We start from the raw sequence: 230,686 nt of genomic DNA, 5'->3' as shown, positions 1-230,686 counted from the left end.
AGGACTTCAATGACGGGAGTTTTAAAAAAGCTAATTTATATACAACTAAGGATTGGCAGCATTTAAACCCTAATGGAGGAATTTCTATTGGGCGAGAGAATGTGTTAAAAGAAGTAAGAGCAGTTCATCAGGGATTTTTAAAGGGAGTTTCTATGAAAACTGAAAGTATTGCTATTTACTTTATATCGCCAACAGTTGCGATAGCTAATGTGATTCATAAAATGGGTAATTTTACAACACCAGATGGAAAGTTACATACTAATGAGCGACAAATAAAAACTTATATAATTGTAAAAGAAAAGAGAAAGTGGCTTCTAACACATGACCAAAATACAGTTATCTCAAGGTAGTCCCAAAAAGATCCATTGAGTTTCTGGAATTTTTCGAACTTCCAAAAGACGCAAATATTATAGATATTGTTATCTGAACTTATATGAAAAGACTACTAACCTCCCTCGCTATTTCTTCTTTATGCCTTGCTCAACCTGTAGCAGCGCAGCAAACTCAAAAACCTGTTTTACATGGTCAAAACTGGATGGCCATCACTGGAAAGCCTTTGGCTGCAACTGCAGGGTCCATGATTTTTCAACAAGGAGGTAATGCAGTAGATGCTGCCTGTGCTATGCTGGGAGCAACCTGTACCATGTGGGATACATTAAGTTGGGGAGGCGAAACGCAGGTTCTTTTATATAATCCTCATACCAAAAAAGTTATTGCTATTAATGCGATGGGAGTTGCGCCTACAGGTGCTACACCAGCATTTTTTAAAGCAAAAGGCTATAATTTCCCACCAGAATATGGAGCATTGGCCGCAACAACACCCGGAACAGTTGGAGGGTTGATTTATATGCTGGCTAATTATGGTACGATGACATTGGAGCAGGTATTGCGTCCATCTATGGAATTGGCCAAAGGCTATCCAATAGAAGCGCAGGCTGCCAATAGTATGGAACGCGGAAAAGACAAAATCAAAGAATGGCCTTATAGCAAGAAAGTGTTTTTGACACATCCAGGAGAAAAGCGTGAAGCTCCTGAGACTGGTGAAATTTTTGAACAGAAAGACTTGTTAGCCACTTTAACCAAGCTGGTTGATGCCGAAAAAGCGGCTTTAAAACGAGGAAAATCGAGAAAAGAGGCATTAATGGCTGCTTATGATCGTTTTTATAAGGGAGATATTGCGCAAGAATTTGTAAGAGGCAGCAAAGAGCAGGGAGGTTTAATTACGATGGCTGATCTGGCCAAATGGAAACCATTAGAAGAGGAGCCATTAACTGTTAACTATAAAGGTATTGATGTCTACAAATTGAAGCAATGGACACAAGGGCCGGTGATGTTGCAGGCATTAAATATTCTGGAGAATTTTGACCTCAAAGCGATGGGTTTTAATACACCAAAATATATTCATACCATTTATCAGGCCATGAATCTGGCATTCGCCGACCGTGATTTTTATTATGGAGATCCATATTTTAGTCCGCAAGAACCTATGCAGGGGCTATTGAGTAAGGCATATGCTAAGGATAGAGCTAAATTGATCGGCTTTGAATCTAATAATCCTAATATTGGCCCTGGTGATCCTTATCCTTATGAAGGCAAAGTAAACCCTTATCTGCAATTGCTTAAATCCAGAGGGTTTGAACTGGATACCACTAAAAGAAATTTTGCACCTAAACATGATATGAGCAATAATACTCCAGATAATATCTATCAGGAGAGATTGTGGTTGGGCACAACTTCTGTTGAAGCTGCAGATAAAGAAGGATGGGTTGTTTCTATAACACCTAGCGGTGGCTGGCTACCAGCTTGTATTGCTGGAAATACAGGAATAGGGATGAGTCAGCGGATGCAAAGTTTTGTTTTGGATTCTGCAATTAATCCTTTCAATGTTGTAGCTCCTGGTAAACGTCCAAGAGTAACCTTGTCGCCTTCTTTAGCTTTAAAAGACGGTAAACCTTATGTGTCTTCTGCTGTGCAGGGTGGAGATACTCAGGATCAGAATTTATTGCAGTTCTTTTTAGATATGACAGAATTTGGAATGAATGTACAGCAGGCTGCAGAAGCACCAAATATCAATACAAATCAATTATGGCTTTCTTTGGGAGGTACTAAAACTGAAGATAGAATGCCAAAACCCGGCCAGATTTTGTTAAACAGTAATACTTCCCATGAAACAAGGGAGGCATTAAAGAAAATGGGTTATATATTGAGTTTTAGTGATAGAACCAGCGGGCCAATTAATGCCATTTACTTTGATTGGAAACATAAAAGTATGTGGGGCGGTTCGAGTAATCACGGCGAGGATTATGGGATAGGCTGGTAGTACCAGTTATTTGGTTCATTTATCATATCTCCGAATTTTTATGTTAAAGATAGATTGTGCGAATAAGCTAATTGGTAGCAGTGGCACTATGATAATTATAATTGGTGGTATACATTCGTAGCCATCTTCATTTCTAGAAGATAAAGTAGGTAATATCTGGAGAAATATAGTGTAAGCTATAATAATAATTGTTGTAAATACATAAGTGAGGAAAGCTGGTTGAATTTTTCCCTTTTTGAAAAGGAAGGCTATGATCCAAGGGATGATTATGTAGGGACTAAGAAAAAGTATTATTAAAATTCCTGTCATATAACTTAATACTTATTTCAGAAAAAAGTAACCATCCTTAAAAGTGGGATATTAGATAAAATTGAAGTACATGATGACTATACCTCAAACTTCATGAATTCGGTGTTCTTGTTCAATAGGGATGGAAGGTATAGGCTATATCCGAAAGGATATAGTTTGGCTGTGGTTCATGGTATTATATCCGATTGCATATAATTTAAAGTTTTTTTGTATATTTATATTCGAAAGGATATAAAATGGAAACAATACGAGTGTTTGTGAAAATTAAGCGAAAGGAATTGGGCTTAACTCAAGAAGAACTTGCCTTAAATGCTGGAGTAGGGTTGAATTTCGTTCGTGATTTGGAGCAAGGTAAGAAAACTCTTCGTCTGGATAAGGTGAATGATGTATTGGCTTTGTTCGGAAAGGAAGTTGGGGTGATTGATAAAATTGATAAGTAATGGCCTGAGGTAGAAGATTTGACAATGCACCTGGCTAGGTTATTTAAAATTGAAACTGCTGAACATGCTTTAATTAGAACTTCAATGGGCGAATTATCTTATATCACGAAACGTTTCGATCGAGTTAAGGGAGAAAAAATTCATGTAGAAGATCTTTGTCAGCTTTCTGAATTATTGACTGAGCAGAAGTATAAAAGTTCGTACGAGCGTGTAGGAAAAATCATTAAGCAATACACTACAAACTCAGGATTAGATGTGATTAAATACTTCCGATTAGTGTTGTTTAGCTTTCTTACTGGTAATAACGATATGCATCTCAAGAATTTTTCTTTGATGCATACGGATAAAGGTATTTTGTTTTCACCTGCTTATGATTTGTTGAATGTAAATTTGATTTATCCAAAAGATATTGAAGATCTGGCTTTGACTTTAGGAGGACGAAAAAGAAAAATTAAGCGCGTAGATTTTAATCAATTTGCTATGAGCTTGGGGATTGCTGATAAGGTTAGGGATAATATCTATAAAGAATTTTTCAAACAGTCTGAAAAGGTTAATGATTGGATTGGAAAAAGTTTTTTGAATGAAGAATTTAAGAAAAATTATTTTGAGATTTTTGAAAGAAAAATGAAGCAAATTGAATTAAAATAAATCACCTTTATAGCAACTTGTTCTTAACAAGGCGTCTGCTTGGGCTTAATTTAAACCGGAGGAGGAGTGAGGTGATTTTAAAGTATATTTTCTATTGGGGGTACATTTCTCGGAGTGGTCGCCACAACTGCAGCATTTACTTCTGGTGGTTAGGGTGTCGCAATGTATTTCCGAAATGGTATTGTCTGTATAAATTAATAAACGTTTGGCCTCACTTAAGATAAATTCGGATAAAACTATAATATCCAATAGCAACCTAAAAAAGGACGGGTATCGTTAGTTATGTTGTTGCTCATGTTAATGCAGTTTTTGAGAAACACAAATCAGAAATGAAATTGTTAGTATAATCGTTTGATAGTAAGTGCTTAATGATCAATCTGAAGTCAGATGAATAATTTATTTAAAGTATCTCCTGTCCCTACAATTTATGCGAGGGTTATTGTTGGCCTTATCTTTCTTTCGGAGGGCATCCAAAAATTTATTCGGCCTGATGAAGTAGGTGCCGGAAGATTTCTAAAAATTGGATTTCATGATGCGGCTTTCTGGGCACATTTCACAGGTGTTTTTGAAATACTGTGTGGGTTGTTACTATTACTGGGCTTGCTGACCCGCGTCGCTACCATTCCCTTACTAGTTATTATGATCGTAGCCTTCATCACTACAAAATATCCTATTCTTATAGATAAAGGTTTTTGGTCGATGGCCCATGAGTATCGAACAGATTTTGCAATGACCATCCTATTAATATTTCTTTTGAAGTATGGAGGTGGTAAAAATTCAATTGATCATCTAATTTACTATGCTAAAAAGCAAGAATGATAAAAAATGCAAGAAATGAAGACCTTCCAGAAAGTCGGCGTAATTTTATTGAAACAGGTTTAAAACTGGCAGCGATGGTAGTATCGGGATAAAGTAGCTGTTATTGAAAAGTCTTTAGGTATTTATGAACTAGGACAATTTACGCCTTCATTTTAACAGCATGCAATCGCTATTATGAATCAAGAAGAAAGTGCTAAATTAAGGCTTAAAGAAGTAGCAGTTTTATTTTTAAAATTAGGGTGTATTGGTTTTGGTGGCCCTGCAGTCCACATTGCCATGATGGAAGAGGAAGTAGTGAGAAAGCGGAAATGGCTTACCCACGAATATTTTTTAGATCTGATTGGTGCGACCAATTTAATTCCAGGGCCAAATTCCACCGAAATGACCATGCACATTGGGCAGGAAAGAGCAGGATGGAAGGGGCTCGTGATAGCAGGCCTCTGTTTTATTCTTCCGGCAGTAATCATAAGCGGAGTAATTGCCTTTGCCTATCAGAAGTATGGGAAACTGCCAGAAGTAGAACCATTCTTATATGGGATTAAGCCTGCTATTATCTCCGTTGTGATCGCCATGATGATTTCTTTGGTGCGTAAGGCATTGAAGTCATTTGAGCTGGGGCTGATAGGTGTAGTTGCTGTTATACTGGCCATTTATGGATTTAACGATATTTACATCTTGTTTGGAGGTGGGCTAGTAGGTCTTTTAATACAAGTTATAAAAGATCGTAAAAATACAGTGCAAAGCTTGTTACCACTTATTATATTACCAGCTTATGCGGCTTCTTCGAATGGTTTTAACTGGAAGGTGTTTTGGATCTTTCTGAAGATCGGGGCCATTCTTTATGGAAGTGGTTATGTGCTTTTTGCTTTTTTGGATACAGAATTGGTGAAAACTGGGCTTTTGAGTAAGCAGGAACTAATTGATGCCATTGCAGTAGGTCAGGTTACGCCTGGCCCTGTATTTTCATCAGCTACTTTTATAGGCTGGCAATTGGGTGGACTTATGGGAGCCGTTGCTGCGACCATAGGAATCTTTCTTCCTTCTTTTTTATTTGTTGCTTTTTTAACTCCCTTAATCCTTAAACTTAGGGAATCTAAAATAATGTCAGCCTTTTTAGATACCATCAATATGGTTTCAATTGCATTGATTATAACTGTCTGTATCGAAATGGGGAAAGCATCCATAGTGGACTGGAGAACTATATTTATTGCAGTTGTTGGCTTCCTGATTAGCATTAAGTTTAAATACCTTAACAGTGCCTTTGTCATACTTGGGGGAGCTGGATTAGGATTTGTTTTAAGTTTAATTTGATTACCTGAATGAATGATTAAATTTGTTTTTAATGGTCAGCGTCATTTAAAAATAGACTTTATCCTAAATTTATGGAACACAACCATTCAGACCATAACCATGAGGGGCATCGCTACAGTCATGTGCCTAAAATCACCAGTTTGAATAAAGCTTTTGGTGTTGGCATTATTTTGAATCTTACCTATGTTTTGATTCAAATCGTTATTGGATTAAAAATCAATTCCTTATCCTTACTTTCAGATGCTGGCCATAATTTCTTAGATGTGGCGGGTTTGGCATTAGCCATGCTGGCTTTTAAATTATCCAAATCAAAAGCTACAGAAATCTATACCTATGGGTGGAAAAAAGCCTCTATCTTAATCTCTTTAGTCAATGGCGTTGTACTTTTAATTTCCATTGGAGCCATTGGGTATGAGGCTATTTTTAGGTTTCAGAACCCACAACCATTACCCGGTGTAATGATTGCTGTCATTGCAGGAATCGGTATAATCATAAATGGGGTATCTGCATTTATGTTTTTTAGGGATAAAGATCAGGACATTAATGTGAAAGCTGCTTTCCTGCATCTGGCTTCAGATGCGCTAGTTTCATTAGGATTAGTAGCTGGGGGGATTATTATTTATTATACGCATTTATATTGGGTAGATCCGCTTTTAAGCTTGATCATCTGTGGGGTGATTATTGTCAGCACCTGGAATCTATTAAGGGATAGTCTCCGCCTTTCCCTGGATGGAGTGCCTAATGGTATAGAGCTGCAAAAAGTAAAAGAAGTTATATTGAACATTGAAGGAGTGAAAGGTTTTCATCATCTGCATATTTGGGCAATTAGTACCTCACAAAATGCACTCACAGGACACCTGGTCGTTGCTAATGAATTTTCAAATGATCAGGTTTTAGTACTGAAGAATAAAATTAAGGATGAATTGGCTCATCTCAGCATTCAGCATGTTACCTTAGAAACTGAAGTGAAAGATTGTAATAATGAGGATTGCGGGGCCGGATGAAGTTGTCTTGAGTAAAATCTATCAGATTCGTGGTCAGAAAGTAATGCTAGATAATGATTTGGCAGTACTTTATGGGGTTGAGACGAAAAGGCTGAATGAACAAGTTCGTAGAAATATGGAAAGATTCCCGGCTGATTTTATGTTCCAACTTACTCATGATGAACACCAGTCTTTGAGGTCGCAATTTGCGACCTCAAAGACTGGGAGAGGGGGACGGGCTTATTTACCTTATGCTTTTACTGAACATGGGGTGTTGATGTTGTCAAGCGTATTAAATAAACAAGCTATACAAAAAATGATCTATGATCATAGATGCTATGAAACGTTATTGTAATTAGTTAAATTGAAATACATCACTTTTTCATACTTAGTCCTTATTCATTCTAACGATCTGCGGAAAAAACTTACCTTGAATATCAACCAGCTCACGTTGAGCAGTGATGATAGATTCGATGTCCTTATACGCTAAAGGATTCTCTTCAACCGATCCATCAATTAGGCTGACACCTGCATTGGCCAGCAATTTCTTCATGGCAGAAACGGTCATGCTATCCTTTGCCTTTTGGCGGCTCATGGCCCGCCCCGCACCGTGTGAAGCTGAGTATAAAGCATCTGCCGACCCTTTGCCTGATACCAGATAGGCTGGGGTAGTCATACTGCCCGGAATTATGCCCAACTCATTACGATGTGCCGGTGTTGCACCCTTACGGTGAAGAATTACTTCTCTGCCGTCAGCTAGTTTGTCCTTCCATGCAAAATTATGATGGTTTTCTACAAGGTGTAAAGCAGTTAATCCTAATGCTTTTAATAAGTTGGCATGTATGCGTTCATGGCAGGCTTTTGCATAATCTCCAGCCAGGGTCATCGTTAGCCAGTATTCCTGTCCGGCTTCACTGTTCATATCCAGCCAGGCCAATTGTTGCGCATGGCGAGGGAGTTTACAAGTGTTCATGGCAATCTGAGTATAGTGCCTTGCAATAGCCGAACCCAAACCTCTGCTTCCCGAGTGAGTTAATAGGGCTATATAATTTTTAGCTGGTAGCCCTAAGGCATTGTCAGGTAGCATTTCAATCTCACCGAACTCTACAAAGTGGTTGCCATTACCAGAGGTCCCCAATTGTCTTACCGCCTTTCCGCGTAAAGGTTTTAAAAAGGGAATCTCATTAAATAGATGGCTATCTAAAACCTCGTGTTCCTGCCTTTCATGCAGTCCTCCTTCCATACCAAAGTGGGTATGGTTTTTTAAAGCCTGTTTAATCTGGTATTCAAACCGCTTCAGGAAACCATCGCTTTCATCGATAATAGAGAGTGCCATCCGACAACCAATATCCATTCCAACTGCATAGGGGATCACCGCATTATCAGTGGCCAACACGCCACCAATTGGTAAGCCGAAGCCCATATGCGCATCGGGCATTAATGCGCCCTGTACGCTAATTGGTAGCAAGTTGGCTAGCTCCATTTGCTTTTTAGCCGACAACTCAATATGTTTAGCGCCGTAAGTTTTACAAAATACAGGTTCATCTCTTAAATCATAACTTTTGAAGGATGGAGTATTCACTTTGCCCATTATTTTCTCAGCTATTTTTGCTGTTAGTTCATTATCCAGAAATCCTTCCGGATCGTTTTTTATATTCACCAACAGATCCAGCAGTTGCTGCTTACTGTAGTGTTTGAAATTTTTGGAGGCTATGCCAATAACCAGGCTTCGCAGCTGATCATTAAGATAACCTATTTTACTTAAATCTTTTGTTCTTAAATTGCCCATGTGGCGTATGTTTCTGATTCCAGGAAAGCTTTTTTATGCGCATATCCGGATATGTTATCAATTTGGTTTGTCTGTAGGACTCCCAATTAATTTTCTCTAATATTGATTTTTGAATTCGATTCGTCCTTGAGAAAGGATATACCCTTTATAGCAGGCTCAATGAAATATAAAACACAGTGTTTACCTGCCTAATTTAGGCAATGAGCGAAAGGGGCGATATGTAGATTTGCTCTGTCATGATTCCTTGATATTTAAGTGTAACAAATCAAGAATTAATTGCAAATATAGAAAATTAAAATACAAATATCGTTTAATTAAGGTCTTGAAGATACTACTTTTTATAAGAGACGGGGCTGACTATTACAAAAATTATTGGCGACAACCTTTCGGTTTAATCTTTCTACTCTTTGCATTGTTCAAATTTTATGTTAGAAGCGATATATCTATTTTGCCATCCAATCCTCTAATCCTTTAGAGAAATATTTTAATTTTTTATTATTGATTAAGTTGCGGTAAGGGATGAATCTTTCTGTCCCTTTCATGACTACCTCTATTTCAATCTCCCGTTTTGATAAATTAATGTTGCTATTTATACCTCTCATTAACATTGATTTTATAGCGATATCTTCTGAAGGTAATGAATATCCTATAAAAACTATTTTATCTGCTTTACGAATGCTTTCCTGTGCGGCATTCCAGATTTGTAATAAATTGGGATCTCTTACATCTCGTATAAGAGAAGGTGCTACAATTACTAAATTCAATCTTGCTTTGTCACTGCAAATACACGTATTCATATCATTTAATTCTGATTTGAAATATTGATGAGAGATCGTTCCGAAAGGATTAATGTAATACAGACCACAACAATTGCATTTAAGCCAGTTATGTGAACCATGTAACTTGAAGTAACTTAAATCAGGTATATTCGGTCTGTGTATAATTTGACTTTCAATATTTCTGTATGATACTCCATAATCAATGTTGAAATTTTTACTTGGAAGAAGTCTATCGATACTCATATCATAATTTGTTGTGATTATACTGACATCACATTCTTCAAATTGTTTCGACAGAAGATTAGAGAATTTTGAATAAGATAGTTCTTGAATTCGGTCTTCCTCAATATTGGGATTGTATGCTTCTTTATCAAAAGCAATTAACATTTCAATTAATGACCTTGTGAAATTGAAGCGTAATTGTTCCGTTTTTTTTTGATCCATGTCAGGATGTAGTGGAAAGTTATATAGACAGCTGTAATCAATCAATGATAACAATTCAATAACGTCAACAAGTTGGGTTTCTTTGTAGTTTTTATTAAAACATGGATAAAGCATTCCTAAGGAAGATATCAGTTCTTTTCTGTATTCGTTTTTCTTCGTAATTGTAGAATTATAAAGAAGTTGACATATTTTTGGCATGATTTGGCGGGTAATTGGATATCCAAAAGCCGCACTGCAACCGGCCCCCAAAAAATAGACTATTTTTTTTCTACTCGCTTTTTTTTCCTTTAGTTTAAAAGCAACCTTTTTATTCTCAAAGGGAGTATCTTCCTCCTGGGTATTTCTTCGTTTCATATATCACAGATTTTAATGCAAAGCAGTCAAATTAATGGCCTTAATAAATCGTAATTTCGTTCTACAAAACTAAATTTCAGTTGTATTTGTTTTGTGTTTCTTATTTTATTCGGTCTTTGTTATTTCTGAAGCCATTGTGGCAGTGGATGGAAATAAATATTGAAAAAAATGTTTTTTATTGCAGATTTTTTTAATTAAAATAAAAAAATCATTAAATTTATTATAACCTTATCAATAGGGATATAGATAGGTAGTGATATATATGGTTGTTGCAAAGTTAAATTTGCTCTTTGTAATTGACATATTTGTATAACAATTTATTAATCTGACTCAGGTTTTAAGATTTATTCAATTCTGAATTGTTGCCTTTGGTTTCCAAAGTGATTTCCTCGTAAGTGTCTTTTTTCTTAAACTAATATTTACTTCTATGCAGTATATCATTAAAAAAGGTGATACAATGAGCAAAATTGCTCATAGGTTTTCTTTACCAGTAAAGAGTTTATTTGTACTCAATCCGCAGATTATTGATCCTAACAAAATTTTCATTGGGCAGGTAATTCAGGTGCCAAATTTGAGTGATGTACCGAATGATGCAGACTTCGAAACACCAAGTAACCCTACTGAATTGGTTTTAAGGGCGAGATCGGTTGTTAACAGTTCAATTGGCTACAAATTAGGGAGTGGTGGGATGTTTCCAAAGGATGCGCTGCCTTCCCGTGATAATTTCTGTGATTGCAGCGGTTTTGTTTGTTGGGTATTACACCTTTCAAGAAAGACAGATATTCCTTTTTATAAACATTTTGGTGGTTGGATCTTTACTGACTCTATGGAGGCAGATGTCCAACGGAATGCCGGAATCTTTGAGAAGTTACAGTTTCCTGAACCAGGTTGTATAGTAGTATATGGGGCAGGAGCAAAGATCGGTCATGTGGGCTTGGTTTCAGATGTTTCAGGGAATGTAATGAAAAAGGTGATCCACTGTAGCCTTGGTAATTCTAATAAATTTAATGCTGCAATACAAGAGACTGCACCTACGGTTTTTAATCGGGCTGATGCAGTCTGGGGTAGGTTTGTGGGCTAATTATAACTAAAAAAATGATATGAAATGTAATGATCAGTCACTTAGGTATTTAAAGTCATTCGGGTATAATGTGGTACGTTTACCTAGAGCAGATATTCGTCCCCTACAGATATTGATGAAAAATGGATCATCTCTTGAACCCCTTGGGGATCTCTCTGCGCTGCTTATTGCTGGTACACATAAACCATTACCAGCTGTTAGTCCTAATGTAAAAACGGCTTCAATTTCCGGCAAGCGGACGAGCGATCTTGCATTAGATGTTGGACTTGATATTCTTGGGAATATTATTGGTGCGATGGGGGGTGGTAGTATTGGTCTTAAATCGCAGTACAGTAACGCCAGAACCATAGCGTTTGAGTTTCATGATGTATTGGCCGATTCAGTTCAAATTGTGGAGCTCGACCAGTTTTTAACCGATTCTGGAACGGACCCATTTTCAACTCATCTTAAAAGATTATTAGAATCTGATAAGATTTACATTATTACCTCTACAATCAAGAGCAAGTCATTGAGTGTGGAGGCATCGAAAAAGGATAAGACTTCTGTGGATGTGAATGCATCAGCAATAAAAGATATACTGGGGCCAAAGATAAAGGTTAATGTCAATACTGATAGGTCTTCTACAATGTCTTTTGCTGGAGATGAAGATTTAATATTTGGATTTAAGGCTATTAAATTGGTTTATGAGGATGGAAAATATGCCTCATTTGACACTGTAAATGGAGGAGGTGTTGCTATGGCTGTTCCCGATGATGCTATTCCTAGTAAAAAAGAATATAAATGGCTTCAAACTGGGGAGGAACTGATTGACTTTTAATACTGAAAAAAATGAATGAGAAAAGTAAAAAGGAAATGTCAGAAGAGGATCTTGATAAGTTCAACGCGGATAAACTTGATAAAACAATTATTGCATTGCCTTTATTGGATTTGATTGATAAAAAACCGGATGGTGTCCTTGACATTATAATAGATATGAATTTAAATTATATGGGTGGAAGATCTGCTGCTAGAAAAAAGGTAATCAAATTGATTGAAGAGTTAAGGAAAGAACAGATTTCAAAGTTTCCGGAAAAAGAGACAAATGGTTTCCATATTAAACAGGCAAAAACAAAGTTGAGCCCTCAATATGTTTTTGCGTCAATGTCTGCCGGATTAATTAAAGCTCTGATCGTATTAGATAGAAGAAAAGATCCCGCAATTTATAAGGTCTGGCTTGATTTTGAGGTCCAGTCACAGACTATGATTTCTGTGAGTACAGTTAAAGCTGATGCCGCACGTTATTCATTTTCGGCCACTGGAGAGAACATAACTTGGGCTGTTATGGACTCAGGGATCGATTTTAGCCATCCACATTTTGATCTACATCAAAATAAGAGCAAAAGTTACCATTTGGATTTACACACTGATGATAAGCCTTTTGAAGATGATTTTGGACATGGGACGCATGTGGCCGGGATCATAGCTGGTGAACTGATTTCAGGGCGCAAAGGCAAACATAAGAACGTTTCATGGCTTTTGAAAAGTAAAGATGAGAATGGTGATGCTGTATATGAAAAACGAAAACTTGAAAAGATATCAGGTATGGCTCCAAAATGTCGATTGGTTAGTCTGAAGGTATTGGGGAGTGATGGGAAGGGCCAGGCTAGTTCGTTGATTGCTGCCATAGGACATATTCAGGAAATAAATAATTATGGCAGAGATATCAAGATTCATGGCGTGAATATGAGCTTAGGTTATAGTTTTGACCCGGAATGGTTTGCATGTGGACAAAGTCCACTTTGTGTAGAGGTAAATCGATTAGTTAAATCTGGTGTGGTAGTTGTTGTTGCTGCAGGGAATACAGGATACGGCTTTGTGAGTACAAAGTTCAATGACCGTATGAGCATGGGACTTGCTTTAAGTATCAACGATCCCGGAAATGCAGAATTGGCCATAACAGTCGGATCAACACATCGTGAAATGCCCCATACTTTTGGTGTTTCTTATTTTTCATCAAAAGGGCCTACAGGTGATGGGAGAATGAAGCCTGATCTAGTTGCTCCTGGGGAAAAGATTGTTTCATGTGCGGCAGGTTTGAAAAAACAAGCTTATCTAGATAAGGTTGGAAATGATAAGGATTTTTATTATCTCCAGGAAAGTGGCACAAGCATGGCAGCACCCCATGTTTCTGGTGTTATTGCAGCCTTTTTATCCATTCGACGGGAATATATTGGACAGCCTGAAAAAGTAAAGGAGATTTTTACCACAACGGCAACTGATCTTAAGCGTGATCCTTATTTTCAAGGAAAAGGACTCTTAGATCTTATGCGTGCTATACAATCCATTTAATGACATCAGAAGAAAATATTATGATAACTATACCTTTTTTTGAGCTCGAATTTAATAAAAAAGCAGATCAGGTTAATCAAGCTGAATGGCAATTGATCAAACAGGCATTAAAGCATCAGGCTTATACTGATGTTATCGTCTTGTCGCATGGTTGGAACAATGATATGGATGATGCCCGACGATTGTATAATGCGTTATTAAAGCTTATTCAAGCAGAACTTGATAAGAAACAGTTGTCAAATAGGAAGTTTATGGCTATGGGCGTGCTTTGGCCATCTAAAAAGTTTGCTGATAAAGAATTGATTCCCGGAGGGGCAGCTTCGACAGATACTAATCCGGCTAAATCTGAAGTGATTGATGACTGCAGAAAGCTGGAGGAGTTTATGGATTTGAAGTCTAGAGTAATTCTTGAGGATATAAGAAAATCTCTTGAAAGTAATGCAGAAGCAGATGAAGTGTCAATGAAATTCAAAAATCTTTTCGAAAGTATGGGAAGAGACGAAAGTAAAAATGAGGATACTTTACCAATTGTTAACCTGGATAGGATCAATATGATGTTTATTGATGAAGGTTTTTGGATGGATAATGATGAAGGGATAGGAGGTGATGGCGTTCAAAATGTGGACTCAGAAAGTGGTAATGGGGAAGGTGTTATCCCGCTTTCTTTATGGACTGGTATTTTAGGAGGGGTACAAAATATATTGAATGTAACTACTTATTATTTGATGAAAGATCGTTCTGGCCTAATCGGAAGGAGTGGTTTAAATCCTGTGCTCCGTAAGATTAAACAAGTCGCACCTGGCATTAGGATTCATTTAGTGGGACATAGTTTTGGAGCAAGATTGGTGAGTTCAGCAATTATGGGCGAAAAGATTGAAGATGAAATTGCGGTAGATTCACTTTCACTCTTGCAGGCTGCATTTTCGCATTATGCCTTTGCTGGGAAGTATGATGGGAGTAAGGATGGCTTATTTCGTTCCGTTGTCACGAAAAAATTGGTACAGGGCCCATTTTTTATTACTCATACCCGTTTCGATAAGGCTGTGGGGATTGCCTATGCGGTCGCATCTCGTGTTGCAGGGCAGGCGGGACAAGGGTTGGGGGGAAAGAATGATCTATATGGTGGTCTTGGGGGGAATGGGGCCCAGAAAACTGATGAGGCTGTTTCTGCAACTTTGCTAGCGACTGGAGGGGTTTATGATTTTAAACCAGAAAAAGTTTTTAACCTAAAATCAGATGAATATATAAGCGGGCATTCAGATATAATTAAGCCTCAAGTGGCTGGAGCTTTGGTGAGCGCTTTTTTGACATAAATTTGTAGTATAGTATTATGGTATTTTTTTAGAATAATAAGTTCTAATTTTTCATAGTCATGAATAAAATAACAAGAAGTCCCAACTGTTCATTTTGAACAGGTTATCAAGCGGGGTTGCGGCTTGGACGTTCACGGGAAGAACGTTGTAGCAACCATAGATGAAGAAGATTTGGTCAAAGAGACCAAATCTTTCGATACCTACACCAGTTCTTTGAGTGAAATACGCGATTGGTTACATGGACATTGGGTTAGCCATGTTGCAATGGAGAGTACCGGAGTATACTGGAAGCCTGTCTTTAATATACTTGATGCAGATTTCAAAGTGATTTTGGTTAATGCCCGTCACCTGAAAAATGTTCCTGGTCGAAAGACAGACAAGAAAGATAGCCAGTGGATCTGCAAGTTATTGCTTGCGGGCTTACTTAAAGCGAGCTACGGAATGTATCCGGGGAACAACGAGAGTGGTGGCAAAAAGATGAGCGGGCGAACGACACATGGCAATAAGTACCTGAAGAGCTTACTTGTAGAAGCTGCCTGGGCAGCGACACGAACTAAAGGGATTTATCTGCGTGCTAAGTACGACAGCATGGCGGCAAGGATAGGACGTAAAAGGGCGCTATTGATAGAAGGACATAAGATCCTGAATGCTGCCTATATTGTTCTAACCGCCAGGCTGTCTTACATGGCTTATTCAGTGGACGAGTTTGAGAAAAAACGTAACCAAAAGCATATTACACATTTGCAAAATGAATTAAAAGGATTGGGCATTAGTGTCTAATCCTGATAATGAAAGCCAATTTTGTTACTGGTGGGTTAGATCCCGCATATGAAACAGGTGTTGCACAGCTAAACACACAGGGTTGAGCTTAGAGCTCGAGGATGAAATTTTACAATTCTTGGCTGTGCTTTATTAACAAGATTAAAAACCGTTGACTTTGACTAGTCAACACAAATTATTTATAGATGAAACATAAGATCTTAATGTTACTTATGCTAGTTGCGTGTCAATCTTCCGCGCAAAAACTAACTAGTTATGATCAGAAAGGCAACAAATTAAAAACTGTCACAGAATATGTCAGTTTAACCGTCACTAATCAGCCCCCTATTTCACAACCTGCCGCTCCATCATCTTTTATAGGTGTGGTACTTGGTCCAGTGTATAATATTGCCTCAGGACTGGTGAAAGATGGGATTGAAAAGCGCAAAAAAAGCTATGTCGCTACCTATTCCAACAGTTCAAGTTTCAATTCGGATGAACTAAACCGCGTTGGGCAAAAAAAAAGACTTATCCTGAAAAGATACGCCATCAATGACCTGGGAGGACTAAAAGAGAGCAATCTTATGGCTGAATATACCTTCTTACTTTTACCATCCACTGCACCGGATCAATTAGAAATTCAATTAGAAACGATCCTGCTGAAAAGATCAAAAGCCAGATACCATGCGGATAATAACCTTTCGATTGGTATCACTATAAAAACCTCAGCCAGACAAAAAAAATCCTCAGTCCAGGAGAATGACGAAGACACTAAACTCGAAACCCTAAGCGGAGAAGGACTGATCAATATCCCAATATTAAAAGTAAACAATGACCCACAGAACCTAGGAGAAAATGAAGATATTATCAACAAAATCAGGCTTAAGGATATAAATTTCAAAACTCTAATAGATATTCAATTTGCCATCAGCATTACTGAAACTAATATCAGTCATATCGATCCGGGCATTGCACAAAACTTGGTTACCAACAATAGTTCAGATCTTCAAACCATTTTGAAAGCTATATTTAAGGTAAATGACAAATGATCAAAAAAAGGAGGGATTATGAGAGCATGGAAATGACCTCTGTGCGTATAAATAACTCTCTTAAATATGCTATGTTTGAACTAGTTGTCAACATTACCGGCTAAATAACTATAGATGATTTTTGATGAAACTTATATGTTGCTTGTTTTTTGTAATGTTTTGATTTGTAATTTGTTGTAGTTTGTGTATCGGCCGTTGAAACGAGTTTATTTCCATCTAATCTGTATTAGACAAGGGGTCGAAAACCTTCGGCTCCACCTATTTTTACGTGTCCCCGACGAGATTACTTACCCCAATTCTTTTTTAATACAGGCTTAGCAAAAGAAGTATCCCCATTAGATGCTTCACCAGTACAATGACAATACTTTTCTTTGTAATCTGGATTCCCATACTTAGCCCAACTTTTATAGGCTTCTGCGCAATAAGGTTTTTTTATATCAAAAGAAATCTTACTGCCTGTTCTTATACAGTATCCAGCTTTTAAAGCTTCAATAATTTCATAGTTATCATTGCAGTCAATGGTAATATCAGATCTTAGAAATCTTTTATTAAAGAAGCTACCCTCATAAATAGGTTTTCTTTCAAATACGGTTTTACTATACTTATCAATAATATCATAGCTGAATGCGTGGATTTGCCGGTCCAGAGTATCAGTTGATAAGCCGGTTAAAACACCACCAAGGCCTGCTATATCTTTTAAATAATTGAATTTACAAAGCACCCCCGACTCAATATTATTTTCTGCAGAAAAGGAGTGAAGGTTCATTGAAGTCATTAATGAGTAGGAGTCATTTGCATATATTTTTGCGTGTAACCGTTCACAATATTTGATAGTTATGTTTTTAAATTGTTTAAAAAACATAAAATCCTCGTTCGAAAGACTCTTTAATTTGTTCTCTTTATTTTTACCAAATACAATGATAACTTCTAATTCATCATCATTCAGCCTCTTTTGTAAAGCCTTTTTGTAAGAATCATGCAGCTTAATATAAGGCGATATAAGTATTAATTGTAATTCGGCTTCATTTATCATTGAAATGAGCCTGTCGTGTATTTCGAATCTGTTTATGAGTTCTGCCATTGAGCGTTATAGATTATTTAGTGAATTTAATGCTTTTAAAAATTATGTATTAAACTGTTTTATATATTATTTTCAATAATTCCCTTTCTCAGGAATACAATACCGAACCCCACCACGTGGATTCTCCATATCACCTGTATACCTAGGTATTAAATGACAATGGAAGTGAAACACTGTTTGCCCTGCGACTTCGCCGCAATTCATACCGATATTGAAACCGTCAGGCTTATACTTCGCCAATATTAGCGACTTAGCCACGTCAATTGTCTCAGTAAGTTTATGTCGCTCATCATTTGTTAGACTAAAATAATCTGCTCGAACAACATTCGAAATAATCAACAAATGCCCTGGCGAAACAGGGTAAGCATCTTCTATAATAAAGAAGTGGTGATTACGATATATGACGCTGTGCTCTGTTATATTTAAAAAATCTTTCATTAAAAACTGCCTGGTAACTCAACTTTAGGTTGCCATTTATGAATGGCTAATTCAGCCGCTAAGTTATATTGTTTTTCTAAAAACTGTATTCTCTGCTGACGCGTAGTGCCAGTCTGGTTAATGATCGTTTCTGCTAAGGGGTGTTTACTTTCAATATAGAACTCGTTCCTATTAAAGAGTCTTTGCAAGAATTTTCGCTCAGGTATTCGTGCTCGTTTATCATTATTTACTTGTGCGTCTGCAAGTACCAGATTCCATACGCCATTAATATTTGCACCTTCAGTATGATGTTGGCGTTTATGTACGTGTGGTAAAAAATGATCAACAGCACACATATTTATAGAATCCTTTCTACTAATCGAAATGTCTTGAAACGAGTAAAAACATTTGCCTTTCTGGTAGCCATTCAAAGCATCTCGAACAGAAGTAATGTTTACTCTATTCATGATTTTGTCTTGTACAAATAGGAGAGAGTCAACCTCACTATATTGCACTTCCAATAAATTCCTATTTACTTCCAAACTCCATGCAGTTTCAACTAGTTTCCATCTAGCTTCAACCTCTTGATCTAAGTTTTTATATTGGAAGGTATCAAGTAGCTTAAGTAAGTTATCAGTAATAACGATTTCCTTTTTACCTGCTGAGAAGTTTTTTTCATAAAAAGGTTGAGGTATTATGCCTCCATTAACATTTTGAAAAGCATCGATTACATTCACAAAACCTAGTTTCTCTGTATCTCGATACAGCAGGTCTTTACTAATTTCATTATTAATGTAAGCGCGACAACTATTTAAATATTTGCTGCTCCGTGAATTTCCCTGCTTATCATTAGCCCTAAGATGTTCTACTATATACCCTGCAAATGGGACAGATAAATCAGTTAAACTAATAGATGTAGTCTGGGCGCATATCAAATCCATCAAAGTCTTGGCAAAGGCAAACTTATATGTGGCAGAATTTTTTCCAAATAGGATCAATGATCTCCATTGAGATTCAAGTGAGGGGTCGTTAATTTGAAAAATTGCACTCATGATGAATCAATGTACAAATATTTAGGATTAATTGCAGAAAATTGGGATAATTAATAAAATTCTATATAATTGTCAATAAACCTGCATTGCAATCATAAATAATACATGGCTAGATCAATTATATTTGGAGAAATACCTGGAATTCCTGAAGGTCATTGGTTTGAAGGAAGAAAAGAGATGATGCCAACAAGCTTCCATCGGCAATGGGCGGCTGGTATAGATGGAAATGCAGCACAGGGAACGGCAGCAATTGTTCTTTCTGGTGGGTATGAGGATGATGTGGATAATGGAAATGAGATTATCTACACAGGAGCTGGGGGAAATAATTCTTCAAGTAAAAAGCAAGTAAAGGACCAAATTTGGGAGAATAGTGTGAATTCCGGCCTACTAAAAAGTATGAACGAAGGGCTGCCAGTTAGGGTTATTCGTGGTTACAAACATAAATCTCCTTTTTCACCGAAAACTGGATATACCTATGCTGGTCTATATAGTGTGGTAGATGCCTGGTTAGGCGACGGTCAAAGTGGATTTAAGGTCTGCAGATTTCGCTTGGTATATTCCGGAAAAAATGAAGAACGTAAAAACACAGAAGTAATAGAACTTGACTATAGTGGTAGAGGGACACAGCGGAAGGAGGGGGTAGTACTTAGAATTATCAGGAACACAAAAACGGCAAATGATATTAAGAAACTTTATGACCACTGTTGTCAAGTATGTGGTATCGCAATCAAAACACGATCTGGAAGATATGCCGAGGGTGCACATATAAGACCTGTCGGAAAACCGCATAATGGAGATGACAATCCTGATAATTTAATCTGTTTATGTCCCAATCATCATGTGATGTTTGATAAGGGCTGTTTTTCTATATTAGATGATCTAAGTTTGGTTGGGGATATCTCTGGGAAGTTGAATGTTATTTCAAACCATACACTTGAACTATCAAATCTTGCTTATCACCGTAACAGCCATGGTTATGATTGAGGTTGTTTGTGGAATTATATACAATGAGGATAAAATTCTGATCTATCGAAGGGCGGCGCATGTAGCACCATTGTTATTATAAAATTTGTATTTTTTTAAGTTGACTATTTCTAAAAAGTGATTTAAGCTGAAAAATTGCCATTAGATTTAGCTGTATAATTCGTTGCCTTTGCGCTAAGCCTGGAGAAATCCATGATGCGAATTCAAAAGCAATATCTTTATGTGCAAAGGTACCGCCATACCTTCCTGATTTTGAAATAATTCCAATTGCGTTTATTTTTTCAATCCATCTTTGAGGAGAAAGAACAAAGTAGTTATGGCCAGCTTCATTTTTAAACCTCTCGAATTCGAGAGGTTTAAAATCAACGTTGTTTAACACTTCCCAAAGTCCTAAAAATGCAATGGTACTTGTGCTCCTTATCCAGTTGTTAATGATGGCAAATGGATCATATTCATTTCTATACTTCGCAATATCTGTTAATGAAATGAAGTCTTCTTTTTCCTGCAACAAAATTGAGATCTCCCTATCTTGAACTTTAAGTTTGTTAGATTTGCTCATAATAATAGTTTTAGTAGTTTCTTCTTTACGCACAGTACAATACTGCTCATATACGCAAGTCTATATCAATTTGTTATTACGTTGGTAAAAAAATCGACATTATTTTAGTTTTATATTATGGATATACAACAGGAAACGGCCTTAACATTATTTTTAGATTTAGTTGCAGAGCTTAGCGAAGTTAATAAGAAGTTAAGTACAACATTTGGTCAGCAATTATTTCTAGTTCATCAATTGCTTGTAAATGATATTTTAACAATTAAACAGAATCACGAAAGCGTTAATATGTTTAATTATAATTGAATCCCCTTTATATGGGCGCTATGCTTTTTCTGTCCGGAGGCAAACAGTCCTCCACATTGTGCTATAGCCCCACAAGACTGGCACTCATCAAGGTAAACATTTTTCCAATCGGATATCGATTTTCGGGAGTACTGCCACAATTCCCGTGGCAATAAACACAGTTGCGAATTATAGATAGAAACATTCATGTCTTTATCAGATAGAAACGTTACCGCATCTGTTAGGTCGTCCATATAATCAACAGGATCAATCCATAACTTATCAATGTTAAAGGGGGTATAGCCTTGATGTTCCAGTCCCATAAAAGTAATATGTTCCACAAACGGCAGGTTCTTGTAAATGTACTGGGCTAGTTTTTTTAGGCGGGGAATGGATTGCTGATGTAAAACGATCCTGATTTCAATTCGTAAGTTATTGCGCGCTAAATTATATAGCCCTTGAATGGTTTGATTAAATGCATCCTTAGCTTGTACGATGTAATCGTGCGTCTGATAAAAATCTGAATACAAGGGAATACCTAACATTAACTTATCATATTTCATTGCACCTAGTTTATTTGCCAGATTAGGCCAAGCGAAAGACCTTCCATTTGTTAAACAATGTATATCTGTATCTGGCAATTCGGACTGAATCATGGCTAAAAGTTCATAAAACAGGTTTCCAAGTAAAGTGGGCTCGCCTCCTGTGATACCTAATTCGACACAGTCTTTTGGAATTAAGGGGATTAATTTTCGATGTAAGTTATGAAGATAGTATATGTCTTCTCTGTCTCTTGGCGGCTGAGAGCACATCAGGCAATTGCTGTTGCATCTTTCTGTTGCCAGTAAGAAATTTTGATGGGAATTTGCTCTATACAGCGTATTGATTACCCCATCAGAATTGATGACGATGATATCACCCTCATTAAGATGACTAAGGCTTTGAATACTGTGTACAAAATGCTGCGAAAAAACTATTGGATTTGCATTTAGATTGGTTAATATAGCAGCAAAGTCATTGTTCTCTACAAAATAATCCTCACAAATCAGCACTTGATTTTCTGATGAAGAATTTCGATTTCTTGTAACCCGTGCCACTATTGGCTCAGTTATGTTTGAAGTTTTTCCTTTTGTTTTCAGTAACATTAGTTTCCTCTAACCCAATTGTTAAATAATTTTAGAATTTTAGGATCCGAATCCATCAATTCAAACAAATGTTTAATGATGGCCATGTTTTTCTGACAGAAAACATTTGTAGGCCTGTGGCCGTACATATTTCCTTGCGTTGAATGGCACAATACAGGGTCTGCACCACAATATGTTTGAAAAGCGCAATCTGAACAACCTGGTAAAGATTCGTTAATACCCGCTTCGGTGATGTCTACAGCAAGATCGCTGTAAAATATTTCATTGTAAGTACTGGTATCCAAATGCCCTAGTTGAAAGGTGAAATCACTCATTTCAGCCAGCATCCGAGCCTCATCAGAAGCGTAAATCTTTCCGTCGTAGTTGAAAACAATAACATTGTTGATCATTCCCGCCGGTGATTGAAGATCAACATAACCAACGGGGAAAGGGGTAAGTATCTTTTTTAATAAAATTGTGGCGTAATCTTCCCTGAATGATGAACCATTGAGGTTGTAGTTTATAATTCTGTTTAAACCTTTCTTATAGAACTCTATAAAGCGGTCTGTATTGTATTTATTTTTCTTCTCATTTCTGGTCGCAAATCCAAATGGACTTATTGGTCTTAAAAACATGCTTCCAAAATTCAGCTTGAAATATTCATCGACAATTTCATTTGGAAAATCGAGTGAAAGGGCAGAGGTTGTCAGCAGCGCTGATACCCGGTCGTTACCTAATATTTCACGTGTAAGTTTAATCCCTTTTAATGCAAGTTGGTGGCTATCATTACCTTTTTTATGGCGGTTTTTATTGTGGATAAATTCCGGTCCGTCAAGTGAAGTGGAAATAAGAATGCTATTTTCTTTGCAATATAATAGCATCTCAGTGGTAATGGGAGCTAGGTTGGTGCAGATGACAAATGTTATTTCTTTGTTATGGGTTAGTGCTGCTAACTTAGCTTTTTCTACTCCGTATTTGATATGATCAAAAGCTAATAGGGCTTCTCCTCCCTGAAACTCCATGGTAACATGCGGGTTAGGAGACTGCATCATCAGTTCGATTCCTTTATCGATATGCCGTTTACTCATATCAAAGGAATTTTTGTCTTCGCTAACCCTTGATACCTGGCAGTAATGACAGGTATGTTCGCACCGCAAGGTGATAACGAAGATGTGCAAGGCAGTAAAATGATCCAGAAAAGATTTTTTAGTTCTATAACGGGTTGCCAGCACATCAATCAGTACGGGGATTTTGTCTTTAGAAATGAAGAAATTAGCTATTAAATCATTGTATAGTTCATAATCGGCTAGACTATCTAACTGTTTAAGAATGATTTTTTCGGCAGTACCTTTATCAACAATCAAAAAATCTCCAATTTCGTTGACCAGTATTTCTCGCCTTGGATTTAATGCTATAAAGCGAAATGGAAGTAAATAATATTGATTAAAGGTCTTATCCTCATAAGTAAGAAAATCGTTGAATTTTCTGCCCTTTTTTCCCGGATTTCTATCCACTACAGCATTCATATTTCAGTAGGATTAAACCCAACAGGATCGGAAACATTACTTTGGGGTACTCCGAATTCCTCGAAATTGGCAAATGCTTTGGCAACGATCAATTCTCGTATGGTTTGGGTTTGCTGATTTACGATTTCACGTAGTTTGAAGTCGATAAGATCTTGTTTTATCCGGCTAATAACCGGTTTAAAATCACAAAGTGAATCGGCTTTCAACGTCAACAGAATATGACATTTCAGATTGTCGGGATTGATGTCAACCTCAAAATCACTGGTATACCAGTAAAAACACTTATAAATAGTTTCAATAGAATAGTTGTTCAGACTAAGATAAAATGAACACTTATTACCTTGAATGTTACACTCCATCTACCTTTTCCTTTAAGATTGTATGTGTTTTTTCATTAACTCTTCCATCGGGTTTTAATTCATTTTCGTTCTGAAATTTCGTAACTGCCTTTTCAGTTTTTTCTCCATAGTACCCGGTAACGGGTGTTTCGTAACCTACTTCTTTTAATAGCTTTTGCAGATACTCAACATCAATGCCCTCGCAGCCCTTGTATAAGGTGCGATAATGAAATCCTATAATTTCAAGTGTAGACGTTGAGACAGCGTTAGTTCCTGTGTAGTTGCTCTTGTTTTTTGTTTCCGACATGATCGTGGATGATCGCTTGTTGGTTTTTGGAGTCGCTTTTGTTGTAGGCGGCGCATAAGTTGAGGTTGGTGGTGGTGTGTAAACTGATGTGGGTGCAGTAGTTGTTGTACGGGGGGGAGTATAACTGGACGAAGAAGAATAATGGGATGAGTGTGAAGCGTGAGATCTGTGTGAGCTATGCGAGCTGTGTGATCTGTGCATAAACAATAGGCTTTTCTCCAGGTTACTGTTTAGTCTGAGCATAAACTGTGGTTTCAGTTCCTTTTTTGCAGCGAGTTCTTCAATAGAACTTAAATTTTCATTAACAGGTACGCTCAATTCAACGGCTTTGGCATTAGTTGCAGTGAGCGTACTAAGTGATGCAGAGATTACTGCCAGTGTTCTTTTAGCCAGGTTCAGAACCCCATTTTTCTTATTAAAACTCATTTCTATCTTGGTTTAGTTAGTTCTTATTTTGAATTTTCAGATATATTGATTTCCATAGCGGATAATGCTGGGATGGAGTAATAATGATAAGCTGGAGTTCAGTGTTAATGCTTGAATGTCTATCATGAGCGAGTAGCGTCTTAGTATTCGGTTAATTCAAATTTTAATAGATTATTTCACAAAACCAAATTTTTAACCAGAATAATAAGACGAAAATCTAATAGCTGCGATTTATTTTTCTGTAAGGAGAAGGTGGAATGGAGAATATCAGCAAAGGCAAATTATTTATGATGTGCCCTAAGGTCTTAATAACGGTTAACAGGATGATACGGTTTTTGAAGTGTCTCGCGAAAGGATTAATCGGAGAAGGCGAAGATGTTGTGCTGATTTGCTAGGGGCTACTGACATAAAACGGCAGTGGAAAATTGAATTTCTTTTGTAATTTGTGGGGAGTGTAAAGTGAACTGTGTCAACATCACTTTACACTCCCATTGGTATGGCGACAGTTCGTCCGACCGAGTTTATCATTCTTAGGTTTATGCATAAAATGTTAGACTAATACTGGGTTAACTTTATTAAAGAAAGATACGAGTGGAACATTTAATAGGCTCAGTTATACAAACAATCAATTAACCACCACTAAATGTAATTAGACATGAAAAAGAAAATCATAATTTTTGGAGTTTTATTTTTAATACTCAACTGTGTTAAGGCACAACAGACTAAAACCTTCGATGCAAAGAGAGACTTAGACCTAGTTCATGACAACCGCACCGCCTATTTATTTCGTTGCTTCTTGACTTAGTTGAGTTGAAAGCTTGGTTGGGTACCATAATTAAAATCATTATGGAACAATCAAAGTTATTCAAAGTGGCTGAAGTGGAAATCACATATAAGCCTAAATTTAAAGTTTCAGATAGACCGCAAATAAGCACCTCTAAGCAGGCTTATGATATATTGATACGGCAATGGGATCTGGGAAAGATAGAGATGTTGGAGGAGTTTAAGATCCTTCTATTAAACAGAAGAAACCGCGTACTAGGCTTAGTCAATATTTCAACTGGTGTTGGTTTCTCCGTATCTTTTTTAAAAGGATTCCAACCTTGACTAAGTGCTTTGTTAAATTCAAATGCCAGCTTATTTAGAAGTCTCTCTCTGTCATTTATACTGTCAAAATTGATTGGGATTGATGTTTAGATTTAATCGGTCCCCATTATATTCTCTTAATCGTTTACCATTGTAATAAAAGGTAACATAGGCTCTGTCTTCTGCATTTTTGGGAAGAACAGTTTTTGGTTGTGTAAACATGATTTGGCGCATCTAGTGACGCATTCAAACCCTCTTGTTGGTTAATTGATTGACTTGCAGCGTAGTTCAGCGGATAGAATAGAAGTTTCCTAAACCATCAGTTTGATCCAGCTTTTTAATATGTGTTTGCGCAACTCGTATATAATATGCAATGTATAGTAGTTCAGGAATGTATATTTCATTATAATGAATATTTATAAAGGGTGTCTGGATCAATAGCTGTCTGATTGGAGAAGTTGTTGTTAGAATAACGGTCTCCATATCCGATGTTTGCAAGTTTTAGTAGCGGTTTTTGAGGATTCTTTTTGTTTATAATTTTACGAAGAATCAAACACCAGCCGTCATGGGGATGAAAATAATAATCATCGCTATTGGGAGATGCGCTGATGATTTGGCGAAGATGGTTTATCTCTTGTTCTAATATGGCTGTAAATTCATCTGATTGTAATGCTTCGGGAGAAACTTGACTTACTTCCTCGAATGAAGGAGGAGGAGTATCATCTGTCGAGAATATATATATGATGTTAAGTAGGTTAATGTTTATGTAATGTTCAGTTGTGTCTGGGGACAAGCTTTCATTGATGTGTCTATAAACAGCCATGAGGGCTATGGTTGAGCTATAAAGGTTTCTGCTGTAGGCTAATAATTTATTAAATTGAGTTTCATTCGATTTGATTTTAAAACCACTTTTTTTTGCCCAAAGAGAGAAACTACCCAATATAGTAAGTACATAAACACTCCAATTTGGTTTCTTGGCATCAAATGGGAGTGGAAGAACGGTCTCTTCATATATGCTACCAGCTTTTTGGTATTTTTTTAGACTAATCTGTAATAGAATTTGTATTAATATCAATAAAACACTGATGTCACTCAATTTTGGAGGATGTTCTTTGCTATCGTTGGCTTTGCGTTCTAATAACTCCTGATAAGATGTCAGGAATTTCTCCATCTTTCGTCTCATTTTCTCGATGTCAGAACTCTTAACCTCTAGATTTTTAGCCTTACTTTTACCAGTCTTTCTTCCAAGAGATTCATTCACATTTTCTGTTTCTTCCTCATCCATTTGTTTTTCCTGCTGATCATCAAACATCTCTCTGCGATAGGAAAAAAGAGCTTCCCAGAGTTCATTATATCTGTAATGTGGATCTTTAAATTCAGTCTCATGAAATGATAAATCGGCTAGTTTGATCGCTTCCTCATAAGATGAGTTACTTTCTTTCTCTGAAATTGTTCGCCCGCTATTTTCCACGGTACTTGCAACTTGAGTACTAGCTATTTTTTCTCTGTTTTCTCTCTCTTTCTGTAGGGTATATAAATAATCAATTATTTTTTCTGACGCAAAATCCTCAGTTCCGATCAGCTGCCTGATTTTTTGAAATTGACGATTCTCAGGGTTGGGACTTGTGTCCTCAAAGGAATCTATATCTGTAATGAATTGACTATTAGAACTAAGGGAATTATTGATGTGTATCTCCACATAGAATGCTTTAGCTTTTGGTAAGATGATTGCCATTTTGGCTTTGCCTTCTTGAAGATATCGAGTTTCGCTATGAAGGATTTCCGCTCTTTGATCATATATGATTATCTTAACGAGTGGATATCCGCATGTACTCTGGGTAAATATGGTGAGACAGTCGAGTTGTCGTTCGGCTGCTGTGATGAAGGTCAGATAACTTCTTTGGTACTCCGCGTCATACTCTTCCTGCTTGGGTTCTTTAAGATCTTCCATTCTGACAACATCTTTAGGGTCTATTCCCATCTCATCCAGTAAATCGAAACCGGGCTTACGGTATAATAAGCACGCTTCGTAATTTTGTTCTCTAAAAATTTCAGAACCAAAGGCAGCCATTGAGGCGTTAGCACTTCCACTGATTAAATAGTGATCTTCATCGCAGCTAAACTGGATTTGTTTGGTGTGAAAAAAATTGGGATTAAATTTTTTATTTTTCTGATTTGACCAATTATAGAAATTAATTTTGTGATTAATTTTCATCTTTGATGGAAAGCTGCCAAAACCTTCTTGAAGAATAATGTTTATCTGCTTTGGATTGAATGTTTTATCCAGAAGTGTGATGAAATCCCCCTTGGTATCATAATACGGAGAGGCGATTGTAATTTCATTTACCTTTTTCTCAATTAATATGTCTTTGAGACGCGGGAAAATAGCTTGTTCTTTACTATTTGATACGAAGAAAAGCTCTTTTTGTAGGTTTGGTTTTGGGGATTCATTTAGATTCTTAATTGCCGCGCAGTTTTGTTCAATATTGAATACGATCTGTGCTGCGCAAGCACCCAATTCCAGTAATATATTTTTAAGGTATTGCCAGATTTCCAAAGTCAGGACTGCATATTCACTATGTTGATCGCCAGCATGAACTGCATTCCAACTTTCCAAGTTTCTGCCGTGCCCGCAAAGGCTAAGGTTTCCAGATCCTAATAGAATCAAGATTTCGTTGTCTCCTGCCAGAAATATAATTTTCGGATGAAAAGATCCCTTTGAATCTATTCCATGAAGGGAATAATTCCTTTTTTTTCTATCACTAAATACTGCAAATTTGGCCAGTTGTTCGCTAAGCATTCTAGCATCTGCTAGTACAGATATATAGTTGATCTCTTTTTGGTTAAGCAAGGGGATAACCTGTTCTTCGAGGTAATATAGATTGAGTGAAAATGTCGTCATTATCACTGAATGGAACTTCCCTTTGGGAATGTTTTCTAATAGTGCTCTACTTTCCATATCTTTCTAGAATTTCCAGACCTCTTTCGTTAATGGAAATATCTTTATTTTCATTATTTAACCAGTCGATATCTATCAAGAATTGTATGGTATTCTGCAGCCTTGGACTTGTTCTACCTGGAAAAGTATCTTTGAGCTTCCATACCATGTTTTCTTCGATCATGTAGTTATGCGGTATTCCCATACCTATTCTGCTTTTAGCGTAAGAAGAGTAGGTGTGCATATTGATGACTGTGTGGAGTGTTTTTACAAAAAAATCCTTTAGTTTAATTTGTTTATTGCTCTCTATATGCTGTGTCATAAGCAATAGTAGGTTTCCAGTTCGGTCAAAACGGAACTCTGGTAATTTTATGATTTCTGCGATTTGATCTTTCAAATAAAAAATATCTCTATATACTCCAATCATGGTGTAAACCGCATGTTTGAGACAGCTCCCTGTGGCTCTATTTCTGAAAGCATTGATTGTTTCTAGATTGTGTTCATGGGTGCTTAAATCGCTTTGGTGTTTCTTTACTAAAAGTTCTTTTAAATTTGTTTCTTCTATAGATATGTCTTCCTTAATAAATGATTCTTCTACATCGTGCATGATTTGATTGATTACTTCTTGAATAGCCTGGGGTTCATGATCAATGTTTTGCAGAAAACAGCCATGGAAATGCTCCATAGAAATATGAAATAATTCGCTAAGCTCATAAAAACACCAAAATGTGGATGCGTCCGTTTCAATTTGGCCCCTGGACAGCACTTTATTGTTGTTTTTTCTTAGAAAATCAAGCGTAATCTGTGCTTGCCGTTGAGGGCTGTTACGTAAATGTTCAAGCAGCAGCAAAATGGTTTCTCTACGATGAAAACTATTAACACTATGCATCATACTATCAGGGCCGAGTAGTAAGTTCTGATATATGCATTGCTCTGCACTGTTAAATGATATATGATTTAACGAAAAAGGCTGTAGTTCTTTGAGTGTAGTTCGGTCTAGGTTTCCTTTTTCGAGGATTTGAAGAAATAATGTTGCTGTCTTTTCACCTATTTCTACATTGAAGGCATCTGCGAGTGCTTTTCCGCTGGTGGTGATTGTATAAACTGAAATTTTACCACTAGGAGGGCTGATGAGTCCGAACTCTCGGACGACCCCATTGTAGTACTGCCCGAATATTCCAGTCGGATTTATCCAATATAAGCCAATTTCTGTTTTTTCTTCATTCAGATCAGCACCTGAGGCCAGGTCAATTTTATCAGATATATACTTCCTTGCAAAATTACTTCCGCCAACTCCGTTTTGTAGCGGGTAATTTTCTACCATTAAGTAGGATAGTAGTAGTTCGGCTCTGCGTAGCAATCTAATTTGTGTAGATAGGGTGTATTGGTTTTCGTATTTTTTTAGGTATTTTCCGAATAGCCAGCAATAGAACCCTATGTACCGAATTCGTTCCGTAACGTTAGTGATTCCTGCCATCATCCTTGTGTAGATTACAACACTACTATTCTGTATTGCAAGTGGATCTCTTCCTCCTGATTGTGTCTTTGCTTCTGCCCAAAAGGGTGAGGGTGGGTCGGTTGCCGAATATGCCATTTTTAATTTTGTTGATTTATGCTCACAATTCCTCTACACTGTGGAAAGTTGGACATTTTTTAGGCGTTGTTGTATATAATTGGAGAAATATTTTTCAAAACTTAGCGCGTTATTCAGCTCATTAATTGCTGTCCTGATCGCGGGAATAAGTTGAATAACCCTATCTTTTTCTTTCGATTTTAACTTCCAAAGATAATGGATATACCATGCTCCAAATGTGAGTATGAAAAGAATGATTTTATGATTTAGACTTAGTCCTTTATCCTTCTTCATTTCTTAAAGCCTAATTGGAGAAAAATGATATATTCTTTTGAAGTTGAGGGTGTATTTGAGCTGAGATTGAAAATGCATAAATTTAGAGCTGTTTAATATAAAAAGATCATCCCGCTGATTGTTCTGCAGAATAGTATTTTGACGAATATAATAAAGACTTTTGAAAGTACTTTATAGAGATACTCATCGTGGAAGAAATCTTATCTGACAAAATTCCCAAATAATCCAGTGTAGGCTTTTTTCAAAGCATGAATTGGATCAATTTATAGACCTAATAAGGTAGGTAACTCTTTCGGATGGTGGATGAGGTGATCTGGTATTGAATTTTTTAAAAGTTCAGCTTCATTGGTACCCCAAGTAATTAATCTACCTTAGATTAAATTATGGATATACAACAGAAAACGGCCTTAACATTATTTTCAGATTTGGTTGCAGATCTTGGCAACGTTAACGAGCAATTAAGTACAACATTTAGTCAGCAATTATTTCTAGTTCGTCAATTGCTTATAAATGATATTTTAACAATTAAACAGAATCACGAAAAAGTTAGTGTAAATGAGGCGTTTAAGACTATTAATAATAGCCTTAGCGAAATAGAAACAAAAACCACCCAAGAGTTAATACCAACATTCGAACATCTTGGTGATAAAGAAAAATTGGGAAAAGCGAAAGAAATTATAGAAGCAGTAACCTTTATAAAGTCTCTTCTCAAAGATGAAGTTCTTGGGAAATAGGAGATGATCAGATTTGGGCTTCTATAGCTAATTTTCCAAAAATTTTGGAATTAGTCAATTTTATCGGATTGAATCACAATTATCTGATATTACATTCGGTTTTATGGAAAATACTCCAAAATATTAACTAATGTGAAATGTTTGGTATTTAAAGTTTATTTGTGTATATTTGATAAAAATAAGATATATGTAAACAGCTAATATTATAAATTTGCCGAATCTTCAAAATATTTGAAGCATTTAGCACTTAAGAATCTCGTCTTAGAAACCTAGTAAATTTCAAAACACAAACGAGGGGATAAGTGAAAAGTGCTCACGCTAAAAGCGTGGGCCTTGCTTATTCGTTTGTGGGCTTACTAGGGCCTCTAAGACGGTAAGTGAGGTTTCACGCTTTTTGTGTTAATAATTTCTACTCAGGGTAGGAAAGTTCTGATGAACATTGATCTAAATTTTAAAAAAGCACTCCACTTTTTGATTTCATTAATGTCAGCCTTAGCCCTGAATAATGTGAAAAGATCAAACCGACCAACGAATCAAGTCATCATAAAAGCGAATACCAATAGTGATTGGGATTGTGTTGATTTTGCGATTATCCATCTTGCAGCGTCCTGGAGGACGCTTATGTCTGAAAGGTTGTTAACAGCTCAGTCCTTTGTAAAAGATACTACTTTTCACAATCTGAACTATTGGGATGTACCTTCAGGCTATTATTTGAATACGGAAAAGAAGCTGTACACTGAAACAATACTTTACCCTGGTAAAGATTGGACATTCATTACCTTAGAACCAGGTGAAGAAGAAAGCTTTGCAGTCCCTAAAAATTCATTGGAAGCCCATCAACTGTGCATCACCCCGCATCTTGATGCAAATTTCAAAGCATTTAGCACACATACGAACGAAGAGTATTGGACAGAATCTTTCTATATTCCCCATATGCTAGCTACAATAGCGTCAACAGCGTTTGATTCGTCCTGATCTCCCAAATCAAATTTCTCGAATAACAACTAACTCATAAAACCACAAAGCTACAAAATGAAAAAAACGACATTAGCCATCGTAATGGCCACGCTTTGCCTAATTTTTAAGGCAAAATCACAAGAGAATAATGCTATAGATGTCACTTCAAAAGGCATCCAGATAGGGCAGAAGATGCCCGATATTAACATCTCCAATCTATACAATTACAAGGATGCGAACGGTAAACCTATTACCTCATTAAATCTGTCAGATATCAAATCAAAACTGATCATCCTTGATTTTTGGGCTACATGGTGTGCCCCATGTGTAGCCATGATCCCAAAGATGGAAACACTACAAAAACAATTTGAAGGGGAAGTTCAAATCCTTCAAGTTACTGATCAAACTAAAGATGAAGTATTACCTTTTTTGAAAAAAATTAAGAAAGGTGCATCATTACTTCTGCCACAAGTAACGGGTGATAAAGAACTTGCCAAACTTTTTCCTCATGTATACTTGCCTCACTACGTCTGGATAGATTATACGGGTACAGTGAAAGCCATTACTGGCCATGAAGAAATAACTGCAGAAAACATCGATAAAGTACTGGATAATGCTACCGGTAAACAGGGCTTGAAGCAAAAAAAAGATCTAAAAATAGCTTACGATGAGAAAAGGCCTTTTCTATTAAATGGCAATGGTGGTGATGGTTCTAAAATGATAGATTATTCAGTCTTATCAAGGTCTGAAGCTGGAATTGGAGGTGGGTATATTTATGGAGAATTTGAATACAATGGAATTAAAGGACGAAGAGTTACTGGTTGGAACCAAACTATCCCCAAGTTATATATGATTGCATTAGCTGAGGGTAAAACTGCATATGGATTCAATAGACTCGTTCTAGATGTTAAGGATTCTACAGAATTGTTTTTTAAGGGCACAAAAACCGAATATAAGTTTTCAAACTGGAGATCAGAAAATGAGTATTGTTACGAACTGATCAGCGCGCGAAGAAACGATCAAACTTTTTACAAAAGGATGCAGGATGATTTGGATAGGTATTTTTCTCGCTACAATATCAAATTAGAACGTAGGAAGACCATGTGCTTGGCTTTAGTCACCACAGTTGATCATCCTGATCTTTTAAGTAAGGGTGGAAAGCCTGAATTTAAAATTGGGAATAACTATTGTTCTCTTCAAAATATGAGCTTAGATGTATTATTGGCTCGGCTAAACCTGATATACCTTCAATCAAGTAGATACCCTGTAGTAAATGATACTGGCATAAAGGGAAATGTAGATATATCATTTGAGGTGAACCTCTCCGACGTACACTCCATCAACAACGCACTAGCTCCATTCAACCTAAAATTGATAGAAAAAGAAGTCGTAACGGAGATGATCGTAGTAAGAGATAATGAAAAAGTTAAAATCTAATCTAAGAGTTCATGTTAAAATATATAAGCATACTGTTTTTGTTGTTCAATACGATTGATATCGCTGCACAACAAAAAACAATTACCGGAAATGTAAGAGACCAAATAACGAATCAAGGTTTGCCTAATGCTACAATTAGGTTTAAAGGAAGCAATGATGTTTCTAAAACAGATGAAAAGGGGGATTTTAAAGTTGCGATTAAAGCAAATGTTAGTCTGTTAATCGTGTCTAGTATAGGTTATAAAAGTCAGGAGGTACCTATTAATTTATCAAGTTCTGCTTCAGTTAGTATTAGTCTGATGCCAGAAAATCAAGAGTTGGATGAAGTAATTGTCTCTTCCGGGTACCAGCAACTTTCCAAAAATAGCACAACTGGTTCATATGTGGTTGTTAATGAAAAATTGTTAAACAGACGCGTAAGCACCGACCTGATAAGCAGACTGGAAGATGTAACTTCTGGTTTGATTTTTAACAGGAGGGGCGTAACAAGTGGAATCAGTATTAGAGGGCAAAGTACATTGTTTGCAAAAACTGATCCTTTAATTGTAATTGATAATTTCCCTTATGAGGGAGATTTAGCTACGATTAACCCAAATGATGTTTCTACCATTACCATACTTAAGGATGCTTCTGCCGCATCAATCTGGGGTGCAAGAGCAGGTAATGGGGTAATCGTAATTACCACAAAAAAAGGAGCGTTTAATACCAAGCCCACTTTGAATGTGAACTCAAATTTTACTTATGGAGCTAAGCCTGATTTGTTTTATCAGTCTGTACTTTCATCTGCTGATTTTATAGCTATCGAGAAAAAACTATTTGAAAAGGGATTTTATACATCGATTGAAAATTCTGCCAATTTCCAGCCATTAACGCCAGTTGTAGAACTTTTGATTGCTGCGAGAGATGGTAAAATGGACCCTTTAGCTGCACAAGCTAAGATTGAAGCATTAAAAGGAATTGATGTAAGAAAGGAGTATGGGAAATACTTTAACCGAAACAGCATCAATAAACAAGTATCCATAAACCTAAATGGAGGAAGTGCTGAGCAACGCTATTATTTATCTGTTGGATACGATAAGAATAATTTGAATGTAGTCCGAAATAATAATGATCGTTTGACTTTTAATGTCGCAAATACCTATTCTTTGTTAGCGAACAAACTTGAGGTTAGTACGGCATTATATTTTGCAAATACCAGGAATGAATTGAATGGTTTGTCTTTTTCTGATCTTTCTATGTCTTCAGGTGATCCATACCCTTATGCTCAAATAGCTGATCAAAATGGAAAGGGCTTAGTTATCCCTAAATACTACCGACAAAACTTTGCTAATGATGCACTTGATAAGGGATTACTGGATTGGACTTATAATCCTTTGGAGGAATTACGCCTAAATAATAATGTTACAACTTCAACTGATTTGCGGATCAGTACTGCTTTAAAATATAAAATTGGGAAAGGCTTTGTAGTCGACTTACACTACCAGTACAGCAAGACAAATTCATTGCTTGAAAACCTGAATGACGCACAAGGATTTTATACCAGGAATATCATTGATCAATATTCGTCAATTAGCCCAACCAATCAATTGCTTAGTCCGATCCCATTAGGTGGAATATTGGATAGGCAAAAGGGTGATGGGCTTACTCAAAACATCAGAGGACAGCTTAACTACAATAATCAGCTGGGGGAGAAACATCGCCTAGATGCTTTAGCTGGATATGAATTGAGTGATAGTCGAGGATTAAGCTACATCAATAGAACCTATGGTTATGATGATGAACATGCTACTGGTAAATTGGTTAATTATATTGATCCATTTCCCCAATACATTTCAGCAACAAACAAAAGGATTATTGAGAATAGAGATAAGACAAAAGATCTTTCAGATCGCTTTTTATCATCTTTTTTTAATGGCACTTATACCTACGATAACCGCTTTATTGTTTCTGGAAGTGCCAGAATTGATCGTAGCAATATTTTTGGGGTAAAGACTAATCAGAAAGGCGTTCCGTTGTGGTCGGCAGGAGTTAGCTGGATTGTTAATAACGAATCTTTTTATAGGTCAGAAGTTGTTCCAAGTTTAAAACTACGCGCTTCTTACGGATACAATGGTAATGTAGACAAAACTGTTACGGCCTATACCACCGCCATGCTTGTGGGTACAACCTCGTTTACAAACTTACCTTATGCAGAAATAACTAACCCGCCCAATCCTGAGTTGAGATGGGAGCGTGTTAAAATAGTAAATATGGGCTTGGACTTTGTCATCGGTAATAATCGGCTATCAGGAAGTTTTGATTATTTCATAAAGAATGGATTTGATCTTATTGGACAAACTCCTTTTGCCCCATCTACTGGTATTTCCAGATTTAGGGGAAATACAGCCAATACTTCTGGAAAAGGCTTTGATTTTGTTCTAAATAGTCAGAATACTACCGGGTTATTGAAATGGGAAACGAATTTCTTATTCAGTCACATTAAGGAAACGGTAAGTAAATACTTAATCAAAGCTCCTGCTGGTAATTACCTTTCTGAAGGAAGTGGAAATGGAATTTATCCTTTTGAAGGGAAGCCATTGTATGCCGTTTACAGCTATAAATGGGGTGGCTTAGATGCTCAAACCGGTTCACCACAAGGATTTATTGACAATCAATTAAGTAGTGATTATAAAGGGATTATTGATAACGCAACGCCAGAAAATATTATTTATAATGGCCCCGCACGTCCAACATTTTTTGGAGCAGTTAGAAACACTGTAACGTGGAGAAATTTAAGTCTTTCTGCAAATGTTAGCTTCAGGTTAGGTTATTATTTTCGAAAAAACTCTGTAAGATATAGTACGATACTCAATGCGCAAGGGGGGCATGGGGATTACAGTAAGCGATGGCAAAAACCTGGAGACGAGTTAACGACTCAGGTTCCATCCATGCCGACTCAAATTAACATAAACCGTGATAATTTTTACTCCTATTCCGAAACATTGGTGGGTAAAGGCGATCATATTCGTTTGCAGGATATTCGTTTAGACTACTCGTTTTCAGGCAAGAGATTGCAGGATATATTTATTAAGAACCTGAACGTATTTGTTTATCTGAATAACATTGGAATATTATGGAAAGCAGATCATTCATCTGTTGATCCAGATTATCCATATGCAATTCCACCGCGAACATCTGCAATTGGAGTCAAACTAGATTTTTAACTGTATTTAACTTATTTCACATGAAACTTATACAAAACATTATAATATTTGGAGTTCTCTTGTTGCTGGTATCCTGCCAAAAAGAGTTCCTTGAAAAGAAATCAGATAAGGCGCTATTAGTACCCACTACATTAGAAGATTTTGAATTTCTGTTAAATAATCAACTGATTATGAATACAGCACCAGCCCTGGGAAACATAAGCGCTGATGATTATTTTACCACTTCTGAAGCTATTCTTACATTGAACGATTACGAAATAAATACCTATCTATGGAAAAAGGATTTATTTGAGGGCCAGCCAAGTCCGGACTGGACGACGGCCTATCAACAGATTTTTTATGCAAATGTGGTATTGGATGGACTCGGAAAGTACACCTCTCAAAAAACAATTCAAGAAAAAGCAAATACACTAAAAGGTCGTGCATTATTCTTCCGGGCAATTGCACTTTATCATTTAACGCAAGGGTTTGCAGAGCCGTATGATGTACAGACAGCATCTTCAGTTTTAGGACTACCAGTAAGGACAAGCTCTGATGTCAACATTATTTCACCGCGAGGAACGTTAAAACAAACTTACGATCAAATTATAGCTGATCTTAAACTAGCTGAAACCCTGCTGCCTGTGCGTGTTACTTATAAGACAATTCCATATAAACCTGCGGCGCTGGCAATGCTTGCCCGCACTTATTTAACTATGGGTGATTATATCAATGCCGAAAAATATGCAGATGATTGTTTAAAGCTAGAGGGAAAACTTATAGATTACAATTTGTTAAATCCTGCTGATATTCGTCCAATTCCTTCATCTATTCCAAATGGTAATGATGAGGTACTTTTCCATACCTCACTAATCGCTTATAAATTTAATAATAGAAAAAGGAGTTTTATTGCTGAGGATGTTTACAATTTATACGATAACAGTGACTTACGAAGAGCAATATTTTTTGATAAGGATGGTAATGGCGTAATAACATTTAAAGGTGGATACAGCAATGTAGATTCTTTTTGTGGACTCGCTACTGACGAAATTCTTCTCATAAGGGCTGAATGCGCTGCGAGAAGAAAGGATTTAAACAGCGCATTAAGGGATATCAATACGCTACTCAAAAATCGTATTGATAAAAAGATATTCACTCCGTTTTTTACCAATGATGCGGAGATCGCGTTAGATAAAATAATTTCTGAGAGAAGAAAGGAGCTATTCGGTAGAAGTATCAGATGGTCTGATCTCCGAAGACTAAATAAAGAAACAAAGTATGCTGTCACTTTAAAAAGGAGTATCAATAATATCGTATATACATTACCTCCTAATGATCCAAAGTATACTTTTCCGATTCCGGATGATGAGATTAAAATGAGCGGAATACCGCAAAATATCCGATAAATATGATATTTTAACCAATTAAAGGCCACCAATACAGTGGCCTTTAATTGGTTAAAAGTAATTACTGAATCTCAAATTCTCCATCACGTACAATTCCACTTGGAATTCCTTCAGGATGAGCCTCCGTATAGGTCACAGTTTCTGCTGTGCATTTTAGCGTTTGACTAAATTCACATTGATAATTTCCAGGTAACATTCCTTCAACAACAGATGGACTAAGTGCTTCCCATTTTAAAGTAGAGGTATTATAGAAATAATTGGCAGCTGTAGATTTGTTTTTAAAAGAACTCATAGCTACTATAAACCCGAGACCTAAAGCGAAGGCCATCAAGGGTAGTTTATTTAATCTATTCATAATATTTGGTTTTTATTATCTCTTGTAGGTTCAACCTGTATGCAGAGATGTTTAATACAGGAGGTTCGAATCACTATCATGCCGGTAAAGGGGCATGTGATACTATTGTATCCATACCTTTGTCCTCCTTTCCTTCATCTTTAGGTTTATGATTAACCCCGTTACGGCAACTACCGTAACAATCAGGTTCAAGATTAAATTGGCTACCCAGGTACTGTTGCTGCCCATTAGGCCTGCACAATTGCATGGCATTCTGCTATAAACATTCAATAAGGCTAGTATGATATAAGTACTGAAAGTAAGTGTCAATAAAAGACTCATTTTCATGCCAATAAGTCTTGTTGGGCGATTAACGAGTAGGGTAGCTATGATAATTTCTGAGCTGGGAATGAGGTAAGCCAATAATCTGCTAATCCGATTTGAAAACACTTGATTATTCATTTCTCCCTTAAACTTATTAAAGTCAGATATTTGTGTTCCAGCTGCATATAGCCAAAACAGGATAAGGAATACAGTTAATATTGCTACAAGTAGTTCTAATTTTCTTTTTAGATTTAGTGTTTCTATATCTTTCTTCATACCCAAAAGTAGCCCGGAAATAAAAGCACAGCTGCCCATAGATGGGCATTATACCAGCCAAGCCATTGGCATTTTTTTTGGAAAGCTTGCTTTACAGTTTCTTCAATTGATTGGCATATCCATTTCTGGTTAAATTGACATGCATAGCCTGAATGCTCCTGCTGGTACTATTTACAAAAAGTGGATTTTCGGCAATCAGTTGTCTCACCCTTTCAACTGGGGGCTTGTTCAACATTAAATTCCTGTTGTGATAGTAACGTTCGTTATTGATGGATACCAGTTTAATCTGGTTTTCTAGTTCTGGATAACGTTCCATAAGGCTTAGTACATGCGCATATTTTATGAAAATCATTCGCCCGTTCTCCAGCATCTCCAGATAATCTGTGCGTAATTGCTGGTCGAGCAGGCAGCTGGTAAAAAGTATGAATTCTCTCTTTTTCCAGATCCGGGTTCCCTTTTTAACAAATCTGTGCGGACAAAAGTAATAGCTATGCACCATAGCATCGATGGAAAACCAGACATAAGCATCCTCAAATGGGCCTGGTGTTTCTATTTGCTGGTTTTTGATAGATAGGATCAGTCGGCTATGTAAAATTAACTGCGTTATAAACCCCTGATCTTCCGACAGCTGGCTACCCAATGATGGTATCACATACTGTGTAATGAGTTTTTGCTTATCATGAATGTTACAGTTATCCATAGGCTGAGGAATTGAGTTCGGGATTTTTACTTACATGCTTGGTTATTGGGTTATTTGTCAAATAATTATAACTGTAAATATCAAACGAATAATTAAAATTAATTGGTGTCAATTCTCGTTATACCCCCTGTGGTCAGTTTAAAGGTGCTATGGTTTTTTTCTTTTAAGCAAATTTTTCTTCTAAATTACGATCAATCAAATGTAAAACCATCTCAATGAACAAAATCAACGCAGAAATATGGAGATTTCCTCAACCTCCAAATGGCCCACTTACCAGTGTTCAGGTATATAAGTTAATCGTAAAGTATATACAAACAGGCATCATTTTACCTGGATCAAGAATACCCTCTTATAGGGTTGTAGGTAAGTTAAACGAAATACACCGAAATACGATGTTTCGAATCTATAAACGATTAGAGGATAAAGGCTGGCTAGATCCGGTTAAAGGCTCTGGTACTTTTGTGTCATTATGTTTTCCGAATTATGATTTGCTGCATCCGGCAGATCGTAGCATTGAAAGGCTTCCGGTAAGGTTAAACAATACCCCTAATATTGAAATTCATAACGATCATCCTCCTTCGGATTTTATCATGTTGGGTCTTGATACGCCAGGACCACATTATTTATCACATTGGCTGTACCTCACCCAGATCAGCAAGCAGGCTAAAGTTTACGGAGACTTTAATCAGATGGATAGAATTTCCGAAATGAAAAGTATGGAGTTTAAAACTGCAATATTGGATTACCTGAATAAAACACGGAATTTTAGGATCAGTTCTAGCTGTTTAGAGGTAGTGCTGGGTAGAAGGGAGGCCTTACAACAGGTTTTTAAAGTGTTACTCAGGCCTTTTGATCATGTGGTAAATACTGCGCCCAGGGACGCAATGGTCAAAAAGCTAATTACCGACTGTGGTGCAGTATTGCATGATATAAAATCTTTCGAAAATGGTTTTATTGGCAAACTAAAGAGATTATTGAAGAAGACAACCATAAAAGCCTTATATGTAAGGCAGCAATGTAGTTATCCAGAAGGTTACTCCATACCGGAAAACGAATGTGTAGAGCTTTTGGAGTTGGCTAAGAAACATCAATTTTATATCATTGAGGAAGACGATTACCATGAATTTTGGTATGAAATAAAGCCTTTTAAACCACTGATTTGCCAGAACCACAACGGACATGTGATTTACCTGGGTGCATTGAGTTTATTGTCCATCTATATGCAACAAACACGTACTATTGTTGCCGCAGCAGAGTTTATACAATTGATGCAGTTTACTTATATCGGCCAAAGCCCGTTTAAGGATCCGCTTATTGAGCAAGCGATTGCTATGATGTTAAACAACAATAAGTTGTTGCACAGCATTAAGAAAATGCAAAGAGAAAAGAAAGAGCACATGTTTGAAGTTGGGATGCAATTGGTAAATGCTCTTGGGAATATGGTTAATGTAGTGAAGCCATTAGGTGGACTGAGTTTTTGGCTGGAATTTCCGGATGCCAGAGTTTTAAGCGAGTCTATCATTTTCATTCAAAAAGAAGACCATAAAATTCCTTTTCATCCTTACAAGGGTAGGTTTACCTTAGAAGAAAAAAACGTATGTTTTGGCTTCGGAACCTGGAATGTTATGGAGTTTCAGACACCAGCAAAACTGTTGTTTGAAAAACTGAATTCAAGATACTAACGCTTCCAATAGTTACACCATTATTCCGGTATAGCTTTATTTGCCTATGCTGCTACAAATCATTTCCTTATTAAAAGAGATTTTAGCTGTACTGATCGACATCAGAACAAAATTACCTATGGTATACGCCAGGCCAGTGCCCCTTGAGGAGGAGCTACTGGATAACAGCGACGCTAAGCGCTTATTCAAAGTTTGTGATCAAACACTATATCGTTGGCGTAAAAAGAAACTCATCAGTACCCGCATGATTGGTAATAAACATTATTATCTAAAGGCCGACCTCATTAAAATGACAGAAAATATCGGACAAACCCAGACTTTTTAAGACAAATCCAGACACCAACCTTGGTTTACTAGGTTTTAACAATGCTTGATTTTAGATTTGATGACATAATGTGCTTAGCATCAGCTGTATAACTTATACTGGTCTCCTACTGGTATAGTACTGCTTTTATACTGGTATGCTACTGCTTTACCAGTATAAAAGCAGCAGGAATGCAGTTTAAGACCAGTATAAAGGCTACAAATACTATAAATCAATAGCAAACAATAGAAATTTTAACCGTCTTAAAATTTAAAATTATGGCAAAATTAAGAAAGGGTATACTAGGTGGGATTTCGGGGAAAATAGGTCCCGTAGTAGGTGCGACCTGGAAAAATGTGACTTACGTAAGGCAGCATCCAAAGAAGAAAGGAAAAAAACGGCCACGTACCGCCGCTCAATTGGCAAATCAAAAGAAATTTACGTTTATACAGCAATGGCTGGTGCCGTTTTATCCCTATATCACCGTTGGTTTTGCAAAACTGGCAATTGATCAGATAGAAGTAAATGCTGCCTTTTCGGCCAATTATAAAACGGCTTTTAGTGGTGTATGGCCAGATATAATTGTCGACCATTCAAAAATACTGATCAGTGTTGGTGATTTGAAAGGTCTTCACTATGTTGAAATACAGCGCATTGCTGCGGTTAAGTTGGAGCTAAATTGGGAACGGAGTGCAGTACGGAATGTGTCTTTCGATGATCAGCTGATGTTGGTGGTTTACTGTCCGGAGTTGAAAATGACCGACGGCTTTATTGGTGGAGTAAAACGGAATGCATTGAAGTGCAGCTTTGATTTTGATGAGCAGATGGCTGAACATGCTGTTGAGGTTTACCTGAGTGTAACCTCATCTGACAGGAAGGAAATTGCGGAGAGCATTTATTTAGGGAGGTTGGAACCATGAAAATACACACAAAAACTACGCTGCATAAATTAGTACTGGAGCTGATGTCACCAGATAGACCAATAATGGAGGATGAAGAAATTAAGAACTGGATGGACCGTTTGCCAGCTATTGGTAAAGAGGTGTCTGGAGAGATGCGATCAATGCTTTTTGCGAATATGGGTACCGGTCGAGTTAAGAGATATCTTGGACAGATCAGTAAAGAATGTACTTTTTTGCTGGATACGCTCTACCAGTATCCAGAATTTCCGGAAAGAATGAGGCCTTTATATCAGGCGGTGTTGAATTGTCTGATAGCTGCAATTGACGTATTGCATCGAAGTTATGCAAAGTACCTGGACCCACTGGAAAAAATGCCTATGCTGCAGTATCGTATGGCTGCCGATAGGATTGAGGAACAGGTAAAACCATTAGTTTCTGCAATGAGTACCTATTGCATAGATAAGACCTTGCAGGCGCTTGTTGTAGGAAAAATGACGGTGTTGTTAAAGGTGGGAGCAGGTAGTTGGTACCAAATGGGGTATTTGGAGAAATTGCAAAAATGGATCTTTGAACTGTGCAGGGGTCTTCCACATAGTCTTAACAGTCAGTTCAGAACGTTGCTTTTAAGGGCAAATTTTAATACGACAGGCTTTATGTCGTATTGTAAAGCAGAGATAGCACTAGATTTAGCCGGGCAATACGATATGGCTGCAAAATACGATTGTCTGTTTAGTTACAAACGGGAGTTGGAGTCGTTGACCTATAAGCATAAGACGGTAAAATTTGATGCTGGCCGTCCTGGCGTAAAAGACATTTTGCTCAGTTATGTGGATACGGAGCTGACCTGTATGGATCGCAAGAAAAATTTAAGCAATCCCATTGCTGTCGTACCTGCCGGGGAGGAGTGTGCTCGTTTGCCACTCGCCATATCTGCGGATGTATTGGCCTATCTTTTTAAGCTTCTGGTTAAAGTTGGGGTAGTCGTTGGTGGAAAACGTCCGATGCTGGCATTTATCGCGAGGAGTTTCCAAACGGTAGGTATAGGGAATACAAGCCTGTCGGCCGCAAGTATGGATAGTAAATACCGGCAGGTGCTGAAAAATACGGCCACTACAGTGAAGTCAATTTTATTAAAAATGTTAAAACAAGTAGATGAAGAATTTGGATAATATGGAATATACAGATGCCCAGACAAAAAAGATGGGCTATATAACAATTTGTCTTGTGATGAAGCAGGTAATTGTTTACGGGAAGAAAATAGCCCTATACGGCGAATTAAAGGATATGAGGAAGCTGGTTAACCCATTCAATTTTGAATTGGACGAGGATATGGATTTGTTGCAGATTTTAGATGAACCGCATGTGAAGTTAGCTTCGAGGCTTGCTGCGTACATTCGTTGTGAAGTGCTGGATCGTTATGCTTTACTTAATGCTTTGAATGATGAAATCGCGATGGAAGATGAATGGGCAACTAAGATGGCTTGGAAGATGGCTAGACGCTATTTATTATACTCCAGTTCTCAGCGTCGTAGGGATCGTTATTTCAATTTCGGTAAAATTTTGTTGAATGCGCAACGTGCCATTTATGAGATGATGAAGCTGATGGTAACGGGTAAAACCAGGGTGTTTAATTCTAGTTATCGCTGCAATTACAGTCCTGGGAGATTGAAGGCATTAATGATTGGAATTGAAGATCAAAATGTTTTAGTGATGCTGGATTTGATTGAGAAATTAAAGGATTGTGAGGCTCAAAGCTGTGCCATACGGGTTAAGATTTAATTTTTTTTTAAAGAAAAAATCGAGCTTGTTTTCCAGGCTTGAATAGGTTTTTAGGCCGTTTTTTAGACAAGGGTCGACGACCCCAGGGGACTTGACAAGGGCTTGTTGTTTTATTCTCTTTGTGGTGTTGTTTGTGACGTTGGCACTGCAGGGCTATTGGGATCAAACAATCTAAAATTCATTTTTTTAAACTTTAATTTTTTAGAACATGGGAATTATCAGACAAGGAATCCTTGGGGGATTTAGAAAAAAAACAGGAACAGTGGTAGGCGTTTTTTGGAGAGATTTAAATGTAATCAGGGCTTTACCTCGGGCAAGTAATAAGGCGGCCACTCAGCTACAAATAAATCAGCGGCTTAAGTTTGGTTTGATTATGGGGTTTTTAAGTTCATTTAGCGACTTGATCGAAATGTACTATAACCACAGATCGGCCTCAAAATCACCAATGAACGAAGCAGTTTCGTACCATTTAAAAGAAGCCGTTATTGGTGAAGGACCGGACTTTACTATAGATTACACAAAGATAAAGTTTGGTCGTGGTAAATTGGTGTTGCCTGCTGCGATGCAGGTTGGAGCCACAGCTACAGCAACGGTGAGTTTTGAATGGAACCATACCGTTGGTGATAACAGGTTTAGAGATGCAACAGATATGGCCAATTTGCTGGTGTATAATCCGGTAAAGAAGCAGTTTGTTACCCTAATGGAGGCTGCCCCGCGCTCAGCTGAGTCCTACAGTTTGCAACTACCCATGGAATTTAGTGGCGATGATATCCATTGCTATATGAATTTCAGTTCGGCACTGAAAAAGGGAGTGGCGTCAAACAGTTTCTATGTTGGGAAGATGAAGGTGGTTTGATGAGGCTGAATTAAAGGAGGGCCGGAAACGGCCTTCCTATTTTTTAATCACACATTAAAAGAAAATACGATGAACACATTGAAAATTACAAAGTATGATGTTTCTGGAAGAAACTATACACCTTACCTGCTATTTGGGTTATGCTTATTGCTATGGCCCCTTTTACAATGGCTGGTCATGAGCTCAGATCCTACGATTGGTTTTATTGATCCAAATATCTGGCTCCTGATCTTGTTGAGCCTGATCAGCTTTCTGATGGTTATAGGCTTATGTTGGTGGCTGCTGCAAAGATTTTGGATGAGGTTGGGTTTGCCCTTGTTAAGTGATATGGTTTTACAGTTTAAAAAATTAGAATTATGGCAACAATTAGGATTTTATTGGGCTTCGTTTGCTTTGCTTTTATTGGCAGCGATTGGAGTGTTAACAGCAATCGTATAGGTGATGGAAGCAGGAAAAAGATTGTCGTCGTGGCGCAAAAAGAAATTGGCGTTCGGGAATCTATGGAGAATAGCGGTCCGCGAGTGGATCAATACAATGCGTATGTTGGCATCAGGAAAGCACCTTGGTGTGCGTCGTTTGTGTCCTGGGTTTTTGGGCAAGCTGGGTATCCGCAACCGCGGACAGCCTGGAGTCCTGCACTTTTTCCCGCTGATCGGCTTACCAGGGATCCGGTAGCTGGAATGGTATTAGGGATCTATTTTAAGGATTTAGAACGGATAGCGCATTGCGGAATTGTAGAAGAGGTAAGGAATGATTGGGTTTACTCCATTGAAGGAAATACAAGTCTAAATGGGAGCAGGGAGGGTGATGGAGTTTACCGTCGGATGAGGCATGTGAGGAGTATATATCGTTTTTCGGATTGGTGGAAAAAATGAAACACTGATTTTTATCTTACAAAAACTTGGACTTATGAAAGGAACATGGATTGTTATGGTACTATCTTAATAGGTAGAGAATTAATGCAGTTCCAAGGTAATCCTTAAATGCAAACCTTAAGATTCTCAATGCTTTTCTTTTATGCTGTTCGACCGTGTTTACAGATATACTGAGTGTTGTGGCAATTGTTTTATCACTCATTCCATCCAGTCTGCTTAACTTAAATACTGCTCGGCATTGTGGAGGAAGCTTTTCAATTTCTTCAATGATTTGAAATTCAAGTTCTTTGGTATTAATGTTCCATTCTGTACTGTGATCTAGTTCTGATCTGTGACTTAACACGTAGGTTTCATATTTTTTGTGCGTGCTTTCCTTTCTGTAATGATTCAGAATGTTCTTTTTTAAGGCGATATATAAATATGCAGCGAGATTCGTTTCTTCCCTTATCTCCTGTTTTTTTTTATATAGGCTTAAAAAGGTATCCTGGACCAGCTCCTGGGCAACGTCCGGATTTCCGACCTTATGTGTAGCAATGCTCAGCAGCTTTATAACGTGCCGATTATAAAAGTATTCGAAAATCTCTTCGTTACCCTTTTTCCAGAGTTCAATGAGTTCCCTTTCAGTACTGTTGTTGTAATTAATGATAAGATTCCTGACCATATATTTGGTGAAAATAACAATTTATAAAGTAGCCTGATAGTAGTTGAAAAAATATTTTCATCCCAAGTAACGGTAATGGGCAAGAAGTGCATTATGTTAATATAAAGCCAGCGATATGAATAAAGATAGATTACGTGTTTTATTGAAAAAAAATGATGAAGGGAATTGTACTGAAGATGAATACATGGAACTTGACAACTGGTTTCATGAAATAAATTATAACGAGGTAAACTTTGGAGAGTGGTTATCTTCAGGTGGGGGCGAAGAAGTTGTTAAAAAAAGACTGTTTTCCGAATTTAATCAAACCTACATGAGGAAGTCCGGAACGATCTGGTTAAGATCGTTTTATAAAATGGTTGCCGTCTTAGTTTTGATCTGCTGTAGCTTTTTGATATATACCTATTATAATACTAGAAGTAATGTTAATTACCTGTCTGAAAAAGAAGATGTTGCTCCTGGTGGAAATAAAGCTATACTAACCTTGTCGAACGGGGAAAGAGTCAGTTTGAACGATTCTAAAACCACCGCAATTGCTACCCAAAACGGCGTAAAAATTTCTAAGACGGCAGATGGGCAGCTGATATATCAGGTTACTGGAGATACTGAACTGGCTTCTAAAACAATTAAATATAATACTATTGAAACCCCGAAGGGAGGACAGTATAGAGTTGTTTTACCTGACAGCAGCCGCGTTTGGCTGAATGCTTTTTCATCACTCACCTTTCCAACGACGTTTGCAAACCAAACTGAGCGTAGAGTTACATTGAGTGGCGAAGCTTATTTTGAAGTAAGTAAAAAAGCCACGCACATCCCCTTTATCGTGTTGAGCAGGGGTCAGGAACTTGAAGTGTTAGGTACACATTTTAACATTGAAGCTTATAAAGACGGAAAAAATATAAAAACGACCCTGTTGGAAGGATCCGTTCGGTTAAGTTTGTTAAACAAACAAGGCTTTAATAATCTTAAGGATAAATCGATAACACTGAGTCCCGGTGATCAATCTACCCTACATATCAATAAAGATCTTTCGGTTAACAAAGTAGATGTAAATGATGCTATTGCCTGGAAAAATGATTACTTCATGTTTAAAAATGAACCTCTTGAAAGTATTATGCAAAAAGTATCAAATTGGTACAATGTAGAAGTTGTATTTAAAAATGAGGAATTGAGAAATGATCTGTTTTGGGGCACGGTCAGCAGGTCTAAAAACGTTTCAAGTATACTCAAAGTATTGGAAATGACCGGTGAGGTACAGTTTCGTGTAGAAGGTAACAAAATAATAGTAATGAAATAATTAACCAAATAAACCAACTAAACAATTATGATAAGACATTGCCATGACCCTTAGATCAACACAGCCGGTTTGTGGAAAAAAGGACTTCGAGTCGCAATCGAAGCCCTTATGATTTCTGGTAAACCGTAAAACCTGTACGTAACAACTTTTTAACAACTTAAACCAGACTAACAAATGTATAAAATATATACTAAAATGATGTGTTGGCTTAACAGGCACATATTCAGAGTTTTGCAATTTCTTTTGAATGCTGCAATTTATGCTTTGAAAGATATTGATAAAGGAAAACTGATCATGAGAATTAATTTGATCACTATATTAATGATCGCGACAATTCTGCAGGTGAATGCCTCCGGATTTGCCCAGAATGTTACCTTCACGGGGAAAAATGTTTCCCTTGAACAGGTATTCAAAGAAGTAAGAAAACAGACTGGTTACAACATCCTGCTTTCTGTAAAGAAGGTGAGTGTAGATAAAAGGATTAATGTGGCATTTGATCAAAGTTCTGTAAATGAGGTGATGAACAAGTGCCTTGATGGATTGCCTTTAACTTACGCGATTGATAACAAAACAATTGTGGTCAAAGAAAAAGAAAAGACCCTTATCGGAGTTATCAAGGATTATCTTTCTGCGGAAATAATAAAGGGAAGGGTATTGGGCGAGTCTGGCCAGCCGCTCCCAGGTGCTTCAATTAGTGTAAAAGGAGCTTCGGGTTCTACAAGATCTTTAGAAGACGGAAGTTTTTCCATTTCTATACCAGAGAAAGGTGCTGTTCTGGTGATTTCTTATATCGGGTATAAATCAAGAGAAATAAAAATCGGTGATCAGAATAATATCACTGTACGATTGGAACCTGTTTCATCAGATCTGGATCAGGTGGTGGTGGTAGGTTATGGCAGCAGCAGAAAGAAAGACCTTACAGGTTCTGTTGCTATAGTAAGTGCAAAAGATGTCCAGGATTTGCCTTTTGCAACAGTTGATAATGCCCTGGCTGGTAAAGCTGCGGGCGTACAGGTAACTAAGGCCGATGGAACCCCCGGTGGTGCAGTTAAGATCAGGGTGCGTGGTTCAACTTCGCTTTTGGGGGGTAACGACCCATTATATGTCATTGATGGGGTACCGGTACAGGTGCGCAGCAATTTTATAAATACGGGCTTTGATTTAGGTACGCCGGTTGCTAATAATACCAATAATGCTGGAGGGGTAAGTGCTGGACTGTCTTCGTCTTTTGTAAATGGACTGAACAGTATTGGCGGATTGAATATCAATGATATTGAATCCATCAGTATTCTTAAGGATGCTTCATCAACGGCAATTTATGGTTCGAAAGCAGCTAATGGTGTCGTGATCATTACGACTAAAAGCGGTAAGAAAGATATGAAGCCACAAATTGTTGCCAATTACTATAGTACTACTAGCCGGGCCATTACACCTAATGTACTGAATGTTGATCAGTACAAGATGCTCATTTCTGAGGCTGCCAAGAATGATTTTGACGAGCATACAAAGGCTGCGGACTATATGCCGGCCGAAACTGAAGCTATTGTTAAAAATCCTTCTGCTTTTTTTGGAAGGGCCAATACCAATTGGATCGATGAGGTTACCCGCAATACCATTTCGCACAATGCCGATCTGTCTGTTCAGGGCGGAGGAGCTGCTTCTAAGTATTTTAGCTCTATCTCTTTCAATAGTACCCCGGGAGTGATAAAAAATACAGACTATCAAAGGGTAACAGGTAAGCTGAATCTCGAAAATGAGATTGGTAAGCGTTTCAGGTTTGTTACTAACCTGTTGTTGGGTTACACCAATCAGCATATTGGCGATGGTGCTTACGGACAGGCATTGAGGGCGCGGCCTGATTTTGCACCTTATGATGAAAAAGGTATTCCTACCAATTTTTCTACTGTAGGTTATAGCTATATGGGCTTTCAAAACCCGGTAGCACTGCTTCAGGCCACCAATAACGCAAAAACCTTTAGCCTGATGGGCTCAGCTTCGGGATTGTATGATATCACCAAAGACCTGAAATTCAAGAGTACAGTGTCCCTGAATATGCAAACCTATAACCAGCGTAACTATATTCCAAGCTTTTTAAGTGTCGGCAGTGTGCAGGGAAATGTAACTAACAATGGGGGGATTGGCAGCAATTCAAACAGCAGGTTGGCCAACTGGTTTCTAGAGAATACACTTACCTATAATAAAACCTTTAATGATATACACGAACTGACTGTACTTGCAGGTACATCCTATGAAACGATAAAGAACAGTTTTTTTAGTGCAACGGCTACTGGTTATCCAGATGATAAGGTATTGAATAACCTTTCTTCGGCCACCACTCCGCTGATTACAAGGGGTGATGATCCGGGTAAGCCGCAGAGTTATCTGTTGTCTTTTTACCTGCGGTCAAATTATTCATTGCTTGACAAATACCTGTTTACCTTTACAGGCAGGGCTGATGGTTCTTCAAAATTTGGCCCTAACAACAAATTCGGTTATTTCCCTTCCGGAGCTGTTGCCTGGAGAGTTTCTCAGGAAAACTTCCTTAAAGATGTAAAATGGATTGATGACATTAAACTTCGCGGTAGTTATGGTTTAACTGGTACGCAGAATATCGGTGATCAAATGTATCGTACCTTATATAGTCCTTACGCTTATGCGGGAAGTAATGCATTGATTCCAACACAGTTGGGGAATGCGGCCATCAAATGGGAGAGTACAAAAGAAGCTGATGCGGGTATCGACATCTCCTTGTTCGATAACCGCTTACAAGCAACGGTAGATTATTACAACAAAAAAACCAATGGGGTGTTATTGTCCTTGCCAATTGCATCCAGCAGTTCTTTTTCTTCTTTGTTGAGAAATACGGCTGATATTAAAAATACAGGTTTGGAAGTTTCTCTTGCTGGTGACATCATACGCTCTAAAAACTTCAGATGGAATGGGTCTTTGAATGTGACCTGGAATAAATCGCTGGTAACCAAATTAGATGCTACTGCAAATCTGAAACAGATTGGAAGCTTAACTGGCTTGGAACTGGGTAACAGCACGACACTGATTGAAGGCAAACCACTTGGTCTGATTACAGGTTATAAGGTAACAGGTATTATCAAGACCCAGGAGCAACTGGATGCTTATAAGAAGGAGCTCGGGTTTATTGGAATGATTTTTTACCCGTACACAAATATCGGCGACCTGATGTATGAATTGGATTACGAACAGTACAAACAGTATCAAAGTGCTTTCCCAAAAACTAATGAGATCATCGCTCAGGCTGCACCTAAGTATTATGGTGGCTTTAGTCAGGGTTTTGGTTATAAGAATTTTGACCTGCAATTTTATTTCACCTTCTCACAGGGAGGAAGCCTGGTATGGGGAGATCACATTGGCAGTATGCAGTTCTCCGGATCTTCCAACGCCAACGCAGTGATGTTAAATAGGTATCATGCGGGTAATACGGAAACGAATCAGCCTCGTTTATTGTATGGCGATGGTGTGGCTCCAATATCTAATATGAATGTTTTCAGCTCATCTTATATCAAGTTAAGAACGGTTTCTCTAAACTACAAGCTGGGTAAATCCAAATGGATGGAAAGGGCAGGTTTGCTGAATGCTTCATTATTTGCATCTGCTACCAATCTGTTTACCATTACCAAATACCCGGGAAATGATCCTGAAACTACTAATGATACCTATAGTGTAAGTGGCGGATATTTTGACGTGAGCAATTATCCAACGGTAAGGTCATTTTCGTTAGGGTTTAAACTAGGTTTTTAATTCAATTTTAAATTATTCACATGAAACTTTCATATAAAAAATGGTTAATGCTTGTTTTACCAGCCTGTATTTTTATGAGCTGTAAAAAGGAGCTGAATGTATTTCCTTCCGACCGACAGGTAGATGGAAATGTGATCATCGATGCAAAAAGTGCTGGTACTGTACTTAATGGTGTTTATTATCGCTTTGCAAATTCATCGACAGACAATAACGGGGTTCCCTCCCTTAGATGGATAGATGTTTTTGAAACTGTACCTTCTGAGCTGAGCGGTCTGCTTGTAAACAACAACACCGATGGGCTGAATGACTTTACGGTGAATAGAAACAGTCCTGCTGCGGCCGGTAAATGGGGATATGCTTATAATCTGGTTAATGCAGCCAATGGATTTCTGAAGAATATTGAACCGGTTACCACTATTGCCGATAATACTAAGAAACAGCTGCAGGCCGAGGCCAGATTTTTAAGAGCCTTTGGTAATGCAGATCTGCTTTTTCATTATGGACAGTACAGGGATATCAACAGTAAATACGGCATTATCATCAGGGATAAATTTGTGAATTCTGACAACATTAACCTGCCTCGTTCTAATGTTAAGGATAGTTATGATGGAATAATTGCTGACCTGGATGTTGCTATTGCAGGCTTACCACTAAGAAATACCAAGTTGAGCTATGCCAATGTATGGGTGGCCAAGCTGTTGAAAGCCAGGGTGCTGATGAATAGAGGAATAGGTACAGATTACGCTACTGTAATCAGCCTTACGGATGATATCATTAAAAGCAGTAATTTTAAACTGGAAGGATCTACAAAGGATATATTCCTGACTCTTGGAGCCAGCAGTCAGGAAGTAATGATGATCGGACAGCCATTCCCTAATGATACTTATAAATACATGCAATACCAGTATTACAACCAGTATATGGCTACTCCCAAGCTAGCCAAAATGATGGAGAATGACCCGAGGGCAGCGTGGACCTTTAAACCTATTGTAAAAAGAGGAGCAACGGTAAATACTTTTACCAAGTATTATTCAGGAAGTCCTACAACTATCAGTTTTACGCCATTATCGGTTAATGCCTATGCTTTTCGTTTAACAGAAGCTTACCTGTTACAGGCAGAGGCTCTTGCATTATCTGGTGGAGACCTGGCATTAGCCAAGGGGCGGCTTAAGGAAGTGATGGGCCATGCAGGTCTTACCGATTTTGCCACTGTTGATGGTACTTCCAGTGCAGCTGCATTCCAGGTGCTGGTGGTTAAGGAAACCATGAAAAATTTTGTGGCTGAGAACGGGCTGGACTGGCTGGCTTTGCGCAGGCTTCCTTTTGCAACTATCCAATCGGCAGATTTCAGGCCGGAAATTAAGTCTGAAACTTCACTTATCCTGCCTGTTCCTTCTACAGAGCTGAATACCAATAATATCGCAGATCAGAACCCTGGATACAGTAGAAATTAATTACCATATGAAAAGACTATTGTTCTTTAGCCTGGCAGCACTTTTAAGTCTGCCAGGATTTGCACAGAAAAACGATCTTTCGGATTTCAGTATCGCTGGAAAGATCACAGGAAAACGGACCGGGTTCGTATACCTGTTTTATCCTGTAGGTGAAGGTTTTAAAGCTGATAGCGCTGCTATTCGCAACGGGACTTTTTTGTTTAAAGGTAGATTGGCAGAACCTGTTATGGGACATGTTGCTGCTGCAAGGAATATCAGGGATAATGATGATCCCAATACAGCAGAAATTTTTATAGGACCCGGTAAAATGAACCTGACGGTTACTTACGGAGCTTTTAAAAAGGTCGTGTTGAAAGGATCGCTGAGCAATGACGAGTATGCGGAACTAACCCTCGAAAAAGAATCCATCCGTAAGGAAATGGAACCGCTATCACGGGCTTACAGAAATGAAAAGGACCATGAAAAGGCCGCTGCTATCAAAGAACAGTTTGGACCTTTTAATGCCAGAATGGATAAAATAGACTGGACTTTTATCAACACACATCCTGACTCTTATGTATCGGCTTTTCTGATGCGTTTTAAAATGGGTTCGCTGAGCATTGCAGATGCAAAAGCTATTTACAATGCCTGGACAGAAAAGATTAGAAACAGTACATCGGGTAAAGAGATATACAGAGAAATCACTGAACTGGAAAGCGGATCGCCAGGAAGTACAGCTAAAGTATTTTCGGCAACAGACATCAATGGAGAAAAACTGAGCCTAAGCGATTTTAAAGGAAAGAAGTATGTGTTGATCGACTTTTGGGCCAGTTGGTGTGTGCCTTGTCGTAAAGGGAACCCACATTTGCTCTCTTTATACGGTAAATATAAAGGTAAAGGATTGGAAATTATCGGGGTAGCTGGTGATGACAGCAATCCGGAAGCCTGGAAAAAAGCAGTAGAAAAGGACCAGATTGGTGTTTGGAAACACGTTCTAAGCGGACTGAAAATGACAGATAAAGGTTTTGATAGCTCTAATGACATCACTAAAGGTTACGGCATCCATTCGCTGCCTACCAAAATTCTGATAGATAAGGAAGGAATAATTATCGGCCGGTATGGTGGCGGGGGAGAGAATGATGAAGCTATGGACAAAAAAATGGCTGAAATTTTTAAATAAATCAAAAAAATATTGTTATGAGTATATATAAATTGTTGGTCCTGGCGGGAATATTTGGTATTACCGCTACAGCTTTTGGGCAGAAGGTCCAATTAAAGGGCGATATCAAAGGGCTAGGAGATAGGGAGTTGGCTATCGAATATTATGAAGGTAAAGCATATAAAAAGACTAAGGTAAAAGTATCAGCAAATAGGTTTACCTGGACAGCCTCTTTTAACGAACCTCGTAAAATTTTAATCGATTTCCCAAAGAGACCGATATGGATGTATGTGGAACCGGGAACGATGCAGATTTCTGGAAATGTAGATTCTTTAGATCAGATCAAGCATAAGGGCTCTAAAATTCAGGATGAGGCAGATGTCTATACTAAGTCAATTGCAGCCTTGTCCTCCCAGGAAATGGCTTTATACAGAAATTGGAATAGGGTAGATAAACAAGAGCAATTGGCCTTGGAACAAAAGGCTCAGGAAATAAAGAGCCAGATACGGGGCATCTCCAACAAATATATCGAAGAACATCCCAATAGTCCTTTTAGTCTTAGTCTGGTGATTGACCGTGCAGAGTTGGGCACCTACAAAGATGTAAATGTGGTGTATGAGAAGTTGAGCAAGAAGATGAAGGCAACTAGTCAGGGAAAGGCTTTAACCGAGCGTGTAGCGGTATTGAAACGTAGTGAGATTGGTAGTCCGGTGTTTAATTTTACGCAGAACGACAACCACGGTAAATCTGTAACTTTCTCTGAATTTATAGGCAAATATGTATTGATCGATTTCTGGGCCAGTTGGTGTGGCCCATGTCGTGCAGAAAATCCAAATGTTTTAAAAGCCTATAACAGATATAAAGATAAAAACTTTACGGTGGTGGGTATTTCCCTTGATGATAACGAACAAAAATGGAAAAAGGCCATACAGGATGACGGCATGCCCTGGACACAGCTTTCAGATTTGAAAGGGGCAGCAAATGAAGTTTCAGTATATTATGGCATCATGGGCATTCCAAGTACCTTGCTGGTTGATCCGCAGGGGAAAATCATGGCTAGAGATTTGAGAGGAGAGATGTTGAATAAGAAATTAGAAGAGATCTTTAAGGATAAATAGATAGACCATTATCCATAAAAAAGCTCAAACATCCGACTTGATGTTTGAGCTTTTTTTATTTTTTTTCGTAGGCGATATGTGCAGCCAAAACCAACAAAGTACAAATGACTCCGACGCCGATTACACCATTCCATTGGTAATATTTCCAGGCTTGAGACGCTAAAAAAGTTCCCAATGAACCACCTACAAAATAGCTGAACATATAAACGGTATTTAATCTATTGTTAGCTCCCAAATTCAAAGCAAAAAAACTCGACTGATTCATAATATGCATAGATTGTAATCCAAGATCGAGCAATATTACGCCTACAACTAATCCAAGGTAGGTATAGCCTCCAAAATAAAATATAATCCAACTGATCAATAAAAGTAGAATAGCCGTCAGTACAATATTATAAGCCGGAATGCGCGTGGCTATTTTTCCTACAAATGCCGCAGCTATGGCCCCAACAGCTCCTACCAGACCAAATAATCCGGCGACTGAAGATCCTGCATGAAAAGGTGCTCCTTCTAAATGAAATACGAGCGCTATCCAAAAAGCACTGAATCCAGCAAACCCTAATGCCCCGCGAAATGCAGCCAGTCGCAATACCGGCTGTGTTTTGGTTAAATGAATGAGAGACTTCATTAGTTTGCTGTAATTCCCTTTAAAAGAAGGATGAATGTCCGGTAACTTTACAGATATGAGTGCGGCTAGGGTTATCATAGCAACTGCTGCAATATAATAAATCATTTTCCAGCCCCAGATCTCTCCAACAAATCCGGCAACAACTCTGGACAATAGGATTCCCAATAATAGTCCGCTCATTACCATACCAATCGCTGAGTTTCTTTTCTCAGGCGTTGCCATTTCTGCCGCCATAGGAACAAACATTTGTGGTACTACGGATGTAAAACCTACCAGAAAACTTGCAACACAAAGGAATCCTAAATTGGGAGCGATGGTCATAGCTAAAAGGGAAATGGTCATAAGGAAAAATATTCCCAATATCAGCTTTTTCCTACGCATCATATCTCCTAATGGAACGATGAATAGCAAACCAAGTGCAAAACCAATCTGCGTCAGCATCGCTATAATACTAATCTGAGATTCCGTAACCCTAAAATCTTTTGCCATTAATCCCAATAATGGTTGATTGTAGTAATTATTACCAACGACAACACCAGTGGTAATCGTCATAAGCCATAAAGTAGAACGCGTTAATAAAGGTTTATCATTGACGGTATAGGGATTTATTTTTTGTTCTACATTTTTTTGTTCTTGCTGTTTGGGTTCTAACAGCACTTCACTATTGTTCATTTTAAAATTTTTGTGTATTCATTTATTGATCGAAACACTAAAGGACACTACCTGTTTTAAATCATGTGGTGTCCTTAGATATTTGTGTATTTGTTGATCTTTAATACACGATATTACCTTCGTGAATAAGAGACTTTACTGGAGAAATACGAGAAACTGCTTCTGCCGAGCAGCTTGCATCAAGGAACGCCAGATTTGCAATATCACCGGCTTTGGGCCATTGTTGTACACCTTTATCATCCAATGGCAAAATATTTCCGGTTGCCAATTTTAAACTTCTAGACAACAAAAACTCTGTTGCATAGCCATATAACTGAGCCATCACATTCGTTTTTTGCAATACGCTTCCGCTTCCCCATGTGTTCCAGTGGTCTATGATACAATCATTACCTGCGAGAACGTTTACATTGTATTTATACAAAGTCGGAATCGGCATGATCAACCTGCCAAAAGGAATTGTAGAGGCAATTCCAATACCTGCTGCACCCAACTGTTCGGCGATTTCTTCCTGTTTGGGTAGATCTAATTTTCCCAAAACAAAACAATGACTTAGGAAAGTCTTATTTTTCAAAACGGGATTTTCATTTACCTTTTTGATCAGATATTCTACTGTTTTCAGTCCGGATTCGCCAGTTTCGTGCAAGTGAATATCGATACCTTTGTTGTTATCTAAGGCAAGCTGCACGGTAAAGTCCATTGTTTTTTCAATAGCACCATCTACAGAATAAGGATCGACCCCTCCAATAAAATCAATATCCATTTTTGCTGCTTCTTTTAAATAGGGAGCCGAGTCGGTATAGAAAACGCCGTGCTGTGGAAAGGCTACCAGTTCTGCGCCAAAGCCTTTCTTTTTATTTTCTAATGCTTTTTGAAGATTTTTGAGCGACTGCAATTTTGAAGTGGGCTCGATATTTACATGACTTCTTGCATAAGAGGTACCTTTTGACTGCAGTAATTCAATAAGCTTTTCTGCATGGTCAACAGAATTTTTCAACAATCCAGGAATGATTTGTTTTTCTAATTCGATCATACCTTTCACGCCACCTGATCTTCTGCGTATTGCTTGCCATGGACCGCCATAAAAAGTTTTATCCAGATGGATGTGCATGTCCTTGAAAGCCGGCAGCATTAAGAAACCCTTTGCATCAATGGCATTGGAGTCGTTCGGTTTATTGGCCGTTACGCTTTTGATCTTGTCGTCGTTGATCGTTATGCAAAACAGTCCTGTTTTGGTATGGATAACCTCATCACCATCATACTCAAACCCGGTTTCCAAAAGCACATTCTTTAATGTAAATGTTCCTTTTGCAAAATTTGACGCTTTTTCATTACCTCCTTGCGATAAAATGCCTTTAGCACTTAATAATCCTGGGGCGATGGTCATACCCATAACTGCGAGTCCTGTATTTTTTAAAAAATCCTTACGTGATATCTCTGATTTCTTCATAGCTTAAAATTATATAATACAAATTTACCGGATAGTTCGCTTTATGAGGTGTAGGATTCATTCCATCCCTTGAAACATTTATCACAAGATCATAGGAAATAGAAATGGAATATGTATAAATATTTCAAGCATTGCGATATATTCTGCAAAGATTTGGGAGGTAACATGTCGAACTTTGTTGCAGTAATCAGTCAACAATAAATAATGAACATGAGAATATTATTGGTTTTATTATCAATAGGTGTATTTACCTCTTGTGGGGCAAAGGACCTTCCATCAACAAAAGAAAAAGTTATGCAAGAGCAAAATATCATCGAACTGGTCAATAGTAACGATATTGAGGCGGTAAAAAAAGCACTTAAAAATGGTGCAGATGTGAATACACAGGATAAGAATAAACGAAATCTGTTATTATTGGCAACCATCAATAAGCAAGAGGCAATGGCAAAACTTCTTGTAGAAAAAGGAGCTGATGTGAATGCACAGGCCAATAACCAGGATAGCCCATTTCTATATGCCGGAGCAAGCGGACAGACCGAACTGGTCAGATTATTTCTGGCGCATGGGGCTCGTTTCGACCTATTTAATAGGTATAATGGCAGCGCATTAATTCCTGCCTGCGAGCGCGGACACATTGAAACGGTAAGACTATTGGTCAATACAAAAGGCTATCCGATAGACCATGTAAACCGCTTGGGATGGACAGGTTTGATGGAGGCAATTGTATTGGGTAATGGCACCAAAAAATATCAGGAAATAGTACAGATACTTAAAGACGGAGGGGCAAATCTTCAGATCCCTGACCATGATGGCATCACACCGCTGCAACATGCTAAAAGTCGCGGTTTTAGTGAAATAGTAAAAATTTTATCAAATTAAAAATGGAAAACAAAACCTATATTTTAAAAAATGTATTGCTCGAAACGGGCTTTGAATACAATAGTAATGAAGTCATAAAAACAAAAACAGATCTGTTCTGTGTTGAAGTAGAAAACGGTAAGATAAAGAGCATCAAACCTAATGATCCGAATATTACAGGGATAGATGCCAAAGGACATCTTATGTTGCCAGCCTTTAAGGACATGCACGCCCATTTGGACAAAATGTTGTTCGGGTTGCCTTGGCAAGCTGTATCTGCAAAAAGGAAAACGGTTAAGGACATGATCGCTTATGAGCAAAAAATGATCCCCGAATGGCTGAAAACTTCTGTAGAACGGACCGAAAAAATGATCGATTTTCTACAGGCCTATGGTACGGATTTTATCCGTTCACATTTCAATGTTGATCCAACCTCTGGTCTGGAATCATTGAAGCATCTGGAAACAGCATTGCAGAACAAAAAGGCGACGGTAGATGCAGAGTTGGTAGCATTTCCACAGCACGGCTTATTTTATACGGACACGCTTCCGCTTTTAAAAGATGTAGCACAAATGGATGCTGTAAGTTTTATCGGAGGTGTAGATCCTTATTCGTTAGATGGCAGTATTGAAAAGGCAATGGGCGCAATCGTACAATTGGCTGTCGACAACAACAAAGGTGTCGATGTGCATTTGCACGAAATGGGAGAAAGTGGTATTAAAACGATAGAATTTCTAATTGATAGAACACTAGAAAATCCACAATTACGTGGTAAAGCTTTCATAAGTCACGCATTTGCGCTTAGTCGCCTTAGCAATTCCGAGGCGGAAAAAATAGCAGAAAAGCTTGCCCATGCAGGTGTAGGTATTGTTTCTTCCGTACCTTTTGGAGGGATTATAATGCCTATTCCTATCCTTAGAAAATATGGTGTGGAAGTTTTGGTAGGAAACGATAACATTCAAGACCATTGGAATACTTTCGGTTCGGGTAATATGCTTCAAAAAGCGAACCTTATCGCCGAGCTCTACGGCTATGGAACCGAATGGCAATTGTCAAGAACACTGGCTTTTGCTACCCGCTATAAATTGCCATTGGATGATAACGGAAACCAACAATGGCCGAAGGTGGGAGATGATGCGGATATGGTATTTGTCGAAGCAAGTTGTTCGGCAGAAGTGGTATCCCGAATTTCTCCTGTAAAATCGCTTATCCACAAAGGAGAGATTGTGCTTAGTTATAAATTTTTCAAGTAACGGGATGAAAAGAGCAAATGATTGGATGTTCCAACATCTAATTTTGCTGAAACAAATATTAAATAAGATGAAAGTATTAAAACAAATCAGTATTGACAAAAGACGAATTTACGTACAGAATCTATCCAAATAACGACGATAAAACTGTATATTTCGATATTATACATACATCGACCACACATAAGGAACCGAAGTAATCGATTCATAGATGTTGTATATGAATTAACGGGTTGGAAATTGCTCGTTAATTCATTTTTTTTAATTTCCCTAACATCTCAAAATGTAAAAGAATATGTTTTAGACTATGAGCGTAAATGATGAGAAAATGTACGTACCTGTTATTGGTATCCAGGAGTTCAGAAAGGGGCAAACAGCTGGAAGAAAAGAGTTGCTTTATAATGAACTTCACGGGGAAAGACATATTGATAAACCACACAAACATGACTTTTTTATTATTGTATTGTTTGACAGTGCCAAAGGTGTACATAATATAGACTTTCAGGATTATGCGATAGGCAACAAACAGGTACATGTATTGTTCCCCGATCAGGTGCATAAATGGGATATTGAACCCGATACAACCGGATATCAGTTGATGATCGATAGGGGCTTCTTTGAGCGTTTTGCACCCTATTTCCGTTTCTCGTTTACGAATTATATAAACCATCCAGTAATTCCACTAACGGATAATAGTTTCAATCTGCTCAAATATGAATTTGATGCTATCAAAGATGAGCTGGAAGCGGAACATTCACTTCAGGACATTATCAGTGCACGGGCTGCGGTCATTGCGGCAATCGTGAGCAAGGCCGCCGAGGGTATCTTCACTGAGGCTAAAGTGTTCCAGTCGAACCCAAGACTTGCAAAATTCAATTTGCTTATAGACCAATTTTTTAAAGAAGAGAGGCTTGTAGCCTTTTACGCCTCGAAGCTCAATATATCTGCCAACTACCTCAATATCCTTTGCAAGAAAAATCTGAATGTATCGGCCACACAGCTGATCCAGCAACGTGTATTGCTGGAAGCCAAACGTATGCTCCAATCAACGGATCTTTCGATTAAGGAAATTGCATTTGAACTCGGTTTTGTAGATCACGCCTATTTTTCTAACTTTTTTAAAAGCCAGACAGAGATCACTCCCACAGAATTTAGGACTCAATAAAGAAACGGTTATCCATTTCGGGCGTGGTGCTGTTCTTTTCCGAAAGTTCGGTTTTGACCAATAACATAAAGCCGTAAAGTGTATTCCATTCCGTTTTCTGATTGGAAAGGTAAGGAGTGTAAATCGAATTGATTACCTTTTAAAAACTTAGTCGGTTAGTAGTGAATGAATACTACAAGATTTGGAATAAAAACTACAATTTAGAACTAGACGAATCCAGCTATCTTTAACCAGTAATTATTGCGGTCGGATTCCAACTATTGATTGCAATGCAACCGACATTTATAGCTAAATTAATAATGAAAAAAGTAGTTTTTATTTTTTTAAATTTATTCCTTTCTACGCTCTGTTATTCACAGAGCTTAAAGTTTCAACTGTCAAGCCATATCCTCGATATTGGTGCGGGTCAACCTGCAGCACATGTAGAGGTAAAGCTCCAAAAACTAATACCGGATAAATCTTCCTGGGAAGATATGGGCGTCAGGTTTACTGATGATAACGGCAGGATCAATGATTTTCTGCCTCTTTCAGAAAGCAACAAAGGAGTCTATAAATTGACCTTTTATACTGAAGCATATTTCAAACAGAAAAAAACGGAAACATTCTATCCCTACATTGAAGTTATATTTAAAATTTCGGGGGATATGCATTATCATGTGCCTATCACACTTTCTCCTTATGGGTATTCGACTTATAGAGGAAGTTAATCAGTTATTACAAGTTCATTATGATTCATTCGGAATTTTATTATAATTTACTAGATAAGTTAAGTATTGTTGCAATTACCGGCAGAAGTGGCAGGATCATTTATGTTAATGATAAATTCTGTCTCATTTCAGGATTTAAAAGAGAAGAGTTATTGGGCTCAAATCATCGTATCATTAACGCTAACTACCATCCTAGATCATTTTTTATAGATTTATGGAAAACTATTTCATCAGGTGAAACCTGGCGTGGAGAGATTAAGAACAAGGCGAAGAATGGAACTTATTATTGGGTTGATACTTTTATAATCCCCGAAAAGGATAAAAATAATAACATCCTGTATTATTACTCTGTTCGTTTTGATATTACTGAACGCAAACGAAATGAGCGTGAGTTGAGAGGACGTAACAAAGAACTTGATCAGATCAAAGTTTTGCAGTCCCATCAAGTCAGGAAGCCTGTGGCCAACCTATTGGGCTTAATTGATTTGGTTGAACCTGAGGGGTTAAATGAAACAAATAAAAAATTGTTCCATATGTTTAAATCCATTACAAATGAGCTTGATGAGTCTATTCGGGGTATTGTTAGTTTAGAAAATGATCTATAAAAATATAGCGTAGATCGGTATTTTATAACAGTTTTGATTTTTGAGCCGATTATTTTAGTTAATCGGCTCATTTTTTATTATACTTCCTCTATAAATCATTTATTCTAAGATATTGTTAGTTATCTAATTTTGTTGACGTCTTTTACGAATTTCCTCTTCAAGTTTTTGCATTGCTTTCCATGTCGAAAATAATAGAACAAGATAAAAAGCAATATTATAATCAATTGAAGTGCGCACAAAGGAGTTTAGATATTACAGATTGGGTAAATTATTTTGCTCAGATGATCTTCGAACGCCAGTTTAAAGCTATTCAACGTATGCTAGAAAACGGCATTACTGGTTTTGAAGGCGGTATGACAGCTAAGAAATATATAGCCATTACTAAAACATCTAAAGCTACAGCAACAAGAGATCTGCAAGACCTTCACGAATTGGGCGTTTTTGAACAAAATGGAGCGGGTAGATCGGTAAGGTATGAGTTGGTTTTGTAGATAATAAAACAGACGAAAATTAGCTCTCTTTTATTTATCGTGTTTATGCTGTTATCAGCTGGCTTACTGTTTGCCCCATTTGGCCTGAAGAAAATCAATAGTTCCGCTGATTAATTCTTTAAGTACTTCTGTATGAATATCAGACAGTTTTTTCACATAGATACAACCTTTTCCCATCTTGAACTTTCCCAGTTGTTTGAGCAGTTCATCCTGACCTGGGGCGCCACTATAAACGTAAAGTGAGATGGCTGCCTTTCTGGGTGAAAATCCTACTTTGGGTGGTTTTAATGGTCATATTATATGTTAGAATAAGTAAGCCTACAAGAAGGAGGAGTACGCCCATGGATTTATATTTGTTTAGCGTACGAAATATAATTAATAATTTTTTAATTTCTACTTCCCATGAGAAATGGCAACCTTGCGGAATCCCACTTTTGTTGAAATATACAATCACCAAGAAATAGGTTATTTTAGTCGTTGACGTTCTATTAGATTAACAATTAGTCGACTGCAAGAAACCAAGAAAACACCTATGAAAAGTTTAACAAGGTAAAATGCAAATAAACTGGATGCTGGATTCTGAATAGAGAAGCCAGTATATCGAAAAAACGAAAGACTTTGCCTAAATAATTGAGGTAAACTATCTATAATAATCAGTCCACCAATTAAAATCACAATTATCTTTAGTACGTTAGAGCGGTGGATATTGAAAGAAATAGTTTCTTCAGTGAAGCCTTTTTCAAGTCTAAGCAACCTTATAATGTTATCGGTTCTGAACAAAAAACTCCATAAAATAAAAAAATAGAAAGCAACAGTAACTACTGATAGGCTCAGAATAATAAATACATTCTGATTTGAAGATTGGTTATAGAGGAATACAAGTGAAGTTAATACCTGAGGAATAAATGCTAATCCTTCGAAAATAAGCCAAATTCCCATTACTTTAATTAGAATCTGCCATAAAGTTTTTGGGGTCATAAATTGATTAATGTAATATATTTCATGCGTTTAGGCACATATGCAATTAAATAATTTTTACTATAAATATAAATTTAATTTTCGCTTTATTTGATAAAAGCCTATTCTATAATTCCGACACCATAATAGAAGTGGTCAAAATGGTACGGAATCTTCAAATATAGTTCGTTCCGATGTATCTGGTATCTTGGCCGAATGGAAAAAAACTTGCCGGGACATAAACTCAATCTTTAACTTAAACAATAAATTTCGTTAACTTTACGCTAATCTATTGTCCAGCTATAAACAGATTGATGTTTCTAAAATGAGTATAAAATGATCAAACCTTCACATAGCAAAACCACAAGCATGGTTACCTTTAATATTTATAGTAATGGTATTCCAATCAATACTAGTTTTAGAGTGATCTCAATTTATGTGCATAAAGAAATCAATCATATCGGTAGTGCCAAATTGGTAATTGATATAGATCAAATGGATATTACCCCTGCACCTGAAATGGAAGGCGATGTCTTTATTCCAGGGAAGGAAATTAGGATCGATGTAGGGTATCATGGCGAAGATAAAACAATTTATGAAGGAGTAGTTACCTCACAAAGCCTCCAAATAAACCAGAATGCAAGGCCTACATTGTGTATTGAGTGCCGTGACTATGTTTTTCCTGCAACACTAAGCCGTAAAAATAACGTTTTCAGGGAAATGAAAGATGATGATATCATCAGGCAGATATTGGCTCAATATCCTTTGGTCAATATTACTGTAGCTCCTACATTTACCAATAATGAATCTCTAATCCAATATTATTGTAGCGATTGGGATTTCCTACTTTCCAGGGCAGATGCCAGTGGAATGGTTGTCATTTCTGACGGGAGATCTATCCAAGTCATTAAACCTGATGTAGGTTCTTCGAGTGTAATAACATTAAGCTATGGTTCAGATATACTTGCTTTTAATGGTACATTAGACTCCACTACTCAAACTATATCTGTTGATGCAGTGGCCTGGGATTCTGCAGAACAGCAGATCATTGCTGTATCCGGAGATATTCCGGCAGTAAATAGTCAGGGAAATATAACACCTGCAAAATTAGCTGAAACCCATCAACAAAACATGTTATTACAAACCACTACGGCAGCTGAACAGGCTTTAAAATCATGGGCTGATGCACAATGGTTCAAGTCTGCCATCAACAGGTATAAGGGAACTATAAAGTTTCAAGGTACTTTTGTCGTACCCGGATCTATGATTGAATTGAAGGGACTAGGTGCTCGCTTTGATGGCAATGCTTACATTGGAGGTGTTGTACATGAAATAGCCGAAGGCAACTGGTACACTACAGCTACTATGGGGATTGGCCATTTAAACAATGCAGGTCAGAATCAGGTATCAAGAGCGCCAGTTTCTGATTTACTACCTGGTACTCATGGACTTCATGTGGGCAAGGTGCTGAGCATTGAAAACGATCCAGCCGGTGAAGGCAGGATACAGGTAGAAATCCCTTTGCTAAATGCTATAGATAATAGGATCTGGGCCAGGCTGGCCACTTTCTGGGCAGGTGATACACATGGTGCTTTTTTTATACCGGATATAGGAGATGAGGTCGTGTTAGGTTTCTTTAATGATGATCCCTGTCATGCTGTAGTGTTGGGTAGCTTATACAGCAGTAATAAAAAAGCGAGTCACCAGCTTGCAGACGAAAATCATATCAGGAGCCTGGTAAGCAGGTCTGATATAAAAATCGTTTTTGATGATGAAAAGAAAAGTCTTACATTTTCTGCTTCAGGCAGCAAAATAGTTCTGTCTGATAATGGCATTTCCATAGAATCTGCGGATAAACTTGTACTGAGTGCTGCTGCAGGTATCGAAATCAATGCCGGTACTGTACTTGCTATTGAAGGCAAATCGGGAATTAAGATGAAGGGACCAAATATAGAAGCCAAAGCTGATGTGGCTTTTACAGCCAAAGGCAATGCAACAGCCGAACTTTCGGCTTCAGGGCAGGTAACTGTAAAAGGAGCAATGGTTATAATCAATTAATTTGTTTACAAGGAAAAACTATTTTATGCCTCCAGCAGCAAGATTAACAGATTTGCATGTATGCCCAATGTCAACACCGGGATCAATGTCTATACCTCACGTTGGAGGACCGATCATTGGGCCTTGCGTGCCAACTGTATTGATAGGGGCATTGCCGGCAGCAGTTGTTGGCGATAAGTGCACGTGTGTTGGGCCACCAGACACTATCGTTACAGGTTCTGCTACTGTAATGATAGGAGGTATGCCAGCCGCGAGGATGGGCGATAATTGTGCCCATGGAGGTACGATTTTACTGGGGTGTGTTACTGTGATAATAGGTGGGTAAAACTAATTACCATTTAGTAAATAATATAGAAACTACAGCCACCAATTATATGCACATAAAAAAGACACTGACATTTTTTCTCCTTCTAGTGATGACTCACATCTCTTTTGCTCAAAATAGCAATAGGCAAGCAGTGATTGATAATATACGTAAAGAGTATATGGACAATTCCAAAACAGACTTACTGAAAGATTCCATTGCGCTATACACCTTTGCAATTCAAATAGCAGTAAAAAAAGTAAAAGACAGCTCTATTGTTACAAGTATAGTTGTTAATGACAGTATCGCAAATACGATTTTGCCGGACCATAATTTCCTGCGAAAAATTAACTACGCAGTGTTTATGTCTAAAGTAAAACGAGCAACCATAGTTATTCCTTTCGGATTCATTGTAGCTCATTATCATGCTAAAACATGGCCGGAACGAAAAATAACTATAGATGACCTTGGATCAAAAATTTACAAACTGTTTAACTATGATTTGCAAAAGGATACCCCTACAGAAAGTTTTATCTATCTGAGTCCGTTTGTTACATATGCAGATAAATCGGTTTATGATTAAAAATGCTAAATTAGTCGTCAATTTATATTTAACGCTTTCAGATTGAAATTAAGATTAATCCTCATATTTATTCTACTATTCCAAAGCTATTTAGCTTTTTCAGAGATATTTGTAGTAACTAGCAATGCAGATAATGGAGCGGGGACTTTAAGAGAGGCTTTAACAAAAGCGGCAGCCAATGGTAATGCTGAAGTTGATTACATCAATTTTAATATGCCAGGAAATTCTATTGATGATCATACCATAAGCATTTTATCAGAACTTCCCGAAATCACATCCGACATTGTAATTGACGCATCTACACAACCCGGGCAGGAAGCCTCTGTTAATCATGCAAAGGTGATTATAGATGGAAGTTATACTGTTTATTCACAGCATAATTATCATCTTTTTAGTATTAATGGTGTAGATAGATTTGAACTTTACGGTATGGTGATCAAAAATTTCTTATATACATTTATAGGATCACCTACGAGTATTGTGGCTTTGGATTTCTCCGGGATCAATAAGAATGTGACCATTGGTGCTCCTGGAAAAGGAAATGTAATTTATAATATTTACGGGATTAATATGGATTGGAGAAATGTTAATTCGCGTAATCAGATAATAAACTTGACTTTGAAGAATAACTTCTTTGGAATAAAAGAAAACGGGTTGGATATTGCTACTACCGTTTTAACTGGAATATTTTCCAAAAGAAATCATAACGTAATTATTGGGGGCGATACAACCGAAGAAGGGAATCTAATCTATGGCTCGGTTGAAGTCAACTTTGCCGATATAAATGAGTTGGTTACGCAAAATGTATCTGTACTGGTCAAGAATAATATCTTTACTGCAAATATGAATGCTGAGCGCCCTGGAGTAACTGTAAGCCGGAATTCTATTGTCCATAGCTTTTGGGCCGATGCCAACTTAAATCATACCGGATTTGTAAATATTGAGGTTACCGACAATGTATATGGTGCAGGTTTAGGGTTCCGGGGACTTAATAATTGCAACATCAGGGTAAGTCGTAATTTCTTTGGCACTTCGCGTAACCGAGATACAAGTTTGCCCATCCAATCTGAGGCTATTCGCTTTTACTATGTGAAAGGAAGGGTTCTGGTTGGCGGTTCCTCAACAGCCGAAGGCAATGTGATCACCAATACCAGCGCTTTTCCAGTTTATCCGAAACAGCAGTTTGCTATTTCTGCTGAGGTTTCATCAACTGTAGAGTTGAGCCATAATATTTTATATTGTAATCCGGGAATACCTTTTTTATATAGTAATACTGGGCCTTTTAACAAACCCCTGGAGGTATTATTAAAAGAAAAAACAGCAACTTATGTTGCGGGGACGACAAAACCAGGCGCCAGGGTTGAACTGTATTATACCGACCCCGAATGCACCAATTGCCAACCAAAGCGCTATTTTGCTACAGTAATCGCCAGTCCATTAGGCAACTGGAGGTACGATGGAATAATTGAATCAGGTGTGTCCGTGATGGCCTCGGCGACAGTAAACCAGGTCACTTCCGAATTTTCCGACCCAAGGATATATATGTTTCCTTATAATGAACCGATATTTAAAATAACGCATCAAACCTGCGAAGGTAACAAAGGCAAAATTCAAGGTGCCTTTACTGTCAATGCGGATAAGGTAGAATGGTTAAATGAAGCAGAAGAAGTAGTAGGGAATACTCATGATTTGGAGAACCTGGCAGCAGGTAAATACAAGTTAAGAGCAAATCAGTTTGGCTGTATTATAGAATCAGAATGGGTCATTGTAGAAGATCATAGGCCACAACTGTCTTTTAACGCAACAGCCCAACTGATCCATCCATCCTGTGGAAATCCAGGATCTATCCTAAGTCTCTTTCCAAATTATTTTTCGACTATACAATGGCTGAATGAAAATGATGAAGTAAAGGGGACAAGCAGAGAGTTAATTGGTGTGCCTCCAGGTGCTTATACTTTACGGCTTACCGGCCCAACTGGATGTGTTAGGGATTTTGGTCCTTATGTGCTGGTGAATGCTGCCGGCCCCAGTATTGACCAATCAACACCCAATATTAAAGGTAGCTCATGTAATACACCAACAGGTTATATTAAAAACATACAGGTTACCGGATCAGGAACCTTAAGCTACAAGTGGAGAGATGCTGCGGGGGCAGTGGTAGGATCTGATAAAGAGCTCTTAAGCGTATCTGCCGGACTGTATACCCTTGAAGTGAAAGACGAGAGTGCATGTCCGGCTATGGTATCGTCGCCCATAATTGTACATGAAATCAATGGTATTACCATTAATACAATCAATAAAATTCAAAATAAAGCCAGCTGCAATAATAGCAATGGTAGTATTACAGGTATTACCGTAACTGGTGCAACCGATTTTGAATGGTTGGATGCAGGTGGTACTGTTGTTGCCAGTTCATTAAACTTAACAGATATGCCAGCTGGCAAATATCGTTTGGTTGCTTCCAACGCAGTATGCAATAAAACCAGCGAAGAACTCATTATTGAACTGGCTCAATCCACCCGGAATTATGCAACTACAAAAATTAGCACACCTGCTAGCTGTGGTTTAGACAATGGAAAAATAGAAGCCATATTCACCAATGACCAGCCTGTTTCCTGCTTTTGGAAGAATAATGCAGGTATAATTGTGGGGAATTCCCGGATATTAGAAAATCAAGGAGCCGGGCCTTACAACCTTTATGTCATTGATGATCTGGGTTGTGAACATTTTTTACAGCAGTACAGCATTGGCAATCTGGTTGGGGTTACAATTAACAGAGGGTTTGAAAACATACAAAACGACGAATGCGGCATGGGAAAGGGCAGGATTAGAGCACCTGGTTTGAGCGGTGGGCAGCTCCCTTATTTTTATGAATGGAAAGATGTTGGCGGGCGTGTACTAGGATCAGGAGCTATATTGGATGGAATAAAAGCAGGTGTATACCAACTTACTGTAGGAGATGCACTGGCTTGCAGCAGACAAACCATTTCTTATACCATTAATAATGAAAGTGGAACCCTGCCTGCTCCAGTAATAAACGATTTAAAAATCTGCGCCGCCGGAGATGCACTGATTCAGGTTTTACAGCCGGTGAATGGGAAATACCTGCTTTACAACGAAGGAGGAAGCGTTGTCGATCAAAATAATACAGGCACATTTAAAGTAAATGTTGGAGAAAGCCAGCGTTTTAGCGTGGTGCTACGGCAGGGTAGTTGCGAAAGTCTGGCTTCAAGCTGCAAGGTTACTATAGAAAATGACGGCATAGGCAAGCTCGCTAATGCACTTTCTCCCAATAACGATGGTGTAAACGATCAGTGGGTAATACCGGGAATGCAGAACTATCCTGAAGCTACAGTAAGCATTTATAATCGTTATGGAAATAAGGTATTTGAATCTACAGGATATAAAATTCCATTTAATGGCCGATGGAATGGTAGCGATTTACCAATTGGCACCTATTATTATATTATTGATCTTAAAAGGGGCTGTGGTTTACAAAAGGGAAGTTTAACGCTTGTTCGTTAAAGTTAAATGCTTTCGGAATCTTCAAATTTTCTAAATAGCTTTGTATATGAGGAAATTACAAATTGTATTTCTACTAATGATAATTACCTTTTGCTCATTTACAGTAATGGGTCAGACGGTGAAACTGCTTACTTTGGATCAACTAGATCAGCGGATCACAAAGGGTGGGGATACCGTGTATGTGATTAATTTCTGGGCGAGTTGGTGTGCTCCTTGCCTGAAGGAATTACCTTACTTCGAAAAGCTGAGTCAGACCACTAGAAAAGATAAAGTAAAAGTCCTGCTGATCAGCCTGGATTTTAAATCCAAACTTACCAGTACTGTTGTTCCCATTGTAAAGAGTCTGAAACTAAAAAATGAAGTATATCTACTAAATGAAAATAATCAGCAGGCATACATTGAACGAATAGATAAAGACTGGTCAGGTGCTTTACCAGCTACATTATTCATCAATAAAGTAAAGAGTAAACGTATATTTAAAGAGCAGGAATTCACCTTTCAAGAATTAATTAATACCTATCAACAAATAAAATAGCTATGAAAAATTACATTATTATCTTGCTGACATTTTTGTCGTTCTCTGCTACAGCGCAGATCAAGACGCTAACAGCTGGCACTACAGCTCCTGATATTAAACTTAAAAACGTAGATGGCAAAATAGTCGGCTTCGACGATTTTCCAAAAGCCAAAGGCTTTGTTGTTGTCTTTACGTGCAATACCTGCCCATATGCACAGGCTTATGAGCAACGGATCATTGCCCTAAATGCGAAATCAACACCCTTTGGCTATCCTGTGATTGCAGTTAATCCGAACGATCCTGAACTTTCAAAAGGGAACAGCTTTGAAAAAATGAAGGAAAGAGCGGCATCAAAGAAATATACTTTTCCATACTTGTTTGATCCGGGGCAGAAAATAACTAATCTTTATGGCGCAGCCAAAACGCCTCACTTTTTCCTTGTCAAGAAAACTGATAAAGGGCTTGTAATTGAGTATACCGGAGCATTGGATGATGATCCGCAGGAGGTAAATACAACCCGCACCCACTATATTGAAGATGCAATAAATGAACTGAATGCTGGCAAAGCCTTAACAGTTATCTCTACAAAAGCAATTGGTTGTACAGTAGTAAGGGCAAAAAAATAAAGCAAATCAACACAGCTCTATTTTTACAAGTATAGTTGCTAACGACTTTATAAGGGCATGGCAATAAAATTCAACCCAATTGGGTCAGGTAAATTATCATTTACATAATGACAATTGTTTACAAGGAAGAAATAAAAACATAGAATACATAAATAAAATACACTATCTTTTCGGATCATCTTTTGGGTTTACAAAAGTTACTCCCGAAGGGCCATATCCTGTGATCTCAACAATAACCGGGATGTTCCCTGTCATTGCAAAATGATTTTGCTTTTGAACTTCCGAGTAAACACTTCCAACCGGTAGTTTTTTTAATTTGTCTTTATCAAATTTATCACCGTATCCGAAATACCAGGTCCCAGACACTACAGTACCTACCCGATCATCGGGATGATGATGTGCAGAGATTTTCGTATTGGCAGCCACTTTTAATAAAATGGTATAAAGACCTGGTTTGGAAGGATCCCCATGAATGACGATTTCCTGTACGGCACCTAAGTTAGAAGATCCGGGAGCTTTTGTCCCGGTTGTCTTTGCATTCATAATTTCCTGATGTGTCATGCGCAGCTGCCCATTTTTATCTGACTGAGCATTTGCTGATATAATATTTATTTTTAATCCAATTATAAGGCAGAATTGAAATTTCGGGGAAATTGTTCGGTTTAAAATTTTAGCGAAATACATGGTTTTAGTTATTAGCAGGAACAGCCTGCGGGTTTAAATTATATTTTACTTTTCAAAAAAATCTTGCAAGCCCTTTAAAACTTGGTCAGTACCTTCTTGTACTATCCAATGGCCGGATCCCTTGATGACAACTTCTGTAACATCGTTTGCAACGAGTCTGCAATGGTCTCCAAAATAGGAGGCCGCAGAATACTCAGCACCCATAGCCAACAGCGGCATTTCAAGTTTGTGCTTACTGAATTCAAGATTGTCTTTGGCATCCTGAGGAAATGCACCAAACCAGGAAAAGCTGCCGGTTGTTGCACCGGGGGTCGAATAAGCTCTTATAAATTCAGTGCTTTCTTGTTTTGTAAATGGGTCTTTCACATAACCAACCTGTGGCCAGAAGTCTTTAAGAAATTCTCCTGCTTTCCCTTTTACAAGGTCTCCAGCAATGGGTCTTGCAAAAAAACCAAACCACCAAAGTTTGTGGTACAAATCAGACCACACCGGTTCAATACCTGGGATTAGCGCATCTAATAGAGCAATCCGCTTTACTTCATTACCATATTGTGCAGCATAGGCGTAAGCAACCATCAATCCAATATCATGACCCGCAAGATTAATATTCGTATAACCTAATTGTCTCATCAATTCATGAATATCCCTGGCCATTGTTTTTTTATCATAACCATCTTTGGGTTTGCCGGATTCACCAACGCCAGGCAGATCGGGGGCTATAATGGTAAAGTGCCTGGAAAGCTCTGGCATGATCCTGTTCCACATAAACCAGTTTTGCCCAAACCCATGAATTAATAATAGAGGCTCACCTTTTCCGCCAGTTACATAATGAATTTTTATACCGTTTACAGTTGCATATTTGTGGACAAAGCCTTTGGGGGGCGTTGCAGGATTAATGGTTTGTGCAATAGCTGGAATGCTAAAAAACATGGCAACTATTATTGTTGTTATTTTGCTCATTTTCTTATTTTTTTGATGAATAACAAGGATTGAGGTTCTGGTCAGAAAGTACCTCCTCGTTTGTACTTCCGGTTGATAGGAAAAAACCACCCCATAATTTTACTTATGAGACGGCCTCTTTTAATTAATTTTTTGCCGATAATTCCGTTGCTGCTTTAATGATCCAGGCAGCTACTGCCTGTGGTTGAGATATGAAAATGCAATGGCTGCCTTTGATCTCTGTGGTTTTGGATTTGGAACGCTCATATATCCTGCGCTGGATTACGGGGTTGATCATTTTGTCATCCGTTGCAACACAGGCATAAGACGGAAGGTGCTTCCATGCCGGATCAGTTATAGGAGTGGCGAAAGCCTTTCCGGCGAATTGCCCTTGAGCATCAGCCATAAACTCAGCCTCGGCTTTTGGAATGTCTGCACAGAAACTGGCATGATATCTGGCCCTGTCAATGTAAACAACGCCTGCATTGTCTGGTGGCAATATGGCATTTTCGGGTGCAACAGGTGCTGATTGGAATAATGTGAGATCAGACTCACCTTGATCAGGCTGGAAGGCGGCGACATAAACCAGACCTGCAACTTTGGGATGGTATCCTCCTTCTGTGATGACTGCTCCACCATAAGAATGGCCGACCAGGATACACGGACCGTCCAGCCGATCCAATTCGTGGCGTAAGTTTTTGACATCATCCTCTAAAGAGGTCATCGGCTCCTGCAAGACAGTCACATGGTAACCTTTTTTTACAAGGATGGAGTAAACGCCTTTCCAACCTGAGCCATCAGCGAATGCTCCGTGTACAAGTACCACATTCTTAATCTGTGCGAATGACGTTGACCAGGCGATAAAGAGCATTGCGAGCGTCATCAATAGATAACGTCCGGTTTTGTTTTCTTGTTTTTTCATGATCATAGGATTTTAAATTTGACCCATATTTGATAGATAGTAACATACTTGTTTTTACAATTGTTTATCAGACTAATATTAATCTCTAAATCAAATTAATCTTCATAAAAACCTGTTGTCCAATTTATTTGTTGTGCTGAGGAAAGGAATTTTCCTCTATAAAATCAATAGAAATGAGTACAATCAAAGTAAAAGACGGAACCAAAATTTATTACAAGGACTGGGGAACTGGTCAGCCTCTTTTTTTTCATCATGGCTGGCCTTTATCAAGTGATGATTGGGATGGACAAATGATGTTTTTCCTGGAACAGGGATTCAGAGTAATTGCCCACGATCGCAGGGGACATGGGAGATCTAGCCAAACGCTAAATGGACATGATATGGATACTTATGCAGCCGACGTAGCTGAATTGACCCAGGCACTGGATCTAAAGAGCGCGATTCATATTGGTCATTCTACGGGAGGTGGTGAGGTGATCCGCTATGTAGCCAAATATGGTAAAGGCCGCGTAGCTAAAGCAGTACTGATTAGTGCTGTTACTCCGATCATGGTGCAGACAGCAAATAATCCGGAGGGTATTCCTTTGACTGTATTTGATGAAATACGGGAAGGAACAGCATTACATAGAGCACAATATTTTATGGACTTTACCCTTCCGTTTTATGGATATAACCGCGATGGAGCAAAAATATCGCAAGGAATTAGGTACAATTGGTGGCGTCAGGGAATGATGGGTGGAGTAAAAGCACATGTGGATTGTATAAAGGCTTTTTCAGAAACAGATTTTACCGAAGATCTTAAAAATGTGGATATTCCTGTACTTGTGATGCATGGGGAAGACGACCAGATTGTTCCATTTCCAATTACCGGAGCAATGGCTGTAAAGCTTTTGAAAAATGGAAAATTGATTTCCTATCCGGGTTTCCCTCATGGAATGCCAACAACAGAAGCCACTACCATAAATAAGGACCTTTTGGCTTTCATCAAATCATAGCATGTTCCTATTTGGTTCCTTGTATGGATAATCTTCCTTCCATATCAGCACTTCAAAGAATTGCCCTCTGAATCGTGAATGTTAATGAGGATCGGCGGGTATTTGATTTTAATTCCTGAATTTTATCAAAGAGTAGGTTATATTGTCGTTAATTTTGTATTCCTTAGCAAGTATTAATACAGGAGATTAGTATTAAAATACCTAAAATGACCTTTGCTTCGGTCTATCCGATGTACCTCACAAAAGTGGAGAAGAAAGGTAGAACAAAAGATGAATTGCATCAGGTTATAGCCTGATTAACTGGCTTTGATAGCGAAAGACTACAAGCGTTAATTGAAGAAAAAGTAACTTTTGAAAAGTTCTTCCAAGTGGCTTCGTTATATCCCAATTCGCAGCTCATTACAGGAGTCATCTGTGGGTATCGTATAGAAGATATTGAGGATCCTTTGACGCAGCAAGTTCGCTATTTAGATAAAATGGTTGATGAATTGGCTAAGGGCAGAAAGATGGAGAAGATTTTGCGAGGTTAATTTCATTTCATGTCGCTGAATGTTTCACCAGTTCTTTTGACCATAGCAGAAAGTCAGAACCTCATTATTGCTTTTTTAAGGATTCTCTTTCCATAAATAAAGATTGGCTTTTTCAAAGTCCTTGGGCCAGGTGATGGACTGTAGCAAAAACTGACGGTCATTAGCACTGCGGCCAAGAATTTGAATACCGGTTTCTGAAAGCTCTATCGAGAGTTCGGAAAGAGTGATTCCCTCACTTGGTTTGTAAATAGATTGCCAGGTTCCCATGCCTTTTTTCTGATCAAAGCGGAACTCTCTACCATCTGTGAACTTGCCGGGTTGATTGGACTTGCCGTTGAAAGCAAGGGTAAGTTTCTTTTGGGCTAATGTAAAGTTTGCCGTTGCGTATTGAAATTCGAAGGCTACAAGACTATCCACGGGTTTTGTGGCTAGCGGACTTGCCCATTTAGATGGTAGCAAAAGTCTGGAGATTTCCCCCATATTGATATTGATCTTCGGGTCGTTCATGTCCTCTAATTTCCTGTTAACTTCATCATTTCTGAAATTACCCATGCTTCTAAAAAAGAGGTTGAGTTGCCGATCGGTAGCTTTGTTGTCTTTCCCTAGTATGAAGGTGCGGAACATTACTTCCATTAGCTTTCCCCTCGTAAATTGATTATATAATAGTATAGTCAATTTGTTTATGTCAAGTTCGCCTGGTGGAACGGTTAGCGTTGTCTTATTTACACTATTAATGCGTTTGATAAACTCATAAGCTTTTTGATTAGAATTTCCTTCGAGTAGAAAGTTGAAAGTCTGGGCCAGTATTTGGGTGTCATCAAGGCGCATTACGTTGCAGGCCAAAATGAATGCATATTGCCTGTCGTTATAAACGAATCTGTCAGGGGAGTAGGCAAAATAAGCCTGCATTTCATAAGAGTAGGTTAATGAAATGGTTTTAGACTTCCCGATCCTGGGAAAATTTAAGCTTGGAGTTCCAGATTGAGAAAGGGTAATACCTGTTAAGGGAAAATTTGTGGTCAAAGGGAGTGCTCCGGTTTTTTGGAAGCTTAAGAATTTCTGGTCGCCCCTTTGAGAATCGGATTTTTGAAGTCCCGATATATTGACCTTAGACATACCGATGTCCAGCCATTTAACAATCTTTGGCATCCCTTCAGGGAGGCGGTTTGTTTCGACAAGAGAGCTGAGGTCAAGCTGGGCATTCACAACAAGTGGTAAGCTAAATGCCAGTAAAACAGTAATTGCGGAGAATGCGTTTTTCATCAGATTGTTTAAGGCTTTGAAGATAATACTTTTTAGAAGGAAATAGAAACATTGGAAATTTACGGATCCTTTTATCCCATATAACATAAGTTTAAAAGTTTTATATATTTGTCTATAACTCACAAAAAATGATCGCTCCATACTTAAGAGCACACCTGATGCTTAAATATATACTTATACTGATTGTAACTGTTTTTTCCTTAAGAGTTCAAGCACAAAACCTCTTCCCAGTAAAATTAGAAAACTGTAAAACAGATAGATTTTGCCTTGATTGCGGAGATGTTAAGGCTTCTTATAATGAAGCGGGTTTTGCTGAATTACAAGAGAAATTAAATAAATCGTTAAATCTTACTGGCATTAATGGAGCTATTAAATTTCAGGTTTTAATTGATTCTAACGGTCGGGGATGTGTATTGAGCCATACAGACCAATCTAATAATCCAATTACACAACAAATTATCAAACAATTAAATAATTTTAATAAATGGACCCCTGCAGTTACCGCAAATAAAAAGGAAGGAAGAACATCTATTAACCTTATTTTCTCCATTAATGAAACCTTCGTTTTCTCCAGAAAGGTAAATCAAATATCAGGAAAAATAGAAAGGGTTAATATAGCTGCTTTCAAAAAATCATTTGACCGCCCAAATAGTCCGGAGATATATAACAAGAATTATGTTTACAAAAATGAAAATTTAAAGAATTATAAGATTACAGTTTGGAAGTCGGATAATTCAAATTTGCCAGACAATACTAATGATAACATTACTATCGATAAAAATGGACTACTTTGGTTAACTGCTGGTGACGATCTGGTAACATTTGACGGAAAGACTTTTTATAATGCAGGGCAAAAAGGCCTTAGTTTCTATCGATCTATTGGAACTGACAATAACAATGTTAAATGGGTTTATGTTGATAAGAACATATATAGCTATGATGATAAAAGCTGGGTAAAGCATGATCCCAAAATTATTGGAATCGATGGTGCGTATGAAATTATCAACAACCCAGAAACTGGAGAGGTTTTCTTTTGCACTGACAAAGGTCTCATTATTTATAAGAAGGATAATTGGTCTATTATAAACCAAGATAAAGTTAAAGAACTTCCCTCAAACAGAGTTACGTTTGCCAAACGGGATTCTAAAAACAGAATTTGGATTGGCACTTTTAGTGGTTCCACTATGATTGATGAATCAGGAAAAGCAATAAGTTTTAATGATACTGAAACAGTATTAAAAGGTAAATGTATAACTTCAATGGACGAAGATGAAAAAGGCAATCTATATTTTTCTCTTTATGAGTTTGATAGAAAAGTACCCAGGCAGATAAATAACGATGAAGGAATTGCTATAAGATATATAGATGGTTCAATAAAACAATTTACAACTTCCAATTCAGGAATGCCTTTTAACCATACAACTAAGGTTTTATACGATAGAAAGGAGAAGGTCCTTTGGATATCTACAGATAGAGCCGGATTAGTCAGATACGATTTAAATGATGGCTGGGAAAATTATCATAGCAATAACTCCACAATATCAACATCATATATTTCATCAATGACATTCGACAAAGAGGGAAATTTGTATTTAGCTACAAGACAAGGTTTAGTTAAATTAGAAAGAAGATAATAAATTTACACCGGTAATTTTTATCAATTTACCTGAGAACTTACAAAACAGAGTAGAAATAACTTTACACTTATAGGGTGGGTAGGCAAAGATTAAGCAATAACTAAAATGTTATAGCCCTTTCTACATATAAAATTTTCTTTTTTAAATTTAAAAACAATCAGTTTACACAATTGTTCTTGTGCTAATTATGCCCTTCGTCATGAAATGATGATTGCAAGTGTAATGGATTATCATAATTGTTAATCTTAAATTATATACAATGAAAACAAGATCATTAATTGTTATTACATTAACAGCCTTAACAATCTTATTTATTTTAGACAGTTGCAGCAACAGCGGAAACACATTGGCTAGTGTAAGCACTATTGATTCGCTTCGCAAGCAGATCAAGGATTTAACTGCCGGTAACGATTCGGTCAACAAACATCTTGTGAAATTCGATACTCTAGATTTTGTTGTTTTTAGCCAGCAGCAGTGGGTCAGGTTCCATGAAACACATTCAAAGGACATTATTGTTAACTGGCCGGACGGTCATCATACTACTGGTCTGGAAAGGCATATTGAAGATATGAAAGCTATGTTCGTTTATGCACCCAATACCAATATAAAAATACATCCGATCAGATTTGGTAGTGGCGAATGGACCTGTGTGACAGGGGTGATGACCGGCACCTTTACCAAACCCATGCCCATCGGTGGCGGTAAATTTATTCAGCCAACAGGTAAATCCTTTTCGATACCCATGTGCACCGTGGGCCATTGGAAAAACGGTCTCATGGTAGAAGAATCCCTTTTTTGGGACAATCAAACCTATATGACTCAAATGGGGCTGGGTAAATAATAATAAACCCTACAAGGTTTCTTTCAGCCAACTAAAAAATTCTCTTTGCCATACCAGTCCATTGTGTGCATGTAATACCCAGTGATTCTCATTTGGCAGATATAATAATTTACTTTTGATGCCTTTCAATTGTGCAGCTTGAAAAGCTTCCAATCCTTGCTCAATAGGAACACGAAAATCTATACCACCCTGAATAACCATTATTGGTGTATTCCATTTACTGATATAATTAGAAGGGTTGAATTCGGTATAGCTTTTAGGCACAGGATTGCTCCAATAATTACCACCTAAATCAAAATTAGCAAACCATAATTCTTCGGTTGTACCGTACCAGCTTTTCATATCAAACAAACCATCATGGGCAATAAAGGTTTTGAAACGATTATTGTGGATACCAGCCAACATATATACGCTATAGCCACCATAACTTGCGCCTACACAACCCAATCTGTCTTTGTCAACATAGCTTTCTTTTGATACGTCATCAATAGCCGAAAGGTAATCTTGCATGGGTTGTCCACCCCAATCTTTCGCGATAGCTTCATTCCATTCAACGCCCCATCCTGGCATACCACGGCGATTGGGCGCAACAACAATATAACCATTTGCAGCCATCAATTGAAAATTCCAGCGCACACTATAAAACTGGGTTAAAGCAGATTCTGGGCCACCTTGGCAATACAATAATGTCGGATATTTTTTAGTAGGATCGAAGTTTGGTGGATACACTACCCATACACCCATTTCTTTGCCATCAGTCGTTTTCACCATGCGCAGTTTAGTATCACTCATGGCAATATTCGCATAGTTCGCATCATTTGCATGCGTAATGGCTTTCATACTAGCAGTCTTCAAATCGATATTGAATAATTCTGTGGCATGATTCATATCTGTACGAGATACGATTAACTGATTTCTATATTGTGCAGGAATACCTGTAATGTCAAAAGTACCTTTAGTAATTTGTGTAACCGGAGGCAACATACGAACCATAAGGTTTACCGGAACCTTCAGCGAAAACAATTGTTTTGTTCCTTTAATTGCAGCATTAAAGAAAATATGGTCGCTGTTGGTACTCCATGAGAAGCCGCCATCAACAGTTTCGTCCCATGCAGCAGTAACGTTCATTTTAACTTTGCTAGCCCAATCCATTACCACGATGTCATTCTTATCTGATTCATAACCATCGCGTCTCATGCTTAACCAGGCAAGCTTTTTACCATCTTTGCTAAAAGCAGGAGCCACATCATAGCCCATCATACCTTCGGTAATGTTAGTCGTTTTTGCATCTTCTATATGATAAGCATAGATATCCGTGTTGGTGCTTAGGGCATAGGCTTTACCTACTTTCTTTTTACAAACGTATAGGATAGTTTTACTGTCGGGACTAAAGATGAAATCTTCTGCGCCACCAAATGGTTTCTGAGGAGCATCATAAGGTTCATCCTGTAAGAGGTCGCGAATGGGCATACCTGGATTATTGATGCTGGCAATGAAAACATGGGAAACTTTCCCTTCATTCCAAGTGTCCCAATGACGAATGTTCAAATCGGTATAAACCTGTGCGGTACTGTTTGGGACGTCATTATAGATTTCTTTACCTAAAATTTTAGAGAAACTGATCGTTTTAGAAAATGCAACCCATAAACCATCAGGAGAAACAACTACATTTTCAGCATCCTGCAATTGTGCTGAGACTGTTTTCCAGGTCTTCCCGTTATCAGCACTTAAGAAAAGTTCTGCTCCTTTTGTGGCATAAATGCCGTTTTTATCCCATTGCACGAAAGTCTTGTCACCCAATAGATCGGTCTTTGTTTGCTGACTATTGTCAAGATTCAGAAGGAAGTATTCGTTGCTTGTTTTTTCAGTGATCAAATCAGTTTTACCTATTTTATAGAAAAGTGTTTTACCATCAGGGCTGCTGCCTAAAGTTGCTACTTTACCTAACGACCAGAGTAATTCCGGTGTCATCACATTTTTTCCCTGACCGAACATGATGATCGGCACCATTAATAAAAGGAGGAGTGATATCTTTTTCATCCTACAAAAATGTATCATTTAATTGAAAAATGTGTGATATTCTTTATAATCGAGATGTTTATCTTTGCAAAAGGTAGATGCATAGGCGTATTTATATCGTTTAGGCTTTAAAAAATTATGTACGTAGGATAATGAATATTTATAAAACGAATGAAGAAGTTGAAATTCAACGCGAAAGTTGTTTATTGGTAAGTGCTACAATTACAGAGGTTGCAAAAATTCTTAAACCGGGTATCACCACATTGTCACTCGATATAATGGCAGAAACTTTTATAAGGGATAATGGCGCGATACCATCTTGCAAAGGTTACCATGGTTTTCCTTACGCCTTATGTATTTCAGTAAATGAACAGGTTGTTCATGGTTTTCCGGGACAATATGTATTAAAGGAAGGAGATATTGTTACAATTGATACAGTTGTCAGTAAAAATGGATTCCACGGAGATCATGCCTATACATTTATTTTAGGTGAGGTTTCTGCAAAAGTATTAGAACTTGTTAGAGTAACCAAAGAGTCCCTTTACCTTGGAATAGAACAGGCCGTTGTAGGAAAGCGTACCGGTGATATTGGATACGCGATTGAAAATTATACAAATGGCAGACATGGGTATGGAGTGGTTCGTGAGATGGTAGGACATGGTGTAGGTCGGGAAATGCATGAAGATCCCCAAATACCAAATTACGGGAGAAAAGGAAGTGGTAAAAAGTTAACGGAAAACATGGTATTAGCTATTGAGCCCATGATTACAATGGGCAGCCGTGATATTTATACAGAGGAAGACGGATGGACAATATCTACAGAAGATGGATCAATCGCAGTTCACTTTGAACACAATGTGTGTGTAAAGAAAGGTTCGCCGTTAATTCTTTCAGATTTTAGTCAAATAGAACGGCTGAAAAAGCTAACAGTAATTTAAATAGCAGCTATTAAAAAATATTATTTCTTTCTTATCTTACACCAATGTATACTAGAATTCGCCGCTCTATGTAGGATGCAGTAATAAAAAGCTATGCTGAATCTAATTAAAGTATGAAAATTTTTCAAACAACTATCACACTAAGAGCAAGAAAGAGGGGCTTTCATCTGATTACTGATGAAGTATTTAGCGCGTTATCAGAAATTAAAATACTTAAAGTCGGGATTTGCCAGGTGTTTATCCAACATACTTCGGCTTCTCTCACGATAAATGAAAATGCAGATCCAACAGTTAGGAAGGATTTTGAAATGTTTTTTAATAAAGCTGTACCAGAAAATGATCCGGATTATGAACATGATTATGAAGGTTCTGATGATATGCCCGCACATTTAAAATCTTCTCTTTTGGGAAGTTCAGTAAGCTTGCCTATCAGTAATGGAAAGTTCGCTTTAGGTATGTGGCAAGGGATTTACCTTTGTGAACATCGTGATTATGGAGGAGAAAGAAAATTAGTAATAACAGCCTGGGGTGATAGCATATACTGATCAGGAGTCGGCCCAGATCCATGTTTATTTATACTCTGATTAGTTTAAATTGGAATAGAGTCGTTACATTTTTCTCTTGATAAGAATAAAAATAGTTGGGAATTCGCGGTTAAAAAGAATAAATTAGATACTGGAAATTATACGATAACCTTCTAAAAATGATGAGAATTATTTCTATGCTCTTTTTAACGCTTCTGGCGATTAACATTAAATGTACCGCACAAATTGCATCGTCAAACCAAAGTACATCCAATAAGGCGGGAATTATCACAGGTGCCGACCAGACTGAAAAATATTTGCCTTATCTAAAAGGAAAACGAATTGGCTTAGTTGCAAATCAGAGTTCCATAATTGGAAAACAAAGCAGCGTAGACAGTTTAGTGAGCCTTGGAATTAAAGTTGTAAAAGTGTTTGGACCTGAGCATGGATTTAGAGGCAATGCCAGTAATGGAGCTGTGGTGGGCAATGAGATAGATGCTAAAACTGGCATTCCAATCATCTCTTTATATGGCAAAAATGAGAAGCCAACAAAAGAACAGCTGGCAGATATCGACCTTATGGTCTTTGATATTCAGGATGTGGGCTGCCGCTATTATACCAATATCAATACGCTGGAGTATGTGATGGAAGCCTGTGCAGAAAACAACAAAGAGCTGTTAATTCTTGACAGGCCTAATCCTAACGCATATGTAGTAGACGGGCCGGTAATGACTGATGATAAATTTAAATCTGCCATAGGAATCCATTATACACCCATGACTCATGGTATGACAATCGGTGAATTTGCACAATACCTTAACGGTGAAGGATATTTGAAAAAACAATGCAAAATAAACATTATAAAAGTTGCGAACTATGGTCGTGACATGCCTTATGTATTACCGATACATCCTTCGCCGAATTTAAATACACAGCAAGCTGTGATGCTTTTCCCGAGCTTATGTATGTTTGAAGGAACGGCTATCAATGAAGGCCGGGGAACTTATATGCCATTTACTATATTGGGAGCACCCGCATTGAAAGGCAAGTATTCATTTTCATACAAACCGGTAAGTATTCCCGGAATGAGTGAGAGACCACGTCACAAAGACTCTGTCTGCTATGGTCTTGATCTTCGTAATTATGATATTAACAAGCTTCGGAAGAGCCGCCAAATTAATTTATCGTTGTTAATTGAATTATACAATGCCTATCCGAATAAAGCTAATTTCTTTACTCCCGGAAGAGCGAATCAAGATATATCAGCTTTTGATTTGCGCACAGGTACTGATCAATTGAGAAAACAGATCATAGCAGGAGTATCGGAAAGGGACATCAGAAAAAGCTGGGAACCGGGATTACAAAAGTTTAAGGCTATACGGGCAAAGTATCTTTTATATCCGGATTAATTTATGCTTTACAGTATTTTATTTCATTATTTCAGATGAAGAAGTAAGTGTAAAGTCTGCATATTGCCATGCGCTATCAAAAGCTTTTTTTATTTTCTCTGCCTCGTTGTTTTTGTTTTGTTTTAACAGAGATTGATATAATCCTTTAAGTGCCCAGCCGTTGTTTTTCCAGGTTTGTAAATCTTGAATATATATTTTCTCAGCTTCGCTGTATTTGCCTGTATTGAGCAATACTGCACCCAGGTAGTGTCTAACAGAGAAGAACCAATCGGGTGGTTCATTGTAATTGAGATTGTCTTCAAGAATGATAGCTTTTTTGAGTGAGTTGATTGCTTGGTCTGTTTGTTTTTGTTTTACGGCCACACCTGCATGCACTACATTAAGTGCGATTTTTACCAGGTCAGCCATAGAATTGATATCCCATACAGTTAAGCCTTGCAATGTAGTGTCGACACTGAGGGTGGAAAGGGCCTTCATTTCTTTCTTTGCATTGCTTATATCCTGTTTGCCCAGATAAGCCATACCTCTGGCATAGTGCCAGATGGCCTGTGGATAAACCAGGTCTTGGGGAGGTGGAGGCAGGGTAAGTACAGTGTCCCACATACCTAGTTTTACCGCCACATAGTAAGGGATGGTATAATAATGCTGCAAGGTTCCCCATTCGGGTTGCCGCATAATCTCTTTGGCAGTATGTTTTTGAACTTGCAAAGCAGCCTGCCATGCCAATGAAGAATTTCCTTCCAGTGTAGCAGTGGCAGCTAGAAAATGATAGTTGTGCGGATAATAGGCCAGTGGATATACACCCTGTGCATGGCAGGCAGTGCTGTAAATACTGTCCGTTTTTACAGCATTGGTATTAGATAGAGAACCCAAATGATAATCGCCGGTACGGATGTAAATATGAGAAGGCATATGTACAAGGTGCCCGGCGCCGGGCACCAGTGTGTCTAATAACCGGGCGCTTGCCAATGCCTTTTCAGGAGTAGTGGAAGCTTCTATCGCATGAATATAAAAATGGTGTGCGCCTGGATGGTGGGGATTGATCTTTATGAGATGCTCCAGTACCGCTACGAGTTCAGCCGTCCAGGGCTGTGGTGCTCTTGTTTTCTTTTGATACAGATCCCAGGGATGAAGATTCATTAATGATTCTGCGAACAGCGCTCCAACATCTGGATCGGAAGAATATTGGCTGTATACTTTTTTCATGGCCTTCGAATAAGCTATGTCAAGGGGTTTACGATCGGTGGGTGGTTGCGCAGCATATCGGGTAGCTAATGCTGTTATCAACGCTTTTTCTTTGGGTGTACAGTTATAAGAAAGTCGCTGTGCCTTAAGGGCTGCATCGTATGCTCGCTGAAAATTATCTTTTTCCATACCACCGTTGTAATTAGGTCCCAACACATAGGCAAATCCCCAGTAAGCCATAGCACATGCCGAATCCAACCTGATCGCTTCATGAAACGATCTTGCAGCCTCTGCATGATTAAATCCATAGGCCAGCATCATTCCCTGATTAAAATAATGCTGTACTTCCTTATTGGTGGTTGAAATTTTAAAGTCAATTCCCTTAAGTCCCTTCAGTATAGGAGCCTTGCGATCAGAACTATACCAGGCTTTGTCATTTGTGGCTGGACTGTAGCAGAGACTTACCTGTGTTTTGCCTGCCTGGGATTCTTTTTGTGAATTACTGCCACGGCAGGACAGAAGAAAAATGAAAACCAGGAGAAGAGAAATATTTTTCATAATCAGAGTAGGTTTTATTGAACAGAAACAACTACTAAAAATAAGTAAAAAAATGATTTGTAGTTGTCCCGGTTTTTTATTACTGTTTCAAGTAATGAAGCGCTACACACCCTGATTTAAGCACCTTCGAGTCCACTAGTTTTAAGTTTAGCGGCTCCTGAAGACCTGTCTCATCAAATAATCTTCTTCCTTGGCCGACAATGACGGGATGAATGACAAAATAAAATTCGTCAACAAGGCCAAGCGCTATCAATTCCGAAGGCAGGCTTACACCCCCAATTGAAATTTTTTTGCCTGGTTTCTGTTTCAGTTTCAGTACTTCTTCAGTGAGATTCGCACGAATAAGCCTTGTATTTCCTTCAACAGTGTCTAATGATTTGGAAAATACAACTTTGTCAATGGCGTCAAATGTTTGCGCAAATTCGTTCACTGTTTTCGTTCCGGACTGTTTTTTTGCGACCTCAGGCCAATAAGGAACCATCAACTGATAGGTCTTACGTCCGTAGATGATCAGGTCAACGTCCCTCATGAGGTCCGTAAAATACTCGTGAATCTCTTCGCTGCCACTAAATTTGGTATGGTCGCAGCAACCATCTGGAGTCAGATTGATACCATAGATTACATTTCTCATAAATCAGTTCTATTTTATAAAAGACATCATTATAAATAAAAAAGTTTTGATAACCGCACACAATAAAAGTTTATTTCCAACGCTATATCAGCATTATGAGTTTACCCATGCGCATCACCTTTGATGAAAAGGACTATACCTACGTTATTATCACGAAGGGAATAACAAAAGAGACCACTGCAATCCAGATTAACCTCAATGGTAGGGAGTATCAACTTGTCCGCAATTTAAAGGGGGACTGGGATGATGAAAATGCAGATGCAAGTGATGATCCTGGATTGCTTAAAGCTATAGGAAGAAATATCAAATTGAGGTATCGGTTGTAAAATCGAGATGTTGAGCCATCTACGAGCTTTCCTCTCCATTTAGATCCTGATTATTCAAGGTATCCAGGTCTGTTTCATCTAAATTGGTATTCGGGTCATCATCTGGATTCAAATCTAAATCTTCGTTGGTATTTCCCGTATCATCTGCAGAATTGTATCCATGATTAACTTCTTCATCGATTGGTTTTTCAGGCTTATTATTATCCAGTTCTGATTTAATAATCAGTAAATTATCTGCGTCCTGTTGATTTTGTTCATTCGTTTCCATACTGTATAATTTCTAAATAGGCATTTAAAGATCATCAACATTAAGATAGAAGTCATCATCTTCATCATCGTCATCATTCTGATCAAAGTCATCCTCTTCCAAATCTTCTTCTGCGGGGAACTGGTCCTCATCCTCATCATCTTCTTCGTCTTGATCGTCTTCCGGGTCAATTGGGGGAGCTAACTGATGGAAGACAGGATACAGCTCATCTACCTCTGCGGTAATTGCAGGATCAATCATATTTTCTTTGGTTTCCATAGTAGTTTTTCTTTAGGTATTCTATATGTTGAACACGGATGATCACTGATTGTTTGAATCTTGATTGTGAATTTTATCTTCAATCTTGGTGGAAATTTTTATCTTAGGAATTATGACCGAAACACTTCATTCTTTTATACACTTGTTGTTTATAGGGGTTATTGCATTATTTCCCGTAGTTAACCCGATAGGTTCTGCCTTCATTGTAAGTCCATATTTTGCCGAATTGAGTAATGAAGAAAAAAAATTGGCGGTTCGGAAGATTACCTTTTATGCTTTTTGCATTTGTACGGTTTCCTTGTTTGGTGGTCACTATATCCTGGAGCTCTTTGGAATCTCCATTCCGGTAATACAACTTGCTGGTGGAATTATGATCTGTAAAATGGGCTGGGAGTTCCTGTCAAGTGATGATACACAACAGGAAGAGGCCAAAGAGGAGAATGCGCTAAAAAAAATGAAGTCCGAATATCGCCACTTGGAAGGGAAATTGTTTTATCCGCTAACCTTTCCGGTGACTACCGGCGCAGGGACGATTTCAGTTTTATTTACACTAAGTGCTCATAGTGCGTCAAGTAGTATGCGTAATTATTTGATGAATATAGGGGCTATTTTACTGGCTATTCTTTTCATGTGTTTTTTGGTTTACGTATTTTTTCTAAATACCAAAAGAATCATCAATTATCTGGGAAGTAACGGAGAGAAAATTGTGAATAGGATTACTGCATTCTTAATTTTCTGTGTTGGACTCCAGATTGCCATTTCTGGTATTCAAACTTTAGTTAAAAGTTGATATGGTTTATGGGTAGTTACATTTTATCCGGGAACAATAGATTTTGGTAAAAGTTAAAATCAAAAATATTAACATTACGATAATGTACAAGCCTGTATTTTTGCTCTATCTCAATAGATGGAGCACATGAATACAGTTTTGGTTAAAATAAAAAATGGGGATCACAAAGCCTTCAAGTGTCTGTTTGAATCTTACCATTATAAAATATACCAATTTGCATTCAGGTTTACTAATGATGATGCTGCAGCCGAAGACATCGTCCAAAATATATTTATACATATCTGGTTCAATAGAACAAAATTAAATGAACAGGCAGGTCTGGAGGCTATCCTTTTCAAAACGGCTAAACAAGAAGTTTCTAATTGGTACAGGAATATGAAAAGCCAGGAGCTGCGGATTGAGGATGCTGGCTTGCTCGCCCAGGAAGATACCGAAGAAGAGGATCAGTATAAAGAAGTACAGAAGGCTTATCTTTATGAATTACTCGAAACACTACCAGAGAAAAGAAAAAAAATATTTATGCTCCATCGATTTGAAGGACTCACTTGTCAGGAAATTGCCCAGCATCTTTCGATTTCAAAAAGTGCGGTTGAAAATCAAATAAACCAAGCCCTGACCTATCTTCGTCAGAAAGTAAGGTCGGCTAAACCATTCTAATCAGGTTAATATTAATTTAAGTATATATTAAGAAATCTTTAATAATTAAAATGAAGGTGGTAGTTTGAATTATTCAAACGTAATAGGTTATGAATTGAAAAAGCAAGATATAAATAATAGAAATTTTGAGAAGATTTGGGATGAGCTGCCGATAAAAGGCTCGTTGGATCCCATGCGGAAAGAACGTATATGGCAGCATATTGATCTTCAGACGACTCCAGTCAGGAAGGTTGGATACAAATGGCTGTCGGCTGCTGCTGTTTTGATCCTTGCCGCTTCGGCACTTGTATTCTACTATAAGACTGATAGAAGTAATTATCTGCAGGTAGTTGCTTATGAGACATCAAAAACCATTCTCCTGAAGGACGGTACTGAAATCATTTTGGGACAACATAGCAAGCTTAAATATCCATTTGAATTTGGGTGGTTTAATAGAGATGTGATATTGGATGGAAATGCAGTCTTTAAAGTTAAACACAACGGACAATCCTTTACTGTAAATTCAGGAGGCTTTAAAACAAAAGTACTGGGGACCTTTTTTAAAGTAGAAATGTCGGGTGGAAATACAGCTGGTAAAGTTTCTCTTTTTGAAGGAAAAGTAGAGGTAAGTTATAACGATTCAAAAAAAACAATCTTAAAACCAGGAGATCAATGGAGCTATAACATCAGGGAAGACTTACCGCATTTGTACCATCATGGAAGTTTGTCTGCTAAAAGTCTTCAGCTCAATTTTAAAAATACTGCCCTAACGGAAGTATTAAGACAGTTGTCTGTGATTTATGGAATAAAAGTAAGCATTGGGGGAATGGTTAATCAAAAGATGAAAATTACCGGAACTTTTTATTACAGTACCCCGGAACAATCACTAGAAGAAATGGGCTATCCCTTTGGTTTAAGCATTAAAAAGATAAATGAACACCATTATGAAATAAAGTAATCACCTTATAAACTAAGAAGCACCACATAGTGTGGTGCCCTTCAATCCTTTTCAATATAGGCATCCGCGAAGTGCTTATATCAAATACAATTAAGATTTCAATCACCAAAAGTATGAAAAAATATTTTACTATTGGCCTGCTGTTCTATGCATTTGTGTTAAATAATACCATCATCAGCAAAGCTTACGCTCAGGCACAAAGTCAACAAAAAACAATAACAATATTATCAAAAAAGAAGATAGGATTGTCCAGTATCTTCAAAGAAATATCAAAGCAATCTGGATATTCATTCATTTATTCTGAAGATCAGATCAAAGATTTTTACACCGATGATCTTCAGATTAGCCGACTCGAATTGGTCGATGCACTGAAGTATCTGGAACGCCATTTCCCAGTCGCGTTTAAAGTAGGAGAGCGTAGCATCTCCGTTGTGGTTGTACAAAAAAAACAAGAACAAATCCTCATTAAAGGAAGGGTAGTTGGTATAGATAATGCTCCAATACCGGGTGTTTCAATAAAAGAAAAAGGTAGCATCCAAGCAGTTATAGCCGATTCTGATGGGTATTTTAAAATTTCCACGCAAAATGTGCAGGGAATTTTGATCTTTTCCTATATCGGGTTTAAAACCATAGAACAGGATTTTAAAGGATCTACTTTAAGTATGATGATTAAGATGACTGAAAATGAAAACTCCTTAAATGAGATTGTTGTGGTAGGTTATGGCAGTCAAAAGAAGATTAATTTAACCGGGGCAGTTTCTACCATTGACGTAAAAAGCACCCTGGAAGGAAGGCCGGTTGCTGATGTGGGAAGGGCGCTTCAGGGGGGCGCAGCAGGTTTAAGAATCACAATTCCTAGTGGCGAGGTTGGGTCTGATCCCATCATTAAAATCAGAGGGCAAATCGGATCCTTATCTGGAGAATCTTCCCCATTGATTTTATTGGATAATGTTGAAATCCCAAGCATCGCTTTAGTAAATCCTGGAGATATAGAATCTATAACCATATTAAAAGACGCTGCTGCGTCTTCAATTTATGGAGCTAAAGCAGCGTTTGGCGTAGTTTTGATTACCACCAAACAAGGAACCGGTAAAGACAAACCCCAAATTAATTACTCCGGTAACCTGGCATTCCAGAATCCATGGAAAGAGCTGAAGATGGCAGATGTAGATGGCCTTAAATATGCCGTGGATGCAGCTGAACGAGTTGGTAAGACTTCGGCAACTGGTGGGTATTTCTTAGTAAATCGGGAGAGTTATGAAAGGGCGGTCGCGTGGAAAGAGAAGTATGGAAATAGTATTGGCCTGAATGATCCAACCGTGTACGGAAGGGATTGGTATGTCCAGAACAGCAGCAAAATGGGGGTGAGAACTTATGATCCCTTTGCAGCTATGGTAAAGGAATGGGCACCAACCCAACAGCATAATCTGTCGATAGGGGGTACATCTGGTAAAACTTCTTATTACCTTGGTTTAGCTGCCCTGGATCAAAGCGGCATGATGAAGCCCGCAAAATCAGATCAGTTTAGCCGGTATAACGCTTCCTTGAAAGTGACCAGTGAAATCAGTAAATACATCACTGCACGAGCTGGAGCTATCTATTCGAGGCGCAATAAGGAGTATCCCTATATTACCAGCTCTACCACTGCTGATCCATGGTACTATTTATTCAGATGGGGTCCGATTTATCCATTGGGTAACGATGAGAATGGCGATCCGATTCGTAGTCCTGCAAGTGAAGCAGCCGCAGCCAACACGGCAAATATTTTGCAGAACTACATGAATTTTAATCTGGGTAGTACCATCAATATCCTCAAAAACTGGAAAGCTGATGTGGATTACACTTTTTCTAATCAGGAAGAAATATCGAATCGTCCGGGTACAAGATATACGGGCCGGGACTCCTGGGCAGATCCTCTGAAAAGACTTGATAAGAATGGTGATCCGGTATATGTCAATAATGAAGGCAAGGTTGTGGCAAGTACCGACCCGGGAGCGATGCTTGCGTATGATATGATACTGTCGACTTATACAGCTCCCGGTTCAAACCCGGATCACTTCCGCAGACAATCATCAAATTTTTATCGTCATACCATCAATGCTTATACCACTTATAAATTAGATCTGGATAAAAACCATCACTTTAAGTATATACTAGGTCTGAATCGGGTTACTGATAAGAGTGCAGATCAATATACGCAAATAACCAACTTGTTAGATATTACTAACCCCCAGTTTAGCTATGGTTCTGGTACCCTTACCGGTGGTGGCGGCAGCTATTGGGAAGCTCAGCTAGGCTATTTTGGTCGTGTTAATTACTCCTTTAAAGACAAATATCTTTTAGAAGGTAATGTGCGGTATGACGGTTCATCTAAATTTCCTACTAATTTAAAATGGAGATGGTTCCCATCATTCTCTGCCGGTTGGTTGGCCAGCGATGAAAAATTCATGCAGTGGGCTAACCCCGCATTAAGCATGCTGAAGTTCAGAGCTTCATGGGGCTCCATTGGAGACCAGACGGTAAGCAGCAGTTTATATGTGCCTACTATGAGTACTGGACAGTCTAACTGGATCGGTATTAATGGAAAAGAGAACTATGTGGGAACGCCAAGTGCAGTTTCTACATCTATTACCTGGCAGGATATTAACACCTTGAACTTAGGGGTGGATGCAGGTTTCTTTAATCGTCAGTTAGGGGTAACATTTGAATTATTCAAAAGGAATACCAACAATATGATCGTTCCTGAGGAAGGGGTTATTGCCACATTTGGTGCAGGTGCTCCAAAAGGTAATTTTGGCTCTTTGGAAACAAGAGGCTGGGAGTTGTCCGTTGACTTTAATCATCATTTTAGTAATGGATTAGGCATCAATGTGAGAGGAAATGTTTCTGATGCAAAATCAATCATTACAGCGTATGGTACTACAAAGAGTATCAATAGCAACTATGTGGGTAGAACAGTTGGTGAAATCTGGGGATACAGAACTGATCGGTTGTATCAAATGAGTGACTTTGAATTGGACGCCAATGGAAAACTGCAGTTGATTACCCTGACTGCTGCCGAAAGTAAATATGCTGGTCAAAAGGCTTATAAGTTGAAACCTGGTCCCAACGGCGAAAAGCCAGTTTATCAGGTGCTTTTACAGAATAGCACTAACTTTAAGTTCGGTCCCGGAGACGTTAAATTCGTGGATGTGAATGGGGATGGCGAAATAAACAATGGAAGCTCATTATTGGATGATCACGGAGATTTGGAAGTAATTGGCAATTCTTCACCAAGATATGAATACGGATTAAGATTAGGAGCTGATTATAAAGGTTTTGATTTTTCAGTGTTTTTTCAGGGCGTTGCCAAACGTCAAATTTGGGGAGACGGTACTTTAGCCATCCCAGGTTACAGGCCAAGTGATGGTGCCATGCCTGCCGCTATTGCCAATAACTATTGGACACCTGATCATACCGGAGCATTCTATCCTGCAGCATATGATAACAATAGCGATAATATCAGTAATAATATGCAGATTCAGTCGAGGTATTTATTGGATATGTCCTATTTGCGGGTTAAGAACTTAACATTAGGCTATTCCTTACCTAAATCCTTGTTGAAAAAGCTAAGTATAAGCACGCTTAGGCTATATACTTCAATGGAAAATTTCCTGACTCTGGATCACCTAAAGGGCCTACCTATTGACCCGGAAGTGATTAATGGATACTCTATGTGGAATAGTAGTAATTATAATTCTGGTCGGACTGGTACTGGAACGCCTGCTTTCAAAAGTGTTTCTTTTGGTGCTCAATTGACTTTTTAAACTATATAACGATGAAATATTATACTAAAATTATATATGGCTTGGTTATGGTATCTGCTTTATTGACAGCTTGTAATAAGGATATACTGGACCGGCCCCAATTAAACAATCCTACAGATAATAATTACTGGAGAAGTGAAACAGATGTTCGTTTATTTGCCAATGGCTTTTATACCAATTATTTTGTTGGCTATAACAGTGGTTATGGTGTAGATTATGCACCTGTAAGGGGTTATACTTTCTCCGATGATCTGACTGGCAAGAATGCACAAACCAATTTTGAGAGCATTGCTCCGGCAACCCGTGCTTCTACCTCAGAAACTGCTGCGTGGTTAGACACCTATACAGGGCCAACCTGGAATTTTTCCTGGGTGCGTAAATCGAATATTTTTATCGATCGTCTTGAAAATGTTGCCAAACCTAAATTAACTCCAGAAGCCTATAATCACTGGATGGCGGTAGCCCGTTTTTTCAGAGGTTTTGAATATAGCCGGTTAGTTAGTGTTTTTGGCGACGTTCCTTATTTCGATAAGGTTGTAGGGGATACTGAATTTGACTTGATGTATAAAGACCGTGATAATAGAGGTCTGGTGATGGATAAAGTGTATGATGATTTCAAATTTGTTTTGGCAAACATCCGTGTAAACGATGGGAAAAATGTTTTAAACAAAGACATTACAGCAGCTTTTATATCCAGATTTATGCTATTTGAGGGAACTTTTCAGCATTACCATAATCTGGATGCTACAAGGGCAAAAAAATATTTGGAATTGGCAGCAGAAGCGGCCCAAATAGTAATCAACGGTGGTCAATATAACTTTACAAGCGATTTTAAAAGCCTATTTACTTCCGAAAATTTAGCGACAAACAAAGAGGTTATTATGTACAGGGCATATAGTGCCGCTCTGGGTGTAACCCACAGTATTGGTACATACCAAAATGGTACCGATGCAATGGGTGTTAATGCTAACTTAGCCCTAATTAAATCTTTTATTTGCAATGATGGTCGGGTATGGCAAAATTCTACGACTAATAGTGCTAACAGTTTTTCAATTGCTGATTTGGTAAAGACGCGCGATCCACGTTTTGAGGCCTCATTTATCGATAAAGCCTATACCGTTTCTTCAACATTACTGTATGGAAATAAATTTGCCTCTCGCGAGGCGATTTCTTATGTTGGAAAGGCCTATCCACCTGCATGGACTGGTTCGACCAATACCAGCGCAGCACCTGTGATGCGGTTAGCTGAGGTTGTTTTGAATTGGATCGAGGCAAAGGCGATATTAGCGGAGTTTCATCAAGGCCCGGCAATTACTCAAAGTGATTTAGACAAATCCATAAATGCTATTCGGAATCGCCCCCTTGATGCAACGGCGATCACAAAAGGGGTAAAGAAAACGGCTCCGTTAATTATTGGAGTTTATCCCAGCGATCCTTCTCGTGATGGGGATGTTTCGCCCTTGATTTGGGAAATCCGTCGCGAAAGACATATGGAATTTGTATTTGAACATACCAGACTATTGGATCTGAAACGCTGGAAAAAAATTCGATATATGGATTTTAATACAAATCAAGATTGTTTCTTAGGACCATGGGTTAATATTGAAACAGAGACACCAGGTTACTTAACCAAATCTTACGAAGGCAAGGTGAGAGTTAAAAAACTGGATGGTACTGTAGTAACTTATAATGGTGCTAACAAGACTGATCTGATAGGTTTTTGGATGGTTGAAAATGTCCAAAATCGTAATGCATTTGGTGATGAAGTATATATGGCTCCTGTAGGTAGAGCTCAAATTGTTGAATACAAAGAAAAGGGATTTACGCTTTCACAAACGGTGAATTGGTAGCCTTAACAGATCAATTAAGATGTTTGGTTATTTTTGGATAAGAATTATATTAACTCAATGAAACGAAGTACATTTCTACAAAGCTCTGCTTTACTTATTGGCGGAGGCATGCTTTCTTCTTTTACAGAAAAAGAGAAAACGGCCAATAAAAATCCTATCCGTTTTGCTCATTTAACGGATATTCATGTAAAACCAGGTATTGTGCCCGAAACTGGAATGGCTAAAGCGCTTCAGCACGCACAGATGCTAAAGCCTAAAGTTAGTTTTATTGTAAACGGTGGAGATTCCATTATGGATGCTTTAGAGGCCGATAAGCAAAAAGCACAACAGCAATGGGATGTTTTTAATCGGATACTTAAAGCTGAAAACAGCTTGCCTATATACCATGCCATTGGCAATCATGATGTTTGGGGGTGGTTTAATAAGGATAAAAGTTTGCAGGAAGATCCACTTTATGGTAAAAACTGGGCAGTTGAAACTTTGGGTATGAAAAACCGCTATTATAGCTTTAGCAAAGACAAATGGCATTTTATTGTGCTGGATAGTACCCAGTTAAATCCTGCCGGCGGATATATTGCACGTATTGACGAGTCACAGTTTACCTGGCTTCAAGAAGAATTAGAAGAGGTACCTGTCGAGAAATTTATCTGCATTATCTCTCATATTCCTGTATTATCAATCTGCGCCGGTTTGTTTTTTGAAAAAAATGAGGCCAACGGTGATCTTAAAATCCAGCGCAACCTGATGCATTCTGACTTTTTTCAGCTCAAAAAAATATTTGTTAAATATCCCAACATCAAAGTATGTATTGGTGGTCATGTCCATCTTCAGGATGAACTGGAATATTTAGGTGTTAAGTACTATTGCAATGGGGCAGTTAGCGGTAATTGGTGGCATGGGGCCTATCAGGAATTTTCTCCGGCATATGCCCTGATGGAATTGTACGATAATGGCAACAGCCAAAGAACTATAATTAATTACCAATAATTGTGTTAGACGTCTCCTATGAAATATGCTTCATAGGGGGCATTTGGCTTTAAATCATGCTGATCTAAAATGTTTCAGCAGAGGAGCACATGTATATCTCTGGAAACATCTTTCTGTCTAAGTTGTTAAATCTTGTGATAAATCATTAAACAATGAAAAATTCTCCTGAAATCTATCATTTTACAGATAATGGTATCATACCCAACAGCAATCATCCGGTGCTGATTTACCGTGGGATATTCAATCTTGATCCTGAAACAGGAGTGGACTGGCTGGTGGGCCATTTTGCGGAAAACAACTGGACAAACCCTTTTCATGGAAAAATCTACGATTATCATCATTATCATAGCAATACGCACGAGGTGCTGGGTGTATATGCTGGCGATGCTTTACTTCAACTGGGAGGGGAGCATGGTGAAAAGATAGCGGTAAGCATAGGTGATGTGTTGATACTTCCTGCTGGAACAGGACACATCGAGTTGCAGCATAGTGACGACTTTGCAGTGGTTGCTGCCTATCCTGATGGAATGGAACCTGATCTGATCAAGATTTCAGATGAGCGGCCAAAAGGAATAAGGGAAAAGGTAGACCTGGTACCTTTACCAGAAAATGATCCTTTGTATGGGAAAACTGAAAATGGATTACTTGATCACTGGAAATCGCAATAGGCAAATCAAAATTTATAGAGCTGGACGGCTGTAATGGCCATTGTCTTTGATTTCTCCGTTTTCATCCAAATAGATATCTACAAAAGTATCTCCCTCAAGATATGTTTCATAAGGCGCTTCTTTTGAAGCTTGCATTTTCTGAAGCATTGGGATTAGCTGCTGGCTGGCATTTTGTTGTTTCTCTCTTACTTTTTCAGCTTCCTGTTTGCTGAGGGTGTTCTTGCCTAGTTCTGATAAACTGTACCAGCTGCTGGCCAGTTCATTTAATTCTTTATTAACGTTTAGCATAGCTTTAAGTTTATTAACCAATGCCGGGTGTTTAACTTTTTGCCGGATACACAAAACCTGTTTCAACTTCTTTTATCTTAATAGGCCTCACTTCAATTGTGGCAGAGGGAACGTATTCAAATTCAGGATTGTCCTTTGCAATTTTAATGGCTTCGTCAAGATCGGCTGCTAATATATGATAGTAGCCAACTTGAGTCACCTTGTCGGTCGCAATGTCTTTTTCAGTCCAACCCTTGTCGGTTTTTTTAAGAATTACACCTTCCCTGATCATTGGCTGTGCGGCAATTAACTTATTTTCGCTTTTAAGTTTCTCAATATAAACTTCACACTGTTTAATAAAAGCAAGGTGTTGTTCTTCTGTCAGCGATTTTTTTGCATCTTTTTCGTTGCGAATGTAAAACATAAACTCTTTCACTGCACCTCTTATTTAATTGCAATTAAATCTACTTGTTCAATTACTGGTTCTTTTGTGAGTAGCGTTGAGGCATTTGCCATTAAAGCTTCTGCAATTTTTCCAGTCAGATGAATTTTCCTGGCTTCTTCAGTTTCAAACGTGTCAAATATTCCAAAGGTGGACGGTCCAAGCTGTAATGCAAATCTTTCCATAGCTATAGTTTTAGGTATATATAACAAAACTGATGTTGTTTGGTTCTTTTTGTATTAATATTTGCGTTCAACATCTTTCTATACTTGTAATCAAGATTTAAAACTAAATTATTTATAATTTAGGCGCATTGTCTGTATTGACAAATAGATTGCAAAACAAAACTATATGAGAAAATTGATCATCGCCCTGTTGCTGTTGACCTCGGTGCAGGCACTAAAAGCACAGATCCTGCATCCTGTAAAATGGAGCTACGCAGCAAAAAAAGTAAGCCCTACAGAAGCCATCGTCTATCTTAAGGCAACTATTGACAAAGGTTGGCACATGTATTCGCAGGATATTGCAGACGGTGGACCCACCAAAACAGTGTTTACTTTTGCACCTTCGGCACAATACGCGCTTGTTGGAAAGACGCTGGAATCGAAACCAATTGTGAAATTTGAGAAAATGTTCGACATGAAAGTGGGTTACTTTGAAAATATGGCTGTATTTCAGCAAAAGGTAAAACTCAAATCTAAAAAGGAGACATCAGTTAAAGGTACAGTTAGTTTTGGCGCCTGCAATGATACAACCTGTATACCACCTGAAGATGTCGATTTTAATGTAACCATTAAATCTTAAGGGTATAAATTACAACCATGATGAGCAGGTAATTTAAAAGGTTACCTGCTTTTTTGTTGGTTTATAATGAAGTTTGACCGTTGTATATTGGTTTTGATTTCAGTGGTTTGACTCTTTTTTTGTAAGTATATATCATAAAGCTGATCGATGTAAAAGTACCTATTACAGAAGGTAAAAATTGACTGTATGGTTGATACTGGGGAAAGACTGTCCCGGTAAATGCCGAAAGTATTCCGCTAAAAGCGCTTATCATTTTAAGGATATGTTCGTAAAGCCATAAATTTCCATATATAGTTGGAGGAATCAGGTAACGGATAAAATCATAAGATATCACAAAAAAGAGATAGCCAACTGTGCTATATATTATTACCGGGGACCATATCATTCCTATTGATCTGAAATAGTAAATGAAATATAGCACAGATACGAGTGTAATTATAGCAGCAAAAACATCGAGCGCTTTTAATCTATTGGATTTTGCCTTAAGCGCGCGATAACCTGAAAAGCCCAGGTAAGCTGTCAACATTGTTATTACCAATAAAAATGTGTTTCTTCCAAACACCAGGACACCGATAAGGCCAGTGGTAATTACAACCAAAAGCAGGCACAGGAAAATTTTTCCGCTATTTGCATGAACTTTTCCTCCCTTTTTTGCGAGAATAGCAATCAATCCTGTGAGGAGTGCGAGAGAACCGGCTGCTATATGTGTGATGATATTGATTTGATGTAGAATTGAGCTGCTTATTTTGTCAATTTCTTTGGTAGAAATAAAAATAGCATTTATAAGGTTTATTCGCAATAGTAGAAATTCTTCTTTTGTCTTTAAAGAAAGACGATTCTAAAAACTTTAACAAATGCAGGTTGTTTTAAAGCTTGTCACTTAAATACGGGAGCTATGCAACACAATGTAAAAAGTCTGTCGGGTTTCACAATTGGGGCAACCGACGGAGAGATTGGTGAGGTAGAGGAGTTTTATTTTGATGATGAGACCTGGACGATACGCTATCTGGTGGTGAAAACCGGGGGGTGGTTGTCGGGCCGTAAAGTATTGTTATCGCCAGTTGCTTTGCAGCAACCAGATTGGAAAAATAAAATATTTCCTGTTAACCTGAATAAGGAACAGGTAAAGAAAAGTCCTGATATTGACACAAAGAAGACGGTCTCGAGGCAGCATGAGATCGCGTTATATGACCATTATTCTTGGCCCTATTATGGTGCTGCCGGAGCAGGGTTTTACGGTGGTATGGGAATGGCTGGGATGGTTGACTCAAGAATTCCTGTAGAAAATATCTTAGCCGAACAACAAATGGAAAAGGAACCTGCTGATCCACATCTGCGCAGTACGGACGAAATTCGTGGTTATCACATTCATGCCACCGATGGTAAAATTGGCGTAGTTGAGGATTTTATCTTTAATGATCAAACCTGGGCGATTAATTATCTGATTGCTGATACTGGTAGTTGGTTGCCTGGAAAAAAGGTGATCCTGTCTCCAGAATGGATTAAAGAGGTAAAATGGGAAGATGGATCAATTCAGGTAGATATCCCGGTAGATGCTGTAAGACATAGTCCTGAATATGACCCTACAAAACCATTGGAGGAAGCTTATAGGGAAAAGCTCCATAATTACTACGGACGATCAATCAATTAAAGCTTAAAACTATGGAAAACCATGAAAATAAACGCACTGATGCTGCCTTAAGGGTAATCAAAGCAGATGCACATACGATTTATGAGGCGTTTTTAAATCCCAGAGCTGTTGCTACCTGGAGACCACCAATGGGTATGGATTGCGATATTTATGAGTTTGAGCCTAAGGTAGGTGGGAAATTTCGGATGGCTTTCAGGTATTTGAACAGCGAACATGAGATCCCAGGTAAGACTGTGCCAGATGCAGATGTTGTTGAGGGAACATTTTTAGAGCTTATTCCTGATGAGAAAATCGTAGAACTTATAAGATTTGAATCTGATGATCCCGCTTTTGCAGGCGATATGACCATTACAACAAAACTGGTTCCAATGCAAGATGGGACTGAGGTCACTTTTGTTGCCGGTAATGTACCAACAGGGATAAGGCCCGAGGATCATGATAAAGGGATGCGTTCAACTTTAGCGAACTTAGCTGCTTTTACTGAGCTATAAAGTAGTACTTTTTTAGTATAATTGCCATTCGAAAAATCAAGTAGAATTTTATGCTAAAAAAAGGAGAACACATAGAAGGAACACCTTCAGAATTACAATCACTTCTGGAAAATGATGCAGAGGCAAGTGCTTTTTTTGAAAGTCTTTCCAAATCATATAAGCAAGGTTATTGTGACTGGGTAGGCTCTGCAAAACAAGAAGAGACCCGAAAAGTGAGAGCCGGTAAAGCATTGATTATGCTACAAAATAAACAAAAGACGCTTAAGACGTAATTACTTAGTGATTACATCTCCGTTCATTTCTTTGATGCTTTGGCCTTTGGATTAAAATCCAGACAGGGGTCTTACCCCTAAGCCATAGTTTTATTTATATAGTTGCTGCCAAAAAATCTTCTATGCTATCAACTGCAATGGTTAATCTTCCTCTTCAAGCAAATGCATGGGTAAATATGATAAAAGATAATTGGTTTTTTAGGACTAGATCCTAAAATTTATTGATCTCAAAAACTTTTCTTGGCATATGCTGTTTAATCGTTGATAATCAATTTATTAATGCTGTAAAATAAAGTTTATGTCCATGGCTGGCTACTTATGTTTGATTTCTAACGGACAATCAATTTTTGAAGTAGCTTCTCCTGAGGCAGAAAAAATTAGAGCACTTACTTATGGCTTTTTAATAGCAGCAGCTGGGGTTATGCTACTTATTGTATTGCTAACCATTTATATATCAGTTAAGTTTCGTGCAAAAGCCACTAGTGTTGAGCCAATTCAAATTAAGGGTAATCGAAAGGTAGAAATATTAATGGTTGGTTTTCCATTGGTATTGGTTATTGGTTTCTTTTTTTGGTCAATAAAAACAATGCGGGAGGTACTTCCTCCACATGGGGATGGCCCCCCGGATATTATCATCACCGGCCATCAATGGTGGTGGGAGGCGGTTTACCCAGGTTCAAAAGTCGTAGCAGCTAATGAAATCTATTTGCCAACTGGTAAAAGGTTACTAATTGAGCTCAATGCTGCAGATGTAATTCACGACTGGTGGGTGCCGGCATTAGGGGGGAAGATGGACTTAATACCAGGCATGGTGAATCATTTATGGGTAACGATAAATAAACCTGGTACCTATGAAGGAACATGCAGCGAATTTTGTGGACAACAGCATGCATGGATGCGTATAAGAGTAGTGGCTCAATCGCCCGAGGATCATGAGCAGTGGTTGCAAGCGCATTCTCAGAGGACTGAATTACCCATGGGGACATTGGCGCTGGAAGGAAAAGCGCTTTTTATGAAAGCCAGCTGCAGCAATTGTCACAGTGTACAGGGAACAATAGCAACGGGTGGCGAAGGACCAGATCTAACTCATTTTGCCAGTCGTAAAACTATGCTGGCGGGAATGATGGATAATAATCCAGAAAATGTATACAAGTGGTTAACTGATCCTCAAAAAGTAAAACCCGGTTCACACATGCCCCGGTTTATTTTTGCCAAGGATAGTATTGCTGCACTTACTGCTTATTTAACACAGCTAAAATGAAAGCGATCCGTTTGCCAGAATCCGAGAAGCCTATCCCAGGTTTGAGTGTGAGCACGAATCAGGGATTATTGCAATGGATCTCTTCTGTGGACCATAAGCAGATTGGTATCATGTATCTGTGGTTGTCTGTATTGTTTTTAGTAATGGGCGGTTGCGAAATTTTGCTGGTGCGGTTACAGCTGGTTGTACCCAATAATGATTTTCTTGATCCTGAGGTTTTTAACCAGTTGTTTACCATGCACGGTACTACTATGATTTTTTTTGTAGCTATGCCTGCAATTTTTGGTTTCAATACCTACCTGGTTCCCCTAATGATTGGTGCAAATGATATGGCCTATCCAAGGTTAAATGCCTTTAGTTTTTGGCTTACCTTTTTTGGTGGTTTAATGCTTTATTTTAGTTTTCTGGCGGGGGGTGCGCCAGATGCTGGTTGGTTCAATTATGCACCACTCAATCAATATAATTATTCTTCTTCGCCCGGTATTGATTATTACTGTTCTAGTTTGCTCATTGCAGGGATAGGTACAGTTTCTGCTTCGGCTAATTTTATTGTCACCATTCTTAAATACAGGGTGGGTACAATGAGCTTAAAACACATGCCGCTGTTTGTCTGGATGGTGCTGATCAATTCTTTTCTAATCTTAGCCGCCTTTCCAGCACTAAATGCAGCATTGGCAATGCTGTTGCTCGACAGGCAGCTGCATGCCCACTTTTTTACCGCTATAGGTGGTGGGTCCGCCATCTTATGGCAACATTTATTCTGGTTGTTTGGTCACCCGGAAGTTTATATTGTTATTCTACCAATTTTTGGGATTTTCTCGGAAATTTTTCCTGTATATAGTCGTAAGCCCATTTTTGGTTATAATTTTATTATTGGCTCAGGTATGGCTATTGCCTTGCTGGCTTTTGGTGTTTGGATTCATCATATGTTTGCTACAGGATTAGGAAATACCGTCAATGGTTTTTTTGCAGCAAGCAGTATGTTAATCGGGATCCCCACGGGGGTGAAGATCTTTAACTGGTTAGCAACGATGTATGGGGGCGCGATCCGTTTTAAAGTTGCTATGATGTTTGCTGTTGCCTTTTTGGTAGAATTTACCATTGGGGGCTTAAGTGGGATCTCTTTTGCGATTATCCCTATCGACTGGCAGTTAACGGATACCTATTATGTAGTTGCACATCTCCACTATGTTTTTATCGGGGGAACATTATTTGGATTACTTTCCGGCTTGTTTTATTGGTTCCCTAAAATTAGTGGCCGGATACCCGATGAGCGGCTGAGTAAATGGTTTTTCTGGCTTTTTGTGATTTCATTTAACCTTACTTTTTTAGTGCAGCACGCCCTGGGCGCAATGGGCATGGCACGGCGGGTATATACTTACCCTGATTTTGCGGGATGGGGAACTTTAAATCTGATTTCGACAACAGGAGGATTTTTAATGGGCATTTCAATAGGTTTACTCGTATATATTTTGGTAAAAGCGATTAGAAAAGGAGTACAAGCTCCTGCCGACCCATGGGATGCAAGTACGCTGGAATGGACTACTTCATCTCCGCCGGAGCTTAAAAATTTTGATCAGGTAATTCCGGTAAATAGCACCAGACCTTTCCGGGATTTTAAAAGACCAGATGATGCTGATTAATACAGAACGATATGGATAATAAATTAATGATAAAACTGATTGTGGGTACAGAAGCGATGTTCTTTCTGGCCTTGATTATGGCTTTTGTTTATTTTTCCTTAGTACCAGGCTTCCGGACACATCAGTTGGTTAGTCTGGACATAAAATCAACAGGGGTTTTTAGCCTGTTTCTTTTTTCAAGTAGCTTCACGTATTGGCGTGCAGAAGAGAATTTCAGGAAAGGGGATGTCAAACACCTTAAAGTCTGGTTACTCTTAACAATTTTATTGGGCGTGATATTCTTGTTCGGACAAGGTAAAGAGTATTATGACCTTTTAAATCATCAGGTAACCATCAGCAGTAGCACATTTGGTACAAGTTTCTTCACATTAACAGGTTTTCATGGTTTGCATGTTCTTATTGGACTGATTGTTATTGCAGTGCTTACTTGCCTGGCATTTCTCGGGGATTATGATCAACCGGGCTCATCTCTGATCAGTATGGTAGGAATATACTGGCACTTTGTGGATATCGTTTGGGTGTTTGTATTTCTAATTGTATATGTATTACCTTTTATTGTACGCTAATGGAAAAGGAACCTGTAATTTATCAATGGCATTTTGATCCTTCGGTATTGCTGCTTTCGATGGTAATTGTTTATTTCTACTATAGAATTTCAACAGTCAGGCCACGAAAAAAAATGATCTGTTTTTGGTCGGCTATTTCAATTTTCATAGGGGTTGAATGTTCGCCGCTTCACGATCTTGGTATGCATTATTATTTTAGTGCACATATGATTACGCATGTAATCTTATTGTTGATTTGCGGGCCTTTACTTGTCCTAAGTATTCCTTCCAGGATTTCGTCTCCTTCAATAAAAGCGATTCAAAGGTTATCGGTCGTATTTGCTAAGCACAATTGGCTGGCTTGGCTTTCTGGTGTAGGGATCATGTGGTTTTGGCATATTCCTGTTGTATTCGATGCTTCTTTTTCGGCAATGGATAGTTCTTTTAGTCTGATTAACCTGTTGCAAATGTCGAGTATGCTGATTGCTGGTATATGCTTTAGCTGGCCCCTGGTTGGTCCCATAAAAAGCGAAAGGATTCATCCGCTTTTAGGAATAGTTTATTTGTTTACGGCTTGTATCAGTTGTTCTTTATTAGGATTGCTGATCACTTTTGCACCAATAAATGTATTTCATCATTACAATAAAATGGGTGCATCTATGGACATGCATGCTATAAATCCTTGGGGGATTTCTCCAGAGGTTGATCAACAGGCAGCAGGGCTGATTATGTGGGTGCCATGCTGCTTTGTTTACCTGGGGGCCTGCATCTATCTCTTACAACAATGGTTTAGAGAAGTCGATCGCCCTGTAAATCATAAACTGGTTAATTTAAATGTGACAACTATAGATCATGGTGGAAGAAAATCATAAAGATATTGAAATTATACCGGCACCGAACTGGGAGAAGGCAAAGCCGGAAATATTACCTGAACCTACTTACTGGCCTTTCTTTTTGGCCATGGGATTAGCTTTCATGCTTTGGGGATTATTAACTAATTGGGTGATTTTGCTGGCAGGATCTTTAGTTTTTATAGTTGCACTTATTGGATGGATTAACATATTGCGTAATGAAGGAAAATGAGATTGACAAAAGAAGAAGGGGTTTTCTAATTAAAATTACCCTTGGACTAAGTGCCTTATCTGCAGTTGTTGCCGGAATCCCGGTTTTAAGCGCAATGTTGGCTCCATTGATGAAAAAGACACCTGCAATATGGCGGAAAGTGGGCTTGATAGATGAATTTGCTATAGGAATCACCAAACTAGTGAAATTTGAAAATGCAGATCCGGAGGCATGGGCAGGAATGACGGCCTTTACAGCGGCATGGTTGAGAAGGGATACAGAAAATGTATTCACCGCCTTTTCCGTCAACTGCACGCATCTGGGGTGTCCGGTAAGGTGGGAAGAGGGTGCAGAGTTGTTTATGTGCCCTTGTCATGGGGGAGTATACTACAAGGATGGATCTGTGGCTTCAGGACCACCCCCTAAATCTTTAGTGCAATATCAGGTTAGAATTAACAAGAAAGCTGTAGAAATACAAACAGCTCCTGTACCGATCACGAGTATCAATGCTTAGCTTGAATATGGGAATTTTAAAAAAAATATGGAACTGGATTGATGATCGTAGCGGCCTTACAGAAATGTTTGAGCCAATGATTAAACATCTTGTTCCTCCTGGCTCTAAATGGAGTTATGTTTTTGGGAGTGCGACCTTATTTTGTCTGGTTTTACAGGTAATCACAGGGATTGCCTTATCCTTGCTTTATCAGCCCTCTTCATCAGGTGCATATCAGTCTCTATTGTTTATAACCAATAAGGCAGCTTTTGGAAACGTGTTGAGGGGTGTCCATTATTTTGGCGCGTCGGGGATGATTATTATGGTAGGAATTCACATGATCAGGGTTTATCTCACAGCAGCATATAAGTTTCCAAGAGAAATGGCTTGGATCAGCGGGGTTTTTCTACTGTTTTTAACCATTGCAATGGGTTTTACAGGACAATTGTTAAGATGGGATGCAAATGGTGTATGGTCTTCTGTTGTTGCCGCAGAGCAAATGGGACGAATCCCGCTGATCGGTAAATATGTAGCCCGGTTATTACTGGGTGGTGATACCATTGGAGGACATACATTAAGCCGGTTCTATTCTTACCATGTATTTGTGATCCCTGCAATTATCTTTATATTCCTGGCTTACCATTTAATGTTGGTAATACGGAATGGAATATCCGAGCCAGCTAAAGCGGGTAGACCTGTTGATCCAAAAAAATATAGGGAATGGTATCATGATATGCTGAAAAAAATAGGGGTGCCTTTCTGGCCATATTCGGCATGGCGTGATTTATTATTTGGAGCAGCTACGATTATTGCAATTATCTCGCTCGCTATTATATTCGGGCCGCCAGAATTAACCCAGCCTCCGGATCCGTCTTTCATTTATACCAACCCTACACCTGATTGGTATATGCTTTCCATTTTTTCTCTTTTTGCTTTAATGCCTCCAGAAATAGAGTCGTATGTGATTTTTATAGGTCCAGGCTTAACCATCATCATCTTACTGTCCTTACCTTTTATTTCCAATAAGGGGGAAAGAAGTCCTATACGGCGTCCATGGGCGGTTTTTGGCGTACTTTGTGTTGTTATATTTATCCTCAGTTTATTCCTGCTTGGCCAGCAGTCCGCATGGTCACCAAAATTCGATGTTAAACCTTTAGCAGCAAAAGTCGTGCACTCTACCGATTCTGTAGTGATAAAGGGGGCTTCCTTGCTTCATCAAAGAGGCTGTTTATTTTGCCATAGTATAGCGCATCAGGGAGGATTAAAGGGACCCGACCTTTCGGAAGTTGCTTTAAGGCTTTCTAAGAAAGATATCACCATAAGGATTGTAAATGGTGGTCCTAATATGCCTGCTTATGGTGGCATATTAAGCAATCAAGACCTGACCGCTATTGTTACATTTTTAGAGACCAGGAAATAGCGCTTTATTAAAACATAATGGTTTTTTAATGGTTATTGAAGCTATCATGTACATAAAATCTTTTTACTATGAAAAAGCTCATTCTATGTTTTACATATGCTGTTTTTTTATGTTCTTCATTAGTCATTAAAGCCCAAAATTTTGCCTTGGGCGTTAGGGGAGGAATCAGTATACCCAATTTAACAGCTGGAGGTAATCAAAATCCATTAAATACTGGATATAGCTCCAGACAGGGGGCCGACGTAGCTATATTTGCTGAATTTAAAATCTCTGATCATTTTTCTGTGCAACCAATGATTGAATATTCCTCACAAGGAGGAAAAAAGAACGGATTTCAAGCCTTAACAGTTCCAGATCAGGTTGCTGCAATGTTTCCGCCAGGACAAGTACCTACCTATCTGTATGCTAACTATAACAGCGAAGCCAAATTAGATTATCTGCTCGTTCCTATACTGGCTAAATTTGGTTGGAATTTTCATAAAGAAAGCCCTTTTCGAATCTATGCTGATGTAGGACCTTTTTTCGGTTATTTAATCTCTGCCAAGCAGGTAACCAGTGGTAACGACAATCTTTATACAGATCCTGCCGGTACGCAGCCCTTGCCGATAGGTCCCCAGTCTTTTGATGCTACAGATAATATAAGAAGCCAATTACATAAAGCTAATGTTGGTGTAGAAGGTAATATAGGCTTGAGTTATCGTTTTGGTTTAAGTAATATATTTGTAGAAGGTGGTGGTAATTATGGTTTCCTGAACATACAAAAAGGTACCCAAAACGGTAAGAACAATACTGGTGCTGCAACCGCTTCAATTGGGTATAGCTATTGGTTTAAATAAAGCAGTCGTGTATTTTCTATAAAATTATATTTATTTAATTTGCTTGTTATAAAGTAAGTAAATATTAGTAATTTGAAAATAAAAACGATGAAGCAGAAAATTATATTTGTCTTAAGCCTCCTTTTTGGGCTGGTGTTTATTAATGCGGGACTGAATAAATTTTTAAATTATATGCCCGTGCCTAAAGATTTGCCTGAAGGCCTGGTGAAAGTAATGACTGCCTTTATGACCGTAGGCTGGTTATTACCACTGATTGCAATTGTCGAAATTATTGGTGGTATGCTTTTCATGGCCAATAAATACAGGGCACTTGGCGCAATAGTTATTTTTCCGGTTATGATAGGCATCATATTAACACACCTCACAATGGCTCCGTCGGGTTTACCATTAGCACTTGTACTTTTTGCTATTAATATTTGGGTGATTATTGAGAACCGTGAAAAGTATCTGCCGATGATAAAGTAAAAGCTAAGCAATAAAAAAGTGGCTCATAGGATATATACGAGCCACTTTTTTACTGCTATAATTAGCAACTATTTTACACGCTCAACATATTCTCCTGTACGCGTATCTACTTTTATCTTATCACCCTGGTTCACAAACAAAGGTACTTTTAATTCAATTCCATTTTCTGTAGTAACAGATTTCAATGCACCTGAAGAAGTATCACCTTTAACGGCCGGTTCAGCATAAGTAATCTCCAATTCCACAAAGTTTGGAGCTTGTGCCATAATAGGTTCTTCACTTTCTAACGAAACGATCACATCCATGCCCTCTTTTAGGAACTTAGCAGATGAGCCAAATAATGATTTAGGAATATTGAATTGATCAAAAGTGACATTGTCCATTACGACAAAATAATCACCTTCTTCATATAGATATTGATAATCATTCGTTTCTACGCGGCAAATTTCAACCTGCTCGTCAGTTCCTAAACGGGCCTCAACGATTTTTCCCGTTTTAATATTACGAAATTTACCTAAGTAGAAAGCCCCACCTTTACCTGGAGTACGATGTAAGATCTCCGTAACTGTTACCAGCTCACCGTTAAACCGTAATATGTTTCCTACTTTAATTTCAGATGCTTTTGCCATAAAAGAATATAATTGTAAAATTTGCGGTAAAGATATATGCTTTTTTTTAAGTTTTAATGCCGTTTTAATTTTCCTATCTTATTCTTGTGCCAGATAATATTAATCTATAAAATTATGTTACAGACAACATTACTGGCATCCTTGGGCACACAGGAGGTTTTGGTTATTTTAGTGGCAGTCCTTTTGCTTTTTGGTGGCAAAAAAATACCTGAATTGATGAGTGGATTGGGAAAGGGAATCAGGGAGTTTAACAATGCTAAAAATGGTTTGGATGACCGGGATGGAAACCCACATAACAATAATCAGGCATAAACCTGATCCCTTTTCTTCTATTGCAATCCCGGCACCAGCCCTTAGACTTCTATATACCATAGGCTGATGAATGATATCATTCTAATGAAATTAGAATGTTTTAATGTACAGTAGAAAACATTGTGCGTCTATTATATTTGAAAGAAAAAACATGAACATTTTACTAATTGAGGACGAACCAAAGGTTTCTGCATTAATAAAAAAGGGGCTTGAGGAACAAATGAATAATGTTGCAGTGGCTTATGATGGGAATATGGGATGCAAAATGGCATTGGAATACCATTATGACCTGATTATTATGGATGTTGTTTTACCCTATATAAACGGGGTAGAAATTTGCAAGCTCATCAGACAGGTGAAAAAGGAAGTGCCAATTTTAATGCTGTCTGCTTTGGATACCGTAAACGATAAAGTACTAGGCCTGGAAAATGGCGCAGATGATTATTTAACAAAGCCCTTTCATTTCGTGGAGTTGCTAGCCAGGGTAAAAGCATTGAGTAGAAGAAAAGACATGGTTTTGCCGGGTACAATATATAAAATTGCCGATCTGGAAATGGATTGCTACAAAAAAACAGTCACCCGAAATGGCAAAATTATCTTGTTGTCTGCTAAAGAGTTTACATTGCTGGAGGTTTTATTGGCCAATAAGAATAGAGTTTTATCCAGAATGTATATTGCAGAGGCAGTTTGGGGCATTTCTTTTAATCGGGGAACCAATTTAATTGATGTTTATATCAATTACTTACGTGCAAAAATTGATAAAGGTTACCCTGTTCAGCTGATACATACAGTGATAGGAATGGGATATCTAATTAAGGATGATTAAATCTCCTGTCAAAATGATGAAATTTAAAAATTCCCTGTCCCTAAAGTTTACTTTTATGTTTGCTTTTTTACTGTTTATAGTATTAAGCGGCATTTTTATATTTGTAGAGCACAATCGTTCCAATTCTTTTTTTAATAAGCTGGATGAGCGTGCGATGATTGCAGCGCAATTTCATTTTGCAGAGGACAACCTCTCCAAAAAAGTATTCATGCAGGTAACTAAAAAATTCCCTCAGTCTCTATCTAAGGAATCCATCAGCATTTATACAGACAAACTCGAGCCTATATTCACACCTAAGGACTCCCTGATATGGAATAAAGGTTTTGTAAAGAAAATTCTTGAGAATAAGACTGCTCATTTTATGGTAGGAGAAAGACAAGCATCAGGCTTATACTATGAGGATAATTCCGGGAATTTTATTGTCGTTGTTTCTGCAATTGATGAACGGGGGTTTTATGACATGAATCAGCTTGGTATCATTATGTCGGTATTTTTTGTAGCTTCTTTATTTATTACCTTTTTTATAGGTAGGGTATTTGCCAATATGTCGATGCAGCCAATTGTGATGATTACTGATAATTTAAAACGAACGCGATCTTCGAATCTTCATATGCGATTGCCAATCAGCATGGATAAGACGGATGAGATTGATACACTCTCACTAACGATTAATCAACTGCTGGAACATTTGGAACAATCTTTTGATAGTCAGAAATCTTTTGTAGCAAATGCTTCGCATGAGTTGCGTACACCAATTACTTCTATACTTGGAGAAGCGGAAATCACTTTGATGAAAGAACGGAAACCGGCTCAGTACAAAGCAGCATTACTTGGGATAGTGTCGAGCGTGGAGCGGTTAAATTTAATTATCAATAGTCTCATGGAGCTCATGCAGACTAATTTGAACAACAAAGATTTTCAGCAGGTCAGGATAGATGAGCTTATGTGGGAAATTGTTGATGAACTTGGAGATAAAACAAATATAGAGAATGTAACTTTTAAATATAATTTGCCTGAAGATCCATCAAAAAGTATGCTTTTTGGGAATAGACGACTGTTGTTTATCGCCATCAGTAACATATTGAAAAATGCGATTAAATTTTCAGAGGGGAAACCAGTTCTCTGTGCCATAAGTTATAAGGATGGAGGTATTAGGATCTTAATTCAGGATAAAGGAATTGGAATTGCAGCAGAGGATTTAAAGAAGATATTTCAACCTTTCTACCGTGCTACCAATGCCATGAATTTTCAGGGCTATGGTATAGGCCTTTCTTTAACAGATAACATTGTTCGCTTACATAATGGAAAAATTGACATTAAATCGGAAGTCAATAAAGGAACAACCTTTACACTCTTTTTCCCTACACGATAAGCCTGATTTGCCACCAAATTAGAATATTCTAATCTCTTTCTAATTCCCCTTTAATGGTAAATTAAGGGGTCTCTAATACCTGTAATATAGCTTTGCTTTCAAAAAAAGAAAGCTATGAGTCGAAAATTTGCTCGAACCCTTTTGATATTGCTAACTATTGGCATCATCTTTCAGGAACAGAGAGCGTGTGCACAGAAAGTGGCACGGGATACTTTAAGTATAACCATTAAGGAGGCAGAAGCAGAATTTCTGCAAAATAACTTAAGCCTGTTGGCTGGCAGGTTTAATATAGATCATGCAAAAGCTGAAGTCATAACTGCGGGTTTGTTTAACAATCCTGAATTTGGCTTTGAAAACATTCTTTTCAATCCGGAGACCAAAAAATTCTTTGACATGAGTTATGATGGCGGACAGTATACTGGTAGTATTTCACAACTTTTTGTAACAGCAGGCAAAAGAAATAAAAACATTAACCTGGCAAAGATCGGTGTTAAACAGTCTGAATATGAGTTTTTTGACCTGCTAAGAACTTTAAAGTATACCTTAAGAACGGATTTTTACAAAATATACTATAAGGAACAGTCTGCTAAGGTGTATCAGGAGGAGATCAATTCTTTATCAACAACTTTAGCCGTATTTAATCAGCAATACCAAAAGGGGAACATTGCACAAAACGAAGTATTGCGTATTCAATCTCAATTGTACACGCTTCAAACAGAACTGAATGACTTAAGGGATGAAATAGATGATGTGCAGAGCGAATTTAAGCTCTTAATCAGAGTGAGTCCTCAACGCTATATTTTACCTAAGATGGAATTGAACATAGCGACTAAAAATGTATTGGAAGAAGTACCATATAAATCGTTACTAGACTCTGCCTATGCCAATCGTTATGATTTAAAAATAGCAAAATCAGCAGTAGACTACAGCAATCTGAACTTAAAATTACAACATGCAATGGCGATACCGGATATCACGGTAGGGCTAACCTTTGATAAATTGGGAAGTACGGTACGCAATTATAGTGGTCTGGGTGTAAGCATTCCTCTTCCGTTGTTTAACAGGAATCAAGGGGGGATAAAACAAGCTAAAATTGCGATTAAAAGCAGCATGAATAGTCTTCAACAACAGAAGGATGAAATAGAAAGTGAACTGGATAATTCATTTCAGGCGGCTTTCAGGCTAGAAAGGCTTTATAACAGCTTTGATCCGAAGTTTACAGCAAATTTTACGCATCTGATCGAAGAGGTTGCTAAAAACTACCAAAAAAGGAATATCAGCTTATTGGAATTTCTGGATTTCTATGACTCTTATAAAACAAACACCTTGCAAATGAATTCCATGGAGCTTAATCGTATCAATTCACTGGAGGAATTGAATTTTATTACCGGAACTCAATTTTTTAACAAATAAAAAGCATGTATATGTACAATAATCCTAAAATCTCAGTGTTAATGATCGTTGCAACTTTCGCTTTAACCTGTTTAATTTCTTGTAACAGCGCTGAACCTGCAGAAGTTGTAAAAGATCCCCAGTTCCAATTAAATGATAAATTACTCAGTGAGTTGGTTGTAGATACAGTTAAGGATGGCAATGCTACAACTCAATTGACCCTTACCGGTATTGTTGCTCCGGATGAGAATAAAATGGTTAAAATATTCCCACTTGTAAGTGGAGTTACACAAGATGTTCATGTACAACTGGGAGATATGGTAAAAAAAGGTCAGGTACTGGCAAGTATGCGAAGTGTAGAAATTGCCGGTTTTGCGAAAGATCTTATTTCTTCTGAAGCAGATGTAAGGAACACCAAAAGGATTCTTAAATCCACACAGGATTTATATGAAAGTGGTCTGGCCTCTGAGAAAGATCTGGAACAAGCCAAATCTGAATATGAAAAAGCTACAGCAGAAAGTAAACGTGCCGGAGATGTTATGGCTATTAATAAAACCAATAGTCGTGGTTACGCAATTGTGACGCCTATAGGTGGTTATGTTGTAGAGAAAAATGCTACTGATCATATGCAGGTAAGGGCCGACAATGCTGAAAACTTGTTTACCATTGCTGATTTATCTACTGTATATATATTGATTAATATATATGAGTCTGATATTTCTAAAATTCAAAATGGAAATACCGTTAAGATCACGACGTTATCTTATCCTGATAAAGTTTTTTATGGAAAGATTGATAAGGTATATAGTTTAATAGACCCTGAAAATAAAGTAATGCGGGCCAGGGTTAAAATTGAAAACCCAGGCTATTTATTAAAGCCTCAGATGTTTGCCAAAGTTTCTATAGCGGAAGTTGCTGGTAGCAATTTGCCATTTATCCCTGCATCGGCTATCATTTTCGACAATGACCGTAACTATGTAATGATAAAGGATGGGCAAGCTAAAGTTCATGTTCAGGAAATTACTATTGCTAAAAGAGTGGAAGATTTAGCGTATGTGAGTGATGGACTGAAAGCAGGTGATCAGATCATTACTTCGCGACAATTGTTCCTTTACGAATCTTTAAAGAAATAGCCTGATTCTCTTATTATTTAAACTTATATAAATGAATAAAGTCATTAAAAAAGTTCTTGATTTTTCACTCAGGAACAAGTTTTTTATATTCTTCATGACGTTTTTGTTGTTGCTGGGAGGGTATATCAGCTTCAAGAAAATAAGTATTGATGCCTTTCCTGATGTAACAAATACTTCGGTCACAATAATTACGCAATGGCCTGGTAGAAGTGCTGAAGAGGTGGAAAAGTTTGTGACCAGGCCACTGGAGATAGCGATGAATCCTACAGAGAAAAAGACGACTATACGTTCTTCTTCTTTGTTTGGTTTATCAGTTGTAAAGGTATCTTTTGAAGATGATGTAGATAATGCCTTTGCCCGTATGCAAGTCAATAACCATGTGGGAGATGCAGATCTTCCGGAGGGTGCAAAACCTGAAATACAGCCACCTTATGGACCTACGGGTGAGATTTTCAGGTATACGCTAACCAGTAACAAGAAATCGGTCAGGGAGTTGAAAACCTTGGAAGAATGGGTTGTAGAAAGGGAAATTCGTTCAGTTCCGGGCGTGGCAGATGTAAATAGCTTTGGCGGACAAACCAAAGCGTATCAGATTACCATTGATCCGCAGAAGGCTGTCCAATATGGTGTAACTCCTTTAGAGGTATTTGATGCTGTTTCTAAAAGTAATATTAATGTTGGGGGTGATGTAATCCAGCAAAGTGGTCAGGCATATGTGGTTCGAGGTATAGGCTTGCTAAATAATATTGATGAAATCAAAAATGTTATTGTCGACAATATCAAAGGAACACCAATTTTTGTGAAAACCATTGCTGAGGTAACTGAATCTAACCTTCCACCATTAGGGCAAGTAGGAAGAGACAGAGACCCGGATGTGGTAGAAGGAATTGTGGTAATGCGCAAGGGAGAAAACCCTAGTGAGGTTATAAAAAACTTAAAGGTTAAAATAAATGAATTAAATACCAGTATCCTGCCCGATGATGTAAAAATTGATACTTTTTATGACCGGGAAACATTGGTCGATTTTGCAACACATACTGTGATGCACAACATGGCGGAGGGGATTATTTTTGTAACGGTAATTGTGTTCCTTTTTATGGCCGATTGGCGTACTACCATTATCGTTGCCATTGTTATTCCGCTGTCTTTATTGTTTGCCTTTATTTGTTTAAAAATGAAAGGCATGTCGGCCAATTTGCTCTCTATGGGGGCAATTGATTTTGGGATTATTATAGATGGGGCCGTCGTTATGATGGAAGGGATCTTTGTGATTCTCGACCATAGGGCCAAGAAGGTGGGAATGGAGCGCTTTAATAAACTGAGTAAGTTAGGTATGATTAAAGAGGCTTGTTTGGTGAATGGTAAGGGAATCTTTTTTGCCAAATTGATCATCATAGCAGGTTTATTACCCATATTTAGTTTTGAAAAGGTTGAAGGTAAAATGTTTTCACCACTAGCCTGGACACTTGGGTTTGCGCTATTGGGTGCGCTGATTCTAACCTTTACTTTGGTACCGGTGCTGGCTAGCATATTGCTGAATAGGAATGTAAAGGAAAAGCACAATTTCTTTGTAATATGGATTACAAAGAATGCTGTTCGTATTTTCAATACTTGTTTTAAAAGACGTAAAATCGCATTTCCTGTTACGATTGTCATTTTGATTATCGGATTATTTAGCTTTAAATTTCTAGGTACAGAGTTCTTGCCTCAACTCAATGAGGGCTCTATCTACGTGCGGGCGACTGGGCCACTGAGTACTTCATTGGATGAATCTGTCAAATTATCTAATGAAATGCGAAAGATCTTTCTAAGTTTTGAGGAAGTAAAGCAGGTGATCTCCCAGACAGGGAGGCCAGATGATGGTACAGATGCTACCGGTTTTTACAATATAGAGTTTCACGTGGACTTAGTACCACAGGATCTGTGGAAACGCAAGCAAAGTAAAGCAGACTTAATTGTTAGAATGCAGGAGAAACTGAAGTATTTTCCTGGAATAGATCTGAACTTTTCGCAACCAATTTCAGATAACGTAGAAGAAGCTGTCTCTGGAGTTAAAGGCTCAATTGTACTCAAACTTTTTGGTGATGATTTTAAGTTTATAGAGCAGCAAGAAGAGAAGATTTTTAAAATCATGGAGAAGGTTGTAGGTATTGAAGATTTAGGTATCATGCGTAACCTGGGGCAGCCTGAACTTCAAATTAACCTTGATCAGGAAAGAATGGCACTTTATGGCGTAACAACTGCCGATGCCAACGCTGTTATTGAAACAGCCATTGGCGGAAAAGCTGCAACCCAAATTTATGAGGGTGAAAGAAAATTTGAGCTACGGATCAGGTACCCTGAAAGTTTTAGAAATAATGCTGCAGCAATAGGTGACTTGCGTGTCCCTACGCTATCCGGTAATAAAGTACCTATTAGGGAAATTGCCAGCATTAAAAAGATTATTGGACCAAGTATGATTTATCGTGATAAACACAAACGCTATGGTGCAATAAAATTTTCGGTTAGGGGTCGAGACATGGGAAGTACAATTAAAGAAGCTCAGGAAAAAGTAAATGCTGCAATTAAACTTCCAAAAGGCTATGCTATAGAATGGGCCGGTGATTTTGAAAATCAAGAACGAGCTACCGCCAGGTTAATGCAGGTTGTTCCAATTAGCATTTTGATTATTTTCTTTATCTTATTTGTGCTATTCGGAACCATCAAAGATTCATTACTTGTTTTGAATAATGTGCCTTTTGCCATTATAGGTGGGATATTTGCCTTGTTGATTACCGGAATTAACTTTAGTATTTCTTCGGGAATTGGCTTTATTGCATTGTTTGGCATTTGTGTTCAAAATGGTGTGATCCTGATCACAAAGTTTAAAACCAATATTAATGAAATGAGGACAGGGCATCCTGAATGGACATTTACAGATGCACTACGGCTTGGGGTTGAAAGTCGGATCAGACCGGTAGTGATGACAGCAATGATGGCCGCAATTGGCTTGTTGCCTGCTGCAATGTCTGTAGGAATTGGTTCAGAAACTTCAAAACCACTCGCAACGGTAGTTATTGGAGGATTGATAACGGATACTATATTCAACCTGTTTATATTCCCTATTGTATTTTATTGGGCTTATCGTAAAAAGGTAGCAACCGGTAATGCTGTAAGAATGTAAAAGTTATGAAATCTGATTACACAGGAAGTGGTCACGTCGAGGCGGCTTTCTGTGTATTCAAAAAAATCTGCCGGCCTGAATTTCATTTCTTTCTAACCAATCTCTCTTTTTAAGAAATCCAGTAATACCAATGCGTGATTATACTGTTGATCATGCGCTGCATACAATAGGGTAATGTCTGGTTGCGTTTCATATACTTTTAACAACTCTTTGACAGCTTTATTGGTAGCCAATTCTTCCATATAGCCCTTTTTAAAGACTTCCCACTTTTGGGGCTGGTGATCGAACCATTTGCGGAGTTCGGTCGATGGAGAAATTTCTTTAAGCCAAAGCTGGATATTTGCATCCTCTTTCTTCATTCCTCTTGGCCACAGACGATCAACCAGGATGCGGAAGCCATCGCCTTTTGATGCAGGCTCATAAATTCTTTTAATCTTAATCATAAGTATTAAACCTTAATTGTATTAAAGGTAATTAATTGTAAAACAATAAAAGAAATTCTGTACAGTACAGGTTGTAGAGTTTCTATATCTTTATGCCTGATTTTAGAACGATTAATTGCGTGTTATGAATAATACAGAGCTGGCATTGCGATCGGTTAATGTTACCAGGTATGTAACCCCCTTAAGAGAAGGAGGGTCAATGCCTGCAATTGCAGAGGCTGATGATGGATTTTTATATGTACTTAAATTTCGAGGCGCGGGACAAGGTTCAAAAGCACTGATTGCAGAAATATTTGGGGCTGAACTTGCACGTGCACTTGGCTTGCGGGTTCCAGAAATTGTATTTGCCAGTTTAGATGAAGCCTTTGGAAGAATAGAACCGGATGAAGAAATACAGGATTTGCTGCGGGCAAGTGAAGGCCTTAACCTGGCTTTGCATTATCTTTCCGGAGCGATTACTTTTGATCCGCTGGTTACTATAGTTGATTCAAAACTTGCCTCACAAATTGTATGGTTGGATTGTTTGTTGACCAATATGGATCGTACAGCAAGAAATACAAATATGCTGATCTGGCATAGGGAGCTCTGGCTAATTGACCATGGAGCATCTCTGTATTTTCATCATTCATGGCAAAACTGGAAAGAACAAGCTTTGCGTCCCTTTTTATTGATTAAAGACCATGTATTGTTGCCCATGGCCTCCGAACTTGAGGCGGTAGACAAAGCGTTTCGTGCGATACTTAATCCGGATATTATTGCTTCGATAGCAGCATTAATACCCGATGAATGGTTGGCTGATGAATATTCGTTTGAAAGTTCAGAAGCTCATAGAGCGGCCTATATTCATTTCCTTGAAACCAGATTAGCTAATTCAGAAATTTTTGTAAAAGCAGCGCAAGATGCAAGAGAAGCACTTATTTGAGTATGCCGTTATTCGTGTTGTACCAAGGGTAGAGCGTGAGGAGTTTATGAATGTTGGCGTTGTTGTGTATTGTTCGAAAGAAAAATTTTTGGGCGTTTTAATAAATCTGAATACGGAAAAATTAAGCATGTTTTGCAATGATTTAGATCTGGATGTATTGGAGGGGAATTTGTTTGCTTTTGAGCGGATTTGTGAAGGCGGTCATCAGGGAGGGACCATTGGAATGTTGGATATCGCATCCAGATTTAGATGGCTCACAGCTACCCGAAGTACCGTTTTACAAACATCGCGGGCACATGCTGGTTTATGTACCGATGCAAAAGAGACCTTATTGAAGTTATACAATCAAATGGTACTTTGATTTGTTGTATTTTGTGGTAAGTTTAAATGATTAATAGGTGATGAAAGCTAAAGAAAATGTGATACTTGTTGATGAAAATGACAATGAAATAGGAGTGATGGAGAAGATGGAAGCACACATCCAGGGTAAACGTCATCGTGCATTTTCAATATTTATATTTAATAAAAAGGGGGAGTTACTGTTACAAAAACGTGCTGCAGATAAATATCATTCCGGTGGAAAATGGACCAATACCTGTTGTAGTCATCCCAGACAAGGTGAAACAACAGATGATGCCGCAAATAGACGGTTACGTGAGGAAATGGGAATGAAGGCAGATATTCATCCTGTTTTTAGGTTCTTGTACGATACGGAAATTATGCCTGGAATTATAGAACATGAATATGATCACGTGTATGTTGGAGTAACAGATGCGCTACCCGTTCTAAACCCTGCTGAAGTTTCGGAATACTGCTATATTGCAATGAAGGACTTATCAGAAGAGTTAAAAGCTGATCCAGATAAATATACGAAATGGCTAAAAATCTGTTTCGAAAGAGTGATGGAATACCATCGTCAAATGTTCTAACTTAACTAAAAAATTATATATGATTATTGAACCTAGAATGCGTGGGTTTATATGCCTTACAGCACATCCGGTGGGATGTGAACAAAATGTAATCACCCAAATTAATTACGTGAAATCAAAAGGACAGATTGCCGGTCCAAAGAAAGTGCTCGTTATTGGTGCTTCTACTGGGTTTGGTCTGGCTTCCAGGATAACCAGCGCCTTTGGGTCTGATGCAGCCACCATTGGCGTTTTTTTTGAAAAACCATCTGCACCAGGAAAACCAGCCTCACCGGGATGGTACAATAGTGCGGCATTTGAAAAGCACGCCCATAAAGCTGGCTTATATGCTAAAAGTATTAATGGAGATGCTTTTTCTGATGAAATAAAACAAGAAACACTTGATTTAATAAAAAATGATCTGGGCCAGGTTGACCTTGTTATTTATAGTTTGGCTTCACCAAGAAGATTGCACCCTAAAACAGGGGTAATTCATAATTCTGTACTAAAACCAATTGGCGATCATGTGTTTACAAACAAAACTGTAGATTTTCATACCGGTGCAGTTTCAGACGTATCTATTTCTCCCGCTAATGAGGAAGAAATAGAAAACACTATTGCTGTGATGGGTGGAGAGGACTGGGAAATGTGGATAGATGCTTTGAAAGCTGCGAATTTGCTTGCACCAGGCGCTACTACAGTGGCATATTCTTATATTGGCCCATCTTTAACAGAGGCTGTGTATAGGAAAGGAACAATTGGCAGAGCTAAAGATCATCTGGAAGCCACGGCATTTACTATTACTGATAAATTAAAAGATATCAATGGAAAAGCTTTTGTTTCCGTTAACAAAGCACTCGTAACGCAGGCAAGTTCTGCCATACCTGTAATCCCACTTTACATTTCATTATTATACAAAGTGATGAAAGAAAAAGGAATCCATGAAGGTTGTATAGAACAGATACAACGTTTGTTTGCCGAAAGATTGTATACAGCTGATGGAACGCCAACCGATGTGGCTGGCAGAATTCGCATAGACGATTGGGAAATGCGTAGTGATGTTCAGGAAAAAGTAGCCAAATTATGGACTGAAGCTACAGCAGAGACTTTACCCCTTATTGGTGACCTTTCTGGTTATAAAAAGGATTTCTTAAATCTCTTCGGTTTCGACGTAGCAGGAATTGATTATGAAAAGGATGTTAATGAAGTTGTGGAAATGCCCGCTTAATATTTTTTTACAACTATATAGGACCTTTTTAATAAACGGTTGTCTTTATTGCAAAGAAGATGCTATTATAATAAATTATAAAGTAGTATTTTAGTCCTCAGCTAAATATGGAGAAAATGGGGGATACTAAAGCTACAAGGTTTGATTTTTTACAGATAATAGCGCTCCTGATGTTATTGTGTTTTGGTTCTTGTAAAAAACAAGATAACCAGGAGGATAAGGCTATGCTTAATCCGCCGGTTAGAACTTATATTGTAACCGCAAGAATTGATAAAAAAGGAACCAATAGTAATTCGGAGGGCACTGCTGTACTGAAAGGAGAATATGATGAGGCTACAAAATTATTGAGTTATAAATTAGAGTATAGTGCTTTGGTTCCTGAGTTGATCACCTTTAGAAATGGTCCTAAAGGGTCTGTAGGTGTATTGATAAAAGAACTATACCGGAACAGTGGAAAAGCGATTTCTTTGCCTCTTTCAGGTTCATTGTTATTGAGCCCTTTGCAAGAGAGAAATTTATTAAAGGGACAATGGTTTGTTTCGATAAACACTTTAGAGCTGACACCTGAAATATCAGGTTATCTTACACTTAAACAAAAATAGTAAGGCCGATTATGGAAGATCAGTACGTGTTAGAAGCCATCAGAAAACAGGACAAAAAGGTTTTTGAACTGTTTTATAAAAAGTATTACAAACAACTGTTTGCACTGGCATATCGTTATGTAGGGCAGATGGAAGTTGCTGAAGAAATTGTTCATGATTTATTTGTAACAGTTTGGAATAAAGCCGATCAACTAAATATTCAGCAATCAGTTAAGAGTTATTTATTTAAAGCAATTGTAAATTCATCACTGAATTATATAAAAAAGGAAAAAATGCAAACAGAAAAGCGATTGGCATATCTGGCTGTTCAGGACAATGAAGTTTCTTTAGATGAAGAAAATAAAGATACTGACGAGAAGCTGCTTAAAAGCTTGGAAGAAGCTTTGGAGTTATTACCTGCTAAATGCAAGCAAGTGATGTATTTAAGCCGCTTTGGGAAGTTAAAGCAGCAAGAAATTGCCAATCAAATGGAAATCTCTCTGAAGACAGTTAAAAATCATTTAACCTATGGCTTTCAGAAGCTGAGGGAGCATTTGGCAAATCAGCAAGAATTGATCATTTTATTACTTTTACTTTTAAAAATAACATTTTTTTAATACCGCTCTGTTATGAAGGAATTCGATACAAACGAAGAAATTATGTATGCACTGATCATTGATGATTTGGATGCAACTATATCTGCCGACGATAAAGAAATTCTTGAACATTGGAGAAAAGCTTCTTCAGCCAATGAAAAAGTATACCAGGAATTTCTCAATGTCCATGTTAATATGGATAAATTATTTGAAAAGCGAGGGTATGATGTTCAGAGCTCTTGGGAAGTATTGGATAAAAAGATTAGTTTGAGCGCTGAAGAGGTACCTGTAGTAAGTATGCGCAGCCAAAAAGCTAAGCTTTGGTTCAGTATCGCAGCTGCTATCCTGGTTGTGTTATCGGTTGGTTATTATTTCGCTTTTACCAATAGATATGAAGTCATAAGCACAGGAAGCAAGGGTGCCTATATCTTTTTACCTGATCATACACGTGTTGATTTAAATTCCGCAACTTCTATCAGATATAATAAACATGATTTTATAAATGACAGGAAACTGGAGTTGTTGAAAGGTGAAGTTTTTATTAATGTAACGAATCATAAGTTGCCACAATTCAAGGTAGTTTTAGGGGATATCGAAGCAGTTGATATTGGAACAAGCTTTAATATTGTGAAAACAAGCTCGGCTATTCACGTTATTGTTGAAAGTGGTAAAGTGGCATTGACGCAAGCCTCATTAGAGAAAGAAGTGTTATTAACGCCTGGCAAATTGGGTATGTATGATGTAAATACTAAAGTGCTGGCTGCTACAGATAATTTAGATCCTAACTATAAAGCCTGGATAAATAAAGAATTTGTATTTAATGAGGTAGCACTAGCCGAGGTAGCTGATCAGTTATCAAAAGTGTACAAACAACCAATTGTGATCGATGGGAATGATTTAAAAAACAGGAAGCTTACTGCAAAACTACATTATCAAACTTTGGATAGCGCAATTGCAGTTATTTCTGCATCTTTACAGTGTAAAGCAATTAAATCTAAAGATACCTATGTGATATCTGTAGATTAAACAACTGTTTTTTCTATTTTTGGTGGGTAATGAAATATTTGATATCGATTAAGTTTATATTGCTTTTTTTATGGATATTCAATAATAACCTTCAAGCGCAAGTTAAAAACGTGCTTGAGCATAAGGTTTCTATTAATTTACCGGCTGACTCATTAATCAAAACCATTCACAGGATTGAATTAAAGACAAAAAATAGCTTTGCATTTGATCCGGATCAGCTAAGATCTGAAAAGGTTGGGGCCTATACGTTTGTGCAAACGCCACTATCTGTCATACTTGAGAAAATATTATCAAACACCAATCTGGATTTTAAGTTGGTAGGGAATGATATAGTAATTGCGCAAAAAAAAACCAGCACATGGACTATCCGGGGTCACATTCGGGATATGTCCAATGGAGAAGAGCTAATTGGAGCTACTTTTTATATTCCCAAACTCGATGTAGGTGTAACAACAAACCTTTATGGCTTTTATTCTATTTCTGTGCCAGCCGGGGCTTACAAAGTGACGGTTTCCTACTTTGGATACCAAACGATTGAGCAATCCGTTTATTTAAATGAGAATAAAGATCTGGAAATAGAATTACCACTTAAAACCAGGCATTTGGATGAAGTGGTGATTAGACAATCTATGGTTACGCCAAATCCAATACTACTGAACGAAAAAAATTTTACAGTCAAGCAGTTAAGCAATGTTCCGTATTATGCTGGGGAGACTGATGTGGTAAAAAGATTGCAAATGGAAAATGGTATTAAAGCACTTTCTGAAGGCAGTTCAGGATTATTTGTCAGGGGAGGAAATGCAGATCAAAACCTGGTTCTATTAGATGAGGCTGTGGTATATAACCCATCGCATTTATATGGCTTGATATCTGTTTTTAATCCTGATGCCATTAATAACATTCAAATATACCGAGATTATATGCCTGCAAATTATGGCGGCAGACTTTCGTCTGTAATTGTTAACCGTATGGCCGAGGGTAATAGTAAGGAATATCACCTCAATGGTGGAGTTAATTTTATGTCGGCAAGGCTATCTGCAGAAGGGCCAATAGTCAATGAAAAAGGTTCTTTTATTGTTGCTTTTAGAAGAAGTTTACTGGATGTTTTTCATAACAAGTTTAAGTTGTTTAATCCTCAATCCGTTTACTATGATATCAATGCCAAGGCAAATATAAAGCCTGACAAAGACAATAGTATATTTTACTCTATGTATCTGGGCAAAGATAAGTTGTTGTCAGAAAACTCCTTTGCCAACAACTGGGGCAATTTAACTGCTACTTTGCGATGGAACCACATCTTCAGTTCACGGGTGTTTCTGAATGTTTCGGCGATTTATAGCAATTATAGTAATTTGCTGGATTTAAATGCGGATACGCTTTCTAAAAAGAATCAGTGGAATACCGGAGTAAAGGATATGACCTTAAAAAGCGATTATACCTATTATAGAAGTCCTACTAATCAAATTAAATTCGGCCTGGCTACGACTTATCATCAGTTTATTCCCGGGGAGAGCAGTAAATCGAAGTCAGACGACTTTGATATTCCAAAAGACCGCTCTCTGGAATCTGCAATATATTATTCGCAGCAAATCACTTTAAGCAAACTATTTGAGATTAACTACGGCTTAAGGTTGGGAATGTTTATTAATGCGCAGCAAAAAAAGAATGTTTTTGACCAAAATGGTTTCCCATTAAATGTGGAAGATGTTAAGACCTTTATAAATCCTGAACCCCGAATTAATTTAAGTTATCTGCCCAGTATAACGCAACGGGTTTTCGTCACTTATAATCGTAATTATCAATATTTGCAATTATTGCAAAACAGTACTTTGGCCTTTTCTTCTCTCGAACCCTGGCTTCCGGCATCGGCTAGGATAGCTCCACAAAGTTCTGACTATTTCTCCTTAGGCTATTTAAATTCCCCTGATAACTATGTTTTTTCGGTTAATGCGTATTATAAGAAATTGTATAACCAGCTGGAACTGATGGGGCATGCACAGATTATCAGAAATCCTGATGTAGGTAGTCAATTGAGAATAGGAAAGTCTGATGCTTATGGTTTTGAAACACAGCTAACCAAAACTGAAGGGAAGTTTTCCGGAACAATTGCTTACAGTTACTCAAAGGTATATCGTAAGATTAATGGACTCAATTCGGATAATAGGTTTGTAGCGAATTATGATATACCACACGAATTAAAAGCCATGGCAAAGTATGAACTGAATAAACAATTGTCTTTTCAATCATTTTTTATCTATTCTACCGGAAGACCACTTACTTTACCGGTGGGGTATTATCAGCATGATGGATTGAATGTGCCAATTTATGAGGATAGAAATACTTCCCGCTTCCCTGATTTTAGCAGGTTAGATGTTTCTGCTCAATACCGATTTGAGTCTAAAATCTTTAAAAACCGTTTTCTATCCAACGTAGTTTCAGTTGGTATTTATAATTTATATAACAGAAAAAATCCACTATATTACCATCTTAATCCCAATACGAACAGTTCAAATTCGAGTAATATAGAATATGCTTTTGGGATTTATCCATGGATAGCTTATAGTTTTAAAATTTAAAATGAAATACCTCTGGTTTATTTTGGTGATGTTGACAGTAACTTATGGCTGTAAAAATAGTATCGATGATGCTTTTATAAAGCCTAGACGGGTGTATGATCTTGCTGTTGAGGGAGGGTATAATACCGGGCAGCCCAACCAGTACATCAGGCTAACAAAACCATCTCTGAATCCTGATTCATTACCTACACCAATTAGTAAGGCCTCTGTAGTTATTAATGATAGTAAGTCTGATATTGTACTTAAGGAAACACCTGTAGGTTCTGGTGTGTATATGGGTATAAGCAGGAATGATCCGAATTATAATGAAGCTTACAAATTGACTATTAAATATAATGGAAAGACATATACAGCTGTGGATACATTGCGTCAGGTGATCAATATCATCGACGATTTTTTACCCTTGTCGGCTAAGCGGGAAAGTGCTGGTGTAATCACAGGAACTATTCCCAAACATACATTTGGTTACTTAAATGCAAATAAATGGTTCATTTCCTATTCAACGTTCCCAAATTGGAACCCGGCAAAATTTGATCAGACTAAATTTTATAGTTATACGCATTCATTAGGATCTCCAAATTCATTATACCCCCTTAATAATCTGAAAAGAACTTTTTCCATTGAAAATGATAGCCTCATAAGGATCTTTAAAATTTCTCTTTCTGAAGGTTACGCACAATACCAGTATTCGGTATTTATGGAAACAGATTGGAGTGGTTTATTCTCTGGCGTACCTGTTAATGCTACCGGCAACATATCTGGAAATGTGCAAGGCTATTTTTCGGCAGTTGATGTAGATTTCCGTAGATACAAGGCAAAAGAATTACTGTAAACTTTATCCGTTTTTAGGTGTTTGTAGTGTACTTTTTACACTTTAAAGCATTGGTAATAAATGCATTTAGATGCTGTGCTTTCAAAGTAATGTAATATTTTTGGGGCATAACATAAAACCGATAAAGCTCAAATTATTTACCTATGAAAATTAAGAAAGTTCTAATTGCCAACCGGGGTGAAATTGCCATCCGTATAGAACGCGCGTGTAGTGAATTGAATATTCAGACTGTTGCAATTTATACTTATGAGGATAGATACTCACTGCATCGGTATAAAGCTGATGAAGCTTATCAGATAGGAGAAGATCATGAACCACTCAAGCCTTATCTTGATATTACAGCCATAATAGAAATGGCCAAATACAGCGAAGCAGATGCTATACACCCTGGCTATGGTTTTTTGTCGGAAAATGAAGAATTTGCGAAACAATGTGCACTGAATGGTATTGTTTTTATTGGCCCGAGACCGGATGTGATGCTAGCCCTTGGTGATAAGGTAATTGCAAAAACTGTAGCTAAAAAAGCGGGATTACCTATTATAGAAAGTAATGAACAGGAACTAAATACTATTGAAGTTGCACTTGCAGAAGCGCAAAGAATAGGGTACCCGCTGATGATTAAAGCCGCATCGGGTGGCGGTGGCCGGGGAATGAGGATTGTAAGGAATGATGAACAGTTGGAAAAGGGCTTTTTTGAAGCACGTAGTGAAGCAAAAAATGCCTTTGGTGACGATACCGTATTTCTTGAAAAGTTTATTGACCGACCACGACACATTGAAGTTCAGATTGTAGCCGATAATTACGGGAAGGTGTTGCACCTTTATGAACGCGATTGCTCTGTACAACGACGATTTCAAAAAGTGGTTGAAGTAGCACCTTCTTTAAATTTAACACAAGAAACCAGAAATAAGCTTTACCATTATGCTACCTCTATAGCAGAGGCAGTAAAATATAATAATGTTGGGACCGTGGAGTTTTTAATCGACCAGCAGGAGAACATCTATTTTATTGAAGTAAATCCAAGAATTCAGGTTGAGCATACCGTTACTGAAATGATTACCGGTATAGACCTCATAAAGACACAGCTATTTGTTGCTGATGGTTATCATTTGTCCGACCCCGAAATTGGTCTTGATAGTCAGGATGCAATTATGTGCAATGGTTTTGCAATGCAATGCCGTATTACTACTGAAGATCCTGCAAATGAATTTAAACCAGATTATGGAACCTTAATTACTTACAGAAATGCTACTGGATTTGGTATACGACTGGATGAAGGCAGTACTTACCCAGGAATGAAGATTAGCCCCTTCTTTGATTCTATGCTGGTTAAGGTTAGTACCAGTGGTGCTACCTTAGAAGATGCCTCAAGGAAGATGAATCGGGCACTGCGTGAATTTAGAATTAGAGGTGTTAAAAATAACATACAGTTTCTGGAGAATTTAATCAACCATCCAATATTTATACATGGAGAGGCTACAGTTAACTTTATACAGGAACATCCCGAGCTTTTTGAATCTAAGAAGCGTTTAGACAGAGGAACAAAAATCTTAACCTATTTGGGAGAGGTGTCTGTAAATGGAAACCCTGATGTAAGGTTTGTGGATGAACATAAGCGTTTGGAAAAACCCGAGGTACCTGCTGTTGATCATTACAGCCCATATCCCAAAGGAACAAAAGATCTTTTAACGGAATTAGGCCCTGAGGGCTTTTCTAAATGGCTTAAAGCCGAAAAGAAGATACATTATACAGATACTACGCTTAGAGACGCTCATCAATCTTTACTGGCCACGCGCATGCGTACTTATGATATGCTTAAAGTTGCTGAAGGATTTGCCAAACACCATCCTCAAACCTTTAGTATGGAGGCCTGGGGAGGCGCAACTTTCGATGTATGCTTAAGGTTTTTGTATGAAGATCCATGGAAGCGGCTGGAGAAATTACGTGCGGCGATGCCTAATATATTGATCCAGATGTTGATCAGAGGTTGCAATGGGGTGGGCTACGCTGCTTATCCGGATAATCTGATCGAATCATTCGTAGAGAAAAGCTGGGAAAAGGGAGTTGACATTTTCAGGATATTTGATTCATTAAACTGGATGGAGAATATTGCACCGTGTATAGAAATGGTACGCAAAAAAACTCAGGGACTTGCCGAGGGAGCATTGTGCTACACAGGCGACATACTCGATCCTAAACGAAGTAAATACAGTCTGGAATATTACTTAAAGCTTGCTAAAGATCTTGAAAATGCGGGTAGTCATATTTTAGGTGTTAAGGATATGTCCGGTTTACTTAAACCATATGCTGCCAAACTGTTAATAGAGGCACTAAAGGATACGGTTAAGATACCTATTCACTTGCATACGCATGATACGTCTTCTTTGCAGCCGGCTACTTATCTGATGGCTATAGAGGCTGGCGTTGATGTCGTGGATTGTGCATTGGGCTCATTATCCGGTACGACTTCGCAACCTAATTTTAACGCGATTGTGGAAATGATGCGCTTTCATGAACGGGAAAACACTTATGATCAAAAATCATTAAATGCTTATTCCAATTATTGGGAAGCGGTAAGAGAATATTATTATCCATTTGAATCGGGTTTAAAATCAAGTTCAGCAGAGGTCTTTCAGCATGAAATTCCGGGTGGACAATATTCCAATTTGAAGCCACAGGCAATAGCACTTGGATTGGGTGATCAATTTGAATTGATTAAGCAACGATACGCTGATGTAAATCAGCTTTTTGGCGACATCGTAAAGGTAACGCCAAGCTCTAAAGTGGTGGGAGATATGGCGCAGTTTATGGTAGCGAATCAAATAACCCCTGAAGACATATTTACGCGTGGAGAGCAACTTTCATTCCCTGAGTCTGTAGTTTCCTTCTTTATGGGTGAAATTGGTCAGCCAGAAGGTGGTTTTCCAGAAGCGCTTCAGCGTATTTTATTAAAGGGAAAAACTCCTTTTAAGGATCGCCCGAATAGACATCTGGCGCCACTCGATTTGGAATTGGAATTTGATGCCTTTAAAAAGGAATTCGGGGATGACTTAAGTTATACCATGTATCTGGCTTATAAGTTCTATCCTAAGGTTACAGCTGATGCCATAAAGACTTTTAGATTATATGGTGATGTTTCTGTAATCCCAACGAGGTATTTCTTTTATGGGATGAAACCTGGTGAGGAGACTACGATTGAAATTGCCAAAGGAAAAACTTTGCTGGTACGGTTACTTTCAATAGGTCCGGCAGATGATAATGGAATGCGCACTGTATTTTTTAAATTAAATGGGCAAACCAGAGATATTGAAATACAGGACAAATCGGTAAAAGTAGTTAAACTAGAGAATCGAAAGGTCGATAAAGATATTTCAAGCCATATTGGTTCACCCTTACAAGGATTGTTATCAAAAGTATTTGTTAAAGCCGGAGATTCGGTTAAAAAGAATCAGCCACTTTTTATGATTGAGGCCATGAAGATGGAATCAAACATTTCAGCAATTGCAGATGGTGTTGTAAAATCAATCACACTAACTGCAGGAACAATGGTAAATACTGACGATTTGATACTTGAATTAGCAAATTGATCCATTATAAATTGGCTGTTAAGGAATTTGCCTTTTCAGCCAATTTACAAGCTCAACAGCACCATTATAATTTTCGTACTCTGCCGGAATACGTGTGCCGTCTACATATTCATTATACAGCCAGGGATCACCCACAGCAAATACTGTCCCTTTACCGTATTTGGCAATAGCCATAATCACATCGTTCTGTTCTGTAATTAAAGCCTTTGCAGGCGGCTTAACACTAAGAATAGAGATCTCTTTCAAATAGAATATTTTGGATGTAGGAAAAACCTCATTTCCTTTAGGCACGTGAATCTCACCCATTTCAAGCTTTCCATTTTTTACCATGTTCCTGCTGTTATTGGTAAAATTGATTCCAAATTTTGCAGCTAAATCATTTAACTGTACAAGGTTGTTGTTTGCACTATCATTTGCAAATAATACAAGTACACCACCTGCTTTTACCCAATCTGCAATTGCTTTGATATGATTGGGAGCAATCAGGTTTGGCGTCGGGCTTTCCTTAATATTATCTGGGTCGACTATAATATAAATGTCGCTTCCTTTTAGGTTAGCAGGAGTAGGGGCAGCATCCAGACTTTTAGTCTGAAATCCAGCCTTTTTAAAGACATCACCTAATATAGAATAACCATTTAAGGTTTGATCTTCCCAGGTATAATGGAATCTGATTTCTTTTCCGGATTTGTCCTTCTTTACTTCATGATTAAAATAGTAATCGAGTAAAACTGTTTTTTCCTGAGCATAAAGTTCAGAAATATTTACTGCATAAAAAATGATGAATAGTGCAGCGTATTTGGCTAATGAGTTTGTGAATCGCATATCATAAATCTATGAAATAATTTTCTACATAATTTAGACCAAATGAAGAAAAGATAATTTAGTTTACTACTTGGCCAAAAGAGTATTAAAGAGACATTAAGAACGATAACGATTGCGTAAATATTTTCCAATGAAGAGTGTTTTTACTTATAATTATTATGTAGAATTGTCGTCTGCCATGCATCAATTTAACCACGATTGGTGCTCGGTATGTAAGTAATAATTGATAAGTAAAGAATTTTTGACACACGTAATTACAGGGAATTACATATATTGAGGCGCTAAATGATATCGTTAAGGGTATAACGAGCGGAAAAAACTAATTATTAATTACACAAAAAATTAAATTAAACCAGATATAATGAACCAAGAAAAAATTGGAAAGTACAGGTGGACAATATGTGCCATGTTATTTTTTGCTACCACGATAAATTATTTGGATCGACAAGTTCTTTCACTAACCTGGAAAGAGTTCATTGCCCCAGAGTTTCATTGGACAAATAATGATTACGGTAATATTACTGCGCTCTTTTCTATTTTTTATGCAGTGTCTATGTTATTTGCCGGTCGGTTTGTAGACCGAATGGATACTAAGAAAGGTTTTTTATGGGCTATTGGTGTATGGTCTATTGGTGCTGTCATTCACGCATTTTGTGGAATAGCCACATCCGGTTTCCTTACAGGCGACTGGTTCATAGGATTTGAAGGCGCTAAAGAATCAATTGCAAGAGTTGGTGATACAAGTCTGATCATTTCAACAAGTGTTACTTTGTTTATTTTTGCACGTTTTGTATTGGCAGTTGGGGAAGCAGGAAATTTTCCGGCCGCTATTAAGGCAACTGCTGAGTACTTTCCAAAAAAGGACCGGGCATTTGCTACTAGTATTTTCAATGCCGGAGCCACTGTAGGTGCACTAGCTGCACCAATATCTATTCCTTTTATAGCAGCGGCCTATGGTTGGGAAATGTCATTTATCATTATTGGCGCTTTAGGCTTTGTATGGATGGGTTTCTGGATTTTTGTCTATAAGAAACCTGAAGTGCATCCGAAGGTAAATGCTGCTGAGCTTGCTTATATACAGCAAGATGTAATTGCAGATAGAAAGCTGGTAGATTACGTTGAAGAAACTACAACTAAAGTATCTTTTCTTGATTGCTTCAAGTACAAACAAACATGGGCATTCGCTTTTGGAAAATTTATGACAGATGGTGTTTGGTGGTTTTTTCTTTTCTGGACACCAGCTTATTTAAGTTCAGTTTATAAAATGGACTCTACACAAAGTGCATTACCATTGTTCGTCCTTTATACAATAACGCTACTTTCAATTATTGGCGGATGGTTACCAACTTATTTTGTAGAGAAAAAAGGGATGAACCCCTATGCTGGTCGTATGAAATCGATGTTGATATTTGCATTTTTTCCATTACTCGCCTTGTTTGCACAGCCTTTAGGCTATATTACTTACTGGATACCAGTTATCATTATTGGTATTGCAGGAGCCGCTCATCAGGCATGGTCGGCAAATATCTTCTCAACAGTAGGCGATATGTTTCCTAAAAAAGCGATTGCAACAATAACAGGCATCGGCGGTATGGCTGGTGGAATTGGAGCTATGATCATCAATAAAGGTTCAGGCGTATTATTTGATTATGCAGGTCAAAATCAAATGGTATTTATGGGCTTTAAGGGTGAAGAAGCAGGATATTTCATCATCTTCTCTATCTGCGCTGTTTGTTATTTAATTGGCTGGACGATTATGAAAACCCTTGTACCCAAATATAGACCGATCACGGATTTATAACCACAATAAATTATACCTAAATTAAATTACCTAAATGTTTTTAAAAGATCAGCTTGATGCGATTTTTGTGGAAGAGAACCATATTCCACAAGAATTTAAATTAGCAGAAGAAGTGCACCAGCGGGAGTACTTAAGCAATGGAGAAATGCGTCCCTGGAATGGGGATGTGCATGAAGTATTGTCGCCAATTTGTATAAGAACCGAGAACGGTTTAAAGCGAAAGGTAATCGGTACTTATCCATTATGTAGTGAAAAGGAGGCCAGCGAAGCACTTGATGCGGCTGTTGCAGCTTATGATAATGGGAGAGGAGAATGGCCTACCATGAGTGTGGCAAACCGTATTCATTGTGTAGAGCAGTTCACGCATAAGATTATTGAAAAGAAGGCAATTGTAGTAAAATTGCTGATGTGGGAAATAGGTAAGTCGTATGCAGATTCTGTTAAGGAGTTTGACCGTACAGTTGAATATATTTATGCAACTATTGATGCATTAAAAGATCTGGATAGACAATCCTCAAAGTTTAGCATAGAGCAAGGAATTGTTGCGCAAATCAGACGTTCGCCACTTGGAGTAGTACTTTGTATGGGGCCATTTAATTATCCTTTAAATGAGACCTTTACTACATTGATTCCAGCACTTATAATGGGGAATACCTTGTTATTTAAACCACCAAAACATGGTACGTTATTACACTACCCTTTATTGGAAGCATTTAGAGATTGTTTCCCTAAAGGAGTGGTAAATACCATTTATGGTCGCGGAAATAAGATCATTCCTGATTTGATGAAATCCGGTAAGATTAATGTGTTAACCTTAATCGGTTCAAGTAAGGTTGCCAACGAACTTAAAAAGCTGCACCCTAAAGTAAACAGGTTACGTGCCATACTTGGTCTTGATGCCAAAAACGCAGCCATTATAACTGCAAAAGCTGATATTAAATTAGCGGTACAGGAAACTGTTTTAGGTTCTTTATCATTTAACGGACAAAGGTGTACAGCCCTTAAAATCATTTTCATTCACCGTAGTCTTGCCGATGTATTTTTAAAAGAACTTTCGGCTGCTGTAGCCAAACTTAAGTTTGGAATGCCATGGGAAGAAGGGGTTGCTTTAACTCCGCTACCAGAGCCTCAAAAGCCAGCTTATCTTAAAGATTGCATCGATGATGCTATAGCGCATGGTGCTAAAGTAATTAATGAAAATGGTGGTGAAACAGTAGAATCTTTTGTTTATCCGGCAATCGTTTACCCGGTTAATAAAGAAATGAAATTGTATACTGAAGAGCAATTCGGACCAATAATACCAGTAATTGCATTTGATGACCTGGAAGAACCAATTCAATACTTAATTGAGTCTACTCACGGACAACAGGTAAGTGTTTTTAGTGATGATGACGAAGAAGTCGCAGCCTTGATTGATCCTTTGGTTAACCAGGTAAGTAGGGTTAACATCAACTGTCAATGTCAGCGTGGACCGGATGTATTTCCGTTTACAGGTAGAAAGGACAGTGCTGAGGGGACACTATCTGTTGTAGATGCCTTACGTTCATTCTCTATCAGGTCATTGGTAGCCACAAAGCTGAATGAAAGTAACAAACACTTGATCAATGAAATCGTAGATAGTAACAGTTCTAATTTCCTGAGCACTAAATACCTTTTCTAATTCATATTCAACGCTGTTCTATTTGTATACCTTAACAGGTGTACAAATAGAACAGCGTTTTTTGTGCATAAATTATTCATCATCCTGATCTGCTTCTTGATCGGTGATCTTTTCAGGAGCTTTAAAAAACATTATAATTATAGGCACCAGGAAAGCTATATTAATGAAGATATGAGGAAGAATATTGAAAAAAGTTGTGGTTTCTAAAAGTTTGTCAACCAACACTAAAACTGACAAAATAATTAATGAAGCATAAATCAATATTGCCACTTTTCGATTAGGGGCATATTTGATAAATATTTTAATTACAAAAATTGCTACAGCAACTCCGAAAATGAACATGGCATACCAAAAAAGGTCAGTTGACGTTAGCTGTGACCATTCATTTGCATTATTCTGCTTAAATCTGTTGAATTGAGCTATAGCAAATCTGGCCAAAATCAGGTAAGCAAAACCCCAACAAAGATAAAATCCTGTAATAAAAAGTAACCAGTGGAGCGTAAGTCTAAGTTTAGATGCATACATAAATTCTGTATATATGTCTGTAAATTAAACAAATTTCAATACAATCTAAAGAACTTGAAGATTATAGATTCATCAATTCATTCTCTGCTTTAAGATACTCCTTTAATAAGACGATTTGGTTCATTGCTCTATTAAAATTATGTCCCTCATATTTAGCTCCATAATAGATATCATTTTGCAGATAATCTGACAAAAAACGAATGGCTTGCATATAGATTATAAATTTACCTGCATAGGTAAAATAGCGTTGCTCTTCAGCTGTCAATACCGACTCCATTTCTTCCATGTAGCCTTTATATATAGCTTTAAAGAATGGTTTTCTAATACTAATCTTATTTAAGTCTGTTTCTTCTTCACTGGCTTCGCATAAATAAGTTCGCATCATATCACCTACATCGCTAATAAAATAGCCAGGCATTACCGTATCCAGATCAATCACACACAAACCCTTTTTTTGGTTGTTAAACAATACATTGTTGATTTTTGTATCGTGGTGTATTACCCTTAAGGGAATATTTTTATTATTTATAATTTCGCGATATGTACTTACAATCTGCTGATGATCTTTAATAAATTTAATGGAATCAGCCGCTTTTGCTAATCTTTCCGGTGATGCCTGTTCGCAGGCTACAGTAAATTGATCATATCTTAATATCAGATTGTGAAAATTTGGAATGGTAATGTTTAGATCCTCAGCTTTAAACTCTGCTAGAATTTTAGAAAATCTTCCAAATTGTTTTGCAGCTTCGTAAGCTTCTTCCTCATTTTTTAGTACATTAAGGGAGGTGGAGCCCTCAACAAAAGGAAATAACCTATAATATCCGTGCTCATTATGTATTAATGTTTGGCCATTTGTTGCTTTAACAGGGGAAATGAAAAGATACTCAGGATTTTCCTTGCTCAAATAATCTCTGAGCAAAGTAAGGTTCTCATCAATATCCGAAGGCTGCTTAAACACCTCGTTATTTACTTTCTGTAATATGTAGTTTTTGTGGTCTATATGAACTTTCCAGGTATGGTTAATCAAGCCATCACCAAATGACTGAACGCTTGTTTTATCGGAATCAAAACCGTAGACACTTAAAATATTCTCGAACATGTGCTTTGTATACTAGTTGATAAACCAAACTTAAATATTTAAGTAGCTAAAAAGACGTGCAAACGTTTGCGCGAAATTATTTACGCTTACTTAAAACCAAGTCTGATTCTACCACAACATTAAAATAAGCCTGATCTGAACCGGATTCATTTTTTGGTTTATTAATCAGATCTATCAATATATCAGCAGCTTTTTTACCTTGTTTATATGGGAACTGTTCAACTGAAGCTATTGGTGTATGCTCCATATAATTGATGATGGGAAGGTTTGCATAGCTCACAAAATCGATCTCGGTAAGTTGAAGAGATTTAGCATAACGCATTGCAAACAGAGCTACATAATCGTTAAAAGTAACTATAGCAGAAGGTTTTCGCCTATGGTTTAACAAGGTGTCCATTGCCTTAATTGTACCATCTTCCGACAAATCGCAACTTACAATGAGTGAAGGATCAAACTTTAATCGGTTTGCAGTCATTGCCCTTATGTAACCCTCTTTTCTTTCATGACTAGCCACAAGAGTGCCTGGCCCATTAATCATGCCAATGGTGCGATGTCCTTTTTTTAAAAGAAAATTTACAGCCTCAAAAGTACCGGTTTCCAGATTGGAACTTACATAGTGTATATCTTTAATAGGAGGGATGCGGTCAAAAAATACAATAGGGATATTTAATTTTCTAAAAACGTCAAAATGCTCGTAAGTACTGGTAGTTTTGGCTACAGAAACCAATAAGCCATCAACACGTTGGGTTCTCATTTTTGCTACAAGGAGTTTCTCCCGCTCTGCATCATCATGAGATTGTGCGAGTAAAACGGTATAATTCCTTTTATAGGCAATATCTTCAATTCCACTTATCGCTGCAGAGAAGAAGGACTCGGACAATTCTGGCAGTATTACACCTATTACAAATGATTTGCCATGTAAAAATTGTATAGCCCTTTGATTTGGCTCATAATTAAGTTCTGCAGCAAGTTTTTTGACACGAATTTTTGTAGTTAAACCGATGCTCGAATGGTCATTCAATGCTCTTGATACGGTAGAAACTGATATCTTAAGTATCTTGGCAATCTCTTTAATCGTGGTTGGTTTATCCGACATCATTTTCAAATATTAAAATAAACTTTAACATTTTAATAAAAAACTGCAATCAGTTCCTACTTTTAGGCGGAAAGCACACCGAAGTCACGCAAACGTTTGTGTGTTTTTTTTGGATATTTATTGATTAGGTTAAGTGGATAGTTCTATAACTTGGAAATCTTATTCAGTAAGAATGACTGAGATGGGTACTAACCGAACACATAAAATGAACTAAACTATATGAACAGAAGAGAATTTGTTAAGAACAGTAGCATTACGGCTGCTGCTGCAACAGTTTTACCAGGAGGTTCTTTATTTGCCAGTACCGGGGCAGATAAAGTTAAAATAGCAATGATAGGAGTGGGTTTACGTGGTCAAAACCATTTAAATCTATTATTAAAGAGATCAGATGTGGATCTTGTTGCTATATGTGATATAGATGACCGTATGCTTGCCAGTGCAAAAGCGATGATCGCTAAAAGCGGCAAGCCGATGCCAAAAATTTTTACGGGAGACAATTATGCCTGGAAAAAAATGCTCGAAACTACTAAAGGGTTGCAAGCAGTAGTGATATCTACTCCCTGGGAATGGCATAAAGAAATGATTATTAAATCTATTGAGTCAGGACTTAAGTATGTAGCTACTGAAGTTATCTTGGGTATTACACTTCAAGATCATTGGGATGTGGTTCATGCAGCTGAAAAACATGATGCACACGTAATGATGCTTGAAAATGTTTGTTATCGCAGAGATGTACTTGCAGCGCTAAATATGGTTAGACAGGGGGTATTTGGTGAAATTCTTCACCTGCAAGGTGGATACCAACACGATTTGAGAGAGGTTAAATTTAATGATGGCATAAAACCATATGGTGGTGGAGTTGAATTTAATGAAAAGGGCTTCTCTGAAGCAAGATGGAGAACAAATCATTCGGTGCACCGTAATGGAGATCTTTATCCAACACATGGTATAGGACCAGTCGCCAATTGCATTAATATCAATAGAGGAAATAGATTTCTTAAACTGAATTCATTTGCAACAAAATCCAGGGGATTACATAACTATATAGTGGATAAAGGTGGTGAAAATCATCCCAATGCTAAAGTGAATTTCCGGCTGGGAGATATTGTAACCACTACGATTGACTGCGCAAATGGAGAAACAATAATTCTGCAACATGATACAAATCTTCCAAGACCATATTCTTTAGGCTTTAGAGTTCAAGGTACAAAAGGACTTTGGATGGATATAAACAAAAGTGTTTATGTAGAAGGAGTGAGCAAGCCACATCAATGGGATAACCAGGATAAATGGCTGGAAAAATATGATCATCCTTTATGGAAAAAATATGGCAGTGATGCTGAAGGTGCCGGGCACGGTGGTATGGACTTCTTCGTAATCCATGCCTTTATTGAAGCTGTAAAGCGTAATGAATCAACACCACTTGATGTATATGATGCTGCTGCCTGGAGTGCCATTACTCCCTTGAGCGAACAATCTATAGAAATGGGAAATGAAACAATTGATTTCCCTGATTTTACTAGTGGGAAATGGATGTCTAGAAAGCCGGTCTTTGCTTTAAATGACGAATATTAACCGCATTTAGCATCGTCTATAATTTCTTCCTTTATTGTAAACAAAGCCCTGTATGCAAAGCTGCACAGGGCTTTTGTTATTTATTCACAAAACATCAAAAAACAACTATGTTAACATTAACTTAACATTGAATATGCATATTTGCATATGTTTATAAATATTCTGGCAATTACGTTTGTCCTGTTTGCACTTATCGCAGCATTTAAGATGGATACTTTTTTACAGGGCTTTCTATTTATTATTGCATTGTGTGCAGTTTCAGGTCTACTATTTTTGTTTATCTCTTTTCCGGGGCTTTCCGGGCTTTCGGTAGCCATAATAATGGCATCTTTTATCTTCAGACAAGCTAAAAAATAGCTTTTAGACATACTGGTCTTCTTTATCTTGGCTTCATTCCTAAATTATTATTAGGTAATTGTTTAATCTGTGAAATAGAATTTCGTATTTTATTTCACAATATTATAAGAATATTACAATATTTTATTAAATAATTCTTAATTTTATTATGTTAAAAAGTTCACAAAGATATACTTCGTAAATTATGAAAACTTTAGGTGAAAAATTTAGGATCTTACGTCAGAAAATGGGAGTTAACCAAAAGGCAATGGCAGACCAATTGGAGATCTCAATCCCGGCGTATTCAAAACTAGAAACAGGTATCACAGATCCCAACTTTAGCAGAATAAATCAAATAGCGAAGGTTCATGGTTTAACCCTTAGGGAATTCCTTGATATTGGGGAAGAGGGAGCTAGCGAACAGGAGCAGATTGTTCAGCAATTAAAGGAGAAGATCACCACGTTAGAAAATTCTGTGATCCGACTGCAAAGTAAATTGATAGATCTCTATGATAGAGACGATCAAAAAAAGTAATTAACGCCTTTCAATAAGTTTAAAGAACCCATTCGGCTAATCGCTGATAATGGTTCTTTAAACTTTATAAATATTATACACTTAGCCCTTAACTAATTTAATCAATAACTGGCAACGCTCTGTTAGCCAGTTATAATCTTTAGCATTTTCCGGTTGCTGAAATAATTTAGAACCAAAACCTAAAGCAGTAACACCTGCATTTAACCAATTGTCTATATTTTCCTTGTTCACATCAACTCCACCAGTAGGCATAAATTTAAGATTAGGGAATAGGGGTTTAATTGCTTTTAAAAAGCCTATGCCTAAAGTGTCACCTGGGAAAAGTTTTACCAATGGTGCCCCAAGCTCTTCAGCAAGATTTATTTCAGTAGGCGTCATACATCCCGGAACCCATAATATATTATGTAGAGCTGTTATTTCAGCAAGATCAGCTCTTACAATCGGACTAACAATAAAATCAGCACCCAGTTCGATATATGCTTCAGCTTGAGCTACAGTTTTTATGGTACCTATGCCAAGCTTCATATCAGCAAGGTGCTCGTTTCTATAATCTAATAATGCTTTAAAATTCTCGGGCGCTTTCGAACCTCTGTTTGTAAATTCAAACACACGAATACCACCGGCATAACTCGCCTTTAATACTTCTATACAGGTTTGAGCATCTTCATCATAATAAACGGGGATAACTGGATAATCCTGAATAACTTTTAAAGGGTTTGTTTCTGTTTTCATCTGTATATGATTATTTTATCGTTACAATCTGTTGTTACTTTTTTAAATAGCGCCATCGCCAAAATCGCCTTTTACAAAAAGCTTTTTATAACCTGATGCGGTTGCCTTATCTATAATCTCCTGTCCATCGTTGCTGGTAGTTAATCCATAAATTAAACCGGCCATAAAAGCATCACCACTACCAATTCTATCTACAACTTCATTTGTCTCGAATATCGAAGAAATATAATTGCTGTTAGGTGTATGGTAAGTTCCATAAAATAGATTATGCTTTGGATTATCCATAAAACGGAAAGTATTGGCAATGTGCTTGCACTGCGGAAACTGGCTGAAAACTGCCTGAGCCGATGCATTTGCGTGTATAGCATAATCTTCAGCAGATGTTTGACGGTCCAATTTTTCATCGACAGGGATACCAAGCATTTTATTTACAGCCCAGATATTACCCATAATTACATCGCAATACTGAACCAACTCCGGCATTACATCAATAGGTTGCTTTCCATAATCCCATAATCTGCTTCTGTAGTTTAAGTCTACCGATATTTTTAGTCCTTTTTTTCTTGCAGCTATAAGCCCTTCTTTACAAACAGCTGCCATATTTTCGTTCAGCGCAGGAGTTAATGCGGTCCAATGCAACCAGGTCTGGCCTTCCAGCACCTTTTCCCAATCAATTGTTCCAGGTGTAAGGCTGCTAAATGAAGAGAATTTTCTGTCATAAACCACTTCTCCACTGGTCAAGCCATTAGCAGAAAGCAAAAAATAAAGTCCTAGTCTATTACCTTGTAATATTGTTTTCGTAGTATTTACCCCCAATTCCTGTAAAGCCTGAAGGGCGTTATTCGCTAACGCATTGTCCGGTATACAACTTACATAAGCACATGGAATATTCCATTGACCTAATGAGGCAGAAACATTTGCTTCTGAGCCGCCGGGAAATAAAGAAACAGTGTGATTCTTAGAAATAAATTGATCTTCAGTAGAACTGAACCGCAACAGCAGTTCACCAAATACCAATATGTTTTCTTGATTTAGCATATATTTAATAATTTCAGATTGCAATAATACAGGTTCTTGCAATTAAATAGAAGTAAACTAATTTATTTAATAAATTTCAAACGATTTCGTAAATATTTAGTGCTGATTATTGACTTCAAACAGTAAATTTCATTAACATTGATAGAATTAAGTAACCAGTTTAAATTGATTGTATGAAGAGCAAAGATCTGTTTTCGCTAGAAAACAAGGTAATCGTAATCACAGGTGCTACAGGTGTATTAGGAGAATCTTTTGCATCAGCTGTTGCAGCTGCCGGAGCAAAAGTTGCCATTTTGGGTCGAAATGAAGAGAAAGCCAATGAGCGTGTAAAAGCCATTACAGAGAATGGTGGAGAAGCGATTGCTGTAATCACCGATGTATTGAATGAAGAAGCACTGATAGCTGCTAAGAACCAAATATTAAGCACATGGGGTACTATTGATGGATTGGTAAATGCAGCGGGAGGAAATATTCCGGGTGCTACGATTGGACCGGATCAGAACCTATTTGATATAAATATCACCGATACCCAAAAAGCAGTTGAATTAAACCTGTTTGGTACAGTTTATCCAACACATGTATTTGGACGGGTAATTGCCGAAAAAGGTAAAGGTTCTATTGTCAACATTTCATCATTGGCCGCACAACGACCTTTAACCCGTGTTTTGGGCTATACGATGGGCAAAAATGCAATAGAAGGCTATACCAAATGGATGGCAGTTGAACTGGCACAACGTTACGGAGATAAAGTAAGGGTAAATGCACTTGCACCTGGCGTATTCTTAACAGATCAAAACCGTTCCTTACTTACCAATGCCGATGGAACTTTTACAGATCGTGCACAACGTTTCGTAAATCATACTCCTTTTGGGCGTTTGGGCAATCCGGAAGAGTTAAATGGTACACTTATTTATTTACTAAGTGATGCTTCAGCTTTTGTAAATGGGGAAACCATTTTGGTTGATGGGGGATTTAATGCTTACAGTGGCGTATAAAATTGATAACAACGATATAAAATGAATACAGCAAAACATAAATTATTACAAACCTGGCGTTGGTATGGTCCAATAGACCCGGTTACTTTACAGGATGTAAAACAAGCTGGTGCTACAGGAATTGTGAGTGCATTACATCATGTTCCACATGGCGACGTATGGCCATTGGAAGACATCATTGAAAGAAAATCAATTATTGAAGCTGCCGGATTAACCTGGGCAGTGGTAGAAAGTGTTCCGGTTCATGAGGCCATCAAAACGCGTAGACCTGACGCAGACAGCTATATTGAAAATTACAAAACTACACTAAGAAACCTGGCAAAATGTGGCATCAAAACAGTATGCTATAACTTTATGCCAGTGCTTGATTGGACACGGACACAATTGGATTTAACCATGACTGACGGTTCAAAAGCTTTATATTTTAACTGGTTAGACCTGGCAGTTTTTGATCTTTTTATCCTGAAAAGGGAAGGAGCGGGTGCAGATTATTCTGAAAGCTTAAAAAACAGAGCTAAGGAACGTTTTGCTACAATGAATACAGATGAGCTGAATGAGTTAAAAATCAATGTCTTGATGGGGATACCCAATGAAAAAGGAATTGAACTAGAAGCATTACGCGCCAGCATCGAGGAATATAAAACCATTGGCAGAGACGGTTTAAAGAAAAATCTGGCTTATTTCCTTAATGGAATTGCGGATGTATGTGAAGAAACCGGAATAAACATGACCATTCACCCGGATGACCCTCCTTACTCAATACTTGGATTGCCACGTATTGCAAGTACAAAAGAAGATCTGGTAGATATTCTGAGAAGTGTAGACAAGCCTTTTAATGGTATTTGCTATTGTACGGGATCGCTAGGTGCTGGTATGTCAAACAACCTTCCTGAAATTTTTGAGGCAGTAAAAGAGCGGGTATACTTCCTGCATCTTCGCAATGTAACCAAAGATGAAGAAGGTAATTTTTATGAAGCAGACCACTTGGGAGGCGATGTAAATATGTACGAAATTATGAAAGCTGTTGTTGCAGAAAATGCGCGCAGAGCTGAGCCAATACCATTCAGACCAGATCACGGTCATCAAATGCTGGACGATCTAAACAAGGTTACCAACCCGGGATATTCGGCAATTGGACGTTTACGTGGCCTGGCAGAATTACGTGGATTGGAATTGGGGGTTACCGGAAATTATTAATTTTTTGGCTGTGATGAGGCCCTCACTTTAATATGAGTGGGTAGCATAATAGTTTCGTAACCATCATCAAGGTTTTTCTTTTCAATCAGTGAGATTAGCTTTTCAGCAGCAAGCTGACCGATCTCGAAAGCTGGCTGATGTACTGTACTCAAAGCTGGGTTCATTGCATCAGCCAGTTCTGTATTGGTAAACCCAATCAGCGCAACATCCTCTGGAATTTTATAACCCAATTTATTCAACAACACCAGGCATCTGGTACTGATCTGATCAGTGGCTGTAAAAATGGCATCAGGTTTATCCGGTAAGCTCATGTAGTATTTAATAGCTTGTTCCAGGTCTTCATTCAGTTTGTTCGCATCTGTATAATTGCAGGACCGCAACAATTCAGGTCTATACTTTATTCCGCTATCGACAAGCGCGTGTTTATATCCATTTAAACGATCTGTGGCAATGCTAAGAATAGTATTGGTATTCAAATGTGCAATATTTTTGTACCCATTATTAATCAGATGCATGGTTGCATCATAAGCCCCTTTAAAATTATCCGCACCAACCTTATGTGTATTAATCTGATCGATCAGGCGATCAAATAGAACTATAGGTAAACCGGATGCCTGTAAAGAGTTCAGATAACTAAAATTTATCGTTTCATAAGCCGGTGAGATCAGTATTCCGTCAACTCCACCAGCATAGAGCAATTCAATACAAGCACTTTCTAATTTCTCAGACTCCTTACTCTGCATGATGATGATCTGATAGGATTTATCAGAACTTGCCTTATGAATCCCATCCAGCATCTGGGCAATCACATTATTATCTAAAGAACACACCACAACACCGATAGACCTGCTCTTACCTTCTTTTAGGCCCTTAGCCATTCTATTGGGTGAATAATGATGCTTTTTAGCATAATCTAAAACCTTCTGCTTTGTTTCTGCACCAATTTCATGACTGTCATTTAAAGCCTTTGAAATTGTAGAAATAGATAAATTAAGCGCTTTGGCAATATCTCTTAATGTAACGCTGTTGTTCATGCTTATTCCCATTTAAATAGAAACGCTAATTTGCAATTATTAAGGCGATATGCTTAATTTTATTTCAGTTAATTTTTAATGTTAAATCTAAAAAAGCTATGCTGATTAATTTATTGACAAATGAATGATACATACTTAAAGAACTGTTTATAGATTTGCTTAACGGTGTTAGATTATTTATACATCTTAATAGAATGTAATGGGAAGTAAAGAACGCATACAAAGGTTAAAAGAAGAAACGAGGGCTAATATCCTCGAAGCAGCCTTACAAATCGTTAAAGAGGATGGGTGGCAAGCATTAAGCATGAGGAAAATTGCAGATAAGATAGAATACACTGCGCCAATCATTTACGAGTACTTTTCTAATAAAGAAGGGATATTATTAGAATTAACGAGACAGGGATACATTGTTCTCGGTAAAGAGATTAAAGCTGCTAAAGCTAAATACACGAAAACAGACGAGCAACTGGAAGCCATGTGGATTGCTTATTGGAATTTTGCTTTTAAGTACAAAGAGTTTTACCAGTTGATGTTTGGCGTAGATATGGTATGCTGCGAACAAAAAAAATCAATGCCGGAAATTGACTTTCTGGACAAGTTATTTTTCGACACAATTAAAGACTTAATGAAGGCAGAACAGCCGGAAGAAGGTGTGATATGCAGAAAATATTATACTTTTTGGTCTATTATACATGGCCTGATCTCTATTAATATGGTAAATAAAGGAAGAGACGAAGAAATGAATCAACATATTTTAAGAGATGCATTAAAAGGTATTATTAAATATATAAACGATTAATTTTTTATCAGGTTTTTTTCATAAAAGCCTGTTTTTTAAATCAATTACTTAACACTGTTAAATTACTTAAACACGTTATATCACAAATTATAAACTCAATTCTCATGAAATATAAATCCTTTTACCAATTATTATTTAACACCGTTAGATCATCTAATAACGTTATAAAGTTAACAGCGTTACTATTAGTCTTATTTTTATATAGTTGCAGCAGTAAAACTCCACAGGCTGTAGCACCGGGACCACCGGATTTACCTGTAGCCAGCGTAACTTCAGGTACAGAAACAACCTTTCAGGAATACCCGGCTGCTATAGAGGGGACAGTTAATGTAGAAGTTAGACCTCAGGTTAGTGGAAGTTTGGAAAAAGTATACGTTGACGAAGGCGCCTTTGTAAATGTTGGACAACCAATATTTAAAATAAATGATCAGCAATATCGTGCTTCTTTAAACAACGCTATTGCCGCTCAACATTCGGCAGAAGCAACTTTAATCAATGCACAACTTGAAGTAGAACGTCTAACACCACTGGTTCAGAATAAGGTAATATCCGAATTTCAATTGAAATCAGCGAAAGCTACCGCACAGGTGGCAAAAGCTAATATAGAACAGGCAAAAGCAAATGTTTCTACGGCATCTATAAACCTTGGCTATACGCTAATTAAGGCGCCGGTAAGTGGTTATATTGGTCGACTAGCTAAAAAGCAAGGAAGTTTGGTAGCGCCAGCTGATGTAGATGCCTTGACTCAATTGTCGGATGTACATGATGTGCACGTATATTTCTCTCTTGGAGAAAAAGACTTTGTGAATTTTAAGGAACAATATCCCGGACAAACGCTAAGTGATAAAATCAAACAACTACCTGCCGTGAAATTAATTCTGGCCGACAATACTGAATATGCCAGATTAGGAAAAATAGATGTGATTGACGGGCAATTTGATAAGACTACAGGTGCAATTACCGTGCGGGCTAAATTTCCCAATCCGCAAGGTTTATTAAGGTCTGGCAACACCGGAAAAATACAACTAAGCCTGCAACACAACAATACACTTGTGGTACCACAAATAGCCACCATAGAAGTACAGGATAAAATATTCGTATTTACCGTTGCAGACAGCAATAAAGTGAAAAAGCAAGCTATTACTGTAATTGGGAAAACAGGAACCAATTACCTAGTAAAAGATGGTATAAAAGCCGGTGATCAGATTGTATTAAGTGGGCTCGACCGCCTGCAGGAAGGCGCGGTGATTGCGCCAAAAAGAGCAACAGACAAAGTTGCTAAAAACTAATTAGACATTAAACATTAACAGTTATGTTCAAAATATTTATACAAAGGCCGGTATTGGCTACTGTAATCTCCATCTTATTGGTCATACTTGGAGTACTAAGCCTTACCAAATTACCCTTACAGCAGTTCCCTGATATTGCACCACCATCTGTATTGGTGACAGCCAATTACCCTGGTGCTAATGCTGAAATTGTACTCCGCTCAGTGGCTCCATCATTGGAAGAATCCATCAATGGGGTCGAAAACATGAGTTACATGAGCTCAACAGCAAGTAACGATGGTACATTGGCCATTACCGTTTATTTTAAGCTAGGGACCGATCCGGACCAGGCGGCTGTTAACGTACAAAATCGTGTTACACAAGCAACCAGTCAATTGCCTTCCGAAGTTGTGCAGCAAGGCATCATTACCGCAAAACAGCAGAACAGCTTTATCATGGCTATCGGGATGTATACTGAAGATGAAAAGAAATACGATCAGACCTTTGTCGCCAATTATGCACAGATCAATATTATACCCGAAATTAAACGTATTTCAGGTGTAGGAGCAGCCAGCATATTTGGTGGTGTTAAGGATTATTCGATGCGGATTTGGTTAAATCCAACTCAAATGGCGACCTATAAAATTACGCCGAACGAAGTGATGGCTGCGATACAAGATAAAAGTCTGGAAGCTGCACCCGGGCGTTTTGGAGAGCGTAGCAAGGAAGTTTTTGAATATGTTATTAAATATAAAGGCAAACTTACCAAACCGGAAGAGTACGAAAATATAGCTATTCGCTCCAATGCTGATGGTTCGGTATTACGTTTAAAAGATGTAGGTAGAGTAGAGTTTGGCGCCTATTCATATAATAGTCTTACTCGTCTGAATGGCAAAAAAGGTGTGGTACTTGGCATTATACAATTAGCAGGTTCTAATGCCAACGAAATACAGATTGCCATCAATAAGCTGATGGAAAAAGCAGCCAAAGATTTTCCGGCAGGTGTAAAGTATAATATATTTTACAGTACAAAAGTAGCACTTGATCAATCCATTGAACAGGTTGTGCACACACTTATAGAGGCCTTTATTCTGGTGTTTATAGTTGTATTTATATTCCTTCAGGATTTCAGATCAACATTAATCCCGGCCATTGCCGTTCCAGTGGCTATTTTGGGTACTTTCTTTTTTATGCAGCTCTTTGGTTTTTCTATCAACCTCCTTACTTTATTTGCGCTCGTACTTGCAATTGGTATCGTGGTAGATGATGCGATTGTAGTCGTCGAGGCCGTACACGCTAAAATGGAACATAGACGTATAGGTGCCAAACAGGCAACTACTGAAGCGATGCATGAGATCAGTGGAGCCATTATTTCGATTACATTAGTTATGTCAGCTGTATTTTTACCTGTTGGTTTCCTTGAAGGTTCAACAGGCGTATTTTACAGACAGTTTGCTTTTACTATGGCAACAGCCATTATTATATCAGCCATTAACGCATTAACATTAAGTCCGGCTTTAGCTGCCTTATTTTTAAAGAGTAACCATACAGATCAAGCTGAAGGAATTAAGAAAGGCTTTAAAGAGAAATTCTTCGCAGGATTTAACAGCAGTTTCAATGCCATGACCAATAGATACATCAATGGTTTGCAATTCCTGATCAAAAACAAGGCTGTGAGTATGGGGGGCTTAGCCATTATCATATTAACCACCATTTGGATGGTGCGTACTACACCTACAGGCTTTATTCCAACAGAAGATCAAGGCTTTGTGGCTATTGCAGTGAATACACCTTCAGGAACTTCATTAGATGGTACCTCTAAAATCATGCAACAGGCAGAGACAGAACTGCGTTCTTTGGAGGCTTCAAGATTTGTAACCGCAATAACAGGATTTAACTTACTGACCTCATCCAATAGTCCTTCATCAGCTGTTGTATTTGTACTGTTAAAACCTACCAAAGAAAGAGGTAAGGTTCAGGAAATCAATGAAATTATGGAGGTGATCAGAGGCAAATTAGCTACCATAAGTGGTGGTAGTTTTTTTGTGTTTAGCTTCCCGACTGTTCCCGGTTTTAGTAACGTAGAAGCGCTGGATCTTGTGTTACAAGATAAAACCGGCGGTAAGCTTGATAAATTTAGTGGAATTGCCAATAATTTTATTGGAGAACTAATGAAACGCAAAGAAATTGCGGTGGCCTTTACCACTTTTAAAGCTGATTATCCGCAATTGCAACTAGAAGTGGATGATGAAAAAGCAAACCAATTAGGTGTTAATGTGCGTGATATTTTACAAACCATGCAAGCTTATTTTGGTAGTGCTCAAGCTTCGGATTTTAATCGCTTTGGGAAGTATTATCGTGTATTGGTTCAGGCAGATATTGCGGATAGGGCAGATCCATCTGCAATAGATCGGGTGTTTGTTAAAAACAAAACAGGAGAGATGGTCCCAATAAAGACACTGGTAAAATTATCCCGTGTTTTTGGATCAGAAACCGCATCGCGCTACAATCTTTTTAACTCAATCCAGGTAAACGCCATTCCAAAACCCGGTTTTAGTTCCGGTGATGCCATTAATGCCATACAGGAAGTAGCTAAAGAGCAATTGCCTTCAGGTTATGGATTTGAATTTTCCGGGCAAACACGGGAAGAAATGTCTTCAAACGGACAATCTACCATTGTATTTCTCTTATGTTTAATATTTGTATATTTTTTACTGGCAGCACAATACGAAAGCTATATTTTGCCTTTAGCTGTCATATTATCGGTCCCTACGGGAGTATTGGGGGTATTCGTGACTATAGGTTTAACCGGTATAGAAAACAACATTTATGTACAGGTCGCATTAATCATGTTAATTGGGCTACTGGCTAAAAATGCGATCCTGATTGTTGAGTTTGCCATACAGCGTCGTAAAGCAGGCTTATCATTGGTTAATGCCGCATTAGATGCAGCGAGGTTAAGATTGCGTCCAATTCTGATGACCTCATTTGCATTTGTTGTAGGATTATTTCCAATGAGTATTGCCTCCGGACCTTCGGCACAAGGTAATCATTCGATCAGTATTGGTGCTGCAGGAGGAATGGTTGCCGGGGTAATCCTCGGATTGATGCTAATCCCCGTATTGTTTGTAATCTTCCAGCGTTTACAAGAAAAAGTGTCGGGTAAACCTTCACAGGGTGAAAGTAATCATCAGCCCGAATCGATAAAGGTAGATTCAGAAATAGTATATTCTTAACTCTTTAAATAATAATAAGATAAAATGAACATATATAATAAAACATTAGCTCATTTGCTCGTTTTATTGGTGCTCGGGGGATGTAAAGTATCAAAAGATACGGCTCTGCCAATAAAAGCCATCCCTGAACATTTCAGGAACGCGCAGAGCAGCGATACATTGAGCATTGCCGATCAGACCATTAAAGATTTTTTTAATGAGGCAGAACTAAGGAATCTTATAGATACTGCTTTAGTACGAAATTACGATTTGCAAATTGCCATCAAAAATATTGAATCAGCACAGCAGTTGATGAAACAATCAAAACTTGGTAATGTGCCAAAAGTAAACTTACAGGTAACCGGCAGTTCAAATCGTCCTTCAGACAACAGCCTAAATGGCCTAAGTACCAGTCAGTTTTTAAATACAAATCACATCGAAGATTTTAATGCAAATCTGGGATTGAGTTGGGAAGCAGATATTTGGGGTAAAATAAAAAGTCAGAAACAAGCTGCACTGGCAACCTATTTACAGACTGAGGAGGCTAGAAAAGCCATACAGACTCAGTTAGTGGCAAGCGTTGCCCAGGGATATTACAGGTTGCTAATGATGGATGCACAAATTGCCATTGCTAAAAAGAACCTGACTTTAAGCGATAGCACCTTAAAAATTATATACCTGCAGTTTGATGCCGGACAGGTAACCTCACTTGCTATCCAACAAGCTAAAGCCCAGCAGTTGGTAGCAGCTCAGTTGATTCCAAAATTTGAACAGGATATAACTATTCAGGAGAATGCACTGCGTATGTTAACCGGTCGGTTACCGGGGAGTGTTGATCGCCTGGCAAGCCTTGAAAAAGCCAATGTATCAAGTCAGGTTTCAGCAGGTTACCCCTCAGCGATGGTGAGTAGACGTCCGGATGTTAAAAATGCAGAACTCTCTTTAGCCATTGCCAATGCTAAAGTAGGAATAGCCAAAGCAAATATGTATCCATCTTTAAGCATTACGGCAAGTGCAGGTTTGAACTCCTTTAAAGCTAGCAATTGGTTTAACCTACCGGCCTCGTTATTTGGTGTGATAGCCGGGGGAATTACACAGCCCTTACTTCAAAACAGGCAATTAAAAACGCAATTTGAATTAGCCAAAATTGAAAGAGAGAAAACAGTAATTCAATTCCGCCAGTCAGTACTTAATGCAGTTACCGAAGTCTCTGATGAATTGGTGAAAATTGAGAAATTAAAACAGCAATACGACATTGCAAATGATAAAGTAAATACACTGCAGCAGGCAGTTCGAAATGCCAACTTATTATTTAAAAGCGGAATGGCCAATTATCTTGAAGTAATTACTGCCCAAAGTAATTCATTGCAAAGTGAGTTGGAGCTAACTACCGTTAAAACGGCACAACTCAACGCTACAGTCGAACTTTACCGAGCACTAGGAGGGGGATTATAAGGGGGATATTTTCGATATCACACAATTGTTACCCAGTTAGGTAATCTCAGTGTATTTTGGTTAAAACCAGGTTTTATAAGCAATAAATTATCAATTAGAAGTGATTTTTATGATAATTAAGTTTATAAGCCTGGTTTTATATTAGTGAAAAGCGCTGTTTTGTCATATTCTGCAAGGACAGTATGGATTTACATTTATTGAATAAAATGATAAGTTTGCAAAGGATAACTAACCAGACCTCATAAAAATAATGAAAACATTAACACTGGCTGCTTTAATGATTGCCCCAATGGTCGTTTCGGCCCAAAAGTCGGATTTTACGCTTAATGGAACAATCAGCAACCTTAAGTCGCCGACTAAGGTCTACCTAAGTTATGAACAAGATGGTAAAGAGGTATTGGACTCATCTGTTGTGGATAAAGGTGGCTTCCAATTCAAAGGAGCATTGAATGGTCCTGAAATGGTAGAATTGATCGTTGATCATAGGAACACTGGTATAAATAAGTTGGGAAAACCGGTTGATGTGCTGAGATTTTATCTGGCAAATGAGATCATTAGTGTTAATGCAGTTGATTCCATTAAAAAGGGAACAATCAGTGGTTCAAATATTAATACTGAATACGAAGCTTATAAAACTTTTTTTGTTGGCCCGGAAAAATCCATGGATGCTGTAGAAAATGAATTTTTAGCAGCATCTAAAGATAAACAGAGTGACCCCGCTTATAAAAAGGAAATGCAGACACGCTATGAAAAAGCTGCTAATGAGAAGAAAGCGTTGCAACGAAAATTTGCAAAGTCGCACCCAGCATCTTTTTTCAGCTTGGTAGCCTTAACTGAAGCTGCTGGAAATTCAATAGATGTTAAAACCATTGAGCCTATTTTTAAAGCACTTTCTGCTGAGGTTCGTAATACATCAGTCGGACAAGAATTTGCTAAGGAAATTGAATTCGCAAAAGCTATTTTAGTAGGAGGGATGGCACCTGATTTTACGCAGAATGACCTAAATGATAAACCTATATCACTTTCTTCATTCAAAGGAAAGTATGTACTGATTGATTTCTGGGCATCTTGGTGTAAACCATGTAGAGCAGAAAATCCAAACGTAGTTGACGCCTATAACCGATATAAATATAAGAATTTCACAGTTTTGGGCGTTTCTTTAGATAATCCAGGTAAAAAAGAATTATGGTTAGCGGCAGTTGTAAAGGATAATTTGACATGGACACAAGTGTCTGATTTAAAGGGATGGAACAATGCCGTGGCAAAGCAATACGGGATCAGTTCAATCCCGCAAAACGTTTTGATTGATCCTTCGGGCAAAGTTGTTGCAAAGAACCTTCGTGGTGATGCTTTGCATCAAAAATTACAAGAAGTTATAGGCTCAGGTACAGGAGAATAACCTTGTTGAACGAGTTGAAACCGATATTTGGTTAAACTTAGAGCCAAAATTGAGGTCAAAGCTGTGTGCTAAATGTAATATTTGAAGGGTATCACTTAATTTACAATATCGAATAACCATGATATTACGGGAAATACATAAGTTTGCTAATACATAAAAAAACAATTATAAAATGAAAAACCTAATCTTGTTAACCGTTGGAATACTATTTAGCCTTACTGCAAGTAGTCAGATTTTGAAACCCGTAAAGTGGAGTTATGCTGCAAAGAAAACTTCAAAAACAGAAGCTACTTTATACCTTAAAGCTACAATTGATGAAGGATGGCACCTTTATTCGCAAAACATGGCTGATGGTGGACCAGTGAAAACAAGCTTTAAATTTACACCATCAAAAGCTTACGCAATCGTGGGTAAAACAATTGAACCAAAAGCAATAACTAAGTTCGAAAAGTCATTTGACATGAATGTAAGTTATTTCGAGAAATCAGTAATTTTCCAACAAAAAGTTAAATTAACTGGTGCAACTGCAACTGTTAAAGGAACACTCGAGTACATGGTATGTGATGATTCTCAGTGTCTACCTCCAGAAACAGTTGAGTTTTCTATCCCAGTAAAATAAGCAATAATGATTTTAAACAACTATTTGACAAGCATGAAAGTGCTTGTCATTGGGCTTTTTCTCCTTTTCGGCTCCGCTACCTGCGCATTAGCACAGGAACCAGATACCTCGACTGCTGATCTTGAATTTACAGAGATTGCACCCGAAACAACCCCTAAAGCAGATACTGCCATAGTTGCCCCGGCAACGACTATTACAGATACGACAAAAGCTACAAAGGTTATAAGCACCGTTGTGAAGCCTAATAAAACCGAAATGGAAAAGACCTTATGGGAAACCTTTATTGCAGGTCTTGTAGGTGGTTTTCTAGCCTTCCTTATGCCTTGTATATTCCCAATGGTTCCATTAACCATTAGTTATTTTACAAAGCGGGCAGGGAGCCAAAGCAAAGGCGTTGGTCAGGCTTTAATCTATGGTCTCTCTATTATCGTGATCTATGTAGCCTTTGGCTTGTTGATCACCGTAATATTTGGATCTGCAGGATTGAATGCTTTAAGTGCCAGTGGTTTATTTAACTTTTTGTTCTTTATCTTACTGGTAGCGTTTGCCATCTCCTTTTTTGGAGCTTTTGAAATCACCTTACCTAGTTCTATTGTCAATAAAATAGACAATAAAGCAGACAACAGTAAAGGTCTTGGAGGTATTTTCTTCATGGCCGCATCTTTAGCTTTAGTATCTTTCTCTTGCACAGGACCAATTATTGGCACTTTATTAGTACAAGCTAGCTCTAAAGGTGAATTGCTGGCACCGGCTATTGGTATGTTTGGATTTGCATTGGCTTTAGCATTGCCATTTACTTTATCAGCGGTATTCCCTGGCTTTTTAAGCAGTATGCCTAAATCAGGCGGCTGGTTAAACAGTGTAAAGGTATGTTTGGGTTTCCTGGAACTGGCCCTGGCTTTAAAATTCCTTTCGTCGGCTGATTTAGCCTGGCATTGGGAGTGGTTTGACAGAGAGATCTTCTTAGCATTGTGGATCGTGATTTTTATCCTGATGGGAATTTATCTACTTGGTAAGATCAAGTTTTCACATGATAGTGATGTTCCTTATGTATCGGTACCAAGATTATTCTTTGCCATCCTTTCATTTTCATTCGCCATGTACATGGTTCCTGGTTTATGGGGAGCTCCGGTTAGCATATTGAGTGGACTCGCTCCGCCAACAAATACCCAGGATTTTATTCTAAGTGGAAATGGTTCATCTGCTTCAAGTGTGGTATCAGCTGATTTTCCTGCTAAAGTAAAATATAGTGAGTCTTTAAAGGCACCTGTAGGATTTCATCCGTTCTTTGATTTGGACGAAGGTTTGGAATATGCGAAGAAGGTGAATAAACCTGTTTTGCTTGACTTTACCGGGCATACCTGTGTAAACTGCCGTAGAATGGAAGATCTGGTTTGGGTTGACAAAGAAGTTGCCCGCCTGATCAATGAAGAATATGTATTGATCCAGCTGTATGCTGATGATCGTAACATTAAGATGCCTGCAGAGAAAGTTCATTATTCAGATATTTTGAAACGCAATACGGATGATTTGGGCTACTGGAACCTGGATTTTCAGGCTACAAAATACGGATCTAATGCTCAGCCTTTATATGTGCTGGCCGGTCAGGACTTGACTCCATTGGTACCTGTTCAAGGTGCTAATTTTAATGTTAAAGAATATGCAGATTATCTTAGAAGTGGCTTAGCTGTCTTTAAGAAAAAATAACGACTCAATTGCCTTAAGGTAAGAACAGTAGCTTTTTGGAAGGTTAATGTTCTTACCAATAAGGTTATATCATACTTACCAAACAATCTTATAAATCTATAATCTAAATGAAGAAATTAAGTTTGATCGCACTGGTGCTATTTTGCGCCAGCTATCAGGGTTTTTCGCAAAAAAGAAATCCAAAAACGCCAACTCCGGCACCTGCTACCGTACCACCTGCAGGTAATCCGAATGCAATGAATCGTCCGGGTGGCCCTCCAGCAGGCCCTAAGCCTTATAACCAGATCATTACTGCTAAAGCAAAAACAGACAATGGTTTGTTTAAAGTTCATTTTGTAGAAGATCGCTATTTCTTTGAAATTGCCGATTCATTATTGGGCAGAGAAATATTAACAGTTAATAGAATAAGTAAGGCTGCTGCTGGTAACCGCGCCTCTATGATCGGTTATGGTGGTGATCAAATTGGCGACAATGTGATTAGTTTTGAAAAAGGTCCTTCAAACAAAATATATTTAAAGAGTATCTCTTATGGCGAGCGTTCAAGAGATACCACGGAGCAAGGGATGTACAAATCAGTAATGAATTCGAACATTCAGCCGTTGGTAGCTTCGTTTGATATCAAAGCTTTTGCCAAAGATTCTATTTCTGGTGTTAAAGGGGTTGTTATTGATGTGACTGATTATATGAACAGTGATAACGATATCTTCTTTTTTGATGCAGGAACAAAAAAAGCATTGTCGTTAGGTGGACAAATGCCTGATAGAAGCTATATCAAGGAAATTAAAGCTTACCCTATGAATATAGAGATCAGAACACTTAAAACCTTTATGAAATCTGCTCCACAAGGGATGGGGATGATGGGCGGTGCTCCACCAGCATCAACACCAGTAACTTACGAATTAAACAGTTCAATGGTATTGTTGCCATCAAGACAAATGAAGTCAAGATTTTTTGATCCTAGGGTAGGTTATTTTGCTACTGGTTATGTAGATTTTGATGCCAATCCACAAGGTGTAAAAAACCAGGCTTTAATTACGCGCTGGAGGTTAGAGCCAAAACCTGAAGATATTGAAAAATATAAAAGAGGAGAATTGGTAGAACCAAAAAAACAAATTGTTTATTATATCGATCCTGCAACACCAAAAAAATGGGTTCCTTACCTTATTCAAGGGGTGAATGATTGGCAGGTTGCTTTTGAAAAAGCAGGCTTTAAAAATGCTATTGTAGCCAAAGAAGCACCAAATGATCCAACATGGAATATTGATGATGCCAGACATAGCGTTATCATTTATAAACCATCTGATATTGCCAATGCAAGTGGTCCACATGTACATGACCCACGCACAGGTGAAATTATAGAAACACACATCAACTGGTACCATAACATTATGCAATTGCTAAGAAACTGGTATTTTATCCAGGCTTCGGCAATTGATCCTCAAGCTCGTAAAATGAAATTTGATGATAAGTTAATGGGCGAATTGATCCGTTTCGTTTCTTCTCATGAAGTTGGACATACTTTAGGCTTACGCCATAACTTTGGCTCTTCAGCAACAGTCCCTGTTGAAAAATTAAGAGACAAACAATGGGTTGAGAAAAATGGCCATACCCCATCAATTATGGATTATGCACGTTTCAATTATGTAGCTCAGCCGGAAGATAACATTAGCACTAAGGGTATCTTCCCAAGAATTGGTGATTATGATATGTGGGCAATTGAATGGGGATATAGATGGTTACCTGAATTTAATACTCCGGAAGAAGAAGCAACATATTCTAACCAAAACATTATTAAAAGAGTTGGCGCAAATAAGCGTTTAACTTTCGGTACAGAAAATGATCCTAATGATCCACGTAACCAAAGTGAAGATATTGGTGATAATGCAATGTTAGCTTCTGCTTATGGTATAAAAAATCTTAAGCGCATTTTACCTAATATTTTAACATGGAGCAAAGAACCTAACGAAAGTTATCAGAATGCAAAAACACTTTATAGTGAACTTATTGGTCAATACGGTCGTTATATGGGACATGTAGTTAAAAATGTTGCCGGTATTTATGCAACGCCTAAAACTGTAGAAGAGAAAGGCGGAATGTTTCAGGCAGTTCCTTTTGCAAAACAAAAAGAGGCTATGACTTTCCTTAATACTCAATTGTTTGCTACGCCAACATGGTTAATCAATAAAGATTTAATCGAACGTACGGGGATGAATGCAACAGAACTTTTCCAGGGTATTCAAAAAAATACTTTAGCTAAACTTCAAAATGCGAACACAATTGGTAAATTGATTAATGAAGAAGCATTAAGCGGTGCTAAAGCTTATACTCCGGTTAATCTGTTCGGTGATCTTAAAGCAGGTATTTGGTCTGAATTGTATTCACATAAAAATATTGATGTGTACAGAAGAAACTTACAAAAAGCTTACGTGGATAATATGACTAAATTAATTGTAGCACCTGCTCCGTCATCATCAGCTATGCCAAGTTTCCCTGGTATGAGAATGGCTGACCCTACAGGATCAGATGTTTCAAGCATCAGTCGTGCTCATTTAGTAACTTTAGCAAAAGATATTCGTGCTGCAATACCTGCGGCAACAGGCATGAGTAAATATCATTTGCAAGATTTATTGGTTCGTATCAATTCGGCCTTAAATCCTAAATCGTAAGTTATTCCCTGATTTTTATATTCAAGAAGCCCGATCATACCTAAATGATCGGGCTTCATTGCTTAATAAACTGAATTTTTATCGGTTTTTTATCGGCAACTTTGCAGCCCGGATAGCGCTATTTAATATAGGTCAGTAAAGGTTCATCTTTTGGGCTTGTTTCAATTGGGTTTTTCCGAACCAGAGACGAACCGAAGTCGACTTAATATCGAATTTGTAAAGGAGCTGAATACTGCCATTCTACAGGTGGAATACAGGCCCGAAAACGGCCTCAAAAAAAATATCCTGGCTGCTATTTTTGGTTTGGTAAACTAAATGTAATACGAATAAAAATACACCACAGCGTTTTATACGCTTCATGGCGACATTTTGCGTAAATCACCTGAAACCATCATTAATTGCGCTTTAAGTGACAAAAAAAGTACACAACAGTCTGCAAATAGAAAACTTAGTTAAGCTGTTTATGTAATATTATGAGGTGTCTATGTAATAGATTTTATTAAATCTGCAATCCTAAGCAAATTGTATAGATGAAGCTATCTATAAACCCATTTCTGATATTAAGGATCCCGGCGTTTTCATTTGAAGCACAAATTGAAATGGTTTGGGAAGACTTAAAATTATCAATAAGTCAATCCTCTCCTGATTTTTACGATAAAATAAAATCCATTGAAGCTGAGGATTTACCTCTGGTAGAAGCAAGAATGAAATACACATTATGGAAGTATTTCAATAGGGCACAATACAGAGGTACACCCTTTGGTAGTTTTGCTGGATTTGCTGTAGGTAAGCTTAGTCATACGGAAGATCGACTAATTATAGAAAATAAGCAGTACTTACACACTTTTAATGATTGGGAACCTAATGGGCAAACTCATACTGTGGATTCCGATCTATTTAGACCTGACCGGTTATATTTTGCTAACGCCAGTATTTATATGACGACAATAAGTATTCGTTTTTTATGCCTTCAGAATCAATCGTTTGAACTGGCTGAAATTGAAAGAAGCATATTTATAGAAATGCTTTTAGATAAATGTAAGGATAGGGTACCCTATAGCGAGTTAATATGCTTTGCAGCCCTTCAGGAAGTCGAAAGAAACGTACTAAATGGAATACTTCAAAGTTTAATAGCTCTCCAGCTTTTATTCACTGATTTAGATAGGAACATCATCGGTGAAGATTATTATAATCGCAATGAGATTCCTTTACAAAGTCCGGGGCATACTTACTTGATTGCTGAACGTAAGGTTCACTCAGGGACTATAAATAAAGCCATACTTCAATCCCTACCTGGTTGTGTAGAATATTTGCTTTTAGCAATACCCCCGACAGAAAATAAAGATTTTAATCATTTCAAAACTGCATTTTTAAAACGTTATGAATATCAGGAAATCCCATTAATGATAGCACTTGATCCTGAATTTGGAATTGGCTATGGTGATTTGGAAAACGCAGCATTTACCGATGCCTTAATTAATGAATTGATCGCAGCAAACACAGGAAAACAGGCTGCAATGTCTTTCCAACAGACTGAGCTTACCCGCTATTTGTTAAACTGTATCATAGAAAGTAAGGGTGACAGAAAACAGGTTGTAGAATTGCAAAGGATAGCACAGGAAGTCAAAACAGAGGCGTTTAAACTTCCGGCAAATACTTTTAGTGCTATGTTAAAATTGGCAGACGACCTGGTGATTTTGGAGCAATTAGGAGGAGCTACCGCTAACGCCCTGGCAGGAAGATTTACACTAGCTAGTAAAGAGATTGAGCGTCATTGTCATGAAATCAGTAAATATGAAAGTGAAGCTAATCCTGATGTAATATTCTTTGATGTGGCTTATATGGCAGAGGGTAGGGTTGACAACATCAATAGAAGAAAAGCTATATACGATTATGAATTGCCTTTATTGAATTATTCTTGTAGCAAAAATTTGATTTGTCTGGATGATTTGCTGCTAACCATTGCAAATGATGAGTTGATATTGCTATCAAAAAAGTATCGTAAAAGAGTAGTGCCCAGACTCGCTTCGGCTTATAATTACAATAGATCCGATCTATCAGTTTACCGTTTTCTTTGCGATTTACAACATCAAAATATCCAAAGCCGACTTTTGTTCGATATAGAAACGTTAATTCCGGGACTAAATTTCTATCCAAGAATTCAATACAACAATATTGTAATATCACCGGCAAAATGGAAAATACAGGTGTCTGCTATAAATATTGATCATTTAAAGGCTGAAATGGATAGGATGGAGGTAGTCCGGCATTTTACAGCCGGAAATGGAGATCAGACTTTGTGTTTTGACAAGGAATCTGAAGCTGATATGCTAAGCTTTAAACGTTATGTGGCACAGAAAACTGATTTTATAATAACTGAGGCATTTATTAAAGCTGAGAACTTGGTTAATGATGTTGACGGAAAAAATTATTGTCAGCAATTTATGATTAGTCTGCAGCATTCAACCACCCTATATCAAGCCTATTCACCATGCATAGTGAAAACTAAAGATGCAATACCTGGAGTGATCGTTCCTGGCAGGGATTGGTTATACTTCGAAATTTATTGTCATAGCCAAAGGGTGGATGAAATATTAATTAATGCATTGGCCGGGTTTATAACAAAATATAAGGTAGCATTTAAATGTTGGTTTTTTATTCGTTATAAAGACCCAACAAATCATATCAGAATAAGATTTCAGCTGAAAGATATAAAGAAAAGTCACTTATATACTTCGAAATTGATGGATGCTTTGGAGGCTTATTTCGATGCCGGTTATATTACAGATATACAGATTAAAACTTATCGCAGGGAATTGCAACGTTATGGTCATGCAGAAATAGAAAAAATAGAGCAGCATTTTTGTAAGGATAGCAATTATAGTATGGATGTGATTGGCAAAAATCTAAGCCTTAACGGTCGTTATGCCAATTGTATGGAATTAATGAAAGTTGTGATTAATGAATTGACACTTGATTACAAAGATCGATTAGCTTTTGTAAAAAGCATACAGGATGCCTTTATGAAAGAGCATCATCTTGAAAATAGCGGGTTTAAAAGAATCAATAAAGCATATGAATCATTTAGGAATGACTATAATAGCCATTGGATTAATGATGATCTAATAATTATTCCTGATCAGCTGCTGCAATCTTTTAAAACAACAATACAACATTGTGATAGCAATCTGAAATTAAATCTCTTTAGGGATTTATTTCACATGCATGTTAACCGCTTATTTAGTGAGCATCAACGCACACATGAAATGGTTATTTATAGCTATGTATATAAAGAATTACAACGTGAATATAAAGGTGTAACAAGCATTTAATTCAATTCAATTCTCAGCATTACATTAAAATAATTCCTGAAATCTTTCTCTGTTTGCAGCGAGGCCATATTGTCGTACACCAGGCGGAGTCTTTTCTTTATATTTTCTAAACCAATATGATGACTGATACCTGTGGTTTTCATATTGATTAAATTTTCTGTCTCAACGATTAGCGTTTGTCCATCACAACTGATAGAAATGCGGGCAGGATGTTCTTCATGTAAAAGGTCACCGTGCTTAAATATATTTTCTACAAGGGTGATCAATATTAAAGGAATGATTTGAATTTCATTTAAATTATCATCATAATTAAGAAAGATATGGAGACCATTTTCCGATTTGATCTGATGGAGTCTGATTAGGTTTTCTATCTGCTCAATTTCTTGCGTTAGCGCTGTAAAATTACGGTCTGTATCATCTTGTATGGCATATCTCATCATTTCCGAAAGCGCCATGATTGCGTCAGCAGCCTCAGGAACTACCTTACGTGTGTTGGAATAAATAAAGCTTAATGTATTGAAGAGAAAGTGTGGATTGATCTGCGCTTTCAGATGAGCATGTTGGGATTTTATCAATTCAGCCTGAACATTTTGATGTTCGATAATCATGAGTAATCGTGTTTTTTCTGCTTCCTGTGTGGCTTTTCTTTCTTTTATATAGTTCATCAGATAATAATATCCTGAAGAGAAAAGAATGAAATAAGAGCTTCTCCAAACTCCACTAGCTACTGATGTCTTATTGATTACAGCTGGCGTATTAATAGTAAGATAGGCATATTTCTGTAGAAAAGACACGATGTATATAGTAAATGGAACATATAAAACGATCTCTATGAAAATTAAAAGTGGAAGTAACCAAATGGCATTAGAAGTTCTGGTTTTTGCAGCAGGCATAACCACATATGCATGAAAGTAAAACAAGCAAATATTGAGAAAATAAAATACTGCATAATTACCAGCACTAGCAAAGGTACCTCTTACAATACCGGTTAGTACGACCTCGTAAAAAATGAATAAAAACCAGACAATAAAATGAATCCGGTTATTGGTAATTATTAAAAAAATATCTTGTAAACGTTTTTTCATTTCATGTAATATAGTCGTGCTTTCGCGTAATAGTTTTTAAATGGGATAGAATTAACAATAATTTCAATAAAAAAAAGAAATCATGAAAAAGAACCAAAACCCATTAAAACTGCAGAAAACAACATTGTTTGTATTTAAGTCAAAAAAAAATAATGTGAGGTATATTACTGATCTTACAGATCCAACTGTCGTTACTTCAACTACCGGGCCTCGATAGTGCTATTTTAACATTGAGATCTAATCTGGCATTCCCCGATTAGATCTCAATGTTTTTTTCTCCAGAAAAGTCAGAAAATGTTTCTTATAAGTTGTCCCTAATGGCACTTCGAGTTTATTATTTAATGTAATTGAGGCTCCTTCTACTTTATTGATGAAATCCATAGAGATGATGAATGACCTTTGGACTCTGATAAACGAATTGTTGCCTTCCAGTTTAGCCTCAAGTTCTTTCATGGTTAAATATGCGATATGCATTCCACCAACTGTATGAATTTTCACGTAGTTATTTAATCCTTCAATAGCTATTAAATCTTTCAGGTTAATTTTTACATATTTTTGAACCTGATCAGTTTTTATAAAAAAGAAATCTTCAGCATTTGCAGCCTTTTTAAGGTTCAATTCGGATTTGAGCAATCTGTTAATCATCAATGCAAATTTGCTCATAGAAATTGGCTTTAACAGGTATTCGTTGGCTTGTACACCAAAGGCATCAATCGCATATTTAGAATGTGCGGTTGTAAAAACAAGGTATTTGGTTTTATATCTGATAGCTAGTGATAAATCCAGTCCGGTCATACCCGGCATATCAACATCCATAAAAAGTATATCAATATTATCTTCCATGGTTATATCCATTAAAGCTTTGAGTGGATCAGTAAAATATTTAACCAGCTGCAAATTAGGCATCGCGTCAATATAGTCACCCAATAAATCAACAGCATGCTTCTCATCATCAATAATAACGCAATTTAGTTTACCATCCATCGAATTTACTTTTTAATTGGTGTAGCCTTTTTTAATTTATTATGTATTCACCATAAAATAGGCATCATTCACGTAATAGGTTCTTTTATCTCAATAAAATTACTTTATGCGAAGTTAGGCGAAATGATACTAAAACCATAATGTCTAAAGCGGATAAGCAATGTTTTAATTTATAAATTACGGCATTCTATTTACATAAAGCAAGTGATGTTCATTTTTCATTCACCACGTATAAACTATTATTCACCACGGATAAGTAGATGTTGGCGTAATATAATTGGAGGTGATCTCATTCTTTTATACTTTTAGTTAATGTACCTGTTAAAAACAACATTCCTGGTGCATAAATGTGCATCAGGAATTTAATAGCGTATCAAAAAGTATTTAGTACGTTCTCGTATATTTTTAGTTCTAAAGGGAGTTAATCCTCCCTTTAGTTACTAAATAATCTTAAAAAATAATCAATAAAATATTTGTATAATGCCCTCCATGCTGTAAAGCACAGGTTTTAGAGTAAGGACTCAACCTGTTTTTTTTAAAAAACTAAATAAAGAAGTTCGGGCCAGGGCTTAAATTTTAGCCATTGATTTTCCTAAATACCAACATACCCAGGTAAAAATAGGCGCAGCTATAATATCAGCTGTGTAATGTACATGCTGAATCAAGAGCAATATTGCGATAATTACGGTCGCTATAAATGCTAGCATTTTATCATTTTTACGTTCCATACAAAGCGCCCCCAAAAATACTGTAGCTGTATGTCCCGAGAAAAACAAATCCTTCGTAATTACATTTGAGTGGTAAAAGAAAATAGAGCAGGGATCCGCCAGGTTAATGATGTCAGCAGGCGGATTAAGAGGTACTAATGTTATGGTTATTATTCTGGTGAGGCACAAAAAAATAAACGCCCATAGTGCAGTAAGGCACATGATTGTATTTTTTGACATTCTATATAAGAACAGCCCAATCATCGCATATAAGACAACAAAAATCAACGATGAAACATCTTTTGCTGGAATATTAGCCAGCAACTTATCATTTAATACTCTTCCTTCCCTGGCTTCTATCAGGGAAAAGAAATGTGGTATAAAAATTAAAATGGCAACAAGAATTATCATTCCAAGAATAAATTTGATTCTAAATGCCTGATAATCCCAAGCTATTTGCCATGTAAATTGGTTAGACTGCATTAATTGGTTAGTATTAAGTTTGGTAAAATTATACAAATAAACTGATTTTAATATACAAGTCACAAGTAGTTGTATAATTTTTGAAGTTAAGACAATCGTTTGCTAAAAAGGTCCTATATGATTTTATGAAAAATAAATATTAAGCTCAATTTAAACGCCAAATCTCTATGAATGAGAAAGTTTCATAAAAAAGAAACGGGGATAGGTCCTAAGACTTACCCCCGTTAAATTAACGCTCTCACCACAAATGTACGTATTCTTTTTAATTATCCAAATAAATTTTCTTTTTTATTCAAAAAGCCGGTTCAATCCGGCTTTTTGAATATCAATTGCCTGGTTATTGCAAGTTTATTATTTCATATCTCGCCCAACTTTTTTTGCTGTACTCTTTCCAGGTAAATAAATTTGAAATCCAACTCCAAGTCCCAGGTAATTCGAGTACGTGCTGGATCCAAATCCCACAACGCCATTGTATTTTAATAAAGCCTCAAGTCCAATGGTTTTGGTTACAAAATAACTAAAACCCGGACCAAAACTAAAACCTAATCCATTGGTACTTCCACCACCAGCGGGATTAATTCCCTGCACACCAACTGTAGCTTCCCCAAAAAATCTTGAATTGTTCACCACTTCATCGGCACCGCCCATTCCATAATATCTTCCTAAGGCACCTACGCCATAAGTAACGGTTGTACCTGAACCTTTTTGAGTTGCTATTCCCAGTTGCACCTCACCGCCTAGAGCCAGACCATCTTGTATAAACCATGCTGCTTTAGGATTAATATTTAATTGAAAGAGATTTGGCTTGTCCAGGCCAAGACTGATGTCTGACAGAGTTGCCCCCATCATTACATTTCCTTTTTGTATCTGGGCATTTGCTCCGAATGCCAGCATACTTCCTAAAATGATAGTAAAAATTAGCTTTTTCATAAGATTTTGTTTTATTGTTTTCATAGGTTATGAGACTACTATTGTCCCTATAGTATAAACTAACAATTTTTATTCCTTTTTTGTTTATATCGATTTATTTAAGATATTTACGAGATATTTTACATTGTTAATCAGTTAATTATAAAGCTAACGTCGTGTGAAAAAGTCTTTTATGTAGGATTCTACAAGCTGGATATTACTGATGCGCCTGGAAATGCGATTAAAACCAAATTATATAATTTTCAACAATAATAAAGGGAATCATAGTTAGCATGGAAGTATCGTTAAGCAATAAGCCTAACTATTTTATAGAAAAAGTTTGGAATATGCTGGGGAGAAATGGAACTGAAGAAATCAAATGGGGGATTATTGGTTGCGGAGATGTTACTGAAGTAAAAAGTGGCCCTGCTTTTAATAAAGTATTAAATTCATCATTGGTTGCAGTTATGCGCCGTGATGGTAAAAAAGCTAAGGACTATGCTTTGCGTCATAATGTTCCTAAATGGTATGACGATGCAGAACAGCTTATTGATGATCCGGAAGTAAATGCTATTTATATTGCAACTCCTCCGTTGCAACATGAAGAGTATGCTATACGTGCAATGGCCGCTGGAAAACCGGTATACGTTGAAAAACCTATGACCCTGAATGCTGCCTCCGCAATTAGAATGAAAGAGGCTTCTGAGAAATATAACGTTAAACTTACGGTAGCGCACTACAGAAGGGCGCAGCCCATGTTTTTAAAAATCAAATCTCTTTTAGAAAAAAAGGCGATAGGTGCAGTCAAACTGGTTCAACTTCAAATGTTACAACCACAAAATTCTGATCTGATTGCTGGTTCTGAAACCAATTGGCGATTAAATCCTGCTATATCTGGAGGAGGATTGTTTCATGATTTAGCACCTCATCAGCTTGATTTAATGATTCATTTCTTTGGAGAAGTAAACAAAGCTAAAGGGATATCTTTAAATCAGGGCAGTCCATATGATGTAGACGATATAGTTGCGGGATATATTCTATTTCACAATGGAGTCGTCTTTAATGGCTCATGGTGCTTTTCTGTAAGTGAGCAATCTGACCTTTGTGAAATCATCGGTACAGAGGGTAAAATTAGCTTTCCCATGTTCGGACATAAGTTAATCTTAAGCAAAGGTAATGAGGAGGAAGAGTTTATATTCGATCCATTACTACATGTACAACAACCCATGATACAGGAGGTTGTTAAGTATTTTTTGGGTAAAACCAGCAATCCTTGTTCTGCCGAAGAGGCAATAATGTCTATGCAGGTGATGGATAGCTTCACAAAGTAGAATTATATAACCATATTTGTACAATTGATAATTTACAATCGAAAAGCAGGTACAGATATAGAAATATGAGAAAAGCATCCAGCGGGCCCAGGAAACCAAGTATTTTTAGCTTGCTTAAACCCTATAAGGGGTTGATCATCCTATTGCTGTTTTTTGCATTGATCAGTAATGGGGTTAACTTGTTATTGCCAAAAATTGTAGCTAATGGAATAGATGCCTATACCAATGGTAACTTTGATATCAATGCCATTCTTATTAAATTTTCTGTAGCCATTCTATTTGTTTTTCTTTTTACTTTTCTACAAAGTATCATACAAACATATGCTTCAGAAAAAGTAGCGAGAGACCTTAGAACTCAACTAGCCGATCAGATTTCCAGACAAAGTAATGCTTATATAGAACAGGCAAATCCTTCTAAATTATTAACCAATCTAACGGCGGATGTTGATTCCATAAAATTATTTATTGCGCAGGCTATCGTATCTATTACCTCTTCCATATTTATAATAATTGGTGCTAGTATTTTGTTGTTAAGCATCAATTGGAAACTAGCTCTGGCTATTATTATAATACTCCCCAAATATTGGACAGCTGATTAAATTCATAAATTTAACAGTTGAAAATGAAAAAAGAGCGTAGAAAATTCAGTTCTGTTTTCAAGACCAAAGTGGTGCTTGAAGCAATTAAGGAAAGTAGTACCATGCAAGAACTTGCGTCCAAATACAGTCTCCATCCCACACAGATCACCGCGTGGAAGCGTGAATTTCTTGAGAAAGCCGATACGGTGTTTGGTTCAGAGAAACCAGATGAAAAGGAAGAATCTAAAGAGAAGGAACTGTACTCCAAGATTGGCGAACTTCAGATCCAGGTTGATTTCCTAAAAAAAGTCTTGGGGAAATGAGTATAATTGAAAGGCGTAGCCTTATTTCCCCGGAGCACCAGGCGCTGAGTATTGCCAGTCAGTGCAAGCTACTGAACTTGCAGCGCAGCTGCTATTATTTCAAGCCTAAAGGCGAGTCGCTGTTCAACCAGTCGATAATGAATTTGATTGACCGTAAGTTTCTTGACTGCCCGTTTTACGGCGTGGACCGGATGACTGCGTATCTTAACAAAGATTTGGGATGTCATGTGAATAACAAGCGTATACGTCGTCTTTATCGTGTGATGAACCTGCGGACAATTTATCCTAAAAAGAACCTGAGCAAGGCTAATGCGGCACACCATAAATATCCATATTTGCTGAAAGGCTTGAAAATAGATCGGCCGGGCCAGGTTTGGCAGGCTGATATCACTTATATTCCCATGTTCAGAGGCTTCATGTATATGTTTGCCATTATTGATGTGTACAGCCGAAAGATTGTCGGATGGAGCATTTCAAATACCATGACCGTAGAATGGTGCAGAGATGTACTGCTTGAAACCATTGAAGAACATGGTACACCTGGTATATTTAATACGGATCAAGGCTCACAGTTCACCAGTCCGATCTTCACTAAAGCACTTAAAGACAGTAATGTAAGTATATCTATGGATGGCAAGGGAAGAGCCTTGGATAATGTGTTCATTGAGCGATTCTGGAGATCTTTGAAACAGGAGTATATTTATCTTAACCCACCTAACGGTGGTATGGAATTATTCCAGGGTATAAAACGGTATGTGGAATTTTATAACAATGAACGAAGGCATCGGTCAATGGACGATCTTACGCCAAATGAGGTATTCTATCAAAATAATAAAAAAGTGTCCTAAATAATCTTAAGTTTGACCTATAGCTGTCCAGCAAACCGGGAGTACTTCACATTGCCATTATCCCGATAATAGGGGTGACCTTCTTCTTGGTGATTAAGAAAGTAAGTGTGCTTTTTAAACAAAGTAGGGAAGTTATAGACTGGTTAAATAAAGTAATTAATGAAAGTATACTTGGTGCTGCATTAATCCGGGTGATCAATTCACAACAGTTGGAATATGTTAAATTCCTATCCGCAAATACAAAAGCCAAGGACCTGGGACTGTCCATTCTAAATCTATTTGCAGGTTTAATACCGGTTATCATATTTGTGGCTAACCTTGCGGGATTAACGATTTTACTGCTTGGAGGACATTATGTAATTAATGGAAACATGAGCCTTGGTGATTTTGCTGCATTTAACAGCTACCTGGCATTACTCATTTTTCCAATTATAGTCATCGGATTTATGAGTAATGTAATTGCCCAGGCTACAGCATCTTATGGACGTATTGCGCAAGTGTTAAATCAGGACAATGTGGCTGCTATCGGCAACATTACCGATCCTTTAAAGGGGCAGGTAGAAATGAAAAATATCAATGTCCTTTATGGACAAAAGCCGGTGCTGATGGATATCTCTTTCCAACTTCAGCCGGGGTCAAAAACTGCAATTATAGGCCCGACTGCGGCAGGAAAGACGCAATTGCTTTATTTGCTTACCGGACTGATTAAGCCTGATAGTGGTGATATCTTATTTGATGGGAATCCGGTAGAAAGTTATGATCAGGAATCCTTTCACAATCAAATCGGCTTTGTATTTCAGGACAGCATTATTTTTAACATGAGTATTCGTGAGAATATTGCCTTTAATGATATGGTGACTGATGAGTCATTGGAAAAAGCGATTGAAACTGCAGAACTAAAAGATTTCATTTATGCGCTTCCTGAGCAATTGAATACGATTGTATCGGAAAGGGGATCTAACCTTTCAGGCGGACAAAAACAAAGGATCATGCTGGCAAGAGCACTGGCGCTTAATCCAAGGGTGCTGTTGTTGGATGATTTTACGGCAAGGGTAGACAACAATACAGAACAACGAATTTTAGCAAATGTACAGCGCAATTATCCTGGTTTAACTTTACTCTCAGTTACTCAGAAAATTTCAGCAGTTCAAAACTATGATAGTGTAATACTAATTATGCAGGGCGAAATCATTGCGCAGGGGACCCATCAACAACTTATGAAAAGCAGTCCGGAATACATCCAGATTTACAACTCACAACAAAGCACCAGCAATTATGAACTACAATCTTAACCAGATTAACGGTAAGGAAGAAAAGAAATCTACATTTGCTGTCCTTAAAAAGCTGTTACAGCTGATTTCGCACGAACGTAAAAATGTATTGCTGGCATTTATAGCTATAATGATCAATTCCACTTTGTTATTGTTATCGCCATTAATTATCGGGCATACTATTGACAATTACGTAAGTACTAAACAATATAATGGTGTTCTGAAATACTCGGGGATACTTTTTTGTATCTACCTGATTACTTTACTTACCGGTTATCTGCAAACAAAATTAATGGGTGGAGTGGGACAAAGAACATTGTATACGCTTCGGAATGCAATATTCAGTAAGTTACAGGAACTGCCGGTATCATTTTTCAGTCAAAATAAAGCCGGGGATCTGATTTCCAGAGTAAACAACGATACGGATAAACTGAACCAATTCTTTTCTCAATCCTTAATGCAGTTTTTAAGTAGCATTTTTACCATGCTTGGAGCTGGTATTTTTCTATTGGCTATTAATTTAAAACTGGGTGCAGCAACATTAACACCGGCCTTATTTATATTGCTGTTTACTGGTCTGGTATCCGCATGGGTAAAAAGTAAAAATGCGGTTAACTTAAAAAGTGTGGGTAACCTTAGTGCGGGCATACAGGAAAGTTTAAATAACTTTAAAGTCATCATTGCATTCAATCGCCGGGATTATTTCAGAAAGCGCTTTGATGAAACTAACCAACAGAACTATAAAACAGCTATAGGAGCTGGCATTGCCAATACCATCTTTATCCCTGTCTTCGGATTCTTTTCCAGCGTTGCACAATTGGTTGTGTTGGTATATGGCATTCACCTTATCTCAATAGGAGAGTTTACGATAGGTTTGCTGATCAGTTACTTATCTTACGCTGTAAACTTTTACAATCCACTACGTCAGCTTGCTGCCCTATGGAGCAGTTTTCAGGTGGCAATGGCCGGCTGGGACAGAATATCTCAGATCTTATCACTGGAAAGTAACCTTCAAATCGTAAAAGATTCAACCGAAAGTGTATCTGATTCTCTTTTAACATTTAAAAATGTTCATTTTTCTTATGCGGGTGGTGAAGAAATATTGCACAACATTAGTTTTGATTTGCAGAAAGGTAAAACTTATGCTTTAATTGGCCCAACCGGGGGAGGTAAAACCACTACCGCTTCCCTGATGGCTCGTTTGTATGATACGACTAAAGGCTCTGTGTTATTAAATGGAAAGGATATCCGTTCTTATACTGCTGAAGAACGCAGTAAAAAAATAGGTTTTATCTTACAAGAACCGTTTTTATTTACAGGTACAGTGAAGGATAATATTCTGTATAGTAATATTGCTTATAAAGACTATACCAATGCGCAACTGGAGGAGGTAATTGAAGCAGCTCATTTGGAGGGACTATTGGCCTTGTTTGATAAAGGCCTGGAAACCGAAGTAGCATCTAACTCGGATAACATTAGTTTAGGACAAAAGCAATTGATTGCTTTTATGAGAGCCGTATTGCGTAATCCTGAATTACTTATTCTGGATGAAGCCACAGCAAATATCGATACCATTACTGAGAGACTATTAAGTGACATCCTAAAAAAGCTGCCAAAAGAAACCACACTCGTAATCATTGCGCACCGCTTAAATACGATAGAAAATGCGGATGAGATATATTTCGTAAATTCTGGAGAAGTGATTAAAGCGGGTACGCTGGATCATGCAATGGATATGCTACTTAAGAGAAAAAGAAGCAGTTAACAGCGGATATTAATGTCCGCTGGTGTCTTTTTTCTTTCTAAAAGTTAAGTAAAATGCGGTAACCAAGATGATTACACAAAGAGTGACTAAGCTGATTAAGGTTGCCATACGATTAATATTAAAGATAATTTACCCTACAAATATAACTTTACAATTCGATAATTAGTACAATACCACCTCATGTATTGTAAAATGTGGATTTGTTAATAAAATTTTAATAGATACAAGCGGGATTTTTACTAAATTGTTATTAGTAATAATTAATGTCATATTTAGATAAAAAAGTCCTGTGAGTGGGTGATCCGCGTAGGGCAGGCAAAGCATAAAGGAATAGATATAAAGGAGGCTGCTGATTATTAATCAGTAGCCTCCTTTATATCTTCAAATCAAGTTTCATCTATGGTAAATTTATTAAAACGCTACTTTACACTTCTTTTTTTGATTACCATTGGAACGCCTGTTATTGCACAGGTTGATCACAAACAAGCGGAAATAGAAATAGAAGGAATAATAAAACAGCTTGATGCCATTGGTGTTTCCGTTGCTGTTGTAAAAAAGGGAAATCTTATCTATACGCACTCTTTTGGATTAAAGGATGTTGAAAGTAATACACCGCTAACCGATAACGATATCTTTAGAATAGCATCCATTTCTAAGTCTTTCTCAGCTACCGCTATTATGCAACTTGTTGAAGCAGGGAGACTATCATTGGATGATGATTTTAGTAGTCTGATGGGGTTTAAAGTTAGAAATCCTAAATATCCGGAAACTGTAATCACCTTAAAAATGGTGATGTCGCATACTTCCAGTATTAATGATAGTGAAGGCTATTTTAACTTTGATGCTATTAATCCTGAAAAAAATGCAAACTGGGCGAAATGCTACAATGCTTATGAGCCTGGAAAAGGTTATCAGTATTGTAATCTCAATTACAATATGGTAGGAGCAATTATTGAGAAACGTTCAGGATTGCGCTTTGATAATTATATAAAACAGCATATCCTTAATCCTTTGAAGCTCTATGGTGGGTATTGTGTGGATTCATTGGATAAGCGCCGCTTTGTCACACTTTATGAATATGACGCAGTAGCTAAGCGGTTTAATCCGGCACCCAGCGCTTATGTTTCACGTAGCGAGGAAATCAAAAATTATGTACCCGGTTACAGTACTCCAATATTCTCACCAACAGGGGGCATGAAAATATCTGCAACTGATTTGGCAAAATACATGACCATGCACATGGATCAGGGCAAGTATAAAGGGGTCCGAATAATATCTAAAAAGAGTGCCGAAATCATGCAAACCAAGGTCTCGGATGAAGAGAACTATGGACTGGCTATTTTAACTACGAGCGACCTCATTCCAGGCATTACCTTAAAAGGACATACCGGCTCAGCCTATGGCCTTTATAGTGCCATGTTCTTTCAACCGAAAAAGAAATTTGGAATTGTAGTGATCACAAATGGATGCAGTCCAACCTATACAAAAGGTTATAATGATTTCATTAGAATGGCGGTTAATAGTTTATATAACCACTTCATAAAATAGCATAAATTGTACCTGCCATTCCAAAGATTATTTGAAAGTGCAAAGCTTTTAGCTGATTCATAAAAAAATAATACCTTGCACCAAAAACAATAGAACCTACGTTATGTAGGAGCAAGCATTCTATTCCTATATGATTAAAAATTTTAAACTGCCCTTATTTATCGCCACAATCTTTGTCAGTTCCTGTTCTTCTGTGTATATGCCTAATGTTCCTAATACCCCAATGCTTAGTCAGAAGGGCGAATTTAGTGGGGGTGTACATATTTCACCAAGATTTAATACCAGCATCAATGGTGCTTATGCAGTTTCAAATCACATTGGCGTATTTTTTAGTGGGTCTTATATCGATAGGGAAAAAGAGACTAAGGATTATAAACAAAAACTGGTAGAAGTTGGCGGTGGTTGGTTTGATACTTTTGGTCCGGATAACAACAGAATCATCGAGATATATGCCGGATTTGGTAATGGGAGTACCAATCGTGTATTTAGGGAGTTTGATGATCATGACATTCTGATAAAATCAGATTTAGAAGAGGTTACATACAATAAGACTTTTTTACAGGTAAACTATAGCTCTAAGAAGAAACGCAATTTCCGCCTTTTTGGAAATAACTACCCGCTTAATTATGGAACGGCATTGCGCATCAGTAGTGTAGATATGAAAACTTTTACGCGTAATTCTATTGGTCAGGTTAGGGAAGGCAACGTCTTTTTGGAGCCTATTTTCTTTACCAGAATGCGTTTGAGCGAGGCTGTACAATTACAATATACATCTAGCGGTACTTTTGGCTTGAACAGCAGAAAATATATGAATGCAGGGAATTCGATATTTACAATTGGAGTTGTGGTGAATCTAAATGGGAAGAAGTTAAACCAATAGCGCTTTCAATCTGCGAGGTTTTATCTTCAAAGCTGATCCCTTTCTTAGAAAGGTTGTATAACCTTTATGCAGCTTTATAGCTTTTATCGCCTCATAACCTGCATTCGTACTTCTAATTTTATTTAGCAGAAAAGTATCATCTTTAAACAGATCGGTTTCTTTTAAGAAACCACTACGTAGAAAATCACGTATAATTGCCGCTAATTCCTGATTGGCATATACATACAAGGGTAAATTAAACAAATCATCATTTAATCGCTTAAAAGTATCATTAATCCAATCTGCCTGCCCTTCATCAGTAACTACTATTAGTCCATTTTGTAATTTAATATGCTGTAAAAACTGTCTTGCGCTGTATCTGGTAATCAAACCACCATGTAACGCATCACGTAAGGTATAATCCAATCGATCAGCACAAAGGTGGGGTAGAGGTTGTTCAAGAATAGGGAAATTACCATTCAAAATCTGATCAATGTGATAGCCATGTTTCATCAAAATTGCAGGTACTTCTGAATTTAATAATACTTCAGCATAAATCTGTTCGTGGTAATTTTCTTCGCCATTTTCAAATACATAGTCGCCTACATGAGAAAATGCAGTATGAGAAATATCATGTAATAACCCTGCAATTTGTTCCAGTTCAGATCCACCTAGAATTTTAATCAATAACGACACGCCAATAGAATGTTCCAACCGGGAATGACTCAAATCGGGATTTACTAAAAATATGGCGCCACTTTGGTGTACACCGCCTAGACGTTTTAAGGCCTCCGTATTTAGCAGATCCGCAAAAATTGTTGGTAATTCTACATTTCCGTAAAGGACGTCGTTCAACTGTATCATATATATAAAGCTTAAAAATCTGCGTTTTCTTAATGTAAATCGGCAGCGCAATATTACTAATATTTTTAGTTTAATTAATAGCATTTGTGCAAATTATTTTAGTAAATTGGAAGGATGTGGCATATTTTGTACCTTCAACAAAACTTATTTCATCATGAAACTAAAATCATTATTATTTACGATCACTACGGTTTTAACCATTCAATCTGCCATTGCCCAAAGTACAACAGCAGTTGCAACTACACCGGCACCAGCTAACGAAGTATTAACGGCTGCAATTCAAAAAGCTGCCAAAGAAAAGAAACAGGTATTGGCCATTTTCCATGCTTCCTGGTGCGGCTGGTGTCATAAAATGATAGCTAGCCTGAACGATCCGGCTATCAAATCTTATTTTAATAAGAATTATGTAATCGCTGATTTTGTAGTAAAAGAATCAAAGGGAAAAGAGAGTCTTGAAAACCCTGGTGGTGAGGAGCTTTTAAAGAAATATTACAATGCTGATCAAGGTTTACCAACCTGGTTATTTTTTGATGCAAAGCAAAACCTTGTTGCCGATTCTCAAATCAGACCTGAAGGAGCTCCTTTTTCCACCAAAGGTGAAAATGTTGGCTGTCCGGCAAAACCAGAGGAAATACAACATTTTATCAAAGCTTTAAAAAAGACCTCAAAACTTGATGAAAAGCAACTTTCTGAAATCGCTGCTGTTTTCAGCAAAAATGAGATCAAAAGGTAATTATGTACCTCAGCGTTCTTCGCTCAGGAAGTGAAGAACGCCTGATTTTAATTTCTTATCTTTGTTGCATTATTACCTCCCGTTACAAATCTACCAATGCAACATCCTTCTACTTCAATATATTCTTTACAATTTGGCCTTGTTTGTTTAAGCTCCTTTTTATTCTCTGCCAGTTTCAATATGCTTATCCCCGAACTGCCGGCTTATTTAACAGCCATGGGCGGAGCAGAATATAAAGGATTAATCATTGCGCTTTTTACTTTAACTGCGGGTATTTCCAGACCATTTAGTGGAAAACTAACAGATACCATCGGCAGGGTACCGGTTATGGCTGTAGGTTCGCTGGTGTGTTTTGTTTGTGGATTTCTTTATCCTATGCTAACTACAATTGCCGGTTTTCTTTTCCTCAGATTAATACATGGCTTTTCTACAGGTTTTAAACCAACAGCTACTGCAGCTTATGTTGCGGATTTGGTTCCTGCCGGAAAATGGGGTGAAGCAATGGGTATTCATGGCATTTGCTTTAGTACCGGACTCGCCATTGGACCTGCTATAGGGAGTACAATAACTGATCATTACAGCATAAATATCCTTTTTTATTGTTCTTCCTTATTTGCATTGCTTTCCATTGCTATTTTGGCCAATATGAAAGAAACACTACCGGGAAAGGAAAAATTTAAGCTAACACACTTAAAAATCGACAGGAGAGACATCATCGAATGGAGAGTGATCCCTGCAGTGGTTATAATATTTATGAGTTACATAAGTTATGGAGCTATCTTAACCGTAATATCAGATTGGAGCGCGCACCTTGGTACAAGCAATAAAGGTCTATTCTTTATGGTCTTTACACTCACCTCATTGCTCATCCGTTTTGTTGCAGGTAAAGCATCCGACAGTTATGGGAGGACACATATATTAAAAATATCTCTGGCACTTTTGGCCGTTTCACTATTGTGGATTGGATTGGCGGGTTCTTCCCTCAGTTTAATGCTCGCCTCTGCATTGTATGGTATTGCAACAGGAATGTTGTCGCCAACTGCTTCGGCATGGACTGCAGATTTAAGTAATCCTACGCAAAGAGGAAAGGCTATGGCAACTATGTATATTGCATTGGAAGCTGGAATTGGTTTGGGAGCCTTACTTGCAGGATGGTTGTTTATCGATGACCTACGCATGATCCCCGTAACCTTTTACTATTGTACCGGAATTACAGTTCTTGCACTTATTTACCTTCAGTTTTTATATAAGCCAAAAATCGCTGCAAATCAGGACTAAAATCTCAGTTAGATTCATATTATGGCACTTATGGTTTAAAAATGTAACAAAATCATTATTTCAAAAATTCCTTGACATAGGATGATTTTGTTACATTTAATTAATAAACCAAACACACTGTATGAAACTAAATTATTTAAAGTTCGGAACAACCGCATTTCTGTGGCTGTTTGGAACAGCACTGGTTTCGGCTCAACAACTGACTGATCAGTTGGCTATTAACCTCAATGACCTTTCTTCATTTAAAGATCCGGGCAAAAGCTGGTCTTTGGCAAAGGATGTTACTGCCAGCTTAAAAACTGATAACGAATTAACCATCACAAAAGGTGCGGGAATCCTTGTAAACAGCCCGGATAAAAAAAATCAGGGAGCAGATCTTTTCACCAATGCATTGCATGGCAATATGATCCTCGAACTCGATTACCTGATGGCGAAAGGTTCAAACTCGGGTATTTACCTGCAGGGAAATTACGAAATTCAGCTTAGGGACTCCTGGGGAAATACGAACCCGCTGTCATCAGACAATGGTGGTATTTATGAGCGTTGGGATGACTCAAAACCAGAAGGACAAAAAGGTTATAACGGTTATGCACCACGCCAAAATGTAAGTAAAGCCCCTGGTTTATGGCAACATTTAAAAATCGCATTTCAGGCGCCACAATTTGATGCCGGAGGAAATAAGATTGCCAATGCAAGGATTCTTACAGCAGAATTAAACGGAATAATTATTCATGAAAATGTTGAACTATCAGGCCCAACAAGAGGGGCTAGTGATAAAGAAAAAGCGTTAGGGGCCTTACGTTTGCAGGGTGATCATGGTGCTGTAGCATTCAAAAACATTAAGATTTCAAAGTTACCTAATGATCTGCTCAATGGAGGTCAGAAAGGTGGTGGGGGTGCCGATCCAATTTATATAGGCGCAGCAACCAATACCATGATCCGCAGTTTTGTAGATTTTGCACCTAACCAACGCTCAGTACATGCTATTTCTGTTGGTAGTCCAAAACAAGTGCATTACAGTTATGATTTTGATAATGGCTTGTTGTTGCATGGCTGGCACGGAGAATTTGTTGATGCTACACCAATGTGGGATGGCAGGGGTAATGGCACCTCCAAAGCACGTGGAGCAGTAACTACATTTACAAAAAAGCTGATCCCTGCTGTAGCACAATTGAGTAATCCGCAAGCTATATGGCCGGTTGATAGTACAGGAACTGGTTTCCGCAGCAAAGGTTATGTAATGGATAATGAAGAAAGGCCAGAGTTTAAGTATAATATTTATGGTGCTCAGGTCACAGATGCAATTAAGGCCTTGGATAATGGTAAAGGATTAAGCAGAACCATTACTATAGATAAACCTGTAACCGGATTATATGTTTTGCTGGCTAATGCAAGCACTATTGACGAGTTAATTCAGGGATTTTATGTGGTTGATGGAAAAGCTTTCTATCTGGAGCTTGATGAGACGGCAAATAAGCCGATAATCAGAGATGTCGATGGCAGAAAAGAGATGATTATTCTGCTAGGCAATAAATTAAAATATTTCATTTCATTCTAATCTGGCCAGCAACAATATGAAACATACTTTTAAAATGCTGGCTATGCTGGCTTTGAGCTTTAATTTTACAACAATATGGGCACAGGAGACACCAAAAGAAGAAGATTTTTTTAAGATAGTTAAAGTCAGGATACCAGAAGGACCAATACTTGAGGTAGGTGGATTGGTTACTTTACCTAATGGAGATCTCGCTATATCCACCCGCCGCGGCGATGTTTATGTGGTAGAAAACCCAACAGGCAATAGACCATATTTTCGCAAGTTCGCTACCGGTTTACACGAAATATTAGGCATTGCCTATAAGGACGGAGCCTTTTATGTTGCTCAAAGAGGTGAGCTGACCAAGCTTGTCGATAAGAATATGGATGGCAAGGCCGATGTTTATGAAACCATATATGCCTGGCCTTTAAGTGGACATTATCATGAATACAGCTTTGGTCCTAAAATAGCGGCTGATGGTTCTTTCTTTGTTACAGCTAATGTGGCTTTTGGCAATCAGGAGTGGTGGCGTGCCGAAAGCCGTGTGCCTATGCGTGGCTGGACTATGAATATCACTGAAGATGGAAAGATGAAGCCTTGGGCCGCAGGGATGCGTTCTCCGGCAGGATTAAATGTAATAGATGGTCAGCTATACTATACAGAAAACCAGGGCGACTGGGTTGGCTCAGGTGGTATATGGAAGGTAAATGAAGGTGATTTTATGGGGCATCCGGCTAGTTTAATATGGACAAAAAGAAGCGATTCTCCGGTTAAACTTAGCTCGGAGCTCTTTTATTCGAAAATGGATGAACGAAGAATAAAAGACAATGGGGGTAAATACATCAAACCTGAGAACAGGATAAATGAGAATTTTAAAACCTTGTTCGATATGAAGAAAGAGTTTCCTGAACTCCGTTTGCCGGCTGTATGGCTTCCTTATGGTATTTTAGGGGTTTCTACATCAGAGCCTGTAAAAATCCCTCAAGGTACTTTCGGTCCTTTTGAGGGACAACTTTTGATTGGCGATCAGGGAATGAGTATCATTTCAAGGGTATTTATGGAAAAAGTGAATGGAGAGGAGCAGGGGGCTGCGTTCTTATTCAGAAGCGGCTTCCGCTCGGGTGTACTGAGGATGGCCTGGGGGCAGGATGGCTCCCTGTTTGTTGGGGAAACCAACCGTGGGTGGGGTTCTGCCGGTGATGCCAATGAGGGACTTGAGCGAATGGTTTACAACAATAAAGTGCCTTTCGAAATGAAAGCAGTCAGAGCAATGCCTGATGGTTTTGAGATTGAATTTACAAGTCCTGTAGATTTAAAATCAGCTCAGGATCTTGCATCCTACAATGTTGAAAGCTTTATTTACAAATATCAGTCGGTATATGGCTCACCACCTGTAAACACCGAATCTTTAAAAGTAAAAGGTGTGAAAGTATCGGCAGATGGTTTAAAAGCCAGAATCGTGGTCGACAACCTGCGCCAATATTATATCCACACGATAAAGGTGAATGGCATCCGCGAAAAGCAGAATTTTTATTCTGTTGTACACCCGGTAGCTTATTATACCTTAAACAACATCCCGGCAGGAGAGAAGTTGGCGGCAAGTGAGCTGAGTACCAGAAATTCGGCCAATGACCCTGTGGCAGATGTTACTCCGGTATCAACTAAAAAGACGGTAGCTACAATTAAAGAAAAAGCTGCACCTGCAAAGAAGGTTGTTGAGACAAAAGTTCCAGTCGCGAAAGCGCCAACCTATGCAGAAGTAAAAGGTTTATTGGCTAATTACACCTGTCTGGCTTGTCATAATCCTACAAAAAAGCAGATTGGCCCTGCATTTATGGATGTAGCTAAACGGAAATACTCAGATGAAAAGATTCTGCAACTGATCCACAATCCTAAACCGGAAAACTGGCCTGGTTATGCTACTGAAATGGCGCCTATGCCACAGGTTTCCAAGGCTGATGGATTAAAAATTGCAGCGTACATCAATTCATTGAAGTAATTATAAACCATAAAAAAGAGGCGTTTGAAATCATCAAACGCCTCTTTTGTTAGCCATAGTTTTTAATATTTAAAGACTTTCCCATCTACCATTACTTCCTGAGTAGCTTCATCAAATGTAGCCCTCTTGCCAGTTCTAACGGCAGCATTCGTCATAATGGTAGCTATTGAATGACAATACCCCGCTTCAACAGGTCCGTTCGTTTGCTTACGGCTTCTAATGCATTCCATCCAGTTGCGCATGTGTGCAGATGTCAATTTATCACCACCGGTATTGGCCGAAGCAGCAACCTGCTCAACCATATCACTTAGTTTTAATTCAGGCAATAGATTGGGTTGCATTTTCATTGCTGCTGCTGATTTAGCACTTAAACCACCAACAGGAGAAACCGTATTCGTGTTCAAATTCAATTGTCCGCCATTTGAATAATAGATTTCGGCCGGACGCTCATCACCATTGTGCATTCTTGAAGTAAATACTACCTGGAAACCATGATCAGGATCATTTGGTTTACCATAATCAAATACGGCAGTTGTAGTATCCCAGTTTCTACGGCCATCTTTCCATTGGTAAATACCACCATTGGCTACCACACTTCTAGGATGTTTTAAATCTGTAAACCAATGTACAGTATCAATTTGGTGCGACATCCATTGTCCCGGCATTCCAGAAGAATATGGCCAGAACAAACGGAATTCTAAATATTTTCTCGGATCCCAGGCTTCAAAAGGACGATTAATTAAAAAACGCTTCCAATCCGTGTCCTCTTGTTTCAATAATGGTACAAGATCCGGTCTGCGCCAGCGTCCGGGCTGGTTTACATTCCAGCTCAGTTCAACCATTGTAATGTCACCGAACTTACCATCTTTTATAAATTTATTAGCTGCATGGTAATTACTGCCACTTCTGCGCTGTGAGCCAATCTGAAAAATTTGTTTAGATGCCTTAACCGCTTTCAAAGCCATACGTGCATCTTCCATGGTTTCTGCAAAAGGCTTTTCGCAATAAACATCACATTTATTGTTCACAGCCTCGGCAGCATGTGTAGCATGTTGAAAATCTGCAGTACTTACAATCACTGCATCAATATCTTTTAAATTATATAGCTCATCATTATTACGGCAAGCTGTAATATCATGACCGAATTTAGATTTTAAATGCGCTACACCTAAATCTCTCTTATGGCTCCAAAGATCAGATACGGCTACCATATCAAAATTCAATTCTTTCTGGTGATTTAAAAATGAGGGTAAAAGTGCATCTTTAAATCTGTCAGAAAAGCCAACAACACCAACTCTTACCCGATCATTTGCACCTATGATATTACCATAGCTCTTTGCACTTAACCCCATAGTCCCTAAATAGGTTCCTGCTGCTGCAATAGCAGATTGTTTGATAAATTTTCTTCTTGAATCTAACATGATTGCTTAAATTTTAAAGTTCTTTTAATTTAATACTTCTAAAGGATACGTTATCGCCATGGTCCTGAAGGAGGATATGTCCTTTAGGCGCCATCCCAAAATCTTTCCAATTTTTATATTTACTATCCGCAACTAAGGCGTTAAACTCGGCCGATCCTCTAACATATTCAAGGATTTTAAAGCCATTTAAATAATATTCTATCTTATTATCCGGGTAAACCATAATTACCCCTTTATTCCATTCACCAATCTTTCTTTGCGAATTAGGTATCTTTTTGCTGGTTATAAGGTCATATAACGAACCTAGCGTACGGTTGCCATTCTTACCTAATTTAGCATCAGGATGTTTCACATCATCAAGTATTTGGTACTCAGGTCCAATAGCTGAACCTTTATTCCCTTCTGTTAGTGTTACAAAATATTTAACTCCACTATTGGCACCTTCAGTCAGTTTAAAATCAAACTTTAATGCAAAAGCACCATATTGTTTTTCTGTCACGATATCACCGCCATTGGTAGACTCTGCTCCGTTAGATTTAAGCACACTCAGCTCACCATCTTTTATTTCCCAACCTTTCTCCGGAAATCCTTTTTTATAAGCCCCTTTCCATCCATTGGTAGTTTTTCCATCCCATAAAAGACTATAGCCATTTGCTTTTTCGGCAGCAGATAAATCATTTGGAATTGTGTTTACCACATAAATGTTATCCATTTTTGTTGGCTTCAATCCTTCTGTCTGAATACGGATGTTTTTCCATCTGATCTGTTTACCGGGCTCATCATTTTTACCAATAGCATGTACCTGCAAGGCGATAAAACCGGTAGGTGTCATGTTATCAACCAAATTAGCCGTAGGTATACCATTAACCCAGGTCCTGATCGAATTGCCAATACATTCAATTCTATATTTATTCCATTCTCCTTTTTTAAAGGCAGTTTTACCTTTAGGGTTGATGTCCATAGGATACAGCCACCCACGACGAGCCTCATCATAAATACCGCCACTGTAAGCCCTGTCTGAAGGATCAACCTCCATTTGATAGCCATGAACTCTACCGTTCATATAGTCAGGCTTACTCTCACTTCTAAACTGGATTCCGGAATTCATAGAGTTGTCTACCAGTAATTCAAGTTCAAGAATGAAGTCGCCATAGCTTTTTTCTGTAGCTAAAAAGGAGTTGGGCGTATCCTTAACTGTAGTGCCTGTAATCTCTCCATTTACAACCTCATATTTTGCTTTGCCGTTTAGTTGTTTCCAACCTGTCAAATCCTTTCCGTTAAATAAGTTTTGCCATTTGCCACTTTGTGCATGTAAGGAAGTTAAGGATGTCCCCAGCATCAAACCGGTTAAAATTAGTAATCGCGTTGTCTTCATTTGTGTTAATGATTGTTTCTATAGTTTATAAATCAAATTTGTTTTGCAAAATCAGCAGCTTGTTTGTTCAGGAATTCGGCAGTTTGTTTTTTGCCTGACCCAATGATTACACGGTAACGGAAAGTAACCGATTCTCCAGGTTTCAGGGTAAAGTTCAGCTGTTCTTTACCATTGCTAAAAACAGCTTGTCCAAGTGGGTTGGCGGCAAATAGTCCATAATCTCTGGCATGCCAGTAAGTAGGGTAGCCTGGGTTTTTGGGATGATCAATAACTGCAATGGAAACGGGTTGATGCTCTTTTACTCCAAACAATACACACCAATTTCCACGTGTTCCCCAGGCATCATTACCCTTTTTACCTGCGCTGGTCAGGTAATCGCCATTAGCACCATTGTTAGTGGGTGCAATTTTGGTGACAATACCTTTATTATCAGTATAAGATTCTTCCTTATCAGAAGGTAACTCCAGTTCTTTTGTTACCCGGATGCCCAACATTCCATCCTTAACATCTTTAAAATAAACCGTGTCTTTTTGTGCGGTAAGTGTAGTTGTCCTGTCTACAGTCCTCGTATCGTCATTGCCACTAAAAACAAAAGTAGTGGCCTCTTTCAACAGCACTCTTTTATCCTGTCTTTCCCAATTTGCTGTATAGGTTAGGCTACCTTTAGTAGTGCCATCTTTAACAGCACCAACTTTTACATTTCTGATCCATCCATAAGCAGACTTCTTATCAGCAGGAATGTTGTAGGAATTGTTCCAGAAATCAAGCCCATTCACACTCTCGTAGTTGAACCATAAACCCACATGATGGGGGTGATCTGTGCGTTCATTGCCACGTTTCTCTAAAGGGAAACCTCTGGTTACCGTAAGGCTACTCGCAGTTTGTAAAGGATATAAGATTGGTTTTTCCAGGTTATCCGGATAAAGAAAACTGGTAAATGGTTTGCCATCGATCAAAACATCGACTTTTTGCTGTTTTGCATTTTCAAGAAAGCTTACCTTTTTGGTTTGCGCATTTAGCTGCAAGCCGGCAAAGCAGCAGCCAAGGATGAGGTACTTTTTCATTTATATTTGGTTAAGGTTGGCTGTATCTTTTAAGTCGCTTTAAAACGAACATCAAAGGCACAATATCCATTAGAAATACTTTCATCTAATGGATAAGTTTTAGCTAAATATACCTTTCTTAAAATATAATCTGGCCTTAAATTCAACTCTATACCCAAAAAATTACGAAAACGATTGAGTAATTTTTTAAAAATTATCGGCAATAAGCCTTATCATTGTTTATCCATAAAATAAGGACAATGAACCGCAAACATTTTCTTTCTTCCCTCGCAATTGCAGGCTCAACAATGACTAGCTTTAAAGCATGGAGTAATCCTGCCGTGCCTATCAAGGAAACAGTGATACCGCCGTATTTACGGCCTGGTGATACCATTGGTGTAACCACTCCGGCAGGGTACATGACCATGGAGCAAATTCAACCGGCTCTGCAATTGATGGAAAGCTGGGGCTTTAAAATTCAAATTGGCAACACTATTGGTAAAAGGGATTATGGCATGGGCGGAACTGATGCCGAGCGTGCTCAAGACCTTCAGGAGATGCTGGATGACCCTAACATTAAAGCCATCATGTGTGCACGCGGTGGTTATGGTGTGGTTCGGATCATCGACAAGCTTAATTTTGATAGGTTCAAGGCTAAACCCAAATGGATCATTGGCTTTAGCGACATCACCGTGTTGCATTGTCATTTAAATAGTCGGCTAAATACAGCTTCCATCCATTCTAAAATGTGCAATAGCTTTCCTAAGGATTGGTCTTTAGCGGAGCCTATACAGGTAGAAACAATCCTTTCCATTAAACAAGTATTAGGCGGACAAGCAGTAAAATATAGTGCTGCTGCCCAAAGTTACAATAGAATGGGCAGGGCAGAAGCTCACCTGATTGGAGGAAATCTTAGTATCATAGAAACCCTTACAGGGACGGTATCAGATATCAAAACAGATGGAAAGATTCTTTTTGTAGAGGATACTGGTGAGTACCTGTACAATATAGACCGGATGTTTTGGAACTTAAAGCGTAGCGGAAAACTCGCAAATTTAAAAGGGCTTATTGTTGGTGGCTTTAAAGTAAAACCTGATGATCCAGGTGAAGAATTTGGCAGGACTGTCTATGAGATCATTACAGAAAAAATTAAGGAATATAACTATCCGGTCTGTTTTGATTTTCCGGTAGGCCATCAAAAGAATAACTTTGCACTTAAATGTGGAACGAAACACATATTTAACGTAGATGCAAATGGAAGTTCACTCTTATCAATCTAATCCTGCTGCTATAAGGCTTTCGGAACTGACAAATCAGATCCGGCAGACGATTGATGGGGTATTTGGCAACAGGACTTTCTGGGTCATTGCAGATGTTACGAGTCATACCTATAAAGAGCAAAGTAATTATCATTATTTTGAACTTGTAGAGAAAGATAAAGCTTCGGCAAAGATCCTCAGCAAGATAGCGGGTAGAGCATGGGGAAATGCTTCTGTAAATATTACTAACTTTGAACAAGCAACCGGCCAGAAATTTAAGAACGACATTAATGTACTTATCCAGGTTTCGGTGCAATACAATCCGGCATTCGGGCTACAGCTAAATCTCCTGGATATAGACACCAATTTCACTTTGGGCTTATTTGAACAACAGCGAAAAGAAACATTGGAAAGATTGCTTAAAGAAAATCCTGATTTTATACAAAAATCAGGTGAGCGCTACATTACCCGCAACAATAATCTGGCTTTAAATAATGTGCTGCAGCACATTGCAGTGATTTCATCAGCCACATCAGCCGGTTATCAGGATTTTAGACATACGCTGGAGAACAATACTTTCGGTTATCGTTTTCAAATAGATGATTATTTTACTTTAGTACAGGGTGAGGCAAATGCCAGGCCTTTTCTGGCTAAGCTTGTAGAAGTATTTCAATCGGGGAAACCTTACGATGCATTGGTGATCATCAGGGGTGGTGGTGCGCAGACAGACTTTCTCATTTTTGATAATTACGAGCTGAGCAGAGCCATTGCTAAATTTCCAATACCCGTTATCACAGGAATAGGACATCAAAAGAATGAAACTATTGCCGATCTAATGGCCCATACTTCTACTAAAACACCAACAAAAGCTGCCGAACTGATCATTGCCCACAACCGGGCATTTGAAGAAGCTTTGATTGGTTTGCAGAAAATGGTGCTGATTAAAACCTATCAATTGATCAATTACCATAAAGATAGGTTAACGCACATTAATCAGATTACCATCCGTACTACACGTAATCTAATACACGAGCAACATAGGAATATCCTTAACTTATCGCGATTGGTACTAACCAATCCTAAGATCATGATCTCCAACAAGCAAAAGGACCTGGCCAACGTGATCAGTAACCTGCAATCCTATAACAGGATTTATTTTGCTAATAAAAGGGGTTATATTGGCCACTTTCAATCAGTAGTCAGGCTCATGAGTCCGCAAAACATATTAAATAAAGGCTTTGCCATACTTAAAGTAAATGATCAGATTGTTAGCAACGCCGATCATATTGAAGCTGGAACTGAACTTACAGTCCGATTGGCTTCAGCAGAAATTAAAACAACAGTAAACTCCAAATCAACTATAGATGGAAACGACGAATTTAACCTATGAAAGTGCTTATAAAGAGCTTACAGAAATAGCTCAGGAAATAGAAACAGAAGCGGTATCGGTAGATATTTTGGCAGAAAAGGTAAAACGCGCATCAGATCTGATCGAATTTTGTCAGACTAAACTTCGTGCAACAGAAACAGAAGTGAACAAGATTATTAAGCAGATGGAAAACCCACCTGCTTAATAACTATTATAGCCAATTATTTAACTTATACCATTTAATAGTCTGCATTATACCTTTTTCCAGATTATACTCTGGTATATAACCCAAATCAGCCTTCGCACCTGCAATGCTGCAGGCCCAGTTAATCGCAGTAAGTTCAGCCATTTTCTCCTTGTTTAAGGCAGGCGTATTTTTGCTTCCTGCATATATAAAATCCATAATGGTAGCAAGTAAGGCTACCAAAGGCACCGGAATATGGAACTTAAAGGTGTGCTTATTTAATGCTTTTTTTGTAAAAGTAGCTAAGGCATAACGGTCATATGTCTCACCATCAGAAATGTTGTAATGCTGGTGGACTGTTGTAGCAGTTAAAGCCTTTACAATCACATTAACCAGATCTTTAACATATACAAAACTGAGCTGCTGCTTAAAGCTGCCTATATGTGGTTCAAGCCCCTTATTAATACTATTAAACAAAATAAATAAATCCTTTTCCCTTGGACCATAAACAGCTGTAGGACGTATGGTAAGCAAAGGAAGTGTGGTAAGCTCGGCCAGATATTGCTCGGCCAACATCTTACTTGCACCGTAATTTGTCACTGGGTGAGGGGCACTGACATCCTGAATTTCATTAGATAAATCCTTTAGAGGACCCAATGCAGCCAGACTACTTACAAAAACGAATTTCTCTAAATTGATATTGGCTTCAAGTGCAGCAGTAGCCAGATTACGGGTATAAGTAGCGTTTACCAAATCGTACTCAGCCTTGGTTTTTGCTTTAGTAATACCGGCAGCATGTATAATATAATGATATTGCTTATCTTCCAGTTCCTGTTTTAAGCTATCAACAACGCTGTAATCAAGATTTACATATTGTACATTAAAACCTTTCAAATGTGAACGGTCACTGCTCGGTCTGATTGCTGCATAAACTTCCAGATCCGCTTTTAAAGCTTCTTCTATCAAATGATAACCCACAAAACCACTCGCACCGGTAATCAATACCCTTTTTTTACTCATACTGCTTTCTCATAGATCCTGTATTTCTTATACGGATCACCTTTTATAGCCTTAATAGCATTATTTACCATATCATTATGCTCCAACGTCCATCCTGCTTCAGCATATTTAAAGTTTTTTGCACGATAAGATTTAATGATACTACCATATATACAGGCTTCAATACCCATTTTACGATATCCGTCAACCACTCCTAAAAGTAATATTCTGATACCAGTAACATTTTTCTTTCCAAACAACAATTTGAAAATTCCTGTAGGCAATAATCTACCTTTTTTAATCTTGATCTGAATTTGATTCATATCGGGAATGGCTGCACCAAAACCTACCAATTTACCATCCTGTTCGGCCACAAAACAAAAATCAGGGTCCAGTACCAGTTTCAAATCTTTAGCCTGGTAATCAAACTCCTCATTATTCAGGGGCACAAAACCTGCATTCTTATCCCATGCCTTATTATAAACTTCGCGCAGATTTGCTGCTTCCTGTTTAAAATTCTTCATGTTGATTTTTCTGATGGTGATGTTGTTCCGTTTTAAACGATCCTCAAGTCTGTCCATCAGTTTAACCGAACGATCGTCGTAGTTGTCGCCATTAAATTTCCAGGCAATCAAATCTACATTCTTTTTCAAGCCCCATTGCTCCAATAAAGTTGCGTAGTAAGGAGCATTGTAAGGCATCATTACAACTGGTGGTGAATCGAAACCTTCAATCAATAAACCACAAGATTCATTGGTCGAGAAGTTAACCGGGCCAAGTATTTTGTTTTTTACCCCTTTATCTTTTACCCATTTCTCAGCAGTGTCTAATAGTAAATTGGCTGCTTCCTGATTGTTTATACAATCAAAAAAACCAAAAAAACCATCACTGGTATTGTTCAGGCTATTATAGTTGTTGTTCAATATAGCAGCAATCCGACCTATAAGCCGTTCACCATCATAAAGCAAAAAACACTGCAATGAAGAGTGTTTATGAAAGGGATGTGTAGTTAAAAGATCCTTCTGAGCTATGAACAGCTCCGGTACATAATTGGGATCTCCCACATATAAATCGTGCGGAAAATCTATAAATGTTGCTAATTGTTTCTTGGTGCTAACGGCAACAATGTTCTTCATTAGTTTATATGGTTTGGTTTTGAAAAGTTAAAGGCTTAATCTGTTACGATTAAGCCTTTATTAGATATTTTATATCGTTTCCTGGAATGATTTTACCTGGACTTCTTTGGCAGCGGCTGATAGCTTCTCAACAGCTTCCTCAATCTGCTCGAAGGTGTGTGTAGCCATTAGAGAGAACCTGATTAACGATGAATCAGATGGTACAGCGGGCGATACTACCGGGTTTACAAAAATTCCGTTGTTACTTAGGATATTTGTAACCATAAAGGTTTTGTCGTTATCCCTGATGTAAACTGGAATAATAGGGCTATCGGTATGTCCGATATCAAATCCAGCTTCAACAAGCAATTGTTTAGCGTAGTTTGTGTTTGCCCACAATTTGTCTATACGCTCAGGCTCAGATTCAATAATGTCAAGGGCAGCAATTACACTTGCAACAGCAGCAGGAGGCATACTTGCGCTAAACATTAAAGAGCGTGCTCTGTGTTTTACATATTCAATAGTTTCTTCGGTACCGGCAATAAAGCCACCTAATGAAGCTAGTGATTTACTGAAAGTACCCATAATAAGGTCAACATCATCCGTTAAGCCAAAATGAGAAGCAGTACCAGAACCATTAAAACCAATAACGCCCAAACTATGCGCATCATCCATCATAATGTTAGCACCATATTCATGTGCTATTTTTACAATTTCCGGTAAGTTTACCAAATCACCTTCCATGCTAAAAATACCATCCGCAACAATCAGCTTTGCAGCATCCTCAGGTAATCTGCTCAATTTCTTGCGCAAATCATCCATATCATTATGGGCATATTTTATAGATCTGGAGAAAGACAAACGACTACCATCTATAATAGAAGCATGATCATATTCGTCGAGGATTAAATAGTCATTTCTATCTAACAAGCAGGAGATCACCCCTAAATTAACCTGAAAACCAGTACTGAATAGAACAGCAGCTTCCTTGCCTACATAAGCAGCAAGCCTTCTTTCCAATTCAATATGTATATCTAATGTTCCATTCAAAAATCTTGAACCAGCACAACCTGTCCCGTATTTATCGATTGCAGCCCTGGAAGCTTCTTTAATCTTAGGGTGATTAGTTAAACCCAGATAGGAGTTAGAGCCAAACATCAGTACCTTTTTCCCGTCTATTACGACTTCTGTGTCCTGGCCTGATTCAATTGCACGGAAATAAGGGTACAAACCTTTTTCCTTAATTGCCGTAGCGTCTTTAAAAGCTGCTATCCTATCGTATAATTTTTTACGCATGCTGGTACTTTGTATGTTTAGATCACAGAACTCTTTAGTTGATATTATATTTTTATATGAGGCATTATTTGTTCTGTCTTTAATAAAACCCCATTATTTTTTTACTGACTAAATTAACAATTTTGTCAATTTGTAAAAGTCCCCAAAGCTAAGATCATAAATACAGAAAACAAAACTTGAAGTGAACCAAGTTTGAATATATTACTTTTTAAAACAAAATTTACAATTTTCTTATAATTTATTCAAAATTGACCCATAATAATCCGCTAAAAGTAAGAACTCTTTTGCAAAAATCAGACAAATTGGAATCAACTATTTTTAATAAGTACGAAAAAGTGCATTTATCAACTCCCAAATAAACCTTATATTGTATTCTTTTTTTACGCTAAAATATGTCTTATGGATCAGAAAATTATTACGCTGTATGATGAATACACACACAGCGGCATCAGTAGAAAAGAATTTATGAAAAAATTGGCCATTCTTACCGGGAGTACAGCATTGGCCTTATCGGTTTTACCGCTGCTGGAAAACAATTATGCGACGGCCGCAACGATTAATGACGATCACTTACATACGGAAACCATTACTTATAAAGGAGTTGATGGTGAAATTAAAGCATTTCTGGCAAAACCTAAAGATAAAGAAAAGCTGGGCTGCGTACTCGTTATTCATGAAAATAGAGGGCTAAATCCACATATTATAGAGGTAACTAAGCGGGTTGCAAGCGAAGGATTTCTGGCGATAGGAGTAGATGCTTTATCACCTTTTGGGGGTACACCCGCTGATGAAGACAAAGCACGTGATCTGATTGGTAAGTTAGATCCTGCGAAAAATCTTCAGAATTATTTATTGGGATTGGAATATTTACGCAAAAGGAAAGATGGAAATGGCAAAACAGGCTGTGTTGGTTTTTGCTGGGGTGGAGGAATGGCTAATCAATTAGCTGTTGCTGATCCAAAATTACGTGCTGCAGTTGCCTATTATGGCGCACAACCTAAAGCAGAAGATGTAGCCAAAATAAAGGCGAGCGTAATGCTGCACTATGCAGGACTGGATGAACGAATCGATGCTGGAATCCCGGCTTACGAAGCTGCATTAAAAAAAGATCATATTGATTATAAGTTGTTTATGTATGAAGGCGTAAATCACGCTTTCAATAACGATACTTCACCAACCCGGTATAATGAGGCTGCCGCTAAGCTTGCATGGCAAAGAACTATCTCACTTTTTAAGGCTAAACTTGCCTGATGTAAAATAAAAATCTTCATTAAAATCAATAGTTGCAAAACAAATTTAACTCGCACGTGTTTATACGTTTGTCAGATAATTATACTTATAACTGACACTAAACATGAATTTTAGCAAAAAAATGCTTACTTTTGTACAAATTTTTAAACATTAATGAAGATATTTATTACAGGCCTTCCTTTAGAAGTAGGGGAAGATGAATTAACAGCCGTATTTGGTGATTTCGGTCAAGTAAAATCACTTAGGATAATCAAAGATCGTGAGACTGGTCAAAGTCGTGGTTTTGGTTTTGTGGAAATGCCTGTTGAAGAAGAGGCAAAAGAAGCGATCAAACGTATGAACGGTGGTGATTACAACGGTAACCGTATTAAGGTTGCTGAAGCGCAAGAAAAACCAAACACAGGCGGTGGCGCTGGTGGTGGCTTTAGACGCAACAACCGCACAGAAAAAAGCTACTAGGCTTTTTCTTTCTACAGATTCTATAGTATCAATCTATATAGGGCAGCAGTTATGACTTATGTCGTAATTGCTGCTTTTTGGTATAGGTGCCGTCTGTCTTAAAATTAGAAAGGACAAATGCTGAAAAAATACGCTAAGTTTAATATCATATTTGGACTGATCTTTATCCTGCAACTTACTTTAGGGGATAAAGGCAGTGGTAATCTGGCTTATTTTATAAAACCCTGCATTGTACTGTCCTTACTCATCATGCTGTACATAAGTACCGGATTAAAGGGCCGTTTCCATAAGCGCCTGTTCACCGGATTGATCTTTGCCCTGGCAGGTGATGTATTACTTATTTACGCAGCGAAAGACGAATCCTATTTTATGTTCGGTCTTTGCGCATTTCTACTTTGTCATATTTTCTACATCAGGGCATTTTACCTCGACTTTAAATCAGCACCGGAATTGGATAAAAAAGGAGCTCGGATTGCTATTTTGCTTTGCGCAATTGTTGCCATTAGCTTCTATTTTTACTTAAGACCACACCTTGGAGTGATGAAACTCCCAGTGATGGTCTATATTCTCGCGATTAGCATGATGATGATGATGGCCAGTTTCCGCAATCTTCGCGTTAACAGCCCCAGCTTTAAACTCATCCTTTTTGGAGCAATGGTATTCTTGCTGTCTGACTCAATTCTAGCTTACAATAAATTTGTACAACACATCGATCACTCTGGTACCTGGATCATGGCGACCTATATGATTGCCCAGTATCTGATTACTATTGGTGCTGTAGAACGCAAACTTATTCATACCAGCTAATTTTATTTCTTTTCTTTATCTAAAATTGTAAAGGTCTGTACCAATCTTTCACCTTTATCATCCACAAGTGTAAGCGTGTGTTTTCCGGGTGGCGGACTAACAGCCAGCTGATGGTAATTTTTTGTAGTAGCTATATATTCACCATCAATATGCCAGTAAATCTTGGCATCCGCATTGCGATGTGTAGCATTTAAAACCACCTTTCCGCGACTTCCATCAAACTCTACCGGTACATAAATACTTGCATTGTCCTTAGGATAGATCATATCCATTACATAATTATTTCCTTCAGCATCACAACCCGGCTTAAAAGGCGGAAGCAATTTATAATCGCTGTTTTTTATCTTATAATAATATTCCATGGTTGGTGGTAGTACAAACCATGGTACGTGCAGCATATCAGCAGTAGCTTCACAAGCATCTGTGACACGAAAGTTTCCTGTTTTATCCAGATGAATTAATTTATGGTATGGGCAAAGTGCTGTTTTTTCTCCTGCCGGAGATACCAGTTCTTCTATTACATCCTTGCAGTACTCGCCGGCCTTGTAACCACTTTGCCGGCATACCCGCATTTTTTTAAGCTTGGTTTTAGGTGCTTGAAACCAGCTTGCATTAGGTAGCAACTTAAAAACATCAAACAATACAGGTGCAGCCGCGTCAATGCCGGTTAAACCTGGTCTGCCTTCACCGTCAGCATTTCCCACCCAAACACAAACCACATAGTCGGGATTTAGTCCAATTGCCCAGGCATCCCTAAAGCCAAAACTCGTTCCGGTTTTCCAGGCCAGTCTTTGTGAAGAAGAGAACTGTTCCCATAAACCTTCTTCACCCGGGCGCATCAACTCTTCCATAGCATTGAAGGCATTCCAGATTGCGCCATGATCCAACACGGCGTTTACCTGCGTCTCGTATGTTCCAAAATATCCTTTACGCTCATCATTCTTGCCTTTAATGTAGCTTGGTGGATCATAATCATGCGGGTTATATTTTCCCTTGTAATCGTTAAAATGATTTAAGGTCCTGGCCATCCCCATGTAAGTCTTTGCCAGATCCCACATTGTGACCTCACTGCCGCCAAGGATAAGTGATAAGCCATAATGATCTGCAGGCTGATTTAGCGTACTGAAACCAAGCTTTTTTAACTGATCATAAAAGCGCTGATACTTATAGTTTTGGAGCATCTTAACTGCAGGGATATTTAAGGAACGGCTCAAAGCCTTATCAGCAGGAATAGCACCGTCATAACCCAAATCATAGTTCTGTGGTGAGTAGCCACCAATTTGGGTTGGAATGTCGGGAATCAATGTTCTTGGGAGTATAAACCCATCGTTCATCATACTGGCGTATAGGAGTGGTTTTAATGTACTACCCGGACTGCGTGGCGCTTTAATCATATCTACATGACTTTCCAGCTCCTTGTTCTCAGGTTGATAAATATTACCCACATAACTCAATACTGTTCCTTGTTTTACATCCAGCACCAAGGTCGAAATGTTATTGATGTCATTAGCCCTATAGCGATTGTTATACCTTTTAAGTAAGAAATTTATCTTCAGTTGTAAATCGTAATTTAATGTGGATGTAATCCTTGTACTCTTGCTGTTCAATATGCTACGTTCAGTTTTAAAACGATTAAGCAGGTGAGGGGCGTTCTGTGGCAAAGGCTGAGGTTTACCGGGAATTGGTTCTAGTTTGGATAAATTAGCTGTAGCCTGATCAATATATTTCAGGGCTGCCATTTTATCCAATAAATCATTACGCTTTTTAATCAGCTTAACAGCGTTCTTGCCCGGATGTACCAACGAAGGACTATTGGGCAATACAGCTAAGGTAGCCATTTCACCCCAGGATAGTGTTTCCGGGCTTCTCCCAAAATAGCGCCAGGAAGCAGCTTCAATTCCTACTACATTACTTCCAAAAGGCGCATTAGCAGCGTATAGGTTTAAAATATCCTGCTTAGAGTGACTGATTTCCAATCGTAACGCGAGCAACATTTCTATCAGTTTTTGACCTATAGATCTGCTTTCTCTACGAGACAACCGAATTACCTGCATGGTAAGCGTACTGCCACCGCTGACTACACTTTTGGCTTTTATGTTTTGCCGCATAGCTCTACTTATCGCCAGCAGATCTATACCCGGATGCTGGTAGAAACGCTTATCTTCAAATGCCACAATACACTGCGCAAACTTTGGCGGAACAGTATCTGCCACTGGAAAACGCCATTGCCCATCTTTAGCAATTGATGCACTCAGCAATTCCCCATTGGAAGCTTCAACCACATAAGAAGTTGGGTTGATGAACAACCGGGATGGCAAAGCAAACCAAAACCAAAGTAGGAGCAGCAGACAAATGACATCGGAAATCAGGATTGCTTTTTGTTTCTTGAACATTATAAGGTCAAATCCTATTTAATCACCTGCACCCATTTCCCTGCTTCAGTAGCACTTATGCTATTGTTGTACATCGCTTCACATTGTACTGCCGACAAATAGTACCTGCCGATGTAGGAAGCATTTAACAATACCTTGTAAGTAACAGTCTCGCTCTCTCTTAAATTGAAATATGTAAACACCCGGTCATCCCTGATGTCACGATAAGTATAAGGTGAGGCAGCAAGAATGCTTTCGTTGTCATTTACCCTGGTGTTGATGATCTCCCAACCTGAAGGGAAAATCTGTGTTAAAGCCATTTGCTCATAATAGCCCATTTTTCCAGGATTCTTAACTACTACCTCAGCATAAAAATCTGTTCCTTGTTTCAATACAGCAGGATCTAGTGGTTTGCCATTTAACAATTTATAACTAACACTCATGTCCAATACCTCTGGATTATTAGGCAGGAAGTTATTTTGTCCTGCTGCCGGTTGTCCTTGCAAAATCAAGCGTATAAATAACACGTTTTTACCGTTATTATTAACGGTAACGTTATTACCACCTGTAAAAGTTAACGCTGTACTATTCAGGAATTGGTTTGAATTTACTTTGCCACTTTTTCCATCAATGCTATAGCTATATTGTAAATTATTGGAAGCGGTATTGGCACCGCAGAATTTAGCAATAGCAAGCAAGCTGTAGGCGGTAGTCTGTGTGCTATACCAATCGTCTTTACCTAGTTTAATAGCTAAAGATTGAACCATTTTTGCTCCTTCAGCTTTACGCCCCAGCAACGTTAAAGTCTCCAATATCATCGCTTCATCCCTAATGTCAGAACCATAAGTGCCGCCCAATTGGTTGTAAGGTTTCACTTCAGTAGATAAATCTTTAATTAGGTTGCTGGCCGCATCAGTTTGTCCTGCAAGTTTATATGCGGCAGCCAGTCGCCATTTAGCACTTACAGAAAGATACTGAAATGCCCTCAATCTATTCATTGCAGCCATATCGGCTCTTTTGGCTAAAGCAAGTACATACAAACGGTAAGATTGCGAAAGATCGCCGCCATAAAAATTATTGCTATTGGGCGACCAGTTAGCGGCTTTAACCTTTAAATAACGAAGCAGTTCGTCCAACATACCAACCGGGGTTGTATAACCTGCATTCTGCGCTTCAACCAGGAAGTGGCCAGCGTAATTACTTCCCCATTCATCAGAACTGCTTGCACCTGGCCAGTAACCCAAACCGCCATCTGTAGTCTGGAAACCGCGCAACTTATTGATACCTGCCTTTAAATTTCGTTCTGTTTCTGCTTTTTGCTGTTCCGTTAATGGAGTCAGCTTATTTAAAAACAACTGTGGAAAAATTCCGGATGTTGTCTGTTCTACACAGCCATGTGGATACTGTACCAGATAGCTTAAGCGCTTTTTTAGATTGATAGGTGGGATAGAAGAAACCTCCACACTGCCCGAATTGGTACCAACCATACCTACAGGAAGATATTTAGTAGCCCATTGTCGACCTTGCTCTAAAACTGCCGAAGTTACATTGGTTACAAAAGGATTCGGATTACGAATGTCAAGTTCTACATCATAAGCCGTTTTTTCCGCACCACTTTGGGCTATCAATTTTATTTTAGCAATACCGGTCATTTCAGGCGCTTTAACCTCAAAGTAAGCCATTTGCTCACCCGGCTGTTTAAAGGTAAGCTGAACCGTTTTATTGCCTTGTACCTGTAAGTTTTGCAGCTGCAGTTGTACAGTAACATTTTTCAGATTGTTTTCTGTAGCAAACACAGTTGCAGGCAATGTAAAACTTTCACCTGGTCCGATTACTCTCGGCACAGTGGCTAGTAACATTAGCGGCTTTTTAACTTGCACGGACTTCTCTACCGAGCCATAAGCTCCATCCTGACCAGCAATTACCATTGCTCTTACTGCACCTATGTATTGTGGAAGTTTAAATTTGTGCGTTTGTGAAGCACCCTTAGCCAAAGCAAATGGTCCTAAATATTTTACAACAGGCACAAAGCGATTGGCTTTGGCTGGATTCAGATTCCTGTTGATGCTACCATCACCACCAATACTCAGGATGCGTTCCAGATTACCACCCCATGCACCTAATACATAGTCAAACAGATCCCAAGTCTTTACACCTAAACCTTCACGTGCGTAAAATACAGCATGAGCATCAGGAGTTTTAAACCTCGTTAAGTCAAGTAAACCTTCATCTACAAGTGCAACGGTATAAGTCATTGCTTTTCCATTCTGTTCAGAAACTGTAATGGTACTTTCTGTTTCAGGCTTCAACTTATCGGCCATTTTAATGACCGGTTTCAATATGGTCTGAGGATCTTCAACCATTAGGGGAATGGCGCCATACATGCGTATAGGTAGGTCATTTACAGTTTGTGCATGTGGTTGTAGTAAGGTTACATTTGCAAATACGTTCGGAGCCATTTCTTTTTCGGCCTTGAACTTAAACTGTGTTTGTCCCTTTTTAGTATCTGTCCAGAAGGTCTTTAATACCTTACTGCCATTTTCAATGGAGATTAAAGCTCTGCCACCATCACCCGATGGGATGGTTAACACTACTTCTTCGCCAACCTGAAACTTAGTCTTATTGGCAGTAAACGAAAGCATAGAGGCTTCGGTAGGGTTGCTACTTTGCTCACGCTGCGCCCATCCCGGCCAGTCAATATATACCGATTTACCGGTTACATGACCACCATTTAAATCTCTTACCAGGATCAGGTAACGACCCCATTCTGGTTCATCTATTCTAAATTTCCAATTACCTTTACCATTAGATAAAGTTACATTTTCCTTTTTAATCAGTTTGTTATAAGAATTTTGAGTAAAGTTGGCAAAGGAGTTTTCATTGTCCTGTTCCCACCACCAACGCCATTGCACTTTATAAAGCTCTACCTCAACGTTTTTATTTCCTTGTAATAGTTTACCATCGCGATCTACATTTACAATATCAACCTTATGGTCTTGCCCGGTAAATAGCATTCCACTCATTTTTTCACCTTCGGGGGTTTTAATCCCATAATAGTTGGAGTAAACATGATACGGGATACTGAAATTATCAATGCTAAAATTACCACCTGCCTCAAATACTTTAGTCGTAAAATTAGCTTTAAGCATTCCTGGAGCACTATTGTTCTCGTTCAGGTTGGTATTTATAGTTGCAGTACCGTTTTCGCTTAAAGTACCTTCGAATATGGTTTTTACCTGCGATTGGAATACTATTGTCGGGTTGTCGAAAGTGAAGTTATCAAAACCTTTGAAGGTGGTCTTCATGGTATTCAGGTTCACATCAACTTTAGCTTTAAGGTTTTTCCCTACAGCACCAAACAACCATGTAGCGGATAGGGTAGCTGTAGAAGGGCCGCCTGAACCTAAATATGTACGGTTGCCAATGTCGAAATTGATCTTGAGCCTGTTTGGCATTACAGTTTCAATTTTAATGGTTTTAGTAAAAGTAGCACCACCTGCTTTTACCTTTGCCAACCAGTTACCAGTTGGTGAAGTACTTTCTGTAGCTGTTTTAAAAGCATAAAAACCATTTAAAGGTTTACCGTTGATGCTGCGCTTGATCAATTGTCCCTGAGGATTATAGAACTCGAAAGTAATCGGATAAGCACCTGGTAATTTCTTTAGCTTGTCTTCCAAAACAAAGGAAAGGAATACTGAATCACCGGGACGCCAAACGCCCCTTTCTCCATATATAAAACCTTTAAGACCATTCTGCACCACATCACCACCAACATCAAATCTGCTCAATGGGAGTGAGTTTCCATCATCCAGCTTCAAATAACCTCGTTCCTTGCCATTTTTAGCGACCAGCAAGAAGGGCTTTCTCTTCAAATCAAAGGAAGCCATGCCATCAGCATCTGTTGTTACCGTATGTATTACCTGACGCTGATAATCCAGCAATTCTAACGTAATACCACTTAATGTTTTTGCGGTCAGCAAATCAGTAGCAATGATTAACATACTGTTATCGTTGCCTCTTTTGGCAATCAGACCAATATTGGAAGCTATTAAATTGCGACTTGCCCAACGTTCATTTGTATAGTAGGATGGGGTACAAGGGTTGTCACGATCTTCCCATCTGTAATTATTAGGGTAATAACTGTTGTAGCGCTCCCAAAACTCGTCGTCCTCATCAATTTTCTCGCCATAACGTTCGTATTCATTTTCACTGTCGCCCACTGCAGCTTCGGCTTCTGCGCATTTATAGACATTATATGCTCTTCTGAAACCGATAGTTACACGGTACATAGCACCCGGTTCCGTACGAATGATCTTGTCCAGATCCAAAGTGTAGCGGTGCTTTTTATGTAAATCCAAAGCCTTGTCTTCGTCTAATCTGATGGTTTTCTGAATAACAGGCTTACCTACACGACGCAATTCACCACCATCTTTATAATTATTAGTCTGAAAAAATTGTGGGATATTATTTTCGTAAATCTTGATGATGGTTACATCTACTGCTTTTAGGTTAACAGCTTCAAATGGAAGCACGAGCTTACCGGAATTTGGAATAATGGTACCGCTGCCGGCAATGACTACCGAAGGCAGTTTGTTTTCAAAAACAATATTGGCTGTTTTAGCGGCTTGTAGTTTTTTGCCATTTATATTTTCCACTCCCTCATTTACAGTGAGCGAATAATTTCCCTCCAGTGTATTGGGCGAATAGATTTTGATTTGGCTGGCATCTATAGTAAAGCGCAAATCAGTTAATCCTGCTAAGGAAACTAGTCCGTTTAAGTCCTGACCAACACTTATAGGTTCAGAAAATTGTACCAGTGCATAATCTTCAAGCTCTTGAACTGCACGTATATTCAAAATCTTAAATACACCAATAGCAGGTACAGTAACAGTTTCTTCACCTTTGCTATCTGCGGCAATGGGTTCGCCAGACCAAAGGAGCTTTAACTTATTTTCCTGCTTAGTTTTTTTGATACTGTCTACAGTAAATGTAGAGGTGTTTTTAGCTGGGTTATGCTGCCATTTTACTTTAAGTGATTGTGGAAAATCAACTTTCAAAGCCTTTTCAATCAGCTTGGTATCTTCCTGATCTGAAGTAGAAATCTCGCCGCTCAGTTTCATATAATCCAATGAAGTATTATTTTGTGAAACAAGTCCATTTTGAGTTAAAAACATTCCAGGTTTAATTACTCTGAAATCAAATTCAAATGATTCCAGTCCTTCTTCGGTATCGGTAACCTTGTTTAAATTAAAAGTAGCTTCATACGTTTCGCCGGGTTTCAAGCTTTCCTCAGGTCTAAATTCGACCGTTTGTGCGTCAATCCAATAGGATTTACCTTTTACAGCAGGAGAGAAGCTGAACAAATCCCTGCTATCGGCCACACCAATATCACTCATTGTTTTGACCTGGTTAGCGAGATGTACACGGATAAAGCTCTTTTTAGAAACTGTACCCGAGGTATAGGCTTCTATGTATTTAGCATATTGCTGATTATAATCTTTAGGTTTTGACTTCTTAAAAAAGAAGAAAGCGCCTATTCCAATCAGGACCAGAGTCACTAGACCAATAACAAAACCTCCTTTGTTTTTCTGGAAAAATGAGGGCGAGGTAGTTTTCATACGATTCAATTAAGATGATAGATGTCTACAAAAATTAATAAAATATTGTAGAATATTTTAAAATGTTATCAACGACTTCAAAAAAGTAGAAAAAATATCAATAAACTAACATTAAGGTAATATAAACGCTTCAAATTTGTATCCACTTATAAAAAATAAACATGATTAAAAAAATTCTACTCTATGGAAGCCTTGCGTTTGTACTTGCAGGTTGTTCCAAAAAAAGCACTCAGGAATTAGCCATTATTGACCCGGTTGTTCCGCCACCTCCACCAGCAGCATACTCGATTACTGAAGATTTCGAAAATGCACCAACCAAAACGGCTTATGCTAGTGCTGTTGTAAAAATGCCTACAGGTAGCTGGACTTTAGATGATGCTTTGATTGGAAACACGGCGCCAGATTTAAAGAATGGATTAAAAAGTATCAGATTAAGGACAGGTAGCGTGACCATGAATTTTGATGTGAATGGATTGAAGATGTTGTATATTAAACATGGTAAATATGGGACAGATGCAGCTTCTACATGGAAATTGCTCATGTCGACCGATGGTGGTACGACTTATACACAGCTTGGAGCCGATATTGCAGAAGACAACAGTACTTTAAAGTTGGATTCATTTGCGGTAACGACGACCGGTAAAGTTCGTTTTCAGATTCAAAAGGCTGGAACAACAAGGATAAACTTAGATGACATCACTTTTAGAGGAACTGGTGATCCTGGCATCCTGGTATCAATTCCAGATACAGATCCGGCAGATCCTGTTGGAGGTTCGGCAGCTACCCCAAGGGGAGTTACTGCGGGCACTGATGCTCAACCTGCAGTTGGCGATAATAGTAATTTATTATTTGGTAACCCTTCGAATGCCAATTCTGTAAGTATGGATAATTTCCTGCTTGATCAAAGCTATTATGTAGAATCCTATAGCAGTAGCCGCGGTACACCTAATTGGGTAAGCTGGCATTTAGATGCTAGTAACATTACTGGTGCCAGCGATAGATTAAATAATTTTGCCGGTTTTAACGGACTTCCACAAAGTGCTTTTGTTGTGCAAAGCAATAGTTATTCAGGATCTGGATTTGACCGTGGTCATAACACGCCATCTGCTGACAGAACAAGTTCTGCTAATGCCAATAGTGCTACCTTCTTAATGACAAATATGATTCCTCAGGCACCACAAAATAATCAACAAACCTGGGGTAACTTAGAATCTTATTTACGTACTAAGGTGTTAGAGGGTAATGAAATATATATTATCATGGGAAGCTATGGTATCGGTGGTACAGGTAGTAATGGGGCGGCAACTACAATTGCTGGTGGTAAAGTTACTGTGCCATCAAACGTATGGAAAGTAGCAGTTATCATCCCTGTAGGTAACGACGATATTAGCAGGGTTTCTGCAAACACTCGTGTTATTGCCGTTAATACACCTAATATAAACACCATTGATTCGGATTGGAAAAAATATCGGGTAAGCGTTAAAGCTATTGAAACCGCTACGGGGTATACTTTATTGTCGGCCTTACCTGCAGGTATTCAGGATGCAATCAAAACAAAAGTAGATACCGCAAACTAACAGGAAAAATATCCAATAAAAAAAGGTGTGCTATAATTAGCACACCTTTTTTTATTATTTAATCATAACCCCGGGCATGTTTACCAGGGGAACATGTATTAGATTTTCATCAACTATACTTTCAGGAAGGAAAATAAACTTCTTATCGTAAATCACTCCATCTACATAATAGCTCAACCAATATTCATTTGTCAGCCCGAAAATTTCTGGATCTATACCTTCTACACCGGCAAAGGACTTAGGCCCCAGGTTTCCAACAAAATGACGTAAAACTGATGTTTTAACCATTCTACCATCCTTTTCCCCATATCCTTTGGAGCTGATTAGCACATTATCCAGTGCAACATCTTTCAGGTTTATCACATAAACTGTCCAATTCATCACTTCAGGCGTTTCACCAGTCAATACCACCGCCATTGCCACATCTTCAACTATATTTTCAGGAAGATCCTTCTTCATTGTTTTACTTTTTCTTAGCCGGAGCTTTCTTCTTTACAGCAGTTTTAGTGCCAGTTGTTTTTTTAGCGCTGGCCTTTTTAGGTTCAAATGCATTAGGCACTTGTTCAACGATTAATTTTTTAACCTCCTCTAAAGAGATTGAAGCCAATTCTTCAGGAGTATATTTGTCATTGGTGGCCGGGTTTTTACGCAGTTTGAGCATTTCTTTACCAAAACGGATAAATGGTCCCCATCTGCCATTTTCAATCGCAATTTTCTCAGCTGTCCACTGCTGAATAAATCTATTGGCTTCTTTTTCTATTTTCTTACCAATTAGTTCTTCAATGTCAACTTGAGAGAGCTTGTCGAAATTATAAGCTTTCGGTACATTGATAAATAGATCATTCCATTTAATGAATGGTCCAAATCTACCTGTTCCTTTAGTTACCGGCATTCCCTGATAATGTGCAACCGGTGCATCTGCAGTAATTTTCTCACTAATAATCTCTATTGCACGATCCTGGTCAACCGACAGAGGTTCTTCATTTTTAGGAATAGAAATATAAGTCTCTCCCCATTTCACATAAGGACCAAAACGGCCTACACCTACAGAAACCTCTTTGCCCTGGTAATCTTCGAGTTGAAAAGGTAATTTAAACTGTTCTAAAGCTTCTTCAAGGGTAACGGTACCTACCGATTGTGATTTTGCTAAACTCGCATAACGCGGTTTTTCTTCGTCGTCATTTTCACCAATCTGAACCAATGGGCCAAACCTGCCAACTTTAGTATATACATTTTTACCGGTAGATGGATCAACGCCCAGCAAACGCTCACCATTGGCACGGTCGGCCGTCTCCAATGTCGTTTCTACCTCTAAATGGAAAGGCGTATAAAAGGAGTGGAGCATTTTTGTCCATTCCTGCAAGCCTTGTGCGATCTCATCAAATTCCTTCTCTACACTTGCGGTGAAGTTAAAATCAACAATTCCTTTAAAATGCTCTACAAGGAAATCGTTTACCACCTCACCTATATCAGTAGGGAAGAGCTTACCTTTTTCTGCCCCGGTAATTTCTGTTTTTATTTTTTTTGTAACGTTACCATTTATCAGCTCAATAGCTCCAAAAGTACGTTGACGACCATCACGGTCTTCTTTAACCACATAGCCACGATTTTGAATGGTGGAAATAGTAGGTGCATAGGTAGATGGTCTGCCGATACCCAATTCTTCCAGTTTCTTAACCAATGAAGCTTCAGTATAACGTGCGGGAGGTCTTGAAAAACGCTCCGTAGCATTCATTACTTTCAAAGTAAGTTCCTGTCCACGTGAAAGTGGCGGCAACATATTGTTGCCTTCCGAATCTTCTGCATCTTCCTCATCTGAGGATTCAAGATATACCTTTAAGAAGCCATCAAATTTCAAAACTTCACCTTCAGCTATCAATTGTTCTTTACGTGTGCTAACTGCAATTTGTGCCGTTGTCTTCTCAAACAATGCCTCGCTCATTTGGGATGCGATGGCACGTTTCCAGATTAGCTCATATAAACGTTGCTCAGAACTATCGCCAGGCACAGTATGGTGATTAAAATAAGTAGGGCGGATGGCTTCGTGAGCTTCCTGTGCACCTGCAGATTTCGTTTTATAAGTTCTTGGCTGATGGTATTTGTCGCCATAAGCAGATCTAATCTCAGCAGCAGCAGCTTGTAATGCAGTTTCAGAAAGGTTTACCGAATCTGTCCTCATATAGGTAATACGTCCGCTTTCATATAGCCTTTGTGCAATCTGCATTGTCCTGCTTACCGAATAACCTAGCTTACGTGAGGCTTCCTGTTGTAATGTAGAAGTGGTAAAAGGTGCGGCCGGGTTGCGTTTTGCTGGCTTGGTCTCCAGACTATCCACAGAAAAACCAGCGCCAACGCAGTCGTTGAGAAACTGCTCTGCATCGGCTTCCTTTTGGAATCGTTGTGGCAATTCAGCTTTTACCAGCTCTTTTCCATTACCCGTAGAAAACTCTGCTGTGATTTTAAAAGCAGCAGCAGCATTAAATTTATTTACTTCACGTTCTCTATCTACAATTAAGCGAACAGCAACGGACTGTACGCGTCCTGCCGATAGGGAAGGTTTGATTTTTTTCCATAATACGGGAGAAAGCTCAAAACCTACCAATCGATCCAATACACGTCTGGCTTGCTGTGCATTTACCAGGTTGTAATCTATAGATCGCGGTGTTTCTATCGCTTTTAATATTGCCGGCTTAGTGATCTCATGAAAAACAATCCTTTTTGTCTTGTTTTCCTTAAGTCCTAATGTTTCATATAAATGCCATGATATGGCTTCCCCCTCGCGGTCCTCATCGGATGCGAGCCATACCATTTCTGCGTCTTTGGCTAATTTCTTCAGTTCGGCTACTACCTGCTTCTTATCAGACGGAACTTCATATGTTTGTGCGAAATTATTGGATATATCTATACCCATATCTCCTTTCACAAGGTCACGGATATGACCGTAACTCGATTTAACAAGGAAATCCTTACCTAAATACCCTTCAATGGTTTTAGCTTTCGCAGGTGACTCAACTATTAGTAAATTCTTCGCCATTCAGACCGTTTTTTTGCAAATAAAGCTATAAATAAGGCTAATTTCAAAATTCGACAGGCTTTTTATAATAAATATATTTGTAAACAGCTCATTTAATCCGATATATAGTAATAATTAAGCATGTAACAATGTTGATTTATAAAACTACTCTTCCCGTATAGATACTATCTGAAATACTTTCCCGATCATCAGAAATAAATGCAATATAGGTCTCTATAAACCGATCTTTGATAATATTTCCGTGATTTTTAATGGCAATACACCCATGCAAAGTATCTTCCCCTGCTGATCTTCGAGCGCCGGTTACTTTGAAGAATGTACTTTTATTATCCGGTAAGTAGGCCAGCAACATTACTTCAGCTCTGTTCATCTCATATTCCAATTCTGGATCTACATCCCATTGAAATTTTATGGACACATTGGTGTAAATCGCATTTTCATTAATCGGGGATTCTACATTAAAACTGATTACTGGATTTTGTGCCGGAAGTAAATTACCCTTGCTCACCATGATTTTAGGATAATCCAATTCCAGATTTGGATATTCACCCTTTACAGCAGCATTGATATTCAATGAAACTGCGGCGTTTTGGGGGATTTTGGTTGTACCCCGAACAGCTAGTTTAAAACTGGTATTGACAAATGTGTTTATGGGAGATACAAATTCCATGATTACACGCATTTTATCGAATGCAGCGATCTGTTTTTCTGATTTCACCCTGTTTTTTTTCGGAGTGGCGATAATCCTTACGATTGGTTCGCCGAGTCGGATGTATCCAACGGTATTTCCTATTCTTCCTACTATTGGCCCATAAGGACCATTTTTCATACGTGCCATATTTATTTGGTTAGCCAATATCGGTATTGATATCTTATTTTGAAGATACTGAATTAGTTATAGTGTATTTGTTTGCTATCGAATTCGTTACATATTCTCTACGGGTTCTATACGTCTTCTTTACGCTTTTAGCCGTAGGGAACCCGTAGAGAAGGCGTATAGAACCCGTGTAGATATAAGTGATATAGCATTGTGAAATTGGTTAGTAATTAACGGCTTTGGCTGAAGCAACAAATTCACTATAAATCATGGACTGATGTGTTAATTGTGCTATTTTATCTTCGCACATTCCTTTGGCGAGTGTGACAAATTCTGAAACCTTATTATATAAAAGCCAAGAGTCATCTTCTGAAACCTTAAAAGTATCCTTGTATCTTGCCCCTGAATAGCTTTTAAGCAATAGATCAAATAATTTTTCATCAGCAGGACTACCAGATAAGAACATTTTAATTGGGGCATTCGAAAAGGAGGAGCAGAGCCGTAAAAGACGTTGTAAATTATGTATCTCTGCACGATAGGCCAGATGCACCCGGATCAGCGCAATACAGGTTTGCTCTACAACCTGATGTAACATAAATGCGCATACATTGTGCTGTTCAGTAATGATGCACTCATGTGCTCCGGTTAAGAAACCGTCTGCTAATGTAATTCTGTGGTCGAAATGTTTTCTTGCTTTTATAGCAGCCTCAGTTGGAATGAAACGATTGGATAAATCGAAAGTGGTCATTCCGTTATGGCTGTAAATCAATTTAGCAGTACTGCAAACCGTAATAAAAAAACGATTATTAGCTATAATAGCTTCTTCAATGGCTTCTTTCCCATGACAGAGGACAGTAATTACGCCCTGTTTGTAATTTCCATTTGAAAAATCCTGTGCCTCATAATCAATTCTGGTATTGCTATCAGTAACAAGCAGCAAGCAATAATCGCAATGAAAGGTAGCGGCTTTTTCTTTAAAACAGCCCTGATCATCATGGGTGTAACTGTTTTTAGAAAAACTAAAGATTTGAAGAGGCTTGAACTTTTGGACAAGTTTATGGATAAACGCTTTAAAGTAAATCGCATGATCTTCTGTTGGTGATAAGATTTGTAGTTCCATATATTGATCTCATTTAATTGGTTGCAGTTTAAATGAGTCTTGGAGATGCAGAAATAGGTGCGGAACTGCATCTCGTGGTTGCATAGAGTTTCTGAAGCCTTACGTAACACGAGTGTACAGCAGTCCCGCACCTATTTTAGGAATACGCAAATATAGCATATTAGTAAATAGGCTGGGTATTCTGCTGTCTTGCGTTACGGCTTCAGATATGCAACCGCAAGACCATTAATATTTTATTTATTGTTTATTCTCACATAATCAATTATTTAATATCCTAAGATAATCATATAATTTCAATACTCCAAATAAAAATACTCTTTTTATGGAGTGTGTAAAAATGGAGTATTTGCTTTACTTTATTTTATGGCAAATAAGGATCTTTTAACAAATGAAAAAGAGCTAAAGAAAATAGGTTTGAGGCTTAAAAGTCTCCGTAAGTCCAGTGGATATACCAGCCCAGATAAATTTTCTTATGAAAACAACCTGAACCGTTCTCAATATGGTAAATATGAAGCGGGGAGTGCTAACATAACGATTGGCACACTCATTAATATTCTAAATTGTTTCGGGGTGAGTTTAGGTGAGTTCTTCAATGAAGATTATGATAATCTAAACAAAATTTAGAGAACAGGTTTATGACTACAGAATTTTGGATAGAAAAGGGCTGGGGCGACTCAGTTGATAATATGACATTTGACGATATTAGTGTTGCAATTGAAGAGTTAATTAAAATGGACGAGGAGCACGATGCATTTTGGGTTGGGCACTTGAGTAAAGAATATGTACTTGAAGTTCATAAAGACTTAAATATGTTTTTTGTTTATGGAGAAAATCAAGATGAACAAATACAGGCAAAAGTTACCAATTGGGAAGAAGTGAAGCATTTTTATCAGTTGTTTTTCACTAATGAATTTGAACAACTTAGAAATGAAATCGCGTTGAAACCCTTTTTATACAAACGATTACAAAATGGATAACTCTACTAAAAAAGAAAGTGGGAATGATCTCCGACCACTCCCGCTTCATCTAAATTAACGCTCTCAGATACAAAGACGCTTTTTTAATGATTATATTGTGTAGTGGCTGTTTTTAATCGTCGTAAATGCTTAGATCTTTCCTTTTTCTTTTAATGTGCGCACTCTTGTTTTCCTGTAACTATCCAGACGAAGGAAGTTTAGGTGGTTGGGCCTTTATTACTTTCCCAATACAGAAAGATAAGTTTAAACTAGCTGTTGACAGCTTTAGAAATGCACATCCCGAAAATGAAATTCCAGAAAGGTGGCAATATGATTCAGAATATTGGAAAGGAGATTCTGCCATCGGTATAAGGGAAGGGGAGGTTTTATATCTTAAAAAAGATCATGAAGAGATGTACTTCTTCTCTTACATACCGATAGATGATAACCATAATGAAACTTCAACTACGATTGCGCTAAGGTCAGTTTTTAGAAATGGAACTTGGTACAGAAAAGCAGTATTGGACCCCACAGAACAGAGAAGTATTTCTATGCGGTTTTATCAAAATATTATAGCAGAACTGGAATTAATTACAAATGTCAAATCCATATCGGAAAATGAAGCATACGAACAGCCTGAAAATGATCATAAAGATTCGGGCAATAAATCGTATTTTGCTTTGACGGTTGTTTCAAATAATAATCGTGGGATAAAAAAAGAATTAAGTATTAAAGAAAAAGCGGATAGTGTAGCAGCGATACTCATGTACGGAAAGTTTGATGTTTCTACTGTTCATGAATTGGAAAAAATATGTGCCAAGTCGAAGTCGGAAGATTTAACAATGCAGTTCTTTACTACAACTGTAGAAGAATTATTTTATAATCACATGGCTAGCTTCACCAACTATTATATGGCGAATCCAGGTTCCTGCCTCAGGGGAAAGTTGAAGCAAAGTATGGAGGAGTATATGTCTGTCTACGCGCCGAAAGATAGGATGAAAAAACATGTTGAAAAAGAGAACAGAGTTCTAAAAAGAGCTGAACGGGAAAACTTTTCGCCGAAGCAACTTGCGTATCTGCACACATTATTTAATAGCATTAGCCTTCAATAACTTCATGAGTCCTATAAATTTAATTTCAACCCTTCTTATGACCAGGTATTTTTATAAATCTTTATTGATTTTTGTTTTGGTTTTTTCTACAGTCTGTAGCTTTGGACAAAGCCTCATTAAAGACGATTTAATCAAAAATGATAGTAAGATATCATCACTCAAATTCGGTGTTAACTATTTAAGCAACAGTGTTTTTATGGGGCGTTCAGATACGGTACGTATACCTGTTATAACGCCTAACATTAAATACACTTTCAGGTCTGGTATTTTTGTGGCTGGAAGTCTTGATTATCTGCCAAACAGCAAATCTAAAGTGCTGGCTAGCGGGGACCTCTCTGCGGGATACGATTTTGATAACGGAGCTTAAAATTTAATAATGTTATTGCTTGATTGTTTTGTCAATCTTATATAGACATGTACTTATAATTAAAGGTATGGAGTATGATGCGACCATGATGAAAGTATCTCTAGACCAAAATCTTGAAAAGCCAGTTAATGACAACAGTAGAAATAATGTAATACAAAAAAATAAACCAAGTAACGACAGTACGGCTCTCATTGACCAAATAGCTGCATTCTTATCCAATAGAACTATATAGCAAAATCTTAGAAAGAAGAAAAAGGGCACCGATAAAATAGCCCCCATGAATACTGCCAAGAAATAGACTGTCCAATAGCCAGTCGAAAATCTAATTTCATTTGTTACTAAATATTTGAACATAATCAGAGTGAGTTTCGGTCCGATAAGTATGCAGGTTATCCATATTTGGAGCGGAAATTTGTAATGTTGGAACATAGTACTTAAGGGTTGAAGTATTCACGAAAATATAATAAGTTCGCCATTTTTGGAACAATTATTAGATAAACGTTTCATCGGAAAATGAAGTATACGAACAAACTGAAAATGATCATAAAGATTCGGGCAATAAATCGTATTTTGCTTTGACGGTTGTTTCAAATAATAATCGTGGGATAAAAAAAGAATTAAGTATTAAAGAAAAAGCGGATAGTGCAGCAGCAATACTCATGTATGGAGGAGTATATGTCTGTCTACGCGCCGAAAGATAGGATGAAAAAACATGTTGAAAAAGAGAACAGAATTCTAAAAAGAGCTGAACGGGAAAACTTTTCGCCGAAGCAACTTGCGTATCTGCACACATTATTTAATAGCATTAGCCTTCAATAACTTCATGAGTCCTATAAATTTAATTTCAACCCTTCTTATGACCAGGTATTTTTATAAATCTTTATTGATTTTTGTTTTGGTTTTTTCTACAGTCTGTAGCTTTGGACAAAGCCTCATTAAAGACGATTTAATCAAAAATGATAGTAAGATATCATCACTCAAATTCGGTGTTAACTATTTAAGCAACAGTGTTTTTATGGGGCGTTCAGATACGGTACGTATACCTGTTATAACGCCTAACATTAAATACACTTTCAGGTCTGGTATTTTTGTGGCTGGAAGTCTTGATTATCTGCCAAACAGCAAATCTAAAGAGCTGGCTAGCGGAGACCTCTCTGCGGGATACGATTTTGACCTGACAGATAACCTTGACGGTAGTGTATCTTTTACGAAATCATTTTATAATACTAAAAGTCCCCTTATTGCTTCTTCCCAAAGCGCATTAGTTAACGTTAGTTTAAATTATGATTTTGGCAAGATTATCACCCCATCATTAAGTGCGGATTATGTCTTTAATAAGCAGGGGGATAAAAATGATATTTTTTTAAGTGCTAGCCTAAGCCATGCTTTTATTGCAACCAGTCTTTTTAATGCTAAAGATATTTTGATCATTTCACCTGCTGCTACTTTAAACACAGGTACGCAAAATTTTTATGATTCATTTCTCGTGAATAAAAAAGGTAAAAATGAAGCTAAGACAGCCTCACTAAATAAATTGATGGCTGCAAAGCGGGATGATCTTGCGAAATTTAAAGTGCTTGATTATGAATTCTCTGTTCCGGTAGAATACAAAATCAAGCACTTTATCTTTACACTTACCCCAACTTACTCCATTGCTCAAAATAAATTACCTGAAGATATAAGCACTGAGTTATCTAATAAATCCAAACTATTTAATTTAGAAATGGGCATAGCATTGAAATTTTAGATCATTTTAAACTGGCAATAAAAACCTCTATAACTATGTTTGTGCGTAGTTTCAATGAAGATTAAAGCAAACTACTATATAAGAAAGCGGGAATGATCTCCGACCACTCCCGCTTCATCTAAATTAACGACTTTATACAACCAATCGTCTTTAATGTTGGATGAAGCGAATAACCGACTATTTTTCTTGAATAAGCATCTGTAATTAAACTCAAATAACTAAATCCCCGAAGAGTTCTAACCCATAATTGCTCAGGATCTCTTATACGCTGAAGGTTTCGAAATGGGTGATCAATTTACATTTCTACCATTTTCAAGTTCTTTGATTGCTTTCACAATCCGAGTCTCCGTAAATCTTGACTTTTTCATATTACCTTTTAAAGTTAAAAATTCTTGTATATCTGTTAATATCAGGCTCCTATCATGAGAAACAAAAAAAGGCGCAAGAAGGGAAAGTTACAACAGCAAGAATTGAGTCTGTAAAAATTTAAATCAAATCTATCTGGATATAAATACTGGCGAAGACATTACAAATAAATATAAGTAAGGCCGTTCGCTAGAAAGGTCTTTTTGAAGTTTTTGAGTTTTTTCCTCGGCAGAGGAAGAGACTTTTTAAAAACAAAAATTCTTATTATTTGTTTGTATACCATTTACCGTGGGGGACAATCTTTCTCCTTGCATCTGATTTTAAAATATTCTCTTTTTTTAAATCGATTTTTTACAAATAAAAAGCGACTAATCATTTAAATTCTATCTTATGCCTATTACACGTACAATTGTAGACCTGAAAAAAGAAATTTCAGTCTTTACTTATATGTTAACTGAACGAACCTTTCAAAGTTCCTGGAATCATCCTAATGTTCCAGTATTAGTTTTTGCCGATTCAGCACTACCAGGTTTTTCGGTTGATTATCATGGTGGTTCCGTTGGAAGTGGCATGCCAGTGGAGCTCCTGTTTTGGGGAGATTGGTGGAACACAGCAGAAGGTTCTGGCCGGAGGATTCTAATTGAAACACGTGTTCAAGCAGTACTAGCTAGTGATTACTTTTCAGAACTAAAGCAATATGGTGTAGATAAGCCGTACTGGCGTGGAGCAAGGATAGTTACTAATCCGAGTGCTCCCTCTTCATTTAGTGCTAGTGATGACATACAAGCAGTTCCTGACTTAATTGATGATCTTATTGACGATAATGTTTTTCCGGATCCGGATGATGAAAAAATAGCATTTGTCGTATTTATGCCAAAAGGATTCACTCAATCAATTGGCGAGCTTGGATCACATACAAAGGATTATAACTATACATTTCCATGGGATGTAGATTGGTATTGGGTTGCTTGGGTAATGTCATTTGGTGATGTGCCTGCCAGCGATCCTGAGGATGTAATTGGAGTATTTACTCATGAGCTAGTAGAAATGCTAACTGATCCGGAGTCTGATGGTTGGTATGCCAACAATCCGGAAAAAGGTGAAATTGGTGATGCTGCCGTTATTGGCGGAGATAAACTACCAAAATTACCTGGACAGACTGCTTGGGTAAATGGCGCTCATGTTACAGCTTACTTTTCCAATCAATATGGTGCGAATGTGATTCCAATTGATAGAGATTATAAAGCGAGAATTCTCGGTACTATCGGCACGGAACATAAAGAGGAGGTAAGCGGAATGTTTCGACCCGATCCAGCAGAAAGCCGGCTCTGCGATCTGCTACCTCAGTGTTGCTTTGATAACCGAGAATACAAATTTACCATTACAAAACGTAATGAAATGGTTCATCTTAGCGTAGAGACTCAACGTTACCGCGAACCGAAAGTCGCTTGGATAGTTGAAGGAAATGATATAACAGCAGATGTAACATTATCATTAAATGTTTTAGCAGGGGTTTTCGTTGGACGAGTTGCCAAGTCTGTTTCTGCGACAGTATTGGTGCATTGCACATTAGCCAATAATGAGCTCACTTTGAGAACAATCGGAACTGAATCTAACTTTGATATAATGGTGAGTTGTAGGGTTACCGATGCCTCGATAAGAGGGAAAGTAAGAACTAATGTTATTGCCAAGCCCTTTGTACAAATTGGTTTTGTGGGCGTAGAAATTAGTGTTGATCCTGAATATACACGGCAACTTACAGCATGTATTCAAGCTGCTACCAAAATGTTTAAAGACTTAGGTAAGACTCAACCCTCAAAAAAAATCAAAAAAGGCGATCCAATAGAGTTTGATCCACAAATCCTAAATGACATTCCTGCTTACGCACGAGTGGATCAATATGAGCGAGCCAAGCGCGTCTTGGACATATCAAGGATTGCCCATAGGACACTTCCATTAAAGACGGCGCAAGCCCTTACCGCCTCATTAGTATTAGATGTCCCATCACTTCAAATTGCAATGGATCTTCGTTTTAAAAATAAAGAGAGTGAAAATCGCACTTAATTAATGAAACTTTTTCTGTAAAGGAGATTACAAACTAAATATGGTCATTTCTAGTGCTTAAAGGCCGTTGCTTTTTTGTTGCTGTTATTTTTTAATTAACTGATTTTTAGCGATGTGCAATGTTTGTATCGGAAACTTCCTGCTCGGTGAAAACCATCATATTCTATTTTGAATGTTGGCCATGTCTTAAGGTGCCAAATTGGCTCCTTAAGATTTTTTGCTCTTCGTTCCCAAGCTCAAACATAAAATCTTCGGGGAAACGATCTATATTTCGTTTAACCTGTCTTTTAAGCTGCTTGGTTTCTACTTCATAAAGTACAGCTAAATCGGTATCCAACATCACCTTAAATCCACGTATATGATAGATCTGGTTAATTATAATTTCGTCGGGGATCATTATGTTATCTTTGTTCTCGGTCATACTTGGTCAATTAAAAAAATAGATTAGAAATTTATGTAAGTCTAAGTGGAACTTCATATAAGTTGGTTAAAATCAAAAAGAAATGTTATCATTATAAATTACTAAGCTATTTCTGCTTAACTTCGTATCTATCCACAAAACAAAAAGACATGAATACATTATTAATATTACTAACTATGCTTTTTACACAGCCGGCAAAAAGCGTTTATGATTTCTCTTTTAAAACCATTGACGGCAAGGAAATAAAGCTGTCTAAATTTAAGGGCAAGAAGATCCTTATTGTAAATACAGCCTCCAAATGTGGGTATACGCCACAATATGAAGATTTGGAGAAATTGCATAAACAGTATGGCAAAGATGTGGTATTGATAGGTTTTCCGGCTGGCAATTTTGGCGGACAAGAATTGGCTACCAACAGCGAAATCAAAGAGTTTTGTACAGGGAAATATAATGTTACTTTCTTATTGGCAGAAAAAAGCAGTGTGAAAGGAAATGATATTACGCCCTTATTTAAATACCTGACTACGGCTGAGAACCCTGATTTTACAGGAGATATCAACTGGAACTTCGAAAAATTCCTGATCAATGAAAAAGGACAATTGGTACATCGTTTTCGTTCTAAAGTAAAACCTTTAGATGAAGAGATTACAAAGAATTTGTAAGCAAAAGGTCGTTTTGCTGTAAAAAAGAGAAATTCATAACCTGGATTTCTCTTTTTTTTAACCTCAAATTCTAATGTTTGATGTATTTTTGTGGTCAATAATAAATATGGATTATATCAAGTCGTTCCGGAATTATTTAGCGCTACCAGTTGTACTTTTAGTTGCCTCCTGCTCATCCGGCTATAAGCTGGTGAAAGCAAATAGAGCAGAATATGCCATCAATAAGAATGTGGCGGTAGATAGTACCGTGATAAAAACTTACTTACCTTATAAAAAGCAGCTTGATGCTGAAATGAACCAGGTCTTAGGTTATTCTGATGTGCTGATGGTAAAAAGCAATGATCTTCCGGAAACCGTATTAGGAGATTTTTTCTCTGACGCTGCCCTTCAACAGTCCTTAAAGTATGACCCGACAATTGATTTTGCAATGCCTTCAACAAAAGGAGGGATACGGGTAGATGTTCCAAAGGGAGAGATTAAATTAACGAATATATTTGAATTGATGCCTTTTGAAAATGAGCTGGTTGCTTTTACTTTAAAAGGTTCGGATGTACAGGAACTGCTAAATTTTATTGCGGCCACGAATGGACAGCCAGTTGCTGGTTTACGCATGAAAATAGTACATAAGAAGCCTGTTGATGTTTTTATCAATGGTAAAGCATTTGATCCAAATAAAACTTATCGTGTGTTGACCTCTGATTATATAGCAGGCGGTGGCGACAATGCCCTGGGTTTTAAAGACCCTATTGAAAAAAAGGTGCTCGGCTTAAAAGTTAGAGAAGCACTTATTAATTATGTAAAAGAAAAACAAGCTGCAGGCCAGACTATTAGCCCTAAACTAGATGGAAGAATTACAAAAGATTAACCGTAGAGATTTTATCAAAACGGGAGGAATAGCCGCTGCTGCTACTGCATTGAGTTTAAGTTCCCTAAATGGCTTTGCCGCTGGCGATGTACTGAAATTAACCATATTACATACCAATGATGTACACAGTAGGATAGAACCCTTTCCTATGGATGGCTCAAAAAATCAAGGTTTAGGTGGTACGGCAAGACGTTCGGCACTGATCAAACAGATTAGAGCTAAAGAAGAAAATGTGCTGCTACTTGATGCCGGTGATATTTTTCAAGGTACACCTTACTTTAATAAGTTTGGTGGTGAGCTGGAAATTAAATTAATGAGCGCAATGGGGTATGATGCTGCAACAATGGGTAATCATGATTTCGATAACGGTTTAGCAGGCTTTAATAAGCAATTGCCACACGCAAATTTCCCAATATTGTGTAGCAATTACGATTTCTCGAACACCTTACTTAAGGGTGCTACACAGCCTTACAAGGTATTTAAAAAGGGTGGATTAAAGATTGGTGTATTTGGAATTGGCCTTGAACTGAAAGGTTTGGTTGAAGATAAGAATTACGGGGACACCATTTTTATTGATCCTGTTACAAAGGCAAATGAAATGGCTGATTTGCTAAAGCAAGATCTGAAGTGTGATCTGGTAATCTGCTTATCTCATTTGGGTTATAAATATGCTTCCAATAAAGTATCTGATCAGGTATTGGCCAAAAACAACAGAAATATTGACCTGATTATTGGTGGCCACACACATACCTTTATGGATCAGCCTGAAGATGTACAGAATCTGAGTGGGCGCATTACAACCATTAACCAGGTTGGCTTTGCAGGGATCAATTTGGGTAGAATAGATTATTACTTTGAACGGTATAAAGGCAAGCGGATTAAAACCGCTTCACCTTATATTATCTCAAACGAATTAGATAGTTAAATATATTTAGCAAAGGAAACCGCCACCTAAAAGGTCGTTTCCTTCATAAAATACTGCAGATTGTCCGGGTGCTATTGCCGATACATTGTGGTCGAATACTACACGCATTTTGTCGTTTTCCTGGACAATTGTACTTAGCATTCCAGCGTCTTTATAACGTATTTTAGTTACCACATTATCCATAGGTTCTAAAATACTCTCGTATTTAACCAGGTTTACATTTCTTACCAGTGCTTCTCTGCGTTCCAGTTCATCAGCTCTACCCAATACTACGGTATTACTCTCTGGAAGGATTTGGGTAACAAACATGGGTTCACCAAAAGCAATCCCCAGACCTTTTCTTTGTCCGATGGTATAGAATGGATAACCTTTATGTTGTCCTACAACCATGCCATTGCTGGTAATGAAATTGCCACCGGCAACACGTTGCTCTAAATCCTCTACTTTATGTTTTAAGAAAGCTCGGTAATCGTTGTCAGGTACAAAACAGATCTCATAGCTTTCGCTTTTCTTAGCCAGCTCTTCTTGTCCCATATCTAAAGCCATTTGTCTGATTTCAGATTTAGCAAAAGAACCTAATGGAAATTGTGTACGCGCAAGGTTTTCTTGTGAAACACCCCACAATACATATGATTGATCTTTGTTTTCGTCTTTACCTTTTGAAATGACATGACGTCCTGAATCCAACTGGCGGATATTAGCATAATGTCCGGTTGCGATAAACTCGCAATCCAATTTATTGGCCCGTTTTAACAAGGCTTCCCATTTGATATGGGTGTTACACAAAACACAAGGGTTAGGGGTGCGGCCTGCAAGGTACTCGTCCACGAAGTTATCGATTACAAAATCACCAAACTCGTCCCTGATGTCGAGGATATAATGCGGAAAACCGTAGTTAACGGCAAGGGTACGGGCATCATTAATGCTATCCAGACTGCAACAGCCTGTTTCCTTACTGTTACTTCCTGAAGTCGCGTAATCCCATGTTTTCATGGTTAAGCCAATCACTTCATACCCTTGTTCGTGCAACATTACAGCTGCTACTGAACTATCAACACCGCCACTCATGGCGACTAATATTCTACCGCGTTTACTCATAATTTTTTAATACTGACTCGGGTTCAAGGCCCGGCATATAAATACAAGCCGCAAAAGTAAGGCTTTTTAAGTAAAATTATGAGTAGGGGTAGTCAATTAGGTGTAAATAAAAATGCGGTTAGAAAATTCTTCCTAACCGCATTTTTATCATTCAATCATTTATAGACTACCAACCAAAATTTTGTTGAAATTTGGTTAAATCCATTTCACGTTGTGGAATTGGGAATAGATCGTGTTTGCCTTTGGTGGTATAACCAGGTGTTGCAACTGCATAATTAGGAGCGCCGGCAGTAATCCACCATGTTCCTAGTTTTTTAGCTGTATCCTTAACTGTTTCGTAGTATATGCCCCAACGGATTAAATCTAACTTTCTGTCGCCTTCAAAAGCCAATTCGAAAGCACGTTCTTTGTGAACAGCGTCACGGAAACCATTCACATCCAAACCTGCTGGTAAATCAGCTAAAGCGCTGGCTGTACCTATAGGCAAGCCATAACCACGTCTCCTTACCATATTTACGGCTGTGTAAGCGTCAGGAGTTGGTCCTTGTTTCCATTCGTTCAATGCTTCTGCATATATCAACAGTACATCTGCATAACGCAAAATATACCAGTTAACGTTGGAATAATCGTTATTGATCAGCTTATTGCTTTGAGGAACATATTTTTCGGTATCCCATTTGCCTGGTGTATAGTTTTGTTTTTCTTTCTGTTTCTTTGTCGGGTCCGCATCATTAGCTATTGCAAGCTGTTCGGTATCACTGGCGCCCTTTGCGCATAGTGTTTTTGTCGGACTGTATAGATAGTTAGCTACAGAAATATCTCTTCTTAAATCCTCGGGATAGTTACGCCAATCCAATACAAAAGTATGTACAACCTTCATGTTGCCTGCATTACTTCCACGGTCTGTACTGGTAGTAGTTTTAACACCGTTCCATTTACCAATACGACCTATCGGATCATTAGATCCATTAGTTGCTGTTGGAGAATAGAAAGTAACTTCAATTAAACTTTCTGTTGGATTCCAAAGACCAGCACCAGAGTTTTTCCATAGCTGCTCATAATTATCTAACAAACCGTGTTTGTTTGACTGAATTAATATTTGTGCAGTTTTAGCCGCCATTTCCCATTTAGATACATCTCTTACAGGATATCCGGCCCATGTTGCGTATACTTTACTCAATAAACCTAAAGCCGAACCTTTGGAAAGACGGAAGCTTTTATTACTTCTGTATGTATCATCTACAGCGTAAGGAAGATTGTCTATAGCATATTTCAAATCCTGTTCAATAAATTCATAAACTTTTGCCGGATCTTCCTGTACAAATGTATCAGGGGCCTGATTAGACATTGCTGTATTGGTGATTAAAGCGATATGGCCATACAGACGCAATAATTCAAAATAATATAGTCCACGCAAACCTTTGGCTTCGGCCAGATAAATTGTCGCCAATCGTTTATCAGCATCCGAATAATTAACCATTTTCTGTTCCAGGCTTTCGATGAAATCATTGGCATTGTATACAGAATTGTATAATTTAGCATAGGTGCCTTGTACTTCTGCCTGATTGGCTGTAAACGAATTGGTAGGAATAATACGGAAGTTTTCATTGGTGCTACCTTCTACCTGAGAAATATCAGTCCCCATTGTAAACAGGATAGATAGATTGAAACCATACAATTCATCTGTTGTCATGTTACGATAAACACCCAATAATACATTTTCGGCTTCCGCCGCATTGTTCATATACTTGTTTTTATCGATATCCGTTTTTGACTCTTCCATCAAGTAATCCTTACACGATGTGTTCATCATTAACGCAAGTACAGCTAGTATATAATAAATTTTTGTTTTCATTTCTTCTTTGTTTTTGATTAAAACTGAACTTCCACTCCAAATGTAAATACCTTACTTTTAGGGTATGCTCCCCAATCCAATCCTGGAGTCATTGGATTGTTACCTGATGTGCTCACTTCCGGATCGTAACCGCTGTATCCCGAAAAAGTAAGTAAATTTTGTGCTGAGGTAAATATTCTGGCACGTGACATATAAGCTTTTCTAGACCATTCGGCAGGTAAGGTATAACCTAATGAAACACTTTTCAATCTTATAAAAGAACCATCCTCAATAAAGCGCGAATAAACATCATTAGTCACATATCCATTAGTAGAAGGCACTAAGTTAGAAGCATGTGTAGGTGTCCATCTATCTGCAACCTCTGCCAGCATATTTCTACGTCCTGAACGGGATTGTGTAGCATATAAACGAGTTGCATTGTAGATGTCATTGCCATAGTTGAATTGTACCTGAACACCCAGATCAAACTTTTTATAGTTGAATGTATTGTTAAACCCGCCATAAAATTTTGGTATAGCATGTCCAATAACAGTACGGTCTTTAGTAGTGATTATTCCATCACCATCCTGATCTTTATATTTCACCATTCCCGGAGCTGGGTTTGTAAGACGTTTGTTATTGGTAACACCATCTTTTAAAATCAATTTTCCATCAGGCGTGGTATTGAAATCGCTATACTGATAGATGCCATCAAATTCATAACCATATATCAAACCTAAAGATTGGCCAACAATTGCAGCGTAATCATTTTCGGTAAAATTACTATCAAAACCAGAACGTGTGTACATGGTTGATGCACCAGATTGGAGTGCGATTAACTTATTCTTGATGAAAGAAATGTTAAAATTAGTTTCCCATGAAAAATCTTTGTTTAAAATAGGCTTACCTGTTATCGCTAATTCAAAACCTTTGTTTCTGATTTTTCCGATATTCTGATATTGAGACGAGAATCCTGTTAGCTGTGCAAGCGACTGAGCTAGTAAAAGATCTTTGGTATCTTTAATAAAGAAATCTGTAACCATAGTCACACGATTTTTTAAGAATCCCCAATCAATCCCCATATTAATGGTAGATGATCCTTCCCATTTCAGATTTTCGTTTTTGAGTTGTTTTGGAGTCAAAACGGTGTATGTAGTGCTACCAATACCATATTTTGACGTATTATAAAGATCTAATGAAAGGAAATTGGATATTCTATCATTACCAACTATTCCCCATCCTAAGCGAAGTTTAAGGTCAGATATAAGAGGTACATTTTTCATGAAATCTTCTTGTGAAATGCGCCATGCCCCGGAGAAAGAAGGGAAGTATCCCCATTTGTTTTTCTCAGAGAAAACAGTTGACCCATCTGCTCTTATTGTTGCAGTTAACAAATACTTATTGTCGTAATTATAATTTGCTCTGGCGAAGAAAGATAAAAGCTTTTTATCTGAATAGCCTGTGTTTACAATGCTTGGTGTAGCACCAACGCCTAAATTGTCATTACCCAGATTATCGAAAGGGAAATCCATCGCCTGACCTAACAAAAATTCAGAGCTGTTGAAAGACAACTCCTGACCTAGCATTACATCGTAAGAGTTTTTGTTATCAATTTTCTTTTTCCAGGTTAAATTGTTGTAATTAGTCCAACGCACGTTTTTACCCATTTGTGTTTGTCCATAAGGCCTTTGTCCATTACGGAAAGCCTCTTTTGAACCATTTTTATAAAACTGGTCGATACGTGTGTTGGTAGTGTTAAAGGTTCCTGCGGAGCGGAAAGTTAATCCTTTCAATATTTCCCAATTCACTGATAAATTGGAACCCCATAACTCTTCTGATCTGTCGTTGATGGTAGACTGTGTTTGTACGATAGGATTTACCTGGGCTAAACTTGTCCCGTCTTCCAGCATTACAGGATCGATAGCCGATGTCAAAAGTGCTTCATTATCTAGCGCTAATCCTCCGGTAGGCCTGGCGCTAAAAATCTGTGCCAACATATTAAATCTTCCGTTGTCTGCAGTAGTTCCAAGTCCTGATTTATTGGTCTTACCGTAGTTTATCGTCGCATCTACAGTAATGTTGTTGGTCAATTTTTGGTTGATTCTCATCTTGGCTGCTGTTCTGCCAAAATCGCTATTGTTGAATATACCGTTTTCATTGTATCTGTTTAGTGAGAAATTGTACTTGGTTGTTTCTACACCTCCACTTACTGAAATATTTTGATCATTGGACCAGGTAGGTTTAAATGTTTCATCTTGCCAATTTACGCCTTGTACACCAATATAATCCTCGGCCGACTGGTACTTGTAAGGTATTCCATTCGCATCTGCACCTGGTTTATAATAAGCTCCTGCATAGGCACTATTTACATCTCCTTGTAATTTTACAAATTCATACGGGCTCAATAAATCCAATGTCTTATTGATGGTACGGTAAGTACTCGAATTACTGTAATTTAACACTGGTTTTCCTACTTTTCCAGATTTGGTAGTAATTAAAACTACTCCGTTTGCTGCTCTTGCTCCATATATAGCGGAAGCAGATGCATCCTTCAGTACTTCTACTGATTCTATATCTGTATTTGGGAGAAAATTAAGATTACTCACTTCAAATCCATCTACAATATAAAGAGGAGAGGAGTTGCCTGTTAAAGTTCCGATCCCACGAATGTTGACATTAAATCCAGCACCTGGCTCACCATCAAGAGAGGTGATTTGTACACCCGCAACCTGGCCACCTAAAGCCCCTAAAACGGAAGCTGATTTAAAGCCTTCTACGTCTTTTCCTTTAACAGTAGAAACGGATCCGGTAAGGTCGCCACGTTTTACCGTATTATAACCTACTACAACAAACTCGTCCAACAACGCGGCATCTGGTTTTAATCTGATAGTTACATCTTCCTGATCACCAATCCGAATGGCTTGTTGTATGTAACCTATATAGGAAATCGTTAAGGTCTCACCTTTTTGTACGCGCAATGAAAAGGCACCTTTTTCATTGGTCATTGTCTTATTAACTTTTCCTGCTATGGATACTGTTGCTCCCAATAGGGGAGCATTTGTTTCGTCTAAAACTTTCCCTTTTAAGGTACGTTGCTGTGCGTACAGACTTACAGACCACAATAATGCCACGATGGCCATGATGATCCCCTTATTTACACTTATCTGCTTTATCATATGTTATATTGCTGTTCTTTTTAAAATTTCGTATCAAACCATAAAATAATAGGGAATAGCTGCGTTGTACTAGCTTGAGGATCTTTTCCATCAATTCCAAGGGTCATCTGCCCGGTCATGGCACCATTAGCGGCTTCACCATTGTAAGTCCATTTATTGGGATTAACTACTAATTCCAGGGTTGTTGCATCTACATAAGTCAAGGCTTGTGTAAGACTAGCCTTATTGTCATAATAGGAGAACGGCGCTCTTGCACTATAATTTGGACTCGTTGCCTTGCTCTCAGCATATTTATCAAAAAGCCCTTGCAAGAATGAGTTTGCTACGGTGGGTTGACCACTTAATTGAGTCCCAAAGAAATTGTAGTAATTGAAAGTCCTCCTATAATCTATTGTAAGTTGACTCTTATCAGCGATTCCGGAAATTACAGGTTTTACTGAACGACCACCAGTATTTGGATTTACCTGGAAAACGAAAGGCGTGTATTCAATTAATGCCATTTCATTGTTAGATGCTTTTACTGATTGTGAATTATGTATAAAAACCGGAGTTTGGACAGCATACTCTTCAGGTGTTCCTTTACCAGCTGTGGCCGTAACCATAAAAATACCACATGATGCTGCATTAACAGTGGTTAATGTGATCTGTCCTGTACTAGCATTTATTGTTGCAGTTCCCTGAATATTTTTAATATCATAGGTCAAGCCAACCTTTGCATCTGTTGTTGGAGTAGGCTTTACACTAGTAAGGGCCGCACCATTAGCTATACGGAATTGGTTTGCATAGTTTTCTGCAGGACTTAAACCCAGGTTATTGCCATACCTTACATAAGTGAAATAATTAGGATTTGCACCCACTGTAAGGGTAAAGGCGGCAATTGACTCATTTTTAGGATTTGTAGCTTTTACTTTTATGGTATAGGTTCCTAAAGCAATCGTATTACCTTTAAGAGCGCTGATACCACCTTGTGCATTTAAAGTAACTTTACCTTGTAATGCAGCGGGTAATTCTACAAATTCAAATCTAACTTCATCGCCTTTTAAACCGGCATCGGGACTTATATCAAAGGCAACCGCTTGTGTTGCATTTTTATTTTGATAACTAAATAATTGTATAGGTTCTATGAATTTAACCACATCCAGTACAAAGACGTCGCTAAAATCTACACCGTCCGGGGCATAAGCATTTTTTACATTTACCGTAACTTTATATTGTTGTCCTGCCGTAAATCCGTGATTTTCTGCAACAGAAATAACTCCGGTTTGTGGATTAATCGTTATTTTATTTGTAGCCGGGTTAATACTTTTGATGGAATAACTTAAGTTGTTTAAAGACCCCTTAACTACTGGCGCTTTACTGTTAAATGAGGTTTTTCCACTTTGTGCGGATTCTTCCTCTATCTTGCCTGATGATGGGGTGTAGGTTAGTGCCAAGGGCTTAGAAATAATATCTACTTCTACCGCATTCTGAAATATCCCTTCATCTGCTCCCGATGCGCCTGTTGTCAGCTTAAGCGAAAGCACGTATTTTCCTGGCAATAAAGTAGCATCTCCTCTTACAATAGATATAAGTCCGGTAGCCGATATTGCAAAGTATTTAGAAAAATCACTTTTTGCGATTTCATATTTTTTGATAGAAATATGATTTTTGTCTGTTGTTACCTGGGCAGTAGGCAATTCAACAGTGCTCTGTGGATCGATAATGTCTGCATAATTAACTGTCAGTTTGTTTGGAACTACAGTAATACCATCTGGGACAGGCTTCATCATATTGATTGCAATGGCATCTTTAAACTCATATCTTTTACCATTTGAATTACAGCTAACCGTAAGTTTGTACAGTCCAATCGGTATACCTGTTGTTTCCTTTATACTGATAGTTCCATCATCCTTATTGATTTCAAAACTACTGCCTGAATAGGTTGCACCATCTAATGTGATACTCACAATTTCAAAAGAATTTGGTTGGCTCCCGATGTAAGATGGAGATGCAATGACTCCTGTCATTGATGGCCCTATATCGGTCATACCAGTATAGTAAATTGCGAAAGATGTACTATCGACAACTTCTTGCTTTTTACATCCTGCAACAATGAGCAGCAATGCAAATACCCAGGATAGGTATCGTTTTAATATTAGGTTAGTATTTATTTGCTTCATAATATATGATTTTAAAGATTACAATTAAGATTATATGTTTTGCCGTCGATGTTAACTTCTAAAGCAACACCAGTTTCTTGAAAGGGCTGTGTAAAAGCAGCATTGATTTGGACTGTGCCAGCCTGATTGGTTGGATACAGTACCGTAATATAACGAGCTGTTTGCCCGGTACTTTTTGTCATATTAACCGTATATGCCTTACGGGTAAATTCAATACCCGGAGCGTATGAAACCTTTCCGCTAAATGGGAGGGTCGTTAGGTTATCACTTCCAAATGTCCTTATGATCATATTATTGCCATCTGCGAAATTGGTATGGGCACCGTTTTTATCAGCGCTTACGACAACTTCATTCTCTCCTTCACATAAATTGAAATTAAGATTTACCGTTCCACTCGCAGAACCTATACCTTCATCTACCAATACAAAAAATGTTTTGTTGACAAAAAATACATAGCGGCGAAGTTTGAGATTGGTATAACCCTGGTTTTCTGTCGCTACTATTTCAGATTGGCCGTTCGATACTATTGCGAGAGATTTCCCTTTGGCATTTGTGATGTTTTTATTGTCTAATGTCATTGTATTGTGTACCCTCGTTTGGCGGTACCACTCCCTTGCACTGTTATCCCCATCACTAGTATACGCATATACCCCTGCATCCGGGAAGAAATTGCGTCCTTTACAATAAAGTTCAAAGGTACAATTATCAGGTTGTTTATGACTCCATATTTGCATAGGATTATTTGAATAATTGTTGCTAAGAATAAACATCGTGGATAGCCTGTCCCAACCATTGCGTAACATATAAGTCCCGGATGTAGTAAATGCTTTGGGTGTAGTGGCAGGTACTGTTCCTTTTTTTCCATAAGAAGCCATATAAAGCAGCTCATTATCATCAGGAAACATTTCATTATACTTTATGAAATTACGATTGAGTACCGATCTTGTCCATGAGCTTTGTCTGGTATCATTAAAACCTGGTACGAACTGACTATTTGAGGCCGTAGTGGTGAAGTAATTGGGATAGGTAAAATGCATCACTATTTGTGCTGCTTTGTGCAAATAGTCATTAAAATTTGCTGCAACATTTCCTACAATAGACTTATTGGCATCTGCCAGTTTCATTACATCATAGAAATCAGCTATGGCGCTGATATGGTAACTAAAATCCAGTTCAAAGTGCATACCATCTTCCAAAAACTGTGTTTTAACTTCTGTACTTAATATCTTAAAGCCTGTATTCATCCATTCCGGAGCTTTTTTGAACTCTGGAAATAATACGCCTGCAAAAGCCAGGGCGCTACCCTGAGATATTAGAATATTACCGTCGGGGTAAGGATATTTAACCAGGAAATCAGAATGTTCGGCAAAATGAACCATAAATTCAGAAAACCATTCTGGTGTAAAATTTATAGAGTTTTTGTAGTATTCAAATAGTTGGGTTTGTCCTATAACACGTTCTGCAACTTGAAGCTGCCACCAGGTGGTTGTATTGGTACCTGTTTCGGGCATAGGATTTTTCGCCAGCCAATCCTTATACACACTAATCCATGATTGAATATATTTTTCGTTTTGAGTTGTCCTGTAAACTTTTGCCTGAGGAATAAACCATTGATGTCTGTGTAATTGCTTTTGGTATTCATTATCAGCTCCAGCAGGCTGAAATAACCAATTTATAGTACCACCATTATTTAGTGAGTATGGCATCTTTTTAACAGCATCTTCGTAATAGTTGTTCACGAAAAAGCGGTAATTATCTAACGCAAAATCTGCCTTAAGTTTATCGTCATCTGTAGCTGTTACATTAATTAACGAAAGACTGGGATTAACAACATTTGTACGTTGCCTGTAATATTCAAGAATAGCCTTTGTTGCCTCATATTGTTTGTCAGCTTCATATAGCGCTTTAGCCTTTTCCAGACCAGGATAATTTAGATTGATTAGTTCAAAAATTCTGGGGTTTATAACACTGTTGGGCTTCGTGGTTTCAGTATTCCCCGAATTACCAGGTGGTTTTCTAAGGGACTCTTTACTACAAGAAAAGAGTACAATAGCGATAAAAATTAAATTGAAATACTTCATCGGTTATAATTTGGTTAGTTTGGTTTTGGCTTAACTTTATATTATCAAAGATTGATGATATATAGTTTTTTGGAGTTCAATTTTGATTAATATCATTTAGATATTGGTTAATGCTGATTTTTTTGAGCATAATTTTGAGCAGGACTACTCAATTGGATGTAAAAGAAACCGGATAAAGCTGCGTTTATTGATTTGTGGTTTACAGACTATGTTCCTTGTGATGAGTATAAAAAGCAAAGCAACCCATTGTCGGGAAATATAGAAATGATCAGGAAGGGATTATCTGTTGTCTATCTATTAGATATATGGGAGGAGTACCAATAGCTAAACCGTGGACAATTGAAGGAGGTAAAGAATTACTGAAAGAAATTAAAACAAAGGGACTTGTTGCTTTACACAAAGGCCGGCACACCAGATCTGGGGTCGTTACCCTGAATTTGGTTTCTTCTGACATCAGATGGTTTTAACGGTTTTTTGATGATCTTTTTATTAAGCCCGCTAGCTGCACCATACAACAAGATACCTCCCAAAGTTATTTCTTCAATGCCACGAAGAAAAGTATGTCTACCTAAGCTGCGAATGCCTTTTTGTACCATATATACGCCCGCAATAACAGATATTAATCTTTTTCCGGTGTTTAATTCTTTTGTTTCGTACTTTGCTAATGACTCTATGATGGATAAGGTTAATTTCTCTTTTGCTTGCTGTAACATAAAAATATCAATTAAAATAGATACATAAGTAACGCTTTTAAAGTGATTTTGTTTTAAATGCGTTACAAATGATATCCTTTAAAAGTACCCTAGAGTCTATCCAACACCATTTTAATAGCTTTATTAACTACTTTATTTGGCTCTTTGCTGAACTCGAAATTTACTCTGCTAGCTAATATTGCATTTACTGACAAGGCCTTATGCCCAAGCACTTTTGCTAATGCGTAAATACCTGCAGTTTCCATTTCCAGATTTGTAATTCTATGATCCATATTTCTGAAGGAGTTGAGTAGGCCAATGAGGTTAGACACGGCATTTTTGGCTCTTACTTGTCTCCCCTGGGGGGCATAAAATCCCGGTGCAGTAACTGTTATTCCCTGCTCCATATCACTAGCAATTGATTTTAGCAGACTACTATCTGCTGCTGTGACATAAGGAGTAATGCCTTTTAAATGGGATAGATGTGTTTTGATACCATCTAGTAGACTATGCTCATCTCCAGACAATTCATGGATATAATAATTCATTAGTGCATCCAGACCAAGTCCAAAAGTGGAAGCCAATATGGTTCCCATTGGCACATCTGGCTGTATAGCACCTGAAGTACCAATTCGAATGATGTTTAAAGAGGTCAGGTTTTCTTTTACTTTACGGGTGCGGAAATCAATATTTACCAAAGCATCCAACTCATTAAACACGATGTCAATGTTGTCTGTACCAATCCCTGTTGAAAGGATGGTGATACGTCTTTTGCCAAGGTAACCGGTATGGGTAATGAACTCACGTTTTCCTTTACGAAGTTCAATTTCATCAAAGTGTTTTGATATTTCAGCCACACGATCAGGGTCACCAACGGTGATCACAGTGTCGGCAATATCCTCTGGCAATAGATTTAAGTGGTAAATACTGCCATCTGGATTAATAATTAAGTCTGCGGCTGATAATTCTTGTCCCATAATTAAAGTTAATAAAAACTAAGGTTATAATAAATTGATGAATGATTAGGCGGTAAAAAGGTATTTGGCTTTAAGGCCTTCAATTTTTTCTATTTTGCCTAGAATAGAATTGAGATTAGCTTTTCTGATCTCTATTTTTATGCTACAGGAGTTATCAAAATCCTGGGATAATACGTTTAGTTTTTCTTCCTTGATCAGCTTCATTACATCGTTCATCACCAGATAATCGAACTGAATCTCATAGATGTCGTTTACAGTTTTTTCTATAATCGTAGCAGCTTGCAATGCCTCTACTGCAGCTGTTTTATAAGCGTTAATAAGTCCCGGAACGCCAAGTAAGGTACCACCAAAGTAACGTACAACGACAATTAACAAATTGGTTATATCAGCCGATAGCATTGTATTTAAGATTGGCCTGCCGGCAGTTCCAGATGGTTCACCATCATCCTGAATACGAAATACACCTCTATCGGGACTTAAACGTAAGGCCCAGCAAAAATGCCTGGCTTTAGTATGTTCTGATCTTAATTTTAATAATATAGTTTTCACCTCATCATCAGAGAGAATGGGGTAGGCATAGCCTATAAATTTGCTGCCACGGTCTCTAAATACTCCTTCTGAAGGTTCGGCAATAGTTTTATAGGTGTCGTCGAACAGCATTAGGCAAAAGGATTGGTAATGAGTACTATGGCAACGAGTGCCAGAAATAAGCCCCAATAGTTCAGTTTATTTAATTTCTCTTTAAAAATGAATATACCTACAAAACTACCCACAATAATGACACCTATATTCATAGCAGCAAAGACTACTGAGGGGTTATCGGCCATTGCCCGATGTGCTTTAAGATAGCAGAGGATATTGAAGAAATTAAAGAAACCTAAAATACAGCCGCAAATAAAATTAATCAGCTCTAATTTTTGCTTTTTAACAACTGATAAATAAAAAATGTAGAGGAGTGAAATCATGAA

Annotated in this window: 202 protein-coding genes and 2 pseudogenes (2 of these 204 running past the window's edge); 135 read left to right on the top strand and 69 right to left on the bottom strand. The window is 37.9% G+C overall.

Annotated elements, in window-relative coordinates; translation table 11 throughout:
- The 8 genes from P0Y49_11070 to P0Y49_11035 form a co-directional block, all read left to right on the top strand.
- Window positions 1-350, top strand: partial view of an SgcJ/EcaC family oxidoreductase gene (locus P0Y49_11070; GenBank protein WEK21676.1) — the 3' portion only. It extends 109 nt beyond the left edge of the window; the window shows 350 of its 459 coding nt (coding positions 110-459); its start codon lies beyond the left edge, outside the window; it ends in the stop codon at window positions 348-350.
- An 83-nt stretch (window positions 351-433) separates the two neighbouring features.
- Window positions 434-2,320 (top strand): gamma-glutamyltransferase, encoded by a 1,887-nt coding sequence (locus P0Y49_11065; GenBank protein WEK21675.1) that lies wholly within the window; start codon window positions 434-436, stop codon window positions 2,318-2,320.
- Window positions 2,321-2,865: 545 nt separating this feature from the next.
- On the top strand, window positions 2,866-3,069 hold the full coding sequence (locus tag P0Y49_11060; protein ID WEK21674.1) for a type II toxin-antitoxin system Y4mF family antitoxin: 204 nt from the start codon (window positions 2,866-2,868) through the stop codon (window positions 3,067-3,069).
- An 18-nt stretch (window positions 3,070-3,087) separates the two neighbouring features.
- Entirely contained in the window at window positions 3,088-3,717 is a 630-nt protein-coding gene (locus tag P0Y49_11055; GenBank protein ID WEK21673.1) for a HipA domain-containing protein, read from the top strand.
- A gap of 387 nt (window positions 3,718-4,104) precedes the next feature.
- Window positions 4,105-4,536 carry a DoxX family protein gene (locus tag P0Y49_11050; GenBank protein WEK21672.1) on the top strand — a complete coding sequence of 144 codons (432 nt, stop codon included), beginning with the start codon at window positions 4,105-4,107 and terminating at the stop codon, window positions 4,534-4,536.
- Window positions 4,537-4,710: 174 nt separating this feature from the next.
- A complete protein-coding gene (chrA, locus tag P0Y49_11045) occupies window positions 4,711-5,847 on the top strand; it encodes a chromate efflux transporter (protein WEK21671.1) in 1,137 nt (378 codons plus the stop codon).
- 71 nt (window positions 5,848-5,918) lie between these two features.
- Window positions 5,919-6,851: a cation diffusion facilitator family transporter gene (locus P0Y49_11040; protein WEK21670.1), complete on the top strand. Its 933-nt coding sequence runs from the start codon at window positions 5,919-5,921 to the stop codon at window positions 6,849-6,851.
- Window positions 6,829-7,185 (top strand): ORF6N domain-containing protein, encoded by a 357-nt coding sequence (locus P0Y49_11035; protein ID WEK21669.1) that lies wholly within the window; start codon window positions 6,829-6,831, stop codon window positions 7,183-7,185. Before P0Y49_11040 ends, P0Y49_11035 begins: the two co-directional genes overlap by 23 nt.
- A gap of 33 nt (window positions 7,186-7,218) precedes the next feature.
- On the opposite strand, the gene P0Y49_11030 is transcribed toward P0Y49_11035, so the two are convergent.
- Window positions 7,219-8,619, bottom strand: a complete 1,401-nt coding sequence (locus P0Y49_11030; GenBank protein WEK21668.1) for an RtcB family protein — start codon at window positions 8,617-8,619, stop codon at window positions 7,219-7,221.
- Between the two features lie 443 nt (window positions 8,620-9,062).
- On the bottom strand, window positions 9,063-10,196 hold the full coding sequence (locus P0Y49_11025; protein WEK21667.1) for a hypothetical protein: 1,134 nt from the start codon (window positions 10,194-10,196) through the stop codon (window positions 9,063-9,065).
- 427 nt (window positions 10,197-10,623) lie between these two features.
- On the opposite strand from P0Y49_11025, the gene P0Y49_11020 reads away from it, so the two are divergent.
- The 7 genes and pseudogenes from P0Y49_11020 (at window position 10,624) to P0Y49_10990 (ending at window position 16,726) form a co-directional block, all read left to right on the top strand.
- A complete protein-coding gene (locus tag P0Y49_11020; GenBank protein WEK21666.1) occupies window positions 10,624-11,277 on the top strand; it encodes a LysM peptidoglycan-binding domain-containing protein in 654 nt (217 codons plus the stop codon).
- Between the two features lie 19 nt (window positions 11,278-11,296).
- Window positions 11,297-12,094 (top strand): hypothetical protein, encoded by a 798-nt coding sequence (locus tag P0Y49_11015; GenBank protein ID WEK21665.1) that lies wholly within the window; start codon window positions 11,297-11,299, stop codon window positions 12,092-12,094.
- A gap of 11 nt (window positions 12,095-12,105) precedes the next feature.
- Window positions 12,106-13,605 (top strand): S8 family peptidase, encoded by a 1,500-nt coding sequence (locus tag P0Y49_11010; GenBank protein WEK21664.1) that lies wholly within the window; start codon window positions 12,106-12,108, stop codon window positions 13,603-13,605.
- Window positions 13,605-14,918, top strand: coding sequence for a hypothetical protein (locus P0Y49_11005; GenBank protein WEK21663.1), 1,314 nt, complete (start codon window positions 13,605-13,607; stop codon window positions 14,916-14,918). The genes P0Y49_11010 and P0Y49_11005 overlap by 1 nt, the downstream gene beginning before the upstream one ends.
- Window positions 14,919-15,041: 123 nt before the next feature.
- Window positions 15,042-15,356 (top strand): annotated as a pseudogene (locus tag P0Y49_11000) (transposase).
- A gap of 3 nt (window positions 15,357-15,359) precedes the next feature.
- Entirely contained in the window at window positions 15,360-15,698 is a 339-nt protein-coding gene (locus P0Y49_10995; GenBank protein WEK21790.1) for a transposase, read from the top strand.
- Window positions 15,699-15,883: 185 nt separating this feature from the next.
- Window positions 15,884-16,726, top strand: coding sequence for a hypothetical protein (locus P0Y49_10990; protein ID WEK21662.1), 843 nt, complete (start codon window positions 15,884-15,886; stop codon window positions 16,724-16,726).
- A 283-nt stretch (window positions 16,727-17,009) separates the two neighbouring features.
- On the opposite strand, the gene P0Y49_10985 is transcribed toward P0Y49_10990, so the two are convergent.
- Together P0Y49_10985 and P0Y49_10980 are read right to left on the bottom strand one after the other, a co-directional pair.
- Window positions 17,010-17,807, bottom strand: coding sequence for a phospholipase D family protein (locus P0Y49_10985; GenBank protein WEK21661.1), 798 nt, complete (start codon window positions 17,805-17,807; stop codon window positions 17,010-17,012).
- Window positions 17,808-18,244: 437 nt separating this feature from the next.
- Window positions 18,245-19,276, bottom strand: coding sequence for an HNH endonuclease domain-containing protein (locus P0Y49_10980; GenBank protein WEK21660.1), 1,032 nt, complete (start codon window positions 19,274-19,276; stop codon window positions 18,245-18,247).
- A 105-nt stretch (window positions 19,277-19,381) separates the two neighbouring features.
- On the opposite strand from P0Y49_10980, the gene P0Y49_10975 reads away from it, so the two are divergent.
- Window positions 19,382-20,260 carry a YDG/SRA domain-containing protein gene (locus P0Y49_10975; protein WEK21659.1) on the top strand — a complete coding sequence of 293 codons (879 nt, stop codon included), beginning with the start codon at window positions 19,382-19,384 and terminating at the stop codon, window positions 20,258-20,260.
- A gap of 76 nt (window positions 20,261-20,336) precedes the next feature.
- Here P0Y49_10975 and P0Y49_10970 read toward each other — a convergent pair whose 3' ends face one another.
- The 5 genes from P0Y49_10970 to P0Y49_10950 all read right to left on the bottom strand — a co-directional run bounded on the left by P0Y49_10970 (window position 20,337) and on the right by P0Y49_10950 (window position 24,822).
- Window positions 20,337-20,819, bottom strand: coding sequence for a KilA-N domain-containing protein (locus tag P0Y49_10970; protein ID WEK21658.1), 483 nt, complete (start codon window positions 20,817-20,819; stop codon window positions 20,337-20,339).
- Between the two features lie 293 nt (window positions 20,820-21,112).
- Window positions 21,113-22,246, bottom strand: a complete 1,134-nt coding sequence (hxsC, locus tag P0Y49_10965) for a His-Xaa-Ser system radical SAM maturase HxsC (GenBank protein WEK21657.1) — start codon at window positions 22,244-22,246, stop codon at window positions 21,113-21,115.
- Window positions 22,246-23,751, bottom strand: a complete 1,506-nt coding sequence (hxsB, locus tag P0Y49_10960) for a His-Xaa-Ser system radical SAM maturase HxsB (protein ID WEK21656.1) — start codon at window positions 23,749-23,751, stop codon at window positions 22,246-22,248. Before hxsB ends, hxsC begins: the two co-directional genes overlap by 1 nt.
- Window positions 23,748-24,110, bottom strand: coding sequence for a His-Xaa-Ser system protein HxsD (hxsD, locus tag P0Y49_10955; protein WEK21655.1), 363 nt, complete (start codon window positions 24,108-24,110; stop codon window positions 23,748-23,750). The genes hxsB and hxsD overlap by 4 nt, the downstream gene beginning before the upstream one ends.
- Entirely contained in the window at window positions 24,100-24,822 is a 723-nt protein-coding gene (locus P0Y49_10950) for a peptidoglycan-binding domain-containing protein (GenBank protein WEK21654.1), read from the bottom strand. Before P0Y49_10950 ends, hxsD begins: the two co-directional genes overlap by 11 nt.
- An 846-nt stretch (window positions 24,823-25,668) precedes the next feature.
- On the opposite strand from P0Y49_10950, the gene P0Y49_10945 reads away from it, so the two are divergent.
- Window positions 25,669-25,929: a hypothetical protein gene (locus P0Y49_10945; GenBank protein ID WEK21653.1), complete on the top strand. Its 261-nt coding sequence runs from the start codon at window positions 25,669-25,671 to the stop codon at window positions 25,927-25,929.
- A 382-nt stretch (window positions 25,930-26,311) separates the two neighbouring features.
- On the opposite strand, the gene P0Y49_10940 is transcribed toward P0Y49_10945, so the two are convergent.
- The 3 genes from P0Y49_10940 to P0Y49_10930 all read right to left on the bottom strand — a co-directional run bounded on the left by P0Y49_10940 (window position 26,312) and on the right by P0Y49_10930 (window position 30,713).
- On the bottom strand, window positions 26,312-28,867 hold the full coding sequence (locus tag P0Y49_10940) for a hypothetical protein (protein ID WEK21652.1): 2,556 nt from the start codon (window positions 28,865-28,867) through the stop codon (window positions 26,312-26,314).
- Window positions 28,857-30,170 (bottom strand): hypothetical protein, encoded by a 1,314-nt coding sequence (locus P0Y49_10935; GenBank protein WEK21651.1) that lies wholly within the window; start codon window positions 30,168-30,170, stop codon window positions 28,857-28,859. The genes P0Y49_10940 and P0Y49_10935 overlap by 11 nt, the downstream gene beginning before the upstream one ends.
- Before the next feature lie 303 nt (window positions 30,171-30,473).
- Window positions 30,474-30,713, bottom strand: coding sequence for a hypothetical protein (locus tag P0Y49_10930; protein WEK21650.1), 240 nt, complete (start codon window positions 30,711-30,713; stop codon window positions 30,474-30,476).
- Between the two features lie 383 nt (window positions 30,714-31,096).
- Between P0Y49_10930 and P0Y49_10925 the strand changes: the two genes are divergently transcribed.
- From P0Y49_10925 to P0Y49_10905, 5 genes are all read left to right on the top strand, one after another.
- On the top strand, window positions 31,097-31,447 hold the full coding sequence (locus P0Y49_10925) for a hypothetical protein (GenBank protein WEK21649.1): 351 nt from the start codon (window positions 31,097-31,099) through the stop codon (window positions 31,445-31,447).
- 507 nt (window positions 31,448-31,954) lie between these two features.
- On the top strand, window positions 31,955-32,422 hold the full coding sequence (locus P0Y49_10920; GenBank protein WEK21648.1) for a hypothetical protein: 468 nt from the start codon (window positions 31,955-31,957) through the stop codon (window positions 32,420-32,422).
- A gap of 57 nt (window positions 32,423-32,479) precedes the next feature.
- Window positions 32,480-33,841: a TlpA disulfide reductase family protein gene (locus tag P0Y49_10915; GenBank protein WEK21647.1), complete on the top strand. Its 1,362-nt coding sequence runs from the start codon at window positions 32,480-32,482 to the stop codon at window positions 33,839-33,841.
- 11 nt (window positions 33,842-33,852) lie between these two features.
- Window positions 33,853-37,044 carry a SusC/RagA family TonB-linked outer membrane protein gene (locus tag P0Y49_10910; GenBank protein ID WEK21646.1) on the top strand — a complete coding sequence of 1,064 codons (3,192 nt, stop codon included), beginning with the start codon at window positions 33,853-33,855 and terminating at the stop codon, window positions 37,042-37,044.
- A 20-nt stretch (window positions 37,045-37,064) separates the two neighbouring features.
- Complete coding sequence (locus P0Y49_10905) at window positions 37,065-38,429, top strand: RagB/SusD family nutrient uptake outer membrane protein (protein ID WEK21645.1); 1,365 nt, start codon at window positions 37,065-37,067, stop codon at window positions 38,427-38,429.
- A 61-nt stretch (window positions 38,430-38,490) separates the two neighbouring features.
- Here the strand turns inward: P0Y49_10905 and P0Y49_10900 are convergent, their stop codons facing one another.
- The 3 genes from P0Y49_10900 to P0Y49_10890 form a co-directional block, all read right to left on the bottom strand.
- Window positions 38,491-38,784, bottom strand: coding sequence for a hypothetical protein (locus P0Y49_10900; GenBank protein WEK21644.1), 294 nt, complete (start codon window positions 38,782-38,784; stop codon window positions 38,491-38,493).
- A 102-nt stretch (window positions 38,785-38,886) separates the two neighbouring features.
- On the bottom strand, window positions 38,887-39,363 hold the full coding sequence (locus P0Y49_10895; protein ID WEK21643.1) for a hypothetical protein: 477 nt from the start codon (window positions 39,361-39,363) through the stop codon (window positions 38,887-38,889).
- A gap of 91 nt (window positions 39,364-39,454) precedes the next feature.
- Complete coding sequence (locus P0Y49_10890) at window positions 39,455-40,063, bottom strand: hypothetical protein (protein WEK21642.1); 609 nt, start codon at window positions 40,061-40,063, stop codon at window positions 39,455-39,457.
- Window positions 40,064-40,278: 215 nt separating this feature from the next.
- Between P0Y49_10890 and P0Y49_10885 the strand changes: the two genes are divergently transcribed.
- The 8 genes from P0Y49_10885 to P0Y49_10850 all read left to right on the top strand — a co-directional run bounded on the left by P0Y49_10885 (window position 40,279) and on the right by P0Y49_10850 (window position 46,461).
- Window positions 40,279-41,745, top strand: coding sequence for an aminotransferase class I/II-fold pyridoxal phosphate-dependent enzyme (locus P0Y49_10885; protein WEK21641.1), 1,467 nt, complete (start codon window positions 40,279-40,281; stop codon window positions 41,743-41,745).
- A gap of 46 nt (window positions 41,746-41,791) precedes the next feature.
- Window positions 41,792-42,070: a helix-turn-helix domain-containing protein gene (locus tag P0Y49_10880; GenBank protein WEK21640.1), complete on the top strand. Its 279-nt coding sequence runs from the start codon at window positions 41,792-41,794 to the stop codon at window positions 42,068-42,070.
- 257 nt (window positions 42,071-42,327) lie between these two features.
- Window positions 42,328-42,969: a DUF6266 family protein gene (locus tag P0Y49_10875; protein WEK21639.1), complete on the top strand. Its 642-nt coding sequence runs from the start codon at window positions 42,328-42,330 to the stop codon at window positions 42,967-42,969.
- Window positions 42,966-44,120: a hypothetical protein gene (locus P0Y49_10870; protein WEK21638.1), complete on the top strand. Its 1,155-nt coding sequence runs from the start codon at window positions 42,966-42,968 to the stop codon at window positions 44,118-44,120. Before P0Y49_10875 ends, P0Y49_10870 begins: the two co-directional genes overlap by 4 nt.
- A complete protein-coding gene (locus P0Y49_10865; GenBank protein WEK21637.1) occupies window positions 44,104-44,730 on the top strand; it encodes a hypothetical protein in 627 nt (208 codons plus the stop codon). Before P0Y49_10870 ends, P0Y49_10865 begins: the two co-directional genes overlap by 17 nt.
- Window positions 44,731-44,938: 208 nt before the next feature.
- Window positions 44,939-45,586 (top strand): DUF6266 family protein, encoded by a 648-nt coding sequence (locus tag P0Y49_10860; GenBank protein ID WEK21636.1) that lies wholly within the window; start codon window positions 44,939-44,941, stop codon window positions 45,584-45,586.
- Window positions 45,587-45,655: 69 nt separating this feature from the next.
- Window positions 45,656-46,024 (top strand): hypothetical protein, encoded by a 369-nt coding sequence (locus tag P0Y49_10855; protein WEK21635.1) that lies wholly within the window; start codon window positions 45,656-45,658, stop codon window positions 46,022-46,024.
- On the top strand, window positions 45,943-46,461 hold the full coding sequence (locus P0Y49_10850) for a peptidoglycan-binding protein (GenBank protein WEK21634.1): 519 nt from the start codon (window positions 45,943-45,945) through the stop codon (window positions 46,459-46,461). Before P0Y49_10855 ends, P0Y49_10850 begins: the two co-directional genes overlap by 82 nt.
- A gap of 61 nt (window positions 46,462-46,522) precedes the next feature.
- On the opposite strand, the gene P0Y49_10845 is transcribed toward P0Y49_10850, so the two are convergent.
- A complete protein-coding gene (locus tag P0Y49_10845; GenBank protein WEK21633.1) occupies window positions 46,523-47,122 on the bottom strand; it encodes an RNA polymerase sigma-70 factor in 600 nt (199 codons plus the stop codon).
- Window positions 47,123-47,237: 115 nt separating this feature from the next.
- On the opposite strand from P0Y49_10845, the gene P0Y49_10840 reads away from it, so the two are divergent.
- The 5 genes from P0Y49_10840 to P0Y49_10820 all read left to right on the top strand — a co-directional run bounded on the left by P0Y49_10840 (window position 47,238) and on the right by P0Y49_10820 (window position 55,900).
- Window positions 47,238-48,416 carry a FecR family protein gene (locus P0Y49_10840; GenBank protein ID WEK21632.1) on the top strand — a complete coding sequence of 393 codons (1,179 nt, stop codon included), beginning with the start codon at window positions 47,238-47,240 and terminating at the stop codon, window positions 48,414-48,416.
- A 174-nt stretch (window positions 48,417-48,590) separates the two neighbouring features.
- Complete coding sequence (locus tag P0Y49_10835) at window positions 48,591-52,190, top strand: TonB-dependent receptor (protein WEK21631.1); 3,600 nt, start codon at window positions 48,591-48,593, stop codon at window positions 52,188-52,190.
- A 20-nt stretch (window positions 52,191-52,210) separates the two neighbouring features.
- A complete protein-coding gene (locus P0Y49_10830; GenBank protein WEK21630.1) occupies window positions 52,211-53,644 on the top strand; it encodes a RagB/SusD family nutrient uptake outer membrane protein in 1,434 nt (477 codons plus the stop codon).
- Between the two features lie 7 nt (window positions 53,645-53,651).
- Window positions 53,652-54,803, top strand: a complete 1,152-nt coding sequence (locus P0Y49_10825) for a TlpA disulfide reductase family protein (protein WEK21629.1) — start codon at window positions 53,652-53,654, stop codon at window positions 54,801-54,803.
- Window positions 54,804-54,820: 17 nt separating this feature from the next.
- Window positions 54,821-55,900 (top strand): TlpA disulfide reductase family protein, encoded by a 1,080-nt coding sequence (locus tag P0Y49_10820; GenBank protein WEK21628.1) that lies wholly within the window; start codon window positions 54,821-54,823, stop codon window positions 55,898-55,900.
- Window positions 55,901-55,955: 55 nt separating this feature from the next.
- Here P0Y49_10820 and P0Y49_10815 read toward each other — a convergent pair whose 3' ends face one another.
- Together P0Y49_10815 and P0Y49_10810 are read right to left on the bottom strand one after the other, a co-directional pair.
- Window positions 55,956-57,200 carry an MFS transporter gene (locus P0Y49_10815; protein WEK21627.1) on the bottom strand — a complete coding sequence of 415 codons (1,245 nt, stop codon included), beginning with the start codon at window positions 57,198-57,200 and terminating at the stop codon, window positions 55,956-55,958.
- A gap of 100 nt (window positions 57,201-57,300) precedes the next feature.
- Window positions 57,301-58,647, bottom strand: coding sequence for an amidohydrolase (locus P0Y49_10810; GenBank protein WEK21626.1), 1,347 nt, complete (start codon window positions 58,645-58,647; stop codon window positions 57,301-57,303).
- A 204-nt stretch (window positions 58,648-58,851) separates the two neighbouring features.
- On the opposite strand from P0Y49_10810, the gene P0Y49_10805 reads away from it, so the two are divergent.
- The 7 genes from P0Y49_10805 (at window position 58,852) to P0Y49_10775 (ending at window position 63,723) form a co-directional block, all read left to right on the top strand.
- Window positions 58,852-59,526 (top strand): ankyrin repeat domain-containing protein, encoded by a 675-nt coding sequence (locus tag P0Y49_10805; GenBank protein WEK21625.1) that lies wholly within the window; start codon window positions 58,852-58,854, stop codon window positions 59,524-59,526.
- 2 nt (window positions 59,527-59,528) lie between these two features.
- Entirely contained in the window at window positions 59,529-60,758 is a 1,230-nt protein-coding gene (locus P0Y49_10800) for an amidohydrolase (GenBank protein WEK21624.1), read from the top strand.
- A gap of 92 nt (window positions 60,759-60,850) precedes the next feature.
- Window positions 60,851-60,955: a DUF4822 domain-containing protein gene (locus P0Y49_10795; protein ID WEK21623.1), complete on the top strand. Its 105-nt coding sequence runs from the start codon at window positions 60,851-60,853 to the stop codon at window positions 60,953-60,955.
- Between the two features lie 107 nt (window positions 60,956-61,062).
- The gene (locus P0Y49_10790) at window positions 61,063-61,920 is read left to right on the top strand and encodes a helix-turn-helix domain-containing protein (protein ID WEK21622.1); all 858 of its coding nucleotides are present in this window, start codon (window positions 61,063-61,065) and stop codon (window positions 61,918-61,920) included.
- A 299-nt stretch (window positions 61,921-62,219) separates the two neighbouring features.
- Window positions 62,220-62,627: a hydroxyisourate hydrolase gene (gene uraH / locus P0Y49_10785; protein ID WEK21621.1), complete on the top strand. Its 408-nt coding sequence runs from the start codon at window positions 62,220-62,222 to the stop codon at window positions 62,625-62,627.
- Between the two features lie 20 nt (window positions 62,628-62,647).
- Window positions 62,648-63,232: a PAS domain S-box protein gene (locus tag P0Y49_10780; protein ID WEK21620.1), complete on the top strand. Its 585-nt coding sequence runs from the start codon at window positions 62,648-62,650 to the stop codon at window positions 63,230-63,232.
- Between the two features lie 179 nt (window positions 63,233-63,411).
- On the top strand, window positions 63,412-63,723 hold the full coding sequence (locus P0Y49_10775) for a hypothetical protein (GenBank protein WEK21619.1): 312 nt from the start codon (window positions 63,412-63,414) through the stop codon (window positions 63,721-63,723).
- A gap of 63 nt (window positions 63,724-63,786) precedes the next feature.
- On the opposite strand, the gene P0Y49_10770 is transcribed toward P0Y49_10775, so the two are convergent.
- Window positions 63,787-63,969 (bottom strand): hypothetical protein, encoded by a 183-nt coding sequence (locus P0Y49_10770; GenBank protein WEK21789.1) that lies wholly within the window; start codon window positions 63,967-63,969, stop codon window positions 63,787-63,789.
- Window positions 63,970-65,016: 1,047 nt separating this feature from the next.
- On the opposite strand from P0Y49_10770, the gene vgrG reads away from it, so the two are divergent.
- The 6 genes from vgrG to P0Y49_10740 all read left to right on the top strand — a co-directional run bounded on the left by vgrG (window position 65,017) and on the right by P0Y49_10740 (window position 72,293).
- Window positions 65,017-66,738, top strand: coding sequence for a type VI secretion system tip protein VgrG (gene vgrG / locus P0Y49_10765; protein ID WEK21618.1), 1,722 nt, complete (start codon window positions 65,017-65,019; stop codon window positions 66,736-66,738).
- A gap of 85 nt (window positions 66,739-66,823) precedes the next feature.
- Window positions 66,824-67,063, top strand: a complete 240-nt coding sequence (locus tag P0Y49_10760) for a PAAR domain-containing protein (protein ID WEK21617.1) — start codon at window positions 66,824-66,826, stop codon at window positions 67,061-67,063.
- A gap of 91 nt (window positions 67,064-67,154) precedes the next feature.
- Window positions 67,155-67,625 carry a hypothetical protein gene (locus P0Y49_10755; GenBank protein ID WEK21616.1) on the top strand — a complete coding sequence of 157 codons (471 nt, stop codon included), beginning with the start codon at window positions 67,155-67,157 and terminating at the stop codon, window positions 67,623-67,625.
- A gap of 42 nt (window positions 67,626-67,667) precedes the next feature.
- Window positions 67,668-71,150 (top strand): gliding motility-associated C-terminal domain-containing protein, encoded by a 3,483-nt coding sequence (locus P0Y49_10750; protein WEK21615.1) that lies wholly within the window; start codon window positions 67,668-67,670, stop codon window positions 71,148-71,150.
- Window positions 71,151-71,196: 46 nt separating this feature from the next.
- Window positions 71,197-71,685, top strand: a complete 489-nt coding sequence (locus P0Y49_10745) for a TlpA disulfide reductase family protein (protein WEK21614.1) — start codon at window positions 71,197-71,199, stop codon at window positions 71,683-71,685.
- 2 nt (window positions 71,686-71,687) lie between these two features.
- The gene (locus P0Y49_10740; GenBank protein WEK21613.1) at window positions 71,688-72,293 is read left to right on the top strand and encodes a thioredoxin family protein; all 606 of its coding nucleotides are present in this window, start codon (window positions 71,688-71,690) and stop codon (window positions 72,291-72,293) included.
- A 162-nt stretch (window positions 72,294-72,455) separates the two neighbouring features.
- Here P0Y49_10740 and P0Y49_10735 read toward each other — a convergent pair whose 3' ends face one another.
- The 3 genes from P0Y49_10735 to P0Y49_10725 form a co-directional block, all read right to left on the bottom strand.
- Window positions 72,456-72,854 carry a cupin domain-containing protein gene (locus tag P0Y49_10735; protein WEK21612.1) on the bottom strand — a complete coding sequence of 133 codons (399 nt, stop codon included), beginning with the start codon at window positions 72,852-72,854 and terminating at the stop codon, window positions 72,456-72,458.
- Between the two features lie 168 nt (window positions 72,855-73,022).
- Window positions 73,023-73,937 carry an alpha/beta hydrolase gene (locus tag P0Y49_10730; protein WEK21611.1) on the bottom strand — a complete coding sequence of 305 codons (915 nt, stop codon included), beginning with the start codon at window positions 73,935-73,937 and terminating at the stop codon, window positions 73,023-73,025.
- Between the two features lie 124 nt (window positions 73,938-74,061).
- Window positions 74,062-74,838: an alpha/beta hydrolase gene (locus tag P0Y49_10725; GenBank protein ID WEK21610.1), complete on the bottom strand. Its 777-nt coding sequence runs from the start codon at window positions 74,836-74,838 to the stop codon at window positions 74,062-74,064.
- 173 nt (window positions 74,839-75,011) lie between these two features.
- On the opposite strand from P0Y49_10725, the gene P0Y49_10720 reads away from it, so the two are divergent.
- Complete coding sequence (locus tag P0Y49_10720; protein WEK21609.1) at window positions 75,012-75,833, top strand: alpha/beta hydrolase; 822 nt, start codon at window positions 75,012-75,014, stop codon at window positions 75,831-75,833.
- Between the two features lie 206 nt (window positions 75,834-76,039).
- Window positions 76,040-76,363 (top strand): annotated as a pseudogene (locus P0Y49_10715) (DUF2200 domain-containing protein).
- 75 nt (window positions 76,364-76,438) lie between these two features.
- On the opposite strand, the gene P0Y49_10710 reads toward P0Y49_10715, so the two are convergent.
- Window positions 76,439-77,626, bottom strand: a complete 1,188-nt coding sequence (locus tag P0Y49_10710) for a hypothetical protein (GenBank protein ID WEK21608.1) — start codon at window positions 77,624-77,626, stop codon at window positions 76,439-76,441.
- Between the two features lie 128 nt (window positions 77,627-77,754).
- Between P0Y49_10710 and P0Y49_10705 the strand changes: the two genes are divergently transcribed.
- Together P0Y49_10705 and P0Y49_10700 are read left to right on the top strand one after the other, a co-directional pair.
- Window positions 77,755-79,260 (top strand): two-component regulator propeller domain-containing protein, encoded by a 1,506-nt coding sequence (locus P0Y49_10705; protein ID WEK21607.1) that lies wholly within the window; start codon window positions 77,755-77,757, stop codon window positions 79,258-79,260.
- A gap of 262 nt (window positions 79,261-79,522) precedes the next feature.
- Window positions 79,523-80,104, top strand: a complete 582-nt coding sequence (locus tag P0Y49_10700; protein WEK21606.1) for an ester cyclase — start codon at window positions 79,523-79,525, stop codon at window positions 80,102-80,104.
- A gap of 9 nt (window positions 80,105-80,113) precedes the next feature.
- On the opposite strand, the gene P0Y49_10695 is transcribed toward P0Y49_10700, so the two are convergent.
- Window positions 80,114-82,144: a S9 family peptidase gene (locus tag P0Y49_10695; GenBank protein WEK21605.1), complete on the bottom strand. Its 2,031-nt coding sequence runs from the start codon at window positions 82,142-82,144 to the stop codon at window positions 80,114-80,116.
- Between the two features lie 131 nt (window positions 82,145-82,275).
- On the opposite strand from P0Y49_10695, the gene map reads away from it, so the two are divergent.
- From map to P0Y49_10680, 3 genes are all read left to right on the top strand, one after another.
- Entirely contained in the window at window positions 82,276-83,061 is a 786-nt protein-coding gene (gene map, locus P0Y49_10690) for a type I methionyl aminopeptidase (protein ID WEK21604.1), read from the top strand.
- Between the two features lie 113 nt (window positions 83,062-83,174).
- Window positions 83,175-83,606, top strand: a complete 432-nt coding sequence (locus P0Y49_10685) for a secondary thiamine-phosphate synthase enzyme YjbQ (GenBank protein ID WEK21603.1) — start codon at window positions 83,175-83,177, stop codon at window positions 83,604-83,606.
- A 158-nt stretch (window positions 83,607-83,764) separates the two neighbouring features.
- Complete coding sequence (locus P0Y49_10680; protein WEK21602.1) at window positions 83,765-84,994, top strand: DUF1343 domain-containing protein; 1,230 nt, start codon at window positions 83,765-83,767, stop codon at window positions 84,992-84,994.
- An 18-nt stretch (window positions 84,995-85,012) separates the two neighbouring features.
- Here the strand turns inward: P0Y49_10680 and P0Y49_10675 are convergent, their stop codons facing one another.
- Complete coding sequence (locus P0Y49_10675; protein WEK21601.1) at window positions 85,013-86,737, bottom strand: hypothetical protein; 1,725 nt, start codon at window positions 86,735-86,737, stop codon at window positions 85,013-85,015.
- A gap of 79 nt (window positions 86,738-86,816) precedes the next feature.
- A complete protein-coding gene (locus P0Y49_10670) occupies window positions 86,817-87,368 on the bottom strand; it encodes a dihydrofolate reductase family protein (GenBank protein ID WEK21600.1) in 552 nt (183 codons plus the stop codon).
- A 95-nt stretch (window positions 87,369-87,463) separates the two neighbouring features.
- On the opposite strand from P0Y49_10670, the gene P0Y49_10665 reads away from it, so the two are divergent.
- Window positions 87,464-87,694, top strand: coding sequence for a hypothetical protein (locus tag P0Y49_10665; protein ID WEK21599.1), 231 nt, complete (start codon window positions 87,464-87,466; stop codon window positions 87,692-87,694).
- A 19-nt stretch (window positions 87,695-87,713) separates the two neighbouring features.
- Here the strand turns inward: P0Y49_10665 and P0Y49_10660 are convergent, their stop codons facing one another.
- Entirely contained in the window at window positions 87,714-87,962 is a 249-nt protein-coding gene (locus P0Y49_10660) for a hypothetical protein (protein ID WEK21598.1), read from the bottom strand.
- 24 nt (window positions 87,963-87,986) lie between these two features.
- Window positions 87,987-88,220 carry a hypothetical protein gene (locus tag P0Y49_10655; protein ID WEK21597.1) on the bottom strand — a complete coding sequence of 78 codons (234 nt, stop codon included), beginning with the start codon at window positions 88,218-88,220 and terminating at the stop codon, window positions 87,987-87,989.
- A 112-nt stretch (window positions 88,221-88,332) separates the two neighbouring features.
- On the opposite strand from P0Y49_10655, the gene P0Y49_10650 reads away from it, so the two are divergent.
- From P0Y49_10650 to P0Y49_10620, 7 genes are all read left to right on the top strand, one after another.
- Window positions 88,333-89,010 (top strand): MarC family protein, encoded by a 678-nt coding sequence (locus P0Y49_10650; GenBank protein WEK21596.1) that lies wholly within the window; start codon window positions 88,333-88,335, stop codon window positions 89,008-89,010.
- A gap of 126 nt (window positions 89,011-89,136) precedes the next feature.
- Window positions 89,137-89,667 carry a sigma-70 family RNA polymerase sigma factor gene (locus P0Y49_10645; GenBank protein WEK21595.1) on the top strand — a complete coding sequence of 177 codons (531 nt, stop codon included), beginning with the start codon at window positions 89,137-89,139 and terminating at the stop codon, window positions 89,665-89,667.
- Window positions 89,668-89,731: 64 nt separating this feature from the next.
- Window positions 89,732-90,604: a FecR family protein gene (locus tag P0Y49_10640; GenBank protein ID WEK21594.1), complete on the top strand. Its 873-nt coding sequence runs from the start codon at window positions 89,732-89,734 to the stop codon at window positions 90,602-90,604.
- Window positions 90,605-90,717: 113 nt separating this feature from the next.
- Entirely contained in the window at window positions 90,718-94,410 is a 3,693-nt protein-coding gene (locus P0Y49_10635; protein ID WEK21593.1) for a TonB-dependent receptor, read from the top strand.
- Window positions 94,411-94,421: 11 nt separating this feature from the next.
- The gene (locus tag P0Y49_10630; protein ID WEK21592.1) at window positions 94,422-96,260 is read left to right on the top strand and encodes a RagB/SusD family nutrient uptake outer membrane protein; all 1,839 of its coding nucleotides are present in this window, start codon (window positions 94,422-94,424) and stop codon (window positions 96,258-96,260) included.
- A 57-nt stretch (window positions 96,261-96,317) separates the two neighbouring features.
- Window positions 96,318-97,247: a metallophosphoesterase gene (locus tag P0Y49_10625; GenBank protein WEK21591.1), complete on the top strand. Its 930-nt coding sequence runs from the start codon at window positions 96,318-96,320 to the stop codon at window positions 97,245-97,247.
- 152 nt (window positions 97,248-97,399) lie between these two features.
- Window positions 97,400-97,915: a hypothetical protein gene (locus tag P0Y49_10620; GenBank protein WEK21590.1), complete on the top strand. Its 516-nt coding sequence runs from the start codon at window positions 97,400-97,402 to the stop codon at window positions 97,913-97,915.
- Window positions 97,916-97,927: 12 nt separating this feature from the next.
- Here P0Y49_10620 and P0Y49_10615 read toward each other — a convergent pair whose 3' ends face one another.
- Genes P0Y49_10615 through P0Y49_10605 form a run of 3 tightly spaced genes read right to left on the bottom strand, consistent with a single transcriptional unit; the run spans window position 97,928 to window position 98,809 of the window.
- Complete coding sequence (locus P0Y49_10615; protein ID WEK21589.1) at window positions 97,928-98,224, bottom strand: hypothetical protein; 297 nt, start codon at window positions 98,222-98,224, stop codon at window positions 97,928-97,930.
- Between the two features lie 10 nt (window positions 98,225-98,234).
- Window positions 98,235-98,618: a YciI family protein gene (locus P0Y49_10610; GenBank protein ID WEK21588.1), complete on the bottom strand. Its 384-nt coding sequence runs from the start codon at window positions 98,616-98,618 to the stop codon at window positions 98,235-98,237.
- Window positions 98,619-98,626: 8 nt separating this feature from the next.
- Entirely contained in the window at window positions 98,627-98,809 is a 183-nt protein-coding gene (locus P0Y49_10605; protein ID WEK21587.1) for a hypothetical protein, read from the bottom strand.
- A 166-nt stretch (window positions 98,810-98,975) separates the two neighbouring features.
- Here P0Y49_10605 and P0Y49_10600 point away from each other — a divergent pair, with 166 nt between their 5' ends.
- Window positions 98,976-99,428 carry a protein-disulfide reductase DsbD family protein gene (locus tag P0Y49_10600; GenBank protein WEK21586.1) on the top strand — a complete coding sequence of 151 codons (453 nt, stop codon included), beginning with the start codon at window positions 98,976-98,978 and terminating at the stop codon, window positions 99,426-99,428.
- A 61-nt stretch (window positions 99,429-99,489) separates the two neighbouring features.
- On the opposite strand, the gene P0Y49_10595 is transcribed toward P0Y49_10600, so the two are convergent.
- Window positions 99,490-100,227: a hypothetical protein gene (locus P0Y49_10595; protein ID WEK21585.1), complete on the bottom strand. Its 738-nt coding sequence runs from the start codon at window positions 100,225-100,227 to the stop codon at window positions 99,490-99,492.
- 96 nt (window positions 100,228-100,323) lie between these two features.
- Here P0Y49_10595 and P0Y49_10590 point away from each other — a divergent pair, with 96 nt between their 5' ends.
- From P0Y49_10590 to P0Y49_10535, 12 genes are all read left to right on the top strand, one after another.
- Window positions 100,324-101,079: a PRC-barrel domain-containing protein gene (locus P0Y49_10590; GenBank protein WEK21584.1), complete on the top strand. Its 756-nt coding sequence runs from the start codon at window positions 100,324-100,326 to the stop codon at window positions 101,077-101,079.
- 11 nt (window positions 101,080-101,090) lie between these two features.
- Window positions 101,091-101,570: an SRPBCC domain-containing protein gene (locus P0Y49_10585; GenBank protein WEK21583.1), complete on the top strand. Its 480-nt coding sequence runs from the start codon at window positions 101,091-101,093 to the stop codon at window positions 101,568-101,570.
- A 50-nt stretch (window positions 101,571-101,620) separates the two neighbouring features.
- Complete coding sequence (locus P0Y49_10580) at window positions 101,621-101,842, top strand: YdeI/OmpD-associated family protein (protein WEK21582.1); 222 nt, start codon at window positions 101,621-101,623, stop codon at window positions 101,840-101,842.
- Window positions 101,843-102,146: 304 nt separating this feature from the next.
- Window positions 102,147-103,103 carry a cytochrome c oxidase subunit II gene (gene coxB / locus P0Y49_10575; GenBank protein ID WEK21581.1) on the top strand — a complete coding sequence of 319 codons (957 nt, stop codon included), beginning with the start codon at window positions 102,147-102,149 and terminating at the stop codon, window positions 103,101-103,103.
- Window positions 103,100-104,746: a cbb3-type cytochrome c oxidase subunit I gene (locus P0Y49_10570; GenBank protein ID WEK21580.1), complete on the top strand. Its 1,647-nt coding sequence runs from the start codon at window positions 103,100-103,102 to the stop codon at window positions 104,744-104,746. Before coxB ends, P0Y49_10570 begins: the two co-directional genes overlap by 4 nt.
- An 11-nt stretch (window positions 104,747-104,757) precedes the next feature.
- On the top strand, window positions 104,758-105,312 hold the full coding sequence (locus P0Y49_10565) for a cytochrome c oxidase subunit 3 (protein WEK21579.1): 555 nt from the start codon (window positions 104,758-104,760) through the stop codon (window positions 105,310-105,312).
- Window positions 105,312-106,163, top strand: a complete 852-nt coding sequence (locus tag P0Y49_10560; protein ID WEK21578.1) for a cytochrome c oxidase assembly protein — start codon at window positions 105,312-105,314, stop codon at window positions 106,161-106,163. Before P0Y49_10565 ends, P0Y49_10560 begins: the two co-directional genes overlap by 1 nt.
- Window positions 106,144-106,374, top strand: a complete 231-nt coding sequence (locus P0Y49_10555; protein ID WEK21577.1) for a hypothetical protein — start codon at window positions 106,144-106,146, stop codon at window positions 106,372-106,374. Before P0Y49_10560 ends, P0Y49_10555 begins: the two co-directional genes overlap by 20 nt.
- A complete protein-coding gene (locus P0Y49_10550) occupies window positions 106,361-106,867 on the top strand; it encodes a ubiquinol-cytochrome c reductase iron-sulfur subunit (GenBank protein ID WEK21576.1) in 507 nt (168 codons plus the stop codon). The genes P0Y49_10555 and P0Y49_10550 overlap by 14 nt, the downstream gene beginning before the upstream one ends.
- Before the next feature lie 7 nt (window positions 106,868-106,874).
- Window positions 106,875-108,266, top strand: coding sequence for a cytochrome b N-terminal domain-containing protein (locus P0Y49_10545; protein ID WEK21575.1), 1,392 nt, complete (start codon window positions 106,875-106,877; stop codon window positions 108,264-108,266).
- Window positions 108,267-108,334: 68 nt separating this feature from the next.
- Window positions 108,335-109,102 (top strand): porin family protein, encoded by a 768-nt coding sequence (locus tag P0Y49_10540; GenBank protein ID WEK21574.1) that lies wholly within the window; start codon window positions 108,335-108,337, stop codon window positions 109,100-109,102.
- Between the two features lie 87 nt (window positions 109,103-109,189).
- Window positions 109,190-109,567: a DoxX family membrane protein gene (locus P0Y49_10535; protein WEK21573.1), complete on the top strand. Its 378-nt coding sequence runs from the start codon at window positions 109,190-109,192 to the stop codon at window positions 109,565-109,567.
- Window positions 109,568-109,635: 68 nt separating this feature from the next.
- On the opposite strand, the gene efp is transcribed toward P0Y49_10535, so the two are convergent.
- Window positions 109,636-110,196: an elongation factor P gene (efp, locus tag P0Y49_10530; protein ID WEK21572.1), complete on the bottom strand. Its 561-nt coding sequence runs from the start codon at window positions 110,194-110,196 to the stop codon at window positions 109,636-109,638.
- A 114-nt stretch (window positions 110,197-110,310) separates the two neighbouring features.
- Here efp and P0Y49_10525 point away from each other — a divergent pair, with 114 nt between their 5' ends.
- From P0Y49_10525 to P0Y49_10500, 6 genes are all read left to right on the top strand, one after another.
- A complete protein-coding gene (locus tag P0Y49_10525; protein ID WEK21571.1) occupies window positions 110,311-110,508 on the top strand; it encodes a twin-arginine translocase TatA/TatE family subunit in 198 nt (65 codons plus the stop codon).
- A 151-nt stretch (window positions 110,509-110,659) separates the two neighbouring features.
- Window positions 110,660-111,334, top strand: a complete 675-nt coding sequence (locus tag P0Y49_10520) for a response regulator transcription factor (GenBank protein ID WEK21570.1) — start codon at window positions 110,660-110,662, stop codon at window positions 111,332-111,334.
- Between the two features lie 13 nt (window positions 111,335-111,347).
- The gene (locus P0Y49_10515; GenBank protein WEK21569.1) at window positions 111,348-112,706 is read left to right on the top strand and encodes a HAMP domain-containing sensor histidine kinase; all 1,359 of its coding nucleotides are present in this window, start codon (window positions 111,348-111,350) and stop codon (window positions 112,704-112,706) included.
- Between the two features lie 114 nt (window positions 112,707-112,820).
- Window positions 112,821-114,119 (top strand): TolC family protein, encoded by a 1,299-nt coding sequence (locus P0Y49_10510; protein WEK21568.1) that lies wholly within the window; start codon window positions 112,821-112,823, stop codon window positions 114,117-114,119.
- An 11-nt stretch (window positions 114,120-114,130) separates the two neighbouring features.
- Window positions 114,131-115,231 carry an efflux RND transporter periplasmic adaptor subunit gene (locus tag P0Y49_10505; protein ID WEK21567.1) on the top strand — a complete coding sequence of 367 codons (1,101 nt, stop codon included), beginning with the start codon at window positions 114,131-114,133 and terminating at the stop codon, window positions 115,229-115,231.
- 31 nt (window positions 115,232-115,262) lie between these two features.
- A complete protein-coding gene (locus tag P0Y49_10500) occupies window positions 115,263-118,394 on the top strand; it encodes a CusA/CzcA family heavy metal efflux RND transporter (GenBank protein ID WEK21566.1) in 3,132 nt (1,043 codons plus the stop codon).
- A 92-nt stretch (window positions 118,395-118,486) separates the two neighbouring features.
- Here P0Y49_10500 and P0Y49_10495 read toward each other — a convergent pair whose 3' ends face one another.
- Entirely contained in the window at window positions 118,487-118,837 is a 351-nt protein-coding gene (locus P0Y49_10495) for a DUF488 domain-containing protein (protein WEK21565.1), read from the bottom strand.
- Window positions 118,838-118,961: 124 nt separating this feature from the next.
- On the opposite strand from P0Y49_10495, the gene P0Y49_10490 reads away from it, so the two are divergent.
- From P0Y49_10490 to P0Y49_10445, 10 genes are all read left to right on the top strand, one after another.
- The gene (locus P0Y49_10490) at window positions 118,962-119,759 is read left to right on the top strand and encodes an aminotransferase class I and II (protein ID WEK21564.1); all 798 of its coding nucleotides are present in this window, start codon (window positions 118,962-118,964) and stop codon (window positions 119,757-119,759) included.
- Complete coding sequence (locus P0Y49_10485) at window positions 119,737-120,120, top strand: DUF3037 domain-containing protein (protein WEK21563.1); 384 nt, start codon at window positions 119,737-119,739, stop codon at window positions 120,118-120,120. The genes P0Y49_10490 and P0Y49_10485 overlap by 23 nt, the downstream gene beginning before the upstream one ends.
- 40 nt (window positions 120,121-120,160) lie before the next feature.
- Window positions 120,161-120,688 carry an isopentenyl-diphosphate Delta-isomerase gene (gene idi, locus P0Y49_10480; protein ID WEK21788.1) on the top strand — a complete coding sequence of 176 codons (528 nt, stop codon included), beginning with the start codon at window positions 120,161-120,163 and terminating at the stop codon, window positions 120,686-120,688.
- Between the two features lie 19 nt (window positions 120,689-120,707).
- Window positions 120,708-121,895, top strand: coding sequence for a trans-2-enoyl-CoA reductase family protein (locus P0Y49_10475; protein ID WEK21562.1), 1,188 nt, complete (start codon window positions 120,708-120,710; stop codon window positions 121,893-121,895).
- 116 nt (window positions 121,896-122,011) lie between these two features.
- On the top strand, window positions 122,012-122,497 hold the full coding sequence (locus P0Y49_10470; GenBank protein WEK21561.1) for a hypothetical protein: 486 nt from the start codon (window positions 122,012-122,014) through the stop codon (window positions 122,495-122,497).
- Between the two features lie 11 nt (window positions 122,498-122,508).
- Window positions 122,509-123,093: an RNA polymerase sigma-70 factor gene (locus P0Y49_10465; protein ID WEK21560.1), complete on the top strand. Its 585-nt coding sequence runs from the start codon at window positions 122,509-122,511 to the stop codon at window positions 123,091-123,093.
- Between the two features lie 12 nt (window positions 123,094-123,105).
- Window positions 123,106-124,098: a FecR family protein gene (locus P0Y49_10460; GenBank protein ID WEK21559.1), complete on the top strand. Its 993-nt coding sequence runs from the start codon at window positions 123,106-123,108 to the stop codon at window positions 124,096-124,098.
- 29 nt (window positions 124,099-124,127) lie between these two features.
- Window positions 124,128-126,674, top strand: a complete 2,547-nt coding sequence (locus P0Y49_10455; GenBank protein ID WEK21558.1) for a TonB-dependent receptor — start codon at window positions 124,128-124,130, stop codon at window positions 126,672-126,674.
- Between the two features lies 1 nt (window position 126,675).
- Window positions 126,676-127,506, top strand: a complete 831-nt coding sequence (locus P0Y49_10450; protein WEK21557.1) for a hypothetical protein — start codon at window positions 126,676-126,678, stop codon at window positions 127,504-127,506.
- A 143-nt stretch (window positions 127,507-127,649) separates the two neighbouring features.
- Complete coding sequence (locus P0Y49_10445) at window positions 127,650-131,093, top strand: pyruvate carboxylase (GenBank protein WEK21556.1); 3,444 nt, start codon at window positions 127,650-127,652, stop codon at window positions 131,091-131,093.
- An 18-nt stretch (window positions 131,094-131,111) separates the two neighbouring features.
- Here P0Y49_10445 and P0Y49_10440 read toward each other — a convergent pair whose 3' ends face one another.
- Window positions 131,112-131,915 (bottom strand): DUF4350 domain-containing protein, encoded by an 804-nt coding sequence (locus P0Y49_10440; GenBank protein WEK21555.1) that lies wholly within the window; start codon window positions 131,913-131,915, stop codon window positions 131,112-131,114.
- A 361-nt stretch (window positions 131,916-132,276) separates the two neighbouring features.
- On the opposite strand from P0Y49_10440, the gene P0Y49_10435 reads away from it, so the two are divergent.
- Window positions 132,277-133,716, top strand: coding sequence for an MFS transporter (locus P0Y49_10435; protein WEK21554.1), 1,440 nt, complete (start codon window positions 132,277-132,279; stop codon window positions 133,714-133,716).
- Between the two features lie 34 nt (window positions 133,717-133,750).
- Window positions 133,751-135,376: an NADP-dependent glyceraldehyde-3-phosphate dehydrogenase gene (locus P0Y49_10430; GenBank protein ID WEK21553.1), complete on the top strand. Its 1,626-nt coding sequence runs from the start codon at window positions 133,751-133,753 to the stop codon at window positions 135,374-135,376.
- Window positions 135,377-135,448: 72 nt separating this feature from the next.
- On the opposite strand, the gene P0Y49_10425 is transcribed toward P0Y49_10430, so the two are convergent.
- The 3 genes from P0Y49_10425 to P0Y49_10415 all read right to left on the bottom strand — a co-directional run bounded on the left by P0Y49_10425 (window position 135,449) and on the right by P0Y49_10415 (window position 138,099).
- The gene (locus P0Y49_10425; GenBank protein ID WEK21552.1) at window positions 135,449-135,901 is read right to left on the bottom strand and encodes a hypothetical protein; all 453 of its coding nucleotides are present in this window, start codon (window positions 135,899-135,901) and stop codon (window positions 135,449-135,451) included.
- A gap of 61 nt (window positions 135,902-135,962) precedes the next feature.
- The gene (locus P0Y49_10420) at window positions 135,963-137,000 is read right to left on the bottom strand and encodes an aminoglycoside phosphotransferase family protein (GenBank protein WEK21551.1); all 1,038 of its coding nucleotides are present in this window, start codon (window positions 136,998-137,000) and stop codon (window positions 135,963-135,965) included.
- 76 nt (window positions 137,001-137,076) lie between these two features.
- The gene (locus P0Y49_10415) at window positions 137,077-138,099 is read right to left on the bottom strand and encodes a LacI family DNA-binding transcriptional regulator (GenBank protein ID WEK21550.1); all 1,023 of its coding nucleotides are present in this window, start codon (window positions 138,097-138,099) and stop codon (window positions 137,077-137,079) included.
- Between the two features lie 216 nt (window positions 138,100-138,315).
- Between P0Y49_10415 and P0Y49_10410 the strand changes: the two genes are divergently transcribed.
- On the top strand, window positions 138,316-139,671 hold the full coding sequence (locus P0Y49_10410) for a Gfo/Idh/MocA family oxidoreductase (protein ID WEK21549.1): 1,356 nt from the start codon (window positions 138,316-138,318) through the stop codon (window positions 139,669-139,671).
- A 116-nt stretch (window positions 139,672-139,787) separates the two neighbouring features.
- On the opposite strand, the gene P0Y49_10405 is transcribed toward P0Y49_10410, so the two are convergent.
- On the bottom strand, window positions 139,788-140,039 hold the full coding sequence (locus P0Y49_10405; protein ID WEK21548.1) for a hypothetical protein: 252 nt from the start codon (window positions 140,037-140,039) through the stop codon (window positions 139,788-139,790).
- Window positions 140,040-140,212: 173 nt separating this feature from the next.
- Between P0Y49_10405 and P0Y49_10400 the strand changes: the two genes are divergently transcribed.
- A complete protein-coding gene (locus P0Y49_10400) occupies window positions 140,213-140,542 on the top strand; it encodes a helix-turn-helix transcriptional regulator (GenBank protein ID WEK21547.1) in 330 nt (109 codons plus the stop codon).
- A gap of 81 nt (window positions 140,543-140,623) precedes the next feature.
- On the opposite strand, the gene P0Y49_10395 is transcribed toward P0Y49_10400, so the two are convergent.
- Both P0Y49_10395 and P0Y49_10390 read right to left on the bottom strand, forming a co-directional pair.
- On the bottom strand, window positions 140,624-141,274 hold the full coding sequence (locus tag P0Y49_10395; GenBank protein WEK21546.1) for a bifunctional 4-hydroxy-2-oxoglutarate aldolase/2-dehydro-3-deoxy-phosphogluconate aldolase: 651 nt from the start codon (window positions 141,272-141,274) through the stop codon (window positions 140,624-140,626).
- Between the two features lie 42 nt (window positions 141,275-141,316).
- On the bottom strand, window positions 141,317-142,312 hold the full coding sequence (locus P0Y49_10390) for a sugar kinase (protein WEK21545.1): 996 nt from the start codon (window positions 142,310-142,312) through the stop codon (window positions 141,317-141,319).
- Window positions 142,313-142,485: 173 nt separating this feature from the next.
- Here P0Y49_10390 and P0Y49_10385 point away from each other — a divergent pair, with 173 nt between their 5' ends.
- Entirely contained in the window at window positions 142,486-143,307 is an 822-nt protein-coding gene (locus P0Y49_10385; protein WEK21544.1) for an SDR family oxidoreductase, read from the top strand.
- A 21-nt stretch (window positions 143,308-143,328) separates the two neighbouring features.
- Window positions 143,329-144,504 carry a mannonate dehydratase gene (gene uxuA, locus P0Y49_10380; GenBank protein WEK21543.1) on the top strand — a complete coding sequence of 392 codons (1,176 nt, stop codon included), beginning with the start codon at window positions 143,329-143,331 and terminating at the stop codon, window positions 144,502-144,504.
- On the opposite strand, the gene P0Y49_10375 is transcribed toward uxuA, so the two are convergent.
- Window positions 144,501-145,538 carry a LacI family DNA-binding transcriptional regulator gene (locus P0Y49_10375; protein WEK21542.1) on the bottom strand — a complete coding sequence of 346 codons (1,038 nt, stop codon included), beginning with the start codon at window positions 145,536-145,538 and terminating at the stop codon, window positions 144,501-144,503. The genes uxuA and P0Y49_10375 overlap by 4 nt on opposite strands.
- A gap of 199 nt (window positions 145,539-145,737) precedes the next feature.
- Between P0Y49_10375 and P0Y49_10370 the strand changes: the two genes are divergently transcribed.
- From P0Y49_10370 to P0Y49_10330, 9 genes are all read left to right on the top strand, one after another.
- Window positions 145,738-146,337 carry a TetR/AcrR family transcriptional regulator gene (locus P0Y49_10370; protein WEK21541.1) on the top strand — a complete coding sequence of 200 codons (600 nt, stop codon included), beginning with the start codon at window positions 145,738-145,740 and terminating at the stop codon, window positions 146,335-146,337.
- Window positions 146,338-146,441: 104 nt separating this feature from the next.
- Window positions 146,442-147,626, top strand: a complete 1,185-nt coding sequence (locus tag P0Y49_10365; GenBank protein WEK21540.1) for an efflux RND transporter periplasmic adaptor subunit — start codon at window positions 146,442-146,444, stop codon at window positions 147,624-147,626.
- Window positions 147,627-147,649: 23 nt separating this feature from the next.
- Entirely contained in the window at window positions 147,650-150,841 is a 3,192-nt protein-coding gene (locus P0Y49_10360) for an efflux RND transporter permease subunit (GenBank protein WEK21539.1), read from the top strand.
- A 24-nt stretch (window positions 150,842-150,865) separates the two neighbouring features.
- A complete protein-coding gene (locus tag P0Y49_10355; GenBank protein ID WEK21538.1) occupies window positions 150,866-152,275 on the top strand; it encodes an efflux transporter outer membrane subunit in 1,410 nt (469 codons plus the stop codon).
- Window positions 152,276-152,525: 250 nt separating this feature from the next.
- On the top strand, window positions 152,526-153,674 hold the full coding sequence (locus tag P0Y49_10350) for a TlpA disulfide reductase family protein (protein WEK21537.1): 1,149 nt from the start codon (window positions 152,526-152,528) through the stop codon (window positions 153,672-153,674).
- Between the two features lie 172 nt (window positions 153,675-153,846).
- Window positions 153,847-154,293 (top strand): protein-disulfide reductase DsbD N-terminal domain-containing protein, encoded by a 447-nt coding sequence (locus tag P0Y49_10345; GenBank protein WEK21536.1) that lies wholly within the window; start codon window positions 153,847-153,849, stop codon window positions 154,291-154,293.
- A 6-nt stretch (window positions 154,294-154,299) separates the two neighbouring features.
- Window positions 154,300-156,000, top strand: coding sequence for a cytochrome c biogenesis protein CcdA (locus P0Y49_10340; GenBank protein ID WEK21535.1), 1,701 nt, complete (start codon window positions 154,300-154,302; stop codon window positions 155,998-156,000).
- 107 nt (window positions 156,001-156,107) lie between these two features.
- Window positions 156,108-158,666 carry a zinc-dependent metalloprotease gene (locus tag P0Y49_10335; GenBank protein ID WEK21534.1) on the top strand — a complete coding sequence of 853 codons (2,559 nt, stop codon included), beginning with the start codon at window positions 156,108-156,110 and terminating at the stop codon, window positions 158,664-158,666.
- 530 nt (window positions 158,667-159,196) lie between these two features.
- On the top strand, window positions 159,197-161,998 hold the full coding sequence (locus P0Y49_10330; protein ID WEK21533.1) for a thiopeptide-type bacteriocin biosynthesis protein: 2,802 nt from the start codon (window positions 159,197-159,199) through the stop codon (window positions 161,996-161,998).
- Here the strand turns inward: P0Y49_10330 and P0Y49_10325 are convergent.
- The 4 genes from P0Y49_10325 to P0Y49_10310 form a co-directional block, all read right to left on the bottom strand.
- Window positions 161,995-163,083 (bottom strand): histidine kinase, encoded by a 1,089-nt coding sequence (locus tag P0Y49_10325; protein WEK21532.1) that lies wholly within the window; start codon window positions 163,081-163,083, stop codon window positions 161,995-161,997. The two genes, P0Y49_10330 and P0Y49_10325, sit on opposite strands and share 4 nt — an antisense overlap.
- Before the next feature lie 237 nt (window positions 163,084-163,320).
- The gene (locus P0Y49_10320; protein ID WEK21531.1) at window positions 163,321-164,067 is read right to left on the bottom strand and encodes a LytTR family DNA-binding domain-containing protein; all 747 of its coding nucleotides are present in this window, start codon (window positions 164,065-164,067) and stop codon (window positions 163,321-163,323) included.
- Between the two features lie 569 nt (window positions 164,068-164,636).
- Window positions 164,637-165,257: a phosphatase PAP2-related protein gene (locus P0Y49_10315; protein WEK21530.1), complete on the bottom strand. Its 621-nt coding sequence runs from the start codon at window positions 165,255-165,257 to the stop codon at window positions 164,637-164,639.
- Between the two features lie 351 nt (window positions 165,258-165,608).
- Entirely contained in the window at window positions 165,609-166,187 is a 579-nt protein-coding gene (locus P0Y49_10310; GenBank protein WEK21529.1) for a hypothetical protein, read from the bottom strand.
- A 272-nt stretch (window positions 166,188-166,459) separates the two neighbouring features.
- On the opposite strand from P0Y49_10310, the gene P0Y49_10305 reads away from it, so the two are divergent.
- The 8 genes from P0Y49_10305 to P0Y49_10270 all read left to right on the top strand — a co-directional run bounded on the left by P0Y49_10305 (window position 166,460) and on the right by P0Y49_10270 (window position 174,710).
- Window positions 166,460-167,497, top strand: coding sequence for a Gfo/Idh/MocA family oxidoreductase (locus P0Y49_10305; GenBank protein ID WEK21528.1), 1,038 nt, complete (start codon window positions 166,460-166,462; stop codon window positions 167,495-167,497).
- Window positions 167,498-167,562: 65 nt separating this feature from the next.
- Entirely contained in the window at window positions 167,563-168,096 is a 534-nt protein-coding gene (locus P0Y49_10300) for an ABC transporter transmembrane domain-containing protein (protein ID WEK21527.1), read from the top strand.
- A 23-nt stretch (window positions 168,097-168,119) separates the two neighbouring features.
- A complete protein-coding gene (locus P0Y49_10295; protein ID WEK21526.1) occupies window positions 168,120-168,398 on the top strand; it encodes a transposase in 279 nt (92 codons plus the stop codon).
- On the top strand, window positions 168,395-169,246 hold the full coding sequence (locus P0Y49_10290) for an IS3 family transposase (protein ID WEK21525.1): 852 nt from the start codon (window positions 168,395-168,397) through the stop codon (window positions 169,244-169,246). Before P0Y49_10295 ends, P0Y49_10290 begins: the two co-directional genes overlap by 4 nt.
- A gap of 59 nt (window positions 169,247-169,305) precedes the next feature.
- Complete coding sequence (locus tag P0Y49_10285; protein WEK21787.1) at window positions 169,306-170,538, top strand: ABC transporter ATP-binding protein; 1,233 nt, start codon at window positions 169,306-169,308, stop codon at window positions 170,536-170,538.
- Window positions 170,522-172,282 (top strand): ABC transporter ATP-binding protein, encoded by a 1,761-nt coding sequence (locus tag P0Y49_10280; GenBank protein WEK21524.1) that lies wholly within the window; start codon window positions 170,522-170,524, stop codon window positions 172,280-172,282. Before P0Y49_10285 ends, P0Y49_10280 begins: the two co-directional genes overlap by 17 nt.
- Window positions 172,283-172,681: 399 nt before the next feature.
- On the top strand, window positions 172,682-173,830 hold the full coding sequence (locus tag P0Y49_10275) for a serine hydrolase (protein WEK21523.1): 1,149 nt from the start codon (window positions 172,682-172,684) through the stop codon (window positions 173,828-173,830).
- A 130-nt stretch (window positions 173,831-173,960) separates the two neighbouring features.
- Window positions 173,961-174,710, top strand: coding sequence for a hypothetical protein (locus tag P0Y49_10270; GenBank protein WEK21522.1), 750 nt, complete (start codon window positions 173,961-173,963; stop codon window positions 174,708-174,710).
- Here P0Y49_10270 and P0Y49_10265 read toward each other — a convergent pair.
- Window positions 174,699-175,553 (bottom strand): HD domain-containing protein, encoded by an 855-nt coding sequence (locus P0Y49_10265; GenBank protein ID WEK21521.1) that lies wholly within the window; start codon window positions 175,551-175,553, stop codon window positions 174,699-174,701. The genes P0Y49_10270 and P0Y49_10265 overlap by 12 nt on opposite strands.
- A gap of 154 nt (window positions 175,554-175,707) precedes the next feature.
- Between P0Y49_10265 and P0Y49_10260 the strand changes: the two genes are divergently transcribed.
- From P0Y49_10260 to P0Y49_10245, 4 genes are all read left to right on the top strand, one after another.
- Window positions 175,708-176,286 (top strand): thioredoxin family protein, encoded by a 579-nt coding sequence (locus P0Y49_10260; GenBank protein WEK21520.1) that lies wholly within the window; start codon window positions 175,708-175,710, stop codon window positions 176,284-176,286.
- 96 nt (window positions 176,287-176,382) lie between these two features.
- Window positions 176,383-177,564: an MFS transporter gene (locus P0Y49_10255; GenBank protein ID WEK21519.1), complete on the top strand. Its 1,182-nt coding sequence runs from the start codon at window positions 176,383-176,385 to the stop codon at window positions 177,562-177,564.
- A 121-nt stretch (window positions 177,565-177,685) separates the two neighbouring features.
- The gene (locus P0Y49_10250; protein ID WEK21518.1) at window positions 177,686-179,122 is read left to right on the top strand and encodes a DUF1080 domain-containing protein; all 1,437 of its coding nucleotides are present in this window, start codon (window positions 177,686-177,688) and stop codon (window positions 179,120-179,122) included.
- Between the two features lie 16 nt (window positions 179,123-179,138).
- Window positions 179,139-181,100, top strand: coding sequence for a hypothetical protein (locus P0Y49_10245; GenBank protein WEK21517.1), 1,962 nt, complete (start codon window positions 179,139-179,141; stop codon window positions 181,098-181,100).
- Window positions 181,101-181,162: 62 nt separating this feature from the next.
- Here the strand turns inward: P0Y49_10245 and P0Y49_10240 are convergent, their stop codons facing one another.
- From P0Y49_10240 to P0Y49_10230, 3 genes are read right to left on the bottom strand one after another with little or no spacing between them, the layout of a single operon-like run.
- Window positions 181,163-182,521: a Gfo/Idh/MocA family oxidoreductase gene (locus tag P0Y49_10240; protein ID WEK21516.1), complete on the bottom strand. Its 1,359-nt coding sequence runs from the start codon at window positions 182,519-182,521 to the stop codon at window positions 181,163-181,165.
- Window positions 182,522-182,534: 13 nt separating this feature from the next.
- Complete coding sequence (locus P0Y49_10235; protein WEK21515.1) at window positions 182,535-183,896, bottom strand: DUF1080 domain-containing protein; 1,362 nt, start codon at window positions 183,894-183,896, stop codon at window positions 182,535-182,537.
- Window positions 183,897-183,928: 32 nt separating this feature from the next.
- Window positions 183,929-184,960, bottom strand: a complete 1,032-nt coding sequence (locus P0Y49_10230) for a PmoA family protein (protein WEK21514.1) — start codon at window positions 184,958-184,960, stop codon at window positions 183,929-183,931.
- A gap of 239 nt (window positions 184,961-185,199) precedes the next feature.
- Here P0Y49_10230 and P0Y49_10225 point away from each other — a divergent pair, with 239 nt between their 5' ends.
- Genes P0Y49_10225 through xseB form a run of 3 tightly spaced genes read left to right on the top strand, consistent with a single transcriptional unit; the run spans window position 185,200 to window position 187,772 of the window.
- A complete protein-coding gene (locus P0Y49_10225; GenBank protein ID WEK21513.1) occupies window positions 185,200-186,219 on the top strand; it encodes an LD-carboxypeptidase in 1,020 nt (339 codons plus the stop codon).
- Window positions 186,194-187,588 carry an exodeoxyribonuclease VII large subunit gene (gene xseA / locus P0Y49_10220; protein ID WEK21512.1) on the top strand — a complete coding sequence of 465 codons (1,395 nt, stop codon included), beginning with the start codon at window positions 186,194-186,196 and terminating at the stop codon, window positions 187,586-187,588. The genes P0Y49_10225 and xseA overlap by 26 nt, the downstream gene beginning before the upstream one ends.
- Complete coding sequence (xseB, locus tag P0Y49_10215; protein WEK21511.1) at window positions 187,563-187,772, top strand: exodeoxyribonuclease VII small subunit; 210 nt, start codon at window positions 187,563-187,565, stop codon at window positions 187,770-187,772. Before xseA ends, xseB begins: the two co-directional genes overlap by 26 nt.
- Before the next feature lie 6 nt (window positions 187,773-187,778).
- On the opposite strand, the gene P0Y49_10210 is transcribed toward xseB, so the two are convergent.
- The 3 genes from P0Y49_10210 to P0Y49_10200 all read right to left on the bottom strand — a co-directional run bounded on the left by P0Y49_10210 (window position 187,779) and on the right by P0Y49_10200 (window position 191,161).
- Complete coding sequence (locus P0Y49_10210; protein WEK21510.1) at window positions 187,779-188,771, bottom strand: NAD(P)-dependent oxidoreductase; 993 nt, start codon at window positions 188,769-188,771, stop codon at window positions 187,779-187,781.
- Entirely contained in the window at window positions 188,768-189,886 is a 1,119-nt protein-coding gene (locus P0Y49_10205) for a hypothetical protein (protein ID WEK21509.1), read from the bottom strand. The genes P0Y49_10210 and P0Y49_10205 overlap by 4 nt, the downstream gene beginning before the upstream one ends.
- A gap of 69 nt (window positions 189,887-189,955) precedes the next feature.
- Entirely contained in the window at window positions 189,956-191,161 is a 1,206-nt protein-coding gene (locus P0Y49_10200) for a pyridoxal phosphate-dependent aminotransferase family protein (GenBank protein WEK21508.1), read from the bottom strand.
- 399 nt (window positions 191,162-191,560) lie between these two features.
- Here P0Y49_10200 and P0Y49_10195 point away from each other — a divergent pair, with 399 nt between their 5' ends.
- From P0Y49_10195 to P0Y49_10185, 3 genes are all read left to right on the top strand, one after another.
- On the top strand, window positions 191,561-192,412 hold the full coding sequence (locus P0Y49_10195; GenBank protein WEK21507.1) for a dienelactone hydrolase family protein: 852 nt from the start codon (window positions 191,561-191,563) through the stop codon (window positions 192,410-192,412).
- Window positions 192,413-192,565: 153 nt separating this feature from the next.
- Complete coding sequence (locus tag P0Y49_10190) at window positions 192,566-192,871, top strand: RNA-binding protein (GenBank protein ID WEK21506.1); 306 nt, start codon at window positions 192,566-192,568, stop codon at window positions 192,869-192,871.
- A gap of 117 nt (window positions 192,872-192,988) precedes the next feature.
- On the top strand, window positions 192,989-193,678 hold the full coding sequence (locus P0Y49_10185; GenBank protein ID WEK21505.1) for a lysoplasmalogenase: 690 nt from the start codon (window positions 192,989-192,991) through the stop codon (window positions 193,676-193,678).
- Window positions 193,679-193,680: 2 nt separating this feature from the next.
- Here P0Y49_10185 and pbpC read toward each other — a convergent pair whose 3' ends face one another.
- The gene (gene pbpC / locus P0Y49_10180; GenBank protein ID WEK21504.1) at window positions 193,681-196,071 is read right to left on the bottom strand and encodes a penicillin-binding protein 1C; all 2,391 of its coding nucleotides are present in this window, start codon (window positions 196,069-196,071) and stop codon (window positions 193,681-193,683) included.
- A gap of 14 nt (window positions 196,072-196,085) precedes the next feature.
- Window positions 196,086-201,668, bottom strand: coding sequence for an MG2 domain-containing protein (locus P0Y49_10175; GenBank protein WEK21503.1), 5,583 nt, complete (start codon window positions 201,666-201,668; stop codon window positions 196,086-196,088).
- Between the two features lie 161 nt (window positions 201,669-201,829).
- Between P0Y49_10175 and P0Y49_10170 the strand changes: the two genes are divergently transcribed.
- Window positions 201,830-203,245, top strand: coding sequence for a DNA/RNA non-specific endonuclease (locus P0Y49_10170; GenBank protein ID WEK21502.1), 1,416 nt, complete (start codon window positions 201,830-201,832; stop codon window positions 203,243-203,245).
- Window positions 203,246-203,299: 54 nt separating this feature from the next.
- Here the strand turns inward: P0Y49_10170 and P0Y49_10165 are convergent, their stop codons facing one another.
- From P0Y49_10165 to P0Y49_10150, 4 genes are all read right to left on the bottom strand, one after another.
- Window positions 203,300-203,704 (bottom strand): hypothetical protein, encoded by a 405-nt coding sequence (locus tag P0Y49_10165; protein ID WEK21501.1) that lies wholly within the window; start codon window positions 203,702-203,704, stop codon window positions 203,300-203,302.
- A gap of 4 nt (window positions 203,705-203,708) precedes the next feature.
- Window positions 203,709-206,279 carry a type I DNA topoisomerase gene (gene topA / locus P0Y49_10160; protein WEK21500.1) on the bottom strand — a complete coding sequence of 857 codons (2,571 nt, stop codon included), beginning with the start codon at window positions 206,277-206,279 and terminating at the stop codon, window positions 203,709-203,711.
- Window positions 206,280-206,415: 136 nt separating this feature from the next.
- The gene (locus P0Y49_10155) at window positions 206,416-207,117 is read right to left on the bottom strand and encodes a DUF6266 family protein (GenBank protein WEK21499.1); all 702 of its coding nucleotides are present in this window, start codon (window positions 207,115-207,117) and stop codon (window positions 206,416-206,418) included.
- Between the two features lie 202 nt (window positions 207,118-207,319).
- Window positions 207,320-208,216 carry a HEPN domain-containing protein gene (locus P0Y49_10150; GenBank protein ID WEK21498.1) on the bottom strand — a complete coding sequence of 299 codons (897 nt, stop codon included), beginning with the start codon at window positions 208,214-208,216 and terminating at the stop codon, window positions 207,320-207,322.
- Between the two features lie 363 nt (window positions 208,217-208,579).
- Between P0Y49_10150 and P0Y49_10145 the strand changes: the two genes are divergently transcribed.
- The 6 genes from P0Y49_10145 (at window position 208,580) to P0Y49_10120 (ending at window position 214,828) form a co-directional block, all read left to right on the top strand.
- Window positions 208,580-208,840, top strand: a complete 261-nt coding sequence (locus tag P0Y49_10145) for a helix-turn-helix transcriptional regulator (GenBank protein ID WEK21497.1) — start codon at window positions 208,580-208,582, stop codon at window positions 208,838-208,840.
- Between the two features lie 11 nt (window positions 208,841-208,851).
- Window positions 208,852-209,193 carry a hypothetical protein gene (locus tag P0Y49_10140; protein WEK21496.1) on the top strand — a complete coding sequence of 114 codons (342 nt, stop codon included), beginning with the start codon at window positions 208,852-208,854 and terminating at the stop codon, window positions 209,191-209,193.
- Between the two features lie 125 nt (window positions 209,194-209,318).
- Window positions 209,319-210,284, top strand: a complete 966-nt coding sequence (locus P0Y49_10135; GenBank protein ID WEK21495.1) for a hypothetical protein — start codon at window positions 209,319-209,321, stop codon at window positions 210,282-210,284.
- Between the two features lie 37 nt (window positions 210,285-210,321).
- The gene (locus P0Y49_10130) at window positions 210,322-210,651 is read left to right on the top strand and encodes a hypothetical protein (protein WEK21494.1); all 330 of its coding nucleotides are present in this window, start codon (window positions 210,322-210,324) and stop codon (window positions 210,649-210,651) included.
- An 856-nt stretch (window positions 210,652-211,507) separates the two neighbouring features.
- Window positions 211,508-212,398: a hypothetical protein gene (locus P0Y49_10125; GenBank protein WEK21493.1), complete on the top strand. Its 891-nt coding sequence runs from the start codon at window positions 211,508-211,510 to the stop codon at window positions 212,396-212,398.
- A gap of 756 nt (window positions 212,399-213,154) precedes the next feature.
- Window positions 213,155-214,828 carry a hypothetical protein gene (locus P0Y49_10120; protein ID WEK21492.1) on the top strand — a complete coding sequence of 558 codons (1,674 nt, stop codon included), beginning with the start codon at window positions 213,155-213,157 and terminating at the stop codon, window positions 214,826-214,828.
- 163 nt (window positions 214,829-214,991) lie between these two features.
- On the opposite strand, the gene P0Y49_10115 is transcribed toward P0Y49_10120, so the two are convergent.
- A complete protein-coding gene (locus tag P0Y49_10115) occupies window positions 214,992-215,249 on the bottom strand; it encodes an ORF6N domain-containing protein (GenBank protein WEK21491.1) in 258 nt (85 codons plus the stop codon).
- Between the two features lie 149 nt (window positions 215,250-215,398).
- Here P0Y49_10115 and P0Y49_10110 point away from each other — a divergent pair, with 149 nt between their 5' ends.
- From P0Y49_10110 to P0Y49_10100, 3 genes are all read left to right on the top strand, one after another.
- On the top strand, window positions 215,399-215,911 hold the full coding sequence (locus P0Y49_10110) for a glutathione peroxidase (GenBank protein ID WEK21490.1): 513 nt from the start codon (window positions 215,399-215,401) through the stop codon (window positions 215,909-215,911).
- Between the two features lie 106 nt (window positions 215,912-216,017).
- Window positions 216,018-216,776: a 5'-nucleotidase C-terminal domain-containing protein gene (locus P0Y49_10105; protein ID WEK21489.1), complete on the top strand. Its 759-nt coding sequence runs from the start codon at window positions 216,018-216,020 to the stop codon at window positions 216,774-216,776.
- A complete protein-coding gene (locus P0Y49_10100; protein WEK21488.1) occupies window positions 216,754-217,701 on the top strand; it encodes a metallophosphatase in 948 nt (315 codons plus the stop codon). Before P0Y49_10105 ends, P0Y49_10100 begins: the two co-directional genes overlap by 23 nt.
- A 6-nt stretch (window positions 217,702-217,707) precedes the next feature.
- Here the strand turns inward: P0Y49_10100 and mnmA are convergent, their stop codons facing one another.
- The 9 genes from mnmA to P0Y49_10055 form a co-directional block, all read right to left on the bottom strand.
- Window positions 217,708-218,799 carry a tRNA 2-thiouridine(34) synthase MnmA gene (mnmA, locus tag P0Y49_10095; protein WEK21487.1) on the bottom strand — a complete coding sequence of 364 codons (1,092 nt, stop codon included), beginning with the start codon at window positions 218,797-218,799 and terminating at the stop codon, window positions 217,708-217,710.
- A gap of 166 nt (window positions 218,800-218,965) precedes the next feature.
- Complete coding sequence (locus P0Y49_10090) at window positions 218,966-220,654, bottom strand: RagB/SusD family nutrient uptake outer membrane protein (GenBank protein WEK21486.1); 1,689 nt, start codon at window positions 220,652-220,654, stop codon at window positions 218,966-218,968.
- A 17-nt stretch (window positions 220,655-220,671) separates the two neighbouring features.
- Window positions 220,672-223,809: a TonB-dependent receptor gene (locus P0Y49_10085; protein WEK21485.1), complete on the bottom strand. Its 3,138-nt coding sequence runs from the start codon at window positions 223,807-223,809 to the stop codon at window positions 220,672-220,674.
- Window positions 223,810-223,829: 20 nt separating this feature from the next.
- A complete protein-coding gene (locus P0Y49_10080; GenBank protein ID WEK21484.1) occupies window positions 223,830-225,968 on the bottom strand; it encodes a DUF4958 family protein in 2,139 nt (712 codons plus the stop codon).
- Window positions 225,969-225,979: 11 nt separating this feature from the next.
- Window positions 225,980-228,049: an alginate lyase family protein gene (locus P0Y49_10075; protein ID WEK21483.1), complete on the bottom strand. Its 2,070-nt coding sequence runs from the start codon at window positions 228,047-228,049 to the stop codon at window positions 225,980-225,982.
- 392 nt (window positions 228,050-228,441) lie between these two features.
- Window positions 228,442-228,762, bottom strand: coding sequence for a hypothetical protein (locus P0Y49_10070; protein ID WEK21482.1), 321 nt, complete (start codon window positions 228,760-228,762; stop codon window positions 228,442-228,444).
- Between the two features lie 89 nt (window positions 228,763-228,851).
- Entirely contained in the window at window positions 228,852-229,718 is an 867-nt protein-coding gene (locus tag P0Y49_10065; GenBank protein ID WEK21481.1) for a nucleoside phosphorylase, read from the bottom strand.
- 45 nt (window positions 229,719-229,763) lie between these two features.
- Window positions 229,764-230,378: a YigZ family protein gene (locus P0Y49_10060; protein ID WEK21480.1), complete on the bottom strand. Its 615-nt coding sequence runs from the start codon at window positions 230,376-230,378 to the stop codon at window positions 229,764-229,766.
- Window positions 230,378-230,686: the 3' end of a DMT family transporter gene (locus P0Y49_10055; GenBank protein WEK21479.1), read on the bottom strand. Its footprint extends 549 nt past the window's final position; 309 of the gene's 858 nt are visible here — the last part of the coding sequence; its start codon lies beyond the right edge, outside the window; its stop codon occupies window positions 230,378-230,380. Before P0Y49_10055 ends, P0Y49_10060 begins: the two co-directional genes overlap by 1 nt.

The sequence above is a fragment of the Candidatus Pedobacter colombiensis genome, from assembly GCA_029202485.1.
Taxonomy (GTDB): domain Bacteria; phylum Bacteroidota; class Bacteroidia; order Sphingobacteriales; family Sphingobacteriaceae; genus Pedobacter; species Pedobacter colombiensis.
This window is presented reverse-complemented; position numbering and strand designations above follow the sequence as displayed.

Excerpts from the sequence above, each read along its gene's own strand:
- topA (WEK21500.1), bottom strand. The coding sequence starts at position 206,279 with ATGGCGAAGAATTTACTAATAGTTGAGTCACCTGCGAAAGCTAAAACC.
- P0Y49_10995 (WEK21790.1), top strand. The coding sequence starts at position 15,360 with ATGTATCCGGGGAACAACGAGAGTGGTGGCAAAAAGATGAGCGGGCGA.
- P0Y49_10940 (WEK21652.1), bottom strand. The coding sequence starts at position 28,867 with ATGGAAAGTAGAGCACTATTAGAAAACATTCCCAAAGGGAAGTTCCAT.
- P0Y49_10535 (WEK21573.1), top strand. The coding sequence starts at position 109,190 with ATGAAGCAGAAAATTATATTTGTCTTAAGCCTCCTTTTTGGGCTGGTG.
- P0Y49_10300 (WEK21527.1), top strand. The coding sequence starts at position 167,563 with ATGAGAAAAGCATCCAGCGGGCCCAGGAAACCAAGTATTTTTAGCTTG.
- P0Y49_10135 (WEK21495.1), top strand. The coding sequence starts at position 209,319 with ATGCTTAGATCTTTCCTTTTTCTTTTAATGTGCGCACTCTTGTTTTCC.
- P0Y49_10120 (WEK21492.1), top strand. The coding sequence starts at position 213,155 with ATGCCTATTACACGTACAATTGTAGACCTGAAAAAAGAAATTTCAGTC.
- P0Y49_10870 (WEK21638.1), top strand. The coding sequence starts at position 42,966 with ATGAAAATACACACAAAAACTACGCTGCATAAATTAGTACTGGAGCTG.
- P0Y49_10835 (WEK21631.1), top strand. The coding sequence starts at position 48,591 with ATGTATAAAATATATACTAAAATGATGTGTTGGCTTAACAGGCACATA.
- P0Y49_10865 (WEK21637.1), top strand. The coding sequence starts at position 44,104 with ATGAAGAATTTGGATAATATGGAATATACAGATGCCCAGACAAAAAAG.
- P0Y49_10330 (WEK21533.1), top strand. The coding sequence starts at position 159,197 with ATGAAGCTATCTATAAACCCATTTCTGATATTAAGGATCCCGGCGTTT.
- P0Y49_10320 (WEK21531.1), bottom strand. The coding sequence starts at position 164,067 with ATGGATGGTAAACTAAATTGCGTTATTATTGATGATGAGAAGCATGCT.
- P0Y49_10275 (WEK21523.1), top strand. The coding sequence starts at position 172,682 with ATGGTAAATTTATTAAAACGCTACTTTACACTTCTTTTTTTGATTACC.
- hxsC (WEK21657.1), bottom strand. The coding sequence starts at position 22,246 with ATGTTACTGAAAACAAAAGGAAAAACTTCAAACATAACTGAGCCAATA.
- P0Y49_10760 (WEK21617.1), top strand. The coding sequence starts at position 66,824 with ATGTCTATACCTCACGTTGGAGGACCGATCATTGGGCCTTGCGTGCCA.
- P0Y49_10815 (WEK21627.1), bottom strand. The coding sequence starts at position 57,200 with ATGAACAATAGTGAAGTGCTGTTAGAACCCAAACAGCAAGAACAAAAA.
- P0Y49_10630 (WEK21592.1), top strand. The coding sequence starts at position 94,422 with ATGAAATATTATACTAAAATTATATATGGCTTGGTTATGGTATCTGCT.
- P0Y49_10540 (WEK21574.1), top strand. The coding sequence starts at position 108,335 with ATGAAAAAGCTCATTCTATGTTTTACATATGCTGTTTTTTTATGTTCT.
- P0Y49_10325 (WEK21532.1), bottom strand. The coding sequence starts at position 163,083 with ATGAAAAAACGTTTACAAGATATTTTTTTAATAATTACCAATAACCGG.
- P0Y49_10440 (WEK21555.1), bottom strand. The coding sequence starts at position 131,915 with ATGCGATTCACAAACTCATTAGCCAAATACGCTGCACTATTCATCATT.
- P0Y49_10800 (WEK21624.1), top strand. The coding sequence starts at position 59,529 with ATGGAAAACAAAACCTATATTTTAAAAAATGTATTGCTCGAAACGGGC.
- P0Y49_11050 (WEK21672.1), top strand. The coding sequence starts at position 4,105 with ATGAATAATTTATTTAAAGTATCTCCTGTCCCTACAATTTATGCGAGG.
- P0Y49_10780 (WEK21620.1), top strand. The coding sequence starts at position 62,648 with ATGATTCATTCGGAATTTTATTATAATTTACTAGATAAGTTAAGTATT.
- P0Y49_10405 (WEK21548.1), bottom strand. The coding sequence starts at position 140,039 with ATGTCTAAAAGCTATTTTTTAGCTTGTCTGAAGATAAAAGATGCCATT.
- P0Y49_10090 (WEK21486.1), bottom strand. The coding sequence starts at position 220,654 with ATGAAAACAAAAATTTATTATATACTAGCTGTACTTGCGTTAATGATG.
- P0Y49_10350 (WEK21537.1), top strand. The coding sequence starts at position 152,526 with ATGAAAACATTAACACTGGCTGCTTTAATGATTGCCCCAATGGTCGTT.
- P0Y49_10075 (WEK21483.1), bottom strand. The coding sequence starts at position 228,049 with ATGAAGTATTTCAATTTAATTTTTATCGCTATTGTACTCTTTTCTTGT.
- P0Y49_11030 (WEK21668.1), bottom strand. The coding sequence starts at position 8,619 with ATGGGCAATTTAAGAACAAAAGATTTAAGTAAAATAGGTTATCTTAAT.
- P0Y49_10560 (WEK21578.1), top strand. The coding sequence starts at position 105,312 with ATGGAAAAGGAACCTGTAATTTATCAATGGCATTTTGATCCTTCGGTA.
- P0Y49_10450 (WEK21557.1), top strand. The coding sequence starts at position 126,676 with ATGAAATACCTCTGGTTTATTTTGGTGATGTTGACAGTAACTTATGGC.
- P0Y49_10935 (WEK21651.1), bottom strand. The coding sequence starts at position 30,170 with ATGGTAGAAAATTACCCGCTACAAAACGGAGTTGGCGGAAGTAATTTT.
- P0Y49_10720 (WEK21609.1), top strand. The coding sequence starts at position 75,012 with ATGAGTACAATCAAAGTAAAAGACGGAACCAAAATTTATTACAAGGAC.
- P0Y49_10875 (WEK21639.1), top strand. The coding sequence starts at position 42,328 with ATGGCAAAATTAAGAAAGGGTATACTAGGTGGGATTTCGGGGAAAATA.
- P0Y49_10170 (WEK21502.1), top strand. The coding sequence starts at position 201,830 with ATGATTAAAAAAATTCTACTCTATGGAAGCCTTGCGTTTGTACTTGCA.
- pbpC (WEK21504.1), bottom strand. The coding sequence starts at position 196,071 with ATGTTCAAGAAACAAAAAGCAATCCTGATTTCCGATGTCATTTGTCTG.
- P0Y49_10600 (WEK21586.1), top strand. The coding sequence starts at position 98,976 with ATGAGAAAATTGATCATCGCCCTGTTGCTGTTGACCTCGGTGCAGGCA.
- P0Y49_10435 (WEK21554.1), top strand. The coding sequence starts at position 132,277 with ATGAACCAAGAAAAAATTGGAAAGTACAGGTGGACAATATGTGCCATG.
- P0Y49_10895 (WEK21643.1), bottom strand. The coding sequence starts at position 39,363 with ATGAAGAAAGATATAGAAACACTAAATCTAAAAAGAAAATTAGAACTA.
- P0Y49_10625 (WEK21591.1), top strand. The coding sequence starts at position 96,318 with ATGAAACGAAGTACATTTCTACAAAGCTCTGCTTTACTTATTGGCGGA.
- P0Y49_10830 (WEK21630.1), top strand. The coding sequence starts at position 52,211 with ATGAAACTTTCATATAAAAAATGGTTAATGCTTGTTTTACCAGCCTGT.
- P0Y49_10515 (WEK21569.1), top strand. The coding sequence starts at position 111,348 with ATGATGAAATTTAAAAATTCCCTGTCCCTAAAGTTTACTTTTATGTTT.
- P0Y49_10140 (WEK21496.1), top strand. The coding sequence starts at position 208,852 with ATGACTACAGAATTTTGGATAGAAAAGGGCTGGGGCGACTCAGTTGAT.
- P0Y49_10880 (WEK21640.1), top strand. The coding sequence starts at position 41,792 with ATGCTGCTACAAATCATTTCCTTATTAAAAGAGATTTTAGCTGTACTG.
- P0Y49_10430 (WEK21553.1), top strand. The coding sequence starts at position 133,751 with ATGTTTTTAAAAGATCAGCTTGATGCGATTTTTGTGGAAGAGAACCAT.
- P0Y49_11010 (WEK21664.1), top strand. The coding sequence starts at position 12,106 with ATGAATGAGAAAAGTAAAAAGGAAATGTCAGAAGAGGATCTTGATAAG.
- uraH (WEK21621.1), top strand. The coding sequence starts at position 62,220 with ATGAAAAAAGTAGTTTTTATTTTTTTAAATTTATTCCTTTCTACGCTC.
- P0Y49_10265 (WEK21521.1), bottom strand. The coding sequence starts at position 175,553 with ATGATACAGTTGAACGACGTCCTTTACGGAAATGTAGAATTACCAACA.
- P0Y49_10375 (WEK21542.1), bottom strand. The coding sequence starts at position 145,538 with ATGAACAACAGCGTTACATTAAGAGATATTGCCAAAGCGCTTAATTTA.
- P0Y49_10465 (WEK21560.1), top strand. The coding sequence starts at position 122,509 with ATGGAAGATCAGTACGTGTTAGAAGCCATCAGAAAACAGGACAAAAAG.
- P0Y49_10500 (WEK21566.1), top strand. The coding sequence starts at position 115,263 with ATGAATAAAGTCATTAAAAAAGTTCTTGATTTTTCACTCAGGAACAAG.
- P0Y49_10115 (WEK21491.1), bottom strand. The coding sequence starts at position 215,249 with ATGACCGAGAACAAAGATAACATAATGATCCCCGACGAAATTATAATT.
- P0Y49_10900 (WEK21644.1), bottom strand. The coding sequence starts at position 38,784 with ATGAATAGATTAAATAAACTACCCTTGATGGCCTTCGCTTTAGGTCTC.
- P0Y49_10150 (WEK21498.1), bottom strand. The coding sequence starts at position 208,216 with ATGGAACTACAAATCTTATCACCAACAGAAGATCATGCGATTTACTTT.
- P0Y49_10930 (WEK21650.1), bottom strand. The coding sequence starts at position 30,713 with ATGAAGAAGGATAAAGGACTAAGTCTAAATCATAAAATCATTCTTTTC.
- P0Y49_10390 (WEK21545.1), bottom strand. The coding sequence starts at position 142,312 with ATGCTAAATCAAGAAAACATATTGGTATTTGGTGAACTGCTGTTGCGG.
- P0Y49_10790 (WEK21622.1), top strand. The coding sequence starts at position 61,063 with ATGAGCGTAAATGATGAGAAAATGTACGTACCTGTTATTGGTATCCAG.
- P0Y49_10085 (WEK21485.1), bottom strand. The coding sequence starts at position 223,809 with ATGATAAAGCAGATAAGTGTAAATAAGGGGATCATCATGGCCATCGTG.
- P0Y49_10705 (WEK21607.1), top strand. The coding sequence starts at position 77,755 with ATGATCGCTCCATACTTAAGAGCACACCTGATGCTTAAATATATACTT.
- P0Y49_10250 (WEK21518.1), top strand. The coding sequence starts at position 177,686 with ATGAAACTAAATTATTTAAAGTTCGGAACAACCGCATTTCTGTGGCTG.
- P0Y49_10425 (WEK21552.1), bottom strand. The coding sequence starts at position 135,901 with ATGTATGCATCTAAACTTAGACTTACGCTCCACTGGTTACTTTTTATT.
- P0Y49_10200 (WEK21508.1), bottom strand. The coding sequence starts at position 191,161 with ATGCGTAAAAAATTATACGATAGGATAGCAGCTTTTAAAGACGCTACG.
- P0Y49_10065 (WEK21481.1), bottom strand. The coding sequence starts at position 229,718 with ATGGGACAAGAATTATCAGCCGCAGACTTAATTATTAATCCAGATGGC.
- P0Y49_10280 (WEK21524.1), top strand. The coding sequence starts at position 170,522 with ATGAACTACAATCTTAACCAGATTAACGGTAAGGAAGAAAAGAAATCT.
- P0Y49_10395 (WEK21546.1), bottom strand. The coding sequence starts at position 141,274 with ATGAAAACAGAAACAAACCCTTTAAAAGTTATTCAGGATTATCCAGTT.
- P0Y49_10205 (WEK21509.1), bottom strand. The coding sequence starts at position 189,886 with ATGAAGAACATTGTTGCCGTTAGCACCAAGAAACAATTAGCAACATTT.
- P0Y49_10840 (WEK21632.1), top strand. The coding sequence starts at position 47,238 with ATGAATAAAGATAGATTACGTGTTTTATTGAAAAAAAATGATGAAGGG.
- P0Y49_10555 (WEK21577.1), top strand. The coding sequence starts at position 106,144 with ATGGTGGAAGAAAATCATAAAGATATTGAAATTATACCGGCACCGAAC.
- P0Y49_10660 (WEK21598.1), bottom strand. The coding sequence starts at position 87,962 with ATGGAAACGAATGAACAAAATCAACAGGACGCAGATAATTTACTGATT.
- P0Y49_10080 (WEK21484.1), bottom strand. The coding sequence starts at position 225,968 with ATGAAGCAAATAAATACTAACCTAATATTAAAACGATACCTATCCTGG.
- P0Y49_10755 (WEK21616.1), top strand. The coding sequence starts at position 67,155 with ATGACTCACATCTCTTTTGCTCAAAATAGCAATAGGCAAGCAGTGATT.
- P0Y49_10485 (WEK21563.1), top strand. The coding sequence starts at position 119,737 with ATGCAAGAGAAGCACTTATTTGAGTATGCCGTTATTCGTGTTGTACCA.
- P0Y49_10810 (WEK21626.1), bottom strand. The coding sequence starts at position 58,647 with ATGAAGAAATCAGAGATATCACGTAAGGATTTTTTAAAAAATACAGGA.
- P0Y49_10240 (WEK21516.1), bottom strand. The coding sequence starts at position 182,521 with ATGTTAGATTCAAGAAGAAAATTTATCAAACAATCTGCTATTGCAGCA.
- P0Y49_10495 (WEK21565.1), bottom strand. The coding sequence starts at position 118,837 with ATGATTAAGATTAAAAGAATTTATGAGCCTGCATCAAAAGGCGATGGC.
- P0Y49_10470 (WEK21561.1), top strand. The coding sequence starts at position 122,012 with ATGGGGGATACTAAAGCTACAAGGTTTGATTTTTTACAGATAATAGCG.
- P0Y49_10310 (WEK21529.1), bottom strand. The coding sequence starts at position 166,187 with ATGAAAAAGCTAATTTTTACTATCATTTTAGGAAGTATGCTGGCATTC.
- P0Y49_10890 (WEK21642.1), bottom strand. The coding sequence starts at position 40,063 with ATGGATAACTGTAACATTCATGATAAGCAAAAACTCATTACACAGTAT.
- P0Y49_10155 (WEK21499.1), bottom strand. The coding sequence starts at position 207,117 with ATGGCACGTATGAAAAATGGTCCTTATGGGCCAATAGTAGGAAGAATA.
- P0Y49_10735 (WEK21612.1), bottom strand. The coding sequence starts at position 72,854 with ATGACACATCAGGAAATTATGAATGCAAAGACAACCGGGACAAAAGCT.
- P0Y49_11065 (WEK21675.1), top strand. The coding sequence starts at position 434 with ATGAAAAGACTACTAACCTCCCTCGCTATTTCTTCTTTATGCCTTGCT.
- P0Y49_10620 (WEK21590.1), top strand. The coding sequence starts at position 97,400 with ATGAAAAATTCTCCTGAAATCTATCATTTTACAGATAATGGTATCATA.
- P0Y49_10060 (WEK21480.1), bottom strand. The coding sequence starts at position 230,378 with ATGCTGTTCGACGACACCTATAAAACTATTGCCGAACCTTCAGAAGGA.
- P0Y49_10990 (WEK21662.1), top strand. The coding sequence starts at position 15,884 with ATGAAACATAAGATCTTAATGTTACTTATGCTAGTTGCGTGTCAATCT.
- uxuA (WEK21543.1), top strand. The coding sequence starts at position 143,329 with ATGAATACAGCAAAACATAAATTATTACAAACCTGGCGTTGGTATGGT.
- P0Y49_10365 (WEK21540.1), top strand. The coding sequence starts at position 146,442 with ATGAAATATAAATCCTTTTACCAATTATTATTTAACACCGTTAGATCA.
- P0Y49_10605 (WEK21587.1), bottom strand. The coding sequence starts at position 98,809 with ATGGAAAGATTTGCATTACAGCTTGGACCGTCCACCTTTGGAATATTT.
- map (WEK21604.1), top strand. The coding sequence starts at position 82,276 with ATGAATATTTATAAAACGAATGAAGAAGTTGAAATTCAACGCGAAAGT.
- P0Y49_10700 (WEK21606.1), top strand. The coding sequence starts at position 79,523 with ATGAAAACAAGATCATTAATTGTTATTACATTAACAGCCTTAACAATC.
- P0Y49_10975 (WEK21659.1), top strand. The coding sequence starts at position 19,382 with ATGGCTAGATCAATTATATTTGGAGAAATACCTGGAATTCCTGAAGGT.
- P0Y49_11060 (WEK21674.1), top strand. The coding sequence starts at position 2,866 with ATGGAAACAATACGAGTGTTTGTGAAAATTAAGCGAAAGGAATTGGGC.
- P0Y49_10855 (WEK21635.1), top strand. The coding sequence starts at position 45,656 with ATGAACACATTGAAAATTACAAAGTATGATGTTTCTGGAAGAAACTAT.
- P0Y49_10525 (WEK21571.1), top strand. The coding sequence starts at position 110,311 with ATGTTACAGACAACATTACTGGCATCCTTGGGCACACAGGAGGTTTTG.
- P0Y49_10505 (WEK21567.1), top strand. The coding sequence starts at position 114,131 with ATGTACAATAATCCTAAAATCTCAGTGTTAATGATCGTTGCAACTTTC.
- P0Y49_10580 (WEK21582.1), top strand. The coding sequence starts at position 101,621 with ATGCTAAAAAAAGGAGAACACATAGAAGGAACACCTTCAGAATTACAA.
- P0Y49_10105 (WEK21489.1), top strand. The coding sequence starts at position 216,018 with ATGGATTATATCAAGTCGTTCCGGAATTATTTAGCGCTACCAGTTGTA.
- P0Y49_10645 (WEK21595.1), top strand. The coding sequence starts at position 89,137 with ATGAATACAGTTTTGGTTAAAATAAAAAATGGGGATCACAAAGCCTTC.
- P0Y49_10230 (WEK21514.1), bottom strand. The coding sequence starts at position 184,960 with ATGAAAAAGTACCTCATCCTTGGCTGCTGCTTTGCCGGCTTGCAGCTA.
- P0Y49_10825 (WEK21629.1), top strand. The coding sequence starts at position 53,652 with ATGAAAAGACTATTGTTCTTTAGCCTGGCAGCACTTTTAAGTCTGCCA.
- P0Y49_10665 (WEK21599.1), top strand. The coding sequence starts at position 87,464 with ATGAGTTTACCCATGCGCATCACCTTTGATGAAAAGGACTATACCTAC.
- P0Y49_10655 (WEK21597.1), bottom strand. The coding sequence starts at position 88,220 with ATGGAAACCAAAGAAAATATGATTGATCCTGCAATTACCGCAGAGGTA.
- P0Y49_10915 (WEK21647.1), top strand. The coding sequence starts at position 32,480 with ATGAAAAAAACGACATTAGCCATCGTAATGGCCACGCTTTGCCTAATT.
- P0Y49_10175 (WEK21503.1), bottom strand. The coding sequence starts at position 201,668 with ATGAAAACTACCTCGCCCTCATTTTTCCAGAAAAACAAAGGAGGTTTT.
- P0Y49_10145 (WEK21497.1), top strand. The coding sequence starts at position 208,580 with ATGGCAAATAAGGATCTTTTAACAAATGAAAAAGAGCTAAAGAAAATA.
- P0Y49_10260 (WEK21520.1), top strand. The coding sequence starts at position 175,708 with ATGAAACTAAAATCATTATTATTTACGATCACTACGGTTTTAACCATT.
- P0Y49_10190 (WEK21506.1), top strand. The coding sequence starts at position 192,566 with ATGAAGATATTTATTACAGGCCTTCCTTTAGAAGTAGGGGAAGATGAA.
- P0Y49_11015 (WEK21665.1), top strand. The coding sequence starts at position 11,297 with ATGAAATGTAATGATCAGTCACTTAGGTATTTAAAGTCATTCGGGTAT.
- P0Y49_10165 (WEK21501.1), bottom strand. The coding sequence starts at position 203,704 with ATGAAGAAGGATCTTCCTGAAAATATAGTTGAAGATGTGGCAATGGCG.
- P0Y49_10910 (WEK21646.1), top strand. The coding sequence starts at position 33,853 with ATGTTAAAATATATAAGCATACTGTTTTTGTTGTTCAATACGATTGAT.
- P0Y49_10455 (WEK21558.1), top strand. The coding sequence starts at position 124,128 with ATGAAATATTTGATATCGATTAAGTTTATATTGCTTTTTTTATGGATA.
- P0Y49_10970 (WEK21658.1), bottom strand. The coding sequence starts at position 20,819 with ATGAGCAAATCTAACAAACTTAAAGTTCAAGATAGGGAGATCTCAATT.
- P0Y49_10290 (WEK21525.1), top strand. The coding sequence starts at position 168,395 with ATGAGTATAATTGAAAGGCGTAGCCTTATTTCCCCGGAGCACCAGGCG.
- P0Y49_10295 (WEK21526.1), top strand. The coding sequence starts at position 168,120 with ATGAAAAAAGAGCGTAGAAAATTCAGTTCTGTTTTCAAGACCAAAGTG.
- P0Y49_10885 (WEK21641.1), top strand. The coding sequence starts at position 40,279 with ATGAACAAAATCAACGCAGAAATATGGAGATTTCCTCAACCTCCAAAT.
- P0Y49_10905 (WEK21645.1), top strand. The coding sequence starts at position 37,065 with ATGAAACTTATACAAAACATTATAATATTTGGAGTTCTCTTGTTGCTG.
- P0Y49_10415 (WEK21550.1), bottom strand. The coding sequence starts at position 138,099 with ATGATGTCGGATAAACCAACCACGATTAAAGAGATTGCCAAGATACTT.
- P0Y49_11020 (WEK21666.1), top strand. The coding sequence starts at position 10,624 with ATGCAGTATATCATTAAAAAAGGTGATACAATGAGCAAAATTGCTCAT.
- P0Y49_10570 (WEK21580.1), top strand. The coding sequence starts at position 103,100 with ATGAAAGCGATCCGTTTGCCAGAATCCGAGAAGCCTATCCCAGGTTTG.
- P0Y49_10860 (WEK21636.1), top strand. The coding sequence starts at position 44,939 with ATGGGAATTATCAGACAAGGAATCCTTGGGGGATTTAGAAAAAAAACA.
- P0Y49_10270 (WEK21522.1), top strand. The coding sequence starts at position 173,961 with ATGATTAAAAATTTTAAACTGCCCTTATTTATCGCCACAATCTTTGTC.
- P0Y49_10385 (WEK21544.1), top strand. The coding sequence starts at position 142,486 with ATGAAGAGCAAAGATCTGTTTTCGCTAGAAAACAAGGTAATCGTAATC.
- P0Y49_10845 (WEK21633.1), bottom strand. The coding sequence starts at position 47,122 with ATGGTCAGGAATCTTATCATTAATTACAACAACAGTACTGAAAGGGAA.
- P0Y49_10475 (WEK21562.1), top strand. The coding sequence starts at position 120,708 with ATGATTATTGAACCTAGAATGCGTGGGTTTATATGCCTTACAGCACAT.
- chrA (WEK21671.1), top strand. The coding sequence starts at position 4,711 with ATGAATCAAGAAGAAAGTGCTAAATTAAGGCTTAAAGAAGTAGCAGTT.
- P0Y49_10130 (WEK21494.1), top strand. The coding sequence starts at position 210,322 with ATGACCAGGTATTTTTATAAATCTTTATTGATTTTTGTTTTGGTTTTT.
- P0Y49_10100 (WEK21488.1), top strand. The coding sequence starts at position 216,754 with ATGGAAGAATTACAAAAGATTAACCGTAGAGATTTTATCAAAACGGGA.
- vgrG (WEK21618.1), top strand. The coding sequence starts at position 65,017 with ATGATCAAACCTTCACATAGCAAAACCACAAGCATGGTTACCTTTAAT.
- P0Y49_10805 (WEK21625.1), top strand. The coding sequence starts at position 58,852 with ATGAACATGAGAATATTATTGGTTTTATTATCAATAGGTGTATTTACC.
- P0Y49_10985 (WEK21661.1), bottom strand. The coding sequence starts at position 17,807 with ATGGCAGAACTCATAAACAGATTCGAAATACACGACAGGCTCATTTCA.
- P0Y49_10490 (WEK21564.1), top strand. The coding sequence starts at position 118,962 with ATGAATAATACAGAGCTGGCATTGCGATCGGTTAATGTTACCAGGTAT.
- P0Y49_10745 (WEK21614.1), top strand. The coding sequence starts at position 71,197 with ATGAGGAAATTACAAATTGTATTTCTACTAATGATAATTACCTTTTGC.
- P0Y49_10740 (WEK21613.1), top strand. The coding sequence starts at position 71,688 with ATGAAAAATTACATTATTATCTTGCTGACATTTTTGTCGTTCTCTGCT.
- P0Y49_10125 (WEK21493.1), top strand. The coding sequence starts at position 211,508 with ATGACCAGGTATTTTTATAAATCTTTATTGATTTTTGTTTTGGTTTTT.
- P0Y49_10670 (WEK21600.1), bottom strand. The coding sequence starts at position 87,368 with ATGAGAAATGTAATCTATGGTATCAATCTGACTCCAGATGGTTGCTGC.
- xseB (WEK21511.1), top strand. The coding sequence starts at position 187,563 with ATGGAAACGACGAATTTAACCTATGAAAGTGCTTATAAAGAGCTTACA.
- P0Y49_10820 (WEK21628.1), top strand. The coding sequence starts at position 54,821 with ATGAGTATATATAAATTGTTGGTCCTGGCGGGAATATTTGGTATTACC.
- P0Y49_11040 (WEK21670.1), top strand. The coding sequence starts at position 5,919 with ATGGAACACAACCATTCAGACCATAACCATGAGGGGCATCGCTACAGT.
- P0Y49_10730 (WEK21611.1), bottom strand. The coding sequence starts at position 73,937 with ATGAGCAAAATAACAACAATAATAGTTGCCATGTTTTTTAGCATTCCA.
- P0Y49_10725 (WEK21610.1), bottom strand. The coding sequence starts at position 74,838 with ATGAAAAAACAAGAAAACAAAACCGGACGTTATCTATTGATGACGCTC.
- idi (WEK21788.1), top strand. The coding sequence starts at position 120,161 with ATGAAAGCTAAAGAAAATGTGATACTTGTTGATGAAAATGACAATGAA.
- P0Y49_10340 (WEK21535.1), top strand. The coding sequence starts at position 154,300 with ATGATTTTAAACAACTATTTGACAAGCATGAAAGTGCTTGTCATTGGG.
- P0Y49_10185 (WEK21505.1), top strand. The coding sequence starts at position 192,989 with ATGCTGAAAAAATACGCTAAGTTTAATATCATATTTGGACTGATCTTT.
- hxsB (WEK21656.1), bottom strand. The coding sequence starts at position 23,751 with ATGAATGCTGTAGTGGATAGAAATCCGGGAAAAAAGGGCAGAAAATTC.
- P0Y49_10945 (WEK21653.1), top strand. The coding sequence starts at position 25,669 with ATGGAACAATCAAAGTTATTCAAAGTGGCTGAAGTGGAAATCACATAT.
- P0Y49_10245 (WEK21517.1), top strand. The coding sequence starts at position 179,139 with ATGAAACATACTTTTAAAATGCTGGCTATGCTGGCTTTGAGCTTTAAT.
- efp (WEK21572.1), bottom strand. The coding sequence starts at position 110,196 with ATGGCAAAAGCATCTGAAATTAAAGTAGGAAACATATTACGGTTTAAC.
- P0Y49_10400 (WEK21547.1), top strand. The coding sequence starts at position 140,213 with ATGAAAACTTTAGGTGAAAAATTTAGGATCTTACGTCAGAAAATGGGA.
- P0Y49_10370 (WEK21541.1), top strand. The coding sequence starts at position 145,738 with ATGGGAAGTAAAGAACGCATACAAAGGTTAAAAGAAGAAACGAGGGCT.
- P0Y49_10305 (WEK21528.1), top strand. The coding sequence starts at position 166,460 with ATGGAAGTATCGTTAAGCAATAAGCCTAACTATTTTATAGAAAAAGTT.
- hxsD (WEK21655.1), bottom strand. The coding sequence starts at position 24,110 with ATGGAGTGTAACATTCAAGGTAATAAGTGTTCATTTTATCTTAGTCTG.
- P0Y49_10355 (WEK21538.1), top strand. The coding sequence starts at position 150,866 with ATGAACATATATAATAAAACATTAGCTCATTTGCTCGTTTTATTGGTG.
- P0Y49_10110 (WEK21490.1), top strand. The coding sequence starts at position 215,399 with ATGAATACATTATTAATATTACTAACTATGCTTTTTACACAGCCGGCA.
- P0Y49_10210 (WEK21510.1), bottom strand. The coding sequence starts at position 188,771 with ATGAGTAAAAAAAGGGTATTGATTACCGGTGCGAGTGGTTTTGTGGGT.
- P0Y49_10315 (WEK21530.1), bottom strand. The coding sequence starts at position 165,257 with ATGCAGTCTAACCAATTTACATGGCAAATAGCTTGGGATTATCAGGCA.
- P0Y49_11025 (WEK21667.1), bottom strand. The coding sequence starts at position 10,196 with ATGAAACGAAGAAATACCCAGGAGGAAGATACTCCCTTTGAGAATAAA.
- P0Y49_10650 (WEK21596.1), top strand. The coding sequence starts at position 88,333 with ATGACCGAAACACTTCATTCTTTTATACACTTGTTGTTTATAGGGGTT.
- P0Y49_11005 (WEK21663.1), top strand. The coding sequence starts at position 13,605 with ATGACATCAGAAGAAAATATTATGATAACTATACCTTTTTTTGAGCTC.
- P0Y49_10195 (WEK21507.1), top strand. The coding sequence starts at position 191,561 with ATGGATCAGAAAATTATTACGCTGTATGATGAATACACACACAGCGGC.
- P0Y49_10070 (WEK21482.1), bottom strand. The coding sequence starts at position 228,762 with ATGTTACAGCAAGCAAAAGAGAAATTAACCTTATCCATCATAGAGTCA.
- P0Y49_10510 (WEK21568.1), top strand. The coding sequence starts at position 112,821 with ATGAGTCGAAAATTTGCTCGAACCCTTTTGATATTGCTAACTATTGGC.
- P0Y49_10335 (WEK21534.1), top strand. The coding sequence starts at position 156,108 with ATGAAGAAATTAAGTTTGATCGCACTGGTGCTATTTTGCGCCAGCTAT.
- mnmA (WEK21487.1), bottom strand. The coding sequence starts at position 218,799 with ATGAGTAAACGCGGTAGAATATTAGTCGCCATGAGTGGCGGTGTTGAT.
- P0Y49_10420 (WEK21551.1), bottom strand. The coding sequence starts at position 137,000 with ATGTTCGAGAATATTTTAAGTGTCTACGGTTTTGATTCCGATAAAACA.
- P0Y49_10675 (WEK21601.1), bottom strand. The coding sequence starts at position 86,737 with ATGAAAAATATTTCTCTTCTCCTGGTTTTCATTTTTCTTCTGTCCTGC.
- P0Y49_10695 (WEK21605.1), bottom strand. The coding sequence starts at position 82,144 with ATGAAAAAGATATCACTCCTCCTTTTATTAATGGTGCCGATCATCATG.
- P0Y49_10360 (WEK21539.1), top strand. The coding sequence starts at position 147,650 with ATGTTCAAAATATTTATACAAAGGCCGGTATTGGCTACTGTAATCTCC.
- P0Y49_10545 (WEK21575.1), top strand. The coding sequence starts at position 106,875 with ATGGGAATTTTAAAAAAAATATGGAACTGGATTGATGATCGTAGCGGC.
- P0Y49_10710 (WEK21608.1), bottom strand. The coding sequence starts at position 77,626 with ATGAAAAACGCATTCTCCGCAATTACTGTTTTACTGGCATTTAGCTTA.
- P0Y49_10980 (WEK21660.1), bottom strand. The coding sequence starts at position 19,276 with ATGAGTGCAATTTTTCAAATTAACGACCCCTCACTTGAATCTCAATGG.
- P0Y49_11035 (WEK21669.1), top strand. The coding sequence starts at position 6,829 with ATGAGGATTGCGGGGCCGGATGAAGTTGTCTTGAGTAAAATCTATCAG.
- P0Y49_10520 (WEK21570.1), top strand. The coding sequence starts at position 110,660 with ATGAACATTTTACTAATTGAGGACGAACCAAAGGTTTCTGCATTAATA.
- P0Y49_10925 (WEK21649.1), top strand. The coding sequence starts at position 31,097 with ATGGATATACAACAGAAAACGGCCTTAACATTATTTTCAGATTTGGTT.
- P0Y49_10585 (WEK21583.1), top strand. The coding sequence starts at position 101,091 with ATGGAAAACCATGAAAATAAACGCACTGATGCTGCCTTAAGGGTAATC.
- P0Y49_10950 (WEK21654.1), bottom strand. The coding sequence starts at position 24,822 with ATGAGTTTTAATAAGAAAAATGGGGTTCTGAACCTGGCTAAAAGAACA.
- P0Y49_10775 (WEK21619.1), top strand. The coding sequence starts at position 63,412 with ATGTCGAAAATAATAGAACAAGATAAAAAGCAATATTATAATCAATTG.
- P0Y49_10565 (WEK21579.1), top strand. The coding sequence starts at position 104,758 with ATGGATAATAAATTAATGATAAAACTGATTGTGGGTACAGAAGCGATG.
- P0Y49_10410 (WEK21549.1), top strand. The coding sequence starts at position 138,316 with ATGAACAGAAGAGAATTTGTTAAGAACAGTAGCATTACGGCTGCTGCT.
- P0Y49_10255 (WEK21519.1), top strand. The coding sequence starts at position 176,383 with ATGCAACATCCTTCTACTTCAATATATTCTTTACAATTTGGCCTTGTT.
- P0Y49_10850 (WEK21634.1), top strand. The coding sequence starts at position 45,943 with ATGGCAACAATTAGGATTTTATTGGGCTTCGTTTGCTTTGCTTTTATT.
- P0Y49_10345 (WEK21536.1), top strand. The coding sequence starts at position 153,847 with ATGAAAAACCTAATCTTGTTAACCGTTGGAATACTATTTAGCCTTACT.
- P0Y49_10225 (WEK21513.1), top strand. The coding sequence starts at position 185,200 with ATGAACCGCAAACATTTTCTTTCTTCCCTCGCAATTGCAGGCTCAACA.
- P0Y49_10590 (WEK21584.1), top strand. The coding sequence starts at position 100,324 with ATGCAACACAATGTAAAAAGTCTGTCGGGTTTCACAATTGGGGCAACC.
- coxB (WEK21581.1), top strand. The coding sequence starts at position 102,147 with ATGGCTGGCTACTTATGTTTGATTTCTAACGGACAATCAATTTTTGAA.
- P0Y49_10680 (WEK21602.1), top strand. The coding sequence starts at position 83,765 with ATGATGAGAATTATTTCTATGCTCTTTTTAACGCTTCTGGCGATTAAC.
- P0Y49_10445 (WEK21556.1), top strand. The coding sequence starts at position 127,650 with ATGAAAATTAAGAAAGTTCTAATTGCCAACCGGGGTGAAATTGCCATC.
- P0Y49_10685 (WEK21603.1), top strand. The coding sequence starts at position 83,175 with ATGAAAATTTTTCAAACAACTATCACACTAAGAGCAAGAAAGAGGGGC.
- P0Y49_10460 (WEK21559.1), top strand. The coding sequence starts at position 123,106 with ATGAAGGAATTCGATACAAACGAAGAAATTATGTATGCACTGATCATT.
- xseA (WEK21512.1), top strand. The coding sequence starts at position 186,194 with ATGGAAGTTCACTCTTATCAATCTAATCCTGCTGCTATAAGGCTTTCG.
- P0Y49_10550 (WEK21576.1), top strand. The coding sequence starts at position 106,361 with ATGAAGGAAAATGAGATTGACAAAAGAAGAAGGGGTTTTCTAATTAAA.
- P0Y49_10635 (WEK21593.1), top strand. The coding sequence starts at position 90,718 with ATGAAAAAATATTTTACTATTGGCCTGCTGTTCTATGCATTTGTGTTA.
- P0Y49_10235 (WEK21515.1), bottom strand. The coding sequence starts at position 183,896 with ATGAAGACAACGCGATTACTAATTTTAACCGGTTTGATGCTGGGGACA.